This is a genomic window from Microbacterium sp. SLBN-154, assembly GCF_006715565.1.
In the GTDB taxonomy this organism is placed as follows: Bacteria; Actinomycetota; Actinomycetes; order Actinomycetales; family Microbacteriaceae; genus Microbacterium.
Genome location: NZ_VFNL01000001.1, coordinates 2602065 through 2830010 on the forward strand (window position 1 = coordinate 2602065; position 227946 = coordinate 2830010).

General features: G+C 69.3%; 212 protein-coding genes and 4 tRNA genes (2 of these 216 running past the window's edge). 111 read left to right on the forward strand and 105 right to left on the reverse strand.

Annotation, left to right across the window (positions count from 1 at the left end; genetic code table 11):
- Window positions 1-165, reverse strand: partial view of a 50S ribosomal protein L25/general stress protein Ctc gene (locus tag FBY40_RS12625; RefSeq protein ID WP_141939155.1) — the 5' portion only. The gene continues 501 nt to the left of window position 1, outside the view; 165 of the gene's 666 nt are visible here — the first part of the coding sequence; its start codon is at window positions 163-165; its stop codon lies beyond the left edge, outside the window.
- On the opposite strand from FBY40_RS12625, the gene FBY40_RS12630 reads away from it, so the two are divergent.
- From FBY40_RS12630 to FBY40_RS12650, 5 genes are all read left to right on the forward strand, one after another.
- On the forward strand, window positions 143-517 hold the full coding sequence (locus tag FBY40_RS12630; RefSeq protein WP_141939157.1) for a hypothetical protein: 375 nt from the start codon (window positions 143-145) through the stop codon (window positions 515-517). The two genes, FBY40_RS12625 and FBY40_RS12630, sit on opposite strands and share 23 nt — an antisense overlap.
- A 148-nt stretch (window positions 518-665) precedes the next feature.
- Complete coding sequence (gene gndA / locus FBY40_RS12635) at window positions 666-2165, forward strand: NADP-dependent phosphogluconate dehydrogenase (protein WP_268815544.1); 1500 nt, start codon at window positions 666-668, stop codon at window positions 2163-2165.
- A gap of 36 nt (window positions 2166-2201) precedes the next feature.
- A complete protein-coding gene (locus FBY40_RS12640; RefSeq protein WP_141939162.1) occupies window positions 2202-3194 on the forward strand; it encodes an SDR family oxidoreductase in 993 nt (330 codons plus the stop codon).
- A 68-nt stretch (window positions 3195-3262) separates the two neighbouring features.
- Complete coding sequence (locus tag FBY40_RS12645; RefSeq protein WP_141939163.1) at window positions 3263-3994, forward strand: response regulator transcription factor; 732 nt, start codon at window positions 3263-3265, stop codon at window positions 3992-3994.
- Window positions 3991-5505, forward strand: a complete 1515-nt coding sequence (locus FBY40_RS12650; RefSeq protein ID WP_235014867.1) for a sensor histidine kinase — start codon at window positions 3991-3993, stop codon at window positions 5503-5505. Before FBY40_RS12645 ends, FBY40_RS12650 begins: the two co-directional genes overlap by 4 nt.
- Here FBY40_RS12650 and FBY40_RS12655 read toward each other — a convergent pair.
- The 6 genes from FBY40_RS12655 to FBY40_RS12680 all read right to left on the reverse strand — a co-directional run bounded on the left by FBY40_RS12655 (window position 5492) and on the right by FBY40_RS12680 (window position 11073).
- Complete coding sequence (locus tag FBY40_RS12655; RefSeq protein WP_141940185.1) at window positions 5492-6994, reverse strand: FAD-dependent oxidoreductase; 1503 nt, start codon at window positions 6992-6994, stop codon at window positions 5492-5494. The two genes, FBY40_RS12650 and FBY40_RS12655, sit on opposite strands and share 14 nt — an antisense overlap.
- Before the next feature lie 65 nt (window positions 6995-7059).
- Window positions 7060-7962 (reverse strand): FAD:protein FMN transferase, encoded by a 903-nt coding sequence (locus FBY40_RS12660; protein WP_141939165.1) that lies wholly within the window; start codon window positions 7960-7962, stop codon window positions 7060-7062.
- A gap of 1 nt (window position 7963) precedes the next feature.
- Window positions 7964-8422: an FMN-binding protein gene (locus FBY40_RS12665; protein WP_141939168.1), complete on the reverse strand. Its 459-nt coding sequence runs from the start codon at window positions 8420-8422 to the stop codon at window positions 7964-7966.
- Window positions 8423-8515: 93 nt separating this feature from the next.
- Entirely contained in the window at window positions 8516-9550 is a 1035-nt protein-coding gene (locus FBY40_RS12670) for a ribose-phosphate diphosphokinase (protein WP_141939170.1), read from the reverse strand.
- On the reverse strand, window positions 9525-11000 hold the full coding sequence (glmU, locus tag FBY40_RS12675) for a bifunctional UDP-N-acetylglucosamine diphosphorylase/glucosamine-1-phosphate N-acetyltransferase GlmU (protein ID WP_141939172.1): 1476 nt from the start codon (window positions 10998-11000) through the stop codon (window positions 9525-9527). Before glmU ends, FBY40_RS12670 begins: the two co-directional genes overlap by 26 nt.
- 1 nt (window position 11001) lies before the next feature.
- Window positions 11002-11073 (reverse strand) — tRNA-Gln (locus FBY40_RS12680).
- Between the two features lie 44 nt (window positions 11074-11117).
- Between FBY40_RS12680 and FBY40_RS12685 the strand changes: the two genes are divergently transcribed.
- A complete protein-coding gene (locus FBY40_RS12685) occupies window positions 11118-11615 on the forward strand; it encodes a MarR family winged helix-turn-helix transcriptional regulator (protein ID WP_124293636.1) in 498 nt (165 codons plus the stop codon).
- Between the two features lie 3 nt (window positions 11616-11618).
- On the opposite strand, the gene FBY40_RS12690 is transcribed toward FBY40_RS12685, so the two are convergent.
- The 8 genes from FBY40_RS12690 to FBY40_RS12725 all read right to left on the reverse strand — a co-directional run bounded on the left by FBY40_RS12690 (window position 11619) and on the right by FBY40_RS12725 (window position 19438).
- Window positions 11619-13433 carry an ABC-F family ATP-binding cassette domain-containing protein gene (locus tag FBY40_RS12690; protein WP_141939173.1) on the reverse strand — a complete coding sequence of 605 codons (1815 nt, stop codon included), beginning with the start codon at window positions 13431-13433 and terminating at the stop codon, window positions 11619-11621.
- Between the two features lie 47 nt (window positions 13434-13480).
- On the reverse strand, window positions 13481-14791 hold the full coding sequence (locus FBY40_RS12695; RefSeq protein ID WP_141939175.1) for a GNAT family N-acetyltransferase: 1311 nt from the start codon (window positions 14789-14791) through the stop codon (window positions 13481-13483).
- A gap of 67 nt (window positions 14792-14858) precedes the next feature.
- Window positions 14859-15779 (reverse strand): ABC transporter substrate-binding protein, encoded by a 921-nt coding sequence (locus FBY40_RS12700; RefSeq protein WP_141939177.1) that lies wholly within the window; start codon window positions 15777-15779, stop codon window positions 14859-14861.
- A 30-nt stretch (window positions 15780-15809) separates the two neighbouring features.
- The gene (locus FBY40_RS12705; RefSeq protein WP_141939178.1) at window positions 15810-16577 is read right to left on the reverse strand and encodes an ABC transporter permease; all 768 of its coding nucleotides are present in this window, start codon (window positions 16575-16577) and stop codon (window positions 15810-15812) included.
- Entirely contained in the window at window positions 16574-17263 is a 690-nt protein-coding gene (locus FBY40_RS12710; RefSeq protein WP_141939180.1) for an ABC transporter permease, read from the reverse strand. Before FBY40_RS12710 ends, FBY40_RS12705 begins: the two co-directional genes overlap by 4 nt.
- Window positions 17260-18087 (reverse strand): ABC transporter ATP-binding protein, encoded by an 828-nt coding sequence (locus tag FBY40_RS12715; protein WP_141939182.1) that lies wholly within the window; start codon window positions 18085-18087, stop codon window positions 17260-17262. The genes FBY40_RS12710 and FBY40_RS12715 overlap by 4 nt, the downstream gene beginning before the upstream one ends.
- Before the next feature lie 20 nt (window positions 18088-18107).
- On the reverse strand, window positions 18108-18410 hold the full coding sequence (locus FBY40_RS12720; RefSeq protein WP_141939184.1) for a DUF427 domain-containing protein: 303 nt from the start codon (window positions 18408-18410) through the stop codon (window positions 18108-18110).
- Between the two features lie 92 nt (window positions 18411-18502).
- Window positions 18503-19438: a 4-(cytidine 5'-diphospho)-2-C-methyl-D-erythritol kinase gene (locus FBY40_RS12725; RefSeq protein ID WP_141939186.1), complete on the reverse strand. Its 936-nt coding sequence runs from the start codon at window positions 19436-19438 to the stop codon at window positions 18503-18505.
- A gap of 146 nt (window positions 19439-19584) precedes the next feature.
- Here FBY40_RS12725 and FBY40_RS12730 point away from each other — a divergent pair, with 146 nt between their 5' ends.
- Window positions 19585-21162, forward strand: coding sequence for a stealth family protein (locus FBY40_RS12730; protein ID WP_141939188.1), 1578 nt, complete (start codon window positions 19585-19587; stop codon window positions 21160-21162).
- On the opposite strand, the gene FBY40_RS12735 is transcribed toward FBY40_RS12730, so the two are convergent.
- Window positions 21116-22066: a phosphodiesterase gene (locus FBY40_RS12735; RefSeq protein ID WP_141939190.1), complete on the reverse strand. Its 951-nt coding sequence runs from the start codon at window positions 22064-22066 to the stop codon at window positions 21116-21118. The genes FBY40_RS12730 and FBY40_RS12735 overlap by 47 nt on opposite strands.
- A 112-nt stretch (window positions 22067-22178) precedes the next feature.
- Complete coding sequence (gene rsmA, locus FBY40_RS12740; RefSeq protein WP_141939191.1) at window positions 22179-23039, reverse strand: 16S rRNA (adenine(1518)-N(6)/adenine(1519)-N(6))-dimethyltransferase RsmA; 861 nt, start codon at window positions 23037-23039, stop codon at window positions 22179-22181.
- Window positions 23040-23147: 108 nt separating this feature from the next.
- Here rsmA and FBY40_RS12745 point away from each other — a divergent pair, with 108 nt between their 5' ends.
- Together FBY40_RS12745 and FBY40_RS12750 are read left to right on the forward strand one after the other, a co-directional pair.
- The gene (locus FBY40_RS12745; RefSeq protein ID WP_200830064.1) at window positions 23148-24575 is read left to right on the forward strand and encodes a sugar porter family MFS transporter; all 1428 of its coding nucleotides are present in this window, start codon (window positions 23148-23150) and stop codon (window positions 24573-24575) included.
- A 41-nt stretch (window positions 24576-24616) separates the two neighbouring features.
- A complete protein-coding gene (locus FBY40_RS12750; RefSeq protein ID WP_141939193.1) occupies window positions 24617-25879 on the forward strand; it encodes an MFS transporter in 1263 nt (420 codons plus the stop codon).
- Window positions 25880-25885: 6 nt separating this feature from the next.
- On the opposite strand, the gene FBY40_RS12755 is transcribed toward FBY40_RS12750, so the two are convergent.
- Genes FBY40_RS12755 through rsmI form a run of 4 tightly spaced genes read right to left on the reverse strand, consistent with a single transcriptional unit; the run spans window position 25886 to window position 29739 of the window.
- Window positions 25886-26392 (reverse strand): NUDIX hydrolase, encoded by a 507-nt coding sequence (locus FBY40_RS12755; RefSeq protein ID WP_141939194.1) that lies wholly within the window; start codon window positions 26390-26392, stop codon window positions 25886-25888.
- Window positions 26393-26398: 6 nt separating this feature from the next.
- Complete coding sequence (locus FBY40_RS12760; protein WP_141939195.1) at window positions 26399-27283, reverse strand: TatD family hydrolase; 885 nt, start codon at window positions 27281-27283, stop codon at window positions 26399-26401.
- On the reverse strand, window positions 27280-28884 hold the full coding sequence (gene metG / locus FBY40_RS12765) for a methionine--tRNA ligase (protein WP_141939196.1): 1605 nt from the start codon (window positions 28882-28884) through the stop codon (window positions 27280-27282). Before metG ends, FBY40_RS12760 begins: the two co-directional genes overlap by 4 nt.
- A 9-nt stretch (window positions 28885-28893) precedes the next feature.
- Window positions 28894-29739, reverse strand: coding sequence for a 16S rRNA (cytidine(1402)-2'-O)-methyltransferase (gene rsmI, locus FBY40_RS12770; RefSeq protein WP_141939197.1), 846 nt, complete (start codon window positions 29737-29739; stop codon window positions 28894-28896).
- 39 nt (window positions 29740-29778) lie between these two features.
- Here rsmI and FBY40_RS12775 point away from each other — a divergent pair, with 39 nt between their 5' ends.
- Complete coding sequence (locus tag FBY40_RS12775; RefSeq protein WP_235014869.1) at window positions 29779-31302, forward strand: dolichyl-phosphate-mannose--protein mannosyltransferase; 1524 nt, start codon at window positions 29779-29781, stop codon at window positions 31300-31302.
- A 24-nt stretch (window positions 31303-31326) separates the two neighbouring features.
- Here the strand turns inward: FBY40_RS12775 and hemL are convergent, their stop codons facing one another.
- The 6 genes from hemL to hemE are packed head-to-tail and all read right to left on the reverse strand — an operon-like array spanning window position 31327 to window position 37632.
- Window positions 31327-32676, reverse strand: coding sequence for a glutamate-1-semialdehyde 2,1-aminomutase (gene hemL / locus FBY40_RS12780; RefSeq protein WP_141939198.1), 1350 nt, complete (start codon window positions 32674-32676; stop codon window positions 31327-31329).
- Window positions 32673-33665 (reverse strand): porphobilinogen synthase, encoded by a 993-nt coding sequence (gene hemB / locus FBY40_RS12785; protein ID WP_141939199.1) that lies wholly within the window; start codon window positions 33663-33665, stop codon window positions 32673-32675. The genes hemL and hemB overlap by 4 nt, the downstream gene beginning before the upstream one ends.
- Window positions 33662-34585, reverse strand: a complete 924-nt coding sequence (gene hemC / locus FBY40_RS12790) for a hydroxymethylbilane synthase (RefSeq protein ID WP_141939200.1) — start codon at window positions 34583-34585, stop codon at window positions 33662-33664. The genes hemB and hemC overlap by 4 nt, the downstream gene beginning before the upstream one ends.
- On the reverse strand, window positions 34582-35265 hold the full coding sequence (hemQ, locus tag FBY40_RS12795; protein ID WP_141939201.1) for a hydrogen peroxide-dependent heme synthase: 684 nt from the start codon (window positions 35263-35265) through the stop codon (window positions 34582-34584). Before hemQ ends, hemC begins: the two co-directional genes overlap by 4 nt.
- A complete protein-coding gene (locus FBY40_RS12800) occupies window positions 35262-36557 on the reverse strand; it encodes a protoporphyrinogen/coproporphyrinogen oxidase (protein WP_141939202.1) in 1296 nt (431 codons plus the stop codon). Before FBY40_RS12800 ends, hemQ begins: the two co-directional genes overlap by 4 nt.
- Window positions 36547-37632, reverse strand: a complete 1086-nt coding sequence (hemE, locus tag FBY40_RS12805) for a uroporphyrinogen decarboxylase (protein ID WP_200830066.1) — start codon at window positions 37630-37632, stop codon at window positions 36547-36549. Before hemE ends, FBY40_RS12800 begins: the two co-directional genes overlap by 11 nt.
- A gap of 47 nt (window positions 37633-37679) precedes the next feature.
- Between hemE and FBY40_RS12810 the strand changes: the two genes are divergently transcribed.
- The gene (locus FBY40_RS12810) at window positions 37680-38918 is read left to right on the forward strand and encodes a glutamyl-tRNA reductase (RefSeq protein WP_141939204.1); all 1239 of its coding nucleotides are present in this window, start codon (window positions 37680-37682) and stop codon (window positions 38916-38918) included.
- 16 nt (window positions 38919-38934) lie between these two features.
- On the opposite strand, the gene FBY40_RS12815 is transcribed toward FBY40_RS12810, so the two are convergent.
- Window positions 38935-39768, reverse strand: a complete 834-nt coding sequence (locus tag FBY40_RS12815) for an aldo/keto reductase (protein ID WP_141939205.1) — start codon at window positions 39766-39768, stop codon at window positions 38935-38937.
- A gap of 98 nt (window positions 39769-39866) precedes the next feature.
- On the opposite strand from FBY40_RS12815, the gene hrpA reads away from it, so the two are divergent.
- The 11 genes from hrpA (at window position 39867) to FBY40_RS12870 (ending at window position 54309) form a co-directional block, all read left to right on the forward strand.
- Window positions 39867-43724 (forward strand): ATP-dependent RNA helicase HrpA, encoded by a 3858-nt coding sequence (hrpA, locus tag FBY40_RS12820; RefSeq protein WP_141939206.1) that lies wholly within the window; start codon window positions 39867-39869, stop codon window positions 43722-43724.
- A gap of 29 nt (window positions 43725-43753) precedes the next feature.
- Window positions 43754-44692, forward strand: a complete 939-nt coding sequence (locus tag FBY40_RS12825; RefSeq protein ID WP_141939207.1) for a quinone oxidoreductase family protein — start codon at window positions 43754-43756, stop codon at window positions 44690-44692.
- A 31-nt stretch (window positions 44693-44723) separates the two neighbouring features.
- Window positions 44724-45707, forward strand: a complete 984-nt coding sequence (locus FBY40_RS12830) for a Gfo/Idh/MocA family protein (protein ID WP_141939208.1) — start codon at window positions 44724-44726, stop codon at window positions 45705-45707.
- Entirely contained in the window at window positions 45707-46564 is an 858-nt protein-coding gene (locus FBY40_RS12835; RefSeq protein ID WP_141939209.1) for an NYN domain-containing protein, read from the forward strand. Before FBY40_RS12830 ends, FBY40_RS12835 begins: the two co-directional genes overlap by 1 nt.
- A 17-nt stretch (window positions 46565-46581) precedes the next feature.
- Complete coding sequence (locus tag FBY40_RS12840) at window positions 46582-47784, forward strand: ROK family transcriptional regulator (protein ID WP_235014872.1); 1203 nt, start codon at window positions 46582-46584, stop codon at window positions 47782-47784.
- 7 nt (window positions 47785-47791) lie between these two features.
- Window positions 47792-48853, forward strand: coding sequence for a sugar ABC transporter substrate-binding protein (locus FBY40_RS12845; protein WP_141939211.1), 1062 nt, complete (start codon window positions 47792-47794; stop codon window positions 48851-48853).
- Between the two features lie 8 nt (window positions 48854-48861).
- Entirely contained in the window at window positions 48862-49725 is an 864-nt protein-coding gene (locus tag FBY40_RS12850) for an ATP-binding cassette domain-containing protein (RefSeq protein ID WP_141939212.1), read from the forward strand.
- Window positions 49722-50903 carry a sugar ABC transporter permease gene (locus tag FBY40_RS12855; protein WP_141939213.1) on the forward strand — a complete coding sequence of 394 codons (1182 nt, stop codon included), beginning with the start codon at window positions 49722-49724 and terminating at the stop codon, window positions 50901-50903. Before FBY40_RS12850 ends, FBY40_RS12855 begins: the two co-directional genes overlap by 4 nt.
- Window positions 50904-51049: 146 nt before the next feature.
- Entirely contained in the window at window positions 51050-52132 is a 1083-nt protein-coding gene (locus FBY40_RS12860) for a sugar ABC transporter substrate-binding protein (protein WP_141939214.1), read from the forward strand.
- 96 nt (window positions 52133-52228) lie between these two features.
- Window positions 52229-53041 (forward strand): ATP-binding cassette domain-containing protein, encoded by an 813-nt coding sequence (locus FBY40_RS12865; RefSeq protein WP_141939215.1) that lies wholly within the window; start codon window positions 52229-52231, stop codon window positions 53039-53041.
- Window positions 53038-54309 carry a sugar ABC transporter permease gene (locus FBY40_RS12870; RefSeq protein WP_141939216.1) on the forward strand — a complete coding sequence of 424 codons (1272 nt, stop codon included), beginning with the start codon at window positions 53038-53040 and terminating at the stop codon, window positions 54307-54309. Before FBY40_RS12865 ends, FBY40_RS12870 begins: the two co-directional genes overlap by 4 nt.
- A 39-nt stretch (window positions 54310-54348) precedes the next feature.
- Here FBY40_RS12870 and FBY40_RS12875 read toward each other — a convergent pair whose 3' ends face one another.
- From FBY40_RS12875 to nagA, 6 genes are all read right to left on the reverse strand, one after another.
- Window positions 54349-55041 (reverse strand): NAD-dependent deacylase, encoded by a 693-nt coding sequence (locus tag FBY40_RS12875; protein ID WP_141939217.1) that lies wholly within the window; start codon window positions 55039-55041, stop codon window positions 54349-54351.
- Between the two features lies 1 nt (window position 55042).
- Window positions 55043-56563 carry an ATP-dependent DNA ligase gene (locus tag FBY40_RS12880; RefSeq protein WP_141939218.1) on the reverse strand — a complete coding sequence of 507 codons (1521 nt, stop codon included), beginning with the start codon at window positions 56561-56563 and terminating at the stop codon, window positions 55043-55045.
- Between the two features lie 33 nt (window positions 56564-56596).
- Window positions 56597-57367, reverse strand: a complete 771-nt coding sequence (locus FBY40_RS12885) for an LLM class flavin-dependent oxidoreductase (RefSeq protein ID WP_141939219.1) — start codon at window positions 57365-57367, stop codon at window positions 56597-56599.
- 29 nt (window positions 57368-57396) lie between these two features.
- On the reverse strand, window positions 57397-59946 hold the full coding sequence (locus FBY40_RS12890) for an ATP-dependent Clp protease ATP-binding subunit (RefSeq protein WP_141939220.1): 2550 nt from the start codon (window positions 59944-59946) through the stop codon (window positions 57397-57399).
- 111 nt (window positions 59947-60057) lie between these two features.
- Entirely contained in the window at window positions 60058-60876 is an 819-nt protein-coding gene (locus FBY40_RS12895; protein WP_141939221.1) for a hypothetical protein, read from the reverse strand.
- Complete coding sequence (gene nagA, locus FBY40_RS12900) at window positions 60873-62027, reverse strand: N-acetylglucosamine-6-phosphate deacetylase (protein WP_141939222.1); 1155 nt, start codon at window positions 62025-62027, stop codon at window positions 60873-60875. The genes FBY40_RS12895 and nagA overlap by 4 nt, the downstream gene beginning before the upstream one ends.
- Window positions 62028-62083: 56 nt before the next feature.
- Between nagA and FBY40_RS12905 the strand changes: the two genes are divergently transcribed.
- On the forward strand, window positions 62084-62821 hold the full coding sequence (locus tag FBY40_RS12905) for an EI24 domain-containing protein (RefSeq protein WP_141939223.1): 738 nt from the start codon (window positions 62084-62086) through the stop codon (window positions 62819-62821).
- Here FBY40_RS12905 and FBY40_RS12910 read toward each other — a convergent pair.
- Window positions 62818-63228, reverse strand: coding sequence for a DoxX family protein (locus FBY40_RS12910; RefSeq protein WP_200829988.1), 411 nt, complete (start codon window positions 63226-63228; stop codon window positions 62818-62820). The genes FBY40_RS12905 and FBY40_RS12910 overlap by 4 nt on opposite strands.
- Window positions 63229-63252: 24 nt before the next feature.
- Entirely contained in the window at window positions 63253-63717 is a 465-nt protein-coding gene (locus FBY40_RS12915; protein WP_141939224.1) for a DUF3817 domain-containing protein, read from the reverse strand.
- Window positions 63718-63825: 108 nt separating this feature from the next.
- On the opposite strand from FBY40_RS12915, the gene FBY40_RS12920 reads away from it, so the two are divergent.
- Both FBY40_RS12920 and FBY40_RS12925 read left to right on the forward strand, forming a co-directional pair.
- Window positions 63826-64932 carry a class I SAM-dependent methyltransferase gene (locus tag FBY40_RS12920; RefSeq protein WP_141939225.1) on the forward strand — a complete coding sequence of 369 codons (1107 nt, stop codon included), beginning with the start codon at window positions 63826-63828 and terminating at the stop codon, window positions 64930-64932.
- Between the two features lies 1 nt (window position 64933).
- Window positions 64934-65632, forward strand: a complete 699-nt coding sequence (locus tag FBY40_RS12925; RefSeq protein WP_141939226.1) for a hypothetical protein — start codon at window positions 64934-64936, stop codon at window positions 65630-65632.
- A gap of 39 nt (window positions 65633-65671) precedes the next feature.
- Here the strand turns inward: FBY40_RS12925 and FBY40_RS12930 are convergent, their stop codons facing one another.
- Both FBY40_RS12930 and FBY40_RS12935 read right to left on the reverse strand, forming a co-directional pair.
- The gene (locus FBY40_RS12930; RefSeq protein ID WP_141939227.1) at window positions 65672-67057 is read right to left on the reverse strand and encodes an HNH endonuclease; all 1386 of its coding nucleotides are present in this window, start codon (window positions 67055-67057) and stop codon (window positions 65672-65674) included.
- A 92-nt stretch (window positions 67058-67149) separates the two neighbouring features.
- Window positions 67150-67623 carry an Lrp/AsnC family transcriptional regulator gene (locus FBY40_RS12935; protein WP_141939228.1) on the reverse strand — a complete coding sequence of 158 codons (474 nt, stop codon included), beginning with the start codon at window positions 67621-67623 and terminating at the stop codon, window positions 67150-67152.
- Window positions 67624-67739: 116 nt separating this feature from the next.
- On the opposite strand from FBY40_RS12935, the gene FBY40_RS12940 reads away from it, so the two are divergent.
- Window positions 67740-68936: a trans-sulfuration enzyme family protein gene (locus tag FBY40_RS12940; protein WP_141939229.1), complete on the forward strand. Its 1197-nt coding sequence runs from the start codon at window positions 67740-67742 to the stop codon at window positions 68934-68936.
- A 15-nt stretch (window positions 68937-68951) separates the two neighbouring features.
- Here the strand turns inward: FBY40_RS12940 and nrdF are convergent, their stop codons facing one another.
- The 4 genes from nrdF to nrdH are packed head-to-tail and all read right to left on the reverse strand — an operon-like array spanning window position 68952 to window position 72812.
- Entirely contained in the window at window positions 68952-69926 is a 975-nt protein-coding gene (gene nrdF / locus FBY40_RS12945) for a class 1b ribonucleoside-diphosphate reductase subunit beta (protein WP_141939230.1), read from the reverse strand.
- Between the two features lie 30 nt (window positions 69927-69956).
- The gene (gene nrdE / locus FBY40_RS12950; protein WP_141939231.1) at window positions 69957-72113 is read right to left on the reverse strand and encodes a class 1b ribonucleoside-diphosphate reductase subunit alpha; all 2157 of its coding nucleotides are present in this window, start codon (window positions 72111-72113) and stop codon (window positions 69957-69959) included.
- Window positions 72095-72529 carry a class Ib ribonucleoside-diphosphate reductase assembly flavoprotein NrdI gene (gene nrdI, locus FBY40_RS12955; protein WP_124293686.1) on the reverse strand — a complete coding sequence of 145 codons (435 nt, stop codon included), beginning with the start codon at window positions 72527-72529 and terminating at the stop codon, window positions 72095-72097. Before nrdI ends, nrdE begins: the two co-directional genes overlap by 19 nt.
- Window positions 72530-72578: 49 nt before the next feature.
- The gene (nrdH, locus tag FBY40_RS12960) at window positions 72579-72812 is read right to left on the reverse strand and encodes a glutaredoxin-like protein NrdH (RefSeq protein ID WP_124293687.1); all 234 of its coding nucleotides are present in this window, start codon (window positions 72810-72812) and stop codon (window positions 72579-72581) included.
- A gap of 340 nt (window positions 72813-73152) precedes the next feature.
- Between nrdH and FBY40_RS12965 the strand changes: the two genes are divergently transcribed.
- The gene (locus FBY40_RS12965; RefSeq protein WP_141939232.1) at window positions 73153-74358 is read left to right on the forward strand and encodes an MFS transporter; all 1206 of its coding nucleotides are present in this window, start codon (window positions 73153-73155) and stop codon (window positions 74356-74358) included.
- Window positions 74359-74380: 22 nt separating this feature from the next.
- Here the strand turns inward: FBY40_RS12965 and FBY40_RS12970 are convergent, their stop codons facing one another.
- Complete coding sequence (locus FBY40_RS12970) at window positions 74381-74785, reverse strand: pilus assembly protein CpaE (RefSeq protein ID WP_141939233.1); 405 nt, start codon at window positions 74783-74785, stop codon at window positions 74381-74383.
- A 56-nt stretch (window positions 74786-74841) separates the two neighbouring features.
- On the opposite strand from FBY40_RS12970, the gene FBY40_RS12975 reads away from it, so the two are divergent.
- The 7 genes from FBY40_RS12975 to FBY40_RS13005 all read left to right on the forward strand — a co-directional run bounded on the left by FBY40_RS12975 (window position 74842) and on the right by FBY40_RS13005 (window position 81015).
- Window positions 74842-75621, forward strand: coding sequence for an alpha/beta fold hydrolase (locus tag FBY40_RS12975; RefSeq protein WP_235015111.1), 780 nt, complete (start codon window positions 74842-74844; stop codon window positions 75619-75621).
- On the forward strand, window positions 75618-76790 hold the full coding sequence (locus FBY40_RS12980; RefSeq protein ID WP_141939235.1) for an acyl-CoA dehydrogenase family protein: 1173 nt from the start codon (window positions 75618-75620) through the stop codon (window positions 76788-76790). The genes FBY40_RS12975 and FBY40_RS12980 overlap by 4 nt, the downstream gene beginning before the upstream one ends.
- A gap of 62 nt (window positions 76791-76852) precedes the next feature.
- Window positions 76853-77983 carry a baeRF11 domain-containing protein gene (locus FBY40_RS12985; protein ID WP_141939236.1) on the forward strand — a complete coding sequence of 377 codons (1131 nt, stop codon included), beginning with the start codon at window positions 76853-76855 and terminating at the stop codon, window positions 77981-77983.
- 17 nt (window positions 77984-78000) lie between these two features.
- The gene (locus tag FBY40_RS12990) at window positions 78001-79272 is read left to right on the forward strand and encodes a DUF445 domain-containing protein (protein WP_141939237.1); all 1272 of its coding nucleotides are present in this window, start codon (window positions 78001-78003) and stop codon (window positions 79270-79272) included.
- A 26-nt stretch (window positions 79273-79298) separates the two neighbouring features.
- Window positions 79299-79646, forward strand: a complete 348-nt coding sequence (locus FBY40_RS12995) for a gamma-glutamylcyclotransferase family protein (protein WP_235014874.1) — start codon at window positions 79299-79301, stop codon at window positions 79644-79646.
- On the forward strand, window positions 79643-80545 hold the full coding sequence (locus FBY40_RS13000) for an arginase family protein (RefSeq protein WP_235014876.1): 903 nt from the start codon (window positions 79643-79645) through the stop codon (window positions 80543-80545). The genes FBY40_RS12995 and FBY40_RS13000 overlap by 4 nt, the downstream gene beginning before the upstream one ends.
- Window positions 80542-81015, forward strand: a complete 474-nt coding sequence (locus FBY40_RS13005) for a SixA phosphatase family protein (RefSeq protein ID WP_141939239.1) — start codon at window positions 80542-80544, stop codon at window positions 81013-81015. The genes FBY40_RS13000 and FBY40_RS13005 overlap by 4 nt, the downstream gene beginning before the upstream one ends.
- Before the next feature lie 6 nt (window positions 81016-81021).
- Here the strand turns inward: FBY40_RS13005 and hutI are convergent, their stop codons facing one another.
- The 3 genes from hutI to hutH are packed head-to-tail and all read right to left on the reverse strand — an operon-like array spanning window position 81022 to window position 85426.
- Entirely contained in the window at window positions 81022-82197 is a 1176-nt protein-coding gene (gene hutI / locus FBY40_RS13010) for an imidazolonepropionase (protein WP_141939240.1), read from the reverse strand.
- Window positions 82194-83855 carry a urocanate hydratase gene (locus FBY40_RS13015; RefSeq protein WP_141939241.1) on the reverse strand — a complete coding sequence of 554 codons (1662 nt, stop codon included), beginning with the start codon at window positions 83853-83855 and terminating at the stop codon, window positions 82194-82196. Before FBY40_RS13015 ends, hutI begins: the two co-directional genes overlap by 4 nt.
- Entirely contained in the window at window positions 83852-85426 is a 1575-nt protein-coding gene (gene hutH, locus FBY40_RS13020) for a histidine ammonia-lyase (protein ID WP_141939242.1), read from the reverse strand. The genes FBY40_RS13015 and hutH overlap by 4 nt, the downstream gene beginning before the upstream one ends.
- 58 nt (window positions 85427-85484) lie before the next feature.
- Here hutH and FBY40_RS13025 point away from each other — a divergent pair, with 58 nt between their 5' ends.
- Window positions 85485-86264, forward strand: coding sequence for an IclR family transcriptional regulator (locus FBY40_RS13025; protein ID WP_442922867.1), 780 nt, complete (start codon window positions 85485-85487; stop codon window positions 86262-86264).
- Window positions 86265-86267: 3 nt separating this feature from the next.
- Here FBY40_RS13025 and FBY40_RS13030 read toward each other — a convergent pair whose 3' ends face one another.
- On the reverse strand, window positions 86268-87281 hold the full coding sequence (locus tag FBY40_RS13030) for a LacI family DNA-binding transcriptional regulator (protein ID WP_141939244.1): 1014 nt from the start codon (window positions 87279-87281) through the stop codon (window positions 86268-86270).
- Between the two features lie 201 nt (window positions 87282-87482).
- On the opposite strand from FBY40_RS13030, the gene FBY40_RS13035 reads away from it, so the two are divergent.
- The 4 genes from FBY40_RS13035 to FBY40_RS13050 are packed head-to-tail and all read left to right on the forward strand — an operon-like array spanning window position 87483 to window position 92671.
- Window positions 87483-88739 (forward strand): sugar ABC transporter substrate-binding protein, encoded by a 1257-nt coding sequence (locus FBY40_RS13035; protein WP_141939245.1) that lies wholly within the window; start codon window positions 87483-87485, stop codon window positions 88737-88739.
- A 1-nt stretch (window position 88740) separates the two neighbouring features.
- Window positions 88741-89838 carry a carbohydrate ABC transporter permease gene (locus tag FBY40_RS13040; RefSeq protein WP_141939246.1) on the forward strand — a complete coding sequence of 366 codons (1098 nt, stop codon included), beginning with the start codon at window positions 88741-88743 and terminating at the stop codon, window positions 89836-89838.
- Entirely contained in the window at window positions 89835-90752 is a 918-nt protein-coding gene (locus tag FBY40_RS13045; RefSeq protein WP_141939247.1) for a carbohydrate ABC transporter permease, read from the forward strand. Before FBY40_RS13040 ends, FBY40_RS13045 begins: the two co-directional genes overlap by 4 nt.
- Entirely contained in the window at window positions 90749-92671 is a 1923-nt protein-coding gene (locus tag FBY40_RS13050) for a glycogen debranching N-terminal domain-containing protein (protein ID WP_141939248.1), read from the forward strand. The genes FBY40_RS13045 and FBY40_RS13050 overlap by 4 nt, the downstream gene beginning before the upstream one ends.
- Window positions 92672-92683: 12 nt before the next feature.
- Here FBY40_RS13050 and FBY40_RS13055 read toward each other — a convergent pair whose 3' ends face one another.
- Entirely contained in the window at window positions 92684-93160 is a 477-nt protein-coding gene (locus FBY40_RS13055) for a YbaK/EbsC family protein (RefSeq protein WP_141939249.1), read from the reverse strand.
- Window positions 93161-93290: 130 nt separating this feature from the next.
- Here FBY40_RS13055 and FBY40_RS13060 point away from each other — a divergent pair, with 130 nt between their 5' ends.
- Entirely contained in the window at window positions 93291-94364 is a 1074-nt protein-coding gene (locus FBY40_RS13060; protein WP_141939250.1) for a Glu/Leu/Phe/Val dehydrogenase family protein, read from the forward strand.
- 17 nt (window positions 94365-94381) lie between these two features.
- On the opposite strand, the gene arr is transcribed toward FBY40_RS13060, so the two are convergent.
- On the reverse strand, window positions 94382-94807 hold the full coding sequence (arr, locus tag FBY40_RS13065; protein WP_268815536.1) for an NAD(+)--rifampin ADP-ribosyltransferase: 426 nt from the start codon (window positions 94805-94807) through the stop codon (window positions 94382-94384).
- Between the two features lie 195 nt (window positions 94808-95002).
- Between arr and FBY40_RS13070 the strand changes: the two genes are divergently transcribed.
- Window positions 95003-96187: an IS481 family transposase gene (locus tag FBY40_RS13070; RefSeq protein WP_141939251.1), complete on the forward strand. Its 1185-nt coding sequence runs from the start codon at window positions 95003-95005 to the stop codon at window positions 96185-96187.
- 44 nt (window positions 96188-96231) lie between these two features.
- Here the strand turns inward: FBY40_RS13070 and FBY40_RS13075 are convergent.
- From FBY40_RS13075 to galU, 5 genes are all read right to left on the reverse strand, one after another.
- Window positions 96232-96307 (reverse strand) — tRNA-Ala (locus FBY40_RS13075).
- Between the two features lie 66 nt (window positions 96308-96373).
- A complete protein-coding gene (locus FBY40_RS13080; protein WP_141939252.1) occupies window positions 96374-97273 on the reverse strand; it encodes a large exoprotein in 900 nt (299 codons plus the stop codon).
- A gap of 107 nt (window positions 97274-97380) precedes the next feature.
- Window positions 97381-98757 (reverse strand): HNH endonuclease, encoded by a 1377-nt coding sequence (locus tag FBY40_RS13085; protein WP_141939253.1) that lies wholly within the window; start codon window positions 98755-98757, stop codon window positions 97381-97383.
- A 140-nt stretch (window positions 98758-98897) separates the two neighbouring features.
- Window positions 98898-99527, reverse strand: a complete 630-nt coding sequence (locus FBY40_RS13090) for a GNAT family N-acetyltransferase (protein ID WP_141939254.1) — start codon at window positions 99525-99527, stop codon at window positions 98898-98900.
- 36 nt (window positions 99528-99563) lie between these two features.
- Window positions 99564-100451 carry a UTP--glucose-1-phosphate uridylyltransferase GalU gene (gene galU, locus FBY40_RS13095; protein WP_141939255.1) on the reverse strand — a complete coding sequence of 296 codons (888 nt, stop codon included), beginning with the start codon at window positions 100449-100451 and terminating at the stop codon, window positions 99564-99566.
- A 91-nt stretch (window positions 100452-100542) separates the two neighbouring features.
- Between galU and FBY40_RS13100 the strand changes: the two genes are divergently transcribed.
- Genes FBY40_RS13100 through mscL form a run of 3 tightly spaced genes read left to right on the forward strand, consistent with a single transcriptional unit; the run spans window position 100543 to window position 101951 of the window.
- Complete coding sequence (locus FBY40_RS13100) at window positions 100543-101139, forward strand: 5-formyltetrahydrofolate cyclo-ligase (protein ID WP_141939256.1); 597 nt, start codon at window positions 100543-100545, stop codon at window positions 101137-101139.
- 30 nt (window positions 101140-101169) lie between these two features.
- Window positions 101170-101478: an FmdB family zinc ribbon protein gene (locus FBY40_RS13105; RefSeq protein ID WP_141939257.1), complete on the forward strand. Its 309-nt coding sequence runs from the start codon at window positions 101170-101172 to the stop codon at window positions 101476-101478.
- A 35-nt stretch (window positions 101479-101513) separates the two neighbouring features.
- The gene (gene mscL, locus FBY40_RS13110) at window positions 101514-101951 is read left to right on the forward strand and encodes a large conductance mechanosensitive channel protein MscL (protein WP_141939258.1); all 438 of its coding nucleotides are present in this window, start codon (window positions 101514-101516) and stop codon (window positions 101949-101951) included.
- Here mscL and FBY40_RS13115 read toward each other — a convergent pair.
- Entirely contained in the window at window positions 101945-102139 is a 195-nt protein-coding gene (locus FBY40_RS13115; protein ID WP_141939259.1) for a hypothetical protein, read from the reverse strand. The genes mscL and FBY40_RS13115 overlap by 7 nt on opposite strands.
- A gap of 4 nt (window positions 102140-102143) precedes the next feature.
- Complete coding sequence (locus FBY40_RS13120; RefSeq protein WP_141940190.1) at window positions 102144-105842, reverse strand: AAA family ATPase; 3699 nt, start codon at window positions 105840-105842, stop codon at window positions 102144-102146.
- 199 nt (window positions 105843-106041) lie between these two features.
- Between FBY40_RS13120 and FBY40_RS13125 the strand changes: the two genes are divergently transcribed.
- Window positions 106042-106563: a methylated-DNA--[protein]-cysteine S-methyltransferase gene (locus tag FBY40_RS13125; RefSeq protein ID WP_141939260.1), complete on the forward strand. Its 522-nt coding sequence runs from the start codon at window positions 106042-106044 to the stop codon at window positions 106561-106563.
- 81 nt (window positions 106564-106644) lie between these two features.
- Here the strand turns inward: FBY40_RS13125 and FBY40_RS13130 are convergent, their stop codons facing one another.
- Window positions 106645-108276 (reverse strand): solute symporter family protein, encoded by a 1632-nt coding sequence (locus FBY40_RS13130; protein WP_141939261.1) that lies wholly within the window; start codon window positions 108274-108276, stop codon window positions 106645-106647.
- Complete coding sequence (locus FBY40_RS13135; RefSeq protein ID WP_141939262.1) at window positions 108273-108626, reverse strand: DUF485 domain-containing protein; 354 nt, start codon at window positions 108624-108626, stop codon at window positions 108273-108275. Before FBY40_RS13135 ends, FBY40_RS13130 begins: the two co-directional genes overlap by 4 nt.
- A gap of 171 nt (window positions 108627-108797) precedes the next feature.
- On the opposite strand from FBY40_RS13135, the gene FBY40_RS13140 reads away from it, so the two are divergent.
- The 13 genes from FBY40_RS13140 to FBY40_RS13200 all read left to right on the forward strand — a co-directional run bounded on the left by FBY40_RS13140 (window position 108798) and on the right by FBY40_RS13200 (window position 123919).
- Entirely contained in the window at window positions 108798-109625 is an 828-nt protein-coding gene (locus FBY40_RS13140) for a LuxR C-terminal-related transcriptional regulator (RefSeq protein ID WP_235014880.1), read from the forward strand.
- Between the two features lie 60 nt (window positions 109626-109685).
- A complete protein-coding gene (locus tag FBY40_RS13145; RefSeq protein ID WP_141940191.1) occupies window positions 109686-110033 on the forward strand; it encodes a histone-like nucleoid-structuring protein Lsr2 in 348 nt (115 codons plus the stop codon).
- Between the two features lie 124 nt (window positions 110034-110157).
- Complete coding sequence (locus FBY40_RS13150) at window positions 110158-110442, forward strand: Fe-S cluster assembly protein HesB (protein WP_124293736.1); 285 nt, start codon at window positions 110158-110160, stop codon at window positions 110440-110442.
- Between the two features lie 77 nt (window positions 110443-110519).
- Window positions 110520-110591: transfer RNA gene (locus tag FBY40_RS13155), tRNA-Arg, on the forward strand.
- Window positions 110592-110887: 296 nt separating this feature from the next.
- The gene (locus FBY40_RS13160; protein ID WP_141939264.1) at window positions 110888-113074 is read left to right on the forward strand and encodes an AAA family ATPase; all 2187 of its coding nucleotides are present in this window, start codon (window positions 110888-110890) and stop codon (window positions 113072-113074) included.
- A gap of 7 nt (window positions 113075-113081) precedes the next feature.
- Window positions 113082-114269, forward strand: coding sequence for an McrC family protein (locus FBY40_RS13165; protein WP_141939265.1), 1188 nt, complete (start codon window positions 113082-113084; stop codon window positions 114267-114269).
- Between the two features lie 129 nt (window positions 114270-114398).
- Complete coding sequence (locus FBY40_RS13170) at window positions 114399-115898, forward strand: type I restriction-modification system subunit M (protein WP_141939266.1); 1500 nt, start codon at window positions 114399-114401, stop codon at window positions 115896-115898.
- The gene (locus FBY40_RS13175; protein ID WP_141939267.1) at window positions 115895-117388 is read left to right on the forward strand and encodes a type I restriction-modification system subunit M; all 1494 of its coding nucleotides are present in this window, start codon (window positions 115895-115897) and stop codon (window positions 117386-117388) included. The genes FBY40_RS13170 and FBY40_RS13175 overlap by 4 nt, the downstream gene beginning before the upstream one ends.
- The gene (locus tag FBY40_RS13180) at window positions 117385-118551 is read left to right on the forward strand and encodes a hypothetical protein (RefSeq protein ID WP_141939268.1); all 1167 of its coding nucleotides are present in this window, start codon (window positions 117385-117387) and stop codon (window positions 118549-118551) included. The genes FBY40_RS13175 and FBY40_RS13180 overlap by 4 nt, the downstream gene beginning before the upstream one ends.
- Window positions 118551-121484, forward strand: a complete 2934-nt coding sequence (locus FBY40_RS13185; protein WP_141939269.1) for a type I restriction endonuclease subunit R — start codon at window positions 118551-118553, stop codon at window positions 121482-121484. Before FBY40_RS13180 ends, FBY40_RS13185 begins: the two co-directional genes overlap by 1 nt.
- Before the next feature lie 88 nt (window positions 121485-121572).
- On the forward strand, window positions 121573-122406 hold the full coding sequence (locus FBY40_RS13190) for a hypothetical protein (RefSeq protein WP_141939270.1): 834 nt from the start codon (window positions 121573-121575) through the stop codon (window positions 122404-122406).
- Between the two features lie 125 nt (window positions 122407-122531).
- Window positions 122532-123449, forward strand: coding sequence for a reverse transcriptase family protein (locus FBY40_RS13195; RefSeq protein WP_268815545.1), 918 nt, complete (start codon window positions 122532-122534; stop codon window positions 123447-123449).
- Window positions 123450-123559: 110 nt separating this feature from the next.
- Window positions 123560-123919, forward strand: a complete 360-nt coding sequence (locus tag FBY40_RS13200; RefSeq protein ID WP_141939272.1) for a hypothetical protein — start codon at window positions 123560-123562, stop codon at window positions 123917-123919.
- 454 nt (window positions 123920-124373) lie between these two features.
- Here FBY40_RS13200 and FBY40_RS13205 read toward each other — a convergent pair whose 3' ends face one another.
- The 3 genes from FBY40_RS13205 to FBY40_RS13215 all read right to left on the reverse strand — a co-directional run bounded on the left by FBY40_RS13205 (window position 124374) and on the right by FBY40_RS13215 (window position 128743).
- Window positions 124374-127484 carry a DEAD/DEAH box helicase gene (locus FBY40_RS13205; protein ID WP_141939273.1) on the reverse strand — a complete coding sequence of 1037 codons (3111 nt, stop codon included), beginning with the start codon at window positions 127482-127484 and terminating at the stop codon, window positions 124374-124376.
- Window positions 127481-128299: a hypothetical protein gene (locus FBY40_RS13210; RefSeq protein WP_141939274.1), complete on the reverse strand. Its 819-nt coding sequence runs from the start codon at window positions 128297-128299 to the stop codon at window positions 127481-127483. The genes FBY40_RS13205 and FBY40_RS13210 overlap by 4 nt, the downstream gene beginning before the upstream one ends.
- 264 nt (window positions 128300-128563) lie before the next feature.
- Window positions 128564-128743, reverse strand: a complete 180-nt coding sequence (locus FBY40_RS13215) for a helix-turn-helix domain-containing protein (protein WP_235014884.1) — start codon at window positions 128741-128743, stop codon at window positions 128564-128566.
- A gap of 115 nt (window positions 128744-128858) precedes the next feature.
- On the opposite strand from FBY40_RS13215, the gene FBY40_RS13220 reads away from it, so the two are divergent.
- Both FBY40_RS13220 and FBY40_RS13225 read left to right on the forward strand, forming a co-directional pair.
- A complete protein-coding gene (locus tag FBY40_RS13220; protein WP_141939275.1) occupies window positions 128859-129473 on the forward strand; it encodes a hypothetical protein in 615 nt (204 codons plus the stop codon).
- Between the two features lie 735 nt (window positions 129474-130208).
- Window positions 130209-130424 (forward strand): hypothetical protein, encoded by a 216-nt coding sequence (locus tag FBY40_RS13225; protein ID WP_141939276.1) that lies wholly within the window; start codon window positions 130209-130211, stop codon window positions 130422-130424.
- Between the two features lie 20 nt (window positions 130425-130444).
- Here the strand turns inward: FBY40_RS13225 and istB are convergent, their stop codons facing one another.
- Window positions 130445-131233, reverse strand: coding sequence for an IS21-like element helper ATPase IstB (istB, locus tag FBY40_RS13230; RefSeq protein ID WP_141939277.1), 789 nt, complete (start codon window positions 131231-131233; stop codon window positions 130445-130447).
- Window positions 131233-132438 (reverse strand): IS21 family transposase, encoded by a 1206-nt coding sequence (gene istA, locus FBY40_RS13235; RefSeq protein ID WP_141939278.1) that lies wholly within the window; start codon window positions 132436-132438, stop codon window positions 131233-131235. Before istA ends, istB begins: the two co-directional genes overlap by 1 nt.
- A 190-nt stretch (window positions 132439-132628) precedes the next feature.
- Between istA and FBY40_RS13240 the strand changes: the two genes are divergently transcribed.
- The 9 genes from FBY40_RS13240 (at window position 132629) to FBY40_RS13275 (ending at window position 139234) form a co-directional block, all read left to right on the forward strand.
- Window positions 132629-133087 carry a hypothetical protein gene (locus FBY40_RS13240; protein WP_327437046.1) on the forward strand — a complete coding sequence of 153 codons (459 nt, stop codon included), beginning with the start codon at window positions 132629-132631 and terminating at the stop codon, window positions 133085-133087.
- Window positions 133088-133219: 132 nt separating this feature from the next.
- A complete protein-coding gene (locus FBY40_RS13245) occupies window positions 133220-134785 on the forward strand; it encodes a CDP-alcohol phosphatidyltransferase (protein WP_141939279.1) in 1566 nt (521 codons plus the stop codon).
- Between the two features lie 42 nt (window positions 134786-134827).
- Window positions 134828-135610, forward strand: coding sequence for an isocitrate lyase/PEP mutase family protein (locus tag FBY40_RS13250; protein ID WP_141939280.1), 783 nt, complete (start codon window positions 134828-134830; stop codon window positions 135608-135610).
- A 19-nt stretch (window positions 135611-135629) separates the two neighbouring features.
- Window positions 135630-136061 carry an SRPBCC family protein gene (locus tag FBY40_RS13255; RefSeq protein ID WP_141939281.1) on the forward strand — a complete coding sequence of 144 codons (432 nt, stop codon included), beginning with the start codon at window positions 135630-135632 and terminating at the stop codon, window positions 136059-136061.
- 76 nt (window positions 136062-136137) lie between these two features.
- Entirely contained in the window at window positions 136138-136308 is a 171-nt protein-coding gene (locus FBY40_RS17345) for a hypothetical protein (protein ID WP_160141397.1), read from the forward strand.
- 57 nt (window positions 136309-136365) lie between these two features.
- Window positions 136366-137091: a VIT1/CCC1 transporter family protein gene (locus FBY40_RS13260; RefSeq protein ID WP_141939282.1), complete on the forward strand. Its 726-nt coding sequence runs from the start codon at window positions 136366-136368 to the stop codon at window positions 137089-137091.
- 105 nt (window positions 137092-137196) lie between these two features.
- Window positions 137197-137475 (forward strand): hypothetical protein, encoded by a 279-nt coding sequence (locus FBY40_RS13265; RefSeq protein ID WP_141939283.1) that lies wholly within the window; start codon window positions 137197-137199, stop codon window positions 137473-137475.
- A 171-nt stretch (window positions 137476-137646) separates the two neighbouring features.
- On the forward strand, window positions 137647-138561 hold the full coding sequence (locus FBY40_RS13270; RefSeq protein WP_160141398.1) for a phosphotransferase: 915 nt from the start codon (window positions 137647-137649) through the stop codon (window positions 138559-138561).
- Window positions 138562-138712: 151 nt separating this feature from the next.
- Entirely contained in the window at window positions 138713-139234 is a 522-nt protein-coding gene (locus FBY40_RS13275; RefSeq protein ID WP_235014887.1) for a hypothetical protein, read from the forward strand.
- Window positions 139235-139341: 107 nt separating this feature from the next.
- Here the strand turns inward: FBY40_RS13275 and FBY40_RS13280 are convergent, their stop codons facing one another.
- The 7 genes from FBY40_RS13280 to FBY40_RS13310 all read right to left on the reverse strand — a co-directional run bounded on the left by FBY40_RS13280 (window position 139342) and on the right by FBY40_RS13310 (window position 149169).
- Window positions 139342-142752 (reverse strand): error-prone DNA polymerase, encoded by a 3411-nt coding sequence (locus FBY40_RS13280; RefSeq protein ID WP_141940194.1) that lies wholly within the window; start codon window positions 142750-142752, stop codon window positions 139342-139344.
- Between the two features lie 21 nt (window positions 142753-142773).
- Window positions 142774-144342 (reverse strand): DNA polymerase Y family protein, encoded by a 1569-nt coding sequence (locus FBY40_RS13285; protein ID WP_141939286.1) that lies wholly within the window; start codon window positions 144340-144342, stop codon window positions 142774-142776.
- Window positions 144342-145058, reverse strand: coding sequence for a hypothetical protein (locus tag FBY40_RS13290; RefSeq protein WP_235014890.1), 717 nt, complete (start codon window positions 145056-145058; stop codon window positions 144342-144344). The genes FBY40_RS13285 and FBY40_RS13290 overlap by 1 nt, the downstream gene beginning before the upstream one ends.
- A gap of 113 nt (window positions 145059-145171) precedes the next feature.
- Complete coding sequence (locus FBY40_RS13295; protein WP_141939287.1) at window positions 145172-146434, reverse strand: endo-1,4-beta-xylanase; 1263 nt, start codon at window positions 146432-146434, stop codon at window positions 145172-145174.
- Between the two features lie 75 nt (window positions 146435-146509).
- Window positions 146510-147007 carry an HNH endonuclease gene (locus FBY40_RS13300; RefSeq protein ID WP_141939288.1) on the reverse strand — a complete coding sequence of 166 codons (498 nt, stop codon included), beginning with the start codon at window positions 147005-147007 and terminating at the stop codon, window positions 146510-146512.
- Window positions 147008-147361: 354 nt separating this feature from the next.
- Entirely contained in the window at window positions 147362-148279 is a 918-nt protein-coding gene (locus FBY40_RS13305) for a M23 family metallopeptidase (RefSeq protein WP_141939289.1), read from the reverse strand.
- 173 nt (window positions 148280-148452) lie between these two features.
- Window positions 148453-149169: a metal-dependent transcriptional regulator gene (locus FBY40_RS13310; RefSeq protein WP_124293755.1), complete on the reverse strand. Its 717-nt coding sequence runs from the start codon at window positions 149167-149169 to the stop codon at window positions 148453-148455.
- A gap of 119 nt (window positions 149170-149288) precedes the next feature.
- On the opposite strand from FBY40_RS13310, the gene serC reads away from it, so the two are divergent.
- Entirely contained in the window at window positions 149289-150401 is a 1113-nt protein-coding gene (gene serC / locus FBY40_RS13315) for a phosphoserine transaminase (RefSeq protein WP_141939290.1), read from the forward strand.
- Between the two features lies 1 nt (window position 150402).
- Here the strand turns inward: serC and FBY40_RS13320 are convergent, their stop codons facing one another.
- Window positions 150403-151044: a TetR/AcrR family transcriptional regulator gene (locus FBY40_RS13320; RefSeq protein WP_124293757.1), complete on the reverse strand. Its 642-nt coding sequence runs from the start codon at window positions 151042-151044 to the stop codon at window positions 150403-150405.
- A gap of 173 nt (window positions 151045-151217) precedes the next feature.
- Between FBY40_RS13320 and FBY40_RS13325 the strand changes: the two genes are divergently transcribed.
- From FBY40_RS13325 to FBY40_RS13350, 6 genes are all read left to right on the forward strand, one after another.
- Entirely contained in the window at window positions 151218-152873 is a 1656-nt protein-coding gene (locus tag FBY40_RS13325) for an ABC transporter substrate-binding protein (protein WP_124293758.1), read from the forward strand.
- A 73-nt stretch (window positions 152874-152946) separates the two neighbouring features.
- Entirely contained in the window at window positions 152947-153771 is an 825-nt protein-coding gene (locus FBY40_RS13330) for an ABC transporter ATP-binding protein (RefSeq protein ID WP_141939291.1), read from the forward strand.
- Window positions 153768-154577 carry an ABC transporter ATP-binding protein gene (locus FBY40_RS13335; RefSeq protein ID WP_141939292.1) on the forward strand — a complete coding sequence of 270 codons (810 nt, stop codon included), beginning with the start codon at window positions 153768-153770 and terminating at the stop codon, window positions 154575-154577. Before FBY40_RS13330 ends, FBY40_RS13335 begins: the two co-directional genes overlap by 4 nt.
- Entirely contained in the window at window positions 154574-155677 is a 1104-nt protein-coding gene (locus tag FBY40_RS13340) for an ABC transporter permease (protein ID WP_141939293.1), read from the forward strand. The genes FBY40_RS13335 and FBY40_RS13340 overlap by 4 nt, the downstream gene beginning before the upstream one ends.
- A 3-nt stretch (window positions 155678-155680) precedes the next feature.
- Window positions 155681-156742: an ABC transporter permease gene (locus FBY40_RS13345; RefSeq protein ID WP_235014892.1), complete on the forward strand. Its 1062-nt coding sequence runs from the start codon at window positions 155681-155683 to the stop codon at window positions 156740-156742.
- Window positions 156739-159036 (forward strand): glycoside hydrolase family 3 N-terminal domain-containing protein, encoded by a 2298-nt coding sequence (locus tag FBY40_RS13350; RefSeq protein WP_141939294.1) that lies wholly within the window; start codon window positions 156739-156741, stop codon window positions 159034-159036. Before FBY40_RS13345 ends, FBY40_RS13350 begins: the two co-directional genes overlap by 4 nt.
- Before the next feature lie 28 nt (window positions 159037-159064).
- On the opposite strand, the gene FBY40_RS13355 is transcribed toward FBY40_RS13350, so the two are convergent.
- A complete protein-coding gene (locus FBY40_RS13355) occupies window positions 159065-159631 on the reverse strand; it encodes a DUF3027 domain-containing protein (protein WP_141939295.1) in 567 nt (188 codons plus the stop codon).
- Complete coding sequence (locus FBY40_RS13360) at window positions 159615-159998, reverse strand: cold-shock protein (RefSeq protein WP_141939296.1); 384 nt, start codon at window positions 159996-159998, stop codon at window positions 159615-159617. Before FBY40_RS13360 ends, FBY40_RS13355 begins: the two co-directional genes overlap by 17 nt.
- Window positions 159999-160151: 153 nt before the next feature.
- Here FBY40_RS13360 and FBY40_RS13365 point away from each other — a divergent pair, with 153 nt between their 5' ends.
- Genes FBY40_RS13365 through FBY40_RS13380 form a run of 4 tightly spaced genes read left to right on the forward strand, consistent with a single transcriptional unit; the run spans window position 160152 to window position 165076 of the window.
- Window positions 160152-160418 (forward strand): multidrug ABC transporter ATPase, encoded by a 267-nt coding sequence (locus tag FBY40_RS13365; RefSeq protein ID WP_124293765.1) that lies wholly within the window; start codon window positions 160152-160154, stop codon window positions 160416-160418.
- Window positions 160418-162151, forward strand: a complete 1734-nt coding sequence (locus FBY40_RS13370) for a helicase-associated domain-containing protein (protein ID WP_200829989.1) — start codon at window positions 160418-160420, stop codon at window positions 162149-162151. The genes FBY40_RS13365 and FBY40_RS13370 overlap by 1 nt, the downstream gene beginning before the upstream one ends.
- Before the next feature lie 59 nt (window positions 162152-162210).
- Window positions 162211-163854: a DNA repair helicase XPB gene (locus tag FBY40_RS13375; protein ID WP_124293767.1), complete on the forward strand. Its 1644-nt coding sequence runs from the start codon at window positions 162211-162213 to the stop codon at window positions 163852-163854.
- A 7-nt stretch (window positions 163855-163861) separates the two neighbouring features.
- A complete protein-coding gene (locus tag FBY40_RS13380) occupies window positions 163862-165076 on the forward strand; it encodes a saccharopine dehydrogenase family protein (protein WP_141939298.1) in 1215 nt (404 codons plus the stop codon).
- A 17-nt stretch (window positions 165077-165093) separates the two neighbouring features.
- Here the strand turns inward: FBY40_RS13380 and FBY40_RS13385 are convergent, their stop codons facing one another.
- Window positions 165094-165990, reverse strand: coding sequence for an alpha/beta hydrolase (locus FBY40_RS13385; protein WP_141939299.1), 897 nt, complete (start codon window positions 165988-165990; stop codon window positions 165094-165096).
- Between the two features lie 97 nt (window positions 165991-166087).
- On the opposite strand from FBY40_RS13385, the gene FBY40_RS13390 reads away from it, so the two are divergent.
- From FBY40_RS13390 to FBY40_RS13415, 6 genes are all read left to right on the forward strand, one after another.
- Entirely contained in the window at window positions 166088-166636 is a 549-nt protein-coding gene (locus FBY40_RS13390; RefSeq protein ID WP_141939300.1) for a TetR/AcrR family transcriptional regulator, read from the forward strand.
- A gap of 85 nt (window positions 166637-166721) precedes the next feature.
- Window positions 166722-167414, forward strand: coding sequence for a response regulator transcription factor (locus tag FBY40_RS13395; RefSeq protein WP_124293769.1), 693 nt, complete (start codon window positions 166722-166724; stop codon window positions 167412-167414).
- 122 nt (window positions 167415-167536) lie between these two features.
- Complete coding sequence (locus FBY40_RS13400; RefSeq protein ID WP_141939301.1) at window positions 167537-169219, forward strand: sensor histidine kinase; 1683 nt, start codon at window positions 167537-167539, stop codon at window positions 169217-169219.
- 126 nt (window positions 169220-169345) lie between these two features.
- On the forward strand, window positions 169346-169633 hold the full coding sequence (locus tag FBY40_RS13405) for a WXG100 family type VII secretion target (protein WP_141939302.1): 288 nt from the start codon (window positions 169346-169348) through the stop codon (window positions 169631-169633).
- A gap of 147 nt (window positions 169634-169780) precedes the next feature.
- On the forward strand, window positions 169781-171508 hold the full coding sequence (locus FBY40_RS13410) for an AMP-binding protein (protein WP_141939303.1): 1728 nt from the start codon (window positions 169781-169783) through the stop codon (window positions 171506-171508).
- Window positions 171505-172470, forward strand: coding sequence for a bile acid:sodium symporter family protein (locus tag FBY40_RS13415; RefSeq protein WP_141939304.1), 966 nt, complete (start codon window positions 171505-171507; stop codon window positions 172468-172470). The genes FBY40_RS13410 and FBY40_RS13415 overlap by 4 nt, the downstream gene beginning before the upstream one ends.
- 10 nt (window positions 172471-172480) lie before the next feature.
- Here FBY40_RS13415 and FBY40_RS13420 read toward each other — a convergent pair whose 3' ends face one another.
- The 6 genes from FBY40_RS13420 to FBY40_RS13445 all read right to left on the reverse strand — a co-directional run bounded on the left by FBY40_RS13420 (window position 172481) and on the right by FBY40_RS13445 (window position 177362).
- Complete coding sequence (locus FBY40_RS13420; RefSeq protein WP_160141399.1) at window positions 172481-173149, reverse strand: DUF2461 domain-containing protein; 669 nt, start codon at window positions 173147-173149, stop codon at window positions 172481-172483.
- A gap of 106 nt (window positions 173150-173255) precedes the next feature.
- A complete protein-coding gene (groL, locus tag FBY40_RS13425; protein WP_141939306.1) occupies window positions 173256-174875 on the reverse strand; it encodes a chaperonin GroEL in 1620 nt (539 codons plus the stop codon).
- A gap of 158 nt (window positions 174876-175033) precedes the next feature.
- Window positions 175034-175234, reverse strand: a complete 201-nt coding sequence (locus FBY40_RS13430) for a cold-shock protein (protein WP_124293776.1) — start codon at window positions 175232-175234, stop codon at window positions 175034-175036.
- A 131-nt stretch (window positions 175235-175365) separates the two neighbouring features.
- Window positions 175366-175968, reverse strand: coding sequence for a LytR C-terminal domain-containing protein (locus FBY40_RS13435; protein ID WP_141939307.1), 603 nt, complete (start codon window positions 175966-175968; stop codon window positions 175366-175368).
- 107 nt (window positions 175969-176075) lie between these two features.
- Window positions 176076-176327 carry a DUF3263 domain-containing protein gene (locus FBY40_RS13440; RefSeq protein WP_141939308.1) on the reverse strand — a complete coding sequence of 84 codons (252 nt, stop codon included), beginning with the start codon at window positions 176325-176327 and terminating at the stop codon, window positions 176076-176078.
- 9 nt (window positions 176328-176336) lie between these two features.
- Window positions 176337-177362 carry a DUF2332 family protein gene (locus tag FBY40_RS13445; protein WP_141939309.1) on the reverse strand — a complete coding sequence of 342 codons (1026 nt, stop codon included), beginning with the start codon at window positions 177360-177362 and terminating at the stop codon, window positions 176337-176339.
- 120 nt (window positions 177363-177482) lie between these two features.
- Between FBY40_RS13445 and msrB the strand changes: the two genes are divergently transcribed.
- Entirely contained in the window at window positions 177483-177890 is a 408-nt protein-coding gene (msrB, locus tag FBY40_RS13450; RefSeq protein WP_141939310.1) for a peptide-methionine (R)-S-oxide reductase MsrB, read from the forward strand.
- A gap of 5 nt (window positions 177891-177895) precedes the next feature.
- The gene (locus tag FBY40_RS13455; protein WP_141940196.1) at window positions 177896-178456 is read left to right on the forward strand and encodes a nitroreductase family protein; all 561 of its coding nucleotides are present in this window, start codon (window positions 177896-177898) and stop codon (window positions 178454-178456) included.
- 19 nt (window positions 178457-178475) lie between these two features.
- Here FBY40_RS13455 and FBY40_RS13460 read toward each other — a convergent pair whose 3' ends face one another.
- A complete protein-coding gene (locus FBY40_RS13460; RefSeq protein WP_141939311.1) occupies window positions 178476-179423 on the reverse strand; it encodes a DMT family transporter in 948 nt (315 codons plus the stop codon).
- Between the two features lie 74 nt (window positions 179424-179497).
- Between FBY40_RS13460 and FBY40_RS13465 the strand changes: the two genes are divergently transcribed.
- Complete coding sequence (locus tag FBY40_RS13465; RefSeq protein WP_141939312.1) at window positions 179498-180160, forward strand: hypothetical protein; 663 nt, start codon at window positions 179498-179500, stop codon at window positions 180158-180160.
- Window positions 180161-180546: 386 nt separating this feature from the next.
- Here FBY40_RS13465 and FBY40_RS13470 read toward each other — a convergent pair.
- Window positions 180547-180622, reverse strand: a tRNA-Thr gene (locus FBY40_RS13470).
- Window positions 180623-180680: 58 nt separating this feature from the next.
- Complete coding sequence (locus tag FBY40_RS13475; RefSeq protein ID WP_141939313.1) at window positions 180681-181643, reverse strand: DsbA family protein; 963 nt, start codon at window positions 181641-181643, stop codon at window positions 180681-180683.
- A gap of 259 nt (window positions 181644-181902) precedes the next feature.
- Here FBY40_RS13475 and FBY40_RS13480 point away from each other — a divergent pair, with 259 nt between their 5' ends.
- Together FBY40_RS13480 and FBY40_RS13485 are read left to right on the forward strand one after the other, a co-directional pair.
- The gene (locus tag FBY40_RS13480; RefSeq protein WP_141939314.1) at window positions 181903-183009 is read left to right on the forward strand and encodes an ABC transporter ATP-binding protein; all 1107 of its coding nucleotides are present in this window, start codon (window positions 181903-181905) and stop codon (window positions 183007-183009) included.
- A 68-nt stretch (window positions 183010-183077) separates the two neighbouring features.
- Entirely contained in the window at window positions 183078-184385 is a 1308-nt protein-coding gene (locus tag FBY40_RS13485; protein WP_141939315.1) for a DUF4032 domain-containing protein, read from the forward strand.
- Window positions 184386-184393: 8 nt separating this feature from the next.
- Here FBY40_RS13485 and FBY40_RS13490 read toward each other — a convergent pair whose 3' ends face one another.
- Genes FBY40_RS13490 through FBY40_RS13500 form a run of 3 tightly spaced genes read right to left on the reverse strand, consistent with a single transcriptional unit; the run spans window position 184394 to window position 188601 of the window.
- A complete protein-coding gene (locus tag FBY40_RS13490; protein ID WP_141939316.1) occupies window positions 184394-185035 on the reverse strand; it encodes an NAD(P)-dependent oxidoreductase in 642 nt (213 codons plus the stop codon).
- Between the two features lie 57 nt (window positions 185036-185092).
- Window positions 185093-186412 (reverse strand): dihydrolipoamide acetyltransferase family protein, encoded by a 1320-nt coding sequence (locus tag FBY40_RS13495; RefSeq protein WP_141939317.1) that lies wholly within the window; start codon window positions 186410-186412, stop codon window positions 185093-185095.
- A complete protein-coding gene (locus tag FBY40_RS13500) occupies window positions 186412-188601 on the reverse strand; it encodes an alpha-ketoacid dehydrogenase subunit alpha/beta (protein WP_141939318.1) in 2190 nt (729 codons plus the stop codon). The genes FBY40_RS13495 and FBY40_RS13500 overlap by 1 nt, the downstream gene beginning before the upstream one ends.
- A 146-nt stretch (window positions 188602-188747) precedes the next feature.
- Here FBY40_RS13500 and FBY40_RS13505 point away from each other — a divergent pair, with 146 nt between their 5' ends.
- Together FBY40_RS13505 and FBY40_RS13510 are read left to right on the forward strand one after the other, a co-directional pair.
- Window positions 188748-189278, forward strand: coding sequence for a VOC family protein (locus tag FBY40_RS13505; RefSeq protein WP_235014894.1), 531 nt, complete (start codon window positions 188748-188750; stop codon window positions 189276-189278).
- A complete protein-coding gene (locus FBY40_RS13510) occupies window positions 189275-189958 on the forward strand; it encodes a GntR family transcriptional regulator (protein WP_141939319.1) in 684 nt (227 codons plus the stop codon). Before FBY40_RS13505 ends, FBY40_RS13510 begins: the two co-directional genes overlap by 4 nt.
- Here the strand turns inward: FBY40_RS13510 and FBY40_RS13515 are convergent.
- The gene (locus FBY40_RS13515) at window positions 189951-190976 is read right to left on the reverse strand and encodes a ketopantoate reductase family protein (RefSeq protein WP_141939320.1); all 1026 of its coding nucleotides are present in this window, start codon (window positions 190974-190976) and stop codon (window positions 189951-189953) included. The two genes, FBY40_RS13510 and FBY40_RS13515, sit on opposite strands and share 8 nt — an antisense overlap.
- Window positions 190977-191145: 169 nt before the next feature.
- On the opposite strand from FBY40_RS13515, the gene FBY40_RS13520 reads away from it, so the two are divergent.
- Both FBY40_RS13520 and FBY40_RS13525 read left to right on the forward strand, forming a co-directional pair.
- Entirely contained in the window at window positions 191146-191457 is a 312-nt protein-coding gene (locus FBY40_RS13520; protein WP_141939321.1) for a Dabb family protein, read from the forward strand.
- Window positions 191458-191462: 5 nt separating this feature from the next.
- Window positions 191463-192581 carry a zinc-dependent alcohol dehydrogenase gene (locus FBY40_RS13525; RefSeq protein ID WP_141939322.1) on the forward strand — a complete coding sequence of 373 codons (1119 nt, stop codon included), beginning with the start codon at window positions 191463-191465 and terminating at the stop codon, window positions 192579-192581.
- On the opposite strand, the gene FBY40_RS13530 is transcribed toward FBY40_RS13525, so the two are convergent.
- A complete protein-coding gene (locus tag FBY40_RS13530) occupies window positions 192503-193213 on the reverse strand; it encodes a cupin domain-containing protein (protein ID WP_141939323.1) in 711 nt (236 codons plus the stop codon). The genes FBY40_RS13525 and FBY40_RS13530 overlap by 79 nt on opposite strands.
- Before the next feature lie 17 nt (window positions 193214-193230).
- Complete coding sequence (locus FBY40_RS13535; protein WP_141939324.1) at window positions 193231-193938, reverse strand: SDR family NAD(P)-dependent oxidoreductase; 708 nt, start codon at window positions 193936-193938, stop codon at window positions 193231-193233.
- Between the two features lie 173 nt (window positions 193939-194111).
- Here FBY40_RS13535 and FBY40_RS13540 point away from each other — a divergent pair, with 173 nt between their 5' ends.
- The 3 genes from FBY40_RS13540 to FBY40_RS13550 all read left to right on the forward strand — a co-directional run bounded on the left by FBY40_RS13540 (window position 194112) and on the right by FBY40_RS13550 (window position 197857).
- The gene (locus FBY40_RS13540; RefSeq protein ID WP_141939325.1) at window positions 194112-195494 is read left to right on the forward strand and encodes a M24 family metallopeptidase; all 1383 of its coding nucleotides are present in this window, start codon (window positions 194112-194114) and stop codon (window positions 195492-195494) included.
- Window positions 195491-196360 carry an NAD(P)-dependent oxidoreductase gene (locus FBY40_RS13545; protein ID WP_141939326.1) on the forward strand — a complete coding sequence of 290 codons (870 nt, stop codon included), beginning with the start codon at window positions 195491-195493 and terminating at the stop codon, window positions 196358-196360. Before FBY40_RS13540 ends, FBY40_RS13545 begins: the two co-directional genes overlap by 4 nt.
- Before the next feature lie 69 nt (window positions 196361-196429).
- Complete coding sequence (locus tag FBY40_RS13550; protein ID WP_141939327.1) at window positions 196430-197857, forward strand: amidohydrolase family protein; 1428 nt, start codon at window positions 196430-196432, stop codon at window positions 197855-197857.
- A 63-nt stretch (window positions 197858-197920) separates the two neighbouring features.
- On the opposite strand, the gene rlmB is transcribed toward FBY40_RS13550, so the two are convergent.
- Both rlmB and cysS read right to left on the reverse strand, forming a co-directional pair.
- Window positions 197921-198919: a 23S rRNA (guanosine(2251)-2'-O)-methyltransferase RlmB gene (gene rlmB / locus FBY40_RS13555; RefSeq protein WP_141939328.1), complete on the reverse strand. Its 999-nt coding sequence runs from the start codon at window positions 198917-198919 to the stop codon at window positions 197921-197923.
- Window positions 198912-200318, reverse strand: coding sequence for a cysteine--tRNA ligase (gene cysS / locus FBY40_RS13560; protein ID WP_141939329.1), 1407 nt, complete (start codon window positions 200316-200318; stop codon window positions 198912-198914). Before cysS ends, rlmB begins: the two co-directional genes overlap by 8 nt.
- A gap of 79 nt (window positions 200319-200397) precedes the next feature.
- On the opposite strand from cysS, the gene FBY40_RS13565 reads away from it, so the two are divergent.
- A complete protein-coding gene (locus FBY40_RS13565) occupies window positions 200398-201330 on the forward strand; it encodes a DMT family transporter (RefSeq protein WP_141939330.1) in 933 nt (310 codons plus the stop codon).
- Window positions 201330-201794, forward strand: coding sequence for a GNAT family N-acetyltransferase (locus tag FBY40_RS13570; RefSeq protein ID WP_141939331.1), 465 nt, complete (start codon window positions 201330-201332; stop codon window positions 201792-201794). Before FBY40_RS13565 ends, FBY40_RS13570 begins: the two co-directional genes overlap by 1 nt.
- A gap of 21 nt (window positions 201795-201815) precedes the next feature.
- Here FBY40_RS13570 and ispD read toward each other — a convergent pair whose 3' ends face one another.
- Both ispD and FBY40_RS13580 read right to left on the reverse strand, forming a co-directional pair.
- On the reverse strand, window positions 201816-203018 hold the full coding sequence (gene ispD, locus FBY40_RS13575; protein WP_141939332.1) for a 2-C-methyl-D-erythritol 4-phosphate cytidylyltransferase: 1203 nt from the start codon (window positions 203016-203018) through the stop codon (window positions 201816-201818).
- Between the two features lie 16 nt (window positions 203019-203034).
- Window positions 203035-203517, reverse strand: a complete 483-nt coding sequence (locus FBY40_RS13580) for a CarD family transcriptional regulator (RefSeq protein WP_124293803.1) — start codon at window positions 203515-203517, stop codon at window positions 203035-203037.
- A 217-nt stretch (window positions 203518-203734) separates the two neighbouring features.
- Between FBY40_RS13580 and FBY40_RS13585 the strand changes: the two genes are divergently transcribed.
- Window positions 203735-204205: a DNA modification methylase gene (locus FBY40_RS13585; RefSeq protein WP_141940198.1), complete on the forward strand. Its 471-nt coding sequence runs from the start codon at window positions 203735-203737 to the stop codon at window positions 204203-204205.
- A 42-nt stretch (window positions 204206-204247) separates the two neighbouring features.
- Here FBY40_RS13585 and FBY40_RS13590 read toward each other — a convergent pair whose 3' ends face one another.
- Entirely contained in the window at window positions 204248-204931 is a 684-nt protein-coding gene (locus tag FBY40_RS13590) for a response regulator transcription factor (protein ID WP_141939333.1), read from the reverse strand.
- Window positions 204928-206163 carry a sensor histidine kinase gene (locus FBY40_RS13595; RefSeq protein WP_141939334.1) on the reverse strand — a complete coding sequence of 412 codons (1236 nt, stop codon included), beginning with the start codon at window positions 206161-206163 and terminating at the stop codon, window positions 204928-204930. Before FBY40_RS13595 ends, FBY40_RS13590 begins: the two co-directional genes overlap by 4 nt.
- Window positions 206164-206337: 174 nt before the next feature.
- On the opposite strand from FBY40_RS13595, the gene phoU reads away from it, so the two are divergent.
- Window positions 206338-207021 carry a phosphate signaling complex protein PhoU gene (gene phoU, locus FBY40_RS13600; RefSeq protein ID WP_141939335.1) on the forward strand — a complete coding sequence of 228 codons (684 nt, stop codon included), beginning with the start codon at window positions 206338-206340 and terminating at the stop codon, window positions 207019-207021.
- Between the two features lie 65 nt (window positions 207022-207086).
- Here phoU and FBY40_RS13605 read toward each other — a convergent pair whose 3' ends face one another.
- Window positions 207087-207839, reverse strand: a complete 753-nt coding sequence (locus FBY40_RS13605) for a phosphoglyceromutase (protein WP_124293808.1) — start codon at window positions 207837-207839, stop codon at window positions 207087-207089.
- 56 nt (window positions 207840-207895) lie between these two features.
- Between FBY40_RS13605 and FBY40_RS13610 the strand changes: the two genes are divergently transcribed.
- Complete coding sequence (locus FBY40_RS13610) at window positions 207896-208720, forward strand: class I SAM-dependent methyltransferase (protein ID WP_141939336.1); 825 nt, start codon at window positions 207896-207898, stop codon at window positions 208718-208720.
- Window positions 208721-208747: 27 nt separating this feature from the next.
- On the opposite strand, the gene ygfZ is transcribed toward FBY40_RS13610, so the two are convergent.
- From ygfZ to FBY40_RS13625, 3 genes are all read right to left on the reverse strand, one after another.
- Entirely contained in the window at window positions 208748-209854 is a 1107-nt protein-coding gene (gene ygfZ, locus FBY40_RS13615) for a CAF17-like 4Fe-4S cluster assembly/insertion protein YgfZ (RefSeq protein ID WP_141939337.1), read from the reverse strand.
- 1 nt (window position 209855) lies between these two features.
- Complete coding sequence (locus FBY40_RS13620; RefSeq protein ID WP_141939338.1) at window positions 209856-210464, reverse strand: FABP family protein; 609 nt, start codon at window positions 210462-210464, stop codon at window positions 209856-209858.
- A 153-nt stretch (window positions 210465-210617) separates the two neighbouring features.
- The gene (locus FBY40_RS13625) at window positions 210618-210908 is read right to left on the reverse strand and encodes a hypothetical protein (RefSeq protein WP_141939339.1); all 291 of its coding nucleotides are present in this window, start codon (window positions 210906-210908) and stop codon (window positions 210618-210620) included.
- A 146-nt stretch (window positions 210909-211054) separates the two neighbouring features.
- On the opposite strand from FBY40_RS13625, the gene FBY40_RS13630 reads away from it, so the two are divergent.
- From FBY40_RS13630 to FBY40_RS13645, 4 genes are all read left to right on the forward strand, one after another.
- A complete protein-coding gene (locus FBY40_RS13630) occupies window positions 211055-211771 on the forward strand; it encodes a winged helix-turn-helix domain-containing protein (protein WP_124293813.1) in 717 nt (238 codons plus the stop codon).
- An 81-nt stretch (window positions 211772-211852) separates the two neighbouring features.
- On the forward strand, window positions 211853-214018 hold the full coding sequence (locus FBY40_RS13635) for an RNA degradosome polyphosphate kinase (protein WP_141939340.1): 2166 nt from the start codon (window positions 211853-211855) through the stop codon (window positions 214016-214018).
- Window positions 214015-214950 (forward strand): NUDIX hydrolase, encoded by a 936-nt coding sequence (locus tag FBY40_RS13640; RefSeq protein WP_141939341.1) that lies wholly within the window; start codon window positions 214015-214017, stop codon window positions 214948-214950. Before FBY40_RS13635 ends, FBY40_RS13640 begins: the two co-directional genes overlap by 4 nt.
- Window positions 214951-215140: 190 nt before the next feature.
- Complete coding sequence (locus FBY40_RS13645) at window positions 215141-215518, forward strand: hypothetical protein (RefSeq protein WP_160141401.1); 378 nt, start codon at window positions 215141-215143, stop codon at window positions 215516-215518.
- Here the strand turns inward: FBY40_RS13645 and FBY40_RS13650 are convergent.
- Together FBY40_RS13650 and FBY40_RS13655 are read right to left on the reverse strand one after the other, a co-directional pair.
- The gene (locus FBY40_RS13650; RefSeq protein ID WP_141939343.1) at window positions 215512-216798 is read right to left on the reverse strand and encodes a M1 family metallopeptidase; all 1287 of its coding nucleotides are present in this window, start codon (window positions 216796-216798) and stop codon (window positions 215512-215514) included. The genes FBY40_RS13645 and FBY40_RS13650 overlap by 7 nt on opposite strands.
- 13 nt (window positions 216799-216811) lie before the next feature.
- Window positions 216812-220783 (reverse strand): Pls/PosA family non-ribosomal peptide synthetase, encoded by a 3972-nt coding sequence (locus tag FBY40_RS13655; protein WP_141939344.1) that lies wholly within the window; start codon window positions 220781-220783, stop codon window positions 216812-216814.
- 163 nt (window positions 220784-220946) lie between these two features.
- On the opposite strand from FBY40_RS13655, the gene pstS reads away from it, so the two are divergent.
- The 4 genes from pstS (at window position 220947) to pstB (ending at window position 225015) form a co-directional block, all read left to right on the forward strand.
- The gene (gene pstS, locus FBY40_RS13660; protein ID WP_141939345.1) at window positions 220947-222053 is read left to right on the forward strand and encodes a phosphate ABC transporter substrate-binding protein PstS; all 1107 of its coding nucleotides are present in this window, start codon (window positions 220947-220949) and stop codon (window positions 222051-222053) included.
- A gap of 88 nt (window positions 222054-222141) precedes the next feature.
- On the forward strand, window positions 222142-223095 hold the full coding sequence (pstC, locus tag FBY40_RS13665) for a phosphate ABC transporter permease subunit PstC (RefSeq protein WP_141939346.1): 954 nt from the start codon (window positions 222142-222144) through the stop codon (window positions 223093-223095).
- Between the two features lies 1 nt (window position 223096).
- Window positions 223097-224206, forward strand: coding sequence for a phosphate ABC transporter permease PstA (gene pstA, locus FBY40_RS13670; RefSeq protein WP_141939347.1), 1110 nt, complete (start codon window positions 223097-223099; stop codon window positions 224204-224206).
- Window positions 224207-224235: 29 nt separating this feature from the next.
- The gene (gene pstB, locus FBY40_RS13675) at window positions 224236-225015 is read left to right on the forward strand and encodes a phosphate ABC transporter ATP-binding protein PstB (RefSeq protein WP_141939348.1); all 780 of its coding nucleotides are present in this window, start codon (window positions 224236-224238) and stop codon (window positions 225013-225015) included.
- Window positions 225016-225104: 89 nt separating this feature from the next.
- On the opposite strand, the gene FBY40_RS13680 is transcribed toward pstB, so the two are convergent.
- From FBY40_RS13680 to sigK, 4 genes are all read right to left on the reverse strand, one after another.
- The gene (locus FBY40_RS13680) at window positions 225105-225989 is read right to left on the reverse strand and encodes an aminotransferase class IV (protein ID WP_141939349.1); all 885 of its coding nucleotides are present in this window, start codon (window positions 225987-225989) and stop codon (window positions 225105-225107) included.
- A gap of 163 nt (window positions 225990-226152) precedes the next feature.
- Window positions 226153-226791: a DNA-directed RNA polymerase subunit beta gene (locus FBY40_RS13685; protein WP_141939350.1), complete on the reverse strand. Its 639-nt coding sequence runs from the start codon at window positions 226789-226791 to the stop codon at window positions 226153-226155.
- A gap of 40 nt (window positions 226792-226831) precedes the next feature.
- The gene (locus FBY40_RS13690) at window positions 226832-227677 is read right to left on the reverse strand and encodes an anti-sigma factor (RefSeq protein WP_141939351.1); all 846 of its coding nucleotides are present in this window, start codon (window positions 227675-227677) and stop codon (window positions 226832-226834) included.
- Window positions 227674-227946, reverse strand: the 3' portion of a protein-coding gene (gene sigK / locus FBY40_RS13695; RefSeq protein WP_200829990.1) for an ECF RNA polymerase sigma factor SigK. It continues 327 nt past the right edge of the window; only the last 273 of its 600 coding nucleotides appear in the window; its start codon lies beyond the right edge, outside the window; the stop codon is at window positions 227674-227676. The genes FBY40_RS13690 and sigK overlap by 4 nt, the downstream gene beginning before the upstream one ends.

The following is a 227946-nucleotide window of genomic DNA, read 5'->3' on the forward strand; positions in this document are numbered from 1 at the left end:
CAGCAGTGCGGTCTGGTGGCCCGGGAGGGCGAGGTGCACGGGGTCGGTGCCGTGACCGTAGAGTACGGCGGGGATCTTGCCGGCGGCGCGGAGGCGGCGGGCGAAGCCCTTGCCGAAGTTCTCGCGGCGCTCGGCTGCGACGGTGGTGTCGGTCTCGGTGGGCATGATGTTCTCCTCGCAGGCTCTCGCCTGTCATCTCGGCCTCGGGGGCCTGGGTCTGGGTCTGGGTCGACTCGAACGCGAGCGCGTGAGGAAAACGAGCCTGCACACCCCCGTCGATCACGGATCCGCTCCGCCGCTCGCGCAGCCGGGATCCCTCGCCGAAGTCCAGTGGGAGAGTCTACCAGCGACGGGCGATAGCATGGGAGGCACGGCCATCCCGACGGAGGACACCATGGAATACGGCTTTCTCTCGCACGTGCTCGTCTGGGTCGTCGGGGCGATCACGGCGGTCGGCGCCGTGGGTTTGGTACTGGCGGTCTTCTCCATGGCGCGCACGGCGTATCGCAAGGACTGACCCTCGCTTCTCCAGGTCAGGACGGCGGGAGCGGACCCGATAACCTGAAGCGGTGACCGATCCTTCCCACTCGACGAAGATCTCCACCGACCGCGACGACCAGCCCGGGTCGACCGAGGAACACGAGGGTGCCCCCGCCCCGCAGGATGTGCCCCGCCCCCGGGCCGAGGCAGGTGTCGCGGCTCCCCCGGACACCGCGGCGACAGCCAACATTGGGGTGGTCGGCCTGGCGGTCATGGGCTCCAACCTTGCTCGCAACCTCGCCAGCCGGGACGGCAACACGGTGGCGGTGTTCAACCGCAGCCGCGAGAAGACCAATCATCTGATCGACGCCCACCCCGAGGCGGAATTCGTCGCGACGTTCTCGTACGAGGAGTTCGCCGCCGCTCTCTCCACTCCCCGCACGGCGATCATCATGGTCAAGGCCGGCCGCGGCACCGACGCCGTGATCGACGAGCTCGTGCGCGTCTTCGAGCCGGGCGACATCATCGTCGACGGCGGCAACGCGCTGTTCAGCGACACCATCCGCCGCGAGAAGGCCGTCCGCGAGACCGGCATCAACTTCGTCGGCATGGGTGTGTCCGGCGGCGAAGAGGGAGCTCTGCTCGGTCCGTCGCTCATGCCCGGCGGCTCCGATGAGTCGTGGGTGACGCTGGGTCCGATCCTGCGCTCGATCGCGGCCGTGGCCGAGGGGGAACCGTGCGTCACGCACGTGGGCCACGACGGCGCCGGCCATTTCGTGAAGATGATCCACAACGGCATCGAGTACGCCGACATGCAGCTGATCGCCGAGGCGTACGACCTCATCCGGCGGGGCACCGGGAAGTCCCCCGCCGAGATCGCCGACGTGTTCGCCGAGTGGAATCGCGGTGAGCTGGAGTCCTACCTCATCGAGATCACCGCCGAGGTGCTCACGCAGAACGACGCCACGACGGCGCGTCCCCTGGTGGATGTGATCCTCGACCAGGCCGGCGCGAAGGGCACCGGCGCATGGACGGTGCAGACCGCCCTTGATCTCGGCGTTCCCGTGTCGGGCATCGCCGAGGCGGTCTTCGCCCGGTCGTTGTCGTCGCACCCCGAGCAGCGGCAGGCGGCCGCCGGACTCCCCGGTCCCGCAGAGGACGCGGTGGGATCCTCCGTCACCGATCCGGACGCCTTCATCGAGCAGGTGCGGCTGGCGCTGTACGCGTCGAAGATCGTCGCGTACTCGCAGGGCTTCGACGCCATCCGTGCCGGCGCCGCGCAGTACGGCTGGCAGATCGACCTGGGCGCGGTGTCGCGCATCTGGCGCGGCGGGTGCATCATCCGCGCGCAGTTCCTCAACCGCATCGCCGACGCATACGCCGAGACCGCAGACCTTCCGGTGCTGCTCTCCGCCCCCTACTTCGTCGAGGCGCTGGGCCGCGCCCAGGATTCGTGGCGGCACATCGTCGCGACGGCGGCGACGGCGGGGATCCCCGCGCCGGCGTTCTCGTCGTCCCTGGCGTACTACGACGGCTTGCGTGCCCCCCGGCTCCCGGCGGCGCTCATCCAGGGTCAGCGCGACTTCTTCGGCGCCCACACCTACCGCCGCATCGACCAGGACGGCACCTTCCACACACTCTGGTCGGGTGACCGCTCCGAGGTGGCGGCCGAAGACACGCACTGATCGCCTCAGCATCCCTCGACGATCTAGGGTCGGAGGATGACGCGACGCATCCTCTTCCTCGGCGGTACCGGCACCATCAGCGCGTCCTGCGTGCGCCGGGCGGTGGCACGCGGTGACGAGGTCACCGTGGTCAATCGAGGGACGGGTCGACGTGCGCTTCCTCCTCAGGTGCGAACGCTCGCGGCCGACCTGCGCGACCCCGAGGCGGTTCGGGCGGCGATCGGGTCGGAGCAGTTCGACGTCGTCCTGCAGTTCCTGGCGTTCACGCCCGAGCACGTCCAGGCCGATCTGGAACTGTTCGAGGGACGTGTCGGCCAGTACGTATTCGTCAGCTCGGCCTCGGCCTACCAGAAGCCGCCGATGCGGCTGCCGGTGACCGAGTCCACGCCGCTGCGCAATCCGTTCTGGCAGTACTCGCGCGACAAGATCGCCTGCGAAGACCTGCTCGTGGCGGCGTATCGCGAACGCGGCTTCCCGATCACCATCGTGCGTCCGTCGCACACCTACGACGAGCAGCTCCTTCCGACGATGGGGGGATGGACCGACATCGCCCGGATGCGGGCCGGACGACCGGTGGTCGTGCACGGCGACGGGACCAGCCTGTGGACGATCACGCACAGCGACGACGTCGCCGTCGCGATCGTGGGACTGGCGGGGCACAGCGACGCCGTGGGCGAGGCGTTCACCGTCACAGGAGATCACGCCCCGAGCTGGAATCGGATCTACGGATGGCTGGCCGAGGCGGCCGGTGTCGCCTCACCCGACCTCGTCCACGTGGCATCCGAGACGATCGCCTCCTTCGCCCCCGACCTCGGTCCGGGCCTGATCGGCGACAAGGCGCACTCGATGATCTTCGACAACGCCAAGGTCACCGCTCTCGTGCCGGAGTTCCGCACCACGATCACCTTCGATGAGGGCGCGCGGCAGATCGTGGCCTTCTACGACGCGCACCCCGATCGTCAGCAGGTCGATCGGGACCACGATGCACTGTTCGATCGCATCGCTGCCCATGCCCGGCAGGCAGGGTGACGCCGCTCTCAGCCGGCGCATAGCGGATGCCATAGGAAATCCATAGGAGACCCGGCACACTGAGGATCATGACGACCCTCGCGCCCTCCGCCCTCCGCCGCCCCGACGGGCAGGCTCTCCGCCTCCTCGTCGTCGACGACGAACAGATGCTCACCGATCTGCTGTCGATGGCCCTGCGGATGGAGGGCTGGGAGGTGAAGACGGCGTCCTCGGGTTTCGAGGCCCTGCAGGCGGTGCGCGACTTCCGCCCCGATGCCATGGTGCTTGACGTCATGATGCCCGACCTCGACGGGATGTCGGTGCTGCAGCGCCTTCGCGCCTCCGGCGACGATGTGCCCGTGCTCTTCCTCACCGCGAAGGACGCCGTGTCGGACCGCGTCGCGGGACTCACGGCGGGTGGCGACGACTACGTCACGAAACCGTTCAGCCTCGAAGAGGTCGTCGCGCGTCTGCGGGGCCTCATGCGCCGCGCCGGGACCGCGCAGACCGCCGAGGCCGAGCCGATCCTCCGGGTCGGCGACCTCTCGCTGAACGAAGACAGCCATGAGGTCGAGCGCGCCGGAATCGAGATCGAGCTGACGGCCACGGAGTTCGAGCTCCTGCGCTTCCTCATGCGCAATCAGCGCCGCGTCGTCTCCAAGGCCCAGATCCTCGACCGCGTGTGGAACTACGACTTCGGCGGGCGCTCCAGCGTCGTCGAGCTGTACATCTCCTATCTCCGGAAGAAGATCGACCAGGGCCACGAACCCCTGATCCACACCGTCCGCGGTGTCGGATATATGATCAAGGCGCCCCAGTGAGGCGAGCCCGGCACCCCTGGACCCTTCAGCGACGGCTGATCGTCACGATCGCCGCCATCGTGTCGCTCATCCTGATCCTCGTCGGCGTCGCCACCTCCGCCATCCTCGGATCCGTGCTGGAGCGGAGTCTGGACAGCCAGGTCGAGGCGACCGCGAACCGCGCGGCGACCTGGATCAGGCCGCTGATCGGCAGCGGCGCCACGGCTGCCGACATCCTGGGGGAACAGGCCCCGCAGCCGGGCTTCCTTCTCGTCGTCGGCGACCCCGTCACGGGCGAGACGACCGCGGCCGCCACCGATGACCGGGGCCGGGTGGTCGAGCTCAGCGACGCCCAGATCACCGAGCTGGTCGACCGGCTCGACACCGCCGGGCCCGCGGTGACGGCGCTGGACGGTGTGGGCACCTACCGACTCGCGAACGTCCCCGCCTCCCCCGCGATCGTCGTCGTCGGGATCTCGCGCACCGCCGTGTCGACCACCATCGGCGAGATGCTCCTGACGATCGCGCTTCTCACCCTCGGCGGCCTGCTGCTCCTGGCGGTGGCGACCGCGTGGACCGTACGGGCGGGCCTCGCGCCCCTCCGCTCCGTCGCCGAGACCGCCCGCCGGGTCGCCGCACTTCCCCTCGACCAGGGCGAGGTCTCGATCCGCGACCGCGTCCCCGATGCGGAGGCGGACCCGCGCACCGAGATCGGACAGGTCGGGCAGGCGTTGAACACGCTTCTCGATCACGTGTCGACATCGCTCACCGCTCGGCAGCGCAACGAGGAACGGATGCGATCCTTCGTCGCCGACGCCAGCCACGAGCTGCGCACCCCGCTGGCGTCGATCCGTGGATACTCCGAGCTCTCGCTGCGCGCACTCGGACGTGGTCACGACGACGGCGCCGTCGACACCGCCGAGGCCTCGCTGGAGCGCATCCAGAGCCAATCGCTTCGGATGACCTCGCTCGTGGAGGACCTTCTCCTGCTCGCACGTCTGGACGAAGGTCAGGAACTGGTCTACGGCGCGGTCGATCTGTCGCAGCTGGCCGTCGAAGCCCTCGGGGACGCACAGGCGGCGGGACCCGAGCATCACTGGGTCGCCGATATGGGCGAAGAGCCCGTCGTCGTGGCAGGCGACGCGCGGCGCCTCCACCAGGTGATGGCGAACCTCCTCGGCAACGCGCGGATCCATACTCCGGCGGGCACCACCGTGCGGGTCTCGATCGAGCGCGACGACGCGGACGCCGTCGTGAGGGTGCACGACGACGGTCCCGGAATCGACCCGGCGATCGCCGACGAGCTCTTCGAGCGCTTCTCCCGCGCCGACAGGTCACGAGCGCGCAACACCGGCGGAACCGGCCTGGGTCTGTCGATCGCCCGCGCCATCGTCGTGGCGCATGGCGGGACCCTTGCCGTCACGAGCTCCCCCGGCGACACGACCTTCGAGATGCGCCTTCCGGCAAGGCCCGAGGATCCGGTCCGGACGCGGGTCGACGGTCGGGACGCCGCCGAGCTCAGTACCCGCTGAAGGCGTCGGTCGTCAGCGACCGGGCCCGGCGCAGCGCCGGGGCGAGCTCGGCGATGAGCCCCGCGGGGCCGGAGACGAACGCGTGGCGGGCGGAGATGTCGGGAACCACGCCCAGCAGTCCGTCGGCATCCAGACGCACGCCGCGCGCCCATCGCCACTGCGGCGGGAGGTCGGCGGGGGCGCCGCGTGTGAACACGATCACCGGCACCCCCGAGGCGGCGATCTCGTCGCGGTAGGCGAGCTCGGCGGCATCCGAGGCGACGTAGACCAGCACGATGTCGCGGTCCTCACCCGCCAGGCGATGATGGCGCAACTGGGAGACGAAGGGCGTGATCCCGATGCCGGCGGCGACCAGGAGCACCGGCGCCGCCGTGCTTCGGGGAAGCACGAAGTCTCCCCACACTCCCGTGACCGCGAGGTCGGTTCCGGTCGGGATCTCGGCGAGGGCGCGCTTGAAGCTGGACGGAGCGCCCGTAGCGGGCTCACGGTAGGCGATCTTCAGCTCCGGAAGGTCTTCCGGGGCGGAGGCGATGCTGAACTCGCGGCGGGTCCCCCGTGTGTCGGCGCGCCGATGCGGCACGTCGAGTTCGAGGTACTGACCCGGCGCGAAGGACAGCGGGCCGGAGACCGAGAAGGTGAGCTCGCGCACCGTGGGGCTGAGATGCCCGCGTCTGTGCAGCCGGAGCCGGTTGGCGGCACGGACGGCGAGGAGGAAGCCGAGCAGGTTGCCGATGAGGAGGGCGCGCTCCTGGCCGAGGCTGAACGACCCGATGACGATCGGCCATCCCGCGAGGACCCCGACCACGAGCGCGACGAGCAGTTGCTGCCACCGCCTCGGCGGGAGGGTGAGGGGCTCGGAGAGCATGAACGCGCCGAGGAACAGGAACGGTGAGGAGAACAGCACCTGGGGAAGGATGTCGCCGAGCGCCACGGGCACGCCCAGCGCGGCGAACTGCGAGAAGACGCGCACGAGGGCCACGCCGACGGCCACGACGAGGAAGAGCGCCGCGACGCGCAGCTTCTCCGCCCGCCACAGCACGATGATCCCGAGGATGACGACCGGTGCGGCCAGCACGGGGCTGCCGACCCACCAGGCCGAGGCGCCCAGCGCCGGAACCCAGACGGCGAGCAGGGTGAGCGCCGATGCGCCGGTGGCGGCGGGGTTGAGAACATGCCGGCCCCGCCACGCCAGGACGTACTTCGAGAGGGCGGCGATCGCGCCGGCGAGCGCGGCGCCGAGGAGCAGCAGGGGATCCAGCGACGGGCGGAGGACGAAGAGCAGGATGCCCGCGGTGATGAGCGAGGACTCCCACCGCCACGGCAGGCGCAGAAGGCGCTGAGCGGCGAGATCGACCAGGCCGCAGGCGACGACCAGGACGACACCGGTGGCGAGGATCTCCAGCGGTCTCTGCGCCAGCGCACCGAAGAGAGACAACACGAGCGAGACCGCCGTCAGTGCCGCAAGCGCCAGCAGCATGACGCGGTACATCGAGAAGCGTCCGAGAACCGCGAAGACCCGAGCGGCGGCGGCGCGGACGCCCACGGTTAACCCATTCACGATGCCACCGTGTCGGCCCGGCGGAACAGATCGGCCGGGTTGCCGGGCGACCATTCGACGCGGCCGTCGGTGGTCATCCGCACCCACTCCACGCCCCACCGATGAGCGATCTCCGAGCCGCCGTCGAAGAACAGCGCGGTGGCGATCGCATCCGCCGTCAGGGCATCGGGTGCGAAAGTCCACGTCGCGGCGATCGTGCGCACCGGCTGACCGGTGCGCGCGTCCAGCACGTGATGGAGGCCCTGGCCCCAGCGCCGCCGGTTCACCGCCGACGCGCAGACCGCTCCGCCCGATACGGTCACGACCCCGATCGCCCGGGTGCTGTCGTAAGGGTGCTCGAGGGCGACGCGCAGATCGGCGCCGCTCACCCGCAGATCTCCCGACGCATCGACGACGAGGGGCCCCGCCACCCGCTCGGTGAGGACGCCGTGGACGATGTCGACCAGCCGCCCCTTGCCGAGAGCGCCCACATCGATCGTCGCGGGGCGGGAGAGGCTCAGCGCGTCGGAGGTCCATGACAGGACGTCGCGCCAGGCGGGTGCGGGTTCGGCGCCGCGATCGTTCAGCGTCAGCTGGGCGTCGTAGCCGCGGCGGGAGAGGACCCCGCCGACGAGGGGGTTGACCGCGTCGCCGGTCGCGTCGGCGATCTCGGTCAGACGGGAGAGCAGCAGGTCGGTGTCCGTGGGAGCGGGCACCGCTCCCCCGCGGTCGGCGAGCACGGTCACGACGGAGTCGTCGCGGAACCTCGACCAGGCACGATCGAAGGACTCGATCGCGACGGCCACGGCCGCGCGGTCAGCCGCGGTCAGCGCGTGGGCGGTTCCGACCTCCCACCGGGTGCCGATCGCCTCGAACCGCCAGATCTCGGTCGTCGCGCCCGGTGCGCTGGGCGAAGACATCTCACGCGGCCGCTTCGGCCTTGATCTCCTCGACCGCCGCGTTGAAGCCGCCGCTGGTCAGCGATGAGCCCGCGACGCGATCGACGGAGAGGTCGTCGATGTTCTGGCCCACGACCTCGTCGGCGATCCCGCCGATGAACTGCGACTGGTACTGCTCCGACTCCGGCCGCTGCGGGTCTCCGGTCACTTTGACGTCGGTGACGACCTCGTCCTGCAGCGTGAGGGTCACCGTGATCTGCTCGACGGACTCGGGAGTGTTGTACGTGCCCTCGGCGGTGTAGGTGCCGTCGGCGTACGGCCCGTCGGTCGACGTGGCGCCCGCGTCGCTGTTCGACCCGGCATCCTGGGTTCCGGCGTCGGCCGCTCCGGCGGAGCATCCGGCCAGGAGAAGCGCTCCGACGACACCGGCACCGGCGGCGCCGACGCGGACGGGACGAGGGGCGAGGTCGAGACGGATCATTGTTCCTCCAGGGGAAGGGTCGGATACCGTCATCCTGCCCCGCTCACCCTATGGAGTGGCTCTGAGCGGCCGCAGGCGCAGCAAAGAGTCAGCTCACGCAGCGCCGTCGAACATGCTCGTGACCGAGCCGTCCTCGAAGACCTCGCGGATCGCGCGGGCCAGCAGCGGCGCGATCGGGAGGATCGTCAGGCCCGGGAAGCGCTTCTCGTCCGGCACCGGCACGGTGTCGGTGACGACGACCTCGTCGATCGACTCGCTGCGCAGACGCTGGGCGGCCGGGTCGCTGAAGATCGCGTGGGTCGCGGCGACGATGACACGTTCCGCGCCGCTCGCTTTGAGCGCTTCGGCGGCCTTGACGATCGTGCCGCCGGTGTCGATCATGTCATCGACGAGGAGGCAGACGCGTCCCTTCACCTCGCCGACGATCTCGTTGACCGTGACCTGGTTCGCCACGTTCGGATCGCGACGCTTGTGGATGATGGCCAGCGGCGCGCCGAGGCTGTCCGACCAGGTGTCGGCGACGCGGACGCGGCCGGTGTCGGGCGAGACGACGGTCAGCTTGGCGCGGTCGGCGGCGCTGAGGGTGTCGCGGAAATACTCCAGCAGCACGGGCTTGGCGAAGAGGTGATCCACCGGACCGTCGAAGAAGCCCTGGATCTGCGCGGCGTGGAGGTCGACGCTCATTACGCGATCGGCACCCGCGGTGCGGAGCAGGTCGGCGACGAGGCGCGCACTGATCGGCTCGCGCCCGCGGCCCTTCTTGTCCTGCCGGCTGTACGGGTAGTACGGCGCGACCACGGTGATGCGCTTCGCCGAGGCCCTCTTCGCCGCGTCGAGCATGATGAGAGTCTCCATCAGCCACTCGTTGACCGGCGGACCGAAGCTCTGAACGAGGAAGAAGTCGCATCCGCGGATCGACACCTCGAATCGCGTCAGGATCTCCCCGGAGGCGAAGGTGCGGTACTCGGTGGGCACGAGCTGCGTGCCCAGGCCCGCTGCGACCTCGGTGGCGAGGGTCTGGTGCGAGCGACCGGCTGCGACGACGAGCCGCTTCTTGGTCTTGGCGACGATACCGGGGGCGATGTCGTTGTCGCGGTCGAGATCAACTGTCTTCGTTTTGCGAGCCATCGTCCGCTTTCTGTGACGTCCGGGCTCGCGCTGCGACCTCGGCCGCGGCCGTCCCGGGCCTGTTCTTCTCGACCCACCCCTCGACGTTGCGCTGAGGGGCAACACTCAGGGCCAGAGCACCGGCGGGGACATCTTTGCGGATGACGGCGCCGGCTCCGGTCTTCGCGCCGTCTCCGATCCTAACGGGCGCGACGAAGACGTTGTGCGAGCCGCTGTGGACCTCGTCGCCGATCTCGGTGCGGTGCTTGGCCAGGTCGTCGTAGTTGGCCGTGATCGCGCCGGCGCCGAGGTTGACCCCGGTGCCGATCGTGGTGTCGCCGATGTACGACAGGTGCGGCACCTTGCTTCGCGCGCCGATCTCGGAATTCTTCACCTCGACGAAGGTGCCGATCTTCCCACCGGCCCCCAGCCGGGCGTTGGGGCGGAGGTACGCGAACGGTCCCACCGTCGCATCGGCGCCGATCACGGCGAGCGTCGCGTCGGTGCGGGTGACCGTCGCCCTCTCGCCCACCTCGCAGTCGACGAGGGTGGTGTCAGGGCCGACGACGGCTCCCTCGCCGATGACGGTCGCCCGCAGGACGTGCGTGCCCGGCAGCAGAGTGACATCGGGCGAAAGGGTCGCGGTGACATCGATCCAGGTCGTGGCCGGATCCATCACGGTCACGCCTTCGCGCTGCCAATAACGGACGGTGCGGGCGTTCAGCGTGCGTGCCGCCTCCGACAGCTGGATGCGATCGTTCACCCCGAGGGCGGCGGCGGCGTCGGGCGCGGTGACCGCCGCGACGGGCAGCCCCGCCTCGCGCAGCAGACCGATGACGTCGGTGAGGTACTTCTCACCCTGGGCGTTCGCGGTGCCCACCCGTGCCAGCTCGCGTCGGAGCGAAGACACCTGGAAGACGTAGACCCCCGCGTTGATCTCGGTGACCGCGAGTTCGTCGGGAGCGGCATCCTTCTGCTCCACGATCCGCGCGACGGTGTCGTCGCCCGAGCGGATGACCCGTCCATAGCCCGAGGCGTCCTCGAGCACGGCCGTCAGGAGGGTCGCCGCGGCCCGGCGCTGACGGTGGGTGTCGAGGAGCGCGGCGAGCATCTGGGCGTCGAGAAGCGGGACGTCGCCGCTGAGGACCAGGACGTCGTCGTCGGCCTCGCCGAGCGCTTCCAGCCCGAGCTCGACGGCACGCCCCGTGCCCGGAACCTCGTCCTGATCGACGATCACCGCTCCGGGGGACACCTCGACCGCCTCGGACGCGACGAGATCGCGTTCGTGACGCACGACGACGGCCGTGCTCCGGGGGCCGAGTCCTGCCGCGGTCTGCAGGACGTGACCGAGCAGCGAGCGGCCGCCGATGCGGTGGAGCACCTTCGGCGTGGAGGACTTCATCCGTGTGCCCTGCCCGGCGGCCAGGACGATCACCGAGAGGGAAGAGGAGGAGGGGGTCGTATCGGTCATGCTCCGCCGCCAGGACTCGAACCTAGACCTCACAGCTCCAAAGGCTGTCGTGCTGCCATTACACCACGGCGGACCGCGCCCGCAGAGGGCGCCCGACAAGTCTGCCAGAGTGGATGCATGCCCCGAGAGTCGGACGAAGTCGACCGCATCGTCGAGGCGTGGGACGCGCAGCGTCCCGACCTCGATTTCTCACCCCTGGAGGTGCTCTCCCGGGTGGACAGGTTGTCGCGGCATCTTGATCGCGCCCGGCGTGAAGCGTTCCGCCGCAGCGAGCTGGAGCCGTGGGAGTGGGACGTCCTGTCGGCATTGCGACGGGCCGGCGAGCCGTTCCAGCTGAGCCCCAAGCAGCTGCTGCAGCAGACTCTCGTCTCCAGCGGCACGATGACCAATCGCATCGACCGCCTCGTGGGCCGACGACTCGTACGCCGGGAAGCCGACCCCGGCGACGGGAGGAGCATCCTGGTGACGCTCACCGAGGAGGGACGCACCCGCGTCGACGCCGCGATCACGCGCCTGGTCGATGCCGAAGCGCTCCTTCTCGGCGCGCTGTCGCGAGGAGATCGGGATCGCCTCGCCGGACTGCTGAGAAAACTCAGCCTGGGTTTCGATGCGTGAGCGTCAGCCGATCTGCTCGATGAGGGCGAACCAGCGCTCTTCCGTGGTGTCGCGCTCGGCCTCGAGGGCGCCGATGCGACTCATCTCCGCGGACAGACCCGCATAGTCGGACTGGTCGTGGTCGGCCAGGGCGATCTTCGCGCGCGACACTTCCTTCTCGAGCTTCTCGATCCGCCGTTCGAGCGCGGCGGCCTCCTTCTGCGCCGCGCGAAGCTCGGCTCCGGTGAGCGTCGCGGTGGTCGGCGACGCCGTCGGCTCGGAGGAAGCCGGCGTCGCCGCTGGAGAGATCCGCCCCGCAGCGCGCAGCCGCAGATACTCATCGACGCCTGCCGGCAGATGCCGGAGCCGACCCCCCAGCAGCGCGTACTGCTGGTCGGTCACCCGCTCCATGAAGTATCGATCGTGCGAGACGACGATGAGTGTGCCGGGCCAGGAGTCCAGCAGATCTTCGAGCGCGGCCAGCATGTCGGTGTCGAGATCATTGGTCGGCTCGTCGAGGATCAGCACATTGGGCTGGGACAGCAGGATGAGCAGCAGCTGCAGGCGCCGTTTCTGACCGCCCGAGAGGTCTCGGACCGGAGTGGACAGCTGAGCGCTGGAGAATCCCATCCGCTCCAGCAGCTGCCCGGGTGAGAGCTCCTGGGCCTTCGACCCGGCGCCGAGGGTGTAGGTCGTCCGCAGGCCCGAGATGACCACGCGGACGGGATCATCCAGGTGGGGATCGAGCTCGTCCATGCGCTGGCTGAGGATGGCCACCCGCACGGTCTTCCCCCGCTTGACCCGCCCGGACGTGGGCTCCAGCTCGCCGGAGATGAGCGAGAGCAGCGTGGACTTGCCCGCGCCGTTGACCCCCAGGATGCCGGTGCGCTCCCCCGGCGCGATGCGCCATTCGACGTCGTGGAAGACCTCGGTGCGGGTCGCGCCGTCGTCGTAGACGACCGAGACGTCGAGCAGATCGACGACGTCCTTGCCGAGTCGGGTGATCGCCAGAGCCTGCAGCGCGACCGGATCGCGCAGCTCGGGCACGTCTTCGATCAGGGCGTTGGCGGCGTCGATGCGGAACTTGGGCTTGGACGTTCGGGCCGGCGCCCCGCGACGCAGCCACGCCAGCTCCTTGCGAGCGAGGTTCTGGCGTCGCGCCTCGATCGCCGCAGCCTGCCGGTCGCGCTCGACGCGCTGCAGGATGTAGGCGGCGTACCCGCCCTCGAACGGTTCGACGATGCGGTCGTGCACCTCCCATGTCATGGTGCAGACCTCGTCGAGGAACCAGCGGTCGTGGGTGACGACCAGGAGCCCGCCCTGGTTCGCCGGCCACCGGCGGCGGATGTGGTCGGCGAGCCATGCGATCGCCTCGACGTCGAGGTGGTTGGTCGGTTCGTCGAGGAAGAGCACATCCCAGTCGCCGACCAGAAGGGCGGCCAGGGCGACGCGGCGGCGCTGTCCGCCGGAGAGGCCGGTGACCGGACCCTCCCAGTCCAGTCCTTCGAGGAGGCCGGCGATCACATCGCGCACACGCGGATCGCCTGCCCACTCGTGATCGGGGCGGTCGCCGACCACGGCGAAGCGGACGGTGTGGGCGTCATCCAGGGTGTCGGACTGGTCGAGGACGCCGACGCGCACACCCCGCCTGACGGTCACGCGGCCCGAATCGGGCTCGAGCCGTCCGGCGAGCATGGCCAGCAGGGTCGATTTGCCGTCGCCGTTTCGACCCACGACGCCGATGCGGTCCCCCTCGTCGATGCCGAGGGAGATGCCGTCGAAGACGACCTTCGTGGGAAATTCCAGGTGCAGGGCTTCAGCCCCGAGAAGATGCGCCATATCCCTTCCAGGCTATGGCCCCGCGGTCGGGCTCGCAGACCAGACCCTCAGTACCAGAAGCTCAGGCGTGGCGCGCGTGGTGTCAGGAAGAGCGGCGCCACGAGATCGGCGTCGTCGACGGTGAGCCGACCGGCGGCGGCCAGGGTCGTCACCGACACGCCACCGAGGTAGATCGCCGACAGCTCCTCGATCCCGAGGCGCATGACCGGGGCGGCCGAGGCGGAATCGCCGACGTCTTCGACGGTTCCGATGCCGTCGACCACTCGCAGATACCAGCGACCGGTGGACAGGCCCAGGGAGTCCTCGACGTCGAGCACGACATCGCCGGAACCCGTGTAGGTCCGCGCCTCGAGCGCGCGGGGGACGTCGATGATCCGCACGTACTGGTGGTCGCGAACGGTGATCGTCGCGGCGCGCTGGTCGGCGATCATCCACCACAGCGGTTCGTCGACGGCGAGTTCGCCGGCGCGGACTTCGCCGATGAGGTCGAGCTCGAGGAGGAAACGCCAGAGCGCCGCGTTGGCCGCGGGCGTGACGGCGATGAGCGAGGACAGGTCGACGCGGGACTTGGTCCAGTCATCGCTGTTCTCGGTCACGGTGTACAGCGCTGCACCCCGCACCGCTCCGGCATCGTCACGCCATTGGATCGCCCGCCGCTTCCCGGGGTCCTTGGCGTCGGGCCGCGTGCCCGCGAAACTGTCCCAGTGGCCGGCGGGGATCTCCAGTTCACCGGCCGAACGCAGGCGCACCTCCTCGTGCAGGCCGGGCGCAATCTCGCGCCAGGTCTCTCGTGAGATGAAGTCCACGCGGCCGGATCGGCCGGGTCCGCGCCATCCGGCCCGCTTGGTGTCGATGACCCAGCTGGCCGCCGGAGCCGCCGGGGCGAAGCCGTAACGGCCGTAGAGCGTGGCTTCGCTGACAGTCAGCATCGCCAGCGGCACGCCGCCGGCGACGGCGCTGCGCAGCTCCGCCTCGAGCAGGGCGCGCGCGATCCCACGGCGCCGATGGGTGGGCGCGACCGAGACGGCGCTCACGGCGCTGCCCGGCAGGACACCGCCGCCGGGGAGGGTGAGTTCCGACAACCACGAAGCACTCGTGGCCACGGGCGCCGACGCCGTCGGCGTCTGCGGGTCGTACACCCCTGTCATCCGCCGGTAGTCTCCGCGTGCGCGCGTCTCGCGCACCTGATCCTCGGTCAGTTCGGGATCGAGAAAACCGCGCGCGACGACCTGGATGAAAGCCTCACGGTCGGCGTCGCCGGTCACCAACCTCATCTCGAGGCCCTGAGCATGGAGGCGTTCTCGAGAGATCGAATCCACGTCGCGCGCGAGATGGGCATCGGCAGCAGAAGCATCCATGCCCACCACGCTAGTGAGGGGCACCGACAGGCGCACGCCGGTCAGTGCCCCCCCCACTCCGCCCAGCTCAGGAGATGCCGTTCTCCTCGAGCCACTGGGTGGCGATGTCGTCGCTGGAGAGCTGATCGACCGTGCTCTGGACGTTGAGGGCGACGAGCGCCTCCGGGGTCAGCGCGGCGCTCACCTGATTGATGACGTCGGCGATCTCGTCGGCGATGTCGGCGCTGACGACCGGCACCACGTTCGAGGCGAGGAACAGACCCTCGGGGTCGTCGAGCACGACGAGGTCTTCGGTCTGGATCCGCGGGTCTGCGGTGAAGACGTTCGCAACGTTGACGGTGCCGGCCACGAGGTCTTCGACCGTGGTGTCACCGGTCGCCGAGAAGGACACGTCGACACCGTAGGTGTCGGCGAGGCCCTGGGGGCCGTAGGGACGCTCGGCGAGCTCGGGCGGCCCGCCCAGAGTCAGCGGCACGTCGACGTTCGCGAGGTCGGCGATCGAGGTCAGCGAGTACTCGTCGGCGAACGCGGCGGTCACGGTGTACGAGTCCTGGTCACTGGCGGTGGACTGGTCGAGCACCGTCAGCCCCTCGGGAAGCGCGTCGGGCAGAGCGGCGTAGACCTCTTCCGCGGTGCGAGCCGTGGTCTCCTCGTCGAAGTACTGCAGCAGGTTGCCGCTGTACTCGGGGAAGAGATTCACCTCACCGCTCTCCAAAGCGGGGATGTAGGCGTCGCGCTGGCCGATCTGGAACTGGCGCTCCACCTCGAATCCGGCGTTCTCCAGGGCCTGCGCGTAGATCTCGGCGATGATCTCGTTGGAGTAGTAGGCCTGTGAACCGACGACGATCGTGCTGGAATCGCCGCCCTCCGCCGGGCTCTCGCCGGCGTCGTCGAGCGGGTTGGATGATGCGCATCCGGCGAGGAAAAGGCTCGCGGCGGCCACAAGGGCCGCGGCGCCGGTCAGGCGCTGCTGTCGTGCTGTGAACATGTGATTTCCTTCCTGGTGAGGTCTGGGGGCTCATCCCGCCGAGGCGAGAGAGACATCGCGTGGGTCGGGGCCCGTGTCATCCGTCGAGTCGGACGCAGCTTCGCGGGAGGAACTCCGACGTTCCTTCCGCCCTGGGTCGACCCCCCGCGGCACCACGGCACGTTGGAGGAGTGCGAGCAGGGCGTCCAGGACGAGGGCGAGGATCGCCACGAGGATCGCGCCTCCGAGGACCTGATCGAATCTCTGGAGCGGGATGCCCTGGATGATGGGCCATCCGAGCCCGCCGAGGTTGACGTACGCGGCGATCGTGACCGTCGCGACGACCTGCAGGGTGGCGGCGCGGAGCCCACCGATGAGCAGAGGCAGACCCAGCGGCACTTCTACCTTCCACAGGATCTGCCATTCGGTCATCCCCATCGCGCGGGCGGCATCGATCACCCGACGGTCGATCGCTTCGAGACCCGTGTAGGCGCCCGCCAGCAGAGACGGGATGGCCAGGACGACGAAGGTGATGACCGCTGCCTCAGGTCGTCGAAGAACGCCGAGGAGGAGCACCAGAAGGATGAGCAGACCGAACGAAGGGATGGCGCGCGCCGCGCCGGAGATGCCGACGGCGATGTCACGGCCGCGACCCGTGTGCCCGATGGCCCATCCGAGGGGAATGGCGACGACCGCGGCGATGGCGACTGCCACGAAGGTGTACAGCAGCTGCTGGCCGAGCAGAACCTGAAGAGCGTACGGCCCCTGCAGTCGGTCCGGGGAGAAGATCCACGCGAGAGCGTCGAGGAACAGACTCATGCTGCCGCCTCTCGGGTCAGCGATGAGCGCGAGGTCGCACCAGCACCCACAGTGGCGCGGCGGGTCCACGGCATGAGAACGCGGCCGGCGAGGACGAGCAGCCCGTCGATGACGAGCGCGATGACCACGACTGCGACGATACCCGCGAGCACCTCGGGGATGATGCGGCGCTGGAGACCGTTCGTGAAGAGGTACCCGAGATTGGTCACCCCGACGAGGATCCCCACGGTTGCGAGGGAGACCGTGCTCACGGCAGCGACGCGAAGCCCGGCCAGCACGACCGGCCCGGCGAGGGGGAACTCCACGGCCCAGAAGCGACGGAATCCGCTGTAGCCGACCGCGGTGGCCGACTGACGTACCGGAAGGTCGACCGAGTCGAGACCGTCCGCCACGGCGCGGACGAGGATGGCGATCGCGTAGATCGTCAGGGCGATGATGAGATTCGGCTCGCTGATCGCGCTGTACCCGAAGATCGTCGGGAGGAGGATGAGCAGAGCCAGCGATGGGATGGTGTAGAGCAACCCGGTGATGGTGATCACCCATCCGCGCAGAAGCCGGTATCGCCACGCCACCCAACCCAGCGGTACGGCGAGAATGAACCCCACGACGAGAGCGATGATGCTCTGTCGGATGTGGACGAGGGCGAGTTCGCCGATCAGGTCGAGATTGTCCAGCACCCAGGTCACGTGCGAGCGCCGTCCTCGATGAGAGCTCCCTGGGTGCGTCCCTCGCCGTCGACCACCACCGTCCCGTGCGGCGTCTGCTTCAGCCGCAGCGCGCGCTTGCCCCTGTCGGCTCCGATGAAGGAGGCGACGAAATCGGTGGCGGGTGCCTCGATGATCTCGTCGGGGGTGCCGCGCTGGGCGACCTGTGCGCCCTTCTCCAGAATGACCACCTGATCGCCGAGCAGGAACGCCTCGTCGATGTCGTGGGTGACGAACACGATCGTCTTGGCGACGTCGCGCTGGATGCGGAGCAGTTCCTCCTGGAGCTCGGCCCGGACGATCGGATCGACAGCGCCGAAGGGCTCGTCCATGAGAAGGATGTTGGGGTTCGCGGCGAGGCCACGCGCGACGCCGACGCGCTGCTGCTGCCCACCGGAGAGCTGGCTGGGATAGCGGTCGGCCATCCCCCGGTCGAGGCCGACGGTGTCCATCAGCTCGAGCGCCTGCGCGCGGGCCTTCTTCCGGTTCATTCCCTCGAGCACGGGAACGGTGGCGATGTTCTCGGCGACCGTGAAATGCGGCAGAAGCCCAGAGTTCTGCATGACGTACCCGATGCTGCGGCGCAGTTTCACGGGGTCGCGACCGGCGATGTCTTCGCCGTCGATGAGGATCGTGCCGTGGCTGGGATCGACCATCCGGTTGATCATGCGCAGGAGCGTCGTCTTGCCGCATCCCGAAGAGCCGACGAAGACGGTGGTCGTGTGAGCAGGCACGACGAGGTCGAAGGATCGGACCGCTTCCGTGCCGTCGGGGAAACGCTTGGTGACGCCTCGGAATTCGATCATGGCACGTGCGTCCGGTCGCCTCAGTCGACGACCTGGACTTCCTTCCAGAACGCGACATAGCCGGAGAAGTCCTTGCCGACGCGCTCGATCGCGGTCGGGTACGGGGTCGGGTACGACCACGCGCGGTCCTTCAACGCTCCCTCGCCCGAGGTCACGTCGTAGTACTGGCACTCGCCCTTCCACGGACAGGTGTACGGAGTGGGGCTGTTCACCAGGACGCCGTCGACCACGCTGGAGGGCGGGAAGTACCAGTTCCCCTCGATCGAGACGAGGTCGTCCTTCGACGCCTCGGCGATCACCGTTCCGTCAAGCACTGCCTTCATGGGGTCCTCTCGAGGTCGCGTGGATCCGCCGCCGGAGCGACGGACCCTGATCACGCTAGCCGACGCCGCCGACACCGGGGTCGAATCGCGACTTACTCCGGCACGATCCGCGCCCCGGCGACCGGGCCGTGGACGTGCAGCGCGTGGTGACCCGCGACGCTCAGCGCGACCTGCAGCTCGAGCGCCGATTCGGGATCGGCCGCGAGGAAGGCCAGCGTCGGTCCCGACCCCGAGACGATGCCGACCAGGGCGCCGGACCCCTCGCCGAGCTCGAGGACGTCCCTGAGGTCGGGGCGCAGCGACAGCGCCGCCGCCTGCAGGTCGTTGCGCACATGGGCGGCGAGCGCGACGGCGTCCCCGATGCGCAGCGCCTGGAGCACGCCGGGATCGACGTCGGGAGCGCGCGGCGGCGGAGCGATGTCGGAGCGCCCCCTCATCACATCGAGGTGCCCGTAGACCTCGGGTGTCGACAGTCCGTCCTCCGAGGTCACGACGACCCAGTCGAACCGCCCCTTGGCGAGGGCGCGATTCAGTTGGTCGCCCCGGCCCGTGCCGATGGCCGTCCCGCCCATGAGGGCGAAAGGCACATCGGCGCCGAGGCGGCGCGCGAGCCGGTGCAGTCCGGATGACCCGAGCTCGGCGCCCCACAGGGCGTCACAGGCGACCAGCGCGGCCGCGGCATCCGCGGATCCCCCGCCCATGCCGCCCGCCACGGGCACGTGCTTGTCGATGTGCAGCCGCACGCCCCCGCGGTGACCGATCTCGGCGGCGACCAGCCGGGCGGCCCGCAGGGCGAGGTTGCGGTCGTCCACCGGCACACCGGAGACGGACACCGATCCCGACACCGTCAGCGAGAAATCGTCGTCGTGTTCGGCCCACAGATCCTCGACGAGCGACACGGCCTGATAGGCGGAGGCGACGTCGTGGTAGCCGTCGGGCTGCACCGCTCCGACTTCGAAGAACACGTTGAGCTTCCCGGGAGCACGGACGTGGACGCGATCGGCGGGGCCGGCAGGGTCCACGGTCATGCATCGAGGCTATCGCCCACGGCGAGGGCGGGTCCCCGCACCCGCGGCCCGGATCCGGTGAAACGCCGAGGAAACAGAAGGCGAACTACAGTTGTCCGGTGCCCCACTCGGGGTGCACCCCTACCTGACTTCGCGAGGAGGTTCCCATGGCACGTGTCGCTCCCCTTCCGTCGATGAGCGATCCCTGGACGAATCTGCTCGCCCGCGATGACGTCCGTCTCGTCGACGGGATGCTGCACACCGTCCACGACACGCTCCCGGTGAGCGAGGCGGCGGTGGCCGACCTTCTCGCCGTCGCCGATGCACTGGCCTCCCACGGGATCGGCGTGCTGCTGGTTCGGGACGCCGAGCGTCGCGATCGTCTCGTCGTCGACGTCGAGGAAGGCTCGCGAGCATACGACGCCCTCCGCCGGCTGGGTGCCGACGAACCGTTCTATGCGCGAACCCCCGGCGAGGATGCGGTGCCGCTTCACACCCTCGCCGAACCGGTGGGCCTTGCCACCGTCACCGTCTTCCGGCCGCGGGTCACCCCCGGCGGCACTCTCCGGTACGGATCGTCCTCGGGGACCCGCGTCGACCTCTGGCGGTCCGGCGCCGAGCTGGTCGAGGCGCCGCGGCCGACGCTCCTCACCCGCCGGACGATGGCCGCCGACGACGTGTCGTACACCACGGTCGAACGTCACGGCCGGCGCTGGCGCACCCTCTCGGGCATGTACGAAACGCACGCGACGGAGTTCTCAGGCGATGTCGACATGGTCTTCTCGTGGGTCGACGGGTCATCCAGCGAATTCCAGCGCAGCCGCGCGGCGCGCATGCAGAGCTACGTCGTGGGCGACGGCGACGACGCCCCCGCGCGGTATCGGCAGATCGACGAGCTGAAGTATGCGCTGCGGAGCGTCTTCATGCACGCGCCCTGGGTGCGGCGGATCTTCATCGCCACCGACTCCCCCGCTCCCGCGTGGCTGGCCGACCACCCTCGGGTCACGATCGTCAGGAGCGAGGAGTTCTTCGCAGACCCCGGCGCGCTGCCCACGCACAACTCTCACGCCGTGGAGGCGCAGCTGCACCGTATCGACGGGCTCGCCGAGCACTTCCTCTACAGCAACGACGACATGTTCTTCGGGCGGCCGGTGGATCCCGAGCTCTTCTTCTCCCCGGGGGGTGTCAGCACCTTCGTCGAAAGCCGGGTGCGTATCGGCACCGGCGACCCACGTCCTGAACGCAGTGGCCACGACAACGGCCTCCGCGTCAACCGCGCCCTGTTGCGCGAGCGCTTCGGACGCCTGATCACCCACGACCTCGAGCACTGCGCGGTACCGATGCGCCGATCCGTCGCCTACGAGCTCGAACGCGAGTTCGCCGACGACTACGCCCGCACCGCGGGCAGCCCGTTCCGGTCGGCCACCGACATCTCGGTGACCAACAGCCTGTATCACTACTACGCCCTGCTGACCGGGCGCGCGATCGTGACGACCAAGCCCCGGGTCCGGTACATCCAGACGACGCAGCTCGCCTCGCTGCGTCGGATGGAGAGACTTCTGGCCCGCCGCGACACCGACATGTTCTGCCTGAACGACGGCAGCGTGCCCGAGCTGCCCGAGGAGGTGCGCATCCGCGCGATCCGCGACAGTCTCGAGCGCTACTTCCCGGTGCGCGCCCCGTGGGAGCGTGACGAGGTCACTGCAGCACCGGCAGCGGGGACGTCGGCGGCGAACTCCCGTTGATCGCGTCGGCGTCGATCTCCTCGGCGCCTCGGAGCTCGACGCCGGCGTCGTCCAGGCGGCGTCGCGACTCTGCCGCGTCGACGAAGTCCAGGATCGGGCCGGCATCGACCGGGACGACCGAGTGCACAACGGTGTCGTCGTAGATGTGGACGACGTTGAACGCCTGCGCCGCGTCCTGCGCTCGCGTTCCGCCGACAGGCACGGTCAGGTCTTGGGTGTAGCACGTCGCCGAGGCGACCGAGACGGGGACCCCGGCGAACGTCGCGAAGGTGGAGTAGTGCAGGTGCCCGCCGAGGATGGCGCGGACGTCGCCGGCTCGGATGACCTCGGCGAGCCTCGCCTGGTCGCGAAGCTCGACGCTCGCGGCGAGATCGAGCACGCTCGGCACGGGCGGGTGGTGCATCGCCAGGATGGTGCCGAGCGGCGCCGGCACCGCCAGCACCCGGCGGAGCCACGACAGCTGCGCATCGGTCAGTTCGCCGTGGTGCCTGCCGGGGACGCTCGTGTCGAGGGTCACGATGCGCAGGCCGTCGATCTCGTCGACCCGGTCGACCGGCCGGCCCGAGTCATCCGGTCGACCCCACAGCCCTTCACGGAACGCCGCCCGCTCGTCATGGTTCCCCATCACCCAGATCACGCGCGCACCGATCGCCTCCGCCACCGGCTCGACCAGGCTGCGGACGCGGTCATAGGCCTCGGGCTCACCGTGATCCGCGAGGTCACCGGTGAAGACCAGCGCGTGAGGCCTCACCCCGGAATCGGTGATCGCCGTCAGTGCGCGCTCCAGCCGTTCTTCGGCGTCGATGCGGTCGTACAGGCGCGAGCCATGGGCTCTGAGATGCGTGTCGCTGAGGTGCAGGAGCACGCGTTCGGGTCTGGGGTACTCGGCGAGGAGTCTGTCCACTTCGTTCTCCGCCCCCTTGGCGGTCGGGTTCGTCCGATGCTAGCCGGACATCTAAACCGTAGGGTGCCGTGAGGTGAACACGGGCGGCACACCCCGTATACACACGATGTCGTCAGGACGAGGGCCGGGCCCCGACGACGTGCGCGATGCGCAGGAAGTCGTCCACCACGAGCTCCTCACCGCGGGCGGTGGGAGCGACCCCCGCCGCCTCCAGGACCGCGGATGCCTCGGCGGAACTCCCGCCGAGCACTCCTGCCAGGGCCTGACGGAGCATCTTCCGGCGCTGGCCGAACGCGGCGTCGATGAGCGCGAAGGTCGCCCGACGCTCGTCCTCCGTCCCGATCGGTTCGTCCCGGCGCTCGAACGCCACGAGCACGCTGTCCACGTTCGGAACGGGCCAGAACACCTGGCGCGGCACGTTCCCCGCCAACCGCCACGGTCCGTACCACGAGGCCTTGACGCTCGGGGAGCCGTACGCCTTGGTCCTCGGCGCCGCAGCGAGCCGCTCCCCCACCTCGGCCTGGACCATCACCACCCCGCGCTGGAGCGCCGGAAAAGTCTCGAGGAAGTGCAGCAGGACGGGCACCGACACGTTGTACGGGAGGTTGGCGACCAGGACGGAGGGGTCGCCGGGGAGGTCGGTGACGGCCAGCGCGTCGGCATCGATGACGTGCAGCGACCCTGGCGCCGCGCCATGAGCCGCGGCCGTGCCCGGCAGCCGCGCGGCCAGGCGATGATCGATCTCGACGGCGGTCACCTCCGCGCCGGCGTCGAGGATGGCGAGGGTCAGCGACCCCAGCCCCGGTCCGACCTCGACGACGTGTTCGCCCGAAGCCACCCGCGCCACCTGGACGATACGGCGGACCGTGTTGGCGTCGACCACGAAGTTCTGACCCAGCTTCTTCGTGGGGGTGACGTCCAGTTCGGCGGCCAGTGCACGGATCTCGCCCGCGCCGAGAAGGGTGACGGCCATGACTTCCACCCTAGTGACTCGCCGCGCAAGCCCCATCTCCCGGAAACGCGCAGGACTAGGGTGACCCACGTGAGCTCCTCAGCGTCGATTCCCACCCAGGCCTTCTCCATGCGCAGCCCGTTCGGTCGCCGCGCGGTGGCTCTGTCGATCGCCGCGGCGGTCGGCGGTTTCCTCTTCGGCTTCGACTCGTCCGTGATCAACGGCGCGGTCGACTCGATCGAGAGCCAGTTCGACCTCACCGCGGTCATCACCGGCTTCGTGGTGGCGGTCGCGCTTCTCGGGTGCGCGCTCGGCGCGGTGCTGGCCGGCGTGCTCAGCGACCGCTGGGGCCGCCTCCGGGTGATGCTCATGGGCTCCGTGCTCTTCTTCGTCAGCGCGATCGGGTCGGGGTTGGCCTTCAGCGCGATCGACCTGACCGTGTGGCGCTTCATCGGCGGCCTCGGCATCGGCATCGCCTCGGTGGTCGCCCCCGCCTACATCGCGGAGGTCGCGCCGCGGCAGATCCGTGGCACCCTCGGTTCGCTGCAGCAGCTCGCGATCACGCTCGGTATCTTCGGGGCTCTCCTCTCCAACGCGCTGCTCGCCGGCGTCGCCGGAGGCGCCTCCTCGCAGCTGTGGCTGGGCCTCGAAGCCTGGCGATGGATGCTGCTGGTCGAGGCCGTGCCCGCGATCGTCTACGGCGTGCTGGCGTTCACGATGCCCGAGTCGCCGCGGTTCCTCATCTCGCAGGGGAAGTACGACGAAGCGCGTGCGATCTTCGCGAGGCTGGTGCCCGAGGCCGACCTGAACCAGACGATGAAAGACCTCGAGCAGGCCATCGCCGCCGACAAGAAGTCCAAGGGCGTCTCGCTGCGCGGACCCCGGTTCGGGCTTCAGGGAATTGTCTGGGTCGGCATCATCCTGTCGGTGTTCCAGCAGTTCGTCGGCATCAACGTGATCTTCTACTACTCCACGACGCTGTGGCGTGCGGTCGGGTTCACCGAGCAGAACTCGTTGCTGATCAGTGTGATCACCTCGGTGACGAACGTGCTCGTGACGATCGTGGCGATCGTGCTCGTCGATCGCGTGGGACGCAAGCCCATCCTCCTCACCGGATCGGTGATGATGACCGTGTCGCTCGGCGCCATGGCGCTGTCGTTCGCCTTCGCCGAGACCGTCGACGGCGAGGTGAGCCTGCCCGGCGCCTGGGGTCCGATCGCCCTCGTCGCGGCGAACCTGTTCGTCATCGGCTTCGGTGCGTCGTGGGGCCCGCTGGTCTGGGTGCTGCTCGGCGAGATCTTCCCGAGCCGCATCCGCGGCAAGGCGCTCGGCGTCGCCGCCGGGGCTCAGTGGATCGCCAACTTCCTCATCACCGTGAGCTTCCCGGCGATGTCGAGCTGGTCCCTGCCCCTCACCTACGCGATGTACGCGATCTTCGCCGGGCTGTCCTTCGTCTACGTTCTGCTGAAGATCCCCGAGACGAAGGGCATGGAGCTGGAGCAGACCGAGACGCTGTTCGTCGCGAAGGAGCGCGTCAAGGCCGGCCGCAGCGCCTGACCGGGGCCGTTCGGCGCGGCATCCGATCGTAGGATGATCGGATGCCCTCCCTCGGCGACTTCGTCGCACCGCGTCGCCTCGGGCGAGACTTCCGGTGGCTGCTGGCGTCGTCGTGGACGAGCAACCTCGGCGACGGCATCGCGCTGGCCGCCGCTCCCCTGCTCATCGCGTCGCTGACGTCGTCTCCGATCCTCGTCGCCGCCGGCGCCATGATGCAGTTCCTTCCGTGGCTGCTGTTCGGCCTGCTCGCGGGGGCGGTGGCCGACCACCACGACCGGCGCCGTCTGGTGATGCTCGCCAACGCCCTGCGCGCCCTCGTGATCCTCGGGCTCGTCGTGTTCCTCCTCACCGGACAGGCGACCGTGTGGCTGGTGCTGGTGACGTCCTTCCTCTACGGCACCGCCGAGGTGTTCGCCGACACGGCCGGGAGCACGCTTCTGCCGATGCTCGTCCGTCCGGCCGATCTCGGCATCGGGAACGCGCGGATGCAGGCCGGCTTCCTCGTCGGCAATCAGCTGGCGGGACCGCCGCTGGGCGCCTTCCTCTTCGCCGCCGGATCGTTCCTTCCGTTCCTGCTGCAGGTGTTCTGCGTCAGCCTGGCGATCCTGCTCATCTCGCGGATCGCGCGCACCCCCGTGCCCGATTCCGGTGAGGCCGAGCGCGAATCGAAGATCCGCGCCATCCGGGAGGGCCTCGGCTGGCTCCGCCACAATGCGCCGGTGCGGACGCTCGTGGTCATCATCCTCGTCTTCAACGTCACGTGGGCAGCACCCTGGGGGGTGCTCGTGCTGTACGCCACCGAGTACCTGGGCATGGGGCCGGTCGGATACGGGGCGCTGACGACGGCCTCGGCCCTCGGCGGGATCATCGCGATCTTCAGCTTCGGCTTCCTGGAGAGGAAGGTCCCCTTCGCCACACTCATGCGCGTGGTCCTCACCTGCGAGGTCCTCATGCATCTCGCTTTCGCGCTGACCACGGTGCCGGCCGTCGCGTTCGTGCTCATGTTCGGCTTCGGACTCTACGCCTTCGTCTGGGGGACGATCTCCACCACCGTGCGCCAGCGCCTCGTGCCGATGCCGCTCCAGGGGCGGATCGCCTCGGTGAACATGGTCGGGGTGTTCGGCGGACTGGTGATCGGCCAGTTCCTCGGCGGCGTGATCGCGCAGATCTGGGGTCCGACCGGGCCCTGGTGGTTCGCGTTCGCGGGTTCGGCGATCACCCTCGCGCTGGTGTGGCGGCCGATCTCCCACATCGCCGCCGCCCCTCCTGCGCGCGACGGCGGCCCCGCGGCATCCGCGGTCTGAGCACCGTCAGTTCGCGATCCGCGTCCGGAGCGTCTCGCCGAGTTCGCGCAGGCGTCGCACCCACGGGCCGGCCATCTCGCCCGCATCGGTCCGGGCGAAGACCGCGTCGAGGTGCGCCCACTCGGTCTCGACGACCTCGGCAGGGTCTGGATCCACCTCCGGATCGATGACGCGCGCGACGTAGAGGTCGAAGAGGGCCTGCTCCTCCCGAACGCGACCCACGAGTTCGAGAGACGCGGGGTCGACGACGACGCCCGTCTCCTCGGCGAGTTCGCGGACCGCCGCCTCCCGGCTCGTCTCGCCGACCAGCGCGCTGCCGGCCGGGAACTCCCACGCGAGCGGCCAGTCCTTGACCGCGGCGCGGCGCGAGGTCAGCACCCGCCCGTCCCGCCGGACGACGCACACCGACACGACGAGGTGGAACGACCCCTCGGGAAGGGTCGGATCATCCCGGCGGTGCGTCCGCCCGAGCGGCCGCCCGGTCTCATCGATGAGGTCCCACACCTCGCTCATCGACGCTCAATCCGTGAACGGGCCGTAGACGGCGAGGGTATTCTGGGCGACCTGAGCGCACAGCTCGTCGACGTCGACCTCGAGTTCGGCCGCGAGGAATCGCACGGTCACCGGAATGAGGTAGGGCGCGTTGGGTCGTCCGCGGTGCGGCGTCGGGGTGAGGAAGGGAGCGTCGGTCTCGACCAGCACCCGCTCCCGCGGCGTCACTTTCAGGGCGTCGCGCAGGTTCTGCGCGTTCTTGAACGTGACGTTGCCCGCGAACGACAGGTAGTACCCCTCGTCGGCGCAGCGGCGCGCCATCTCGGCGTCGCCCGAGAAGCAGTGGAACACCGTCCTGTCGGGCGCACCCACCCGGCCGAGCGTCTCCAGGACGGCCTCATGCGCCTCACGGTCGTGGATCTGCATCGCGATCCCGTGCTTCTTGGCCAGAGAGATGTGCGCCTCGAAGGAGGTGTGCTGCGCGGCGAGACCCTCTTCGCCGGTGCGGAAGAAGTCCAGGCCCGTCTCGCCGATCGCGCGGACACGGGGTTCGGCGGCCAGCGCGTCGATCACGCCGATGGCCTCGTCGAGTCGTCCGGCCTCGGCGTAGGCCGGTGCTTCGTTCGGGTGGATGGCGACCGCGGCGAGGACGTCGGGATGGGATGCCGCGGCAGCGGCCGACCAGCGGCTGGAATCGATGTCGCCCCCGGCCTGCACCACCCCGATGACGCCGACGGCCCGGGCACGGGCGAGCTGGGAATCCAGGTCGAGCGGCTCGTCACCGTCGACGATCTCCAGGTGCGCGTGATTGTCGTACACGGGCACGCGCAGCGGCTCGGGCGCGGCGGGCCAGCGTACGTCCCGCGATCCGTCGTTGTGGCGCTCGCGGATGTATCCGCTCGGGTCGGTCACGCCTTCGCCGCTCCGGGCTTGCCGTCTCCCGGCTGCTCGACCCGCGGGAAGAGGGGCGAGAGGGCGTTGACGCTCGTGCCCGGGCGGAGCTGCCCCCAGCGCCCCGCGTCGCGGAGCGGCTGATCCTGCAGGCGGCCCAGCGACTCGGCAGCCCCCAGACCCACCCAGAGCTTCTCGGTGGCGATGGGCATGATCGGCGACAGCAGAACGGCAAGGGCGCGAAGACCCTCGGCGGCGGTGTACAGCACCGTGTCGAGACGGCCGCGAGATCCGTCGTCCTTCGCGAGCACCCAGGGCTCGTTCTCGGTGATGTAGAGGTTCAGCGCATCCACGATCGTCCAGATCGCGGCGATCGCCTCGTCGAGCCGGAACCGCTCGATCGCGGCATCCGCCCGCTCCGTCGCCGCCGCGACCGTGTCGCGGATGATCCGGTCGCCGTCGGTCTCCTCCCCCGCGGGCGGCACGATGCCCTCCCGGTAGCGGGCGATCATCGCCGTGGTGCGCGAGGCGAGGTTCCCGAAGCCGTTGGCGAGCTCCGCCTGGTAGCGGGCCGAGAGGTCCTCCCACGAGAACGAGCCGTCCTGGCCGAAGGCGATCGCCGAGAGGAAGTAGAACCGGTACGCGTCCGACCCGAAGACGTCGGTGATCTCGGCGGGCGCGATCCCCGTGAGCTTCGACTTCGACATCTTCTCGCCGCCGACCAGCAGCCAGCCGTGGGCGAAGACGCCGCGGGGCACCTCGACCCCGGCCGCCATCAGCATGGCGGGCCAGATGACGGCGTGGAAGCGCAGGATGTCCTTGCCCACGACGTGGTAGGCCGGCCAGCGCCGGGCGAACTCCTCCGGATCGGAGCCGAAGCCGACGGCGGTGGCGTAGTTGAGCAGCGCGTCGACCCACACGTAGATGACATGGGTCTCGTCCCACGGCACCTTGATGCCCCAGTCGAACGTCGACCGCGAGATCGACAGGTCCTTCAGCCCCTGCTTGACGAACGAGATGACTTCGTTGCGCGCCGACTCGGGCCGGATGAAGTCGGGGGTGTCGGCGTAGAGCTTCAGCAGCGGCTCGGTGAACTCGCTGAGCTTGAAGAAGTAGTTCTTCTCCTGCAGGAGCTCGAGCGGCTTGGAGTGGATCGCGCACACCTTCAAGCCCTCGAACGCGCCGGTGCCGTCGACGATCTCGGACTCGGTCTTGAACTCCTCGCAGCCCACGCAGTACAGCGCCTCGAACTCGCCGGCGTAGATGTACCCGCGGTCGTAGATCGCCTGAACGAACTGGCGCACCCGCTCCTCGTGCCGGGGCTGGGTGGTGCGGATGAAGTCGTCGTTGGCGACATCCAGGGTCTTCAGCAGCGGGAACCACGACTCCGCCACCAGCCGATCCACCCACTCCTGCGGGGTCGCCCCGTTGGCGGCGGCCGCCCGCAGCATCTTCTGCCCGTGCTCGTCGGTGCCGGTCAGCATCCACGTGTCGTCACCGGCCTGCCGATGCCAGCGCGCCAGCGCGTCCACGGCGACGGTGGTGTAGCCGTGGCCGATGTGGGGCACGTCGCTCGGGTAGTAGATCGGCGTCGTGATGTAGAAGGATCGGCCGGAAGTCACCCGAGAATTCTAGGTGGACCGGCTGACGCCGGCCGCCGTGTGACGTGCCGCCAGCGCCGCTTCGTAGAGATCTCTGCGCGACAGGCCCGTCTGGCCGGCCACGTCGGCCGCGGCATCCTTCAACCTCATCCCCCCCGCGACGAGGTCCGCCACCTCGGCGACACCATCGGCGAGCGACACCCCGCGACGCTCGGCGCCGGCCACCACCACGACGATCTCGCCGCGCACTCCGTCGCCGGCCCACTCGGCCAGCTCGCCCAGCGGGCCCCGTCGGATCTCCTCGTGGAGTTTCGTGAGTTCTCGGCAGACCGCCGCGGGCCGTTCGGGGCCGAAGGCGCGGGCGAGGGCGGCGAGGGTCTCGGCGATGCGCGACGGAGCCTCGAAGAACACCATGGTGCGGCGCTCCGTCGACAGCTCCGCCAAGAGCGCGTCGCGTTCGCCGGCCTTGCGGGGTGGGAACCCCTCGAAGGTGAAGCGGTCGGTCGGCAGCCCCGAGGCGGCGAGCGCGGTCAGCACCGCGCTCGGACCCGGGATCACCGTGACGGCGACCCCCTCGACGGCTGCGCGCGCGACGACGGAGAACCCGGGATCGCTCACCGTCGGCATTCCGGCATCGCTGAGGAGGAGGACATCGTGCTCGCGGGCGAGCTCGACGATCTCCGCCGCTTTGCCCTTCTCGTTGTGATCGTGCAGGGCGATCAGTCGCGGGCGGTTCTCGACCCCGAGGGCGGCGAGCAGCCGCTGGGTCGTGCGGGTGTCCTCCGCCGCGATGACGGGAGCGTCCGCCAGCGCGCGGCGGAGGCGGTCCGACGCATCGCCGAGGTTGCCGATCGGTGTGGCCGCGAGGATCAGCATGCCGTCAGCTTAGGCGGCTGCGCCTTTAGGCTGGTCGACGTGACCGCCCCCGCCCCCACGTTGATCCGGCCGTCGGCGTGGGACCGGTGGCAGCAGCGGATCTCCGGCGACGAGCGGCTCGACCGCCGGTGGACGGTCCTCGCCGCGGTCGCCGTGACTCTCCTCGCCGCCGTCCTGCGGTTCTGGAACCTCGGCCACCCGCAGGCGCTGGTCTTCGACGAGACGTACTACGTCAAGGACGCCTGGACGCAGTGGGTGCTGGGGTATGCCGCGGACTGGCCGGAAGGCGACGACACGAACGATCGGTTCGTCGCCGGAGAGACAGGCATCTTCCTCTCCGAGAAGCCCGCCTTCGTCGTGCACCCACCGCTCGGCAAGCTCCTCATCGGCGCCGGGATGGCGCTCTTCGGCGCCGACTCGTCGTTCGGATGGCGCGTGGCCACGGCGCTGGCCGGCACCGCCCTGGTGCTCGTGCTGTTCCTCCTGGCCCGCACGCTCACCGAATCCACCGTGTTCGCCACCGTCGCGGGGCTGCTGCTGGCCGTCGACGGCCTGGCCATCGTGATGAGCCGGGTGGCACTGCTCGACATCTTCTTGGCGCTGTTCGTGCTGGTGGCCTTCTGGTTCCTCGCCCTCGACCGACGGCGCCTCCCCGACCGTCTTGCCGCGGCGCTCGCCGCGCGACCTCCCGACGGCGAGGGCGGGTATCGATTCGGACCCGTGCTGTGGGATCGACCGTGGCTCGTGGCCGCCGGGGTCGCCGCCGGGGCGGCCAGCGGGGTGAAGTGGTCGGGGCTCTACGCCCTGGCGGGGATCGGCATCTACGCCGTCGTCACCGACCTCCTCCAGCGCCGGCGCGCGGGCATCCGGCTCTGGGCCGTCGACGGCGTCCTCCGTCAGGGTCCGGTCTCGTTCCTCCTGCTCGTCCCGGTCGCACTGCTGATCTACCTCGCGTCATGGTGGGGCTGGCTCGCCACCACCGGGGGTTATGGCCGTCAGCGAGCCGCGACCGCGCTGGAGAGCCTCTGGATCTACCACCAGGACATCTACACGTTCCACGTCGGCCTGGACACGGATCACGCCTACGAGAGCCCTGCCTGGCAGTGGCCGCTGCTGCTGCGCCCGACCTCGATGTACTACGACCAGACCGACGCGGGCGTGCAGAACATCTACTCGATGCCGAACCCGCTCATCTGGTGGGCGGGGGTCGCGGCGGTGGTCTACCTCGCGTACCGGTTCTTCCGTGATCGCGACTGGCGTCACGCGCTGGTCCTCACCGGCGTCGCGGTGACGTACCTGCCCTGGCTGCTGTATCCCGAGCGCACGGTGTTCCAGTTCTACACCGTGGCGATCCTGCCCTTCACGGTGCTGGCCCTCACCTTCGCCCTTCGCGACATCACGCGATCCCCCGACCCGCAGCGCCGCCTCCCCGGCCGGGTGGCCGTGCTCGCGTTCCTCGGGATCGTCCTGCTGGTGTCGGCGTTCTGGTACCCGATCCTCACCGCCACGACCGTGCCCTACGACTTCTGGCGGGGGCACAACTGGCTTCCCGGCTGGGTCTGAGGAAGCCTCCCCGAGCCCGACGCGTCAGACCGCGTCGGGAGGAGTGGCGGATGCCGCAGCGGCCGCCGCCTGGGGAAGCGCGGCGAGGATCTTCTCCAGCGCCTCGTCGTCGTGGGCGGCCGTGAGGAACCACGCCTCGAACACGCTGGGCGGGAGGGAGACCCCCGCCTCGAGCATCGCGTGGAAGAAGGCGCGGTAGCGCCATCCCTCCTGCGCCCGGGCGTCGTCGTAGTCGCGCACCGGCCGGTCGCGGAAGGCGATCGAGAAAAGGCTCCCGGCGTGGGTAATGACGTGGGCGACCCCGGCGGCGTCGAGGGCCTCGCCGGCCGCGCGGGAGACCACGCCGGCGGCACGATCGACGTGGGCGTACACCGCGTCGTCGGCCAGTCGGAGCGTCGCCAGCCCCGCGGCCACGGCCAGCGGGTTCCCGCTGAGCGTGCCCGCCTGGTACACCGGGCCGAGCGGAGCGAGCAGTTCCATCAGGTCTCTGCGTCCGCCGATCCCGGCCAGCGGCATCCCGCCGCCGATGACCTTGCCGAAGGTGACGAGGTCGGGGGTCCACGAGGCCCCGGCGCGGTGCTCGAGCCCCCACCAGCCGGCCGGGTCGACCCGGAAGCCGGTGAGCACTTCGTCGGAGATCAGCAGCGCGCCGTGGGCGTGCGCGGTGTCGGCGAGGAAGGCGTTGAAGCCGTCCTCGGGCAGCAGGATCCCGGCGTTGGCGCCGGCAGCCTCGGTGATGACGGCGGCGATGCGGTCGCCGTGGAGCGCGAACGCCTCCTCGATCGCCGCCCGATCGTTGTAGGGCAGCACGAGGGTGAGCGCAGCGATGACGGCCGGGACGCCCGCCGAACCGGGGAGGCCGAGGGTCGCCACCCCCGACCCCGACTCGGCGAGGAGGCCGTCGGAGTGACCGTGGTAGTGGCCGGCGAACTTCACGATGAGGTCGCGCTGGGTGGCGCCGCGGGCGATGCGGATCGCGGTCATCGTCGCCTCGGTGCCGGTGGACACCAGGCGCAGCCGCTCGATCTCCGACGACTCCCCGACCCGGAGACGTCCGATCACCGCCTCGGCCAGAAGGGTCTCACCGGGGGTCGAGGCGCCGAAGGACAGTCCGCGGGCGGCCGCCTCCTGCACCGCGGACACGACACCCGGGTGGGCGTGCCCGAGGAGGGCGGGGCCCCACGACGCGACGAGGTCGACGTACTCGCGGCCCGAGACATCGCGGACGTACGCACCGCGAGCACCCACGATCGACAGCGGCGTGCCGCCGACGGAGCCGAAGGCACGCACCGGGGAGTTCACACCGCCGGGGATGACCGCGCGGGCCCGGGCGGCGGCCTCGACGTTGTCGGTCGGAATGAGGGTCATGCTCATCGTGCCCACCTTTCTGCGGCCTCCACAGCCCAGTACGTCAGCACCGCGTCGGCTCCCGCGCGGACGATGCTCTGCAGCGACTCGTCGATGGCGCGATCCCGATCGATCCACCCGTGAGCCGCGGCGGCCTCGATCATGGCGTATTCGCCGCTGACCTGGTACGCCCAGACGGGAACCGGAGAGGATGCCGCGGCATCGGCCAGCACATCCAGGTACGACATCGCGGGCTTGACCATCACGATGTCCGCGCCTTCGGCGACATCCAAGGCCACCTCGAGGGCCCCCTCGCGCCGGTTGCCCGGGTCGAGCTGATAGGTGCGCCGGTCTCCCTGGAGGGAGGACTGGACGGCCTCGCGGAACGGGCCGTAGAACGCGGAGGCGTACTTGGCCGCGTACGCCAGGAGCGCGACGTGCGCGTACCCCGCCTCGTCGAGTGCCGACCGGATGACCGCGACCTGGCCGTCCATCATCCCGGAGAGACCGAGGAGCTCCGACCCGGCGGCAGCCTGAGCGAGGGCCATGTCGCGGTACCGCTCGAGGGTGGCGTCGTTGTCGACACGGCCCCGCTCGTCGAGCACCCCGCAGTGACCGTGGTCGGTGAATTCGTCGAGACACAGGTCGGTCTGCACGACGAGATCGGAGCCGACTTCCTCAGCGGCGATGCGCGTCGCGACGTTGAGGATCCCGTCGGGATCGGTCGCGCCGGAGCCCTCGGCGTCCTTGTGCTCGGGCACACCGAAGAGCATGACGCCGCCGATGCCGGCGCCCGCGGCGCGCTGCAGCTCTCCGCGGAGCGACTCGAGGGAGTGCTGCTGCACGCCTGGCATCGATCCGATCGGGAGGGGCGCGTCGGCGTTCTCGCGGACGAACATCGGCAGGACGAGCTGCGCGGGGTGCACCCGGGTCTCAGCGACCAGCCGTCGCCAGGCGGTGCTCTGCCGCAGGCGCCGGGGGCGGGTGGTCGGGAAGGGCGGAGGGGCGGGGGTCATGCGTGATCCTCTCGGGCGCCGGGGCCGACCGGCGCGAGATCGGCGGCCCCCTGGGCCAGGAGCTCGTCGGCGACTCTGACGGCCAGCTCCGCGGCGACGTCCGGGTCGTCGGCGTCGGCGGCGTGGGCGCTGGTGAGCTGTGCCGTGCCGTCGGGGCGGTAGATCCGCGCCGTGAGGAACATCAGTCCGTCGTCGAAGAAGGCGTGGGCCCCGATCGGCGCGGCGCAGCCCGCTTCCAGGCGAGCGAGCACGCCGCGTTCGGCGTCGACGGCCATCCGCGTCGGGCGATGGTCCAGCCGCGACACGCGGTGCTCCTCCCCCGCACGGGTCTCGACGGCGAGCGCTCCCTGGGCGGGAGCGGTGGGCCAGCGCTCCAGGGGCAGGAACTCCGTCGCCGCGTCGGAGCGATCGATGCGGGCGAGCCCCGCGGCGGCGAGCAGGATCGCGTCGAGACGCCGCTCGGGGTCTTCCGCTCCCACGCGGGAGAGCCGCGTGTCGATGTTGCCGCGGATGTCGACCAGGTCGAGGTCGGGGCGCCGGGCCGCGAGCTGCGCGCGACGGCGGGGCGAGCCGGTGCCGACACGTGCACCCTCGGGCAGGGTGTCGAGGGTGAGTCCGTCGCGTGCGCACAGCGCGTCGCGCGCATCGGCCCGTGTCGGCACCGCGCCGATCGCGAGCCCTTCCTCGGGAGCGGTGGGGAGGTCTTTGTAGGAGTGCACGACGACGTCGACCTCACCTGCACGCAGAGCCGCGCGCAGCGCGGTGGCGAACACCCCGGCACCGCCGAGCGACGCAAGCGGCGCGCTCGAGCGGTCGCCGTCGGAGACGATCGGCACCAGTTCCGCGCCGAGGGCGGCGGCGACGGTGCCGGCCTGCGCCATCGCCAGCGCGCTCGCGCGGGTTCCCAGGCGCAGGGTCATCGCACCACGTCGGCGATCTCGGCGGGCTGGATCAGGCGTCCGGTGAAGAACGGCACCTCTTCGCGCACGTGGCGCCGTGCTTCGGTGGCGCGCAGGTAGCGCATGAGGTCGACGAGGTCGATGACGTCGTCGGCCTCGAGCGCCAGCAGCCATTCGTAGTCGCCGAGGGCGAAGCTCGCGACGGTGTTGCTCTGCACCTGCGGATAGTCGCGGCCCATCCGGCCGTGCTCGCCGAGCATCGCCCCTCGCTCGGCGGCGGGGAGGAGGTACCACTCGTAGCTGCGCACGAACGGGTACACCGTCAGCCACTGCTTGGGCGCGAGGCCCCGGGCGAAGGCGGGGCTGTGGTCGCGGCTGAACTCCGCATCGCGGTGCACACCGAGGGCGTTCCAGGTGGGGGCGAGCGTCGCGAGTTCGCGCGTGCGTCGAAGGTCGCGCAGCACCGCCTGCAGATGCTCGGCGGTGTGGCCGACGAGCCAGAGCAGGATGTCGGCGTCGGCCCGCAGCCCCGAGACGTCGTAGACGCCGCGGAGAGTGTCACCGGCGCCGGCGGCCGCGTCGACAATGGAGGGCAGTCCCTCCGGCGCGGGCGTTCCGGGCGCGCGCCGCAGCACCGCCCAGAGGGCGTAGTGCCGGTCGTTCGGTGTCTCGGACGAAGCGGAGGGGGCGGTATCGGTCACTCCTCCATCCTCTCCCGTTCGCCGGACGGGTGGCCACTGGCCCTCTCGACGGTGAGAGATGTGGCCAGCGCTTCGGCCTGACGGACGACGGCGGCGAGCCCGGTGCCCGCCACCTCCTCGCCGACGGCGAGGACGGGGTCGCCCGAGCCCGCGCGGCCCCAGCGATCCCAGGTGCGCACGGTGTGGTCGAGGAGCAGGTCGACGGGTGCACCGAGCAGGGTCTCGGCGTCGCGGACGGCCACGTCGGCGGCATCCGCGACGGCGGAGCCGTCGTACGACAGCCGCACCGCCTCACGCTCGCCGAGGGCTTCTCGGATCCACGGCCACTTCGCCGTGAGGTGGGTGAGAGCACGCGCACGCACGCTCTGGGCGGCGGGGCCCACGAGCACTCCGGTTCCCCGCGGGGCGCCACGCCACGCGGGCGCTTCGACGACGAGGGTGACCACGGTGATCCGCCGGGTGGGGTCGGGTGCCCGCCGCGGCCGGGCGAGGACCGGGATGCCGCGCAGACGGCGTCCGTCGACCTCGATGCCGTCTTCGGCGACAGCGGTCACCGGGGCACCGGTGGTGAGCTCGGCGCCGTGCGCGGCGGCATCGGCCACGAGGGCGTCGACGAGGCGGAACACTCCCCCGCGCACCCCGGCGACCTGACTTCCGGCGGGCGACGTGGACCGGATGGACGTGATGGCGGCGGCGAGAGAACCGGTGCGACGGAACTCCTCGCGCAGGCGCGGCGATGCGCTGTCGAGGGGCAGGGCGTCGGGGGTGGTCGAATGGACACCCCGTACGACCGGAGCGACGAGGGCGTCGACGACACGGTCCCCCATGCGGGCGCGCACGAGTGCGCCCAGCGTCTTGGCTGTCGCTCCCTCATCGGGCGGGAGGGTCGCGTCCTGGCGGGCGCGGGCGAGGCCATCCGTGCCGAGCGCCGGGAGCAGGGACTCGTCGAGGACCGTGGGGATCCCGAGGAGCCCGGCCGCCGGGAGCGGGAAGGCGCGGTCGCTGCGCTCCTGCACCCAGGCGGGTGAGCCCGCCGCCGGCGCGACGATGTCGTCGGCGAACCCGAGTTCACCCAGCAGCGCCAGCACGGTTCCCGGCCCGTCGCCGCCGCGGGTGGCGAACGACTCAGCCCCGGCGTCGAGGGCCACGCCCGCGACATCCTGCCGGGTCACCTGCCCACCGAAGACGCCCTCTGCCTCGAAGAGCCGCACCCGGTGCCCGGCGAGCGCGGCCCGCCGTGCGAAGACCAGGCCCGCGAGACCGCCGCCGGCGACGAGGAGGTCAGCGGTCATGGACGAAGGCGACGATGCGCGTGAGGGCGTCGGGGTCGGTCTCGGGAGGAACGCCGTGCCCGAGGTTCAGGATGTGGGCGGGCGCCGTGGAGCCCGCTTCGATGACCTCCTCGACGTGGCGCTCGAGCAGTCGCCACGGGGCGTTCAGCAGCGCGGGGTCGATGTTCCCCTGCAGCGGCACGCGCCCGTCGAGACGGCGGTTGGCCTCATCCAGCGGGAGGCGCCAGTCGACCCCGACCACATCGGCTCCGATGCCCGGCAGCAGGTCGAGGACGTCTCCGAGGCCGAGACCGAAGTGGATGCGCGACACGTCCGTGCCCCGCAGCGCATCGAACGCGCGACGCGAGTGCGGCGCCACCCGTTTGTGATAGTCGGCGCGGGAGAGGGACCCCGCCCAGGAGTCGAACAGCTGTGCGACGCTCGCTCCCGACTCGACCTGGGCGCGCAGGAACGCGCCGGTGATGTCGGCGCACCAGTTGAGCAGGGCCGCCCAGGCGTGCGGATCGGTGCGCATGAGGGCGCGGGTGCGCAGCTGCTCCTTGGAGGGACCGCCCTCGACGAGGTAGCTGGCGAGCGTGTAGGGCGCTCCCCCGAACCCCACGAGGGGGGTCGAGCCGAGCTCGGCGACGACGATCGCGACGGCCTCGCGGATCGGGGCCAGCGCCTCGGGGTCCATCGGGCGCAGACGCAGGATGTCGGCGGAGGAGCGCACGGGCTGATCGATGACCGGTCCGCGACCGGGAACGATCGTCACGTCGATCCCGGCGAGGAGCACGGGTACGACGATGTCGCTGAAGAAGACCGCCGCGTCCACGCCGTGGCGCCGCACCGGCTGCAGCGTGATCTCGGCAGCCAGGTCCGGGGTGAGGCACGCGTCGAGCATCTCCGTGCCGGCTCGCGACGCACGGTACTCCGGAAGAGACCTCCCCGCCTGCCGCATGAACCACACCGGGGGGCGCTCGGGGCGGTCCCCCCGGGCGGCACGCACCAGCGGACTGTCCGTGGTCCGCCCGTCGACCAGGGGGTGCGCGGCGGGAAGGAAGGGCGTGGATTCGGGGGATGACACGCCCTCCAGGCTAGACGCGCGCGGCCCCGGGCTCGACGGTTGGGTAGACTTGTCCGGTGCTGTTCTGTGTGACGGCGAATCATCGCAATACGGATTTCGAGGTGCTGGGTCGCATCTCGGCCGTCGCCGAATCCACCGGACGAGCGCTCGTCTCCGAGCACGACTTCGTCCGCGGCGCGGTGGTGCTGTCCACCTGCAACCGCTTCGAGGCGTACCTCGAGGTCGACGAACCGCTCACCGGCGGCGCGGTGGTCGCCCGGGAAGCGGTGCTCGAGGCTCTCGGAGACGCGGCCGGCGACGACGCGCACGCGCTGCGCGAATCCGCCGTGTCGCTCTGCGGCGACGATGTCGTGCGTCACCTCTTCGCGGTCAGTTCGGGCCTGGAGTCCATGGTCGTCGGCGAAGAGGAGATCAGCGGGCAGGTGCAGCGGGCACTGGTCCAGGCCCGCACCGACGGCACGACCAGCACGCAGCTCGAGCAGGTCTTCCAGCGCGCCACCCACGCCACCCGTGAGATGCGGGCCAAGGCCGATGTCGGCGCCGGCCGTCGCTCGCTCGCCCGCCTCGCCCTCGACCTCGTCGACACCCGCGTGACCGACTGGGGCAGCGTCCCGGTCCTCCTCGTCGGCACGGGCAGCTACGCGGCGACCACGATCGCCGCCCTGCGCGCCCGCGGCGCGCGCGACATCGGCGTGTACTCCGCCACCGGCCGTGCCGCACGCTTCGCCGCGCGGTACGGCGTCCGGCCCGAGGCCGACCTGTCCCGCGCGATCGCGCACGCCGAGATCGTCATCACCTGCACCGCCCGCTACGTCGTCACCCCCGACGACATCCCCGACACCGCTCGGCGCATCGTCATCGACCTGGGACTCCCGCGGAACGTCTCTCCCGAGGTGGGCGATCTTCCCGGCGTCGAGCTGCTCGACCTCGAGCTCCTCGGCCGGCACGCCGCACTCCCCGAGCTCGGCCCGGGTGCCCACGAGCTGGTCGGCACCGCCGCGGCGACCTTCACGGCAGAGCGGGCCGCCGCCCCGGCGATCGTCGCGGTGCGCCGCCACATCCAGGACGCCCTCGACGACGAACTGTCGCGGCTGCCCGAAGACGCGGAGCAGGCTCGCGCGGCCCTCCGCCATCTCGCCGGGGTCCTCTCTCACCGTCCGTCGGTGCGCGCTCGCGAAGCGGCCGCAGCGGGCGAGCTGGAGGAGTTCGAGCGCGCGCTGGATCTGGTCTTCGGCATCGCGGTCGACCACGGCGCGGCAGAAGCCGGCGGCGCGGCTACGCCGGCCGCCGGCTGACTGACGACGCTCCGGGTCAGTCGACCTCGTCGATGCTGCCGCCCACGCGTCCTTCGTCCGCGCGATCGAGCGCGTCGATCGACGCCATCTGGTCGGTGGTCAGCTCGAAGTCGAACAGGTCGAAGTTCTCCTCCAGGCGCGAGCGGCGCACCGACTTCGGGAAGACGATGAAGCCGTGCTGGATGTGCCAGCGCAGCACCGTCTGCGCGGGCGTCTTGCCGTGCGCGGCGGCGGCGTCGGCGACGGCCGGCAGCTCGAACAGGTCGTACTTGCCCTGCCCCAGCGGGCCCCACGACTCGATGCGGACGTCGTGCTCGGCGGCCCATCCGGTGATGTCGCGCCGCTGGTAGGCCGGATGCAGCTCGATCTGGTTGATCGCCGGGGTCACACCGGTCGCCGCGATGACCTCCTCGAGGTGGCTGACGTGGAAGTTCGACACACCGATCGAGCGGGCCCTGCCGGCGTCACGGATCGCGACGAGCTTCTCCCACGCGTTGACGTAGGTGCCGCGCTTGGGCGCAGGCCAGTGGATGAGGTAGAGGTCGACCTGCTCGAGGCCGAGCTTCGACAGGCTCTCGTCGATCGCCGCGTGCGGCTCGTCGCCGCCCTGTCGGTCGTTCCAGAGCTTCGTGGTGATGAAGAGCTCGTCACGCGGGATGCCCGACTTCGCGATGGCGGCGCCGACGCCCTCTTCGTTGCGATAGATCGCCGCGGTGTCGATGTGGCGGTACCCGATCTCGAGGGCCTCGCTCACCGCCCGCTCGGTGTCCTCCGGCGGAACCAGGAAGACGCCGTAGCCGAGCTGGGGGATCTCGTGTCCATCGTTGAGTTTCACAGTGGGGATGGTCATTCCCTCAGCCTAGGATCCCCACCCCCGCCGCGGTCGCGTGTTGCGCCATCCGGCACCACCCGCTACCCGGTTCGCTCGCGGTCGTACGATGGAGGGCTATGCCCACGACCGTCCCGGTGATCACCTACCCGCCCGAGCTGCCCGTCAGCGCGGCTCGGGACGAGATCGCCGCCGCCATCCGCGACCACCAGGTGGTGATCGTCGCCGGGGCGACCGGGTCGGGCAAGACCACGCAGCTGCCGAAGATCTGCCTCGAGCTCGGGCGGGAGCGCATCGCGCACACCCAACCCCGCCGCATCGCGGCGCGCTCGATCGCCGAGCGCATCGCCGAGGAGCTCGAGGTGCCTCTCGGGGGCACGGTCGGGTACAAGGTCCGCTTCACCGACCAGGTCTCCGACGACACCCGCGTCGCGCTCATGACCGACGGGATCCTCCTCAACGAGATCCACCGCGACCGGCTCCTGCGCCGCTACGACACGATCATCGTGGACGAGGCACACGAGCGGTCGCTGAACGTCGACTTCCTGATCGGCTACCTCACCCGCATCCTGCCCCGGCGTCCCGACCTCAAGGTCATCATCACCTCGGCGACGATCGACCCGCAGAGCTTCGCGGCCCACTTCGCCGATCGGTCGGGCACCCCGGCCCCGATCATCGAGGTCTCGGGTCGCACCTATCCGGTGGAGATCCGCTACCGCCCGCAGACGGAGGCGGCCGACGACGACATCGACGGCCTGCTCGCGGCGCTGCGCGAACTCGATCGCGAACAGGCGGGCGACGTCCTGGTCTTCCTGCCCGGAGAAGCTGAGATCCGGGACGCGATGGATGCCGTTCGCGGCATGTACGCCAAGGACGCCGCGCCGACCGAGGTCCTCCCCCTCTACGGTCGACTCACCTCGGCCGAACAGCATCGGGTGTTCGAGCGGTCGACGACGGCAGGGCTCCGCCGCCGCGTCATCCTCGCGACCAACGTCGCCGAGACGAGTCTGACCGTCCCCGGTATCCGGTATGTGGTCGACACCGGCACAGCGCGCATCTCGCGGTACAGCAACCGCAGCAAGATCCAGCGCCTCCCCATCGAGCCGGTCTCGCAGGCCTCCGCGCAGCAGCGCGCCGGCCGCGCGGGCCGTACGGCACCCGGCATCGCGATCCGCCTCTACGGCGAAGACGACTTCACCGCGCGCCCGGAGTTCACCGAGCCCGAGATCCTCCGCACGAGCCTCGCCTCCGTTCTCCTGCAGATGCTCAGCCTCGGCTTCGGCGACGTGGCATCCTTCCCCTTCCTCACCCGACCCGACTCGCGGGGGGTCAAGGCGGCGCTGGACCTGCTCACCGAGCTCGGCGCGGTGCACGCCGGCGAGCGGGGTCCGCGCCTCACCGAGGTCGGACGGCGGATCGCGCGACTGCCCATCGACCCGCGTTTCGCGCGCATGCTGATCGAGGCCGAGCGCACGAAGGTGCTCGGACCGGTGCTGGCGATCGTCGCCGGCCTCTCCATCCAGGACGTGCGCGAGCGGCCGGAGGAGCGTCGTGAGGAGGCCGACCGCCTCCATGCCCGGTTCACCGATCCGACCAGCGACTTCCTGACCCTTCTGAATCTGTGGAACCACCTCCGCGAGCAGCAGGCGGAGCTCGGCTCGAGCGCATTCCGGCGCCTCTGCCGCAGCGAGCATCTGAACTACGTCCGCGTGCGGGAATGGTTCGACGTGCACCGGCAGCTGGGTGCGCTGCTGGGCGTGAAGAGAGCGGATGCCACGGCCACGGCCGATCCCGATGACATCCACCGCGCGATCCTCGCGGGCCTGCTCTCGCAGATCGGCGTGCTCGATGAGCGGACCGCGACCCGCACCGGTGACCGCAACCGCGATCGCAAACGCCCGGAGCAGGGGCGCGCGGAGTATCGCGGCGCGCGGGGCGCCCGTTTCGCGATGTTCCCCGGCTCGGGGCTGCGCAAGCGTCGTCCTGCGGCCGTCATGGCCGCAGAACTCGTCGAGACCTCGCGCCTGTTCGCACGCACCGTGGCCGAGATCGACCCGGCCTGGGCGGAGGCCCTCGCCGGCGACCTCGCCCATCGCAGCGTCAGCGAGCCCCACTGGTCCAAGAGCGCCGGCGCCGCGTCGGCGTACGAGAAGATCACGCTGTTCGGGGTGGAGATCATCCCGCGGCGACGGGTGCAGCTCGCCCGGTTCGACCGTCCCCTCGCCCGCGAGCTGTTCCTCCGCCACGCGCTCGTGGAGGGCGATGTCGATCTGTCGCATCTCGACAAGAGGTTGAGCGCCTTCGAGCGCCGCAACGCCGACCTTCGGCGGCGCCTGGAGAAGCTCGAGGAGCGCGAGCGCCGACGCGACATCCTCGCCGGCGACGAGGCCGTGTTCGCCTTCTACGACGCGCGCCTCCCCGTCGACGTCTTCGACGTGCGCTCGTTCGAGCGCTGGTGGAAGGACACCTCGGCCCGCACCCCGCGCCTTCTCGACATGACCGAGGCCGATCTCCTCGACGACGCCACGCGCGCCGACGAGCGGGACTTCCCCACCCGGTGGCGGCAGGGCGACCAGGTGCTCTCCCTCGCCTACCGGTTCGAGCCCGGGGCTCCCGACGACGGCGTCACCGTCGTCATCCCGCTGCCGCTTCTGGCACAGCTGCGACCCGACGGTTTCGACTGGCAGGTCCCGGGGCTTCGCCCGGAGCTCATCGCCGCGCTCATCCGCTCCCTCCCCAAGGCCATCCGCCGCCATGTCGTCCCCGCCGCCGACTGGGCGGCGCGCCTGGGTGACGAACTCGACGGCCAGGGCCCTGAGTCCTCCGACGGGCTGCCGGCGACCACACTCGTGGCCGGGCTCGCGCGACTGATCCAGCGCGCGGCGAGCCAGCCCGTCACGACCTCGGACTTCGACCTCGAGCGCATCCCGGGCCACCTCCGGATGTCGTTCCGTGCCGTCGACGACCGCGGGCGGGCGCTCGGCAGCGACCGTGACCTCGAAGCGCTCCAGGACCGCCTGCGCGGACGCGCCCGCTCCTCGGTCGCCCGCACCCTGGAGCGTCCGACCGATCGAGTGGCCGTGGCGACGGCACCGGCAAACGCCACCCCCGCTGAGCGCACCGGCGTCACCGCGTGGAACTTCGGCGACCTCGCCTCGGTCGTCGACACCCGCGTCGCCGGCGGGGTGGTGCGCGGCTACCCTGCCCTGGTCGACGAGCGGGACAGCGTGGCGCTGCGGATCGAGTCCACTCCGGATGCCGCCGCCACGGCCTTGCGCGCAGGCGTGCGTCGTCTGCTGCTCCTCGCGGTGCCCTCGCCCGCGGCGTACATCCTCGATCACCTCACCGCGGCCGAGAAGCTCGCGCTCGCCGCAAGCCCCTACCCTTCCGCCCGGGCACTCATCGAGGATGCGCGCTCCACGCTCGCCGATGCGGTTCTGGGCAGGGTGGCGGGCGCGGAGCCGGTGCGGACGGCCGCGGTCTTCGACCGTGCCCGCGAGGAGTTCTCGCGGGCGAACGTCGACGAGCTGTTCGCCCTGGTCTCGCTGGCCGCGAAGATCCTCACCGCGGCTCGCGACGTCGAGCGGGCGGTGCGCGGCGTGACGTCGATGGCCCTCCTCGGCGCGCTCGGTGACATCAAGGCGCAGCTCGCGGGCCTCGTCTTCCCGGGGTTCCTTTCGCGCACAGGCGCAGCACGGCTGACGCACCTGCCCCGCTATCTCCGCGCCGCCGCCGAGCGGGCGCACGCCCTCGTCGACAACCCCGGCCGCGACCGTCAGCGCATGACGGAATTCGAACGGGCCGCCGCGGTGTTCGCCGAGGCGGGCGGGATCATCCCCCTGCCTGTGGCGGCGCCGCCTGCGCTCGTGCGCGCACGGTGGCTGCTCGAGGAGTATCGCGTGAGTCTCTTCGCCCAGCCTCTCGGCACCGCCGAGCCGGTCTCGCTGCAGCGGATCCAGAAGGCGCTGCGGGAATAGCATCCACGCACCGGGGCGTTCCTCGGGGTATGACCCAGGCGATCGTGTACTCCTCGCTCGGCGGTCCCGAGGTGCTGTCCCTCGTGGACCTCCCCCACCCCGTCGCCGGCGACGGCGAGGTCGTCGTGCGCCTGGAGGCGGTGGGCGTCAATCCGATCGACCACAAGCTGCGCTCGGGCCTCCGACCCTCGGCGCCGATCGCCGAGCCCCGGCGCATCGGGACCGACGGCGCCGGAGTGATCACGGCCGTCGGCCCCGACGTGGACGGCTTCCGCGTGGGCGACCCTGTCGTCGTGTTCGGCGCGACGGGGGCCTATGCCACCGACATCGCCGTCCCCGTCCGGTCGGCGCAGCCCCGGCCGGCATCCGTGACGGCCGCCGAGGGCGCGGCCCTGGGCATCCCCGTGGCGACGGCGTATCAAGCGCTGCGCTCGCTCGGTGTCCGCGACGGCGACACCCTTCTCGTCCATGCGGGATCCGGCGCCGTCGGTCAAGCGGCCATTCAGCTCGCGACCCTGTGGGGCGCGCGGGTCATCGCCACCTCCTCGCCGGAGCGCTTCGATCGCGTCCACGATCTGGGGGCTGAGCCGATCGCCTACGGCGAGGGCCTCACCGACCGCGTCCGTGCGGCCGCCCCCGAGGGCATCACCGTCGCCCTCGACGCAGCGGGCACCGACGAGGCGATCGAGACCTCGCTCGCCCTCGCGCCCGCGGCGCGCATCGCCACACTCGTCCGGGGTGGCGATGCCGCCGGCTACGGCATCCGGGCCTTCTCCGGCGGCGCGCCCTCCCCGCTCACCGCGCAGCAGCGGGCATGGCGCGCCGAGGCGATACCGGTGACGCTCGCGCTCCTGGCCGCCGGAGCCTTCTCCGTCGAGCTCGGACCCTCCTTCGCACTCGGGGACGCCGCTGCCGCCCACCGCGCCGTCGAGCAGGGCGCCGCGGGCAAGGTCATCCTGCTTCCGTGACGCCACCGCCCACCCCGGTACGCTCGAACCCATGACTGGACTTCGCTGGGGCATCCTCGCCACGGGCGGCATCGCACACGCCTTCGCCACCGATCTGCGCACCGCCGAGCGGGACATCGTCGCCGTCGGCTCCCGGCGTGAGGAGGCATCACGGTCGTTCGCCGCCGAGTTCGGCATCCCTCACGCGCACTCCTCCTACGAAGCGCTCGTGGCAGACCCCGAGGTCGACATCCTCTACATCGCCACCCCCCACCCCTTCCACGCCGAGAACGCGATCCTCGCGCTCGAGCACGGCAAGCACGTCCTGGTCGAGAAGCCCTTCACGTTGAACGCCGCCGAGGCCGCGTCCATCCGCGACGCGGCCCGCGCGAACGGGCTTCTGGCGATGGAGGCGATGTGGACGCGGTACCTCCCGCACATGATCCGCATCCGCGAGATCCTCGCCGCCGGCACGCTGGGCGAGATCCGCGCCGTCTTCGCCGACCACACCCAGAAGATCACCGACGACCCCTCGCACCGGCTGAACGCTCTCGACCTGGGTGGCGGCGCGCTGCTCGACCTCGGCATCTACCCGATCTCGTTCTTCTGGGACATCCTCGGCGCGCCTGTCTCGGTCACCGCACGGGCGCGACTGGCCGACACCGGCGCCGACGCCGACGTGTCGACGATCTTCACCCATGCCTCCGGCGCCATCTCCACCTCGGTCACCTCGTCACGTTCGGCCGGACCCAACACCGCCCACATCATCGGGACCGAGGCTCGCATCGACATCGATCGCACCTGGTACACCCCCACGAGTTTCCGCGTCATCGGGCCCGATGGCACCGTGATCGAGGACTACGTCAGCGACATCGCCGGCCGCGGGATGCAGTTCCAGGCGCTGGCGGCCGAGGAGATCATCGCCCGCGGCGAGACCGACAGCCCCCTGCTCGGGATCGACGAGACCGTGGCGATCATGGGCACCCTCGACGACATCCGCACCCAGATCGGCGTGCGCTACCCCGGGGAGAAGTGATGGCCGATCAGAACGGCCGCGTGGCGGTCTATCTCGACTTCGACAACATCGTCATGTCCTGGTACGACCGGGTGCACGGGCGGAACTCCTATGCCCGTGACCGTCAACGCATCGTCGCCGGCGACGGCGACGCCGAGATCACCGAGCGCCTGGCCGCGGCCATGATCGACGTCGGCGCCATCATCGACTACGCGGCGACCTTCGGGACCCTCGTTCTCACGCGCGCCTACGCCGACTGGTCGTCTCCGGTCAACGCGGTGTACCGCTCCCAGCTCGTCGCCCGCGCCGTCGACCTCGTTCAGCTCTTCCCGGCGGCGGCGTACGCCAAGAACGGCGCCGACATCCGTCTGGCCGTCGACGCGGTCGAAGACATGTTCCGCCTCGACGACCTCACCCACGTCGTCATCGTGGCGGGCGACTCCGACTACGTCCCGCTGGCTCAGCGATGCAAGCGACTCGGACGCTTCGTGGTCGGCATCGGGGTGGCCGGTTCCACCGCCAAGTCCCTCGCCGCCGCGTGCGACCAATTCCACGCCTACGACGCCCTCCCCGGCATCCCCGCCCCGGCGGTCACCGAGAAGCCGGAAGCCGCACGCAGCCGGTCGCGCAAGAAGACCGTCGACCCCGGTGCCGAGCTCCTTCAGCGCGCGCTGCGGCTGGAGAGCGACCGCGAGGGCGAGGACTGGCAGCACGCGTCGGCGGTGAAGAGCCTCATCAAGCGTCTGGACCCGTCCTTCAGCGAGAAGGCCTACGGATTCCGCAGCTTCTCGGAGTTCGTCAAGGCCCACGCCGACGTCGCCGAGGTCGACGAGTCGGGCCACATCGTGCTCGTCCGCCTCGCGGGCGAGAAGACCTGACCCGCTACAGTGTGGATGTGATCCGCCGAGAGACGCCGCCGGGCTCGCAGTCATCACTGCGTGAAGCCAATCGCGCGCGCCTGCTCGAGACGCTGAAGCGGCACGGGCGGATGACGCAGGTCGAACTGGCCGGCATCACCGGGCTGTCACCGGCGACGGTGTCGAACATCGTCAAGGAGCTCGTCGCGTCCGGGGTGCTGCACACCTCGATCACCTCGCGCAGCGGCCGCCGGGCGACCCTGGTCTCCCTCGCCCGCCAGTTGGGGCTGGTCGCCGGAGCGCACTTCAGCTCGCGTCAGCTGCACATCGCCATCTCGGATGTCACCCGCACCGTCGTGAGCCAGAGCTCGCTCCCCCTTCCCCTCGACCACCGGCACGATGCCGAGCTCGACCGTCTCGCGCTGCTCCTGGGCGACATGATGGATTCCCTCGGCGGCGCCGTCGACGATCTGCTCGCCGTGGGGCTCGCGCTTCCCGCCCCGATCGACCCGCGGACCGGCATGGTGAGCGCCGCCGGAATCCTCCGCGGCTGGGAGAACGTCGACATCGCGACATCCCTCACCGCCCGCATCCAGCGTCCGGTCCTCGTCGACAGCGAGGCCAACCTGGGGGCACTCGCCGAGGCCCGCGAAGGCGTGTCGAGGGACGTCGCGTCGTCGGTGTACCTCCGAGTGGGCCACACGATCAGCGCGGGGATGGTCGTCGGCGGCGAGCTCTTCCGCGGTGTCAACGGCAAGGCCGGCCAGATCGGCCATGTCACGATCGACGAGAACGGGCCGATCTGCCGGTGCAGCAACCGGGGATGTCTGGAGACCTACGCCGGCGGTCCCGCCCTTCTCTCCCTCTTCCCGCCCGGGGAGGGGATGCGACGTCTCAGCGACCTCATCCAGGCCGCCGAATCCGGCGACGGGAGCGCACGACGGGTGATCGCCGACGCCGGACGGCACATCGGCATCGCTGCGGCGAGCCTGTGCAATCTGCTTGACCCCGGACTGATCGTGGTCGGCGGCGAACTCGCCGAGGCCGGCGAGATCCTCATGGCACCGATGCGCCACTCGCTGGAGCGCACGGCGCTGGCCGCGGGCAACGGCCTGCCCGAGATCGTCGCGAGCTCGTTCGGAGAATGGACCGAGACCCGCGGAGCCATCGCGGCCGCGCTCGACGCCGTCGCCTTCGATCATGTCGCGGTCGACAGCGGAGTCGATCGCGCCACCGCGTGAGCGGCCGATGACCTCCGCTCTCCGCCGCGCTGCCGCGGCCCTCCTCGCGACGGTGGTCGCGCTGGGATCAGCCGGCTGTGCTTCCCCGACGGGGGGTGAGGAGGGGACGATTGCGCTTCTCCTCCCCGACGCCAAGACCGCCCGGTACGAGACCTTCGACCGCCCGTACTTCGAAGAGCGCGTGGAGGAGCTCGGCGACTTCCGCGTGCTGTACTCCAACGCCGATCAGGATGCCGCCAAGCAGCAGCAGCAGGCGGAGGCCGCGCTCACCGGGGGCGCCGGGGTTCTGGTGCTCGACCCGGTCGACGCCAACGCCGCCGTCACGATCGTCCGGGAGGCCAACGCCCAGGGTGTTCCGGTGATCTCGTACGACCGTCTCGTCGCCGGGGGCGATCTGGCTTACTATGTCTCGTTCGACAACGAGAAGGTGGGCCAGCTGCAGGCGGCCGCGCTCACCGAGGCCCTGGCCGGTATCGAACCCGCGACGGAGCAGAGAGGCATCCTGATGGTGAACGGCTCGCCGACCGACAGCAATGCCGCGCTGTTCAAATCCGGCGCCCAGAGCGTCATCGACGAGGCAGGACTCACCGTGCTGTCGTCCTTCGACACACCCGAATGGAGTCCCGACCTCGCGCAGGAGTGGGTTGCCGGGCAGCTCACCCAGTTCGGCGACCGCATCGCGGCGGTCTATGCGGCCAATGACGCCACCGCCGGCGGCGCGGTGGCGGCGCTGCGCGCCGGCAATATCACGCCGTTCCCGATCGTGACCGGGCAGGATGCCGAGCTGACCGCCATCCAGCGGATCCTCACCGGTGACCAGTACATGACGGTGTACAAGGCCATCCGCCCCCAGGCCGAGCGCGCCGCCGACGTGGCAGTCGCGCTGCTGCGCGGCGAGGAGGTCACTGCACCTCTCGAGATCGAGGGGACGCCGACGACGCTCCTCGACCCGGTCGCGGTGACGGTCGACAACATCGCCGACACCGTGGTGGCCGACGGGTTCTGGACCATCGACGACATCTGCACCGCCGAGTACGCCGCAGCCTGCGAGCAGGCGGGACTGCGATGAACGGCGGAATGACGGCGTCCACGTCCCGCCCCCGGGAGCGCGTGCTGACGATGCGCGGCATCGGCAAGCGGTTCGGCGCCGTGCGCGCCCTCAGCGATGTGGACTTCTGGGTCGACGAGGGCGAGGTCGTCGCCCTCGTCGGCGACAACGGCGCCGGCAAGTCGACGCTGGTGAAGATCCTCGCCGGCGTGTACACGGCCGACGCCGGTGTGATCGAGTTCGACGACGCACCGGTGCGCCTCGGCAGCCCTGCCGACGCGCAGGAGCTGGGAATCGCCACGATCTTCCAGGACCTCGCCCTGTGCGACAACCTCGATGTCGTCGCGAACCTGTGGCTCGGTCGAGAACTGGTCTCGGGTCGACGCCTGAACGAGGTCGAGATGGAGCAGCGCACCTGGACGCTGCTGCGCGAGCTCGCCGCGAAGCTCCCCTCGGTGCGGGTGCCGGTCGCCTCGCTGTCGGGTGGTCAGCGTCAAACCGTCGCGATCGCCCGATCGCTGATCGGCGACCCACGCGTGGTGATCCTCGACGAGCCGACGGCGGCGCTCGGTGTGGCGCAGACCGCCGAGGTGCTGAACCTCATCGAGCGGCTGCGCGAACGCGGGCACGGCGTCATCCTGATCAGCCACAACATGGCCGACGTCATGGCCGTCGCCGACCGCGCGGTCGTCTTGCGCCTCGGCCGGAACAACGGCGAGTACGACGTCGCCGACATCACGACAGAGACCCTCATCGCCGCGATCACCGGGGCCACCGCCGATGCGCCGGTACGCCCCGCGCCGGCGCCCGAGCAGGCGACGCCGGGTCGCATCATCCCCCTCCCCACCGACCGCCCCCGCCGACGTCCGCGCACGCAGGACCTCGACGGATGACCGCCGCCGACACGTTCTCGCGCGTCGCCGCTCGCGTTCGGGAGGGCGACCTGGGTGCACTCCCCGTCATCGTCGGGGTGGTCGTCATCTGGTCGGTGTTCCAGTCGCTGAATCCCTCGTTCCTCTCGAGCCAGAACCTCGTCAACCTGACGATGCAGTGCGCCGCCATCGGCACCATCGCGCTGGGAGTGGTCCTCGTCCTCCTCGTCGGTGAGATCGATCTCTCCGTCGGTTCGGTCTCAGGACTGGCCGCCGCGATCCTGGCCGTGACGTTCGTGCAGATGCAGTGGGATCTGATCCTCGCGATCATCGCCGCCGTGGCTGCGGGGGCGGCGATCGGCGCCGGGTACGGACTGCTGCTGACCCGGTTCGCTCTGCCCAGCTTCGTCATCACCCTGGCAGGACTCCTGGGGTTCCTCGGCCTGCAGCTGTGGGTGCTCGGCGAGACCGGATCGATCAACCTGCCCTTCGACTCGTGGTTGGTGGTCTTCGCGCAGCAGCTGTTCCTTCCCGCCTGGCTCTCCTACGTGCTCGTCGCCCTCGCCGTCGCCGGCTACGCTCTCTCGCGCGTGCGCCGCGCCCAGCGGCGCGTGCAGGCGAACCTCGACAGCCAGCGCTACCGCGAGATCGCCGTGCGGACGATCATCCTCGGTGTCTTCCTCGCCGGTGCGACCTGGTACCTGAACCTCTCGCGCGGTGTGGGGGTGATGTTCCTGTTCTTCCTCGCCCTGGTCGTCGTCATCGACATCGTGCTCCAGCAGACGCGATGGGGCCGCGCGGTGTACGCCGTCGGCGGGTCGAAGGAGGCGGCCCGACGGGCGGGGATCCGCGTTGGACGCATCTACGTCACGGTGTTCGCCCTGTGCTCGAGTCTCGCCGCCATCGGCGGCATCCTCGCTGCGGCCCGGCTCGCAGCGGTGAGCCAGAGTTCCGGCGGCGGGGACACGAACCTGAATGCGATCGCCGCCGCGGTCATCGGCGGGGCGAGCCTGTTCGGCGGACGGGGCACCGCGTATTCCGCGCTCCTCGGCATCATCGTGATCCAGTCGATCTCCTCGGGCTTGACGCTGTTGACTCTGGACTCGTCGGTGCGCTACATGATCACGGGCCTCGTGCTCGTCATCGCCGTGATCATCGACTCCCTGTCCCGCCGGACGCGGGAGGCCACCGGCCGGTAAATGCCTTCATGGACCGAACGCATGAGCGCCGTTGCGAAAGCGTTACGTTCACTACTTGACGCCAAGGGTGGCCACTCGGGATGATCGGTCTCGTGAGCGGCCCAATGGGGGCGTCGCGCTCACCATTCGACGATGAAAGGTGAACAATGAAGAAATCCTTCCTCTCGGCCGCGGCGGTGGCCGGCGCAGCCGTGATGCTGCTGGCGGGCTGTTCCAGCTCGACCGGTGGCGACAGCGGCGGTGACGGTGGCGAGACCGGCGGCGGCGACGCCGCGGGCCGGGCCTGCGTCATCCTCCCCGACGCGGCATCCTCGCCCCGCTGGGAGAACTTCGACCGCAAGTACCTGCAGGAGGGCCTGGAGGCGGCCGGCTTCGAGGTCGACATCCAGAACGCGCAGGGCAACACCAACACCTACTCGACGATCGCCGACCAGCAGCTCACCCAGGGCTGCGGTGTCATGCTGCTCGTGGACTACCAGGGTGCGGCGGAGGCCGTCGCTGCGAACGCCACGGCTGAGGGCATCCCGGTGATCGCGTACGACCGTCCCTTCGAGGGCGCCGACTACTACGTCTCGTTCGACAACATGGAGGTCGGGCGTCTGCAGGGCCAGACGGTGCTCGACGGCCTCGAAGCCGCCGGCAAGGACCCCGCCACCGCGACCGTCGTTTACATGGGCGGAGACCCCACCGACGGCAATGCCGCGATGTTCAAGTCCGGCGCCGTGGAGGTCATGGAGGCCGCCGGTATCACCCCGGCCGCCGAGCCCCCGGGGGTCTGGGACCAGGCTGAGTCGCAGACCAACTTCGAGCAGGCCCTCACCTCGCTCGGCGGTCAGGTCGACGGCGTCTGGGCGGCCAACGACACCAACGCCGCCGGCGTCATCAAGGTGCTGCAGGACAACAACCTCGAAGGTGTCGCCGTCTCCGGTCAGGACGCCAACGTCGCGGGCCTGCAGAACATCCTCCTCGGCTGGCAGACCGCCACGGTCTACAAGCCGGTGAAGGATGAAGCCGACGCGGCCGTCGAGCTCGCCGTGGCGCTGCTCAACGGCGAAGAGGTCACCGCCGAGGCCGAGCTCGAAGACGGTACGCCCTACATCCAGGTCACGCCGGTCCTCGTCGGTCCGAACGAAGTCAAGGACGTCATCGCCGCCGGCGACGCCTCCTACGACGACGTCTGCACCCCCGACGTGATGGCCGCGTGCGAGGAGTTCGGCGTCACCGAGTGATGCCCCGCGCGTGACAACGCGCCGAACCGGGGGCGCCACGGCACCGCGCCGTGGCGCCCCCGCCGCGCCCCTCCACCCGGTCGCAAGGAAGCGAGCATGACAGACACCATCCACACCCCCACCGCCCTGGAACCCATCATCGAACTCGTCGGGGTCAAGAAGTCCTTCGGTCCCGTCAGCGTCCTCAAGGGCGTGAATCTCAAGGTCTACCCCGGCAAGGTGACCGCTCTGGTCGGCGACAACGGCGCCGGCAAGTCCACCCTCATCAAGGGGCTCGCCGGTGTGCAGCCCTACGACGAGGGCGAGGTCCTCATCGACGGTCAGCATCGCGATCTCGTCGCCCCGCGGGACGCCTCGGGCCTCGGCATCGAAGTCGTCTACCAGGACCTCGCGCTGTGCGACAACCTCGACATCGTCCAGAACATGTTCCTCGGGCGCGAGGAGCTCACCTTCGGCATGTTCGACGAGGGGCGGATGGAGAAGGACGCCTCCGACACCCTGCGCTCCCTGTCGGTGCGCACCGTCAAGTCCGTGCGCCAGAAGGTCTCCTCACTGTCCGGTGGGCAGCGGCAGACCGTGGCCATCGCTCGTGCGGTCCTGAAGAAGGCCCGTGTGGTCATCCTCGACGAGCCGACGGCAGCGCTCGGGGTCGCTCAGACCGAACAGGTGCTGAATCTCGTTCAGCGCCTCGCACAGCAGGGTGTCGCCGTCATCCTCATTAGCCACAACCTGGCCGATGTGTTCGCGGTGGCCGATGACATCGCCGTGCTCTACCTCGGTCAGATGGTGGCGCAGATCCCCACCGTCCAGACCACACGTGACGACGTGGTCGGCTACATCACCGGTACCAAGACCAACGGGGTCGAGATCATCGACACCACCACCCTCAGCACGGGAGGAGCCGAATGAGCAGCAACGCGACCCGAACCGAGGCTGCACCCGACCCGGTGACCAGCGATCTGATCGGCAGCGGCGTCGAGGGCGGCCTGATGGACCAGGTGAGAGCCTGGCTCCAGCGCGTCCGCGGCGGCGACATGGGCGCGCTCCCCGCGATCGGCGGCCTCGTCGTCCTCGGCATCCTCTTCAGCGCACTCAGCCCCTTCTTCCTCACCGAGCGCAACTTCGCCAATCTGCTCAACCAGGCCGCAACCCTGGTGGTCCTCGGCATGGCGCTCGTCTTCGTGCTGCTGCTCGGCGAGATCGACCTGTCGGCCGGCGTGACCGGCGGCGTCGGCATGGCGCTGTTCGTCGTGCTCACGGCCCAATTCGGCATCCCCTGGCCCCTGTCGCTCCTCATCGGATTCGCCTTCGGCTTCCTCACGGGCGCGTTCATCGGATTCTTCGTCGCGAGGGTCGGCATACCCTCGTTCGTGGTGACGCTGGGTCTGTTCCTGGGATTCCAGGGTCTCGCCCTGACGGTCATCGGACCCGGCGGCCTCTACCGCGTCGAAGTCCCCGAGCTCCTCGCGCTGCAGAACGGCAACCTGCCGGTGTGGGGAGGCTGGGTGATGCTGCTGGTCATGCTGCTCATCTCCGCCGCGACGAGCTTCTGGGACCGCAATCGGCGCACCCGGGCCGGCGTGCCCAACCGGGCGCTGTCGCTGGTGTGGATCAAGCTCGCCGCCATCGCCGTCATCGGCGGGGTCGTGGTGTACGTCCTCAACCAGAACCGCGGCCAGTCGGTCGTGGCGGTCGAGGGCGTGCCGATCATCGTCCCCGTCGTGCTGACGATCCTGTGGATCGGGACCCTTGTGCTCGACCGTACGAAGTTCGGCCGCTACATCTACGCGATCGGCGGCAACGCCGAGGCGGCACGCCGCTCGGGCGTGAAGGTGCGCTGGGTCAAGTGGTGGGCCTTCGTCATCTGCTCGAGTCTCGCCGTGGCCTCGGCCCTCCTCGCGGTGACGCGCGTCGGCTCGGTGGACGCCACGGTCGGTCGAGACATCGTGCTGAGCGGCGTCGCGGCGGCGGTCGTGGGTGGTGTCAGCCTCTTCGGTGGACGCGGGCGCCTGGTCCACGCGGCCATCGGTGCGCTCGTCATCGCCGTCATCACGAACGGCCTGGGGCTGCTGAACCTGCCCGCCGGCGTCAACCTGCTCGTCACCGGCGGTGTGCTGATCCTCGCCGCGACGGTCGACGCGCTCTCGCGCCTGAGGTCGGGCGGCATACGGATCTGACTCCGGGGTGGGTGCGCGCCGGCTCGAAGCCGGGCGCACTCACCCCTTCGTCAGCACCTCCGACACCCACGCGGGCACCACCTGCGACGCGGGCCCGGCGCGGACCTCGTCGAAGGGAACGGCCGCGTCGCTCGGCACGAGGTTGAGCTCCACGGTGCGGGCACCCAGCGCCGAAGCGAAGGCCACGTATCCCGCGGCCGGGTACACACTCCCCGAGGTCCCGATCGACACGAACACGTCCGCGGTGACGAGCGCCCGCTCGATCCGGTCGAGCTCGTAGGGCATCTCGCCGAACCACACCACGTCGGGGCGGAGCGCAGACGCTCCGCACGCCGGACACGCCGGTCGGCCCTCGAGGTCGTCGACGATGACCGACACCTCACCGCACGCGGTGCACAGCGCGTTCGCGAGCGTGCCGTGCATGTGCACCAGCCGCCTCGTGCCGGCGCGCTCGTGCAGGTCGTCGACGTTCTGCGTGACGACGAGCAGGTCATCGCCGATGGCCGCCTCCAGCTCGGTCAGGGCGCGATGGCCCGCATGAGGCAGAGCGGATGCCACGGCCCGCCGACGCGCGTCATAGAAGCGCAGCACGGTGTCGGGATCGCGCTCGAACGCCTCCGGCGTCGCGACGTCCTCGACCCGGTGTCCCTCCCACAGCCCGTCGGCGTCGCGGAACGTCGGCACACCGCTTTCGGCGGAGATCCCCGCACCGGTGAGGACGACGACGCGCACGTCAGCCCCGCAGCAGCGCGCGCAGCGCGTCGATGGTGTCGGCCTCGGCGGCCGTCTTGTCGGGACGATAGCCCTTCACCCGCGCGAAGCGGAGGGCGACGCCACCGGGGTAACGGGTCGAGCGTTGCACACCGTCGATCGCGATCTCGACGACGGTCTCGGGCCGCACGTGCACGACGTGCCCCGAGTGCGCGGTCGCGATCGTGGGGTAATGGGCGGTCTGCCAGGCCAGGAGCTGATCGGTCAGCCCCTTGAAAGTCTTGCCGACCATCACGAACCCACCGGGCGGTCCGAGAACGCCCTCGGGGTCGAGGGCGCCGAGGTGCAGGTTCGACAGCTGACCGCTGCGGCGCCCCGATCCCTCCTCCACGGCGAGGACCACGAGGTCGAAGGTGAGCACCGGCTTGACCTTCAGCCAGCTCTTCCCGCGCCGCCCCGCCTGATAGGGCGCATCGACACCCTTCACCATGACGCCCTCGTGGCCGGCGGCGAGGGCTGCACGGGCCGTCTGCTCGGCGACATCCGGATCAGCGGTCCGCACGGCAGGCACCCGCCACTCCCCCGCCACGCGATCGAGCTCCGCCTGCCGGACGTGGAGCGGCTCGTCCAGCAGGTCGCGGCCGTCGAGGTGCAGGAGGTCGAAGAACCAGGGACGCAGCGCCACGGCCGTCGCCGCCTCGGAGCCGAACCGCGACATCGTCTCCTGGAAGGCGCGCGGAGCGCCGTCCTCATCGAGTGCGAGCGTCTCTCCGTCGAAGATCGCCGTCTCCACCGGCAAGGCGCGCACGGTCTCGACGATCTCGGGGAGCCGGTGGGTGACATCGGCCAGAGTGCGTGTGAACACCCGCACCTCCTCGCCGTCGCGGTGCACCTGGATGCGGGCGCCGTCCAGCTTGTATTCCACCGACGAGTCCCCGGCAGCTGCGACCGCCTCGCCCGCGCTGGCAGCCGTCGCGGCGAGCATGGGCAGGACGGCGCGACCGACGATGAGCCCGACCTCGTCGAGCGCGTCGGCACCGCCGAAGAGGGCTACCGACGCCGCCTCGCCGAGGTCTCCCGACAACATCGCGGCGCGACGCACGGATGCGAGCGGCCGATCGGCTGCGAGGGCGACCGCGTCGAGGAGCACGCCCTCGAGGGCGCCGGTGCGGAGCTCGCCGAGGATGACGCGGGCCAGGAAGTCCCACTCCCTGGCCGTCGCGGCCCGTGCGAGGGCATCGAGCTCGGCCTGCCGCCGTGCCGCAGAGCCTGCTCCGCCGGCGACGGCCAGGCGCTCGAACGCCGCGTCGACGTCGAGGACCGACAGCGTCGCGTGGGGCGCGTGCTCACGCTCGGCGGCGAGCGTGCGCCATCCGACACCCAGCCGGCCCTGTCGAGGCTTCGCCAACAGCAATCCCACGGCGATCGGGACCTCCTGCGGCTCGAGGCCGCGAAGCGTCTCGGCGAGCACGATGACCTTCGCCTTCCGCAACGCCGTTCGCGAGACGGCCTCGGTGGCCTCGACCACCTCTCTCAGAAGCATGGGCGCGATTCTGCCACGGGGGTGCGACACCTGTCAGCGCGCACGGATCGCCGCGGCCCGTTCGATGAACCGCACTGCCGCGGCGCTGTCGCCCGGATCGGCCAGCATCATCCGCAGCACCACCTCGTCGGCGGCGTCGAGGTACTCCGGCAGACGCAGCGCGGCGGTGTCGGGAGTGAGGACGGTGTCGGAGGGCGCCAGACCCAGTCGCGCGAAGTTCGCCGCGTACGCGGGATACCCGGCGTACGCGTCGCGCTCGGCCTCCAGCCGCGGCACCGCGTCGTCGTCGAGCGCGGCGCGGACATAGAGCGCGGCGTGCGCGCCGTCCTGCGCGCGATGCGCCTCGGCCGCCTGTGCGGCCGCGAGTGCGGGGCTCAGCCAGCTGAGGAGCACGCCGTCGGCGGCGGCGGCGCCGAGGCGTCGCATCCGCGGTCCGAGGGCGCCGACGACGATGCGCGCGCCGGTCCCCTCCCGCACCCGGATGATCGCGGTGCGGACGGCATCCAATGCGCCGCGTCGAAGGCCCCCGGACCCGATACCCAGGGTGAGACGCGCGACCGGAAGTTCGAGAGCGCTCACCCGCTCGACGATCTCCTCCCCCGGACGCCGGTCCACCGGGATGACGCCCGTGGCGAGCCCCAGGGTGTCGGTGACCTCGGCGACGGCGGCGAGCACCTCGAGCGCGTCGTGACCCGGGGTGTCATTGACCCACAGGGTGGCGAACCCGGCTCGTTCGACGGCCGGGGCGATCGTGCGAGCAAACCCGGGCCCGACGGCAGCGGCGATTCCGATGGAGCATGCCATGTCCTCAGCATGCCCCATCGGAACCGGCGTCAGGCTGCGGCGGCCACCGTCGCTCCGGCGGCGACCCGCAGCATCCCGTCGAGGGCGTCGAGCCTCACCGCGCCGCCGTCGCTGAGTGCCCCCGAGACGAACAGGTCGGCGATCCGGTCGTCGACCTCTCGCTGGATGAGGCGGCGAAGCGGCCGTGCCCCGTACTCGGGCTCGTAGCCGTTCTCGGCGAGCCAGGCGATCGCCGAGTCGTCGATCTCGAGGGACACCTCGCGGGCGGCCAGCCGCGCACGGGTGGCGCCGAGCATCAGCCCGACGATCTGCTCCAGCTGCTCCTTCTCGAGCTTGCGGAACAGCACGATCTCGTCGATCCGGTTGAGGAACTCCGGCCGCATGGCGTCGCGGAGACGCCCCATCACGCGGTCGCGGAGGTCCTTGTCCGAGCCGAAACCGGTCGCTCCGCCGCCGTCGGCGATGAAGCCGATGGCACCCGAGCGCGAGGCGAGGAACTCGCTGCCGATGTTCGAGGTCATCACGACCACGGTGTTGCGGAAGTCGACCGTCCGCCCCTGACCGTCGGTGAGGCGGCCGTCGTCGAGCACCTGCAGCAGCAGGTTGAACACGTCGGGGTGGGCCTTCTCGATCTCGTCGAACAGCACGATCGAGTAGGGGTTGCGCCGCACGCGCTCGGTGAGCTGTCCCGCCTCGTCGTAGCCGACGTATCCGGGAGGGGCACCGACGAGGCGCGACACGGTGTGCCGCTCGCCGAACTCGCTCATGTCGAAGCGGATGACGGCGCCGTCGTCATCGAACAGGGAGGCCGCCAGTGCCTTCGCCAGCTCGGTCTTGCCCACCCCTGTCGGACCGAGGAAGAGGAACGAACCGACCGGGCGGCGGCTGTCCCCCATGCCGGTGCGGTTGCGACGCACCGCCTTGGCGACGGCGGTCACCGCGTCATCCTGTCCGATGACCCGCGCGTGCAGCTCGCTCTCCAGCTGCGCCAGGCGCTCGCGCTCGGTCTCGGTCAGGCGCTGGGCAGGGATGCCCGTGGCACGGCTGATGACCGCGGCGATCTCGGGTTCGCCCACCACGGCCGCGCCCGCCTTCGCGCCGGCTTCGGTCGCCACGCGCAGGCGCTCCTGCACCGCGGTGATCTCGTCGCGGATCTGCGACGCCTCCTCGTAGCGCTCCGCGGTCACCGCGGCGTTCTTGTCGGCCTCGAGCGTCGCGAGGCGCTCCAGGAGCTCCTGGGTGTCGACCTTCGACCCCAGGCGCAGCCGGAGCCGAGCCCCGGCCTGGTCGATGAGGTCGATCGCCTTGTCGGGAAGCACCCGGTCGGTCAGATACCGGTCGCTGAGTTCGACGGCGGCGCGCAGCGCGTCGTCGGTGTAGGTGACACCGTGGTGCTCCTCGTAGGCGCCGCGGAGGCCGCGGAGGATCTCGACGGCATCGATGAGCGACGGCTCGCCCACCTTCACCGGCTGGAACCGGCGCTCCAGGGCGGGGTCCTTCTCGATCGTGCGGTACTCCTTCAGCGTCGTCGCACCCACCAGGTGGAGCTCGCCGCGGGCGAGCCGGGGCTTCAGGATGTTGCCGGCGTCCATCGCACCCTCGCCGCCGCCCCCGGCGCCGACGACGGTGTGGACCTCATCGATGAAGACGATCAGCTGGTGCGAGCGCGCGGCGATCTCGTCCATCGTGTGGGTGAGGCGCTCCTCGAAGTCGCCCCGGTACCTCGTGCCGGCGAGCATCGCGGGCAGGTCGAGGGCGATGACACGCTTGTCGCGCAGCTGCTCGGGGACGTCGCCCGCCACGATGGCCTGGGCCAGGCCCTCGACGATCGCGGTCTTGCCGACGCCCGCCTCGCCGACGAGCACGGGGTTGTTCTTCGTGCGGCGGCTGAGGATCTCGATCGTCTGCTCGATCTCGTCTTCGCGACCGATCACCGGATCGAGCAGTCCGTCGCGGGCGCGGGCCGTGAGGTCGGTGCCGAAGCGGTCGAGCATGGGCGAATCGGATGCCGCGGCATCCGCCCTCTCGTCGGTGCTCGTTCCGCCGGGGGTGACCGTCTCGCGGACGCTCTGGGTGAGCGCCTCGGCGGTGACGCCCGCCTGGGCGAGGATCTGCCCGGCCGGGGTGTCCTGCGCGAGGACTAGCGCGAAGAAGAGGTGCTCGGGGTCGACGTAGGTCGAGCCGGAGGAGCGCGCGACCTGGAAGGCGTGGAAGAGGGCGCGCTGCACCGACGGAGTGATCACGGCGCCGTCGACGTCGGCCGCCGTCGACGCGGCGGGGAGCCGCTCTTCGGCGGCGCGGGCGATCGCGTCGGGGTCGGAGCCGATCCGCGCCACCGCATCCCGTGCCGGAGCGTGCTGGACCAGCACCCGGAGCACATGCAGGGCGTCGAGTTCCCGCTGCCCGCGATCGAGGGCGTAGCGGCCGGAAAGCTGCAGCATCTCCTGGGTTCGGGCGCTGAGGAAGCGGCTGAGGTCGATCGAACGCTCCGCGCGAGCCCGCTCGCCCGCGAGGTAACGAGCGAGGAACTCGTCGAACGCACTCTGACCGTCACCGGTCTGGGGGAAGTCTTCGGGCATGTCACTCTCCGTGAATGGTGATGCGAAGCCTGCTCGCCGATCCCGCTCCGGGAAGTTGAGCAAACACGTATCAACTTCAACGCGAGGTGCCGGCGACTATTCCCGCGGTCATCACCGAACGGTCGGATCCGGATCGCTCCACGTCTGGACCGTTTCGACGATCCAGAACGCCGAGAACAGCAGAAGAAGGACGACCTCGCCGATGAGAACGAGCGGGACGCCGGTGGCCACCCCGCGCGGATCGGCGACGCTCAGGACGAAGACGACGAAGAGGAAGCCGATCGCGGCGAGGATACCCACGGCGATCGCCCCGTAGATCGCGCGCGCGGTCGGCCGGGAGGAGGACGGCGCCCACGCGGTCCACCCGGCGACGGCGGCGATGAGGGCGAAGAAGGCCAGGGTCGCCGCCAGATGACCGAACCGCAGCAGACTCTCCTGATCCACGGCCGCCCACAGCGGGAACCCGACGATGAGCCCGCTCGCAGCGCCGGCCGTGGCAAGCACACCCCGGGTGAGGGTCCGCTGGGCGCGCGCGACGAAGAGCGCGGCGACGAGCGCGGCCACCCCCACGATCGCGAACGTGATGAGACCGTTGACGACGTCGGCCTGCACGGCGGCGGGGACGACGCCACCCACCGGGGTCGGGATGATGGCGATGAGTGGGGCCAGAACCGCGGCGACATCGAGCAGAGCCTGGGGCACGCTCCGTCCCGAGAGAGCGAGGAGGGCGAGCGACACGGCGAAGAGCGACCCGGTGAAGACCGTCCGGGCAGGGGTGTAGAAGCCGGCGCTCAACGACTCCGGTGCGGTGCCGACGTCGATCGCGACCGCGGCGACGGAGACGAGGAGAGCGAGCACGGCCCCGAGGATCGCCAGCCGGACGTACCGGTAGGTGCGGGCGAGGGATGTCGCGGCCGCGACCTGGGTCACCGGAACCGCCGTCCCGCCGACCACACGGACTCGACCTCGAGGGCGGGGCTGAGGAGGACGACGTCGGCTGCGAATCCGGGCTCGAGCCGCCCCAACCGGTCCTGCCGCCCGACGACCCCCGCGGGAGTCTCGGTCAGCGCGGCGACGGCTGCGGGAAGGTCCAGTCCCACCTGTTCGACGGCCCGGCGCAGAGCGGCGTCCTGGGTGAGGGTGGAGCCGGCGATCGTCTCCGTACCCGTCAGCCGCGCGATGCCCGCCGACACGGTGACCTCCAGGTCGCCGAGGACGTAGTCGCCGTCTGCCGCGCCGGCGGCGGCCATGGCGTCGGTCACGAGCGCGATGCGCCCCGGCGCGAGTTCGAACAGCATCCGCACGACCAGGGGGTCGACGTGGCTGCCGTCGAGGATGACCTCCAGAACGATTCCCGACGCGTTCACCGCGGCGAGGACCGGCCCCGGTGCCCGATGATGGATCCCGCGCATCGCGTTGAAGGCGTGGGTCAGCAGCCTCGCCCCGCGGGCGAACGCCGCGTCGGCCAGGGCACGGTCGGCTCCGGTGTGACCCACCGCCACGACGACGCCCGCGGCCGAGAACGTCTCGATCGCCTCGAGCGCGTGAGGTCGGTCGGGGGCGATGGTGATCTGGACGAGCGCATCGTCCGCGGCATCCCGCAGGCGACGTATCGTCTCGGGATCGGGATCGCACAGCACGTTCGGATCGTGTGCCCCTCGGAAGTCGGGATGGAGGAAGGGACCCTCCAGGTGCGCGCCCAGCACGCGCGGATCGCGGGCCTTCGCCTCCGCGATCGCGGCGAGGCGCGACGCGAGCGTATCGACGCCGGCGCTCACCAGGGAGAGCACGGAGCGCGTCGTGCCGTGGAAGGTGTGGGCGTCCAGAACCCGCGCGATCGAGGCGGCACCGTCATCGACGGCCGCTCCGCCTCCGCCGTGACAGTGCAGGTCGATGAATCCGGGGGTGAGGACGCGCCCCGAGGCATCGATCACCTCCGCGGCCGTGTGACGCTGCCAGTCGGCGCCGGTACCGCGAGCGGAGACGACGTCGCCGTCGAGCAGCAGCCACGCGTCGTCGGCGATCTCACCGCCTGAAACCAGTCGAGCCGAGTGCAGGACTGTGGTGCCGGTCGCGTTCACTCCGCCACGATATCCGTCCGGGCCTCGCTATCCTTCACAGGGCCGGAAGGAACGGGATGTCGGAACTGTGGCGCGGAGTGGGGCTCCTCTTTCGGGGGTTCGGGTGGTGGGCTCGGCGCCCCGGGGCGATGGCGCTCGGACTCATCCCCGCCGTCGTCGTCGCGGTGGTGTTCATCGCGGCGCTGGTGGTTCTGGGCGCCTGGGTTCCCGAGGTCGCCGAATGGCTGACGCCGTTCGCGTCTGGATGGCCGGAGTTCTGGACCGGGGTCCTTCGCATCGCCGTGAGCGCGGCGCTCCTCGGCGGGGCGGGCATCATCGCGATCGTGACCTTCACCGCCGTCACCCTCATCGTCGGAGAGCCGTTCTACGACCGCATCTGGCGTTCGGTGGAGAAGAGCGCGGGAGGGGAGATCCCCGGCGCGGACTACGGCTTCTGGCGATCCGCGGGAGACGCGCTGTCACTTCTCGGCCGCGGCATCCTCATCGCCGTCTGCGCGGCTCTCGTCGGGTTCATCCCCGTCGTCGGCACGGTGCTGGGAGCGGTCATCGGCACGGTGCTCACCGGTTGGATCCTCGCCGATGAACTCACCTCGCGCGCGTTGACAGCGCGCGGCATCTCGCGCAGGGAACGGCGCGCACTGCTCCGCCGGGCCCGACCCCGGGTGTGGGGCTTCGGGATCGCGACCCAGCTGTGCTTCCTCGTGCCGCTGGGCGCGGTGGCGGTCATGCCGGCGGCGACAGCGGGCGCGACGATGCTCGCGCGAACGCTCGTCGGGGAGGATGCGAGCGGTTAGCGCCGTCCGTCCCGCGTAGACCACAGCGCCACGGCGACGAGGACAGGCTGGAAGAAGAGCCGCACGAATCGTTTGCGGTCGGTGTCGAGGCCGAAGCCGTCGCGCTTCTTCAGATACTGCTCGAGGTTGCCGGGGAAGATCGCCACGAAGAACGCCGCCAGGTAGTTTCCGAGCGTGCGACGCGATCCCGGGAGCAGCACGAGCGACGCCCCGAGCATGACCTCGAGCACCCCCGAGACGATGACGACGTCATCCTTGTCGAATCCGGTGCCCCGGGTGGTCCAGTCGGGAACCTGCGTCTGGAACTCCTTGCGCCCCCAGAACAGGTGGGTGACACCGGCGAACACCATCGCGCCGGCCAGCGACCAGCGGGCGAGGGTGCGGAGGGGGTTCGAGCTGTCCGGCATTCCGTCAGCCTAACCGCGCGAGGATCAGTCCCGACCTCCGGGCGGACCGACGATGAGAAGCACGACGAACAGCAGCACGACCGCGGCGGCGATGAGCAGGGCGAGCACCCACGGGCGCTGGAGGAAGAAACGTAGCATCCGGTCGAGGATCCGGCGGTCGCGGGGATCGGCTGTCTCCTCGGTCCGCCACGATCCGCGCAGACGCCCGGAGCGCTGCAGCCAGATCTCGGTGGGGATGGTGGCGTACGGGATCACCGCGCTGCCGATGGCGACGATCGCCGGTCCGGGCGACCAGCGCTGGTTCAGGGCGACGAGAACCGCCGTCGCGCCATAGGCGAGGAAGACGAAGCCGTGGATGCCGCCGCCGATCGTCACCGCGATGTCGAGACCGGCGGTCGCGCGGAGAATCAGTCCCGTGATCAACAGGGTCCACGACACCGCCTCGGCGATGGCGAGGGTGCGGAAGAGGGTCAGGGGCGCGCGGAACACGGGTTCTCCTCGGCGAGGGACGGGGATTCCAGCCTAGAGAAGCGCCCGGAACGCCCCGTGCCGGTCGTGTCGATGTCAAGAGATCGCGACGGCGCCTAGCGTGGGGGTGTGGATTTCCCCTTCGACGCGCTGCGGCGGTGGCCCGACGTCGAGGCGCCGGATCTCGTGGCCGTCGACGCCGCCGACCGGCTGCTCCTGGATGTCTCCCACGAGGCGCGCCGTGATGCGGCGCCGGACGATGTGGTCGTGATCGGCGATGCCTTCGGGGCGCTCACCCTCGCGTCGGCGCAGCCGGGGTGGTCCCTCAGGGTGCACCAGGATTCTCTCCTCGGCGAACGCGCACTCGTCGCGAACGCCGAGGCGCTGGAGATGTCGGGAGTCTTCCGCTCCCTGCCGCTGTCCGCCGAACTCGTGCGAGACGCGAGGGTCGTCCTCCTGCGCCTCCCCCGTTCCCTGGATGCGCTGGATGACATCGCCGGGCTCATCGCGCGGCACGCCGGGCCAGACGTGCGGGTCTTCGCCGGCGGACGGATCAAACATATGACCCTGGCCATGAACGACGTCCTGCGGCGGTACTTCGGGCGTGTGGACGTCAGCCCGGCGCGACAGAAGTCGCGTGTCCTCATCGCCGCCGAGCCCCATGACGGACGCGACCCCGAGCCGAAGCGCGCGCGGGTCGGCGACCTCGAGGTCTGCGCCTTCGGGGGCGTCTTCGCCGGCGCCTCCCTCGACATCGGGACCCGGTTCCTCCTGGAGAATCTTCCGAACGAGATTCCGGATGACGCGCTCGTCGTCGACCTGGCCTGCGGAAACGGCGTCGTCGGCGTGACGATCGCTCGGCGTCATCCCCGTCTCCGGGTTCACGCTTCGGATGTCTCGGCGGCCGCGGTCGCCTCCGCGCGCGTCACCGCCGCTGCCAACGGTGTCGCCGATCGGGTGGAGGTCGTTCAGGATGCCGGCCTCTCGAGCCTCCCCGATGGCGTGGCCGACCTGATCGCGTTGAACCCCCCGTTCCACACCGGAGCGGCCGTGCATGAGCGGCTCGCGCACGGACTGTTCGCTGACGCCGCTCGGGTGCTCGCCCCGGGAGGCGAGCTCTGGACCGTCTGGAACTCGCACCTCCGTCACCGATCGGCGCTCGACCGGCTCGTCGGCCCCACCCGACAGGTCGCCCGCAACGCCAAGTTCACCGTCACCGTGTCCAGGAGCGATTGAGATGCACGACATCGCCCGGTGGGCGGTCGCCCTGTCGACGCTGATCGGGCTCGGACTGGCGCTCGGCCTGAACCCCGCCCTGTACGGCGCGACTGCCGACATGCTCGCCCGCAACACCCAGGTGCCGGCACGGATGGCGTGGATGGTGGGTGGCCTCGCGACGGGAGCCACGATCCTCTTCGTGGCGCTGCAGAGCTTCAATCCGGCGAATCTCGTCACGGCCGCGGAGCGCGACGCGGACGCCCTTGCGCTGAGTCGCACGGTCGACCTCATCGCCGGCGCCGTCTTCCTGGCCGCGGCGATCGGCGTCGCCGTCTGGCGTCTCATCGTTCCCCGGCGAGCGGAGGGCGGCCACCCTACGTCGGGTCGCGCTCACCCCGGGAGCTACTTCTGGCTGGGGCTCAGCTGCTCGATCGTCGGATTCACGACCCTCCCGATCATGTACACCACCGGCCGCGTCACGGCCGGCATCAGCGACGAGCTCGTCCCCCGGATCCTGGCGTACGCCGTCTTCCTGCTGGCGCTCATCGCCCCGTTCGTCCTGCTCGCCGGCGTGTGGTCGCGGCTACCCGGCGCGGCCGCATTCGTCACACGCACCTACGACAGACTCATCCATCTGGATTACCGATGGACGTACGCGGTCGTGCTGGCCGCCGCGGGCGTCGCGTGCCTGGTCTTCGGCCTCGTCGCAGGGCGATGACATCGGACGAGTCGGACCGCCGGCCCGGCCGCCTGAACCTCAGAAGGGCGCGGGTTCGTTTGGATTGTCGACGGGTTGGTCGGTGATCCGGAATTCTCCGGTAAAGGTGGTCCATTTCACCCACAGATCGTCGGGGACGTCCTCTTCCGGTGAGAAGTGCACCCCATGACCCGGTGGGTTGTCGGTATACACCCGCCCCGTCGGGGAGGTCCACTCGATGACCCCACCGTCGAGTTGTCGGACTTTCCAGGCGGTGAACTGTTTCATGCTGTGGTGCCGTTGACACAGGCAGCACAGGTTGCAGATCTCTGTCTTCCCGCCGAGGGCGGCGTCGTGGTTGTGGTCGACCTCGCACTTCCGGGCGGGCATCCGGCATCCCGGCCACCGACAGTGCTTGTCGCGGCCCTTCAAGAATCGGTCCATCGCTGCGGTCGGCCGGTACTGGTCCACCGCCATCGTCAACCCCGTGACCGGGTGAGTCAGCAGCCGCTCCCACGTCCCGTCACTGTTCCCCGCGAGCAGCCGGGCGGTGTTTGCGTCGATCGGCCCCACCCCGGCGAGATCACACGGGACATCGCTCTGACCCATCAACGCCATCACGGGGATGACGACCTGCACCTTCGCCTTGATCGCCCCCAACCCGCCCGGCAGGTCACCGGTCGGGCCGATCCCGGGGGTGGAGGTGAGGAGCATATCGGCGAACAGGTCAGCCCGGACCTCGTCCAGGGATCGGGTGTCCGCAGTGACACCGTCACCCGGGTTCGACTCCCGAGCGGCGATGACCGCGTTCGCCTCGTCGGTGATGCGTTGGAAGATCCCCTCGATGAGCACCGTGGAGTGCACAGACCGCAGCTCCGACATCCCGTCACCGATCGGGTAGCGGACGATCTTCCGCTCACGGAACGCCCCCGCATGCCGCTCCGTGAGCGACCGCGGGTTCATCCGCTCCGCCAAGACCTCCAAATCCGCGCGGGCACGACCCGGCGTCTCGTCCAGACAGATCTCCGCCGCGAGCTGATCGAACTCACCCTTGAGCTCGAAGGGCACGCGACGCCCGACATCCTCCACCACCGCGACATGCGCCCGCGTCAGCAACCCCTTCTCCAGGCAATGCACCGTCGCGGGGTAGTCATTCACCAACGCGAAAGCAGAATCGATCTGTCGTTGGACCGCTCGGTCCGACAGTCGCACCGCCGCCGCGATCTCGGCTGCCACACCCCGCAGTGCCATGTCCCGGTCCTTCACCACCGCCGTCGACCCCTCCGCCAACCGCGCCGCGAACGCCCCCGCCTTCGCCAGCACGCGGGTCTGCGCCGCCTCAGCTGCCGCGAGCAGACCCTGCGCCTCCTCAACCTCCGCGAGGATCACGGTCAGCTCGGACCGGTCCTCGTCACTGAGGAGGGTGAGCCGCGGGTTCGAACGCATGCATGAAGGATGGCACGACCCTCCGACATCGAGACCCGAAACTCTCAACCCCAGGTTGAACCGATCTCGACCGAGCGACGCGCCGGCTCCCGTCAGATGGAGGGACCCTGGCCATCGCGCACCTCGAAAAGGAGCTGCGTCTCGGTCGCCCGCACTACGGGGTGCACGGTGATGTGCTCCAGCACCACGTCCCGCAGCGCTTCGGGATCGCGCACGGCCACATGGACGAGGAAGTCGTCCACTCCGGCGACGTGGAAGACGCGCAGCGCAGACGGGATCTCACACAGCGCGTCGAACAGCTCGCGAACACGAGAGGCGGAGTGACTTCCCAGTCGTACGCGGATGAGAGCCTGGATGGGATAGCCCAGCGCAGTCTCACTGAAGCGCACCTGCGATCCGCGGATCACTCCCCGCGCGCGCAGCGTGCGCACCCGATGGGCACACGTCGACTCGGCCAGGCCGAGCCGTTCGGCAAGGGCACGGTTGGTGAGATCGCCGTCGCGCTGAAGCAACCGCAGGATGCGAAGGTCGTTGTCATCGAGCGGGTCACCGCCTTGGGATTTCATCGAGAAAGCCTCCCCTGAGCCGACGAATTCTGCAGAAAGTTCGGATCACCCACGCTTTTTTCGCCCTTTCAGCCTGATCACGGGCCTCTTCTTGCGATTCCCCTCACACTAACGGCATGGAATCTGCACACCGCCACCGCGACACGGTCGCCGTGCACGCCGGACGGGCCGACCTCGAGGGTCTCGGCGTTCACGCGCTCCCGATCGACCTGTCGACCACGAACCCCATCCCCAACCTGGAAGCCGGCGGGCTGTCCTACGAATCCATGGCGAGCGGGGGTCACCCGCTCGCCGAAGGCGGGCTCGTCTATGCGCGGTTGTGGAATCCCACCGTCGCCCGCTTCGAGTGCGCGCTGGCCGAGCTCGAGGGCACCGAGGAGGCTGTCGCATTCGCCTCGGGCATGGCGGCGATGACCGCCGCGATCATCGCACACAGTGCAGCGTCCGGAAGGTCGCATGTCATCGCGGTGCGCCCGCTCTACGGCGGGACCGATCACCTGCTCTCGTCGGGACTGCTCGGCATCGATGTCACGTACTGCCGCGAAGACGAGATCGCCGCCGCGATCCGACCCGAGACCGGGCTGATCGTCGTCGAGACGCCCGCCAACCCCACGCTCGACCTCGTCGACATCGCGGGTGTGGTGGCGTCGGCCGGCACCGTCCCTGTCCTCGTCGACAACACGTTCGCAACGCCACTGCTGCAGAATCCGGTCGCGCTCGGAGCGGCGATGTCGCTGCACAGTGCGACGAAGTACCTCGGCGGCCACGGCGACGTCATCGCCGGTGTCATCGCGTGCGGCGCCGAGACCGCCGCCGCGCTGCGTCGTGTGCGCGCGGTGACCGGCGGACTCCTGCACCCCCTCGGCGCATATCTGCTGCACCGAGGACTGCCGACCCTGCCGGTGCGCCTGGAACGGCAGCAGGGTACGGCGCGCCGACTGGTGGCATGGCTGCAGGAGCAGCCGGAGATCGCCGAGGTGCACTACCCCGGCCTCGACGGGGATCCCCGCGGTCTGCTGCGACGTCAGATGCGAGGAACCGGCGCGATGATCGCGGTGACACTCCGTGGCGGGTTCGAGGCTGCGGCCGCCGTCACTTCAGCCGTCGCGATCTTCACGCACGCCGTGTCGCTGGGAGGGGTGGACTCCCTCATCCAGCACCCCGCCGCCCTGACGCACCGTCCGGTACCCCCACACGCGCGCCCGGATGCGGGTCTCGTGCGGCTGTCGATCGGGCTCGAGCACGTCGACGATCTCCGCGACGACCTTGCCCGCGCGCTGCGCGCGATTCCCGCCGAGCTGGTCAGCGCGTAGTCAAGTATCGGGAGGTCAGAAGTCCCAGTCGTCGTCCTCGGTCGCGACGGCCTTGCCGATGACGTACGACGAGCCCGACCCGCTGAAGAAGTCGTGGTTCTCGTCGGCGTTCGGTGACAGCGCCGACAGGATCGCCGGGTTCACGTCGGTGACGGTCGCCGGGAACATCGCCTCGTAGCCGAGGTTCATCAGCGCCTTGTTGGCGTTGTAGTGAAGGAACTTCTTCACGTCCTCGGTGAGGCCGACCTCGTCGTACAGATCCTGGGTGTACTGGATCTCGTTGTCGTACAGCTCGTACAGGAGCGAGAACGCGTAGTCCTTGATGTCCTGGCGCGCCGCCTCATCCAACAGCTCCAGACCGCGCTGGAACTTGTAGCCGATGTAGTAGCCGTGCACGGCCTCGTCGCGGATGATGAGGCGGATGATGTCGGCCGTGTTCGTCAGCTTCGCCTTCGACGACCAGTACAGCGGCAGGTAGAAGCCCGAGTAGAACAGGAACGACTCCAGCAGAGTCGATGCGACCTTGCGCTTGAGGGGCTCGTCGCCGCGGTAATAGTCCATGACGATCCGCGCCTTCTTCTGAAGGTTCTCGTTCTCCGTCGACCAGCGGAAGGCGTCGTCGATCTCGGGCGTCGAGCACAGTGTCGAGAAGATCGACGAATAGCTCTTGGCGTGCACCGACTCCATGAACGCGATGTTGGTGTACACCGCCTCCTCGTGCGGCGTGATCGCATCCGGGATCAGCGAGACCGCGCCGACCGTCCCCTGAATGGTGTCCAGGAGAGTCAGACCGGTGAAGACCCGCATCGTCAGCGTCTGCTCCTGCGAGGTCAGCGTGTTCCACGACTGGATGTCATTGGACAGCGGCACCTTCTCGGGCAGCCAGAAGTTGTTCACCAGACGGTTCCAGACCTCGAGGTCCTTGTCGTCCTGGATGCGGTTCCAGTTGATCGCCTGGACCCGGTTGAGCAGTTGCAGCTTCTCAGCCATCATGTCTCCTAAAAAGTCCTGGTCAGAGGGTCACAGCATGCAGCTGACGCACTCGGACATGTCGGTTCCCTCGAGCGCCATCTGCCGCAGGCGGATGTAGTAGATGGTCTTGATGCCCTTCTTCCAGGCGTAGATCTGCGCCCGGTTGATGTCGCGCGTGGTCGCGGTGTCCTTGAAGAACAGCGTGAGCGACAGCCCCTGGTCCACGTGCTGCGTTGCGGCGGCGTACGTGTCGATGACCTTCTCGTAGCCGATCTCGTAGGCGTCTTCGTAGTACTCCAGGTTCTCGTTCGTCATGAACGGAGCCGGGTAGTAGACGCGGCCGAGCTTGCCTTCCTTGCGGATCTCGATCTTCGACGCGATCGGGTGGATCGACGAGGTCGAGTTGTTGATGTACGAGATCGACCCCGTCGGCGGAACCGCCTGCAGGTTCTGGTTGTAGATGCCGTGCTGCTGGATGCTCGCCTTCAGCTCGCGCCAGTCGTCCTGGGTGGGGACGGGGATCTGGGCGAACAGCTCCTTGACCCGCGCCGTGGCGGGCACCCACGCCTGATCGGTGTACTTGTCGAAGAACTCCCCCGACGCGTAGGTGGAGTCCCAGAACCCGTCGAAGACGGTGCCGCGCTCGATGGCGAGGCGGTTCGACGCGCGCAGAGCGTGGAAGAGCACCGTGTAGAAGTAGATGTTCGTGAAGTCCAGGCCCTCTTCCGAGCCGTAGTGGATGTGCTCACGGGCGAGGAAGCCGTGCAGGTTCATCTGTCCGAGTCCGATCGCGTGGGAGCGGTCGTTGCCGTCCTCGATCGAGCGCACGGAGCGGATGTGGCTCTGGTCGCTCACCGCGGTCAGGGCGCGGATGGCGGTCTCGACCGTCTGGCCGAGGTCGCCGCCGTCCATCGCCAGCGCGATGTTCATCGAGCCCAGGTTGCAGGAGATGTCCTTGCCGATCTGGGCGTACGAGAGGTCCTCGTTGTACGTGGTCGGGGTGTTGACCTGCAGGATCTCCGAGCACAGGTTGGACATGTTGATCCGACCCTTGATCGGGTTGGCCTTGTTCACCGTGTCCTCGAACATGATGTACGGGTAACCCGACTCGAACTGGATCTCGGCGAGGGTCTGGAAGAACTCGCGCGCATTGATCTTCGTCTTCTTGATGCGGGCGTCGTCGACCATCTCGCGGTACTTCTCGGTGACCGAGATGTCACCGAAGGGCACCCCGTAGACGCGCTCGACGTCGTACGGCGAGAAGAGGTACATGTCCTCGTCGTTCTTCGCCAGCTCGAACGTGATGTCGGGGATGACCACACCCAGCGACAGCGTCTTGATGCGGATCTTCTCGTCGGCGTTCTCGCGCTTGGTGTCGAGGAACCGCAGGATGTCGGGGTGGTGAGCCGACAGGTAGACCGCACCCGCGCCCTGACGGGCGCCCAGCTGGTTGGCGTAGCTGAAGCTGTCTTCGAGGAGCTTCATCACCGGGATGATGCCCGAGGACTGGTTCTCGATCTGCTTGATCGGAGCGCCCGCCTCGCGGATGTTCGACAGCAGCAGCGCCACGCCGCCACCGCGCTTGGACAGCTGCAAAGCGGAGTTGATGCCGCGGGCGATCGACTCCATGTTGTCCTCGATCCGGAGGAGGAAGCACGACACCAGTTCGCCGCGCTGCGCCTTCCCGGTGTTGAGGAACGTCGGCGTGGCCGGCTGGAAGCGCCCGGAGATGATCTCCTCGACCAGCTGGACGGCGAGCGCCTGGTCGCCGTCGGCGAGCCCGAGGGCGGTCATGACGACACGGTCCTCGAAGCGCTCGAGGTACCGCTTGCCGTCGAAGGTCTTCAGCGTGTAGCTGGTGTAGTACTTGAAAGCGCCGAGGAAGGTCTCGAAACGGAACTTCTTGCCGTAGGCGAGGTCATTGAGCTGCTGGATGAACTCGAAGGGGTACTTCTCGAGCACCGCCGGCTCGTAGTACTCCTTCTCCACGAGGTAGTCCAGCCGCTCCTTGAGCGAGTGGAAGAACACCGTGTTCTGGTTCACATGCTGGAGGAAGTACTCCCGCGCAGCGCGCTTGTCGGCGTCGAACTGGATCTTCCCGTCCGGTCCGTACAGGTTCAGCATCGCGTTCAGGGCGTGATAGTCCAGACCCTCGAATCGCGCCTCGGTCTTGAAGTCCTTCTCGGTCAGTGCAGCTTCCACCATCGTTCCAATCCATCGCTGACGCGTGTCACGTCTTCAGGCGTGCCGAATACTTCGAGCCGGTACAAGTGCGGCACCCGGCACTTGCGGCTGATGATCTCGCCGGCGAGGCAGAACGACTCGCCGAAGTTGCTGTTGCCTGCGGAGATCACTCCGCGCAGGAGTCGTCTGTTCCGCTCGTCGTTGAGGAAACGGATGACCTGCTTGGGGACGGCACCCTTCTCCTCACCGCGTCCCTGACCTCCCCCGTAGGTGGGGGTCACGAGAACGAAGGGCTCGTCCACGACCGGGGTCGGTTCGGAGGCGGTGATCGGGATGCGGACGGCGGGGAGGTCGAGCTTCTCGATGAAGCGTGCGGTGTTGCCCGACACGCTGGAGAAATAGACCAGGAGCGGGGCGGATGTCGCCAGTGCGCTCACGGTTCCCTCCTGGGCTCGATCCTCGCGGGTCCCCGACGCGGCGCCGGGTTCAGGCCAGGCGTGACGCCAGTTCGTCGATCTTGTCGGGACGGAAGCCCGACCAGTGGTCCTCGTCGGTGATGACGACGGGTGCCTGCAGGTAGCCGAGGGCCTTGACCTGCTCGAGCGCTGCCGGGTCTTCGGAGAGGTCGTGGACCTCGTATTCGATGCCCTTCGAGTCCAGCGCACGGTAGGTCGCGGTGCACTGCACGCAGGACGGCTTGGTGTAAACGGTGATCGCCATGTCGATCCGTTCTCCCCTCGATTTCGAGTGATTCCTCCGGTGACCCCCACCGGGAGACCAATACTACATATGGGTGCCGACATCGGATAGCACCACTAGGGATAGTAGTTACATCCGTGTAGTTTTCTCACCGTCATCCCCATGTACAACACAGGTTGTCCACCGTTTCATCCACAGGCGGCGCTCCGACTCCGCGACCGGAAAGCCCGGATTCGCGCGGCTTTCCGAACCGGATGGAGAACTCCTCCACAGGGGGGACGATATTCGGGGGTTCCGACATCCGATTTCCTGTGGACAGTGGACGACGGCGTGTCGCGGCGTGTCGCACTAGCGTGGTGGCGTGGCGGGATATCGAGACCTTCTGCGCACCCCCGGAGTGGCGCGCATCATCGCCGCACAGCTGACCGCCCGCTTCCCCAACGGCATGACGAGTCTGGCCGTCCTGCTGCACATCGAGCAGGTGACCGGCTCCTACGGCGCGGCGGGACTGGTCCTGGCCGCCACCTCCGTCGGACAGGCGGTCGCGGGCCCCGTCACCAGCCGGTGGATGGGCCTGTGGGGCATGCGACGGGTGCTCTCCATCACCCTCGCGATCTGCGCGGTCGCGATCGCGACGCTGGCCCTCGTGGAGATGCCGCTGCCCGCCTATATGGTGCTGGGCCTGATCGCCGGGCTGTCGACGCCCCCGGTCCAGTCGGCCGTGCGCACGATCTACCCCAAGATGGTCAACTCCCGTCAGCTGACACCCCTGTTCTCGCTCGACGCCTCGCTGCAGGAGATCATCTGGATCATCGCCCCGGTCCTGGTGACGTTCGTGGCGACCCAGGTCGGCACGGTCGAGGCCCTGGTCCTGATCGTGGTGATCCTCGTCGGCGGCGGACTGTGGTTCATCCTGTCGCCCGAGGTCGGGCGCGTGCGCATCCCTCGAAGCCGCCGACGCCTCGGACGGGTGCTGGCCAAGCCGCCCGTCCTCCTGGCCACCGTCATCGGCTTCCTCCTCATCGGCGGCTGCGCCGCGGTCGAGGCCGGAGTCGTGGCGACGTTCGGCCACAGCGGATTGGAGGCCGGTCTCGTCCTGGCGGTCTTCTCCATCGGGAGCCTCGCGGGCGGGCTCGGGTTCGGTCACATCCCCATCGGCCCGTGGGCCATGGCGCGACGCATGGGCATCTTCACCCTGGGACTCCTCCTCGCCCTGATCTCCCTCGATGTGTGGTGGCTGGGCGGCACCCTCTTCCTCGCCGGGATCGGAATCGCCCCGGCCCTGGCGGTGCTCTTCGCGATGACCTCGGCGAGCGTGAAGTTCAGCGAGACCGCCGAGGCCTACGGATGGATCGGCACCGGGCAGCTCATCGGCGCCGCCGCGGGGTCGGCCGTCGCCGGCTTCCTCATCGACGGCGTGGGTCCGCAGGGCGCCTACATGGCGGCCGCGGCCTTCGCGGGCGTCGGCTTCCTCGTCGCGGTGGTGTTCGTCCGGGGCTTCCCCGATCTCCGGGGGCGCGACGCCAGCCCGATCCCCGACACCGAGCCGGTCTCGACGATCACCTGAGCGGATGCCGCGGGCGACCCCCCTACTGGATGCGGCGCAGCAGCTCCAGGACGGCCATCGCATACGCGTCGGCGGGCTCGGGGTGCTCGAAGACGATGACATCGCCGCCCAGCTCGATCTCCACCTGATGCGTGTCGACGAGCCGCCGCAGCGACCGGAACGCCCCGCGCAGGAGCTCCCGCAGCTGACTTTCATGAGGCAGCCACAGGGCGTCTTCGAGCGCGACGGAGTCGAGCGCCCACTCGGTCGTGCCGTTGAAGGCCAGGATGCGACCGGTCGGGTACTCGCGCGGTTCGATGGTCATCTCGCTGACGGTGAAGACGTCGGCGTCGAACTCGGGTTCGTCGAGTTGGAAGCGATCGCCCGATGTCGGATGCCACACGAGACCCGCCGCGCGCAGCTCGAGGGCGAGGTCGGTCGAGATCATGCCCTCCATCTTCCGCCACCTCGGGGCGGCGAGGCCCGCTTACGCTGAAGGGCGTGATGTTTCCGGTGACTCTCCCCCGCATCTCCTGGGGCGATCCGCGCGCGGCGCGGCGCGCTCTCCTCGTCCACGGCCTCGGCTCCACGGCGGCACTGATGTGGCGCTACGGCGTGGCGCTGGCCGAAGACGGATGGCTCTCCGACGCCGTCGACCTGCGCGGGCACGGCGTCGCCCCGCGCGTGCTCGACTACACCATGCCCGCCTACGCCGCCGATCTCGCCCGCACCCGCCCCGAGGAGGGCGATGAGACGTGGGATCTCGTCATCGGCCACTCCCTCGGCGGCGCGGCGACCACGCTGGCCGCCGCCGACACTCCCGGATGGGCGCGCCGCGTCATCCTGATCGATCCCGCCATCCACCTCTCCGACCACGACCGCGAGGTCGTGCGACGCAGTCAGGAAGAGGCCTTCGCCGACCCGACGGAGGCCGCCGTGCGTGCGGCGCACCCGCAGTGGCATCCCCATGACATCGAGCTCAAAGCCCTCGCGGCCCGGCAGGCCAGCCGCTGGGCGGTGGAGCAGACGAGCCTGCAGAACCCCGCGTGGGACGTGCGCGAAGCCCTGGCGCGCCTCGATGTCGATGTCGACATCCTGGCCGCGGATCCGGGGGTGTACAGCATCTTCGACGGGCCGCTCGCCGCCGAGGTGCGCGCAGCCAACAGCCGGGTGCGGATGACGGTCGTCGCCGGTGCCGGACACTCGCCGCACCGCGACAAGCCCGAGGAGACCGTCGCCGAGCTGCGCCGGGTGATGCAGGAGAGACGGACAATGGGATCGTGACCGAACCGGAGACGATCCTCCCGCCGGACCTGCTCGAGCGTTTCCGTGAGCGCGCGAGCACGCACGACCGCGAGAACACCTTCCCCGCAGCCGACCTCGACGAGCTCCGTGCGATCGGGTACCTCGCCCTCCTCGTACCGGAGGCCCTCGGGGGACGAGGACTCGCCCTCGCCGAGGTCGCGCGTCTGCAGCAGCGCCTCGCCACCGCGGCCCCGGCCACGGCGCTCGCGATCAACATGCACCTGGTCTGGACGGGCGTCGCGCGCCAGCTGCTCGACCGCGGCATCGACGATCTGAGGTTCGTGCTGGAGGGCGCGGCGGCCGGCGAGGTGTTCGCCTTCGGCATCAGCGAGGCGGGCAACGACCTCGTGCTCTTCGGCAGCGACACCGCCGCCGAGCCGCAGCCCGACGGTGCATACGCCTTCACCGGAACGAAGATCTTCACCACCCTGTCCCCCGTCTGGACGCAGCTGGGGCTGCACGGCCTCGACACCCGCTCGGCCGACGGCCCGCGGATCGTCTACGCCTTCGTGCCGCGAGGCGAAGAGGCCGCGGGGCGGGTGCGCATCCGCGACGACTGGGACACCCTCGGCATGCGCGCCACCCAGTCCCGCACGACCGAGCTCCACGGCGCCGTCGCGCCGGCCGAGCGCGTGGTCAGGCGCGTCGCGCCCGGGCCTCAGCCCGACCCGCTCGTGTTCGGCATCTTCAGCGTGTTCGAACTGCTCATCGCCTCGGTGTACACCGGCATCGCGCGGCGGGCTCTCGATCTCGCGGTCCTGTCCGCGAGGTCACGGCACTCCAAGAAGACCGGTGCACCCCTCAGCGACGACCCCGACATCCGTCGGCGCGTGGCGACCATGGCGATGACCTACGACGCGCTTCCTCCCCAGATCTCCGTGCTGAGCGCAGACGTCGACGCGCGCGTCGAACACGGTGAGCGATGGTTCTCGCTGCTCGCCGGTGTGAAGCACCGTGCGGTCGCAGCGGCCAAACAGGTGGTCGACGAGGCGATGCTGGTCGCAGGAGGATCCTCGTTCTTCGCCCGGAACGAGCTGTCCCGCCTCTATCGCGACGTCCTCGCCGGGCAGTTCCATCCCTCCGATCCCGAGTCGGCGCACGCCGCCCTCGCCACCGCCTGGCTGGGTCCGGTGGGCGACGCGCCGTAACCGAGCTCCTCGAACCACGCAAGGCCCTGCGCTGTGCAGGGGAGCCGATCTACCGTGGTCCGATGCTGCCCGCAGACATCCCCACCACTGCCCATCTGCTCGAGCTGATCGACGCGCGTGATGACGCGAGTGTCACGATCGCCCTCCCCTCTTCGCCGGTTCCGTCCGATCATGACAACGTCCGTGCGGACCTCCGAAGTGCCGTCTCGGAGGCCGGCCGGATGCTCGCGCAGAAAGACCTCGATGCAGGACGCGTGGAGGCGGTCGTCGAGGCCCTCCGTGCCTTGGACGCCGATCAGGAGTTCTGGCGTCACCAGTCCCGATCTCTCGTCATCTTCGCCTCCTCCACACGCCTCGAAACCTTCCGCCTGGCCAACCGGGTCGAGCGCAACGTCGCCGTCGGCGATCGGTTCGACGCAGGAGCACTCCTGCGCGCGACGGCGTTCCCGCATCGCGCCTTCATCGTCCAGATCTCCCAGGGTGGGGCTCGCCTCACTGAGATCAGCGCCGACCACGGCGTCGTGGAACGCGAGCTGCACCTTCCCGACGACCATCACACGCTCCTCGAGCACGCCACGAACGACGGTCAGGCCGACATGCCGCGCTCGCAGGGTTCGACCGGAGACCGCATCGAGCGCGAACGCTACTGCCGGGTCGTGCAGGACGACGTCGTCACCATCGCGCCCCGCGATGTTCCCGTGATCCTGGCCGCCACCGTCGACCTCGAACCGGCCTACCGCGCGGTCAACACCCACCCTCGACTTCTCGAAGCGAAGATCGACGCCCACCCCGATTCGCTCGATGACGCCGAACTCGAGCAGAAGGCGCGGGCGATCCTCGACGCGGAGTTCTCACGGGAGCTGTCGGAGTGGCGCGAGCTGTTCGGCACGCGCAGAGCCGATGACCTGGCGACCAGTCGCCTTGTCGAGGTCGCCGCGGCGGCGACGGCCGCGGCCGTCGACGAGCTCCTCTTCGACATCGACGCAACCCTCGAGGGCCAGATCGACGAGTTCGGCGTCGTCACCACCGTCGAGGAGCCGACAGCCTCGGCGTACGCCGTCGTCGATGAGATCGCTGCACGGGTGCTGCGTGGCGGAGGGACCGTGCGCGGGGTCCGCAACGGGGACCTCGTGGACGGATCACCCGTGGCGGCACTCCTGCGTTTCCCGGTCTCAGCACCGGCTGAGGGGTGACGTGCGAGGATGACCGGATGGCGCGTACCCCGACGGCTCTGCTGAGCCCCGCCGACCAGCAGCGGCGTCGCGGCCTGCGCACGATGAAGGCCGTGGCCCTGGGCGCTCTGCTGGCGATGGCCGTGGTGTTCGCCATCGCGTTCTCGCTGCAGGAGCAGGTGCCCTGGCTCGGCTACGTCCGTGCGGCCGCCGAGGGCGGGATGGTGGGAGCGCTTGCGGACTGGTTCGCGGTGACGGCGCTGTTCCGTCATCCGCTCGGTCTCCCGATTCCGCACACCGCCATCATCCCCAAGCGCAAGGACGAGATCGGCCGCACGCTCGGCGAATTCGTCGAGACGGAGTTCCTGCGTGGTGACGTGGTGCGCACCAAGCTCGCCGCGACCCACGTGTCCCGGCGGGCAGGCGAGTGGCTCCGCGAGCCGGCGCATGCCGCCCGGGTGGGTTCCGAAGCCTCGGTGATCGCCGCCGGCGTCCTGCGCGCCCTGAGCGACGACGACGTGCGAGACGTCATCGAAGAGCTCGCGCGCGAGCACGTGCTCGTTCCGGAGTGGGGGCCTCCCGTCGGCGCGTGGCTCGGCCGGGTGATCGACGCGGGCGCCCACCACAGCGCCGTCGATCTGGCTGCCGAGACGATCGACCACTGGCTCGCCGCCAACAGGGTGGCCTTCGAGGGCCTGGTCTCGCGGCGCCTGCCCAGCTGGGTGCCTCGCATCGCGCAGCGCCTGGTCGACGAGACGGTGTACAACGAAGCGGTCAAGTTCGTGGCGGCCGTGCGCGCCGACCCCGACCATCCGGCGCGGCATGCGATCGACGGATATCTCGAGCGGCTCGCTCGGAACCTCCAGACCGATCCGACCACCATCGGACGCCTCGAAGACGCCAAGGGCGCCCTGTTCGACAGCCCCCGGGTCCGCGAGCTCGCCGCCCAGGCGTGGGGCACCGCGAAGTCGGGACTACTGGCGGCCCTCGACAACCCCGACAGCGGCCTGCGCCGCCGCCTGGCCGATGCCCTCGCCGACATCGGCGACCGCCTGGTGACCGACACCGCCCTGCAGCAGCGTGCCGACGGCTGGGTGACCGAGGCGGCGGTCTTCCTCGTCGACCGTTATCGCCACGACATCGCCTCGATCATCACCGACACCGTCGAGAAGTGGGACGCCGAGGAGACCACGGAGAAGATCGAGCTCATGGTCGGCCGTGACCTCCAGTACATCCGGCTCAACGGCACGATCGTCGGATCGCTGGCGGGTCTCGTCATCTACACGATCGCCCGCGCCATCTGGGGATGACGCCCCCGCGGCGCTACAGTGAGCGCGTGGAATCGGTGGGCGACGAACTGCTGTTCAGCTACGGCACTCTCCAGCAGCCCGAGGTGCAGCTGGACACCTTCGGCAGGATCGTCGAGGCCGAGCCCGACATCCTGCCCGGATTCACGGTCGATTACGCCGAGATCGTCGACGAACGGGTGGTGGATGTCTCGGGCCACGCGGTGCACCCCATCGTGCGGCCGACGGGCAATCCGCTGGACAAGGTGGTGGGAAAGGTCCTGAGCGTCACCGAGGACGAGCTCGACGCCGCCGATGAGTACGAGGTGTCGCTCTATCGCCGCATCTCGGCCCCGCTCGCCAGCGGCCGCGTCGCCTGGGTGTACGTGTCGGTGTGAGCGGCCTCTTCCACGACCCCCTCTGGCCCCGTGCCGGTGAGTGGCCCTCCGCGCACGACGGCGCCGAGACCTCGGGGCCGATCGACGTCGCGATCCTCGGAGTGCCGACCTGGCGGACCTCGCTGTCGGCGACCGGGGCCCACGCCACCCCCGCCGCCGTCCGCGCGGCGCTGCAGCGTTACAGCGCCACCCTGATCGGTCCGCCCGCGGTCGACCTCGATGCCGCGCTGTCGATCGTCGACGCCGGAGACGTGGCGGAGCCCGACGGCGACGCCGGCGAGGCGCGCGTCCGCCGCGCCGTGGCCGACCTCGTCGCCCGTGGCGGAATCGTCGTCGCGCTCGGGGGCGACAACGCCGCGACCGTGCCGGTCGCCCAGGGCGCGAAGGCGGGCGGCCTCATCACCCTCGACGCGCATCTCGATCTGCGCGACGGCAGGTCGAACGGCTCGCCGGTGCGCCGCCTCATCGAGGACGGGCTCGATCCGCGCCGGATCGTGCAGATCGGCATCGCCGACTTCGCCAACTCCCCGGCATACGTCGCGCGCGCCGTCGATCTCGGGATCACGCTCATCACCCTCGATCAGGTTCGCCGGCGCCCCGCGGCCGATCTCATGGGCGACGCGTTCGCCATCGCGGGAGCCGGTGCAGGCGGCGTGCACCTGGACATCGACGTCGATGTCTGCGACCGCTCGGTCGCGCCGGGGTGCCCGGCCTCGGTTCCGGGCGGGCTGAGCGCCGACGCGCTCCGGGCGCTGGTGCGGTCGGCGGCGGCCGATGCCCGGCTGGTCTCGGCGGATATCGTCGAGGTCGACGCGACGGCCGATTCCGAGGACGGCCGGACGGTGCGGCTGGCGGCCCTGTGCGTTCTGGAGCTTCTGGCGGGAAGGGCGATGCGATGACGATCGAACTGGTGCTGGCGCGACACGCGAAGTCGGACTGGGGCGACCCCGGGCTCCGCGACCATGATCGCCCGCTGAACGAGCGCGGCCTGCGCGATGCGCCGCGGATGGCCGCGCGCCTGGCCGAGACGGGGTTCCGCCCTGATGCGCTGCTGTCCAGCACGGCCCTGCGCGCCCGCACGACCGCTGAGGCCTTCGCCGCGGCGCTCGAGACCGCGGTCACCCTCGTGCCCGACCTGTACGGCGCCCCACCCTCGACGCTCCTCGCCACGGCGTCGACGAGCGGTGCCCTGCGCGTGATGCTCGTCGCCCACAACCCCGGGATGGCCGAGCTCGCCGACACGCTCTCGGGCGGCCGGATCGGCGAGATGCCGACGTGCGCGGTCGCACGGTTCCGCTGGGACGATGACGACTGGGCCGTCGTGGGCGCGGTCGACCCGAACGAGTGGCACATCGACACACCCCGCTGAGGTGGGCTACGCGGCGGGTTCTCCGTCTTTCCAGACCGCCGCGACGATCGGCACACCCGGCCGGTAGGCCAGATGCGTCCGCGTCGGCGCGTCCAGCAGCAGCACATCCGCCTTCGTGCCGGTCGCGATCGCCCCGACATCGCTGCGCCGCAGTGCACGGGCTCCCCCCGCCGTCGCCGCCCACACCGCCTCGGCGACCGTCATCCCCATTTCGCGCACCGCGAGGGCGATCATGAGCGGCATCGAACTGGTGAAGCTCGACCCGGGGTTGCAGTCGCTCGCGAGGGCGACGGTCACCCCCGCGTCGATGAGGCGCCGGGCGTCGGGATAGGGCTGCCGTGTGGAGAACTCCACGCCGGGTAGGAGCGTGGCGACCGTGTCCGACGCCGCGAGAAGACCCACATCGGCGTCGCTGAGGAACGTGCAGTGATCGACGGATGCCGCGCCGAGGCCCACCGCCAGGGCGACGCCCGGCCCCTCTCCGAGCTGATTCCCGTGCACGCGGGGCGCGAGGCCCCGCGCGACACCCGCCTCCAAGACCAGGCGCGCCTCTACCCCGGTGAAGGCGCCGTCTTCGCAGAAGACGTCGATCCACTTCGCCAGAGGTGCGCAGCGCTCGAGCATCGGTCCGCAGACGAGGTCGAGGTAGCCGCTCCGGTCCTCGGCGTACTCCTGCGGAATCACGTGAGCCCCGAGGAAGGTCACCTCATCGGTCACCTCGGCCGCCAGACGTGCGAGCCGCTCCTCGTCGTCCGCGGTGAGCCCGTACCCGGTCTTGATCTCCACGGTGGTGGTGCCCTGACGGTGCAGTTCGCGCAGGAATCCCGCGAGGCGCTCGCGCAACTCCCCCTCACCGGCCGCGCGCGTGGCCGCGACGGTGCGATGTATGCCACCGGCGGAATAGGGCCTGCCGGCCATCCGCGCCTCGAACTCGTCGGCGCGGTCGCCCCCGAACACCAGGTGGGTGTGAGAGTCGACGAACCCCGGCAAGAGGGCCCGGCCCGCGGCATCCACCACTTTCGTGTCGGAGCCGGGCGACGGTGCGTCTCGAGCGGACCCGACCCACGCGATGAGGCCGTCCCGCGCGAGGACGGCCGCATCGCGGAGCGTGCCGCACGCGTCGCCGTCGCGGGCGACATTGGTGGTCAGTTCGCCGATGTTGGTCCACAGCGTCGCGCTCACGGCATCGGCACCGTCAACCCGCGTTCGGCGGCGACCTCCCGGGCGCGTTCGTAGCCGGCGTCGACGTGGCGCATGACGCCGGTTCCCGGGTCGTTGACGAGCACGCGGGCGAGCTTCTCGGCCGCGAGCGGCGTTCCGTCGGCGACGGTGACCTGACCCGCGTGGATCGACCGCCCGATGCCCACGCCGCCACCGTGATGGATCGACACCCACGACGCGCCCGACGCCGTGTTCAGCAGCGCGTTCAGCAGCGGCCAGTCGGCGATCGCATCCGAACCGTCGGCCATCGCCTCGGTCTCGCGGTATGGGGAGGCCACGGAGCCGGCGTCGAGGTGATCGCGCCCGATCACGATGGGCCCGGCGAGTTCGCCGGAGGCGACCATCTCGTTGAACCTCAGGCCTGCGAGGTGGCGCTCCTGGTAGCCGAGCCAGCAGATGCGCGCCGGGAGCCCCTCGAACTGCACCGCGCCGCCGGCCTTGTCGAGCCAGCGCACGAGCCCCGCGTTCTCAGGGAACAGCGTTTTGACGGCATCGTCGGTCTTGCGGATGTCTTCGGGGTCACCCGACAGCGCCACCCAGCGGAACGGGCCGCGCCCCTCGGCGAACTGCGGACGGATGTAGGCCGGCACGAAGCCGGGGAAGGCGAAGGCCCGATCGAAGCCGCCCAGCTGCGCCTCGGCGCGGATCGAGTTGCCGTAGTCGAAGACCTCGGCGCCGGCATCCTGGAAGCCCACCATCGCCGCCACCTGCGCGGCCATCGACGCGCGTGCCCGCCGCGTGAACTCCGCCGGGTCGTGCTCGGCCTCGACGTGCCACTCCTCCACCGAGACGCCGACGGGCAGGTAGGAGAGCGGATCGTGCGCGCTGGTCTGATCGGTGACGATGTCGATCGGCGTGCCCCGACGCAGAAGCTCGGGGAACACCTCCGCTGCGTTCCCCACCACCCCGACGGAGAGCGCCTGGCCCGCGGATCGGGCGGCGACGACCCGAGCGACGGCCGCGTCGAGATCGGTCGTGTACTCGTCGAGGTAGCCGTGCTCGACGCGGCGCGCGAGGCGCGATTCGTCGACGTCGACGATGAGCACCGCTCCCCCGTTGAGGGTGACGGCGAGCGGCTGCGCGCCCCCCATGCCGCCGCATCCCCCGGTCAGGGTCAGGGTGCCGGCGAGATCGTCGCGCCCCATCGACCGCGCGACGGCGGCGAAGGTCTCGTACGTCCCCTGCAGGATGCCCTGCGTGCCGATGTAGATCCACGAACCGGCGGTCATCTGGCCGTACATCGTCAGGCCCAGGTGCTCGAGGCGACGGAACTCGGGCCATGTCGCCCAGTCGCCGACGAGGTTCGAGTTGGCGATGAGCACGCGAGGCGCCCACTCATGCGTGCGGAAGACGCCGACGGGCTTGCCCGACTGCACGAGCAGCGTCTCATCGGGTTCGAGCTCGTCGAGGGTGCGGATGATCGCGTCGTAGGCCTCCCACGAGCGGGCGGCTTTTCCGGTGCCGCCGTAGACGACGAGGTCGTCGGGCCGCTCGGCGACCTCGGGGTCGAGATTGTTCATGAGCATGCGCTTGGCAGCCTCCGCTCCCCAGCTCTTGGCGGTTCGCTCGGCCCCCCGCGGCGCACGGATCGAGCGGGCAGGTGCATGGATGTCGGTCATGAGTGCTCCTCGGAGATGATCGGTGAAAGAGCGGATGCCGCGGCGCGGGCGATCGCGCCGCTAGCGACGAGGCCGGCGACCGCCTCGAGCGCGGGTGAGAGGAATCTGTCGGGGCCGGGGCCGCCGGCGGCGTCGCGCACGAGGTCGGCGACCGCGCCGGTGGCGCGAGCCGGTCGGAGCGGGGCGCGCAGCTGCTGGGCTCTCGCCCCGGTGACGACCTCGATCGCGAGGACACGGGCCAGGCCGTCGAGGGCGCGCCGGAGCTTGCGTCCCGCCGCCCAGCCCATCGACACATGGTCTTCCTGCATCGCCGAGGACGGGATCGAATCCACCGATGCCGGTGCGGCCAGGCGCTTGAGCTCCGACACGATTCCCGCCGCGGCGTACTGGGCGATCATGAGCCCCGAATCGACGCCGGGCTCGTGGGCGAGGAAGGGGGCGAGGCCCTGATTGCGCGCGACGTCGAGAGCGCGGTCGGTGCGCCGCTCCGAGATCGACGCCACATCGGCGACGGCGATCGCGAGGAAGTCCAGGACGTAGGCGATGGGTGCTCCGTGGAAGTTGCCGTTGGACTCCACGCGGCCGTCGATCGTGACGACGGGGTTGTCGATCACGGCGGCGAGTTCGCGTTCGGCGACCATCCGGGCGTGGGTCAGGGTGTCGCGGGCGGCACCGTGCACCTGCGGGCTGCAGCGCAGGGAGTACGCATCCTGCACCCGCGTGCACACCTCGGGATCGCGATGACTGGCGACGATGCCCGATCTGGCGAGGAGAGCGCGCAGGCGGGCGGCCGAATCCCGCTGACCCGGGTGGGGCCGCAGCTGCATCAGGTCGGCGGCGAACACCGCGTCGGTGCCGAGCTGGCTCTCGATCGAGAGCGCCGCGGCGACGTCGGCGGTGTCGAGGAGCATCTCCAGGTCGTGGGCGGCGAGGAGCAGCATCCCCAGCATCCCGTCGGTACCGTTGATGAGGGCGAGGCCCTCTTTCTCTTCGAGGACGAGAGGGGTGAGGGATGCCGCGGCGAGCGCCTCCCGCGCCGAGGTGACGTCTCCGCCGCGCACCCGCACCTCGCCCTCACCCATGGCCGCGAGCGCGACGTGGGCGAGGGGTGCGAGGTCTCCCGAGCAGCCGAGCGACCCGTACTCGCGGACGATCGGGGTGATCCCGGCGTTCAGCATGCCCGCGTAGAGCTCGACGACCTCGGCACGCACACCGGTGCGCCCCGACGCGAGCGTCTGGAGCCGGAGGAGCTGAAGCGCCCGGATCACCTCCTGCTCGACCTCGGCTCCCGTTCCCGCGGCGTGCGAGCGGATGAGGCTCGCCTGCAGCTGGCGCCGGCGCTCGGGGGCGATGAAGGTGGTCGCGAGTGCGCCGAACCCTGTCGAGATGCCGTAGTGCGGGCGGGGGTCGTCGGCGAGGTTCTCGATGAGGGCGCGGGTCTCGCGCACCCGCGCGAGTCCCGCGTCGGATACCCGGACCGCGGCGCCGTGACGGGCGACGGCGACGACATCGGCCGGGGCGAGGGGCTGATCGCCGACGAGCACACCCGTGGCCGAGGAGAGCAGAGACATGACTCGATTGCACTCCGCGCCATCGCGCGGCGCCAGAGCGGCGTGGCATCCTGTGTCTGTGATCTCAGACAGCGGCACCGAGACGGACAGACCGCAGGTTCCGGCTGCCGACCAGACGCTCCGGATCCTCTCGCACCTCGCCCGTCAGCGCGGGCCGGTGCCGGCTCGGACGATCGCCGACGCCCTCGGGCTTCCGCGTTCGACGGTGTATCACCTGCTGACCACCCTCGAGCGCCGTGGTTTCGTCGTCCACCTCACGGCCGAGCGGCGCTGGGGTCTAGGTATCGCGGCCTTCGAGCTCGGCGGCGGGTACGCGCGTCAGCAGCCGCTCGCGCGCCTCGGACGCCCGCTGGTCGCCGCTCTCGCCGACCGTCTCGGAGAGAGCACGCACCTGGCCGTGATGAGCGGCCGCGACGTGCTCTACCTCGTGGAGGAGCGCGCGCCCGGTCGCCCGACCCTCGTGACCGACGTCGGGGTTCGCCTGCCCGCCCACCTCACCGCGACCGGCCGCGCAATGCTCGCCTCCCTCCCACCGGCGCAGGTGCGGGCCCTGTTCCCCGACGCGTCGTCCTTCGCCGACCGCACCGGGCGCGGACCCCGGCGTCTCAGCGAACTGCGCCGGATCCTCCGCGACGTCCGCACGCACGGTGTCGCCGAGGAGCACGGCGAGGTGACGCTGGGATTCCGCTCCGTCGCGGCTGTCGTGCTGGATCACGCCGGCTGGCCCGCGGCGGCGGTCGCGACGACGTGGGCCGAGGACGCCACACTTCGGCATTCCGACGCCGCTGCGCTCGTTCGAGAGACAGCCGGGGTGCTGGCGCGCAGAATCGGCGGGTGAGCGTCAGCGGACCACGAGACGCGGCTCGACGAGCATCCGCTCAGGCGGGCTCTCGCCGGTCGCGATGCGGCGCCCGGTGTCGTCGGTGAGGAGGTCGAGCACCGCACCGGCCACGAGCTCCGGCGCCTGCTCGACGCTCGAGAGCCCGAGTGCCTCGGCGACGGGGGTGTTGTCGAAGCCGATGAGTCCGATTCCGGTCGCGCCGCTGTCGACGGCGGCCAGGTGAGCTCCGACGGCCAGGGCGTCGCTCACGCAGACCACCGCGTCGATCCCGTCGCGCACGACCGGGTCTGCGAAGGCCCGAGCCATCACACTGCGGGCCTCCGCCACGCTGTCGGGCATGCGGAAGACCGGACCGGTGAGCCCCGACGCGCGCATCGCCTCGCGCCATCCGCGCTCCCGGTCATCGCCGGTGCCCGCATCGGGCGGCCACCCGAGCCACGCGACACGCGGCCCCCAGGCCTCGAGTGCGTGCACCGTCGCGGCCCGCGTGCCGGCAGCACCGTCGACGTCGACCCACGAGTGTCCGGACTCCCACACGTCGCCGCCGCCCCAGGGCCGCCCGAAGGCGGCGTAGGGAAGGTGTCGACCGTCCAACCACCCCGTCCGCGGATCGCCGAAGGCCGTGCCGGTGATCACCGCCGCATCGATCTCGCCGCCGTCGATCAGGTCGCTGAGCCGCGCGATCTCCTCGTCTTTGCTGCGGGCGCTGTAGATGAGCACGCGCAGCGCGCGCTCGTTGGCGTTCTCGGTCAGGGCATGGATGAAGCGGTCGAGGATGACCCCCGAGATCCCGCCGCTGAAGGGATCGATGTGCACGCCGATCGTCGAGCTGCGCCTCGTGCGCAGGCTCCGCGCCGCGACATGCGGCCGGTAGGCGAGCTCGTCGATCGCCCGCTGCACGCGTACCCGGGTCTCCTCCCGCACGATCGCGGGGCTGTTGATCACATTCGAGACCGTCTGCCGCGACACCCCCGCACGGCGGGCGACGTCTTCGACGGTCGGCGCCTTCGCCATTCTCCGACCCCCTGTGGTCTCGACGAACATCGGATCTGAACGATCAAATCGTTACCCGAGCGTAGCCGTCCGTCGTTGACACGCGAAAGAGCCGGGCCGTAGTCTTCCAGCGACACCGAATTTGAACGTTCATATTTGATCGTTCATATACCCCCGGACGATCCGAACGGTGTCGCGACTTCATTCAAAGGAGAGGGAGACATGACACGCAGGAAGATGCGCGCCGCGTTCGGCGCGGGAGCGATCCTCACCGCCGGAGCCCTGGTGCTGACCGGATGCGGCGGCGGAAGCTTCGACGACGGCGGCGGCGGAGCCGCGGCCGACGGCGAGCTGACCTCCTCCGACGACCCCATCACCGTCCTCATCGCCTCCAGCGGCGAGGCCGAGGCCACAGCCGTCGAAGACGCCGTCGCCGCATGGTCGGCCGAGTCCGGCGTCGAGGCGAGCGTCGAGATCGCCAGCGACCTCAACCAGCAGCTCGCTCAGGGATTCGCCGCGGGGTCGCCGCCGGATCTGTTCTACCTCTCCCCCGACGCCCTCGCCGGCTACGCAGACAACGGCTCGCTGCGCGCGTACGGCGACGAGCTCTCCAACGCGGGGGACTTCTACGCCCCGCTGGTGGAGAACTTCACCTACGAGGACGAGTTCTACTGCGCCCCGAAGGACTTCTCGACCCTGGCGCTGATCATCAACACCGACCTGTGGGAGGCCGCGGGCCTGACCGAGGATGACGTGCCGACCACGTGGGAGGAGCTGGCCACGGTCAGCCAGACCCTCACCACCGGTGGCGTCACCGGCCTCGCCTTCGGTCCCGAGGTGCAGCGTGTCGGCACCTTCATGGCCCAGGCCGGCGGCGGCCTCGTCACCGATGGCGCAGCCACCGCGAACAGCCGCGAGAACGTCGAGGCCCTGGAGTACGTCAAGACCAACCTCGAGGGCGGCAACTTCGCCTACGCCACCGACATCGGCGCCGGATGGGGCGGTGAGGCGTTCGGCCTCGGCTCTGCCGCGATGGTGATCGAGGGCAACTGGATCGAGGGGGCCATGCGCAACGACTACCCCGACGTGAACTACCTCGTCGCCCAGCTGCCCGAGGGCCCCGGTGGCCCCGGAACCCTGCAGTTCACCAACTGCTGGGGAATGGCCGCCGACAGCCCCAACCAGCAGGCAGCCCTCGAGCTGGTGGAGTACCTGACCGCCTCCGAGCAGCAGCTGGCCTTCTCCGAGGCGTTCGGCATCATGCCGTCGCTGGAGACCACCGCCGACGCGTGGCGCGAGGCCAACCCCGACCTCGCCGCCTTCATCGACGGCGCGGAGTACGCGCAGTTCCTGCCGACGCAGGCCGACGCCGCCGCTGTCATCACCGACTTCAACGCACAGCTGGAGTCGCTGGCCGAGTCCGATCCGACGACCATCCTCGACTCGGTGCAGGGCAACCTCGAGGCCGTGGTCGGCTGACATGACCGCCACGGTCACCACCCCCCGCGCCGGATCCCGCAACACCGGGATCCGGCGCGGGGAGGCCGCCGCGGGGTGGGTGTTCGTCCTCCCCGTCATCCTCATCCTCGGGCTGTTCCTCCTGATCCCGGTGCTGATGGCGCTGTGGGTGAGCTTCTCCGACTGGGCGGGACGGGGAAGCCCCCTGTCGGGATCCGTGAACTTCGTCGGCCTGGAGAACTACGCCGCGGTGACCACCGGTGGCGGGCTCGCCGAGCGCGACTTCGGCATCTCGCTTCGCAACATCGCCTGGTACGTACTGCTCGTCGTCCCGCTGCAGACCGCGCTGTCGCTCTTCCTCGCCGTGCTGGTCAACCGCGCGGTGCTGCGCGGCCGCGGCTTCTTCCGCACCGCCTTCTACTTCCCCTCGGTCACCTCCTCGGTGGCGATCACGATCCTGTGGCTGTTCCTCTTCTCCCAGACCGGTGTGGTCAACGCCGTCCTCGCCTGGATCGGGATCACGGGGCCGAACTGGTTCCAGGAGCCGAGCGGCATCGTCCACAACGCCCTCGCGGGGCTCGGGGTCACGAGCGGGCCTGAGGCGCTCACTCAGACCGACGTGCTCGGTGTGAGCCTGTGGGAGTGGCTCGCCGGTCCCTCGGTCGCCCTGTCGGCCTTCATTCTCATGGCGGTCTTCACCACGAGCGGCACCTTCATGCTGCTCTTCATCGCGGCCCTGCAGAACGTGGGCGGCGAGCTCGGCGAGGCCGGGATGATGGACGGCGCCAACGGCTGGCAGCGGTTCTGGCACATCACCCTGCCGCAGCTGCGCCCGACGATCTTCACCGTTGTGACCCTCGGGGTCATCGGCGGCTGGCAGGTCTTCGACCAGATCTACACCGGCACCGAAGGCGGCCCGGCGAAGACCACCGTCACCCCCGCCTACCTGTCCTACGAGGCGGCATTCACCCGTCAGGAGTGGGGCGAGGGGTCGGCGATCGCCTTCCTTCTTTTCCTCATCATCATCTTCTTCACCATCATCCAGCGCTGGGTGCTGCGTGAACGCGGGGTCTCCAAGCGACGCGCCGCACGCTACGAAGTGAAGGGGGGCCGGTCATGAGCGAGACACTGCCGCCGCAGGCGAAGGTCGCCCAGGTCGATCCGGGCCGATCCACCCCTGCGCCCCGCACCCGCCGCAACGGCCTCTCCCGCCGGGTCAGCGGTCAGATCTTCCTGTACGCGCTGCTGGTGATCCTCGCGATCATCTACATCTTCCCGTTCCTCGTGCAGGTCGCGACCTCGTTCAAGACCGACTCCGAGGCGGCGAGCAACGCGCTGTCGCTCATCCCGCAGACGGTGACCTTCGCCGCCTACGAGACCCTCTTCGGCCGGAGCGACTTCCCGCTGTGGTTCGTCAACTCCACGATCGTCACGGTGGTGGTGACCCTCGGCCGGGTGTTCTTCGTCTCCCTCGCCGGGTACGCCCTCGCCCGTCTGCACTTCCGGGGTCGGGGAGCCATCTTCGCCCTCGTCGTGGCCGTCATGGCGGTGCCGGCGGTGGTGCTCCTCATCCCGAAGTTCCTCGTGCTCAATCAGATCGGCATCTACGACACCTATGCCGCGATGATCCTGCCGCTTCTCGTCGATGCGGCCGGGGTGTTCATCATGAAGAACTTCTTCGAGTCCATCCCGGTCTCGGTCGAGGAGCAGGCACGCATCGACGGCGCAGGCGCCTTCCGGGTGTTCTGGTCGGTCGTGCTGCCGATGGCGCGGCCCGCCCTCATCACGATCGTGATCCTGTCGTTCCAGGGGTCGTGGAACGAGCTCAGCCACTTCATCGTCGCCACGCAGTCCCCTGAGCTGACGACCCTCACCAAGGGCGTCGCGTCGCTGGCCTCCGGTCAGCTCAGTCAGGGCACGCAGTATCCGATCAAGCTCGCCGCAGCGCTGATCATGACGATCCCGGTGGCCGTTCTGTTCTTCATCTTCCAAAAGCGCATCATGAACACCAGCGAAGGAGCCGTCAAAGGATGAACCCCCTCACCGAGCCCGCGACCCGCACGCGCCAGCCGCTGCTCGACGACGCGGTCATCGCGCTGCGCGCCCCCACCCAGGTGTGGTCGCGCGAGACCGGCGACGCCGGCGCGGGTGCGATCGACGGGATCTACCACGGCGACGTCCGGCATGTGCGCGACCTGGAGCTGACCTGCGACGAGTCGGAGGTCGAGTGGATCTCCCTCGCTCCCGACGGCCCCTCACGGGTGGTCTTCAGCGCGGTGCTGCGCGGGCTCGACGACGACACCCCCGACCCCAAGGTGCGGCTGCTGCGGGATCGCGTCGTCACTCCCGGCGAGGTGCGCGAGACCTGGACGCTGCGCTCAGCGCGTGACGAGCCGGTGTCGGCCACCCTCCGACTGCGTGTCGGTGCCGAGTTCGCATCGCTCCACGACGTCAAGGGCGGCCGTCCCGAGGCGGCGGTCACCGAGGTGCACGGGACGGATGCCACGGCGTCGGCGCGTTCGCAGACGGCGTCGTTCCTCCTCGAGGCCACCGGCGGCGTGGTCGAGACGAGCGGGTCGGACATCCGCGCGGCATGGTCGATCACCCTCCCCGCCCGCGGCGAGGCGACGGTGTCCTGGCGGATGATCCTGGAGGACACCACCGTCGTCGTGTCCGGGGTCTCGCACCCGAGCCGCATCGACGTCGCGGCCGCCGTGCAGGCGGTCCGCGGCGGCGATCCGCGTCTCGGCCGGTGGCTCGAGGTCGCCCTCGGCGACCTCGAGGCCCTGCGGCTCACCCTTCCCGATGAGCGCGACGATGCGTTCTACGCAGCCGGCGCGCCCTGGTTCTTCACGCTGTTCGGTCGGGATTCGCTCTGGGCGGCACGCCTCGCCCTTCCGCTCGACGTCGGCATGGCGGCATCCACCCTTCGCGTCCTCGCGCGTCTGCAGGGCGACCGAGACGAGCCCGACTCGGCGCAGGAGCCGGGGAAGATCCTCCACGAGCTGCGGGCGACCACGCTCGAGCAGCCGAGCGAGGGCCTCGCCCTCCCCCCGCTGTACTACGGGACGGTCGATGCGACCGCGCTGTGGGTGTGCCTCCTCGCCGACGCGTGGCGGGCGGGAATGCCCGAGGCGGAGGTCGCGGCGCTCGTGCCCGCTCTGCGCGGAGCGCTCGACTGGCTGGTCCATCACGGCGACAACGACGGCGATGGTTTCATCGACTACCTCGATCGCACCGGCCACGGCCTCGCCAATCAGGGTTGGAAGGACTCGGGAGACTCGATCCAGTGGCGCGACGGGCGCCTGGCGGAGGGGCCGATCGCGCTGTGCGAGGTGCAGGGCTATGCCTACGAGGCCGCTCTCGCCGGGGCTGAGATCCTCGAAACCCTCACGGGCGACGTCGATGAGGCCGCCCGGCTGCGGGCCTGGGCTCGTGAGCTGCGCGAGCGCTTCGCCGCGGCGTACTGGGTGGAGACCCCCGAGGGACGCTATCCGGCGGTGGCCCTCGACCGGCACAAGCAGCCCGTCGACACCCTGACCAGCAACATCGGGCATCTCCTCGGAACGGGCATCCTCGACGCCGACGACGAGGCGCACGTCGCTCGGCTGCTCCTGGGCGCTTCGCTGTCGAGCGGCTTCGGCATCCGCACGATGTCCACGGGAGCCGCGGGCTATTGGCCGCTGTCGTACCACGGGGGAAGCGTGTGGACACACGATACGGCCATCGCCGCGCACGGGATGCTGCGCGCCGGCCTCCGCACGGAGGCGGAGGAGGTCGTGACCGGCATGCTCGCCGCCGCAGAGGCGTTCTCGTACCGGGTTCCCGAGCTTCACTCGGGTGATCCGATCACCGAGACCTCGCGCCCCGCTCCCTACCCTGCGGCCTGCAGGCCGCAGGCGTGGTCGGCGGCCGCGGCCGTCGTGGCGCTGAGCGCGGTTCAGGGACGCTGACGGGCCGCCCGCTCAGTCGACCTTCGACACCGTCCCACCGGTGAGGTGGACCAGCTCATCGAAGGTGAGCGGGAAGACGGTGTGCGGGGTGCCGCCGGCGGCCCAGATCTCGGGATACTGCGCGAGATCCTCGTCGACCACGGTGGGAAGTGGCGCCGGGTGGCCGGTCGGTGCCACTCCCCCGATCGCCTGGCCCGTGGCATCCCGCACCTGCTCGGGCGTCGCACGTCGGATCGATTCGCGACCCAGACGAGCCGCGAGCGCGACGGTGTCGACGCGGTGCGCGCCGCTCGTCATCACCAGGAGCGGTTCGCCGTCGCTCCAGAACACCAGGCTGTTCGCGATCGCGCCCACCTCGACACCGAGCGCCTCGGCCGCGAGGACGGCGGTGGATGCGGCATCGGGGAGCACGACGATGTCGCCGGCGATTCCGGCGGCGCGGAGGGCGTCATGGACCAGGCGACTGCGGGGCGGGAGCGAGGAGGTCATGCCCGTCAGCCTAGGGTCGCGGCGCGGCGCTGTTGAACCGTGGCGCCGGCGGTGATGCAATGGAGTCGGATGCGGCGAAGCGGCCGCATCCGACAGAGCACGCCCACAAGGCCCGCCGAAAGAGGACGCGATGACGCACACCCTGCCCCTGCCCGATTTCACCCACGAGCGCGTGGAGGTGATCACGGGGCGGCGGAGCGGTCTGTTCCTCGCGGTGGCCCTGCACTCCTCCGTCCTCGGCTCCGCGCTCGGTGGCGCACGACTATGGACCTACCCGCACTGGAGCGATGCCCTCGGCGACGCCCTGCGCCTCTCTGCGGCGATGACCCTGAAGAACGCCGCCGCGGGCCTCGACGCCGGAGGCGGCAAGTCGGTCATCGCGCTTCCCGAGGGGACGATTCTCGACGCCGAGCGCCGGCGGGCCGCCTTCCTCGACCTCGGCGACGCCGTCGAAGCGCTGAACGGTCTGTACCGCACGGCAGAGGACGTCGGATCCACCACCGACGACATGCTCACGGTCCGCGAGCGCACCGAGCACGTCGTCGGCCTCCCCGACGCCGTCGGCGGCTCGGGTGAGCCGGCAGGGCCCACGAGCCTCGGGGTCTACGCGTCGCTGCGGGCGACCCTCGAGCGCGTGACCGGAAGTGCGGATGTCGCGGGCCGACGCATCACGATCTCGGGCCTCGGTCAGGTCGGCAGTCGCCTCGCGCTGCGGCTCGCCGCCGAGGGAGCCGTTCTCACGGTGACCGACGTGAACCCCGCCAAGCGCGACCTCGCCCGCGAGCTGCAGGCCTCTTGGAGCGAGCCCGGATTCGAGCACCTTGTGCCCGCCGACGTCTTCGTCCCCGCGGGGATCGGCGGCCTCCTCACCTCGGAGATCATCGACGACCTCGACGCCCGCGCTGTCTGCGGCCCGGCGAACAACCCGCTGGCCGAGCACGCCGGCGCCGACCGGCTCGCGGCGCGCGGCATCCTCTACGCTCCTGACTTCGTGGTGAACGCGGGCGGAGTGATCTACCTCGACCTCGAGGCGAGGAAGCTCGGCACGCGCGAAGAGATCATGGACCGCGTCGCCGGCATCGGCGACACCCTGCGCCGCGTCTTCGACGAGGCCGACGAGCGCGGGATCACGCCGCTCATGGCCGCCGAGGGGCTCGCGGCGCAGCGGCTGTCGATCGGACATCGGTCACCGGCTCTGGCCTGAGCTTGCGCGGGCCGAGGTCAGTTGATGATCTCGGCCCCACTCGCGGCGAGTTCCGCCAGACGGCGACGCCATTCCTCCCGGGCCTCGGGGGTCAGCCGGGTCCAGGCGGTGATCTCTTCGATGACGATGAGCGGTGCAGCCGAGCGGTACGAGCGCGTGGGGTTGCCGGGGAACTTCTTGTCCGTGACGTTCGGATCGTTCTCGAAATCGTCCGTCACCTCGACGCGGTAGACGTGCAGTCGGGCATCTTCGGAACCGAGAATCACCGCCAGCTCCGCCGCGAGACCGGCGCCGTCAGGCGATGCCGTGAAGTAGACGTGGTTCATGACGACGTCGGATCGATAGTTCGATCGGAATCCCGCGCTCACGTGGTCGCCGGGCATCAGTTCGGCGCGTGTGCCGTGGAAGAAGGGTCCGTCATCGAGAGGATGCTGCGCCGCCACCCGCCCATTATGCGCGCACGCTGCCCGACCCGACAGAGCCCGCTGCAGACGAGAAGAGCCCGCCCTGCGGGCGAGCTCTTCTCGGTGTGGTGGACCTGAGGGTGTCTGGGTTCACGACATAGGTCTCAGTTGATAGGTCTCTCATGAGTCGGGTCATAGGTCACGGGTGAGTCGGGTCATAGGCGACACTCGTGGATGTCGTCGAAGCATCGGGTCGTGGTGTTGAAGATCGTCGTCGGGGAGCTCTCGGTCACCGACGCGGCCGAGGGGTACGGCATTTCGAGACGACATCTTCACCGGCTGCTCGCCCGCTACCGGGAGCACGGGCTCGAAGGACTTGAGGCGTTGTCGCGGGCTCCGAAGTCGTCCCCGCACGCGGCGACTGACCGGGTGCGAGACCGGATCGTGCAACTGCGGAGCGCACTGACGGCAGCGGGGACAGACGCCGGACCGATCACGATCGCGTGGCACCTTGGTCAGGAGGGACTGAGAGCCCCGTCGACGTCGACAATCCGCCGGATCCTGCATGCTGCCGGCCTGATCATGCCAGAGCCCCGCAAACGTCCACGATCCTCGTTCGTCCGGTTCGAAGCCGCGCAGCCGAACGAGACCTGGCAGTCCGACTTCACCCACTGGCGCCTCGCCGACGCCACCGACGTGGAGATCCTGAACTGGCTCGACGACCACTCCCGACTCCTCCTCAGCTGCACCGCCCACCACCCCGTCACCGGCCGCACCGTCGTGGACACGTTCCGCGCCGCCGTCGACACCTACGGCCCGCCCGCTTCCACCCTCACCGATAACGGACGGGTCTACACCGCCCGGCACGCCAGAGCCCGCAACGAGTTCGAATACGTCCTCGCCGCCCTCGGCATCGTGCAGAAGAACGGCGCCCCGAACCACCCGCAGACGCAAGGGAAGATCGAACGGTTCCATCAGACCCTGAAACGCTGGCTCGCGGCACGACCGCGCGCGCACACGATCCCCGAGCTGCAGGCCCAGCTCGACCAATTCCGGGATCACTACAACACCGCCCGCCCACACCGCGCCCACGGCACCACCCCCGCCGCGGCCTACGCCGCCACTGCGAAAGCCGCTCCCGCCGGGCACAGCGACCACACGCACTACCGGGTCCGTCACGACCACGTCGGCACCAACGGCAAGATCAGCTTCCGCCGCGCCGGCCGCATGCACCACCTCGGCGTCGGCGCCCTCCACCGCGGCGCGCCCGTCATCCTCATCGCCGACGACACCACCATCACCGTCGTCGCCACCCGCACCGGCGAGATCATCGCCTCTAACCAAATCCAGCCCGACAAGACCTACTGGCGCAACACGATGAAAGCCCCCGGCCGATGGCCGGAGGCTTTCAAACCGTGACACATGTCGCGACTCAGGTGAGACCTATGTCACGACTCATCACATGGTGGACCTGAGGGGATTCGAACCCCTGACCTCTTCATTGCGAACGAAGCGCGCTACCAACTGCGCCACAGGCCCGAGAACCTCCGTTACATTATCACCCTCGCCGGGCGACCGACGAATGCCGTCCGCCCGCCCCGGGGATCACGCGCCGGCGGCGCGACGCTCGAGCAGTCGACGAACGTGATCTTCGATCTCGGCATCGTCGACGTAGCCCATCCGAGCGAAGTTCGGCCCCGGCTGCACGGCTCGCGCCGCGCGGGCGACCTCGATCGACGGGGGTCGCTGGGCCTCGGCGCGCATCCGCGCCGCTTCGGCGACCGCGGCCTGACGGAGCTCCTCGCGGGCGTCTTCGACGTCGCGCACGGCAGCGGCCTGCGAACCCGCCGAGACGGTGAGCGGCTTCGGCAGCTCGCGCGGTGCCCACACCGCCCGCTGACGGGAGGGCGGGAGCGCGACATCCTGCACCACCGGCGCCTGACGGACGATCGGGACAGTGGATGCCGCAGACCTGCGTGCCACCCGCGCGGCGACACGGGCCATCTGCGCCAGGACCGAGAGTGCGACCACGACGAGGCTCAGACCCCCGATGAGTACGCCGACCGCGCCGGTCGCCACGATCAGCCACGCACCCCATGCGGCGAGACCCAGGCCACTCAGACCCAGCGTCGTCGCGACAAGCCGCACGCGGCGACGGGCGCGGGCCTGTCGGGCTTCGGGAGCGGCTTTGGCCGCGGCCTTCTCGGCGCGTGCCCGTTCGAGATCGACGCGGGCCTGCTCGAGTGCGGCCTCCTCGCGTTCGGCCATCGCCCGCTTGGCGAGCTTCTGCTGCGCGGCAGCGGTGCGGGCCGACAGCTCGAGGCGGACCTCGGCCGGCGTCTCGCTCGTCTCTGCGAGGACGCGCAGGGCCTGGTTCAGTCGGACGGCGTTTCGCTCCGCGGCGTCGAACTGCCGACGGCTGTGCCATGAGGGCAAGAGGTAGACCAGCCACAGCAGCACCGCCACGAGCACGATCACCCCGCCACCCAGCACCTGTCCGCCCATGCGCATAACGGTATGCGACGGGGGCACCCGGGCCCGGCAAGGCGGTGCGTGTCGCGGTGTCTCATTCGGCTGCGCGGGAAGAATGCTCCTGCCGCGCCGGGTCGACCTCAGAACGGCGCCGGTTCGTGGGGGTTGTCAGCCGGCTCGTCGGTGATCCGGAACTCTCCGGTGAAGGTAGTCCACTTCACCCACAGGTCGTCGGGAAGATCCTCTTCCGGATGGAAGTGCACCCCGTGGCCGGGTGGATTGTCGATGTGGGTCCGGCCGGCCGGGGAGGTCCACTCGATGACCCCACCGTCGAGTTGCTTCACTTTCCAGGCGGTGAACTGCTTCATGCTGTGATGCCGTTGACACAAGCAGCACAGGTTGCAGATCTCCGTCTTCCCACCGAGGGCGGCGTCGTGATTGTGGTCGACCTCGCACTTCCGGGCTGGCATCCGGCAGCCCGGCCACCGGCAGTGCTTGTCCCGGCCTTTGAGGAACCGGTCCATGGCCCTAGTGCGCTGGTAGGTGTCCACCGCCATCGTCAACCCGGTGATCGGGTGGGTCAGCAGCCGCTCCCAGGTCTCGTCGCTGTTGCCGGCGAGCAGCCGGGCGGTGTCCGGATCGATCGGCCCCACCCCGGCAAGGTCACACGGGACGTCACTCTGCCCCATCAGCGCCATGACGGGGATCACGACCTGCACCTTCGCCTTGATCGCCCCGAGCCCACCGGCGCCGTCGCCGCAACCGGTCGGGTCCAAGCTCGGGGCGGAGGTGAGGAGCATATCGGCGAACAGGTCGGCACGGACCTCGTCCAGAGACCGGGTGTCGTCTGTGCCCGGTTCCCGGGCGGCGATGACCTCGTTCGCCTGCTCGGTGATCCGCTGGAAGATCCCCTCCACCAGCACCGTGGAGTGCACAGACCGCAGCTCCGACATCCCGTCACCGAGCGCGTAGCGAACGATCCTCCGATCCCGGTAGGAATCCGCATGCCGGTCCGTCAGAGTCCGGGGGTTCATCCGCTCCGCGAGGATCTCCAGATCCGCGCGGGCACGCCCCGGGGTCTCGTCCAGGCAGATCTCCGCCGCGAGCTGATCGAACTCACCCTTCACCCCTGGCGGCAGGCGTCGCCCGATGTCTTCGACCACGGCCACGTGCGCGCGGGTGATCAGACCCTTTTCCAGGCAGTGCACGGTGGCCGGGTAGTCGTTCACCAACGCGTACGCACTGTCGATCTGCCGCTGCACCGACCGGTCGGACAGTCGCACCGCCGCCGCGATCTCCGCCGCCACACCCCGCAACGCCATATCCCGGTCCCGCACCACCGCCGACGACCCCTCCGCCAGCCGTGCCGCAAACGCGCCCGCCTCAGCCAACGCACGCGTCTGCTCCGCTTCCGCGGCCGCGAGCGCCGCCTGCGCGGCCTCCACCCGCGTCAGCACACCCGTCAGCTCAGACCTGTCCTCGTCACTGAGGAGGGTAAGCCGTGGGTTCGAACGCATGTATGAAGCTTCCCACCACCCTCCGACATCGAGACGCGAAACTCTCAACCCCAGGTTGAACCAGATCGGCGACGGCAGGGGTGGCGTCGGACACCACGCACGCCGTGGGCGCAGGCGGCACGAATCACAGCCGACGCGGATCAGGCGTGAAGTCGGTCCGCGGGCGGAATCGTCGCCGCATCCTGCGGAACCCGCCCGTCGAGCCAGCGCGCGAGCACTCCCCCGGGCACGTCCTCGCGCACCAGGGCGAAGCAGTAGTGATCGCGCCAGTCACCGTCGATGTGGATGTACCGGCGCCTCAGACCCTCGTAACGGAATCCGAGTTTCTCCACGACGCGCAGACTCGCCCGATTCTCGGGCCGAATGCAGATCTCCATCCGGTGCAGCCGCGCCTCGGTGAAGCACACGTCGGTCGCGAGCGCGACAGCGGTGGGCGTGATCCCGCGTCCGGCGAATCGCTCGCTCACCCAGTACCCGATGGTGGCGGTCGCCAGCGACCCCCGCGCGATGCCCCACACGTTGAGCTGCCCGGCGATCTCGCCGTTGTACTCCATGACGAAGGGGATGCCGGTGCCGTCACGGTACTGCTGCAGCAGACGCCGGATGCCAGAGCGCATGTCGAACGACACGGGCCCGTCGGGGCTGGTGGCCTCCCACGGGCGCAGCCACGACCGATTGCTCAACAGCTCGTTCTGCACGGTACGGGCATCCCGCTGGCGGATGAGCCGGATCGAGATGGGGCCGTGCTGACGGGGGGATGACAGATCCACACGCCCCCCTTGCTACGGCGGTGTCGCCGTGTCAGGTCACAGCTTCGCCGCGAATTCCTTGAACCAGGGACGCAGCTCGGGGCCGAGGTCCTCTCGGTCTGCGGCGAGCTGCACGATGGCCTTGATGTAGTCCACTCTATCGCCGGTGTCGTAGCGACGGCCGCGGAACACCACGCCGTAGACGCCCGGTCCGTCGGGGTCGGCGGCCATCTCCTGGAGGGCGTCGGTCAGCTGGATCTCGCCGCCCTTGCCGGGCTCGGTGCGCTCGAGGATGTCGAACACCGACGGCGAGAGCACGTAGCGCCCGATGATCGCGAGGTTCGAGGGCGCGTCCTCCTTCGCGGGCTTCTCGACCAGCCCCGTGACCTTCACCACACCGTCGTCGTCGGTGGCTTCGACCGCCGCCGCGCCGTAGAGGTGGATGGAGTCGGGGTCGACCTCCATGAGCGCCACGATGGCCGCACCGCGCTTGGTGTGCTCCTCGAGCATGGTCGTCAGCAGCGGGTCGCGCTCGTCGATGAGGTCGTCGCCCAGGAGCACGGCGAACGGGTGGTCGCCGACGTGGGCGCGGGCACGCAGCACCGCGTGACCGAGACCCTTCGGCTCGCCCTGGCGCACGAAGTGGATGTCGGCGAGCTCGCTGGAGTGCTGCACCTTTGCAAGCTTCGAGTGATCGCCCTTTCGCTCGAGCGTGGACTCCAGCTCGGGAACGGAGTCGAAGTGGTTCGACAGGTTGTTCTTGTTCCGGCCGATGATGATCAGCACATCGTCGATGCCGGCCGCGGTGGCCTCCTCGACGACGTACTGGATCGCCGGCTTGTCGACGACGGGGAGCATCTCCTTGGGCATCGCCTTGGTGGCGGGCAGGAAGCGCGTTCCGAGTCCGGCGGCGGGAATCACGGCTTTGAAAGGGCTACGAGGCACGCCCCCGATTGTAGAGGGTGGATGCCTCGGGAAAGCACTCGCCGCTCCCGAGCACCGCGATCGGCGCGAGCCGTCCGCCTAAGATCGACCCATGTCAGACGCGATCGCCGATGCCAAACGGGCGCTCCGCGCCGACCTGCGCGAGCGCCGGAATCTCCTCTCGGAGACGGCCCGCGAAACCGCAGAAGACGGCATCGCCGTTCAGCTGAACGCGCTGGTCGAACGCCTGGGCGTCCGTTCGATGTCGTGCTTCCTCTCCACGCCGACAGAGCCCGGCACCCGGCGCTTCGTCACCGAGGCGGTGCGCCGCGGCATCCGGGTGCTTCTTCCGATCACCCGCACCGACGGCCTCCTCGACTGGTCGGTCGCCACGCCCGACCTCGACATCACCGAGGGGATGTTCGGCCTCCCCGAGCCGGTCGGCGAGGTGCTCGGGCCCATCGCGGTGAACGACGTCGATCTGCTCGTCATCCCTGCCGCCGCGGTCGGACAGGACGGAACGCGCCTCGGCTGGGGACGAGGCTTCTTCGACAAGACGCTCGGGTCGATGGAGCGGTGTCCCCCGGTCTACGCCGTCATCTACGACACCGAGCTGCTCGATGCGGTGCCCCGCGACCTGCACGACCAGCCGGTGTCGGGCGTGGTCACCCCGACGCGTACGATCGATCTCGCGCCCGCCCGACGCTGACCCAGCGCACCCCCGACGAAAGACACCGCCATGCCCACCTACGCCTACGCCTGCAAGCAGTGCGGGCACCGTTTCGACGCCGTGCAGTCCTTCGCCGATCCGGCCCTGACGACCTGCCCCGAGTGCGAGGGACCGCTGCGCAAGGAGTACGGCTCGATCGGTGTCACCTTCAACGGTTCCGGCTTCTACCGCACCGATTCCCGCTCCGGCGGCGAGTCGAAGAGCGGCGAGTCGAAGAAGAGTGAGAGCGCACCGGCGAGTTCCGGTGGCGAATCGTCCGGGTCTTCGACATCATCGAAGTCCGAGGCGAAGGCCTCCCCCGCGTCCAGCGGTTCGTAGCCCGGCGGCAGCCGGCGACATCGGAAGGCACATCGATGATCAAGGGCTTCAAGGAGTTCATCCTCCGCGGAAACGTGATCGACCTGGCCGTCGCGGTCGTGATCGGCGCCGCGTTCACCGGCATCGTCAACATCCTGGTGACCGCCTTCATCAATCCGCTCATCGGGCTCGTCTTCCAGACCGGTGACCTCGACCAGGCCCTTGTCGTCGAGGTGCCCACGATCCTCGGCGGCGTCTCGGTCTTCTCCTTCGGCGCCATCATCGGCGCAGTGATCAACTTCCTCGCCGTCGCCACGGTGGTCTACTTCGTCTTCGTCATGCCGATGAACCACTGGAAGAAGCGCCAAGAGGCCCGCGCCGGCGCGACGACCGAGCCCGCCGCCGACCCGGTTCCGACCGAGCAGGAGCTCCTCGTCCAGATCCGCGACCTGCTCGCGACCCAGGGGCGCCCCGAGGGCCAGCCGCGTCAGTAGTGGGGCGGTTTCTCGCGCAGCATCCGCTCGTCATTCGGTCCGGAAAGACCATCGGATGCCGCGGGGGCGGCCTCGTCGCTGTCGTCGACGGCCGAGGGCTCGGCCACGGTGTCAGGCGCGGGGGTCAGGCGGGCACGGCGTGACCCGGGCACCCGTTCGACGCGCTGTCGGGGCTTGTCCTCGGACATCGACTTACTCGATGAAGTCGACCGGCTGCGTGTCGGGGTCGGCGGTGATCGCCGGGGCCCCGAGCAGCTCGGCGATCCGCGCGGCGACGCCTGCCGGGTCGCTGTACAGGTCGAAGGAGTGCACGCGCACGTAGTGCCAGCCCAAGCGCCGCAGGATCTGGGGCCGAAGCCGCAGGGCTTCGCGGAGCGACTCGCCGCGGGTCTCGGGATCGGTCTCGGCGACGACCGCCTTGCCGTTGTACTGGGCGACGAGGGGCAGAAGCCCCCGGTACTGCACGTCGACCGAGACGCCGAGTCGACGGAGCTCCCGCGCGAGCGAACGGGTGAGCGGGTCGGCGAGATCTTCCAAGCGCGCTTCGCGCGAGCGGGCGGCGATGCCACCGAGGATCCCCATGAGGGTGGCCGCCCCGTGCTCGAGACGTCCCTCGTCGAACGCCGAGGGACGGATCGACGACACGATCACCATCGACCGGCGCGCCCGGGTCATCCCGACCGTGAGGAGACGCTCTCCGTCGGGGGTCGAGAGGTCGCCGAAGTCGCTGAGCACGCGACCGTGTTTGGTGAGGCCGAATCCGAGCGAGAAGATGACGCGGTCGCGGCTTTCTGCGACCGACTCCTCGAGGCTGAGCACGGCGAACGGCTCGGCGGTGTCACGGCCGACGAAGTCCGCGACATCGGCCCGTCCGGCGAACGCGGCTCCGACGGCCGCGCGGATGCGCTCGGCGTGACGCCGTGAGGCGGTGACGACCATCAACGACTCCGCCGCCCGGTTCACCGCGTGCTCGACCACCAGGGTGACCACGCGCGCCACCTCGGCGTCGGGGCTTTCGACGGCGCCGCTGATCGGGTCAGGAGCGCCGGTGCCGCCTTCGACGTAGTCGACACTGAGACTTCCGCGGCCGAGGTACGAACCGGCCCACGGCAGTGACACGATCTCACCGCCGTAGAAGGCGTCGTTCACGAGCGCCGCGAGGTCTTCTCCCCCGGCGCGGTAGCTGCGGGTGAGGGTCTCGACGGGGAACAGCTCCGAGAGCCGCACGAACACGCTCTCGTCGTCGAACGGCTCGTCGGGCGCGTCGGGGTCGTCGGCCGGGATGGCCGATGCCACCCGGAACGGGGTGGGCTTCTGCGTCACCGGGTCTCCGAAGACCACCAGCTGCCCGCCACGCCGCAGCGCGGGTGTCGCTTCGGCCAGGCAGAGGGCCCCGGCATCCGCGATGATCACGACGTCGAAGCGCAGGGAGTCGGGAATCAGGGGCACGTCGTAGGGCGAGGCCAGCCACACCGGCGCGAGGGCGCGCGAGAGGGTGGGCGCGGCATCGAGGAACTGGGCGGGACTGATGTCACCCGACTTCAGCGCGGTCCGCAGCGCCGCGGCCTCATCGGCTTCGTCGACGATGCCGATGCGCCACTGGGTGGCCAGCTGCGACGCCAGAAGCGGGCCGGAGGCGCCGGTGTGTGCTTCGTCGACGAGGCGGAAGTCGCGTTCGAGGCGATCCACGACGGCGGTGTTGGCGCCGAGGAGCGCACGATCGGTGCGCAGCAGGTACTCCAGAGCCGACTGCCACCAGGCCCATTCGAGCTCGGCGCCGACCTGCTCCTCGGGAACATGGCGCACCGACAGCTCGGTCAGGAGCGGCTCGAGACCCAGGCCCGCCAGCGTCGAACGCAGCGTCGCGCGTTCGACGAGGTTGTCGAAGACATCCGACTCAGCGGCGAGCTCGGCGAGGGTGCGCACGAGCTGCGACACCGGGATCGACGCGAGCGCGTCGGCACCCGAGCGCCCGAGCACCTCATCGAGCTCCGCCAGGTCAGCGTCGACCCGCTGCCACGCGACCTGGACGTCGGCCAGCCCGAAGGGCACCTCGGGAATCACGCCGGCTTCGACATAGCGGTGCCATTCGGTGCGCTGCTGCTGCACGCGCAGCAGAGCCTCGTGCATGTCGACGATGTGGACCCCGGGCCGGATGTACTCGCGCGAGAGCCGCTTGAGCCGGCGGCGATTGGCCGCATTCATCGACGCGGCATCGCGCCGCGGACCGTGGGCCTGGATGAGCTCGCCGAGGGGGCGCTCGAACACGGTCGGGCTGAAGCGGTCGAGCGAATCGCGGATGCCCGAGAGCAGGCGCAGCTGCACCCCGAGCTCGGCGATGCTCTGGAACGGCCGCATGTGGGTCTGACCCACCACCGCGTACCCGCGCTCGAGGAGAGCCGGCACATCGGCACGGTGGAGACGGGCGGCGAGGCCGTGCGCGCGACGGGCGTCGGCGGTGGTGGCGAACGAGACGCCGAACCACGGCGAGTCATGCGGACCGAAACGGAACTCCCCCAGCCGCGCGGCGGTGGCGAGCTTCGCGGCGGCGTCTCGGCGCTTCCCGGCCAGGCGGATGAGCGTGCTCACATCGAATCGTGCGGCGGTCGAGGGAGCGGGCGACAGGGCCGAGAGCTCGGCGAGCCGGCGCAGCACGTCGAGGGTGCAGACGCCGAGGTCGGAGTGCGTGGTCGTGAGAGCGTGCCGGTAGTCGCGCAGCACGGTCCGCAGCCGCACGAGGGCGTCATCGACCTCGGCGACGGCCGGCTTCTCGGCCTTCTCGTTGCGCCCGATCGCGCGGATCAGGTCGCGACGCACGTGTCGGGGCGAGACGGTGAGGCCCGGCAGGCCCACCCCCGCGAGGCGGTGGCGGACGCCCTCGAGCGTGGCGCGGCGAGCGCTGACGACCAGCACGCGGCGCCCCTCGCGAACGAGGGACCCGACGGCGTTGATGACGGTCTGGGTTCCGCCGGTGCCGGGGAGCGTGTGCACGACCAGCGACTGGCCCGACGCGATCCGCGCGAGCACGCCCTCCTGCTCGGCGTCGGCATCCAGAAGCAGGGCGTCGGCGGCGGGGGGACGCTCATCGGCGGGGAGGATCGAGGGGATCTCGCGTCGGTGCATCACCCGTTCGCGATCGGCAGGATGCCCCGCCAGGGCGTTGAGCACCGGGTGATCGAGGTGGGCGGCGTCACGCGACATCACCGAGGCGACGTCGGCGAAGGTCGACACCACGAGCCGCGGCTGCACGGCGACGTTCGGCAGCGAGGCGGTGAGGGCCCGCAGGTGGTCGATGACCGGCTGCGGCTTGAAGACGCCTCCGTCGTAGGCGAGCGCGGCGAGCGCCCGCGCATCGACGGTGATGCCGAAGTGGGTCTTCAGCGCGCGGATGAGCTCGGGGTTGACGTGGAACGAGCCGCGGAGTTTCAGCTCGAAGTCGGAGTGGTGGCGCCGGATGGCGAGCGGTCGCAAGAGCACCGGTGCGGTGCACGCGAGGCCGCCCAGTCGCCAGGAGGCGAGGCCCACGGCGAGGTGCACGGCGTCGATTCCCCGCGACGTGCGCAGTTCGACGTTCTTGGCGGTGATGCGCTCGGCGGCGAGCCGGGCGTTCCGCAAGGCGACCTCGTCTCGGAACAAGCCCGAGAGCAGTGTCGAGCGTCCGGTGATGAACTGCGGGAGGCTCCCGGGATGGGCCCCGGTGATCTCGATGCCCTCCTCGCGGGAGTCGCTGTAGTGCAGCAGGGTCGATCGTCCGCCCAGCTGCGACGCTTGGCGACGCAGTCTTTCCCGCGCGGGGTCGGCGATATGCGCAACCGTGACACCCGGCTCTGAGAGACCGAGGTCGCCGGGGTTCACGGCCGGACCGGACACGGTTCCTCCCCGGTTCTCCATGACATCGGACTCGACTCGCCACACGTCAGCCACACTAAGCGCCCGCCCGGTCAGGCGCGGTTAGGCGGGGCGGGTTTTCCCGGTATTGACGACACGCCGAGTGATCGGTCTTTCCTGCACAGGCACCACCGGTGACCGATCGCTCACAGATGACCCCGCCGCACCGCCGGCGCCGCAGCCAACCGGCGAGGATGTGGTCATGATCGCCGCTCTCGCTCCCCGGTTCCTCCTGCACCCCTCCCCCGTCGGTGACGTGCTGATCGTGGCGTCGGACGAGGCCCTGCTCACCGTCCACCCGATCCATGGGCCGGCAGAGCCCGAGCTCGAGGGCCTGGCCCGCCGATACGGCGATGTGGAGCCGGGTCCCGCGCATCCGCTCGCCCGCCGGGCCGCCGACCAGCTGGACGAGTACTTCACCCGCGAGCGCCGGGAGTTCGACCTGCCTCTCGACCTCGGTGCGACGACGGGCTTCACTCGGCGCGCACTCGAGGCGATCCGGCGGATCCCCTACGGCGAGACCGCCGGATACGGCGAGGTCGCCATCGCCGCGGGGAGCCCCGGCGCGGCACGGGCCATCGGCACCGCCTGCGCCCACACGCCCTTCTCCATCGTCATCCCGGTGCACCGGGTGGTGCGGGCGGACGGGTCGCTCGGCGAGTACGGTGGCCATCCCGAGGTCAAGCGGTTCCTCGTCGACCTCGAGCGCGCGGCGGGCGTGTAGGCCGCCGGTCGCGCGCAGCGGCCCCGCGGGAGGTTCCTCTCCGCGGGGCCGCCGGGCCGTGGCATCCGGATCGAAGACGCCCTAGTGGTTCGTCGCCTTCTCGGCACCGAAGCCGGTCAGCGAACGCACCTCCATCTCAGCTGCCTTAGTGCGGTTCTCCCCGCCCCGCGAGGTGACCGACCCGAGCCAGCCGAGGAAGAACCCGAGCGGGATCGAGACGATCCCGGGGTTGTTCAGCGGCCAGATGGCGGTGCCCACCTTGAACACGCTCGTCTCCGATCCCCAGAAGACGGGCGAGAGCACGATGAGGATGATGGCGGCGGCGAGTCCCCCGTACATGCTCCACACCGCGCCGCGCGTGGTGAAGTTCCGCCAGAACAGCGAGTAGAGGATGGTCGGCAGGTTGGCCGACGCCGCCACCGCGAACGCCAGCGCCACCAGGAACGCGACGTTCTGACCCTGCACCGCGATGCCGCCGAGGATGGCGAGGATGCCGATCACGATGACGGTGCGCCGAGCGACCTTCACCTCACCGTCGGGCGGCACGTTGCCCTTCTTCACCACGTTGGCGTAGATGTCGTGCGCGAACGACGCCGCCGCGGTGATGGTGAGCCCCGCAACCACGGCGAGGATCGTCGCGAATGCGACCGCACTGATGAAGCCGAGCAGCAGCGGACCGCCGAGCTCGAGCGCGAGCAGCGGCGCGGCCGAGTTGACCCCGCCGGGCGCCGAGGCGATCCGCTCCGGGCCGACGAGCGCCGCAGCGCCATAACCCAGCACGAGGGTGAGCAGGTAGAACAGGCCGATCAGCCAGATCGCCCAGACCACCGAGCGACGGGCCTCTTTAGCGGTGGGCACCGTGTAGAAGCGCATCAGCACGTGCGGGAGGCCCGCGGTGCCGAGCACGAGAGCGATCGCGAGGGAGATGAAGTCCCACGGGTTTCCGCCGTACTGCAGGCCCGGGCCGAGGATCGCGTCGGCGGGCTCGGTGACCGAGGCGGCCACGGCGTTCTCGAGCAGCGTGTTCAGGCTGAAGCCGTTGATCGCCAGCACCCAGATCGTCATGATGAGCGCGCCGCCGATGAGCAGGAACGCCTTGACGATCTGCACCCAGGTGGTGCCCTTCATGCCGCCCACCAGCACGTAGACGATCATGATGACGCCGACGACGGCGACGACCACCGACTGCCCCACCGCCTCGTTGATGCCGAGGAGCAGGGCGACGAGTCCGCCCGCTCCCGCCATCTGCGCGAGCAGATAGAAGAAGCACACCGCGAGGGTCGTGATCGCCGCCGCCATGCGGACGGGGCGCTCCTTCAGGCGGAAGGAGAGAACGTCGGCCATCGTGAACTTGCCGGTGTTGCGCATCAATTCGGCGACCAGCAGGAGGGCGACCAGCCACGCAACGAGGAAGCCGATGGAATAGAGGAAGCCGTCGTATCCATTGATGGCGATCGCGCCGCAGATGCCCAGGAAGGATGCTGCGGAGAGATAGTCGCCCGAAATGGCGAATCCGTTCTGCGGCCCGGTGAAAGACCGGCCGGCGGCGTAATAGTCGGCGGCGGTCTTGTTGTTCCTACTCGCGCGAATGACGATGAACAGCGTCACCGCGACGAAGGCCCCGAAGATCGAGATGTTCAGGATCGGATTGTTCTCGGCGGTGTCGACCGCGGCACTGACCGCCGACCCGACGGAGGAGAAGAAGTCGTTCATGCTCCGGCCGCCTCTCGCTTCTCGAGTTCTTCGCGGATCTCCTCGGCGATGGGGTCCAGCTTCCTGTTCGCAAACGACACATAGAGCATCGTGATGCCGAAGGTGGTGACGAATTGTCCGAGCCCGAGCAGCAGGCCGACGGTGATGTCACCCCAGACGCGCTGCGACATGAAGTCCACCGCGAAAGACGACAGCAGAACGTAGGCGAAGTACCAGACGAGGAAGGCGATCGCAAAGGGGAAGATGAAGCTGCGTTGCCGCTTCTTCAATTCAACGAAACGCGGCGATTCCTCCACCGCAACGTAGTTGATTCCACCCGGCGGGGCGGATTCGGTGCTTCGATCGGACATGTGGCCTCCTTGCACACAATCCCTGGGCGCTGATCGCGCCGGTCCCGAACTGAAGACGCCCGCCGTCGTCGGAGAGCGCCTGCTATGGTCGACGCTACGAAAGGCGGCGACGCAGCCGTCACCCCCGGAAGTAGGTAGTTCGTGGTCGGTTCGTCGAACGCTCCGAGCGACGTGCAACTCGTCTCCCGTGCGGTGGGAGATCTGACTCGCCGCACCGGCTTCCCCGTTGCCTTCGGCGGCCTCTCGCGAGACGACGCGATCCATGTGTCGGCCATCTCCGGTGCCCGCACGCGCTACCTCGAGGGTCTTGTCGTCCACCCGATGAAGGGACTCGGCGGCCGCGCGTACGTCGAGAAGCGGCCGCGGCTCGCCCTGGATTACCGCACCTCGCGCAGCATCACGCACGACTACGACCGCGCCATCCTCGGCGAGGGCATCGCCACGCTGTTCGCCGTACCGGTGCTCGTGTCAGGCAAGCCGCGGGGCGTCATCTACTGCGGATCGTGGGGCGAACGCCGCGTCGGCGACGTCATCGCCCGCCCCGCCTTCCAGGTCGCGGAGGAGCTCGCAACCGAGCTTCGCGTCCGCGACGAGGTGGCCCGGCGACTCGAGACCTTCACTCCTCCGCAGCTGCCCGCGGCTGCGATGCCCGCCGCCGCGCGCGAGGAGCTCCGCGAGAGCTACGCCGAACTGCGCAGCATCGCCGCAGGAGTGGATGACGACGGACTGCGCCAACGCTTGGCGCGCGTCGAGCAGCGGCTGGCCGCCCTCACGTACGACGAGACGAACAAGGCAAACACCGACATCCACCTCTCCCCCAGGGAGATCGATGTCCTCGCCCGCGCGGCTCTCGGTGAGACCAATGCTGTCATCGGCGACACCCTGCGGCTTCGCGAAGCGACGGTGAAGTCCTATTTGAAATCGGCCATGGCGAAACTGGATGTCTCGACCCGCCATGCCGCGGTGACGCAGGCGCGTCGCGCGGGTCTTCTCCCCTGAAAAGCCCTAATTCGTCGGTGCAGCGCCTTTCGCGTCTTGTTCACCCAATAATGTGTGACCATGGCCCGAAAAATTGTGCACCAACTTGTCGACGACCTGGATGGAACCGTCCTCGAGGTCGGCGAAGGCGAAACAGTCCTCTTCTCCCTCGATGGCGTCGCATACGAGATCGATTTGACCGTTGACAATGCCGCCGAATTCCGCGAGACCTTGTCGCGATATGTGGATGCCGCCCGCTCGGTGTCGACCGGTCGGCAGGCCGAATCCGCGGCATCCCGGAAGCGTCGCCGTACCGGACAGACCGATTACACCGCCGTCCGGCAGTGGGCGAAAGACAACGGATACTCCGTCTCTGAGCGGGGTCGTATTCCGGCGTCGGTGATGGAAGCGTACGAAGCCGCGCAATAGCAAACTGTGCCGCTTCGGTGTCGCGTGAGTGTTTCGTGAGAGAACCCTGGGTATCGGCGCTCTCGCTTGCGCCCGCGCTCGATTCTCGGAAGCGTGGCTGACTCCACCACGGAAGGAGAAGCACATGCTCACTCTCACCGAGAACGCCGCCACCGCCGTCAAGGCTGTGGTCGCAGGCACCCCCGACGTCCAGGCCGCAGGAATCCGCATCCGCGGAGCCGAGGCTCCCACCGCCGGCTTCGAACTGACGCTGGCCCCGCAGCCCGAGCCTGCGGACGCTGTCGTCGAAGCGGATGGCGCTCGCGTCTTCCTCGACAGCACCGCGCAGGCGGCGCTGGACGACCAGGTCCTCGACGCGCAAATGAACGAGGACGGCTCGGTGCGCTTCGCCCTCGCGGCGCAGGCGTAACGACCTGAAGCTTGTCGACGGGCCTCGGTGCATACGCACCGGGGCCTTCGTCGTCGGCGGATAGACTCGTTCCGCCAGCCTCTGTAGCTCAATGGAAGAGCAGTTGCGTCCTAAGCAAACGGTTGGGGGTTCGAGTCCCTCCAGGGGCACAGTCTCTTTTTGGCTCTGACCGGCTATTTCTTCTGTGGTCAGACCACTCAGAATGCGTTTTTGCCCGCTTTTTGCCCGCATTCTGAAATTTCGGCGCCCCGAAAATTGCCGTCTGCAACAGACTGCGCGGGGCGTCTGGGAGCGCCACAATCGAGCGTTTCGGGCGAAATCTGCCTTGTCGAAAAGCTGAGCAATCTGCTCTCTCGGGTTGCAGCGCGCTAGCGGCGCGAGAGCCGGCCGTGCGAGCGATGGCCCACTTCGTAGACTCGAAGCCGGCAGAGCTTCAGGAGGGCACGTGGCAGAAGCACAATCGCGTCGAGCCGCCCGGGCGCGTGCAGCGCTCGAACATCTCGCGTCAAATGCGGCGCCGGGCGAGTACGTCCCGATCAGCGAGATCTGGGAGGACGCGGAACGCTCTGTACCCCTCTCCGAATACGAGTCCGAGATCAACACCCGCGGTCTGCGTCGAGGCGAGACGGACTGGCGCTTCGCCAGTTCTGACCTCGTGAACGCGGGCTGGCTGCGCAAGCACCCCGACGGTTCGGGGCGATGGGCCATTACTGACTCGGGACTACGAGCACTCGAGGAGTTTGCGGGTGACGAGCTGTTCGCAGAGTCGCAACAGCGAACGGCTGCCTCAAGACTTGAGTTGCGCGCCAGCATCGGCGACGCTCTCGCGACCGCGTGGGTGTCTGAAGATAGTGCGCAACGGAAGATCCTCGCTGCTTCGCGGGCGTGGGTCGAGGAAGGTCTTCAGAGCGGCGGGTCGGTGTTCAGCCCGGGACTTTCCGTGTGGGACACCGCCACGGTATCGGCGCTCCACTCGAAGTGGGTAGGCGCGCCGCGGGTGGAGGGCGCCAACTTCGTCCAAAACCTCGCCGTTCAGCTCGAAGACGAGACCGATGCGGTCAAACTCCTCATGGCCGAGATCGTTGCGCTGCAGATCCTGCCCATCTCTACGGTCATGGGCCACGCCAAGAAGACGGAGAAGGTCGAGGCCGTTCTTCGGCTGATGAAGCATGGAGTCTCAATCCCGACCCTGTTCGACGAAGCCTTCGGAGGTGGCGCCTTCAATCCCGGAACCGGGATGATGTCGCGCATCAATCACGCGGTCACGATCATCGTCAATCTCGCCAAAGCGTGGGTGGACCTCGACGCAGACGAGCAAGAGCGGGTGCTCCACGACCCACGAGCATGGCGCTCGTTCGTGCTGTCCGTCGATGGCGACTCCTTCCCGACTCAGCGATACTCGCTCATGTACCTCGTGCATCCCGGATTCTTTGGGCCGATCGTGTCCGAGGACCACCGGCATCGCATCCGCGAGGCGTTCATTGGCGAGATCGGTGGGCAATTTGGCGACGACGCCGACGACGACCTGCGGCGAATCGTTCTTGCGCTCCAAGCGAAGACTGGCAAGCCTGTCAGCTTCTACAAGAGCCCGTTGCGCGATCGATGGCACCCGGATGCTCATCCCGAGGCGCCGATCAATCTCCAGGTCGACCCAGTGGAAGCGGATGAGGGTGATGACGCCGTCGCCGATCCACGCGGGTTCCGGCCAGCGGACATCAATGTCGCCCTACTGAGCGACGAGCTCAACCTGGACGCCGGTTGGATCACACGCGTGCTCGACGCTTTGTATCGGCGCGGCCAGGTGATCCTCTACGGCCCCCCGGGAACCGGTAAGACATTCGTCGCGAAAGCGCTGACGCAGGCGATCACCGACGGTCGCCAGGAGGCGCAGCGTCGCATCCAGTTCCACCCTTCCTACACCTACGAGGACTTCTTCGCGGGCTACCGTCCGCGCGAGAAGAACGGACAGCTTGTTTTCGAACTTGCCAGGGGTCCGCTGAGCCGCATCGCCGAGGATGCACGCAGGGATCCGGATGTCGCACACGTGCTCCTCATCGACGAGATCAATCGGGCGAACCTGTCGAAGGTCTTCGGCGAGCTCTACTACCTGCTCGAATACCGCGGTGACGCCATCGATCTGCTCTACGCCGGGTCCGGGACCGACGGCGGCGACACGTTCGAGTTGCCCCCTAACGTGCTGATCATCGGCACGATGAATACGGCCGACCGCTCCATCGCCCTGCTCGACTCGGCGATGCGGAGGCGCTTCTCATTCTTCGAGCTTCACCCCGAGGTGCCACCTGTGGCGGGGATCCTCGATCGCTGGGTGCGAGAGCATCCGCAGACGCACCCGCTGCCCGCGCTGTTCGCCGAACTGAACTCGCGCATCCGAGATCGGGAGGACCGGATCGGTCCGAGCTACCTGCTTCGCTCGGACGATCTCTCTGTGCAGGATCTTCACGCGATCTGGACCGAGAACCTTCTGCCGCTTCTCGAAGAACGTCATCTGGGCACGGACGTCGACGTCGCATCGCGCTTCTCGCTGTCCTCGCTGCTCGCGGCAGTTCAGCCGATATCGTCGACGGCGGACACCATCGAATCGGGCGAATCAACCACCTCTGAGGCGTCCTGATCTCGCCATGCCCGAGCGCGCCTACATCAGGGAGAAGGGTGAGAGCTTCGTCGACCTGACGCTCGCGCAGGCGATGGAGCTGCAGGATCTTGGATTCTGTCGTGTCACCCCGACTTCGACCGCGGGGCGCTGGCGGATAACTGATGTCCTGAAGGTCGGAGTGGCCGTCGTGAGCGGCTGTGAACTCCACGTGGCACCAAAGACGCCGCTCGAGAACATCGTCCTCATGGCCTCGCTGGGAGGAGTTCAGCTGCGTCTTGGTGCCGATGACGTAGAGCGCGGCAGCGACAACTCGATCCCGACGGCCATCGCACGTGCGTTTCTTGTCGCGGTCGAACAGGCGACGCGACGGGGGTTGCTGAAGGGCTACCGCAGCGTGCAGGAGTCAGCCGCGGTCGTGCGCGGTCGGTGGGACATCCCGCGTCAGCTCGCGAAGCGACCCGGCATCCCGCTCCCCGTCGAGATCGAGTTTGACGATTTCACCGAGGACATCGATGAGAACCGGATCCTGCTGACGGCGCTGCGCGTGCTCGCCCGGCTGGAGGGAATGGCAGACGTGCTCGGCTCTGCCTTCACCGCCGTGCAGATCCTCTTCGCAGATGTGGAGTCGTTTCCCCGCGGACTGCCACTGCCCGATGTCCGCCCCAATCGGCTGAACCAGCACTACACCGTGCCTCTTCGCTTGGCACGCGTGATTCTGGAGGCGGTGTCTTGGACCCACCGGGATGGAGCCACGGTTGGAGGCACGTTCCTCGTCGACATGGCGCTGGTGTTCGAGGGATACATCGCCAATCGCCTTCGGACGAATCTTGCGGAGATCGGGCTCGATGTCACCGCGCAAGATCGGGGCCGGTGGTTCGACACCGACAGATCGGTGGCCCTGCGGCCTGACATCGTCATCTCGCGTGACGGCGCTCCAGTAACGGTTGCAGACACAAAGTACAAGGTGCTCGGTAGCGGAAATGGCGCCATGCCCAACGGGGATGTCTATCAGGCCGTCGCATACGCGCTCGCGCTTAACGTCCCCACCGCACACCTGATCTACGTGTCGGGCGATGCTGTCGCCCGCATTCTCCGGATTCCCTCGGCAGGCATCGATGTCCACGTCCATGCCCTGCCGCTCGAGGGGAATGCGCGGGCCCTCGAGTACGGTGTGGCCACGCTCGGCGCGAAGCTCGTGCACAGCGGGCGATAGTCCGTGAGGCGCGACTCGCCAGAGACCCCGGTGTGGATGCCGCTGCCGCCGCCGATAGCCTGGCAAAGACGATGCTGACGGCCGTGCGGCACGGACTCACGCTTGCCCCACTCCGAAAGGATCCACTAGATGACCGCAAAGGTCACGCTTCCCGAGCTGGAGCAGTACCTCGCCCGAGCGGCCGACCTTCTCCGCGGGAGCATTGACCAGGCCGACTTCAAGGCCTACATCTTTCCGTTGATGTTCTTCAAGCGGATCAGCGACGTCTACCGCGAAGAGTTCGAGCAGGCGCTCGAAGAGTCCGGCGGCGACCACGAGTTCGCGGCGTTCGCCGAGAATCACCGCTTCGCGATCCCCGACGGAAACTTGTGGGCAGATGTCCGTAAGAAGACCGAAAACATTGGCACCGCCCTGCAGACGGCGTTCCGCGAGATCGAGAAGGCGAACCCCGAAACCCTGTACGGCATCTTCGGCAATGCGAACTGGACGAATAAGGACAAACTGCCCGACCGCAAGCTCGCCGACCTCATCGAGCATTTCTCGACGAAGACGCTGAGTAACGCGAACGTCGGGCCGGATGTGTTTGGCAACGCGTACGAGTACCTCATCAAGCGGTTCGCCGACCAGTCCAACAAGAAGGCTGGCGAGTACTACACGCCGCGCTCTGTGGTTCGTCTGCTCGTGAACATCCTTGATCCCCAAGAGGGGGAGAGCGTCTATGACCCCGCTTGCGGTACGGGAGGCATGCTCATCGAAGTCATCGAGCACGTAAAGGAAGCCGGCGGCAGCCCGAAGACGCTCTGGGGCAAGCTTTACGGCCAGGAGAAGGTGCTCGCGACATCGGCGATTGCGCGCATGAACCTGCTCTTGCACGGCGTCGAGGACTTCAAAGTAGTTCGCGAAGACACCCTGCGCCGTCCCGCGTTCTACAGGGGCAGCCGGCTCGCACGGTTTGACAATGTCGTAGCCAACCCGCCGTTCTCGCTGAAGGCGTGGGGCGACGTCGAGTGGGCCAGCGACCCGTGGGGAAGGAACCAACTCGGCGGAGTCCCGCCGAAGGGCTACGCGGACTGGGCGTGGGTGCAGCACATGCTCACATCGGCCGACCCGAACACCGGCCGGGTCGCGGTCGTGCTGCCACATGGTGCGCTGTTCCGGCCGGGCGCCGAGGCCCGCATCCGCACGCACGTACTCAAGGCAAAGAAGGTCGAAGCCGTGATCGGTCTCGCACCGAACCTGTTCTATGGCACGGGTCTCGCGGCCTGCGTGTTGATCCTGCGCCACCAGCGGCCCGCCGATCAAGCGAGCAAGGTGCTATTCATCAACGGTGAAGATCTGATGAAGAAAGGTCGCAACCAAAACACCCTCGAGCCTGAGCATGCGAAGGCGCTGTTCGACGCGTACCGCGGATTTGCGGATGTCGAAGGTCGCGCACACGTTGCGGATCTCGCCGAGGTCGAGGGCAACGACTTCAACCTGAACATCCCGCTGTACGTGGCACCCGCCGACACCGGCGAGAGAATCACCCTGGTCGACGCCCTCGCGAACCTCGAAGCGGCGCACGAGCGTGCGAGGCAGAGCCGAGTGGCCCTCGAAGCGGAGCTCGCGAAGTGGGGGTTGAGCGCGTGACCGCCCGAATCAGCCAGCGCGAGCTGGAGAACTACCTGTGGGGCGCCGCCGTCATTCTGCGCGGACTCATCGACGCCGGCGACTACAAGCAGTACATATTTCCACTGGTGTTCCTCAAGCGCATCTCGGATGTCTACGACGAAGAGCACGCGGCGGCGCTCGACACCTATGGCGATGAAGAGCTCGCCGACCTCCCCGAGAACCATCGCTTCGCGATTCCGACCGGATGCCACTGGCGCGACGTTCGCGAGGTGACCGACAACATCGGCTCGACCGTGCTGCGAGCCATGCGGGCGATCGAGTCCGCCAACCCTGACACGCTGCCCGGGGTGTTCGGCGATGGGGACTGGGGAAACAAGAACCTGCTGCCGGACTCGACGCTCGCCGACCTGATCGAGCACTTCTCGACGCAGACGCTGTCGATCGCGAACTTGCCGGAGGACGAGCTCGGCAACGGGTACGAATACCTCATCAAGAAGTTCGCCGACGACTCGGGCCACACCGCGCAGGAGTTCTACACGAACCGCACTCTCGTGCACCTGATGACCCTGATGCTCGAGCCCCAGCCGGGGGAGTCGGTCTACGACCCGACGTGCGGCACCGGCGGAATGCTCATCTCGACGGCAGCCGAGGTGAAGCGCCAGGGTAAGGAGTGGCGCAACCTCAAGCTGTACGGCCAAGAGCTCAACTATGGGACCTCGGCCATCGCCCGCATGAACCTCTTCTTGCACGGCATCGCCGACGGGCAGATCGTGCACGGCGACACGCTCGCTCGGCCCGCCTTCCTCGACTCAAAGGGCGGGCTGCGCACGTTCGACGTCGTGCTCGCGAACCCGCCGTACTCCATCAAGGCATGGAATCGGGATGCCTTCGCCAAAGACCCGTACGGCCGCAATCTGTGGGGAGTACCGCCGCAGGGTCGCGCTGACTACGCGTTCTTCCAGCACATCGCCAAGAGCCTCGACCCCGAGACCGGTCGCGCCGCCATTCTCTTTCCACACGGCGTGCTCTTCCGCCGCGAAGAGGCCGCGCTCCGCGAAGCCCTCGTCAAGTCCGACCTGATCGAATGCGTGCTCGGGCTCGGCGCGGGTCTCTTCTATAACTCGCCGATGGAGGCCGTCGTCATCACGCTCCGCGCCACCAAGCCCGCTGCGCACCGCGGCAAGATGCTGTTCATCAACGCTGTCAACGAGGTCGCGCGCGAGCAGGCACAGTCGTTTCTGCGCACCTCACATCAGACGAAGATCCTCGACGCGTACCGAGGTCTTGCTGACGTTCCGCAGTTCGCGGCGGTTGCCACCCTCGGCGAGATCGCCGATAAGGGCTACAGCCTTGCGATCCCGCTGTACGTCGCTGGCGCGAAAGCCGCCGATGCGGAAGAGCAGATTGACGTGGCCGACGCGCTCGCGAGCTGGCGGCAGGCGGCGGATGCCTCGGAGGATGCAATCTCCGGTGTGCTCGCGCTGCTTCGTGCGGAGGTGAATGCATGAGTCTCAGCCTCGACAAATCCAACTGGCAGCGGGTCACGCTCGGGCATGTTGTGCGGAACGTCAATGAGACGGTGAAGGATGCCGCAGCCGGCGGCATCGACCGGGTCATCGCGATGGAGCACCTGGATCCGGGCGAACTCAAGATCTCCCGCTGGGGCGGCGTCGCCGACGGAACCACGTTCACTCGCCGCGTACGACCGGGCCAGACGCTGTTCGGCAAGCGCCGCGCCTACCAGCGCAAGGTCGCTTGCGCTGAGTTCGACGCCGTCTGCTCTGGCGACATCTACACGTTCGAAGCGGACGAAACTCGGGTGCTCGGCGAGTTCCTGCCGTTCCTGGTACAGTCCGAGCCGTTCTTCGATCACGCGCTGGGCACCTCCGCTGGGTCGCTGTCGCCGCGCACCAACTGGCGCGACCTTGCCAACTTCGTATTCGAACTCCCGCCGCTCCAAGAGCAGAAACGCATGGCTGACCTGCTCTGGGCTATTGAGGTGTCGAGGGAGTCTGTTGCGGAGCTCGCTTCAGAACTGACCTCGACTTCGATGCGGGAGTTTGAGTCCATTGCTGTGTCCGCACCACAGACTCGCCTGTCCGCATGGGTCGAGAGAATTGATGCCGGTAGGAGCCCGCGGGCAGCCGCAGAACCAGCCGGACAGGGCGAGTTCGGCGTGCTTAAGGTCAGCGCGGTGGGCCGTGATGTCTTCGTTCCGACCGAGAACAAGCGGCTGCTGGACCCTGCGGACTTTCGCCCAGGCGACATCGTCCGTCGGGGCGACGTCCTTGTCACGCGCGCGAATGCTGTCGTGGACAACGTCGCGCGCCCCTGCCTCGTAGCTCGGGACTTCCCGAACCTTATGCTCAGCGACAAGACGTTGCGGCTAGTCCCGCGAGCTCAACACCCAGGTCGGGTTCTCTTGGCGGCACTCACGTCTGCCCCCTACAGGGCGTACGTCCGAGAGGCCGTCAACGGGACGGAGGCGAAGAACATCTCGCAGGCGAAGATCCTCGCCGGCCCAGTGCCGGACTTGAGCGGGACAGCCATCGCACAACTCGACGCCACTTTGCTGTCGTTCGATGCCGGACTGGCATCGGTGGAGTCGGAACTCGACGCGCTGGACGCACTCAAGCGGTCGACTCTCGCAGAGATCTTCGGGGGCAACTGATGGGGCAGTTCAACGAGGCGAACACCGTCCGTGACTTCGTCCGCGATCTGATCGCGATGCCCGACATCCCGTTCATGCAGGGTCGTGAGCTGCCGCGACGCACAGATGAGGTACTGCTCGAGGGGCTCGTCACTACCGCGCTGATCAGGCTCAACCCCGAGATTGCTGCGGATCCCCGTAAGGCGGACGAGGTCGTGTACGCGCTGCGCGCGATCCTGATCTCGGCGCGGACCAGCCCGCATCCAGTGGTGGCGAACGAAGAGTTTATGGCATGGCTGACGGGTCAGAAGTCGATGCCGTTCGGTCCGAACGGCGAGCACACCACGGTGCGCCTTATCGACTTCGACCACCCGAACGATGACTCGTCGAATCAGTGGATCGTGTCAACCGAGGTCACGTTCCAGCTGGGTCGCCTGGGCAAGCGGTTCGACGTGGTGCTCTGGTGCAACGGCTTCCCACTCGTCGTGGGCGAGGCGAAGACGCCGATCCGTGCGGCGTACTCGTGGATCGACGCGGCCGCGCAAATCCACGACGACTATGAGGCGAGCGTTCCACAGTTCTTCGTGCCGAACGTGCTGTCGTTCGCAACCGAGGGCAAGGACTTCCGCTACGGCTCGGTCGGCATGCCGGTCGAGCTGTGGGGCCCGTGGCGCGAGGAGGCCGTTCCGAACGCGCCCGCGAAAATCAGCCTCGAGGTTGTCAAGGACGCAGTGAAAGGCGTGCTGGCACCAGCATCCGTTCTCGACTTCCTGAGGTTCTTCACCGTATTCGCGACCGATGCGAAGCACCGCAAGACCAAGGTAATCGCGCGATACCAGCAGTTCCAGGCGACGAACCTCATCGTGGAACGCGTTCTGCACGGGCGCGTCAAGCAGGGCCTAATCTGGCACTTCCAAGGGTCGGGCAAGTCACTGCTCATGGTCTTCTCAGCGCTCAAACTGCGCGCGACGGCCGCGCTAACGAATCCCACCATTCTGATCGTCGTCGACCGGATCGATCTCGACACCCAAATCACGGGCACGTTCAACGCGTCCGATGTGCCCGGTCTCGTCTCGACGGATTCCCGCAAGGGGCTGCAGACCCTCCTCAGCCAAGGCGCGCGCAAGATCATCATCACGACGATCCACAAGTTCGGCGAGATCGACGGCGTGCTCGACGACCGCCAGAACATCATCGCGATGGTCGACGAGGCCCACCGTTCGCAGGAGGGCGACTACGGACAACGGATGCGCGAGGCTCTGCCGAACGCGTTCCTGTTCGGTCTCACCGGCACACCCATCAACAAGCGCGATCACAACACGTTCATGTGGTTCGGATCGTCCGAGGACGAAGGCGGATATCTGTCGCGGTACTCGTTCCAGGATTCGATCCGCGACGGCGCCACCCTCCCACTCCATTTCGAGCCGCGGCTGAGCGAAATCCACCTCGACCAGGAGAGGATCGACGCCGCCTTCGAGGAACTGGCCTCGGAGCGCAACCTGACCGAGGGTGAGAAGATCACGCTCTCAAAGAAGGCGGCATCCATCGAGGTACTCATCAAGGCGCCGGATCGCATTCGGCAGATCGCCGATGACGTCGTCACGCACTTCAGGACGAAGGTCGAGCCAGAGGGATTCAAGGCCCAGCTGGTGGCCTACGACAAGGCATCCTGCGTCGCCTACAAGCACGCGCTCGACACGATGCTCCCGCATGAGGCATCCACCATCGTGATGTCCAAATCGCGCACCGATCCCGCCTCATGGGCCCGCTGGACCCCGGGGGCCGACGAACTCGAGCAGATCGTCGCGCGTTTCAACGATCCGGCCGATCCCCTGAAGATCATCATCGTCACTGCGAAGCTGCTCACCGGATTCGATGCGCCCATCCTGCAGGCGCAGTACCTCGACAAGCCGCTCAAGGAGCACACGCTGCTGCAGGCGATCACCCGCACGAACCGGGTGTACCCGCCGAGCAAGACGTACGGGCTGATCGTCGACTACCTCGGCATCTTCGACGACGTCGCCAAGTCCCTCGCGTTCGACGAGGCCGCCGTACAGCAGGTGATCACGAACATCGAGGAACTGAAAGCCGAACTGGCACCGGCGATGACAGCGGCGCTCTCATTCTTCCCTGGCGTTGATCGTACCGTCGGCGGCTACGAGGGTCTCATCCAGGCGCAGGCCGCGATCGCCGCCGATGGGGTCAAGGATGCATTCGGCTTGGCCTACAGCGTCGTGTCGCAGCTGTGGGAGGCGCTCAGCCCCGACCCGATGCTCAAGGAGTTCCGGGACGACTACAAGTGGCTCACCGATGTCTACGAGTCGGTCCGGCCGGCCGACATCACTGGGCGGTTGGTGTGGCACGCGCTGGGTGCGAAGACGATCGAGCTGATCAACGAGAGCATCCACGTTGAGGTCCCGCGGGGCGATGAAACAATCGTCCTCGACGCGCAGACGATCGAAGATCTGATGACTGGCAAGCGCAAGGATGTCTCACCCGCGGAGATCGAGAAGCAGATCACGGCGCGCATCGCTCGGCACCTCAACAACCCGGTCTTCATCGAACTCGGACAGCGTCTCAACGCGTTGCGTGAGAAGTACGCGGACATCCAGCAGTCCAGCCTCGATTTCCTCCGTGATCTCCTCGAGCTGGCGAAGGACACCGTCGCCGCGGAGAAAGCCGAGAACGAGATCCCGCGCGAAGAAAAGGGCAAGGCTGCGCTCACGGAGCTGTTCGAGGCTCTCAAAGGCGACGAGACGCCGATTATCGTGTCGAACGTCGTCGACCGGATCGATGAGGTTGTGCGGGCAGTCCGATTCGATGGGTGGCAGTCGACCATCGCCGGCGACCAGGAGGTGCGTAAGGCACTGCGGCAGACGCTTTATGTGCAGTTCAAGATTCGCGACACCGACGTGTTTGAAAAGGCGCTCGGATATGTGCGGGAGTACTACTGAAAACCCCTGCAGGCGCTGACAATAGGGGTAGCCGCGTGAGCTAGCCCGACCTGATCGGGCTGCCGCGACGCTTGGCTGAGGGAGGATTGTGACTGTCGTTCACCTGAAGCTCGACGAGTCTGTCGTCTCTGTCTGCCTGGCACATGAAGGCTGCAGCCAGATCGGCGGACCGCCGGCCGATGAGTGTGATCGACGCTGGATCTACGGGGTTGGTGGGGCGGTATATGAGTCGATCGACGGCCTGGCCAGCCTCCAAGATCGGTTGCACGGAGTGCGCCAGACGATTCTGGCGCGAACGGGGATTGAAGACGCTCCCCGAATGCTGGGCTTTATAGCACACGGATGGCACGCAACGAAGGACGGACCGGAGTTCGCGGATCCGCTGCTGACGGAGCTGGACAGAGGCGCGAGCTTCAAGGGTCATGTTCGCTACGTGGTTTCATCAGTCGAGCTGAGCGGCCCAACGAAAGAGCGGGTCTTCGATCTGCTGTTTGTTGCTCTGCTCCGAGTTGTCATGCTGCGGTACCGGGATTTCGAGCGCATCGACATCGTCTTCGAGGCAGATCAGAGTCCTCGTTCACGATACGCGGCAATCCTCGAACAAGCGCGGCCCATGGTCACGGTGGACGTGCGGGTCGAACCTAAGGGCGACTCGGCGCTCGCGATGGCCGACTACCTGCTCTACGCGACGCTCAAGTACCTGGCACGCGTTATGGAGCGGTGCCAATCCGAGACTTGTGACGTGGGTCATCGTCCGCCCACTGCAAACGAGGTCTCGTACAGCGCTGCGGGCGCGGTTGAGCTCTACGGTCATCTCAACGGAAGGGATTACGCGCTCCGTATGTATAAGGCCTTCGTACGCAGTATGTCCTCGATCATCGAGCTGCCAGGAGTGCTTGGCCAGGTGGGCGGGCATGAGTAACGTTAGAAGCGCCCTTCGGGGAAGACGATTCGGTTGCATTCAACCGTCGAAACGTCCGCTTCAAGCGGACGCTGGGCTACCGTAAACGGTGCGATGCCTCGCGAGAGGTGTCTGCCGTGGTATATATGCTTCCTCGGAGGGCACTCTTGATCTCGTGGGAGATATTCTCCGTTCGAATCCAACTGGCGGATCTACCTCCAAGGAGCGCGCCCGAGTGGGACGCCTGGGCCCGTAAGAACGAGCGCGTCGTATCCTTCAGGACGAAGCACAGGTGGAGGCAAGCGCGACGCGCCACGGGCCGGCTGGATTCAGCACACAAACAAGCCCGCGCCTTGCTTGCTGCGGGGTGGGCGCCGTCAGCAGCGGTACACGGATTCGTTCGCACGAAGAGCACTAAGTCGGCAGCCATGGTGCACTCGGGAGCGAGGGCTGCGCTGACACTGGATCTCGCGGACTTTTTCGGTCAGGTGACGTTCAACCGAGTCGTCGACAACCTCCGAATGCGCTTCGACGACCGCTCATGCGATTGGATCGAAGGCGCTTGCTTCCGCGACGGGGCGATCCCGCTCGGGTATCGCACGAGTCCGGCCCTCTCGAACCTCGCCTTTAGTCTCACAGACGATGAGATCGCTGATGTCGCTCGGCGGCATGGGGTTGCATACACGCGCTGGGTCGATGACCTGACGTTCTCTGGTGCGGGGGTCTCCGATCAGCTGCTCGCCGACGTACAGCGCACTCTTGCCGGTCAGGGCTGGGCGGTCAACGATCGCAAGACCAGATTCATGCGACGTTCGCCTTATGTTCTCGGACTTTACGTGGGTCACGATGTCGATCGACCTCGATTGCCTCGACGGATGAAGCAGCGGCTATTAGTCGAGACCTACCATTTCTCGCGACTCGGCTTTGAACACTTCTCGCACGAGGGCGTAATGTCACCAAGCCGACTGTTCGGTCGCGTCGCCTATGCGAGCGTGATTGAGCCGGAGCTCGCTGAGCTTCTCAACGAGCGAGTGGACGCCGGCCATCGAGTCGGGCGATCCTAGACGGCGTCGGCTACGCCTCAAAAATATGACCGATGCAATGCACGCAGGCACTTTCCGTGTGCACCTCACACCCCCTTGAAATGTCTGGGGTCCCGTGTAAACCATGTTGCTTGGTCAGAAGTCGGATCACAAAGGTAGATGAGCGTCGACGGGAGGCTTACCGCCGGCAGCGCGACGCCAACGACAAGGCCGCTGTCGCAGCGCGGGAGCGCGCCGCGCAGCTCCGCGAACTCGAGCGCGACGCAGAGTCTCGCCGGGAGCTCGAGACTGTATGGGGGAGTCAGCAGGCCGGTCTGTCCCGCCTTCGCGACATCTCCAAGCAGCTGGACAAGCTCCATCGCGCCGAGCGATCCCTGCTCGATGAACGAGATCGACTCGTCGACGCCCTACGCAGGAACAACGTCTCGTGGGCGATGCTCTCCTCGTGGTCAGGACTGAGTCGACAGGGGATGAGCAAGCGGACCTCGTGAGGCGTTCAACGCGGCCGTCGATATCGACGGCGCATCCCAGATCATGCTCGAGGGAAGTGTGCAGCCATTCGAGCGTGACCGCCTTGACATCAATCGGCACCGCGCGGGCATCCGAGATCCACTTCACGAGGAGCCTGAGCCACGCGACGACGAGACGACGTACGAGAACCCTTTCCAGTGATCCTCGTTGCGATGGTCAGCGGAAACCATCGCGTCGCTTTGGCCGGGTTCTCGAGCGTCGCCGACAGCGTTACCCGCTCACGGGCGAGAATGAGTTCCCGGGGCGTGACGCTGTCGATTGGAGCCTGAACTAACTTCCAGCGCCCGGCGCGAGTCCCCGCGCATGGCCAGCTCGCGGCGGTCCAATTCGGATTGGCGCCCAAGTGGACGGGGCGAGTAATCACGCACGCGAGCGGGGAGCTTCATGCGCACAGGTGGGACGGCGATTAGCCCCTTACTCTGTTGACGGCGACGACCCGGTTAGCGATCGCCAGATGAGTGCTGCCTCGTCACCTGACATGGCGCCCTGCGGCGTGGCATCTCGCCAGACCTCCGGACTCAGTCGCGATATCCACTCACGCAACTCAGCGAACGAGTTGGGTACCTCACGCTCCTGAGCCCAGGATTCGCCAAGTGAGTGCGCGAGCCTTCGCGGCACGCCACCCATTCGCATCAGAACGGCTTGCCACGAAGACACGCCGTAGAACACGAACGAGGGAATGTGTGCAGCGTCTGTCTCCGTCGCGTCGGCCGGAAGTAAGAGCTTCTGCATAGCGCCGATGCCCCAAGGGATCTGTCCAACCAATTTTCCGTGGACGTATGCGCTCGCATCTCTCAGTCGTTTGCTGGGGCTTGCGTTGCCGTACGTGAACCAGCGATCGGCGATCTGCGTCATATCTGCCCCGGAGACCCAATCACGGGTTACACCGGCGACCACTGCGGGGTCGAAAGACGCCGGCGAGTCGCTGAGTCCCAATTTGAGTTCCGGAACGCCTCCGAGGAGGGTGATTACGTCTGCCAAAGGCTTCGGGTCATTGTGGAAGAGGTTCTCTCGGGACCAAAACTCGCTCGCACGAAACTCCGGAAACTCGGCCGCAGTCTGTCCGTACACGAGTCGGGCGGACGCCAGACTGAAGCCAGTGCCATCCGCAAGGGCAAGGAAGCCGCGGTCCTCCTTCTCGATTGAACGTACGTAGCCTCGAGCAAGGGAGAGCAGCGCGTCCGGAAGGCCGCTTGCCGCATCTGACGCCTGGTGGAAGACGAGACTCGACCTCAGGACGTCCTCGATCTCTGAGGCAGTCTGATCAGCACCCCCAACTCTCGCGACATGAGTTAGGTACTGAAGGAACACCGCAAGATCCGGGTTCTGACGCGTGAAAGCAAGGTTGAATGTGGAGGAGGCGTCACCCAGCGCCGCAGTCGCATCGAGAAGGGCACTAGCTACTGCGGCAGCTTCGCCGCGGAGAAAGTCTGCGACCTCCTCTCGGTCAGACCTCGTCACGCATGGGAACGCTACTAACCCGAGGGGATCACGCATCGCCCGGCCAGCTCGCCCAGCGATATTCCAGAACTCGGAATAGGTGAGATCCTTCCAGGGCTGTCCGTAGCCCTGCGTCCGGGTTAAGGTCTCCACGATGACGCTGCTGATTGGGAAGTTGAGGCCCTGCGCAAGTGTGGTCGTCCCTACGACAACGTCGACGTGCCCGCCATCGATCAGCGCCTCGATCAGGTAGCGCAGATCATGCGAGAGCCCCGCGTGATGATAGGCAACACCCCGTTCGAGAAGTCGGGGCAGGAGATGGTCGGCACCCAGCTCATCGCCTGCGAAGTGGATCACTGCCTGGTGGAACGGGGCCAGCCCTGTCCGTGCTTCGCGGTGTGAGGCGATTTCCTCGGCTCGTGTTTCCGATGTCCCCTTCCCGCGTGCCAATACGAGCACGCCACCGCGGCCGCTCAGCGACCCGACGAGTTCAACAGTTGTCGCAGCTTTCGAGCTGATACGCGTGGTGCTGGGCTTCCCAACGAACGCAGTGCGCCCGGACTCGACATCAACGTTGCCGGCACTCGCGACCGTAGTCAGGTTGAGTCTGTAGTCCTTCCCTCGTGGTTTGACCCAATGTCCAGTCACCGCGATGCGTTCGCTTGGCCGCCAGTCAATGGCAATGGTTGACTCGGTGCCGTCTCCCAGCCATGAGGCAAGCTGATCGGCGTTCGGCACGAAAGGCGTCAGAAGTAGAAACCGCGTTTCCGCGCGCTCGCGCTTGAGGAGACCAAGAAGAAGTTCCAGCCGCGCGCCTCGTACGCCGTCCGCAATGTTGTGAGCCTCGTCGACGACCACAAGCGATATCTCGCTGGCGGTGGGATGTTGCGCTTTGATGAGCAGGTCGAGCTTCTCCGGAGTGCTCACGAGGATGTCGACTTTGCTCCTTAGCAAAGAATCTTCCGTCGGGTCGAGCTCAAACACTGGGACTGCTGCTTCTACGACGAGATTGAGCGGCGCGAAGTCCTGGCGCAGCCTCTGCGTGATTTGGTTGACGAGTGCTCGCGTGGGCACCACATACACGACCGTTGAGTCGGGATTGAGTGCGTGCGCTTGGATTATCGAGAACTCTGCGATGAGTGTCTTGCCCGCCGACGTCGGCATCTCGACGACAACAGCTCGTCGAGCCGGATCCAAGAGGTGTGAATCGATGGCTGCTCGCTGACTTGGCCAGAGCTCGAGCAAAGGGTTCGGCCTCTCGGGAGAGGCGACAGAGCCAACGAAGTCACGAAGCGCCTTGCCCAGCCGCGTCGTCCCGGTCCAGATGCTGGTCTGTATCATCCGACCAGCCGCGGCCTGAATGAGATCTCCTAGAACTCCGAATATCGCGTCCGGTGCGAATCGACCAAGCTCGTTGCGGTTCCCCGCATGACGTTCGAACTGAACCTGCACATTGGCGGGCTGTCCTGAGGCTGTGAACGTCGCGGTGAGATCGACAATCTTCGCGAGATTGAAACCCGACACGAGTTGCAAAGCCTCGGCAGCACCCACCGTCGATGCTTCGCTTGTTGCCTCGCTCGCCCGCTGATGCTCTTGCCGAAGCAGCGAGATCTCTTCCGCGGCTGCGCGGATGTCTTCCCAGCCGCCTGACCGACGCACCAGCAGGACGAAAGCGCGAACCGTTCGCACGAGTAGGCGACGACTGAGGACGTCCGACTCGGCTACCAGCTGTTCAACCGGCGGCACCAGGTAGTCACGGAGAAGCATCAACACCTCCGCGCTACGGTTCGCGAGCACACCATCAGCGGCTAGCGAAGCGGCGGCGAGAAGTCCGTCCAAGCCGCTTGCGAGCGGCCGGTCACGCCGAAGAATAAAAGCACGGGTAAATAGGCTTACGCGCTCGCCAACGTCCTGAGCCGCAAGACCCAGGCTCTCTACTACGGCCGCCACCACCTGACTTGCTTCGGACTCGACCGCAATGCCGACCTCGTCTGCGAGCGCTCGTGCAAGCAAGTACTCCTCGCGCGCATCCTGGACGACGTCTTCGACGCCCTCATCGACCAGCAGCTGGGTGAAGGCTGTCATGCTGCCTGCTCCGCTGCTCGGGCGTACACGACCGCCGCGAAGTCCTCAAGCGTACCTGGTAACCGAATGACAGCGAACCTGATTGGCGACTGTCCGAACTCTTTTGAGGGATTAGCAAAGTTGCCGAAGTCGCTCGGCTTGTATGTGCCGGCGGCTCGCACGAGAACCGGAGCGACGGTCGGGGTTGGCGCTTTTGACAGGCCGTGCAGGAGGAGCGCACGGGCCGTTGCCTCTCTTGCCTCTGACTTCGCGTGCTTGAGGGCCCAGTGCAACTCACCCAGAACCGACTCTCGGTTGTTGAGTCTTCGCAAAGTCTCCGCATGCATGCTATCTCTTGCGGTGTGGACGACCGCCGGCGGGCTTGACGTTGAGGAAGACGCCTTGACCTCGGTGAGGACGACGGCCGAGTTCGGCGTGAGACCAAGAACATCCAGACCGCGTGATGGAAGTCCCGAGACTTCCTTGTTCCGGATCCGAGATGACGGAACGCTGAAGTTGTGGATCTGTTCGAGCACATATAGTGCGAGAACCTCAGCGACCTCGTTGCGCGGCACTTGGAGATGCTTCGGCACCTTGCTTTGCGGGTCGACCTGCGGGATCACAGCGATCGCGACCTCGTCGATGACCTTCGCGATGGCTGACTCATCGCATACGCTGTCCAGTCCTTTGGCCGCCTCCACCAGTGCGCTGCTAAGAGCGAGGTCATCAACATAGAGATCGCGAACGATTGACGCAAGCTCATCGACAAGGTTGTCATCGCTGGTGAGGTCGTAGCACGCGTACGTGTGTTCCCCGTTCACGGAGTTCTCAAGCAATGTGAATTCGATGATGACTGATCCTCCGACCCCGCCCGCCCAACCAGTCCAAGACGGTTGCCACCCGTCGCCGCTGGCAGATTATCAGGACGGGCAGACACGCGGAGACGACGCGCAGAGGCGGATGGCCTGCGGCTAGCGGAGCGATTGGGTTAGGCGGACGCGTTCCGTCCTCGCATGTCGGCAGCCGAAGTTTGCTCATCGCAACTGGTCCTGGTCTTGGGCCTACTTGGCCGCGCTGGGCCAGGATTGCTGAGCCGGTCGTCACGCGTCGACGCCAAAGGCACGCAGCAGGCCGGCGCGCGGGATCATCCGGCGTGGGCCGAGCTGGACCGTGGGGATGGTCCCGCTCTCGATGCCGAGCTTGATCGTGCGGTAGTCGACGCCGACGAGCTTGGCGGCATCCTTCATGGTCAGAGCGAGCGAGTTCGCGGACCTGTTCATAGCCTTCTCCTTTCCGTGAGCAATGCGTGACATCGCTTGCGCACACCGTACTCCTTTCGTGAGCAATGCGCGACATCAATTGCTCACGGCTTCGAAATCGTGGGACACTCGCCACATGGACGATCTTGTCGTCGAAGATGTCGACCCCGAACGCATCCTCGTCGGAGACGGGGTGCGCATGCCCACGCGATGGGATGCCCTCGTGACGGACGAGCCGAACTCGGTCGGTGCCATCCGCGTGCGCGTCGTCTACGACCAGCAGTTGCGACGGTCGGTCGCCGCATCCGTCCGAGTGGATCGATCGGGGGAGGGTGACGAGGTGACCGCGGCAGCGCTGCGCGACGTGAGCGTGCTGCAGATCGTCCAGCGGTCCGCGCTACGAGTCGTCACGGTGCAGCGCGATGAGGGGGAGCCGCTCTCTCTGACCGACTATCTCGCTGAGGTGCGGGCTCGCGCCTCGGATCGCGAGTTTGGTGAGACCGTCCTAGAGGCGGTGCGGCTGTACCGGATCGCGACGACCGTGAACATCGCGCCGCTCAAGCTCGTGTCGGACCAGCTCGGTGTCAGCGTCAGCACTGCGACGCGCATGATGGCGCGGGCGCGCGGGGCCGGGCTCGCGGAAGACCTCATCACCCGTGAGACCTACAACCGGATGCGGGCGGAGGACGAGGCGCAGTCCCGCCCGCACCAGACGCCCAGCCACCCGTCCGGCCCGTCGATCGGGCGCTGACCGCAACTCGGCGCAGAAAATCAGCGTCTGAGCACTATGCCCTCCAAAGTCCGACATGCCGAACAGAACGCTCATAGACACGTTCTTGGGTTAGCGCCCAATAATCATTTGCCCGCATCGTCGCCCGGCATGCCCTCGAACGCCGCTCCATGGCTGAGATTCTTGCCCGCAATTTGCCCGCATTCCATTCGCCGTTGGCTGTTTTCGGACGTAGCTCGATGTCGTCCCGTTCCCCAAAATCTGCGTAATTCCGCGCAACTTGCCGCTCGACGCTGGTATGCAAAATGCTCAAAACGTGTTCGAGTCCCTCCAGGGGCCTCCTTGACGATGCCCCACGTCATGCCTGCAGAGTCGCCGGAGCAGCCGTAAACGGAGCGGCGAACGCGCCCGGCGTCGCATTCGCCAGGAGGCTGTGGGGCCCGGAGCAACCGGTCGGACATGACGGTCACGTGCCGCCGCTACGCGAAGAACTGCTTGACGGAGCTGAAGTTACGGCCCCGGGTGACTAGACGCCCGACAACGCCGAACACTGCTCGCCTAACCGCTCCGAGTCCGATGAGTGGAAACCACGCCGTGATGCTCCCGACCAGAAGCTCAAGGAGCACCCGATGAGGGGGCCGAACCGGGCGCCCGAAGCTGCACCCCGACCCTCCCGGACATGTATCGCCGATCGTCCACGTTGGGTTCGAGGCCGCACGCGCCGGCGCGTCGCCCGGTAGCTCATAGAATCTCGCCATGACGCAGCCGATCGACGATACGAACGACCGTCGCATGCTGCTCCGATACGCCGGGCGTTGCAGGCTGTGCGGCGCCACGCTGATCGCGGGGACGGACGCGATCTATGAGCGCAAGGGGCGGACAGTGCGGTGCGTTGAGTGCGTTCCGGCAGTCGCGTTGCTGCCGGTGTCGACGACGCTTGAGAACCAGGCCAAAACGACGGGCGAAAACTAGGCCACCGATTCGTCGTTTGGTCAGTCTGCCGGATCTTGCGTCTTGATGCTGGGAAGGCTGTCGATCCCTCTTCCGCGGAGCCGGTAGCTGGCGCCCTTCAACGTGAGGACGTCGGCGTGGTGGACGATGCGGTCGATCATCGCCGCGGCGACGGCTTGGTCTCCGAAGACCCCGCCCCAGCCGGAGAACGGCAGGTTCGAGGTGAGGATTAGCGAGGCGTGTTCGTAGCGGCTGGAGACCAGTTGGAAGAAGAGGTTGGCGGCGTCTTGCTCGAACGGGAGGTAGCCGACTTCGTCGACGATGATCAACCCGTAGCGGCGGAGGCGGGCGAGCTCACGGGGCAGGTTCCCTTGCCGGTGGGCATCGGTGAGGCGGGTGACCCAGTCCGTTGCGGTCGCGAACAACACCCGGTGCCCGTGTCTCGCGGCGACGATTCCGAGCGCTGTCGCCAGATGCGTCTTCCCGGTTCCGGGCGGACCGAGGAGGACGACGTTCTGCGCCTCGAGGAGGAATCCTCCGGATGCGAGCCCGGCGATCTGCTGACGAGCGGTCGGTCGGGCGTCCCAGTCGAAGTCTTCGAGCGTCTTCCTGGCGGGGAACCCGGCGGCTTTGATTCGCAGTTCCGCGCCGGACGCGTTCCGGGCGGAGACCTCACGTTCGAGAACGGCGGCGAGGTAGTCCTCGAACGACCAGCCCGCGTCTCGCGCCTGGTCAGCCATCCGACTCGCGGCTTCAGTGATCCGTGGTGCCTTGAGCGCGCCGGCGAGATAGGTGATCTGCTTGACCGTGTCGGTCTGCTTGGCGACCATCAGGCGACGCCTTCGATCCCGAACGCGCGGTCGTAGTCCGCGAGATCCCTCGTGAGGTCGTGCCCGACAACGGCAGGGCGGGGCTGCTGAAACTGCTGCCGCAACCGTCGCGCCGTCTCGACATGCGTCGGGTCGGTGACGATGCTCCCTCGCGCCCAGACGCGGGCGTGGTCGGCGACGATCCGACCGTCCAGTCGCACCCGCACTCGGTCGAGGTCGGCGGTGACGTCCACGAGCCGGCCGATGGCTTGCGGGTCGACGGAGTAGTCCGAGGCGTCGAGGCGGACGTAGTAATCCCGCCCCAGGCGGATCCGCTCTCGCCAACCGAGCTGCAGCGGGATCGGGGGCAGCGGCAGCATGCGGGACCGGTCGTGCTCGATGAGATCGATCGGGCGGGCCTTGATGGTCCGCACGACCCTGGTGTTGGCGTTCTCAAGCCAGTCGGAGAGTTGCGCGTTGAAGTCCGCCGGTGAGCTGAAGGTGCGGCCGGGCATGAACGAGGTCTCGAACCAGCCGTTACGGCGCTCCACGATGCCCTTGGACTCCGGGTCATAGGGGCGCAGCTGCACGACCTTCGTCGCGAGCGTTCCCGCAAAAGCAGCGACGCCTTGGGCGAGCCGACCTTTCTGGCCGATGCCGGGCTCGTTGTCCCAGATCAGCCTGCGCGGGACACGACCGAGTTGCTGGATCAGGTCCCACGACCCGAGCAGCAGATCCTCCGTCTTCCGCGTCGGGATCATCCGGGCCGTCACGAACCGCGAATGCGCCGCGACGATGGCGAGAACTGGCAACAGCGCGCTCCTGCCGTCCTCGAGCGGGATCTTCCGCGGCGGGAACCAGAGATCACACTGCGCCGCATCCCCGGCCGCCCACGACAACCGATCCGCCGGGTCGACTGGGCGATGCTCCGGCCGCAACCGGCGCACGTTCTCCCGGAACCAGGTGATCGACCCGGACCACTCGACACGCTCCGCGATCACCGTCGCCGGCATCGACGGATGCTCCGCCAACAGCGCTCTGACCCGCGCCTCGAACGGCGAGAACGACGTCGGCTGCGACGGCCGCTCATACTTCGGCGGCCGGTCAGACCTGACGGCAGCCGCGACCGTGTCCCGCGCGATTCCGAGATCCCTGGCCACCTGCCGCTGCGGAACACCGTCCGCGACAAGCCGCCTGATCAACGCCCAATCTTCCAAGGAGATCACCCACCCAATCTGGTCTGGGTGGCCTAGTTTTCAAGCGTCGTATTGGCCGGGATCTGGAGCGTCGTCGACACGTCCGCGCGACGCCGCGAAGATCTACACCCTGCTGACGATCATCACCGATGAGACCCCCGAGAAGGCGCGGGCCAAGCACGCCGACTTCCTGCAGTACGCCAGCCCCGAGGGCGCCCTGGTGTTCATGTCGGGGTGGATGGGCGTCGACCTGTCGGAGTACGACCTCGACGACCCGATCGGCAACGTCAAGAGCAACGCCATCCAGTCAACGGTGTCGAACTTCCAGGCCGCGAACGACGAGGGCGAGGAATGGGTCGTCCGCGACATCGGCCGTCACAGCGCGATCGGGGGCCTCGGCCCGCTCATCGTGGGCGGGCCCGAGGAGATCGCCGACGAGCTGCAGGCGTGGGTCGACGAGACCGACGTCGACGGGTTCAACCTCGCGTACGCGATCACCCCCGGCACGTTCGAAGACATCGTCACCTGGGTCATCCCCGAGCTGCGGCGCCGGGGCGTCTACCCCGAGGCGTACGAGCCCGGCACCCTGCGACAGAAGCTGCACGGGCGCGGCGACCGCCTTCCGAGCGACCACCACGGATCGCGCTACACCGTCGGGCAGGCCCTCCCCGTCGGGTAGCGTCGCGGTATCGGACAGGATGCCACGGCTGCCGCGCAGCACCCGCAGAATCGTCACCTCGGTGGCGGGCTTGGGGTTGCGCCGCGGCCCCCGGCGAGCTCGGGCGCGTCGATCGTCACGGCTCTCGCCTGGGTGACGGTCATCGGCGCGCCGCTTCTCGCGGGTGCACTCGATCCCGGCACGGGCCTCGCGCTGCGGCTGCCGGTGGAGGCGATCCTCGTCCTGCTGCTCGTCATCGCCTTTCCCGACGGCACGATCCGACGGATCGCCGCGTACGCGTTCGGGGCGGTCACCGTCATGGCGGCACTCGTCGCGCTGCTCGATCTGTCGTTCCGGGGAACGATCGATCGCGGATTCGCCGCCACCGAAGACTGGCGCGCCGTCATCAACGCCTACAAGGTCGTCCACGACGTCGTGGGGCCGATCACCGCAGCACTCGCCGCCCTCGCCGTCACCGGGCTCGCCGCCGCCGCAGTGTTCGTGGCCGGCCGGTGCGTGCTGCGGTGCGCACAGTCGGTGACGCACCTCGGGGCACGGGGGCGGATCGCGGTCGCCGCCGCGGTGACGGCATGGGTGATTCTGTCGGTCGTCGGGGCGCAGCATCCCTCGGGAGCTCCTCTCGCCGCCGCGGATGTCACGAGAACCCTCGTCGGCGAAGTCGTGCAGGCGGCGGAGAGCGTCCCCGACCAGGAGGCCTTCGAACGGGCGCTCCAGGACGATCCGCTCGCCGGCGGGGTATCCGACGATCTCCTCGCCGGGCTCCGTGGAAAGGACGTCGTCATCGCGTTCGTCGAGAGCTACGGCGAGGTCGCCGTGTCGGGCGCCGGGCCGATGGCAGGCATCACCCGGCTGATCGACGAGAGCGCCGAGCGGCTGACCGAGAACGGGTACCGCGCCGAGAGCGCGTTCCTCACCTCCCCCACCTTCGGCGGTGTCAGCTGGCTCGCCCACGGCACGCTGCAGAGCGGCGCGTGGGTCGACACCCAGCAGAAGTACGACGCGCTGCTGTCGAGTGAGCGGATGACGCTGAGCCGCCTGTTCGGCGAGACCGGCTGGCGCACGGTCACGGTCAACCCCGCCCACACCGAGCCCTGGCCCGAGGGTGCGGCGTTCTACGGCTTGGACCGCATGCTCGACGAGCAGGAACTCGCGTTCGACGGGCCCGCGTTCGGCTTCGCGCGCGTGCCCGATCAGTACACGTGGCAGCGCTTCTTCGACGAGGAGCTCGCCGGTGACGGCGCGCCGATCATGGCCGAGGTCTCCCTCGTCTCGTCGCACACACCGTGGACTCCGACGCCCCAGCTCGTGCCGTGGTCGGACCTCGGCGACGGCAGCATCTTCGCCGGTCAGCTCGATGCCGCCGGAGCGAGCCTGTGGCCGGACGAGCGAGGCGTCCGTGCCGCGTACGCGGAGTCGATGCAGTACTCCCTCGGCGCGACCCTGTCGTTCCTCGAGACCTACGACCCCGCAGATCTCGTGCTCGTGCTGGTCGGCGACCACCAACCCTCCCGCGTCGTCAGCGGGCCAGATGCCGACAACGACGTGCCCGTCACGATCGTGTCGAAAGACCCCGCGGTGTTCGAGCAGATCGAGGCGTGGGGATGGGATGCCGGCTTCCGGCCGTCATCCGACGCCCCGGTGTGGCGCATGGACGTCTTCCGCGACCGGTTCGTCGACGCATTCAGCGACGGATCCTGACCTCTGCGCCGGCAGGCCCCCACCGTCGGGTAGCGTCGCGGTATGACCGCCGGTACCACCACTCAGGACAGGGCCCGCACGCTGGAAGCGCTCCACCAAGCGCCCGAGATCCTGCAGGTGGTGAACGTCTGGGACGCCGTCAGCGCCCGGGTGATCGCCGACCTTCCGGGCACGCGCGCCCTCGCGACCGCCGGGCACTCGATCGCAGCGAGCCTCGGATACCCCGACGGCGGGATGCCGCTCGACACGGCCCTAGCCGCCGCGGGCCTCATCGCCCGCTCGGTCGACCTGCCCGTCAGCGCCGACCTCGACGACGGATACGACGACCCCGAGGAGACCGTGCGACGGGCGATCGGCCTGGGCATCGTCGGCGCCAACATCGAAGACCGCATGCGACCCTTCGACGAGGCGGTCGCGCGCGTGCGCGCCGCGATGCGGGCAGCCGAAGCCGAGGGGGTCGCGTTCCAGCTGAACGCCCGCACTGATGCGCTTCTGCGCGGCGGCGACGCCCCCATCGATCAGCAGCTCGACGAGGCCATCCGGCGCGGCCGGGCGTTCCTCGACGAGGGCGCTGCGGTCGTGTTCGTCCCCGGCGCCATCCAGCGTGCTCACGTCGAGCGGATCGTCGAGGGGCTGGGCCGCGGGAAGCTCTCCGTCATCGGATTCCCGGGTGCCCTCCCGGCGAAGGAGTACGAGGAGCTCGGCGTCGCCCGCATCTCGTACGGTCCGCTCACGCAGCGGGTCGCGCTCCGCGCCCTGCGCGATCTCGGTGAGTCGCTCTACGCCGGCGGGGTCATCCCCGACGACACCCCCGCGCTGAACTGACGTCGACACCGCTCCCGCCATGTTCACCGTCACCGAAGTCGTCGTGATCGCGCGTTCGCGCGCCGACGTGTTCGCCTACCTCACCGACGCCGGTCGCCGGCCCGAGTGGGATGACACCGTCATCTCCGAAGCGCTGACCTCCCCGCCGCCGGTCGGAGTGGGGAGCACGATCAACAGCCGGATGCGCGTCATGGGCCGCGAAGTGGAGTTCGACTGGCGGGTCACCGAGTACGTGCCACCGGGGCGCATGGCCATCGCGAGCACTCGGGGCACGTTCCCGACATCCCTGCTGTTCGATCTGGCCGACCACGCCGCCGGAACGCGGGTCAGCGCCACCATCGACGGCGAGCCCTCGGGGATGCTCCGGCTGGTGGAACCGATGATCGAAGACACCATCCGCTCGACCCTGGCGACCGGTCTCGGTCGCGTCGTCCGCATCCTGGAGGCGTGACCCGGTCTACCGGGATCATGGCCGCCGTCGAGACATCCTCGGGCACGGGATGACGCAGATGCGCCATCATGGAGGGGTGACCTCCCGCCTTCCCCTCCTGCTCTCCCTGGCGTCGCTGGGCATCCTGTTCCTGTCGATCGTCTTCGTCTTCCTGCTGGTGATCGGCAGCTACTTCGGCATCGTGCCCTTCACCGTCGACCACGAGTCGGCCGAGTCGCTCGCCCACGCGCTCTCTCTCGTCGCCTGACCGGGGCCTGATCCGTCGCCTCTGGTCGCGGCACCGCGGCGCGGGTAGCGTCGGGCCATGACCGAGGATCGCGCGACGACAGGGCATCCCAACGAGCCGCACCGGCCCGGGCTCGCCCAGCGACTGAACGGACTTCGGGCCGGTGTTCTCGGTGCCAATGACGGCATCGTCTCCACCGCGGCGGTGGTCGTGGGTGTGGCAGGCGCGACCGCGGAGGTCGGTCCGGTCCTGCTCGCGGGCGCCGCGGCACTCGTCGGCGGCGCGGTCTCGATGGCGCTCGGCGAGTACGTGTCGGTGTCGAGTCAGCGCGACAGCGAGCATGCGCTGATCGAAAAGGAGCGCCGCGAACTCGCCGCCGACCCCGAGGGCGAGTTCGCCGAACTCGTGGGCCTGTACCGCGCCCAGGGGCTGAGCGAGCAGACGGCCACCGCGGTCGCGAAGGAGCTGACCGAGAGCGATGCCCTCGCCGCTCACCTCTCGATCGAGCTGAACATCGATCAGAGCGACGTGGTGAGCCCCTGGTCGGCGGCCATCGCCTCGGCGGTCGCCTTCACGATCGGCGCGCTCCTCCCCCTCGCCACGATCCTCTTCGTCCCCCACCCCGCCCGCATCTGGCTCACCTTCGCGAGTGTGCTCGTCGCCCTGGCGATCACCGGGTATGTCGCGGCGTGGATCGGCGGCGCCCGTCGACTGCGTGCCGTCGTCCGCACGGTCGTGGGTGGCGCCCTCGCACTCGGCGCCACCTTCCTCATCGGTACGCTGCTGGGCACCGGCGCGGCCTGACCGCTGCGGGCGGATCATGCCACACCGGCGCGGGAAGCGAAAGGGAGCAGTCAGAACGGAGGAAAGGCGCTTCACTGGTTTCCCAGGCAGAAGGACGAGGACGCCATGCTGACCGAGTCACCGCGCACATCGCCGGAGCCGTTCGACAGAGAATCGTTCGGTGCAGACCAGTTCGAAATGGTGCGGCTTGCGGCCGGAGGCTGGGTCATCACCGATCTCGCCCTGCCCCACGACGATCCGGCCTGTCTTCTCGCGTACGTGCAGGAGGACGGAGCGCGATTCGAGGTCGTGTGGGTCCAGGCGCCGGTGCGGACGGGATGGTTCGACTCCCTCGACGCGATCCTGGCCGAGGCTCGCAGCCGCCGGCACCGCCGCGTCGCCTGATCCGGCGCATGAGCACCAGTGATCGTGGCCTGATCGCCGGTCGCATTCACGGGCTGGGCAGTGCCGGCGCGCTACTCGATACGGGCATCCCGGCGCTGGACAGCATGGCGCCGAGGGGGCTCTGATATCTGGTCAGGGCGATTCGCGTTACGGTCGAGGATGTCTACACGCATGCCCTGGAGTTCGCTGCCCTCGACCGTGACATCGTGGGTTGAAGCGGAACTCGACGGGAGAGTCATCGCCACGAAGGCGCAGCTGAACGGTTTCTCGTCTGGATCCGCCGACCGGATCGTGACCGACAACGGGCGCCGGGCCTTCGTGAAAACGGTGGCGCGCAGTCGCAACGCGGAGACCTTGGAGCTTCATCGAAGAGAAGCCAACGTCATGCGGATGCTCCCGAGCGAAGTTCGGGCCCCAGCACTTCTCGGTGTCTACGATGACGACGAGTGGATCGCCCTGATGCTGGACGACATTGAAGGTGCGCATCCCCATGGGCCGCACGGTTCAGACATACCTGCTGTACTCGACGCGATCGCAGATCTCCCGGAGGCAACTGGCCCCCTGGCCGCCCTCCCGCAACTTCATGAAGAGCTAGCCGACGATTTCAACGCCTGGAACCGCATCGACGCCGACGATGTCGACGAGGCCCTGCCGCCTCTCGCTCTCACGTTGCGCGACCGCATGATGGAGACCGCGGTCGGGGCCGCCGATGCCGTCGTCGGGGATCGTCTGGTTCACCTGGATTGCCGCGCTGACAACATCTTGATCGATGAAGCAGGTGCAGCGTGGCTGATCGATTGGCCGTGGGCGTCGATTGGAGCACGCTGGTTCGACGGGGTCATTTACCTCCTCGATTGCGTGATGCGTGATGAGGTCGTCGATGCCGATGTGTACCTGGGTCACCCGCTTTTCGATGGCCTACGATCCGAGCAGGTCGATGCCGTGCTCGCCGCTCTCGCGGGCAATTTCTACAACAACGCCCGACAGCCCGCACCTCCCAACATGCCAACCCTTCGAGCGTTTCAGCGAGCCGAAGCGGATGCCGCCGTCACCTGGCTCGCCCGCCGCTGGGCATCCCATGGATAGGACGTCTCTATGCCTCGCAAGCATCTGAGGCCATGTCATGTCTGAGAACGCAGCCGTCGCTTTCACCGCATAGACATCTCTGACCGATTCCTACAGCCAGGCAGGAACCGATTTTCGGTTGTCGACAGAGCACATGGCTAGAGTGCGAACTGTGACCACCGCCGACCAGCTGCGCTCCGAGGGGTTTGAGGGGTTTGTCCCCTTCGGGGACCTGCCGAACACGGACGTTCCGACTGCAGGCGGCGTGTACATCGTCGTTCGCCCAAGCCCCGAGCGCTTGCCTGAGTTCCGGCCGGTCAGCCCGGCTGGCTGGTTCAAGCGGCGTGATCCATCAGTCCCAATTGAGAAACTTCAGAAGGCCTGGGTAGACGGCGCATTCGTCCTCTACATCGGTATGGCCACAGCCGGAGCACGGGGGCGGCGGGGTATTGCGAAGCGTTTGGACGAGTTTCGCCGACACGGGGCTGGCGAGCCGATCGGACATTGGGGCGGTCGCTACATCTGGTGTCTGGAGGATAGCGCTGACCTTCTCGTCGCATGGCGCGTGGAGGCGGTGGACCCCGGTGCGGTCGAGGCCGACCTCACTCGGAAGTTCACTGCCCACTTCGGCAAGCTGCCGTTCGCGAATCTGAAGCAGGAACGTCGCCGCGCCCAAACGCACACCTCGTCATAGCCGACCGCTCAGCGGCATCCGCCTGATCCCCATGACCGGCTCGAGGCGTACAGGCGGAGGCGCCCGACGAGCACGCGAGAGGCGGACGTTCTGTCGGAGACAGGCCGTCAACGGAAATCTCGCGAGCGGTGACCGACGCCCACACGCAGGTCTTCGAACCGGTCGGCGACGAGGTTCGTCACCCCCTCCTCCGACCTCTCGAGCATTCCCCGCACGATGAGGGCCGGAGCATCCCGCGCGACCCGCCGGTAGCGGTTCCAGACCCCGACGGAGCAGATGACGTTGACCACGCCGTGCTCGTCCTCGAGGTTGAGGAAGGTGATGCCCGACGCCGTGGCGGGCCGCTGACGATGGGTGACGAGCCCCGCCACCTCCACACGCCGCCCCGGGTCGTGCGTCCGCATCTCCCGTGAGGTCAACACCCCCCGAGCATCCAGCCCCGAGCGGAAGTGCGTCAGGGGGTGATCGTCGGTGGAGATCCCGGTAGCCCACAGGTCTGCGGCGAGGATGTCGTAGCTGGACTGATCGGGGAAGAGCGGTGGTTGCACCGCGACCATCGAGTCGGGGAGAAACTCCGCACGATCCTGTGCGGCAGAACCGGCGATCCACAGCGCCTCGCGGCGGGTGATGCCGAAGCACTCGAACGCTCCGGCCGTCGCGAGCGCCTCCAACTGCGCCGCCGTCGCCCCGGTCCGACGCACCAGGTCCCTCATGTCGCGGAAATCACCGCGCTGTCGTCGCTCGGTCACGATCTTCGCCGCGAGCGCGTCGCCGATCCCCTTGATTCCCGCAAGCCCCAGCCGGACGGCGTGGTGACCGTCGCGCCGATGCGCGGCGGACTCATCGGGCGCGGCCGGATCGAAGACCGGCACCGGAGGCTGGAGGCGGTGCGCGCACTCGGGGCGACCGGTGACGCCGCGCGCGTCGCCGACGGGTTCGAGCGTCGCGTGCACGTCGGAGCGGAGCAGGTCGGGGCGCTGCACCTCGACCCCGTGCCGGCGCGCATCGGCGACGAGGGTCGCGGGCGAGTAGAACCCCATCGGCTGGGCACGGAGGAGCCCGGCGAGGAAGGCGGCGGGATAGTGCAGCTTGATCCAGGAGCTGGCGTAGACGAGGAGCCCGAACGACAGCGAGTGCGACTCGGCGAAGCCGAAGTTCGCGAACGCCTGGATCTGACGGTAGATCGCGTCGGCATCTTCTCCGACGAGGCCGTTGCGCGCCATCCCCTCGTACAGGCGTTCGCGCAGCGACTCGATGCGCTCGACTCCCCGCTTGGAGCCCATCGCACGACGCAGCAGGTCGGCATCCTCTCCCGAGCAGTCGCCGATGGCCATCGCCATCTGCATGAGCTGCTCCTGGAAGACCGGCACCCCGAGGGTGCGCTGCAGCACGGGCGCGAGCTTCGGATGCGCGTAGGTCACCGGCTCCTGACCGAGCTTTCGACGCACGAACGGATGCACCGCCCCGCCCTGGATGGGACCGGGGCGGATGAGGGCGATCTCCACCACGAGGTCGTAGAACCGCCGCGGCTGCAGTCGCGGGAGAAGTCCCATCTGGGCACGGGATTCCACCTGGAACACCCCGATCGAATCGGCGCGGCAGAGCATGTCGTACACCGCCTGCTCCTCCTTGGGCAGCGTCGCCAGCTCCCATCGCTCACCGGTGGCGGTGTGGATCATGTCGAAGCAGTACTGGAGGGCGGCGAGCATCCCCAGGCCCAGCAGATCGAACTTGACCAGTCCCATCCAGGCCGCGTCGTCCTTGTCCCACTGGATGACGGTGCGATCCTCCATCCGGGCGTGCTCGATGGGCACGACCTCGCCGACGGGGCGGTCGGTGAGCACCATCCCCCCGGAGTGGATGCCGAGGTGGCGCGGGGCCTTCAACAGCTCGGAGGCATACTCGATCACCTGGGCCGGGATGTCGTTGTCGGGGCCCGACTCCAGCGACGCCCCCCAGCGCTCGACCTGCTTCGACCACGCATCCTGCTGCCCGGTGGAGTAACCGAGGGCTTTGGCGACGTCGCGGACGGCGTTCTTGGGGCGGTACTGGATGACGTTGGCCACCTGCGCGGCGCGGTCGCGACCGTAGGTGGCATAGACCCACTGGATGATCTCTTCGCGTCGATCGGAGTCGAAGTCGACGTCGATGTCGGGCTCTTCGTCTCGGAGGCTGGAGAGGAAGCGTTCGAAGGGCAGCTCGTAGGCGATGGCGTCGACGGCGGTGATGTCGAGCAGGTAGCAGACCGCGCTGTTGGCGGCAGACCCACGACCCTGACAGAGGATGCCGCGGCGCCGCGCCTCTTGCACGATGCCGTGCACGATGAGGAAGTAGCCGGGGAAGTCCTTGGTCTCGATGACCTGCAGCTCACGCTCGATGCGGGCGCGGTTGTCGGCCGACAGGTCGGGATACTTGCGGGGAACGGCCACCCAGACCAGGTGCCGCAGCCACGACATCGGCGTGTGCCCCTCGGGAACCTTCTGTCGCGGCAGCGCCGGGCGCGCACGACGCAGGGGGAAGGCGAGCTCGTCGGCCAGCTCCACCGTGCGCGCCACCGCTCCGGGGTACCGGGCGAAGCGCTCGGCCATCTCGGCGCCCGAACGCAGGTGAGCCGCGGCATGGGCGGGCAGCCATCCGTCGAGCTCGTCGAGCCCTCGGCGCGCGCGGATCGCCGCGACGGCGGCGGCGAGCCGTGCCCGTTCGGGGGCGGCGTAGTGGACGTTGTTCGAGGCCAGGATGGGCAGGCCGCGTTCCCGAGCGAGGGCGGCGAGGACGTCGTTGTCGCGGGTGTCGGTCGGATTGCCGTGATCCGTCAGCTCCACGTTCACCGCCTCCGGGCCGAACAGCGCGACGAGGCGGTCGAGCGCCGCCGCGGCGCCCGCCGGTCCTTCCTCGGCGAGCGCGCGGCGAACCGCGCCCTTGCGGCATCCGGTGAGGATCGCCCAGTGCCCGTCGGCCCGCGCCGACAGCTCGTCGAGATCGTAGACGGGGCGTCCCTTCTCCGACCCCGCGAGCTGAGCTCGCGTGAGGGCGGCGGCGAGGCGGTGATAGCCCTCCTCCCCCCGGGCGAGCACGAGCAGGTGCGACCCCTCGGGGTCGGCGTCTCCTGCCCGCGACGGCGTGGGCGCTCGATCGTCGAAACCGAGCGACAGCTCTGCTCCGAACACGGTCTTCACCTGCAGGTTCTCGGCGGCCTCGGCGAACCGCACGATCCCGTAGAACCCGTCGTGGTCGGTGACGGCCAGGGCGTGCAGGCCGAGACGCTCGGCCTCCTCGGCCAGTTCCTCCGGCGAGGACGCGCCGTCGAGGAACGAGAACGACGAGTGCGCGTGCAGTTCGGCATACGGCACCGTCTCGGCCGGGCGCTCGATGGCGGGCGGGACGTAGGGGCCGCGCTTGTGCGACCAGGCGGGGCTGTCGCCCCCGTCGGCCCCCGCAGGGATGTTGCGCGGCCGACGCCGGTCGCTGAGGACGCGCTCGAGCTCCGACCAGGGGACGCCAGGATTGTTGAAGCCCATCAGCGGCCCCGTCCGCATCGATCAGTCATAGCGACCCTCGGCGATCCACGTCCCGCCCGCGCAGACCAGCAACCAGGCGGTGCGGTCGGCGTCGACCACCTGGAACCGGTGCGCACGACGGCTGCGGGCGGCATCCCACGTGCGCTCCACGATCGGCCAGGGACCCGCCCACTCCCTGATCGCCCGGGGGCGCCCCGACTCCACCAGCACCGAGGGCGTCGCCGTCATCCGATCGCGCTCGTCGACGGCGACCGGCCCTCCCTCCCCGGTGACGACCTGCACCGGCACCGGCTCGGGGAAGATGGTGCCCGGGAGGGGGTCGGGAAGGCTCCCCGGCCAGGGACGGGTGCGCTCCGCGGTCACGACGGTGCGGTCTCCCCAGGGCACGAGCACCTGGCGCTCGGTGAGCCACCGGCCCCCTCCCACCTCGGCCGTCATCACGCCGCGATGACCGAGCATCGCCTGCACGCGGGAGAGGACGTGATGGACCCGCTCGTCGGTCCCGGCGCCGAACATCGCCGGGGCGTGGTGTGAGGCGGCGCCCACCGCCTCGGGTGAGATGCGCACGAGCGCCACGCCGCTGGCCAGCACTCCCCCGCCGTCGCCGGTGGCCTCTTCGGCGAGCTGCCATCTGACCCGGTCCACGACCGCCGCCGCATCGAAGGAGTTCGGATGGAGCCAGACCCGTTCGCTCCGCTCTCCGCGGTCTCCGGTGAGCTCGACCCGCAATTCGGTGCAGACGAGGTCGATCGCGCCGAGACGCGAGATGAACTCGTCGGCCGCGATGCGCAGGGCGAACGCCACCTGCTCGGCGATCTCGAGGGGGGGTTCGAAGGCGACCTCGCGGTGCAGCTCGGGAGGAGGCACGCGCGGCTCGACGGGACGCGAATCCAGACCCGACGCCAGGCGGTGCAGCCGCATGCCCGGCTCGCCCAGCCGTTCCCGCACCCGTTCGGGATCGAGCCGGCTGAAGTCGCCGAGCGTCTGCACCCCCAGGCGCGCCAGCAGCGCCACGACATCGTGATCGGCGAGGGCGGTGATCGGAAGAGGCGCGAGGAAGCCCGCCGCACCCCCGGTGGGAACGACCGAGACCGGATCGGAGGCGCGGGTGATGCGCGCGGCCTGTTCGGCGGTGAAGGGGCCGTCGGCGATGCCCGCGCGCACGTCGGCGACGCCCTGCGCACGGACCGTGCTCACGAGCACGCGGGCGGCCTCGGTCTCGCCCCCGTAGTACCGAGCAGGTCCGCGGGCGCGCAGCGCGCACAGCCCCGGGCGGATGATCTGCACCCCCGGCGCCCGCTCCTCCAGCGCCGCCACCAGCGGCGCGAATGCGCGGTGATCGCGGGCGTCGTCGGCGTCGACCACGCGCAGTCCCGGGCATCGGGACTGCGCGTCCCGGCGACGCTGTCCGCGGCGGACCCCCTCGGCACGGGCCGTCGCCGAGCACGCGGTCACCATCCCCCCGGCGACGATGGCCACCGGGGCGTCCTCGGCGACCGGAGCGGAGCCGGCGGCATCCCGCGCCAGCGCCGCCACGGGCCAATCCGGGAACCACAGCACGAGGCTGCGCACCGGGGCGTCGGGGCGCATCAGCCGACGGCCTCGAGACGGGGAAGAGCCGGGACCGCCGATGCCGCCGAGCGGACGGCGCCGACGCCACCGTCGGCCGCGGGAAGGCTCATCCGCGCGCGCCGGGGCATCGGCCACCGTCGGCTGCGCACATCGATCGTGACCTCGCGCGCCGCCAGGTACCCGTGTCCTCGCCCCACCCCCGACCACTCCGGGTCGGCGAGATCCAGCGAGGCCTCGGCCTGAGGCCACGGCCCCTGCACCAGCAGCACCGCTGCGCGATCACGCAGGCGCGCCCCCAGCCGAGACACCTCGGCATCCGCCGCTCTGGCCGCCGGGCGCACCGCGACCACCGGGATGACCTCGGCGAGGGTCGCGGCGACCGCCAGCCACCGCGGGCCGGGATCGGGCACGAGGACGAGATGGGACAGGTCGACTCCGGCGCTCTCGGCGGCCTCGACGCCGAAGTCGGGCATGCCCACCACGGCGCACCAGGTGCCGTCTTGCGAGGGCCCTGCCAGCAGCGCGGCCAGCAGCGAGGCGGAACGGGTGAGCGAGTAGGCCGACCCGGTGCGCAGACCTCCACCGGGCAGGACCTCGGCGAGCGGTTCGAGAACCGGCAGCACCGGAGCATCCATCCGACGCCCCTGCACCCGCTCGAGCTGGGCACGCAGGCGATGGACCTCGCCGCGAACGTCGTCGCGGGTCGTCGTCTCGGTCTGCACGATCGCCCTCACCTCCACAGGCTAGAACATGTGTTCTATGATCTCAATGCCTGTGGCGAGCGTAAGCGGGCCCTCCGACATCCTCCAGCCCGGGAACAGCGGAGGATGTTCGAAAGAAGATGAGATCAGTGCGGGGAGGTCCGCACCGTCTCGTGCAGCTCCTCTCGCCCGAGCGTCAGCGGTACCGCCGGCTGACCCTGCACGGCCACCTCGTAGTCGCCCCGGAACCCCGAGAGACGCACGCGCCCCTCCGCATCCGTGCGCACCGTTGTCGGCGACACCCACCACTCGTCGGCGATCACCCGATGCAGTGCGTCGTAGGCGGGCTTCGGTGAGCCGTCGGCGCGGACCAGCCCGCCGGGCGCGCCCAGCCACATGCCGCGGTCGCTGAACCCCCAGTAGGTGATCGCCTCGACGGCGGGATGCGACACCAGCGACCGGTAGTGCCGTTCGATCTCGTCGGCCTGCCGGGCCTCGCCCTCGGCGGTCGAGGGCCACGAGGCGACCTGGTAGTCGTTGAGGTCGTCGATCTCAGGAGGCATCAGGTCGCCGGACAGCAGGGTCGTCTCGGTGAAGTGCAGCGGCAGACCGAACCGCGCGAAGCGGTCGGCGACCTCGAGGATCTCCTCCTCACCGCGGTATCCCTGGTGCATGTGGGTCTGCAACCCGATCGCATCCGGGCGGATGCCCGCATCCAGCATCTCGTCGATGACGCGTTCGTACGCCGGCGACAGATCGAAGTCGTTCACGAGCAGAAAGGCGTGCGGGTTGGCCTCTCGCGCCTCGTCGAAGGCCAGCCGCAGCATCGCCAGGCGACCGCGATCCTTCGCCAGCCTCGTGATGCCGTTGTCGCCGTTGTCGAAGACCGGCATGATCACCGTCTCGTTGATGGCGTCCCACGTGTCGACGAGCCCCGCGAAGTCGGCGACGTCGCGCCGGATGCGCTCACGCTGCGCGCGCTCGATCTCATCGAGTTCGAGGTCGAGAAGCCAGGGCGCGGTCACGGTGTGCCAGACGAGCGGATGGCCCTTCAGCGCCACGCCGTGCCGGCGAAGCCACTGCGCGGTGCGGCGCATCTCGACGGTGCGCGGGGTGCCGCGGGTCGACTCGAACCGCCCCCAGTAGAACGGCAGGGTCGCGGCATTGTGGATCCGCAGCCAGAGCTCTGCCTCCGCGGCGGTCAGCTGCCACTCCCCGGTCAGGTCCTCGCCGTCACCGACGTCGAATCCGGTGTTGCCGAACGCGAAATCGTGGCGCGTCTGGGCGACCGTGACCTCGGCGTCTGTGATCGGCTCGTCGTCGACACCGACGACCGTGATGACGGCCTCGCCGAGGCGGTGGGCGGGAACGGTGCCGAGGGCGACGGCGGGGGGCGCGACAGTGTGCATCCGTCGATGCTACGAACCGCGCGGTTCAGCACCGGCATGCCGGTGCTCTTTTCGAAAGAGCTTGCGCCGCGGCGCTCAGGCCGCCAGGGCCAGATACGGCTCCCACCGGGGGTCGGAGCGCTCGGTGCCGCGCACGGTCCACTGCCCGCCGCGCGGCGGCTGCGGGGTGACGCGCAGCTCCCAATTCATCTCCTGCGGCGTGCGATCACCCTTGACGTTGTTGCAGCGCAGGCAGCAGGCCACGAGGTTCTCCCACGAGTCCGCTCCTCCTCGCGAACGCGGCAGGATGTGATCGATCGTCGAGGCAGACTTCCCGCAGTACCCGCAGCGGTGCCCGTCGCGGCGGAGTACGCCTCGCCGGGTGACCGGCACGCGCCGGGCTCCCGGTACGCGCACGTATCTGGTCAGCAGGATGACCGCGGGGCGATCGTACGCCCCGGTCGCCCCCCAGACCGGTTCGTCGTGGATGTGCTCCACGACGGTGGCCTTGTCGTTCATGACGAGCACGAGCGCCCGCTTGAACGACACGACGGCCAGTGGCTCGTAACCCGCATTCAGCACCAGAGTGCGCATTCCTGTTCCCCTCGAATGGCCGGGACGGCTTTCACGGTTATTCGACTCGTGACGTTTCGAGGGGCTGAGGGCATGAAAAAAGGCGCTGTCTACAGACAGCGCCTCGGCGCCACGGTCATCCCGTGGCCTCCATCGACATGATGCCGAAGGACGAACATGCCCAATGCATCCATGGTTCGGATACGTGGTGCGCCGTCCATCGGCTCCCTCCGCTTCTCTAGAGCGTCAGCTGACCTCAGGGTAATGCACGCGACACGCCCGGGGGTTCAGCGACGTGAACATCGCGTGACGTGTCGACGAACGACGAAGGGCGCCGGGGATGCCCCGGCGCCCTTCGTCAGTGATTGCTTCGTGTCATCCCGCGTTTGCGAGCAGCCATTCGTAGGAGTCGACGACGGAGCCGTTGATGTAGGTCTCGAAGTGCAGGTGGCAGGCGGTCGAGCGCCCGGTGCTGCCCACGAGGCCGATGATCTGCCCGGCCGAGACGGTCTGGCCGGCCTGGACGGCGCGGCTGCCGTAGGTCATGTGCCCGTAGAGCGTCGAGACTCGCTGGCCGTTGATCACGTGGTCGATGGTGACGGCGACGCCGTAGCCGCCGTAGCTCTCCTGGGAGACACGGACCACGCCGGCCGCTGCGGCGAACAGCGGCTCACCGCAGGGCGCGAGCATGTCGGTGCCCATGTGGGCGCCGCCGCGCGCGAAGGTGCGGTCGCCGACGGTGAATCCCGAGAGCGGCCAGCGCACCTCGCCGGTGCCCGGAGCCACCATGGTGAGGTCGACGTTGGCACGGGAGCCCGACGAAGACGAGGACGACGACGCCGCCGACGCGGCGAGTTCGGCCGCGATACGCGCACGCTCCGCGGCGGCCTCCTCGGCCTTCTTCTTCTCGATCTCCTCCGCGGTGGTGGCGGAGTAGCTGCTGCGGGAGAGTTCCGCCGCGCCCGCGTCGGAGGCGACCACGAGCGACTGGGCGTCGTCCACGGCCACCTGCTGCAGGGTCATCGGATCGGCGGTGGCGCTCTCGACCGCGGCGTAGGCGGGCAGCGCCACGGTGGCGATGAGGCCACCGACCATCGTCAGGATCACGAGGGTGCGCGCCGGCTTCCGGCCGTTTCGGGGCCGTCGGCTCTTCGGCGGAGCGGCGACCGCCGGGCGGGCGGTCTTCAGAGTGCTGGTGCGAGCCGCGGGCTTGCGTCGGGTGCGGTCTCGGCGTTCGAGCCCCGGTCCGTCGGTCGCCGACGGGGAATCGGGGGTGTTGTCTAGATCGGCCATTGTCCTCCGGCGCCTCCGCGCATTCCTGCGCTGGCTCGTCGACACTCAGTGTGGGGGCACGATGTGCGGGGCGGGCCGCGTGAACGACGAGCCGATGAGGCAATTCACGCGGAGTCCGTCGGCGGGCTTCTCGCCTGTGGACCCTCAGAGGCTACCCGAAGGTAACGAATAAGTCACGTTGCGAGGATCTGGACCTCGTCGTCGACGAGGAAGATGTGCGACGCCACCTCGACGGGAAGCTCCAGCGCTTCGTCGTTGTCGTCCATCTCCACGAGCACGTAACCCTCGCTGTAGCGGTAGCTGCCGGTACCGCCGGGAACGACGCCGGCCGCCTTCAGCTGCTGCAGCAGTTCGGGGTCGACCTGGGCGGGCTCGGCCAGGCGTCGCACCGTGCCGCGCAACGGACCTCCTGCCGCGTTGAGCTTGGTCACCAGTCCGATGACGCCCTGTTCGAAGGTGTTCGCCGGGACGTCTCCCAGCTGGTCGAGCCCGGGGATCGGGTTGCCGTACGGAGACTCCGTGGGGTGGCCGAGCAGCTCGACGAGACGCCGTTCGACCTGCTCGCTCATGACGTGCTCCCAGCGGCAGGCCTCTTCATGGACGTAGGCCCAGTCGAGCCCGATGACGTCGGAGAGGAGCCGTTCAGCAAGACGGTGCTTGCGCATGACGTCGACGGCCTTCTGACGCCCCGCATCGGTCAGCTCGAGCCGGCGGTCTTCGGACACGACGACCAGACCGTCGCGCTCCATCCGCCCCACCGTCTGCGACACCGTCGGGCCCGAGTGACCGAGGCGCTCGGAGATGCGCGCACGCAGCGGCACGATCCGCTCCTCCTCGAGCTCGAGGATGGTCCGCAGGTACATCTCGGTGGTGTCGATGAGGTCGGTCATGTGGCGGTGTCCTCGCGGGTCTCAGGGGCGTTTCCAGCCTAGTCGTCGTCACCGACGCCGAGCCCGGGCCGGCGCCCAGGCGGAAACGGCGCGCACGCGACATCCCTAGAATCACTCGCATGGCCCACGTCGCACTGCCCCACGACCTGCTGCCCACCGACGGCCGTTTCGGCTGCGGTCCGTCGAAGGTCCGCGGTGCACAGCTCGAGGCACTCGTCACCCGCGGCGCGACCCTGCTGGGCACCTCGCACCGCCAGTCGGGCGTGAAGAACCTCGTGGGGTCGGTGCGCGAGCGACTGGCCTCCCTCTTCTCGCTGCCCGACGGCTACGAGATCCTCCTCGGCAACGGCGGCTCGACCGCGTTCTGGGACGCCGCGGCGTTCGGACTGATCGAGCGGCGCAGCCAGAACCTCGTCTTCGGCGAGTTCGGCGGGAAGTTCGCGGCCGCCGCGCGCGCCCCCTGGCTGCAGGCGCCGGACGTCCGCACCGCCGACCCGGGCGGCCGCGCCCGGCCGGAGGCCGTCGACGGCGTCGATGTGTACGCCTGGCCGCACAACGAGACCTCCACCGGCGTCGCCGCACCCGTCGAACGCGTCGTCGGCGACGACGGAGCGCTGACGGTCATCGATGCGACCAGCGCCGCGGGCGGGATCGACCTCGACATGTCGCAGGCGGACGTGTACTACTTCGCCCCGCAGAAGAACCTCGGCTCGGACGGCGGTCTGTGGTTCGCCGCGGTCTCCCCGGCCGCGATCGAGCGGATCGAGCGCATCGGCGCCTCGGATCGCTACATCCCCGAGTTCCTGAGTCTGAAGAACGCGCTGGACAACTCCCGCCTGCAGCAGACGCTCAACACCCCCGCCGTGGCGACCCTCGTGCTGCTGGACGAGCAGCTCGCATGGATCCTCGACAGCGGCGGCCTCGCGTGGGCCGACGCGCGGACGCGCGAGTCGTCGGGGGCGCTCTACGAGTGGGCCGAGGCGTCGTCGGTCGCCACGCCTTTCGTCGAAGACCCGGCCGACCGATCCCCGGTCGTGGTGACGATCGATTTCGACGACACCGTGGATGCCGCCGCGGTGGCGGCGAGCCTTCGCTCGAACGGGATCGTCGACACCGAGCCGTACCGCAAGCTCGGCCGCAACCAGCTGCGGGTCGCCACGTTCGTCTCGATCGAACCCGACGACGTCCGCACCCTGATCCGCGCGATCGACTACACGCTCGAGCGACTCTGAGCTACGCCAGCCGGGGCTGAAGGGGCTCTGTCGAAAGCACCGAGGCCAGGATCGCCTCGATGGCGAACGCCGACGCCTGTCCCAGATCCACGTTCTGGGGGTCGAGAAGCCACTGCACCTGCAGCCCGTCCATGACGGCGAGGATGCTCGCGGAGGCGAGCCCGATCGTGTCAGGTGCGGTGATCCCCCGCTCGGCGCAGACCACGCGGAAGGCCTGGGCAACCTCTCGGCGCAGGGTCTCGTAGCGCTTCTCGAAGTACACCCGCCCCGGATGGTCGTCGGTGACGGACTCGGCCGAGAGCACCACGTAGGCCTGCACGATGCCGGCGCGCTGGGCGTTGACGAAGGCCGTCTGCACGAGATGCCGGAACAGCTCCAGCCCGTCGGGCATGTGCTGCTCCTCGAGGTCGGCGACGTCGGTCTCATCGCGGTGCCGCAGCACCTCGAGCAGCAGCTGATCCTTCGACCCGAAGTGGTGCAGGATCCCCGCGTGGGTCATGCCCACCTGATCGGCGATGTCCTGCAGCGTGCCGGCGGCGAAGCCCTTGCTGCCGAAGATCTCGACCGCGGCATCGAGGATGTCGCGCTTGCGCGCCAGCGTCGCCGGACGTGAACGCGGCTGCCGTCGCTGCGTCGTCGTCATCTCGCACCCCCTCTCGCGATCCGGCTCAGAGTCTACGCAGACCCCCGGTCGTGGTCCGGCAGACGCGCTTGCAAAACTTACTTACTTGATTGTAAGTTTCTGAGGCAATCACTCGCCAGCCGTCGGACAGCCGCGGCCGAGAACCCGCACGGTGTCGTGCAGAAGGAGAAGCAATGAGGCTCAGAACGTCACTAGGCGCCGCCGGGATCATCACGGCGCTCGCACTCACCGGCTGCGCCGGCGGCGGCAGCGACACCGGCTCCGCGGAGTCGGGCGCCGCGCTGACCATCGCGAAGCCCGACGGTGCGATCACGACCGAATCGCACAACCCGTTCCTCGGCGACTCGTCGGCGTCGAAGTACGGCTACGCGAAGGTGATCTTCGAGCCCATGGCCCTGGTCAACCCGACCGGCGACCTCGGCACCACTCCGTGGCTCGCCGAGTCGGTCGAGTGGAACGACGACTACACCCAGCTGACCGTGGTCCCCCGCAGCGGAGTGACCTGGAGCGACGGCACGCCGTTCACGGGCGAGGACATCGTCTTCACCTTCGACCAGTTCCTCGACGGCCGTCTGGCCGACACCTCGGGCCTGAAGTACGAGGGCGCCACGGTCGACGGCGACGCCATCACGCTGACGTTCGCGGACTCGAAGTTCGTCTCGCAGGCTCGCGTGCTGCACACCCCGATCGTGCCCAAGCACATCTGGGAGAACATCGACGACCCCAACACCGACCCGCTGACCGGCGAGGGCCTGGCTGTGGGAACCGGCCCGTACGTCTTGGACAACTGGTCCACCGAATCGGTCACCCTCACCGCCAACCCCGACTACTGGGGCGGCGAGCTGGCCGTTCCCGCGCTGAACTACGTCTCCTACGGAGACAACGCGGCCCTCACCACCGCTCTCGTCTCGGGCGAGGCCGACTGGGCGCAGGCCTTCATCCCGCAGATCCAGGAGAGCTACCTGGCCGCCGACGAGGACAACCACTACCTCGTCTCGCCGACCGCCGGTTCGGGCACGCTCTTCATGAACCTGCAGGCCGAGCCCTTCGACGACCCGGCCCTGCGCGAAGCCCTGGCCTGGACCATCGACCGTCAGGCCTACGTCGACATCGCCCGTGAAGGCGCGAGCGAGGCGGTCTGGAGCGTCACCGGTCTCGGGAACCTGCTCGAGAACGAGGTGCTGCCGGAGTTCGCCGACCAGGAGTATGCGGTCGACGTGGACAAGGCGCGCGACATCCTCAGCGAGGCCGGCTACACCTGGGAGGACGACACCCTCATCGATCCCGACGGCGAGGCGGTGTCGTTCTCGATCTCGGTTCCCGCGGGCTGGAGCGACTGGAACACCGAGCAGGCCCTGCTCGCCGAAGAGCTCGACGCGGCCCTCGGCATCGAGGTCCAGGTCGACCAGCCGGACTGGGGCGGCTGGGACGCCGCCCGTCAGGAGGGCACCTTCCAGGCGATCATCCACTGGCTCGAGGACACCGGCAACGCCTACGGGCTGTACACCTCGACGATGGACCCGAAGTGGATCGTCGACGACCGCGCGCAGTTCAACTTCGGTCGCTTCGAGGACCCCGCGGTGACCGAGGCCCTGAACACCTACGCCAACACCGCGTCCGAGGACGAGCGCCAGGCGGCGCTGGAGACGATGCAGCGGGCGTTCGTGGAGAACGTGCCGGCCATCCCGCTCGGATCGCACCCGCTGCTGGGCCAGTACAACACCCGCAGCTACGTCGGATTCCCCACGGATGACGACCAGTACGCCTCGGCCGACCCGACGCAGCCCGGAATCGTCCAGATCCTGACGAAGCTGCAGCCGGCAGGCTGAACCGTCCGGGCGGGGCGGGAGCCCGCGCTCCCGTCCCGCCCGGGCCCGGCATCACGAAAGCGAGCACGCACCGATGAGCGACACCCTGCTCTCCGTCCGCGACTTCTCCGTCGTCTACGACGTCGATCCCCCCGTTCGGGCCGTCTCCGACATCACCCTCGAGCTCCGCCGCGGCGAGATCCTCGGCCTCGCCGGTGAGAGCGGCTGCGGCAAGACCACCCTCGCCTACGGCGTACAGCGACTGCTGAAGCCCCCGGCGGTCATCACCGACGGCACCGTCGTCTTCCACGACGCCTCGGGGGACGACATCGACGTCAATCACCTCGACGCCGAGGAGATGCGGCGATTCCGCTGGGACAAGATCTCGATGGTCTTCCAGGGGGCGATGAACTCCCTCAATCCCGTCGCCACCGTCGGGTCGCAGCTCGAGGATGTCTTCGAGGTGCACCGCCCCGAGATGACCCGCGCGCAGCGGCGCAGCGCCGCCGCCGAGCTGCTGGACATCGTCAAGGTCGGTGCGCAGCGGCGACGCTCCTTCCCCCACGAACTCTCCGGCGGCATGCGCCAACGCGTGATGATCGCGATGGCTCTCGCCCTCCGGCCCCAGCTGATGATCATGGATGAGCCGACGACGGCGCTGGACGTGCTGGTCCAGCGCGAGATCCTCCGTCAGATCTCGGCCCTCCGCCACGAATTCGGCTTCTCGGTGATCTTCATCACCCACGACCTCCCCCTTCTGCTCGAGATCAGCGACCGCATCGCGATCATGCGCGAGGGGCGCATCGTGGAGCTCGCCACCGCCGAGCAGATCTGGACCGATCCGCAGGACGAGTACACCCGGACGCTCCTGGGCTCCTTCCCCCGGCTCACCGGCGAGCGGGGGGTGGTGCGGCGATGACCGTCCTCGAATTCGACGCCGTCACCAAGCGCTACGCCGTGCGCGGCGCCGGGCAGATCACCGCCCTGGACGATGTCAGCTTCCGGCTGGAGTCGGGCCGGACGATCGGCCTGGTCGGCCAATCCGGCAGCGGCAAGTCGACGATCGCGAAGATCCTCACCCAGCTCGAGACGCCGACGAGCGGCGAGGTGCGCCTGGACGGGCGGCCGATCCCGCGCCGCGGACGCGCGCTTCGCGCGTACCGTCAACAGCTGCGCATGGTGTTCCAGGACCCCTTCGCCTCCCTGAACCCCTACCACTCCATCCGCTACCACCTCCAGCGGCCGCTGCGCCTGCACGAGGTCGTGCCCGCCGGTGAGGTCGACAGCGAGGTGCGCCGCCTGCTGGATCGGGTGCGGCTGGACCCGGATGCCGTCATCGACCGGCGCCCGCACGAGCTCTCGGGGGGTCAGCGTCAGCGCGTCGCCATCGCCCGGGCGCTGGCGTCGCGCCCGAAGCTGCTCGTCGCCGACGAGCCCGTCTCGATGCTCGACGTCTCCATCCGCCTCGGCGTGCTGAACCTCCTCGCCGACCTCCAGCGCGAGGAGGGGCTCGGCGTGCTCTACATCACGCACGACCTGGCCACGGCACGCCACTTCAGCGACGAGATCCTCGTCCTCAACCACGGACGCGTCGTCGAGCGGGGCGACGCCGACGAGGTCATCCTGCGCCCGCAGCATCCGTACACACGCGAGCTGCTGGCGGCTTCCCCCGATCCCGACACCTTCTTCGGTGTGGCATCCGGCATCCACGGAGGTGCGCAATGACCGCGGTCCAGCCTCAGATCCCGACCGACGCGGGTGACCCGGCAGGCGATTCCGCCGCCGATGCGGTCACCCAGGGCACCACGGCGACCGTCGCCGAGGCCTCAGGGCCGCGGATCCCCTGGCGCTTCCTCGGCGGACGGGCCGTCTTCTACCTGTTCACCCTATGGGCGGCGATCACGATCAACTTCTTCCTGCCGCGCCTGATGAAAGGCGATGCGGTCACCCAGTACCTCGCCCGCAACCGCAACATCAGCCCGGAAGCCGCGGAGGCCCTCCGCTCGCTGCTGGGGCTGGACACCGACAAGAGCCTGTGGCAGCAGTACCTCGACTACTGGGGCCTTCTGCTGCGGGGCGACCTGGGAGTCTCCCTCCTGCACGGGCTCCGACCGGTGACGGAGGTCATCGGTCAGGCCCTCCCCTGGACGATCGGGCTCGTCGGATTCGCCACGATCATCTCGTTCGCGATCGGGACGATCGGCGGCGCGATCGTGGGCTGGCGCCGGGGCAGCCGGATGGACGGCCTCATCCCGATCACCACGTTCCTCAGCACCATCCCCTACTTCTGGCTGGGACTGCTGGCGATCGCCGTCTTCTCGGTGAACCTCGGCTGGTTCCCGATCGGCAAGGCCTACGGCGTCGGGATCTCACCCGAGTGGTCGCCGGAATTCATCGGCCAGGTCATCCACCATGGGACCCTGCCGGCCGTCACGATCATCATCGCCTCGCTGGGCGGATGGATGCTCGGCATGCGCAACATGATGCTGACCGTCCTCGACGAGGACTACATCACCGTCGCACAGGCGAAGGGCATGACGAACCGCCGCGTGCTGTGGGGCTACGCGGCGCGCAACGCCGTGCTGCCGCAGGTGCAGAGCTTCGCGCTGTCGATCGGCTTCATCGTCGGCGGCACCATCGTCATGGAGATGGTCTTCAGCTACCCGGGCGTCGGGAAGCTGCTGCTGGATGCGACCAACGCCAAGGACTACGCCCTCATGCAAGGGGTCTTCCTCGTGCTCACGATCTCGGTCCTGCTGGCCAACCTGCTCGCCGACCTCGCCTACGCATTCCTCGACCCGCGCACGCGCCAGACGGAGGCCTGAACAATGGATGCTCCCGACAACCGCCCCGCGGCGGCAGAGCCGACCTTCGGCTCCAAGCTCGCCTCGGCCTTCGCGATGTTCCGCAATCGGAAATCGATCGCGGGCCTGGCGATCCTCGGCTTCTTCGTGCTCGTCGCCGTCTTCGCCGACGTGCTCGCGCCCTACTCCCCCACGGCCGTCGACAACAGTGCGCGGTTCCAGCCCCCGTCGGCGGAGCACTGGCTGGGAACGACCCACATCGGTGAGGACGTCCTCAGCCAGGTCATCCACGGGACGCGCGGCGTCATCGTGGTCGGCTTCCTGGCAGCGCTCATGGCCACGCTCATCGCCGTCGTCATCGGCGTCATCGCCGGTTACGTCCGCGGATGGCGGAGCGAAAGCCTGTCCGCCCTGACCAACGTCTTCCTGGTGATCCCTGGACTTCCTCTCATCATCATCGTCGCCTCAATGTTCGACGACCCCCCGCTGGCGGTGATCGCCGCCGTCCTCGGCATCACGGGATGGGCGTGGGGGGCCCGCGTCCTGCGCGCCCAGACGATGTCGCTGCGCAACCGCGACTTCATCCAGGCGGCACGGGCGAACGGCGAGCCGCTGCGTCGCATCATCACCGTCGAGATGCTGCCGAACCTGATGGCGCTCATCGCCGCGAGCTTCGTCGGCACCGTCACCGCCGCGATCCTCGCCCTGACCACGCTGTCCTACATCGGGGTCATCCCGGTGACGACGTATAACTGGGGCACGATCCTCAACTGGGCGTCCGCGCAGGGAGCCTTCCGACAGAACCAGTGGTGGTGGTACCTGCCGCCCGGGCTGTGCATCGCCGCGATCGGCGTCGCACTCTCGCTGATCAACTTCGGCATCGACGAGTACGTCAACCCCCGGCTCCGCTCGGCGGGCGAACGGGCCCGTGCGATGAAGAAGAAGGGCATGAACGTCAACGACACCGTGACGGTCGTCCGCCCCGCATCCGCGCAGCCCGAAACGCGTCCCGCCCACGCATCCGTCCCTGCATCCGCAACCGTCCCCGCTTCCGCATCCGCTTCCGCATCCGAGGAGAACCCGTGACCACCGCCGACATCGCCGCCCCGCTCTATCTCGATGCGGCACGGCCGGTGGCCGAACGCATCGCCGATCTGCTGTCGCGCATGACGGTGGAGGAGAAGATCGGGCAGATGATGCAGCTCGACGCGCGTGACGACATCGAGGACCAGGTCCTCCGGCGCCACGTGGGATCGATCCTGCACGCCTCACCCGAACGGCTGCTGCGCGCACACGACCTCGTCGCGCAGACCCGGCTGGGCATTCCGCTCCTCGTCGGCGAGGACTGCATCCACGGCCACTCCTTCTTCGAGGGTGCGACGATCTTCCCGACCCAGCTGGGAATGGCCGCGTCGTGGGACACCGAGCTGGTGGAGCAGATCGCCCGCGCGACTGCCGAGGAGGTCTCGGCCACCGGAGTCCACTGGACGTTCTCGCCGGTGCTGTGCATCGCGCGCGACCTGCGGTGGGGACGGGTCGGCGAGACCTTCGGCGAGGACCCCTTCCTCATCGGTGAGCTGGCGTCGGCGATGGTGCGCGGATATCAGGGCAACGGGCTGGCCGATGAGACGGCGATCCTGGCGACGGCGAAGCACTTCGCCGGGTACTCCGAGACGCAGGGCGGACGCGACGCAAGCGAGGCCGACATCTCCCGACGGAAGCTCCGGTCCTGGTTCCTGCCTCCCTTCGAACGCGTGGCGAAGGAGGGATGCCGCACCTTCATGCTCGGCTATCAGAGCACCGACGGCGTTCCGATCACGATCAACGACTGGCTTCTCAGCGACGTCCTGCGCGGCGAATGGGGCTATACCGGCACGCTCATCACGGACTGGGACAACGTGGGGCGGATGGTCTGGGAGCAGCGCGTGCAGCCCGACTACGCCCACGCCGCCGCGGCGGCGGTCAGGGCCGGGAACGACATGATCATGACGACCCCGGGCTTCTTCGACGGAGCACGCGAGGCCATCGAGCGGGGGCTCCTCACCGAGTCCGACCTCGACCCCGCGGTGGCGCGCATCCTGCTGCTGAAGTTCGAGTTCGGCCTGTTCGAGAATCCCCGCCGCCCCGACCGCGCGCGCATCGAGGCGTCGGTCGGGAGCACACCGCACGCCGCCCTGAACCTCGAAGCGGCCCGCCGTTCGCTGGTCCTGCTTCGCAACGACGGGACACTTCCCCTGCTGCCCGACTCCTCAGCCGACGACACCGGCCGCGCGCGGGATCACGCCGCGCCCCGGCGGATCGCGGTCCTCGGCCCCCTCGCCGACGACGCGCAGACCCAGCTCGGTGACTGGGCGGGGTCGTCGGGACAGGCGGACTGGCTCCCCGACGGACACCTCCGGGAGATGATCACCACGGTGCTGGATGGGATGACCCGGGTCGCCCCGGAGTCGTGGGTCATCGAAAGCGCGGAGGGCGCCCGCATCCTGAGCCTGGAGGAAGACCCCGCGGGGGCGTTCTTCCCCGACGGACAGCCGCGCCCGCAGGTGGTCGTGCCGGCCGAGCCCGACCCGGCGCTGATCGCCGACGCCGTGGCCGCCGCGCGCCGCGCCGATCTGGCGGTGGTCGTGGTCGGCGACCGGATCGAGCTGGTCGGCGAGGGTCGCTCCACGGCGACGCTGGAGCTCATCGGAGCCCAGGTGGCACTGCTCGACGCGGTCGCTGCGACCGGCACCCCGTTCGTCGTGGTCCTCCTCGCCTCCAAGCCCCTCGTCCTGCCGCCCGCGGTCGAGCGGGCCGCCGCGCTGATCTGGGCCGCGAGTCCGGGCATGGAAGGCGGCCGTGCCATCGCCGAGGTGATCCTGGGGCTCACCGAGCCGACCGGTCGCCTGCCGATCTCGTTCGCCCGCCACGCCGGACAGCAGCCCACCTACTACAACCAGATCCGCGGCCAGCACGGCGACCGGTACGCCGACCTCACGCAGAGCCCCGCGTTCGTCTTCGGCGAGGGCCTGTCGTACACGAGCGTCGACTACGACGATCTGCGCATCACCGAGTCCGAGGTCGGGCCGACCGACGTCGTCCGCGCGCAGGTGCGGGTGACCAACAGCGGCGACCGCCCCACCCGTGAGACCGTTCAGGTGTACGTGCGCGATCGCGTCACCTCGGTGAGCTGGGCCGATCGCGAGCTCAAGGCCTACCGGCGCGTGGACCTGGCACCGGGCGAGTCGCGCGAGGTGTCGTGGGAGCTTCCGGTCTCAGCGTGCAGCCTGGTGGACGCGCGCGGCGAGCGGCGGGTCGAGGCGGGCGAGTTCGACCTGCTGGTCGGACCGTCCTCGCGCGAGGATCATCTGCTCTCGGCGACCTTCACCGTCACGGAGTGACGTCGTCTCCGGCGCCGGCCCCGGGCGCTCAGTCGTCCTGGGGGTCGGCGTCGTCTTCGGAGTCGGCGTCGTCCGCCTCGTCCTCTTCGTCGGCTTCCTCGGCGAGCTCGTCGATGTCGACGCCGTCGAGATCACCCGCGTGGAGGATGGGCGACCCGTCCTCGTCGAAATCCGTGGCGTCCAGGTCATCGAGGTCGTCGACATCGGCGTCGTCGTCGAAGTCGGCCTCGTCGTCATCGTCCTCGTCGGCGTCGTCGTCACCGTCGGCGGCGGCCGCCTGGGCGGCCTGGTACTCCGCCAGGCGCACCGCCCACGGAACCCACTCGGGGGCGAGCAGCGCGCCGTCGCCGGGGAGCAGTTCCACCTCGAGCACGGTCGGCTCGGCATCCTCGACGCGGGCGAGGCTGACGGTCCAGAACCACCCCGGATACCCGTTGAGGCGGTTCTCGAACCGGAGTGAGACGACCCCGTCGTCTTCGACCCGCACATCGGCGGGCTCGCCGATCGTGTCGGCCGGCGTGATCTCGCGAAGTGCCGCGAGTGCGAGGTCGTGAGCCTCGAGCAGCCGGGGGTCGGCCTCAGGCTTCGAAGTCATCGGCGACCTTGCGGAGGACGGCGGCGACCTTCTTCGACTGCGGGGAGCTGGGGTAGCGGCCGCGGCGCAGATCGGCGCCGATGCCATCGAGCAGCTTCACCAGGTCCTCGACGATGACAGCCATGTCGTCGGCGGGTTTGCGTGACCGCTTCGCAAGGCTCACCGGTGCCTCCAGCACCCGCACCGAGAGAGCCTGCAGACCGCGACGGCCGTCCGCGACGCCGAACTCCACGCGCGCACCGGGCTTGGGTGCCGCCGAGCCCGCGGGGAGCGCGGTGGCGTGCAGGAACACGTCCTGGCCCTCATCGGTGGTGATGAAGCCGAAACCCTTCTCCTCGTCGTAGAACCTGACCTTGCCGGTGGGCATGAGACCTCGCTGAAATCGGTGCCTGCGTGGCGCGGGCATGACGGATGACGGGCAAAGTTGCGCCCTCCCCCAGCCTACGCGGGCGCGCGCGGGCTCGTCACCGCGACGCCTGCGATCTCCGCTGCGGGAGCGCACCCGATAGGCTGAGCCACGATGAGCACGCCGACTTCGAACGCCGACCTTCCGGTGCGGCGGATCGACCGCATCCTGGCCTTCATGTCGCTGGGACTGATTCTGCTGTCGATCGTGTGCTTCCTGGCCATCATGATCGGTTCGGCAGCCGGCGCGGAGATGTCCGGCGGCATCTGGCCCACGATCGGTGTCATCGTCTGGATCGCGCCGCCTCTGGCGTTCGTGCTGATGCTGACGGTTCTCATCATGAGCTTCGTGCGAAGGGCGCGGGCCAACCGGGCAGGGTGATGGCTTCCGACGAGCGCGCCCTCGCGACGTGGCTCGCGGGTCGCGACGACCGCGAGCTCGCCGACATCTTCCTGGCCCGGGGTGTGTCCCCCTCGGCGCCCTGGAAGGACTTCTTCGACGCCGCAGACGCACTGCTGGAGAAGACGTCGGTCGATCGCGCGATGATCCACCTCACGCGGGGTGAGCTGATCGCCCTGGCGGCGACGGTCGACGGCAGGCCCCTCCCCGCGTCGGCGACCCCACCGTCGGCGCGACTGGCGCTCACGGGCGACGACGGCGCCCCGTGGCATCCCGTGCTCAGCGCCCTCCGTGACATCCGCGCGCAGTTCCCCGACGCCTTCGAACCGGTGGAGGGTGAGATCGAGCCCGCGCCGGCGTCGGAGGAGGAGACCCTCGCTGCGGCCGAGCGCGTGTTCGCGACCGTCGGATCGCTCGCCGATGTCCTCGTGGCCGCGTCGCACGCGCCGCTCGCGCGCATCACCTCGGGCGGCGTCAGTGCCGCCGACCGACGGAAGCTCCTCGACGCCGGGGCGCTCGGCGAGTCCGATGAGCTCGACGACATCGTCGGGGCGGCCGCGGCGGCGGGCCTGCTCACGTCGAGCGGACGCGACTGGACGGTCTCCGACTCCGGTGCGAGGTGGCTGGAGGCCTCGACCCCCGAGCGTTGGCGGCTCGTCGTGACCGGGTTCCGTGATGCCCTGCCGTCCGGCGTGCGCACTCCGAGCGGCGGCTACCTTCCGGTGTCGGCGTGGACGAGACGCTATCCGCTCGACGCGGAGTGGGAGCGCCGCTCCGAGGGCCTCGCACGCATCGCGCTGCAGTGGGGTCTCCTCACCCCCGATTCCCGTGAGCCGGCGTGGGCGACGTCGCTCCGCCACGGCGACGACCCGCAGACCGACGAACTGACGCGGCACCTCCCCGCCGAGATCGACCGCGTGTACCTCCAGGCAGACCTGACGGCCATCGCCCCGGGCCCCCTGGCCCCGCGCCTGGAGCTGCGACTGCGCCGGCTGGCCGCTCGCGAATCGCGGGCGCAGGCCTCGACCTATCGGTTCACCGCGGAGTCGCTGACCGCGGGGCTCACCGAGGGCGAGACCGCCGAGTCGATCCGCGAGTTCCTCACCGCTCTCTCCCTCACGGGCCTTCCGCAGCCGCTCGGCTACCTGATCGACAGCACCGCGGCCCGGCACGGCCTCATCAGGGTGAGGACCGACGCAGCGACACAGCGCACGATGGTCGAAAGCGGCGATCCCTCGCTCCTCGACGCCGTCTCGGTCGATCAGGGGCTGCGCGCCCTCGGCCTCGTCGCCGACGGCGCGGCCCTGACGACGGGCGTCTCGCAGGAGACGGTGGCCTGGGCCCTCAGCGACGCCCGGTATCCCGTGGTCTCCGTCGGCGACGACGGCCGCCCCGTGGTGCTGCGTCATCGGGTTCGTCCGAGCTCCGATCGTCCCGAAGCGCCGGCCGAGCCGCACGCGGCCCTCATCCGGGTGCTGCGCGGATCTCACGGCGATGACGCCGAGAACGCCTGGCTCGAACGCGAGATCGTCCAGGCGGTGCGCAGCCGCGCCGTCATCGATGTCGTCGTCCGCATGCCCGACGGGGCCGAACGCACCTTCACCCTGGAGGCGACCGGATTCGGCGGCGGCCGGCTCCGCGGCCGCGATCAGTCGAGCGACGTCGAACGCACCCTTCCGCTCTCGCACGTGGTCACCGTCCGCAGCGTGGCCTGAGCCCCGGCGCCCCACCCTGGCGGGACCGTCTCCCCGCCGCACCGGTAGACTGGAACGCTATGGCTGACGGACCCCTCATCGTGCAGAGCGATCGAACGGTGCTGCTGGAAGTCGCCCATCCCGAGGCGGAATCCGCGCGGCACGAGCTGGCGATCTTCGCCGAGCTCGAGCGTGCGCCGGAGCACATCCACACCTACCGGATCACACGTCTCGGTCTCTGGAACGCCCGGGCGGCCGGCCACGCCGCCGACGACATGCTCGCCACCCTCGACCGCTGGTCGCGTTTCCCGGTGCCGCCGTCGGTGTCGCTCGACATCCGCGAGACCGTCGGGCGGTACGGACGACTCGTCATCCAACGCGACGACGAGGGCACGCTCGTCCTGCGATCCGGTGACGCCGCGGTGCTGGCGGAGGTGTCGCGGAACAAGCGCATCCAGCCGCTCCTCATCGGCCACCCCTCGCCCGACACCTACGTCGTGGACGCCTGGGCGCGCGGTCAGATCAAGCAGGAGCTGCTGAAGATCGGATGGCCCGCGGAGGACCACGCCGGGTACACGCCGGGCACGCCGCATCCGATCGATCTGGCCGAGAACGGCTGGCACCTGCGCCCGTACCAGCAGAAAGCCGTCGAGACCTTCGCCGACGGGGGCTCGGGCGTCGTCGTCCTCCCCTGCGGCGCCGGGAAGACCCTCGTCGGGGCCGGCGCGATGGCCGAGACGAAGACGACCACCCTCATCCTCGTCACCAACACCGTCAGCGCCCGCCAGTGGCGCGACGAACTGCTGCGGCGCACGAGCCTGACCCCGGAAGAGATCGGCGAGTACTCGGGGCAGGCCAAGGAGGTCAAGCCCGTCACCATCGCGACCTACCAGATCCTCACCGCCAAGCGGAAGGGCCAGTACGCCCACCTCGCGCTGCTCGACGCGCTCGACTGGGGTCTCATCGTCTACGACGAGGTCCATCTGCTGCCCGCGCCGGTGTTCAAGCTCACCGCCGATCTGCAGGCACGACGGCGTCTGGGCCTGACCGCGACCCTCGTGCGCGAGGACGGCCGCGAGGGCGACGTGTTCAGCCTCATCGGTCCCAAGCGGTTCGATGCGCCGTGGAAGGAGATCGAGGCGCAGGGCTTCATCTCCCCCGCCGTCTGCTACGAGGTGCGGGTCGACCTGCCCGCCGATGAGCGCCTGGAGTACGCCGCGGCGGCGGATGAGGAGCGCTATCGCCTCGCCGCCACCGCACCGGCGAAGATCGACGTCGTCCGGCAGCTCGTCTCACGCCACCCCGGCGAGCGCATCCTCGTGATCGGGCAGTACCTCGATCAGATCGACGAGCTCGCCGACGCCCTGCAGGCACCCAAGATCACCGGGGCCACCCCCGTGGACGAGCGCGAGGAGCTCTACGGGGCATTCCGCGAGGGCGAGATCTCGCTCCTCGTGGTGTCGAAGGTGGCGAACTTCTCGGTCGACCTTCCGGAGGCATCCGTCGCCATCCAGGTCTCGGGATCGTTCGGTTCGCGTCAGGAGGAGGCACAGCGCCTCGGGCGTCTGCTGCGGCCGAAGGAATCCGGCCGCACCGCGAGCTTCTACACGCTCATCGCCCGCGACACCGTCGATCAGGACTTCGCGCAGAACCGCCAGCGCTTCCTCGCCGAGCAGGGCTACAGCTACACGATCCTCGATGCCGACGAGGTGGCGGCGGCGTAGCCGGACCATGAACAGCAGGGAGCGGCAGTACGACATCGTCCTGGTGGGTGCCACCGGTTTCGTCGGGCGCCTCACCGCCGCGCATCTCTCGCGCAGCGCCGGAGAGGGCGCGCGCATCGCCCTGGCGGGCCGCTCCCCCGAGCGTCTCGCAGCCCTCCGCCGGGAGCTGGATGTCCCGTGGGACACCCTCACCGTCGATGTCGACGACGCCGCTTCCGTCGATGAGGTGGCCGCGTCCACGCGCGTGATCGCGTCGACCGTCGGTCCGTACGCGCGCCACGGCCTCCCCCTGGTGAGGGCGTGTGCGCGCGCGGGCACGGCCTACGCCGATCTCACCGGGGAGAGCACCTTCGCCGCGCGGAGCGTCGCGGAGGCGCATGCGACAGCCCGCGACACCGAGGCCCGGATCGTCCACTCGTGCGGGTTCGATTCGATCCCATCCGACCTCGGCGTCGGGCTCGCCCACGCGGCATCCGGCGGCGGGCCGCTGGCCGAGGCGACCGTGCAGGTGCGCACCATCAAGGGCGGCGTGAGCGGCGGGACGATCGACTCGCTCCGCCAGCAGCTGCTCGACGCGCGGTCAGATCCCTCGGCCCGCCGCGTCGTGAGCGACCCGTACGCACTCACTCCCGGTCCCTCTCGACACCTGCCGGCGAGCAGCCGCCCTCGCGGGATGCGCCTGGACGAGACATCCGGGATCTGGCAGGCCCCGTTCGTGATGGGCGCGTACAACCAACAGATCGTGCAGCGGACGAGCTATCTCGGTGGCTGGTCCTATGGCGAGCTGATGCGCTATCGCGAGGTCGTCGACACCACGACCGGCGTGTCGGGGCGCATCATCGCCGCCGCGGTGTCCGCGGCGACCGGAGCCCTCGTCGCGGGGCTTCTGTTCCCTCCCACCCGCGCCATCCTCGACCGCGTCCTTCCGGCACCCGGGGAGGGACCGAGCGCGCGGACGAGGGAAGCCGGCCGGTTCACGGTCGAGTCGGATGTCTATCCCGTCGACGGCACCCCGACGCGCACGCGCATCTCGGCGCCCTATGATCCGGGCTACGACGGCACGGCGGTGATGCTGGGCGAGTCGGCGCTCTCCCTCGCGTTCGACGACCTGCCGTCCGGCGGCGGTGTCCTCACCCCGATGGCGGCGATGGGCGAGGCACTCGCCGCACGGCTTCGTCGGCATCGCTTCACGGTGGAGACGGGGCCTCTCCCGATCGGGTGAGCCACGCCGCCCGAACATCACGCCGCACGAGCGAAGAACTCCCGCATGGGCTCGACGACCCCGTCGGGGTTGTCATCGGTGGCGAAATGCGCGGCGTCCGCAATGGCGGCGAACTCGACGTGGTCGGCGAAGCGCGAGACATCGCCGACCTGCTTCCGGACGAACGGGGCCGTCAACGGTTCGTCCTTCTCGCCGAAGCAGTACAGGGCCGGGACAGCCAGACGTCGCCGACGGTAGGCGCCCGCGGCGAGCGCCGGCATCTCACCCCCGATCAGCAGCCCGCGGTAGACCTCGCTGATCGCGGCATCCTTCGCCGGGTCGCGCAGCGGGCGAAGGTAGGTCTGCCGCGTCTGCTCACTCATCGGGGTGGCGACGTAGGGCGGCGCGAAGACCCAGTCCAGCGACGACCCCGCCCGGCGGTACCGCAGCTTCGGCACATGGCGCATCGCCGGCAGCATCCCCAATCCCAGCCTCATGAAGGGCGGGGGCACACTGAGGACGACCATGGCTCTCACGCGCTCGGGGTGGGCGTAGGCGAGCTGTGCCGCCACCACCGCTCCCATGTCGTGCGCCACGAGCCGCACCCGCTCCAGTTCCAGGGCGTCCAACAGCGCCAGCACGTCGTCCCGCATCGAGTACCGTGCGATCCGCGGCGACGCGGCCTCAGACCACCCGAAGCCCCGCGCATCCGGACAGATCACGCGATACCGCTCTCCGAGCGCGGGACCGACCCGGCGCCACTGCCACCAGTGCTGAGGCAGGCCGTGCAGCATGAGCACCGGCTCACCTTCTCCGCTCGTCGCCACGTGCGCACGAAGCCCCGGGATGTGGACGAACCGGTGCGCGAAGCCCGGAACGACAGGCATCTCCGGTGACTCCGCGTCGAGCCCCGCCTTCGTCGTCTTCCTGTCCATGACCCGCACGATACTACTTTCCTAGTAGGATGTCACTACGCCTCTCGTATTTTCGTCCTCTTCTCCTCGTGATCGGGCGCGCCTCTAGGCTCTGAGCGTGGCCACCACCAGGGACAGAGCCCTCGACGCGGCACTCGCGCTCGTCGGCGAGCAGGGCATCCGCGCCCTCACGCATGCGCGCGTGGACGAGCGCGCGGGCCTGCCGAAGGGGTCGACGTCGAACTGGTTCCGCACGCGCGACGCCCTCGTGGCCGGCGTGGTCACGCACCTGGCCGAGAGCGAGCGCGCCGACTTCGCCGGTGCGGAGCGGCCGCCGGTCGAGACGCCCGAGCAGCTGATCGAGGCCCTCAGCGCCATGGTCGCCGCCGAGACCGGCCTGTTCGCCGCCCGCACCCGAGCCCGATTCGCGCTCTTCCTCGAGGGAGCCGCCGATCCCGAGCTGCTGGCGCCGCTCCTGGAACAGCGCCGCGCCTACGTGGAGTGGGTGATCGCCCTGCTCGCACGGGTCGGTGCCCGCTCCCCCGCCGAGGCGTCCCGGTCACTGATGGCGGCCGCGGACGGCCTCGTGCTCCACCGCGTGACCGTCGATCCCGACGCCGCCATCCGACCCGTGATCGCGCGCGCGGTGCGGGCGAGCCTCGACTGAGACGGCGCGACCGCGGAAGACCGCGCATCCCGCCTCTCCGCGCGATATCCAGACAGCGCGTATCCCACCTCGACATAATGAGGGCATGACTGCACCCCGCATCCTCGTTGTGGACGATGAGCCGAACATCCGCGATCTGCTCATCACGAGCCTCCGATTCGCCGGATTCCAGGTCAGGGCCGTCTCCAACGGTGCGCAGACGATCTCGGCCGTGCTCGAGGAGGAACCCGACCTCATCGTGCTGGACGTCATGCTTCCCGACATGAACGGCTTCAGCGTCACCAAACGCCTCCGGGGCGCCGGCTACACCGCCCCCATCCTGTTCCTCACCGCCAAGGACGAGACCGAGGACAAGATCACGGGCCTGAACGTCGGCGGCGACGATTACGTCACCAAGCCCTTCAGCCTCGACGAGATCGTCGCCCGCATCCAGGCGATCCTGCGACGCACGATGCAGGCCGACGAGGAGTCGGTCATCCGCGCCGGCGAGCTGACGATGGATCAGGACACCCACGACGTCCGCGTCGGAGACGTCTCCATCGACCTCTCCCCGACCGAGTTCAAGCTGCTGCGGTATCTCATGCTGAACCCGAACCGGGTGCTCTCGAAGGCACAGATCCTCGATCACGTCTGGGAATACGACTTCAACGGCGACGCCGGGATCGTCGAGAGCTACATCTCCTACCTGCGTCGCAAGATCGATCCCCATTCGTCGGAGGCGCTCATCCAGACCAAGCGCGGGTTCGGCTACATGCTGAAGGCCGGCAAGACCGTCTGACGCCGGGCACCACGGCGCATCGCACGAGCGCCGGACACGACGAGGAGCAGACCCTGGGGCAACAGCCGGACGCGATCACGCGATGGTGGCGCGGCACGAGTCTGCGCACGAAGGTGACGGGCGTGACCGTGGCGCTGCTGGTCGTCGGTCTTTTCGCGGCCGGCATCGGCACCGCGATCTTCCTCCGCAACAGCCTCATCGCCAGTCTCGACACTCAGGTCGAGGCCCTGGCGACCACGGATTCCGCGGATCCGCTGATCGACATCGGAGTCGAAGACGGGTTTCTGCGGGCCCGCGCGATCCAGGGTGCGCCGCTGGCGGACTACTTCGTCGCGGTCTACGACCGCAACGGTGAACTGCTGACGACGGCGGGGGGCCGAGGGGGAACGCAACCCCAGCCGGCGTTCCCCGCCACCTACCCGGTCGCCGACGCGCAGACCAATCAGCTGAACATCGTGACCCTCCTCTCCCGTAACGGTGAGGCGGAGTTCCGCGCGACGGTCGCCGTCAGCGAGTACCCGGGCGGGGGCGGCGTCTACTCCGAGATGGTCGCGCTCCCCGTCTCATCGGTGAACCGCACGATCGCCAACTACATCGCGATCTACGGCATCCTCGCCGTCATCATCATCGCCGTCGCCGCTGCCCTCACCCGCTTCCTCGTGACCCTGACCTTCCGCAGTCTCGGGCAGGTCGAGACGACCGCCGACGCCATCGCCGCCGGTGACTTCAGCCAGCGGATGACCGACATCGAACCGAAGACCACCGAGGTGGGGCGACTGAAGACCGCCATCAACGCGATGCTGTCGCGCGTCGACGCCGCGATCACGCAACGCGACGCCACGGTGCGCCAGATGCGTCGATTCATCGGCGACGCGAGCCACGAGCTGCGAACGCCGCTGGTGACGGTGCGCGGCTACGCCGAGCTCTATCGCATGGGGGGGATCTCGGGAGACGAGGCGACCGGCCAGGCGATGGAGCGCATCGAGAAGGAGGCCGTCCGCATGGGTCTCCTCGTCGAGGATCTCCTCGCCCTCGCCCGCCTCGACGAACGAAAGGACGTCGCGATCACGCCGGTCGATCTGGTGCCGATCGCGCGCGACGCAGGCCTCGATGCCCGCGTCGCCTCTCCGCAGCGAACGGTGACGGTTCGCGATGCCACGGTCCACGAGCTCCGCCCTGCCCTGACGTCCGAGATCGATCCGGGTGCCGCCGGCACCGGTCGGCGCGGCGGATCACCCGCCCCCGCCACCACCCCGCGGCGCGGAGCCTCGCTGTCACGCCTGCGCCGCCGCCCGCGAACCGCCCCGGATACCCCCGTGGCCGCGGCCGATGCCACGCCTGCTCCTGCGCCGACCGCCGCCACCGCAGCGGCAGCCTCGGCCGTCGTCGTCTGGGGAGACGAGAATCGCATCCGGCAGGTCGTCGCGAACCTTCTGGGGAACGCGCGTCGGTTCACACCGGATGATTCGCCGATCGAGCTGCGCGTGGGAGTGGACCGCGATGCCAACCTCGGCTGGATCGAGGTGATCGACCACGGCGACGGCGTCCCCGACCAGATCAAGGACAAGATCTTCCAGCGGTTCTGGAGGGCCGACACCTCCCGCACCCGCGAGACCGGCGGCACCGGGCTCGGCCTGTCGATCGTCGCGTCGATCGTCGACGCGCTGCACGGATCTGTCGACGTCTTCGACACCCCCGGTGGCGGTGCGACCTTCCGGGTCGGTTTCCCGCTGGCCGAATCACGGGATGCCACCGAGCACCTCCTGCTGGAGACGCAACCACTGCCGCGTCCTCCCCGGGAGTGAGGCGCGGTCGTCCTCTCCTGCACAATCGGCGCGCGTGGGCGGTTCTCCACCGAACTCGCCGTCCCCGAGGATCAGGGCCTGTCGGCTCTCTAACGTGACGGGTGTCCACTTCGAAAAGGAGCACCCATGGCCACCTACTCCGTCGACAGCGACTCCCTTCTCGCTGCGACATCCACCATTCGCGGCACCATCGACCGCATCCAGGCCGACACCCAGTCGATGCTCGCGCAGCTGACCCATCTGCAGGGCACCTGGACCGGGAGCGCCGCCGTGGCCTTCCACTCCGTCGTCGACCAGTGGCGCGCCACCCAGCGCCAGGTCGAAGACAGCCTGAACGGCATCAACACCGCCCTGGCCGCCGCCGGCCGGCAGTACGCCGACGCCGAACTCGCCACCGCGAGCCTCTTCCGCTGACCCCCACACGAAGCTGCAGCGGAAGACCGAACGGTCCCTCCCCTCCCGGAGGGACCGTTCACCTGTGCGGGCGTCGGCTACAGTCGAGATGAATCACCAGCGTCGGTGTGTTCGCCGGCGTTGCCCGCCCCCGGCAAAGGATCGAAGATGACCCCACGGCCCTGGCTCGCCCACTACCCACCCGACGTGTCTCCCGAACTCGAGGAGTCGCCGTTCGCCCATCTGCCCGCGATGCTCCGGCAGGATGCCGTCGACTACGCCGACACGATCGCCTTCACCCAGTGCATGCCGAACGGCATGAACGGCTCGCTGACATATGCGGATGTCGACACGCTCTCCGACGACTTCGCGGCGTACCTCCGGGAGGTGGTGGGACTGTCCGCCGGGGACCGCGTCGCCGTGCAGATGCCCAACTGCCTGAGCTACCCCGTCGTCGCGTTCGGCGTCCTGAAGGCCGGATGCGTCCTGGTCAACACCAATCCCCTCTACACGGCCTCCGAGATGGCACGGCAGTTCGCCGACTCGGGCGCGACGACGCTCGTCATCATCGACATGTTCGCCGACCGCCTGCCGGAGGTGCTGTCCTCGACGTCGATCGGCACGATCGTGACGGTACGCATCGCCGAGTTCTTCCCGCCCGTCATCGCCGGAGTCATCCGCATGGTGCAGAGGTTCTGGAATCGCTCACTCCCTGCGATCAGCGTGGCGCACACCCCCTTCCAGGAAGCGCTGAAGGCCGGCCGTGCGCGCAAGACCGCAGAGGCCGTCGCGGCCTATCTCGACGACGTCGACCTCGATTCCGTCGCCGCGCTGCAGTACACCGGCGGCACGACGGGCATCGCCAAGGGGGCGATGCTCACGCACGGCAACCTCGTCGCCAACACCCTGCAGACGATCACGATGTGCAGCACGCACATGCGGCGTGGAAAGGAGATCGTGCTGACCGCGCTGCCGATCTACCACATCTTCGCGTTCACGGTGAATCTCCTCGGCTTCCATCATCTCGGCGCACGGAACATCCTCATCCCCACTCCGCGACCACCGAGCAATCTCAAGCGGGCCTTCGAGAACTACCGCATCACGTGGCTCACCGGGGTGAACACCCTGTTCAACGCCCTGCTGAACGAACGGTGGTTCGTCGACAGCCCTCCCCGGCATCTGCACGCCTCAGCCGCGGGCGGAATGGCGCTTCACGAGTCCGTGGCCGCCCGGTGGCGGGAGGTGACCGGCACTCCCATCGTGGAGGGGTATGGGCTCACCGAGTCCTCGCCCGTCCTGACGTTCAATCCGCTCGGGGGGCAGGGCAAGGACGGCAGCATCGGCATCCCCGTTCCCTCCACCGACGTGCGGTGCCTCGATGCGGAGGGCCGGGAGACCGCCATCGGCGGGGCCGGAGAGCTGGTGGCCCGCGGGCCGCAGATCATGAAGGGGTACTGGCAGCGCTCCGACGAAACCTCGGTCACCGTCGTGGACGGGTGGCTGCACACGGGCGACATCGCCACGATGGACGCCGAGGGGTACTTCACCATCGTCGATCGTAAGAAGGACATGGTGATCGTGAGCGGCTTCAACGTCTACCCCAACGAGATCGAGGAGCGCATCGCGGCGATGCCCGACGTCGTCGAGGTGGGTGTGATCGGGATCGACGACGACAAGACCGGCGAAGCGGTGCGGGCCTACGTCGTGGCAGGAGCGTCGGCGCCCACCGAGGCCGAGGTGATCGCCCACTGCCGGCAGACCCTCGCGGCGTACAAGGTGCCGAAGTCGGTGGTGTTCGTCGAAGAGCTCCCCAAGAGCCCCATCGGGAAGATCCTCCGCCGGGAACTCCGCGACAGCGCGGAGCCCGCGGCGACGCCGAGCGGTGACCCCCGATGATCGAGGTGTTCCTGGCCACGGGTCAGGCTGTGGTCGACGAGCAGGACGTCGTCACGCCGTTCGAGCAGGTGCTGCTGGTCGGACTGGTGTTCGTGATCATGTTCGGCCTGGGCGCAGGGCTCACGCCGCGCGACTTCAAGCTGGCGCTGCGGCGGCCCTACGGGCTCATCATCGGCCTCGTCACCCAGTTCGGCATCATGCCGCTCCTGTCCTACCTGCTGGTCGTGCTGGTGCTGTTCCAGCTCCCCCGGGAGTACGCCATCCCCGTGGCGATCGGTGCACTGCTGATGGGCTGCGTGCCGGCGGGCACGACCTCGAACATCTTCACCTACTTCTCGAAGGGCAACCTCGCCCTGAGCGTCATCATGACCACCAACTCCACGCTCTGGGCCCTGGTGCTGACACCGTTGATGCTGGCCCTGTACGGGTCGTTCATCTTCACCGAATCGACCGATCTGCAGATCCCGATCGTCAACATCGTCGTCACCCTGGCCACCCTCCTCATCCCGGTGGTCGCGGGGATGCTCGTGCGGAGGTTCAGTGCGAACGTCGGAGCGGTGATGGAACTGCTCGGCGGGTTCTTCGGGCTGTTCTTCATCGTGTTCCTCATGGCGACGTGGGTGCCGCGCAACTGGGCGCTTCTGACCTCCACACCGTGGCAGACCTACCTGGTCGCGATCGGACTCGGCCTGTTCGGCATCGCCATCGCCTACGGGCTTGCCCGCGCGATCCGGCTGCACCCGATGAACGCGCGCACGATCGGTCTGGAGACGGGGATCCAGAACGGCCCGCTCGCGATCGCGATCGTGCTGCTGAGCTTCTCCGGGAATCCCGACATCGGGCTGATCCTGATCGTCCCGGCGCTGTACTCGCTGTTCATCGTCATCGTGTCGACGTTCGTGACGCTGTGGTTCCGGCGCGCGAACCTTGCGGAGGAGCAGAAGATCCCGAGCCTCCTCTGACAGAAGCCCGTCAGCGCCGACGGGGCCGCTCGCGGTCAGGGCGCATCAGCAGATCCCCCAGGTTCTGCGCGATCCACCCGTTCCACATCCCCACGCCGCGCCACGCGTCGCTGACGATGTCGAACACCTCGGGTCCCCACATCCAGTCCGCGAGCGGCTCGGTACGGCCGACGGCGAGGTGCTTGAGCCGCAGCAGACCGACGCGGGGGTGATCGATGGAGTATCCCCTCGGCGCGGTTCGCAACGCGTCCTCGCTCATCGGCACGAGGTCGTCCTCGGCAAGCGCCGAGAGGAGACCCTCCACCTCGGGGCCACGACGATCGTCGTCGACGAGCTCACGGAAGCGCGCGAGCGCGGCCGGCGGAACGTCGTACGAACCGCCGCCGAGGAGAAGTCCCGTCGCCGAGAGCTGCAGGTAGTACGCGACCGGCGTGAGCGAGACCATTCCGATGTGCAGCTTGTAGGGCGACTTGTCGGCGCTGAACCGCACATCGCGGTTCGGCCGGAAGATCTTGAGCTGACCGAACTCCGGCTCGAGCTCGGCGGCGAGCGCCTCGAACGGACCGCGCACGACCGCGTCGTAGCGCGCCTTGTTCGCGATCCACCATTCGCGGGTGTTGTCGGCGGCGAGGTCGTCGTAGAAGCGCTGGGCGTCGGAGTCCAGTCCGTCGAAGGCCATGCCGCAGATGGTAGCCGTCGGCATCCGGGATGAGGACCGGAATGCTCCGGTCACACGCAGAAGCGCCCCTCCCGGAGGAGGGGCGCTTCTGCGTGCGGGGCTGCGATCAGAAGTCCATGCCACCCGTGGGGTCGGCGGGCGCCGCAGCAGCCTTCTCGGGCTTGTCGGCGACGACGGCCTCGGTGGTGAGGAACAGACCGGCGATCGACGCGGCGTTCTGCAGCGCCGAGCGGGTGACCTTGGCCGGGTCGATGATGCCCTGCGCGAACAGGTCACCGTACTCGCCGGTCGCGGCGTTCAGGCCGTGACCGACCGGCAGCTCAGCGACCTTGTTGGCCACGACACCGGGCTCGAGACCGGCGTTGAGGGCGATCTGCTTCAGCGGAGCCTCGATGGCGACCTTGACGATGTTCGCACCGGTGGCCTCGTCACCCGTGAGCTCGAGAGCCTCGAAGGCGATCTTGCCGGCCTGGATCAGCGCGACACCACCACCGGGGACGATGCCCTCCTCGACGGCGGCCTTCGCGTTGCGGACGGCGTCCTCGATGCGGTGCTTGCGCTCCTTCAGCTCGACCTCGGTGGCCGCACCCGCCTTGATGACGGCCACGCCGCCGGCGAGCTTGGCGAGGCGCTCCTGGAGCTTCTCGCGGTCGTAGTCGCTGTCGGTGTTGTCGATCTCGCGACGGATCTGGGTCACGCGACCCTCGATCTGCGCGGCGTCACCGGCACCCTCGACGATGGTGGTCTCGTCCTTGGTGATGATGACCTTGCGCGCACGGCCGAGCAGGTCGAGGGTGGCGTTCTCGAGCTTGAGACCGACCTCCTCGGTGATGACCTGGCCGCCGGTCAGGATCGCGATGTCCTGCAGCTGCGCCTTGCGACGGTCGCCGAAGCCGGGCGCCTTGACGGCGGCCGACTTGAAGATGCCGCGGATCTTGTTCAGCACCAGGGTCGCCAGCGCCTCGCCCTCGACGTCCTCGGCGATGATGACGAGCTCCTTGCCGTCCTGGATCACCTTGTCGACGACGGGCAGAAGGTCCTTGATGTTGGAGATCTTCTGGTTGGCGATCAGGATGTAGGGGTCTTCGAAGACCGCTTCCTGGCGCTCGGGGTCGGTGACGAAGTAGGGGTTGATGAAGCCCTTGTCGAAGCGCATGCCCTCGGTGAGCTCGAGCTCGGTGCCGAACGTCTGCGACTCCTCGACGGTGACCACGCCCTCCTTGCCGACCTTGTCGATCGCCTCGGCGATCAGGTCGCCGATGGTGGAGTCGGCGGCGGAGATCGACGCGGTGGCGGCGATCTGCTCCTTGGACTCGACCTCCTTGGCGTCGGCCAGCAGCTGGTCGGTCACGGCCTTGACGGCCTTCTCGATGCCCTTCTTGAGCGAGATGGGGTCGGCGCCGGCCGCGACGTTGCGCAGACCCTCGCGAACGAGTGCCTGGGCGAGGACGGTCGCGGTGGTCGTGCCGTCACCGGCCACGTCGTCGGTCTTCTTCGCGACCTCCTTGACCAGCTCGGCGCCGATCTTCTCGTAGGGGTCGTCCAGCTCGATCTCCTTGGCGATCGAGACACCGTCGTTGGTGATCGTGGGGGCGCCCCACTTCTTCTCCAGCACGACGTTGCGACCGCGGGGACCCAGGGTCACCTTGACGGCGTCGGCCAGGATGTTCAGGCCGCGCTCGAGACCGCGGCGGGCCTCCTCATCGAAAGCGATGATCTTTGCCATGTGTGTGTCGTCCCTCCCGGACGTAGGCTTTCGGACTTAGCACTCAACAATCACGAGTGCTAATCCATTCTGGCACTCGGCATGGGTGAGTGCAAGCCACGGCACACGCGGCGTGCGGCGGGGTCGGCGCGCGACGGGCGACCCGCGTCATCCGCTTCTCAAACGACGCGGACCGATTCGGCCTGCGGGCCCTTCTGTCCCGAGCCGACGGTGAACTCGACCGTCTGACCCTCCTCGAGAACCCGGAACCCGGTCATGTCGATGTTCGAGTAGTGGACGAAGACATCCTGACCGTCACCGGCGGTGATGAAACCGTAACCCTTCTCGGCGTTGAACCACTTGACGGTGCCCTGTGTCATGGCGAACTCTCCTGTACTGCGGCGGGACAGGGCCCATGCTAGGGACCGCCGACAGGCCGGAATGAGCTCTCACGCGATTGTTGACATGCCCGCTGTCAAACATTTACGCGGGCGAAACACATCGCTTCGGCTCAGGGAGCCGGCGCCTCGTCGTCGGGCGCGTCGGTCGTGCGGTCCAGCCCGATGACGACGGTCAGCTGCAGCGCCTGACCCTCGTCCTCCGGGGTGTTCGGGTCGTCCGCGAGCTGGTAGACGTCGGTCTGCTCGATGCGCGCGCCCCCGAGCACGAGGTCGGCGAGACCCGCAGCGGCCGCCTGGTCACCGGGGAATGCGTAGTAGACCGTGGTCTCCGCGAAGTCGGTCGTCCCGGCGCCGCTGGCCGAGACGGCGTCGGCGGACCATCCGGCCGCGACGATCTCATCCTTCACCTGGGTCGCCAGCCCCTGTTCCGGCGTGGCGTTGAGCACCTGCACCGAGTAGGAGGTGTCGATCACCGGCTCGACCGTGGGCTGCGGTGACGCCGTGGGCTCGGCGTCGGGAGCGAGCTGGATGCGCCCCGACGTCAGCAGGGTGCCGAAGATGCCCACGACGATGAGCACGATGGTGGCCAGGCTCGCCCAGAGCAGCACCACTCCCGGACGCATCCGGGGGTTCTCCGCACGGTGGGCGCCGACACGTCCGCCGTCCGCGGGGAGGTCATCGAAGCGATCCCGCGGATAGGTCCTTTTCGGCACCAGAAGATGCTACCGAAGCGGCAAGGGGCAACCTAAGCGTCAGCTGGACGGCGTCCGGCGGAACAGCATCACCCGCACACGGGAGCCGGGATGCCGCGTCGGGGCCCTCAGCGCCCGGTGGCGGCGGTGCGGATGACCCGCGCGCGCAGGCGCGCGTCGCGGATGCGGCGGAGGCGCTTGACCAGCATGGGGTCGTACTCCTGCGCCTCCGTGGTGTCGATGAGGCGGGTCAGCAGCTGGTAGTAGCGCCCCGGAGACATGCCGAGGCGGAGGCGGATGGCCTCCTCCTTCGCGCTCCCGTGCCGGGTCCAGAGCGCCTCGAAGTCGAGGATCAGCCGGTCTCTGTCGCTCAAAGGCACCCGCCCACGCTAACTCCGGGTCGTGGTCTCCCCGGCGCGCCACTCCACGAATGCGCCGAGCGGGTCGACCTCGGCGCACGGGATCCCATCGCGTGCGAGGACGAACCCCGACCATCGGCCCGGATCCAACGGCGGATGCCACTGATCGGCCATGCCCGCGGGGGTGAGGCTGACCCAACGGGCCCCTGCCGTGGCGCGGAGGGTGTCGATCTCCGCCCGAAGGCGCGCCCGGCCCTCGCGCGGGATGTGCGGGAAGACGCCGGGCGTGGTGATCACGAGGGTGGCGTCCGCCGGAGCGGAGGCGGCGGCCCGCGCCACGACGCCCGGCTCCGAGGCGTCACCCCGCCACATCCGCGGCGGATCCGCCGCCGCGACATCGAGCGCGGCGAGGAGGCGCTCGCGTCGTCCGGTCTCGCCCGGCCAGACCAGGGCGGCGAGGAACGCCCGGTCGGCCGCGTCCGCGGCATCCAGAGGTGCGAGATCGACACCTCCTCGCCAGGCGACCTCCGGCAGCGTCAGGGTCTCGGCGAGGCGTTCAGCCTCGGGTCCCCGGAGCGCGCTGTCGAGGACGACGGGCGAGGGCCCGTCGACAGGGTCGAGCGCGGGCCCGTCGGCGTAGCGGTAGGAGTACCGGTCGGGATACAGACACAGGCCAGCACTCGCACCGATCTCGAGCAGGGCGATCGGTCCCGTGATCGCCGACAGCGCGGGAAGGAGCGCCGCGCAGCGAAGAGGCTCGTTGGTCTGCAGCGACCGGGCCGCGCATGCCTCGACCACGGCCCCGGCGTGCCGCTGCGTCCACGCCGCCCACGCGCGGTAGTCGCCCTCCGGCGCACCGAGGAGGCGGGTGACGGCGAACACGAGCGGCGGCTGACGGCGGGTCGCGGGGATCTCCGCCAGAATCCGCTGCACCGCCGGGTCGTCTGACACCCCGGCGGCCCAGGCCTCGTACAGCCTCGAGCGTCCCGGCGCTTCGGTCTCGGCGAACCGGCGGTACCGCTCGGCGACGTCACGGACGGCAGCGGAGTCGGGCATCGTCCCATCGTGCCGCGGTCGAGCGTCGGCGGCATCCCCGATGTGTCGCCGCGTGTCCGCGGGTGGCGGACCGCGCGCCCAGGGCGGCGGGTCTGCGGTTGAATGGATGCAGGAGGTTCCATGTCTTACACGGTGGACAAGTCCGACGAGCAGTGGCGGGCCGAGCTCAGCCCCGAGCAGTACGCGGTTCTGCGCGAGTCGGCGACCGAGCGCCCCTGGACCGGGGAGCTGCTCGACGAGGAACGCGCGGGTCTGTACGCCTGCGCCGCCTGCGGGGCCGAACTGTTCAAGAGCGGCACGAAGTTCGACTCCCACTGCGGGTGGCCGAGCTTCTACGAGTCGATCCGCCCCGAAGCCGTCGAGCTCATCGAGGACAACAGCCATGGGATGGTGCGCACCGAGGTGCGCTGCGCCGCCTGCGGGTCGCATCTCGGCCACGTCTTCCCCGACGGCTTCGGCACTCCGACCGGCGACCGCTACTGCATGAACTCGCTCGCTCTGGACTTCACGCCCGAATCGCCCGCGTGAGCGCGATGAGCGAGGCGGTGTACGAGGCCGTCGCCGGGCGACGCTCGTGGTCGCGGGTGACGGCCGACGCGCCGACCCACGAGGAGCTGGCGCGACTCGTCGCCGCAGCCGGGAGGGTGGCCGATCATTCATCGCTGCACCCCTGGCGGTTGATCGAACTGCGCGGCGATGACCGCGAGCGACTCGGCCGGGCGATGAACAAGGCCGAAGGGCACAAGGGCGCATCCACGAAGCCCCAGCGTGCGCCCCTCCTCATCGCCGTCGTCGCGAGCTACCGCAAGAGCGGGAAAGTGCCGCGGTGGGAGCAGGAGGCCGTCGCCTCCGGCGTGGCGCACATGCTGAGCCTGCTGCTCGACGATGCGGGCTGGGGTGTGATCTGGCGCACCGGCCACTACACGCGCAGCAAAGCGGTGGCCAAGGCTCACGGGCTGAAGAAGAACGAGGAGCTGCTCGGGTGGCTCTACGTCGGCGGGAAGCCGAGCGACGCCCGTCCGGGCCGGCGCACGCCGATCGAGGCCGACCGCTTCCTCTCGCGCATGCCGGCGGACACGCGCGACCCGCGCTGACACCGAGTCGGCGTGTGCCCTAACGCCGCAGCATCCGACGCCACGGCAGGCTCACGACGATCACCGACATCAGGGCGAGCGTGATCATGACGATCGCCTGGAGCATGCCGGGACTGCCGATCGCCGGCCACAACGCATCGATGAGGACGGATGTCGCGAGCTGTCCGACGACGGCGCCGAGCCCCAGCAGCAGTACGCCGGTGGACCCCACGATGGCCGCGGACAGGACGATGTACACCACACCGATCGCACCGCCGAGGTAGAGCAGCGGGTTCGTGGGGAACTGCGTGGGCGCACCGGAGAGAGCGACACTGATCCCCGCCCCCACCGCGAGGATCGCCGTGCCCCCGATGAAGTTCACCAGGGTCGCCGTCAGGGGCGAGCCGACCCGCGCTCGGAGACGACCGTTGGTCGCCTGCTGCCAGGCGATGCCGGCCCCGGTGAGGAGCGGAAGAACGAGCATCCACAACGGCACGGCGGCGAGCGTGTCACCGCTGAGCGCGAAGGCGACAGCGGCCACGGCGAGGACGGCCCCGAGGAGCCGGGGAACGGTGACCGCGACAGCCCCGGCGGGTCCGTAGCCGGTGCGATCGAGGATGAGGCCCGACACCGCCTGACCGGCGACGACACCCACGGTGAACAGAGAGACCCCGATGATGCCGACGGCCAGCCCTTGCGTCGCGACGGTCAGCGCCCCCGCCGCCCCGCCGAGGAGCATCCACCACGGGATCGAGCGTTCTCTGATGCCCCGTCGGAGCGCGGCGACGCCCCGGCGGCCGCCGGGCGTGACCGCGCAGACGACGGCCACGATGAGAAGGCCCGACGCGAACGATATGACCGCGGCGACCACCCCGTCGCCGACGCTCACGCCCAGCTGACCGTTCACCCGCGCCTGCAGCGCGGTCAGCACGCCGACGAGGACGGCGCCCGCAACGGCGAGGCTGAGCGGAAGACGCGGGGCGGGCATCCCTCCATCATGCAGTCAGAGCCGGGGCCGTCCGGGTGCGGGACGGGATGCGACACACCGACGTACGCTGAAGTGTGCCTGTCACCCGTCGAACCCGAACGCTGCTCAGCTGGCTGCCCGCGACGCTTCTCGTGCTGATCATCGGCGCCATCGTCGTCGGGACGTTCACGGTGCAGGCGTCGTGGTGGGCCGAGGAGGAGCCCGAGGCCTCGGCGGATCAAAAGGCCGCCGACGGCGGGAGCATGCTCACCGACGCCGGGTTCGACTACGTCAACGTCGAAGGTGTGCTGCGCGTCCGCGTCGGCGAGGGTGCCCTGCCGGCATCCGATCTCGGGCTTCGCGCCAACGAGACCAAGGATGCCGAGTTCCGCCGGCCGGTCCGGGCGCTCATCGCCGCCGGAGACGAGGTGCACGTCGTCGAAGACGTCGTGACCGCCACAGCGACGGCGGCGGATGATCGTCTTGCGGCGATCACCGTCGGAATCGACGGGGCGGGCTCGTGGCGCGGCGCGATCGACGGGCTGCGAGCGCGGGCGGCGGAGTTCGGCTGGGACGCCTCGCAGTTCGAGGGGCTGGACGAGCGCCTGCTGGAGTTCAACTCCACGGGATCGGGCGACGTGTTCGAGGTCGAGATCGGGCCGGGATCGGATGCGGACACCGCCATCACCGCCGAGGTCGCCTTCTTCCGCGAGGGCGGCGCCACGACGGTGTCGCTGCGCTTCGCGCCGCCGGAGTAGCGCGGCGCGCACGGTCGCGCCCCGTTCACCACGCCCGCTCGTCGCGACCCGTCAAGAAACGCGGCCCGGATCAGCGTGAGGCCACGTTTTCTGGCGACTCGCGCCGCGCGAGCATCCCCGCCCCGCCCCCCATCCCCGACCCGCGCGCCGCGCGCCGCGCGCCGTCCGCCGCACGCCGCGTGCCGCACGCGAGCGGTCAGAAAACGCGGGCCCGATCAGCGGCAGGCCGCGTTTTTCGACGACTCGCGCCTCGCGAGCCGCGCCCGGCGCGCCGCCCGCCGCGCGCCGCACGCGAGCGGTCAGAAAACGCGGCCCAGATCTGCGGGAGGCCGCGTATTTCGACGGGTCGCGCCGCATTCGAGACGACGTACGGGGTGAACGGGCTGTGGAGCCGGCTACGGGACTCGAACCCGTAACCCCCTAATTACAAGTTAGGTGCGCTACCAATTGCGCCAAGCCGGCAAGGCATCCCATCCTATCGAGGGATGCGAGCCACGGAGCGGTGGCGGCGGCGACCCCGTCAGTCGGTCGTGGTCGGAGAGGGCGTCTCGGTCGGGCTCGGCGTCGCCGTCCGGTAATACGCGTCGCTGCCGATGGTCAGCACGAACTGGGAGAACTCCTGCGGGTCGTCCAGGGCGCCGACGTAGGGCACGCCGTTCACGAGCACCATCGGAGTACCCGTCAGCGTGACGCCGTCGGTCTCGGGGATCCCGTTCAGCGCCCGCTCGGTCGCATCCCGAGCCCAGCCCAGGAACGACTCCTCCTCGATGCACGAGCGCACGAGGCGCGGCGACTCCGCACCGGCCGCCTGCGCCAGATCGGCGAGTTGGCTGTCGGTGAAGCCGTCGGTGTCGACCTCGGGCTGCTCGCGCAGCAGGGCGTCGTTGAAGGCGAAGAAGTCCTCGGGCGAGTGGGTCGCCACGCAGGCGGCGGCCGCCGCCGCACGAAGGGAGTACTTGGTGCCGTTGGACTTGGCCGTGAGCATCGCCACCGGGTGGTAGGTCAGATCCGCCGCGCCCTGCGAGACCCAGGTCCTCAGCTGCTGGACGTTCGCGAGCTGGAACTCCCGCGAACCGGTCGAGAGGTAGTCGACGTAGACCCGGATGTCGACGACCGCCGCTTCGGTCGGCGTCGGCGTGGGCGTGGGGGTGGTCTCGGGCGTCGCCTCGACGGTCGCGCTCGCGGCAGCGTCATCCGGGGCCGACGCGACCTCGGGGGCTGCCACACCCGAGACCGACGTCACGGCGAAGCCGTCGTCAGTGACGTTCTGAGGCCGCAGCTCGGGGCGCGACATCGACGACCCGACCGCCCAGGTCACCATCACCGCGGCGACCGTCACGACGCCCACGGCCAGCAGCGTCAGACTCCCGCGACGCAGCCAACGCAGACGCGACTGACGCGCCTGCACCTGCTGGGCCTTCTCGCGCACCGCATTCCGGCGTTCGCGAGGGGCCGGAACGTTCGGTGACTGGTCGTGGGACATGAAACCTCTCGGACGAGTGGAGCTGCCGATGGGCAACAGGGCGGGGCGCGGGCGAGGCGGGCCGGGGACGATGCTAATCAGGCAGGCTGGGAAAAGCCCAGACGGACGCCCCTTCCGGCGGCCGCGTCGCCGTCGTTCCCGCTCGCGCGCACGCGTGACATACTGAGGGAAGTCGCCCGATGGAGGGCGTCTGCGGTCATACCGCTCCATTCACAACGGATCGTCCGGCACGTACCTGCCGGTGAAGGAGAAGAAAACAATGGCGTCCGTCACGTTCGACAACGCAACCCGTCTCTACCCGGGCGGCACCCGCCCCGCCGTCGACAAGCTCAACCTCGAGGTGGGCGACGGCGAGTTCCTGGTCCTCGTCGGACCCTCCGGCTGCGGCAAGTCCACGTCGCTGCGCATGCTGGCCGGCCTCGAAGAGGTCAACTCCGGCCGCATCCTCATCGGTGACCGCGACGTCACCGATGTGCCGCCGAAGGACCGCGACATCGCGATGGTGTTCCAGAACTACGCGCTCTACCCGCACATGACCGTCGCCGAGAACATGGGCTTCGCGCTGAAGATCGCCGGCGTCGGCAAGGAAGAGCGCGCCCAGCGCGTTCTCGAGGCTGCGAAGCTCCTCGACCTCGAGCAGTACCTCACGCGCAAGCCGAAGGCACTGTCGGGTGGTCAGCGTCAGCGCGTCGCGATGGGCCGCGCCATCGTCCGCCAGCCCCAGGTGTTCCTCATGGACGAGCCGCTGTCGAACCTCGACGCCAAGCTCCGTGTGCAGACCCGCACCCAGATCGCGTCGCTTCAGCGTCGCCTCGGCGTCACCACGGTCTACGTCACCCACGACCAGACCGAGGCCCTGACGATGGGCGACCGCATCGCGGTGCTCAAGGACGGCCTGCTCCAGCAGGTCGGCACCCCGCGTGATCTGTACGAGCGCCCGAACAACGTCTTCGTGGCCGGCTTCATCGGCTCGCCCGCGATGAACCTGTTCCCGTCCTCGCTCGCCGAGGGTGGCGTGCACTTCGGTTCGGAGATCGTGCCGCTCGACCGCGACACCGTCGGCCGCGCCCACGGCTCGGAGGTCACCGTCGGTGTCCGCCCCGAGGACATCGTCGTCGGCCCCGCCGACGGCAAGGGCCTGTCGGTCACGGTCGACCTCGTCGAAGAGCTCGGTGCGGACGGCTACCTGTACGGCCACACCGACATCAACGGCAAGCGGACCGACATCGTCGCCCGCGTCGACGGACGCCGTCACCCGATGGCCGGCGACACCGTCACCCTCGCCGCGACCGCAGGCCACGTGCACGCGTTCGACATGGAGACAGGCGAGCGCCTCAACGACGCCCCCGTCATCTCCGGCTCCTGACACACCACGACGCGGCGCGGGCGGGTTCACTGAGCCCCCCGCGCCGCGGCATGTCCCCGGGAGGAAACATGGTCGATTCCCTGAGCATCACCGCCAGCGCAGTGGACCCGGGGCTGCTGACACTCCCCTGGTCGACACCGCTGGCCGACTGGCCGTCGAACCACATCGTCTTCCTCCCCAAGGGCATCTCACGCCACCTGGTGCGCTTCGCCACCCTCTCGGGCCGGGTCGTGGCCATCAAGGAGACCACGGAGGAGATGGCCCGCCGCGAGTACGACATGCTGGGCAACCTGCACCGGCTCGACGCCCCGTGCGTGGAGCGCGTCGCGGTGATCGCCGGCAGAACGGATGCCGCGGGCGAGCCGTTGCCGGCCGCACTCGTCACCTCGCACCTGCGCTTCTCGCTCCCCTACCGCGCCCTGTTCACCCAGGTTCTCCGTCCCGACACCGCCACCCGCCTGGTCGACGCCCTGGCGCTCCTGCTCGTGCGCCTCCACAACGTCGGCTTCTTCTGGGGCGATGTCTCGCTCTCGAACACCCTCTTCCGCCGAGACGCCGGAGCATTCGCCGCCTATCTCGTCGACGCCGAGACCGGCGAACTGCACGAGAGCGGGCTGACGGCGGGGCAGCGGGCGCACGACCTCGATGTCGCCCGGACGAACATCGCCGGCGAGATCATGGACCTCGAGGCCGGAGGACGGCTGGAGGGCGGCGTGGACGCGATCGCCATCGCCGACGGCATCATGGAGTCCTACCACTCCCTCTGGGGAGCCCTGACGGACACCGAGACATTCCGCTCGGATGAGATCTGGCACATCACCGAACGGGTGCATCGCCTCAACGACCTCGGCTTCGACATCGGCGAGATGTCGATCGACACCACGCGCGACGGCACCCGCGTCTCGATCCAGCCGAAGGTCGTCGACGCCGGGCACCACCAGCGACGACTCCTGCGTCTGACGGGCCTGGACGTCGAGGAGAACCAGGCGCGCCGGCTTCTGAACGACCTCGACGAGTACCGCGCGCGGGTGTCTCGGCTGGGAGCCGATGAGGAGATGGTCGCCCACGAGTGGTTGACCCGGGTGTTCGAGCCCGTGGTGAAGGCCATTCCGTTCGAGTATCGAGCCAAACTCGAGCCCGCCGAGGTCTTCCACCAGGTGCTCGAACATCGCTGGTACATGTCTCAGGAGCGCGGGCGCTCCGTCCCCCTCGCCGAGGTGCTGACCAGTTACGTCGACGACGTCCTACGCCATCGGCGTGACGAGGCGACCGTGATGGGCCCTCCCACCGAGACGACGGGGATTCCCGTCATCACCGGCGAACTCGCCCTCGCTGACGGAGATGAGGAAGAGGTCGACTGGCGCGACCTCGTCTGAGACCGGCCTCAGTACCCCACGGTGAACCGCTCGCGGTGGTGCCTCGGCTGCTCGATCTCATCGACGACGGCCACGCCGAGGTCGGGTCCGGAGATGAAGGACTCCCCGTCGGCGTCGGTGACGAGCACGTCGCCGCCGTCGCGGTAGTCGCCGGTCCGCTCCCCCGGGTTCCATGCCCCGAAGCCGCCCGCCGGGTGGACGTAGAACCAGTCGCGACCGACCGCGTCGGCCTGCAGGTCTTCGAGCACACCGATCGCCTCGAGCGCTTCGGGCTTGTACTCCTCGGTGAACCCCGGCGTGTCGACGACGCGGGGCCCACCCGGCGACACCAGGCTCCCCCCGGCTCCGCCGATCACGCCAATGCGCACCGAGGCGGGCAGCTCGCGCACGAGCTCGGCGACGGCGGGGCGCACCTTGCCCGCCATCTCTCCGCGGGCGGGGACGCTGATGACGACGACATCCACCCCCTGCAGTTCGGCGACGAGGCCGGGCACATCCAGGATCGTCCCCTCGACGTAGGTGACGTGATCCAACCGCTCGCTCGGCACCGAGCGGGCGACGGAGACGACGGTGTGGCCCCGTGAGGCGGCCTCTGCGGCGATGTGACCTCCGGCGTAGCCGGTTCCTCCGATGACGGCGATGCGAGCCATGGTGATCCTTTCCTGGTCCTCGGATCATTCAAGCCGACGATCGCCCCGGCGCCGGCGTCACACGAGGATGCTGAGCGGATTCTCCATCTTCGCCACGAACGCTGCCAGCCACTGTGCGGCCAGCGCGCCGTCGAGCACCCGGTGATCGGCCGACAACGTCACCGTCATGACGGTCCCGACCACGAGCTCGCCGTCGACCACGACCGGGGAGGGATGCGCCGCCCCGATCGCGAGGATGCCGGAATGCGGCGGATTGATGATGGCGGCGAATTCCTCCGTGCCGTACATGCCGAGATTCGACACCGAGAAGCTGCCGCCCTCGAGTTCCTCCTGCTTCAGTCTCCCCGCCCGGGCACGCTCCACGCGATCCGCGATCGCGGCGCTCACCTCGCCCAGCGACATCCGATCCACTCCGCGGATGACGGGGGTGACGAGGCCTCCGGGAACGGAGACCGCCACGGCGATGTCGGCGTGGGAGAAGCGGTGCATCGCCTGCTCGGTCCAGATCGCATTCGCCTCGGGCACCTCGAGGAGGGCTGCCGCGGCAGCCTTGATCACGAAGTCGTTGACCGAGATCCGCGTCGCCCTCCCTTCGTTGATCCTGGCGCGGAGGGCGAGGAGCTCATCGACCCGGATGCGGGCCCGCAGGAAGAAGTGCGGCACGGTCGACGTGCTCTCGGTCAGTCGGCGGGCGATCGCGCGGCGCATTCCGGAATGCGGGATCACCTCGACGTCGACCGCGGGGGATTCCTCCGCGCGCGCGGCGGTGGGGGGAGCCGCGGGTGCACGCACATCAGGAGCGGCCGGCGTCGAGGGGGCCTGGGCTGCGGGAGGGGATTGCTCGTCGAGGTCGCGGCGGACGATCCGCCCGTTCGGACCGGTGCCGACCACGGACGACAGGTCGAGGCCGCGCTCGGCGGCCAGGCGCCGCACCAGCGGGGAGGCGAAGAGGCGGCGCGGGGGCCCAGGATCCGACGAGGGCTCAGCGGCCGACGAGGGCTCGAGCTCGGCGACAGCAGGCGGCGGGAGGAGGTTGCCGTCCTCAGAGGTCTCCGTCCCCGCGGCTGCGCCGGTCGTGACGGGTGTCTCCTCGGGCTGGCCGGCGGGCACGCTCCGCCCTGCGACGGCGAGGTCTTCCCCCACCGCGGCGAGCACCGCGATGGGAGAGCCGACGTCGGCGGAGGACCCTTCGTCGACGAGGATCCGGGCGAGGACTCCCGCCTCCTCGGCTTCGTATTCGACGACGGCCTTCTCGGTCTCGATCTCGACGATCGGCTGTCCCGCCGACACCTCGTCGCCCACGGCGACGAGCCAGCTCTGAATCGCGGCCTCGGTCGCGCCCGCCGCGAGCGCGGGCATCCGCACGACGGCGGCCATCAGCGGCCTCCCCATTCGGCCCGGACGCGTTCCAGCCCGCGCACCACTTCCTCGGTGCGCGCGATCGCGGCACGCTCGAGCACCTTGGAGATGCTGGGGCTCGCCTCTCCCCCGGTCACCCGCTGCACGGGCTGGTCGAGCCAGTCGAAGAAGCGACGCTGGATCTCGTCGGAGAGCCACGCGCCGTACGACGGTCCCTGCGACCCCTGCTCGACGATGAGGACGTTGTTGGTCTTGCGGATGCTGTCGCCGACGGTGTCCCAGTCCAGCGACGCCCGGTCGAGCCACCGCAGGTCGATGACCTCCGCATCGATCCCGGTCTGTGTCACCGCCTCGAGACTGTGACCGACCATCGACAGGTAGGTCAGCACGGTCACCTCCTCGCCCGCGCGACGGATCGCGGCGCTGCGTGGAGGGATCACGTAATCGAGGTCGCCCTCGGGAACGCGGTCCGCGGTGCCGTAGAGGTCGACATGTTCGATGACGAGCACGGGATCCTCGAGCGCGAGCGCGGCGTTCATGAGCCCGACGTAGTCGGCGGCGGTGGAGGCGGCGACGATCCGCCAGCCGACGCTCGTGGCGAAGATCCCCGCCGGGTCCATCAGGTGCTGCGAGCCGTACCCCGAGCCCATCGCGACCTTCGTGCGCAGCACCAGCGGAACACGATTGTTGTCGCCGAACATGTGACGCGCCTTCCCGACCTGGTTGAAGACCTGGTCGGCGGCGACCCACATGAAGTCGGGGTACATGAACTCCACGACCGGGCGGAACCGGCCGTCGAGCGCGATGCCGCCGGCCAGACCGAAGAAGCCGTTCTCACTGATGGGGGTGCCGATGACCCGGTCGGGACCGAACGCCTTCGCGAGGCCCTTGGTGGCGCCGTTGGTCCCGCCGCCCAGCCGATGGACGTCCTCGCCGAGCACGATGATGCGCGGGTCCTGCGACATCCGCCGATTGATCGTCTCGGCGACGGCATCGACGAACTTCACGTCCCGCCAGGCCCCGGTGTGCGCCGCGGGCTCGGCGGGGGCGAGACGGGCGAGCTCGCTCTCGTCGCCGCGGATGCCGCGATCGACGTGGGCCGGGTCGGGCCACAGCTCGGGACGGATGCGGGAGCGACCGGCGTTGTCGGGATCGTCCTCGATCAGCGCAGAGACCGCATCGGCCATCGCGCTGACGGCCTGCTCGCGCACTCCTGCGATCTCGTCCGGGGAGGCGATCCCCAGCGCGGCGAGCTCGCGGGCGGTCTTCTCCAGGGGATCACGCGCGCGCCACTCGGCCTCCTCCTGCTTCGTGCGGTAGCCGAAGGCGCTGCCGGGATAGGGCCCGTTCTGGTGGAAGAACCGGTAGACCTCGGCCTCGATCACCGCGGGACCCTCTCCCGCTCGCATCCCCTCGAGGGCTTCCTGGGTGGCGAGGTGGACGGCCAGCGGATCCATCCCGTCCACGCGCCAGGCAGGGATGCTGAACCCCTGAGCCCGGATCGAGAACCGCGGGTCGGCCGAGGCTTCGCTGGCGTGGGTCGACACCGCGTAGAGGTTGTTCTCGATGAAGGACATCACCGGCAGCCGCCAGGTGGCGGCGAGGTTCATCGACTCCAGCACCGAGCCGATCTGACTGGCGCCGTCGCCGAAGTAGGTGATGCTGACGTCGGTGGTGCCCGCGTGCTTCTGCGCCCACGCGTTGCCGGCGGCCAGCGGCGCCCCACCCCCGACGATCGCGTTGGTGCCGAGGGCTCCGGCTTCCAGCCACTGGAGGTGCATCGATCCCCCACGGCCCCCCGAGAACCCCTGTGCAAGACCGAGGATCTCAGCGAGCGTGCGCTGCAGAACAGCCCGCAGGTCGGGGGTGACCAGGGTGTCCAGCGACAGGCCGCCGTCGGAGACGTGCGCGATGGCCTTGGCCAGGAACTGGTGGTGGCCGCGGTGCGACCCGTTGACCGCGTCGGATGACCGCAGCGTCACGATGGATCCGACCGCCCCGCCCTCCTGGCCGATGCTCGAATGCGCCGGGCCGTGGACGAGGCCCTGCGCAGCGAGGTCGAGGACGGACTCCTCGAAGGCGCGGATCAGATGCAGCTGACCGAGCATCGTCGCCAGCAACGCCGGGTCGGCCGCCTTCCAGTCGGCGGCGGTGGTGCGCAGCTCCACCCACGGTGTTCCGGTCTCCAGCCGGCGGCGTCGCGGCATCGCATCTCCTTCGATGGTCGGCAGCCGCGGAGGGCGGCGATCCTCACGGTACGACTGATTGGATCCAATATCAAGGCTGCGCGAGACAATTCATGGTGGATGCGCCTCGCAGGTGGCATCCTGGATCCAAACGGAAGGTGATCGCGATGACGCGAGGTTTACCCGGGATGCGGGGAATGGACCACATCGGCATCACGGTGCCGGATCTCGACGAGGCCGAGCGCTTCTTCGTGGAGGTCCTCGGCGCCGTTCCGGTCTACCGCCTGGGGCCCAAGCGGGCGGACGACGACTGGATGAGCGTCCAGCTCGGGGTCCACCCCCGGACACAGATCCGCGAGATCCGCTTCTACCGCCTCGGGCACGGGACCAACCTCGAGGTGTTCGCCTACGACGCCGCGGACGGGCAGGCCCCGCCCCCGCGCAACAGCGACCTCGGCGGTCACCACCTCGCGATCTATGTCGACGACATGGATGCCGCCGTCGCCCACCTGCGCGCGCACGACGTGGAGATCATGGGAGAGCCCGTCGCCAGCGCCGGAGCGAGTGCCGGACAGCGGTGGCTGTACTTCCGGGCGCCGTGGGGACTGCAGCTCGAGCTGGTGAGCTTCCCCGCCGGCAAGGCGTACGAGAGCGGCGCCGACGCGCTGCTGTGGCACCCGGCGAGGCCGGCGGAATGAGCGGGACCGACATCCGCAGTCGTGACGGCGACGCCGGAGCCCGCATCGCCGATCAGGTGCGTGAGGGAATCGTGCGCGGGATCTTCCCGCCGGGAACGCGCATCCGACAGGAGGATCTCGCCGAGCAGTTCGGCGCCAGCCGCGTGCCGGTGAGAGAGGCGATCCGGCAGCTCGAATACGAGGGGCTGATCACCGTCGTCCCCAACGCCGGGGCCTGGGTAGCACGCCTCACCCTCGCCGAGTGCGAGGAGATCTATCGGATGCGCGAGCGCCTCGAGCCGCTGCTGCTCGGCTACAGCGCACCGCTGCTGACCGGCGAGGCGATCGCCGAGCTCGACGCGCTCGCCACGCGGATCAGCGAGGTCGGCGCCGACACCGACGCGTTCCTCCAGCTCGACGCCGAGTTCCACCTGCGCAGCTACCGCGCCGCCCGCACGGCCCACCTCGGCGAGCTGGTGGGCAGGCTCTGGAACGTGACGGCGCCCTACCGGCGGGCCTACGTGTCCTCGTGGGCGGAGGAATCCCGTCGCATCGCCCACGAGGAACACCATCTCATCGTGGCCGCCCTCCAGGACGGCGACACCGAGGAGGCCGAACGGGTGCTCGCCGGCCACATCCGGCGCACGCGCCGTCAGCTGGCACGCAGTCCCGAGATCTTCGCACCCGACCCGCTCACCTGAGGGCGTCGAGGAGGAGGGCGAGGTGCGCGGCCCCCAGTTCGATCTCTCGCCGCTCGATCCGATGCGCGATCTCGGTGATCCTCGCGTTGACCGGAGTGGCGATGCCGAGCTCCGCACCCCGGCGCACCACCTCTCCGTTGAGATCGTCGACTTCGCTGTGGCGGCCCTTCCGCCAATCCTGCAGCACGGTCGTCGTCGCACCGGGAACGACGAAGCCGGCGAACAGGCGATCGGTCATGACCTCGATCACGCCTCTCGGGTCATCGAGGTCGGCGGGTTCGAGACCGAAGATCGGCAGGGTCCGGTAACCCCGGGCTGCACCGACGGTCAGGGCTTCGTCACCGGCCGCGACCATCACGTCGCGGAAGCCGGGCTGATGGAGCGCGTCGAGCATCGGCAGGCCGAGGATCGCCGAGGTCACGAGAAGGGTGCAGTTGCTGACGAGCTTCATCCACTTTGCACTGAGGATGTCGTCGACCCGCGCCACGGTGCCCGAGAGCGCGAGGAGATCCGCCACCGGCTCGATCCCCTCGGCCCCACCGGGAAGCCGGCCCACGGCGAACCAGGATCGCTCCCGCGGTGTGTGCCGGTGCACCACAGCGGGCTCGGTCATCGTCGCGGAGCATTCGATCACTGCTCCCGCCGCGCGTGAGGCGCCCACCGCCTCGGTGACGGCGTCGGCCGTCATCCCGTTCTGCACCGCCGCCATCAGCCCGTCGGGCGCGAGATAGGGCGCGATCAACCGGCTCGCCCAGCCGGCGTCGTAGGCCTTCATCACCAGCAGCACGACATCGAAGTCCGATCGCAGCTCGGCGACCTCGCAGAGGTGGATGATGCGAGGACGCACGTGAAGTTCGTCGTCGGGGGTGATGACGCGAAGCCCCTCCGATCTGATCTTCTCGACGTGCGCGGGCCACTGCTCCACGAGCGTCACATCCACGCCTGCGCGGTACAGGTCTGCTCCGATCGAGGCGCCGTTGGCGCCTGCTCCGACGACGGCGACGCGGGGACCGGCCATGGTTCCTCCCGAATTCGGCGACGGGCGGCGGTGCCCGTCGAGCCAGCGTGTCTATCAAGCCAGAGTGTACAGATCGGCTTGCCGCGTGGCAGGCCACCGTCTAGCGTAGGGACGACGTCCGCTGAGGCTGGACACTGCTCCGGCTTTCGACGAAGAGAGCGAGAACTCCATGATCCTCCACCTGGTCACCTTCCGATGGGTCGACGGTGTCACCGACGAGCGCGTCTCCGCGCTGACCGAGGCACTGAACCGGATGGCCGAAGGCATCGACGTGCTCCGGTCGTACGTCGCGGGCGCGAACCTCCACCTGCGACCCGGCGGAGCCGACTACGCCGTCGCGGCAGTCGTCGACGATGCGGCCGCGCTCGACGCCTACCTCGACCACCCGCTTCACGCGGAGGTGTACCGCGAACACCTCGGCCCGATGATCGCCGACCGCTCAGCCGTTCAGCTTCCACTGACGTCGGGCACTCTGACGTGACGACGATGCGCGCCGCCGTCCTGCACGCGGTCGGCGACCTTCGCGTGGAGGACCGCGCCATCCCCTCGCCTGCACCGGACGAGGTGCTCATCCGGATCGCGGTGTGCGGCGTGTGCGGGTCGGATGCCACGGAGTTCGGCCGCGGGAAGGTCCTCGCCGAACCGCCGGTCGTCCTCGGCCACGAATTCGTCGGCACGATCGAGGCGGTCGGCTCGGAGGTCACCGATCTCGCCCCAGGCGCCACGGTCGTCTGCGGCGCGGGGGTCTCGTGCGGCGGCTGCGCGCCCTGCCGCGCCGGGCGGACGAATCTCTGCCGCACCTACCGCACCCTCGGCTTCCACCGCGACGGAGGCCTGGCGGGGTTCGTCGTCGCACCGGCGGCGATCGTCTCCGACGTCAGCGACGCGGGACTCCCGACCGACACGCTGGGGCTCGCCCAGCCGATGGCGATCGCGGTCCACGCCGTGCGCCGCAGCGGCCTGGCGTCCGGCCAGGATGCCGTGGTCGTCGGCGCCGGGGGCATCGGCGCGTTCATCGCCTTCGCCGCCGCCAGCACCGGCGCGCGCGTCCTCGTCCTCGATCGGAACGACGACAGGCTCGACCTCGCCCTCCGGCTCGGAGCCCTCGCCGCGCGGAACGCCCGGACGACCGAACTCACCGCGGCGATCGAGGACACCGGGCTCGACCCGGAGGTGTTCTTCGAGGTGTCGGGAAGCTCAGAAGGGCTCGCGCAGGTGCTCGGCGCTGCGCGCCCGGGGGCGACCATCGTCCCCGTGGGGATCCAGCGCGGCGAGCCCGCCCTTCCGCTCGGGTCCTTCACCCTGCGCGAGATCACCATCGTCGGGACCGTCGCCCATGTCTTCCGCGATGACATCCCCGAGGCGGTGAGACTGCTCGGCACCCGCGACGACTGGTCGGATGTCGCGCGGACCGTCGTGCCGCTGGAGGACGTCGAGGCGGCCGCCCTGCGTCCGCTGCTGGCCGGCGGATCGCGTCAGATCAAGACCCTCGTGGACCCGTGGATCGGTTCCGCGCGCAGCGCTCGTCACCGCGCGGCCGGATTCGCCAACCCCTCCATCGCTCGCAGCACGTCCACTGCCGAGGCGGGCCCGCCGGCGGATTGACCGCCGGAATCGGCGCGGTGGCCACCGGGGGCGAGGGGCATCTCCTGGTGGTGCTGGCGGCGTCCGACCACGAACCAGACCCCGCGCGCGGGCTCGTCGCCACGGTTGGAGAACAGATGCGGTCTCGTTGAGTCGAAGTGCAGCGAGTCCCCGGCGCGCAGGACGTGGGTGTCGAATTCGAGCTGCAGGGTCAGCGCCCCCTCCAGAAGGTAGGCGTACTCGACCCCCGCGTGCCGCATGAGCTTTCCCTCGATGGAGCTGCTGGCACCCGGCTGATAGGTGACCAGCAGCGCGTCGGCGGGTCCGCCCGGCTGACCCGCGAGTCGCTCCCAGCGCACGCCGTTCTCCATCTCGATCGCGGGGTTCTCCGCACCGCGCTGGATCGCTGACACCGTCGCCTCGGCAGGCGTGTCGGCCGGTGCGGCGCTCACGGCACCGCCGACCAGCTCGTCGAGGGACACCCCGAGGTGGTTGGCGATGGCGTAGAGCGTCGAGACGGACGGCTGGGTCTTGCCGATCTCCACCTGCGACACCAGGCTCGCCGACACCCCCAGCGACTGGGCGACCGAGCGGAGGCTGAGCCCGCGGCTCACGCGCGCGGCGCGGATGCGGGCTCCGAGATTGTCAGCCATCCCCTGATTCTCGCCGGTCAGAGCAGCGCCGTGCCACGATCGACCGGGAGATTGACCGCCGAGACGCCGCGATTGCGCAGCAGGAACTGCGTGGCATCCACGACATCGGCCATCGTGGCCAGGCGGCCGCCCGGCGTGTGGCGCTCGTACTGCTCGAGGACCCCGGCGGGTTTGGAGGCCCAGAACGGGCTGTCGCCGATGATCCCGGGGTGCAGGGCGTTGACGCGGATGGGGGCGAGCTCGAGGGCGAGGGTGTTGATGAGGCCGGTCACCCCGCCGTTGATCGTCGACACCGTGGTCGAGCCGGGGTAGGGCAGATCCTTCGCGCGGCCGCCGAACAGGACGATGCCGGTGTCGGCGGAGACCGGCATACGATCCAGCAGCGCCCGGACGGTCGCCGCGTAGCCGACGAGCTTCAGGGTCGTGAGGCGGATGGCGCGATCGATGTCGTAGTCGCGGATGGTGTTGGCATCGCGCTCGATCGCCGCGAGCACGAGTCCGTCGACCGTCTCGACGGAGGAGAGGCTGTCGGCGACGGTGTGGGGCTCGGAGATGTCGAGGGCCACGCCGCGGGCAGCCGGTCCGAGTTCGGCGGCGATCGCCTCCGTGCGTTCGCGGTCACGGCCGGTGATCACCACCCGGTCGCCGCGTCGCACGCAGTCCAGGGCGATCTCCCGCCCGATGCCCGACGTCCCTCCGACCACGACGATTGTGCGTTGGCTCACATCTCCTCCTTGCGATGTCGCCGACCCCGTCGCATCCCTCACGTGGGGTTCGCGGGGAGCACCGGAGTCGGAAGTGACACTGGACATCGGTGTCCAGTAGCGCTTTACTTAGGAAGTCAACTCGACGCGGGCGGTGAAGTCAAGACACCCTCGCCGGCGAAGGAGAGCACTCGATGAAGAGCACCGGAACGACGGGTCCCGCAGCGGTCGACTGGGAAGAGCGCGTCGACATGGAGCGCCTCCGCGATGCGCGTCTGGCGCGCCTGCATGCCGAACTGGACCGCTCTCATCTGGGCGCCGTCCTCGCCTTCGACTTCTCCAACATCCGCTACATGAGCGGCACCCACATCGGCACCTGGGCGATGGACAAGCTCATCCGTTTCGCTTTGCTCACCCGCAAGACCGACCCGATCGTGTGGGACTTCGGCTCGGCGGCCAAGCACCACGCGCTCTACAACCCGTGGCTGGACGTCACCACCGCCGAGGCGGACGCGAACCCGCACGCCCCGCACGAGGGCGCGAAGCGGCCCCGGAGGGAGAGCGGCGCGCGGGCCGGGATCTCGACGCTTCGCGGGGCGTTCCCGCCCGATGCCGATCTCGCGGGAGACGTCGCCCGCAAGATCAAGCGCGAGCTGGAGAAGTTCGGCCTCGCGAACGAGCCTCTCGGCGTCGACGTGGTCGAGATGCCGGTCCTGCTGGCCCTTCAGCGCGAAGGGATCGAGGTCGTCGACGGCCAGCAGGTGTTCATGGAGGCGCGACGCATCAAGACCCACGACGAGATCCGCCTCCTCACCCAGGCGGCCTCGATGGTGGATGCCGCCTACGAGGAGCTCTACCGGTTCCTGCGACCGGGCGTGCGCGAGAACGAAGCGGTGGGGCTCGTCGCCAAGACGCTGTACGACCTCGGATCCGAGTACGTCGAGGGGGTCAACGCCATCTCCGGTGAGCGCTGCTCACCGCATCCGCACGTCTTCTCCGACCGTCTGATCCGGCCGGGCGACCCCGCCTTCTTCGACATCCTGCACAGCTACAACGGCTACCGCACCTGCTACTACCGCACCTTCGCCGTCGGATCGGCGAGCCCCGCGCAGAAGGACGCCTACACCCGGGCACGCGAGTACATGGACCGGGCGATCGCCCTGGTCAAGCCCGGCGCGACGACCGCCGACATCGTCGCGGTGTGGCCGGAGGCGACAGAGTTCGGCTTCGCCGACGAGATGGCGGCGTTCGCGCTGCAGTACGGCCACGGTGTGGGCCTGTCGATCTGGGAGAAGCCCATCTTCTCCCGCCTCACCTCGTTCGATCACCCCGAGACCCTCGAAGAGGGGATGGTGTTCGCACTGGAGACGTACTGGCCGGCAGCCGACGGCTGGGGAGCCGCGCGCATCGAAGAGGAGGTGGTGGTCACCGCCGACGGCTGCGAGGTCATCACCAAGTTCCCCGCGGAAGAGCTCATCGTCGCCGGGCGTCGCTACTACACGATCGACGGGCCGCTGAACCTCAACCGCGATGCGCAGTCGCACCTGAACACCGTCTGGGGGCGCGGCGAAGCGTGAGTACGATCGCGTTCCTCGGTCTCGGCTCGATGGGATCGGCGATGGCCGGTCGCCTGATCGACGCCGGCCACGACGTCGTGCTGTGGAACCGCTCGCCCGACGCGGCCGATCCGCTGGCCCGACGCGGCGGCCGGATCGCGCCGTCGGCGGCCGAGGCTCTCGCCGCCGACGTGTCGTTCTCGATGCTCGCCGACGACCCGGCGATGACGGCGGTCTTCACCGATGAGGCCGTCGCCCGCGCGCGCGACGGCATCCACGTCGCGATGGGGTCGATCAGCCCCTCCCTCGCCGACGAGCTCGACACCCGGTTCGGTGCGGTCGGCGCGCGCTACGTCGGCGCCCCGGTCCTCGGGCGCCCCGCCGTCGCCGCGGAGGGCAAGCTCAACATCCTCGCCGCAGGCCCCGCGGACGCCGTGGACGCCGTCGCTCCCCTTCTGGACGTCCTGGGTGTCCGCACCTGGCGGCTCGGCACCCGCCCCGCTGTGGCCAACGCGGTCAAAGCGGCGGTGAACTACAACATCATCCACGCCATGCAGGCGATCGGCGAGACCGTGGCGATGACCGAGCGCCTCGGCGTCGACCCCGGTCAGTTCACCCGGCTGCTCGCCGAGACCCTGTTCGGAGGGGTCGTGTACACCGGTTACGGACGGATCATCGCCGAGCGGGCCTACGACCCGCCGGGGTTCCACATCGCCCTCGGGCGGAAGGACCTCGATCTCGCCCAGCAGGTCGCGACGTCCGTCGACGTCGATCCCGCCACCCTCCCCGCCCTCATCTCCGTGTTCGATCGCGCCCTCGCCGATCCCGAGCTGAAGGACCTGGACTGGTCCGCCATCGCGGAGGTGAGTAGACGCCGGCCGAGCTGAGACCCGACATCCCGAACCCGCCTCGCCCCACCATCGCAACGAACCGCCCGTCAAGGAGGATGAGCGTTTATGCCTGAAACCCCGCGGCCGCAGAGCGGCCAGCCCATCGTGTTCCGTCACGGCATCGTCTTGACCATGGACGACGCCCACACGGTGATCCCGGACGGTGACGTCCTCGTCGTCGACGGGAAGATCGCCGAGGTCGGAACGAACCTGTCGGTCCCCGACGACACCTTCGAGATCGACGCCTCCGGCGGCATCCTGATGCCCGGAATGGTCGACACCCACCGCCACATGTGGCAGACGGCCATGCGCGCCTACGGAGCGGACTGGACGCTGACGCAGTACTTCGTCTGGTACTACCTGCAGCACGGCGCGAAGTTCCGCCCTCAGGACTACGCAGCCGGAAACCTCATCTCGGCGCTCGACGCGGTCGAATCCGGCGTGACGACGAGCGTGGACTGGTCGCACGGCCTGCGCACGCCCGAGCACGGGTGGGCGGCGTACGAGGCCCTGGCCGACTCGCCCGGGCGGTTCGTCTTCGCCTACGGCAACATCCACGTCTCCCCGTGGGAGTGGACCGCCGATCCCGAGGTGCAGAAGATCCTCACCACCTCACGCGACGACTCGCGCATGTTCGGCACCCAGATCGCCTTCGACGTGCCGAACCAGGACGAGAACTTCCCCGAGCTCGCGGCCTACCGGGTCGCGAAGGACCTGGGTCTGCGCGTCACCACCCACGCGGGCGTCTGGGGCGCGACCAACGACTGGGGGATCCGCAACGCCTACGCCGCCGGGGTCATGGACGAGGGGTTCACCTACGTCCACGCCGCGACGCTGTCGGCCGACTCGTACCAGAAGATCGCAGCGACCGGCGGCAACGTCTCCCTCGCCACCGAGTCGGAGGACACCTGCGGTCAGGGCTACCCGCCCGTGCACCAGCTGCGGAAGTACGGCATCCCCACGTCGCTGTCGGTGGACACCAGCGTGTGGTTCAGCGCCGACCTGTTCTCGGCCATGCGCGCGACCGTGAACGCCGATCGGGCGCTCGAGCACTACCTCGCCCACCAGCTCGAGCCGGCGGAGACCGTGACGCATGTCAAGCTCCGCGCGGAGGACGTCGTGCACATGGCCACCCGCGGCGGCGCGCAGGCGCTCGGCAAGGACGGGGAGATCGGGTCGCTGGAGAAGGGCAAGCTCGCCGACGTCGTGCTGCTGAAGAACGAGCACTCGGCCACCTGGGCGCCGTTGGTCAACCCCTGGGGACAGGTGGTGTACCAGGCCCAGCGCGGCGACGTGCACACGGTGCTCGTCGGGGGCGAGGTCGTCAAGGCCGAGGGTCGTCTCGTGGCAGGAGATCTTCCGGGCGTCAAGGCGAAGCTCGACGACACCATCGCCCACCTCGAACGCGAGGTCGGCGACGACTGGGTCGCGGGGATGCACCCCGAGATCCCCGAGGTCGAGGTGCTCTACAACCCCTACCAGTACAAGAAGTGACCGTCCCCCTCTGCGGGTGACGGCCGGGGGCGGCGTCTCGACGAAGCCGGACGCCGCCCCCGGTCATCCCGTCTGTGTCGCGGCGCGCAGCGTCGCGACCTGGTAGAGGGCGACGGATGCCGCGATGCCGGCGTTGAGGGATTCGGCGGCCGCGGAGATCGGGATCGAGACGATCTGATCGCAGGTCTCCGTCACGAGCCGTGACAGGCCCTTGCCCTCCGAGCCCACGACGATCACGACGGGTCGATCCGCGAGCTGCAGGTCGGGGAGGGCGATGTCCCCTCCGCCGTCGAGGCCCAGGACGAAGACGCCTTGCTTCTTGAACTCCTTCAGCGTCGTGGTGAGGTTGGCCGCGAGCGCCACCGGCACACGGGCCGCCGCTCCTGCGCTGGTCTTCCACGCCGCCGAGTTCACCCCCGCCGAGCGCCGCTGCGGCACCAGGATCCCCTGTCCGCCGAACGCGGCGGTGGAGCGGATGATCGCGCCGAGATTGCGGGGGTCGGTGATGCCGTCGAGGGCGACGAGCAGCGGCGTCTGACCGCTGTCGATGATCTTCTCGAGCAGGTCCTGGGGGTGGGCGTACTCATACGGCGGCACCTTGAGGGCCACACCCTGATGCACACCGTCGAATCCCGCCATCCGATCGAGCTCGGGGCGGGTGACTTCCAAGACCGGGATGTCGCGGTGCGTCGCGATCGCGAGCATCTCCTTCACCCGGTCGTCCATCTCCACCCGCTGGGCGATGTAGAGGGCGGTCGCCGGGATCTTCGCCCGCAGGGCCTCGAGGACGGAGTTGCGACCGGTGACGTTCTCGGTATCTTCGTCCTTCTTCGGAGCGCGGCGCTGCGCAGTGGCACCGGCGCCGCTCGGGCGCCCCTTGCCACCCGCGGCCGCATAGCGCTCGGCAGCCGCCTTGCGCTTGCCGGCGGGGTGCCAGGCGCGATCCTCGGCCTTCGGGGTCGGACCGCGGCCCTCGAGAGAGCGGCGGTTCTTGCCTCCCGAGCCCTTGGTGGCGCCCTTCTTCTTGCCGCGACCGGCGGCGGGGTTTCCTGGCTTAGCCATTCGTCAGACTCCAATGCGTTCCATCGGCGGTGTCCTCCAGGACCACGCCTGCTGCGGCGATCGCATCGCGGATGCGATCCGCGCTCGCCCAATCCTTCTCGGCCCGCGCCCGTGCGCGCTGCGCGATCATCGTGTGCACCAGCGCATCGAGCGCGGCGGCCTCGGCCCCGCCCCCGGAGCGCCAGCGGGGGTCCTCCGGATCGATGCCGAGGATGCCCACGGAGACGGCGACATCGGCCCACGCCGCGCGAGCGGCATCCTTCTCCCCCGCATCCAGCGCGGTGTTGCCCTGCCGCACCCGCTCGTGGACGACGGCGAGGGCCTGCGGCACGTTGAGGTCGTCGTCCATCGCGGCGGCGAACGCGTCGGGGACGGTCGCGGCCACCACCGTGTCGTCCTCGGCCTGAGCGAGCGTCCGGGCGGCGCGCTCGAGGAACGAGCGGATCCGCTCCACCGCGGCGGAAGCCTCCTCGAAGCTCGAGGCGGTGATGTCCAGGCTCGAGCGGTAGTGGGCGGCGGCGAGCGCGTAGCGCACCACGAGCGGGTCCTGCTCGCGGAGGACGTCGGCGGCCAGGAGGTAGTTCCCGAGCGACTTCGACATCTTCTGGTCTCCGACGGTGACGAGGCCGTTGTGCACCCAGTAGCGCGCGAATCCGTCCCCGGCGGCCGCGGACTGGGCGAGCTCGTTCTCGTGATGCGGGAAGCGGAGGTCCAACCCGCCACCGTGGATGTCGAATGCCGAGCCGAGGTAGCGCCGCGACATCGCCGAGCACTCGATGTGCCAGCCGGGCCGCCCGGGGCCCCACGGCGATTCCCAGGTCGCCGATTCGGGCTCGCCGGGTTTCGCGCCCTTCCACAGCGCGAAGTCGCGGGGGTCGCGCTTGCCCCGCGGGTCAGCGTCGGCGGCCGGTTCCATCGCGTCCAGACTCTGCCGCGTCAGCTCGCCGTACGACGGCCACGAGCGCACGTCGAAGTAGACATCGCCCTCCGCGGCATAGGCGTGCCCGCGCTGGATGAGTCGCTCGATGAGGGCGAGCATCTGGGGAATCGATCCGGTCGCCCGGGGTTCGTAGGTGGGGGGAAGGATGCCGATCTCGGCGTAGGCGCGCGAGAACTGCTGCTCCATGCGATAGGCCAGAGCCCACCACGTCTCCAGGTCCGTCGCGTTCGCCAGGACCTTGTCGTCGATGTCGGTGACGTTGCGCACGAACGTCACCCGGCCGTACCGGTGCCGGAGCCACCGACGCAGGATGTCGAAGCTCAGGGCCCCGCGGAGGTGTCCGATGTGCGGACCGGACTGCACGGTCGGTCCGCACACGTAGACGGTGATCTCGGCGGGGTCGAGCGGCACGAAGTCGCGCACTGCCTGCGCTTTCGTGTCGTAGAGCCGGAGAGTCACCGACCCAGCCTACCGGCGCACCTGTCCGTCCCACGCGGGGCTGTCCCGGCGCGAGGGGCCGGGCCGGTAGAACTGTAGGGTGCACGTGTTCGCCGTCCTCGCCGCCGCGGTGCTGTTCGGCACGACCGGGACGTCGCAGGCCCTGGGGCCCGACGACACCACTCCCCTGTCCATCGGCGTGATGCGCATGGTGATCGGCGGCACCGGGCTCGCCCTGCTCGCCGGGGTCCTCGCGCGGCGCCATGCGCGGCGACGCCCTGCGGACGCACCCCCGGCGCCGCGTTCGGGCGTCCGCCCCCTCCTGCTCATGGCCGTCACCGGGATCTGCCTCGCGCTCTATCAGCCGCTGTTCTTCCTGGGCACCGAACGCAACGGCGTCGCCGTCGGAACGGTCGTGGCCCTGGGGTCTGCCCCGGTGATGGCCGGCCTGCTCGAGTGGTTGCTCACCAGGCGTCTGCCCAGCGCCACCTGGGCCGTGGCGACCGGTGCCGCCACGATCGGCGTCGTGCTGCTGGGCGCCGGGGGCGACGCCACCGGCGGCGGCGGGACGGATCCCGCGGGCCTCCTGGGCTCTCTCGGCGCCGCGGCATCCTTCGCGGTCATCGCGAACGTCCAGCGACGCCTGCTGGATGCGGGGTGGGATCCCTTCACCGTCGTCGGCGGAATGGGGGCGAGCTCGGCCCTCGTGGCCCTGCCCGCCCTGCCGTTCGTGGACGTGTCGTGGCTCGGCGAACCCGTCGGGCTCGCGATGGCGCTCTGGCTCGGTCTCGGTACGATCTCGGTCGCCTACGTCCTGTTCACGTGGGGGCTCGGCGGACTCACGGCGGCGACCGCCGCGACCCTCACCCTCGGTGAGCCGCTGACCGCCGCCATCCTCGGCCTCACGGTCCTGGGCGAACGCCTCTCGGTGCTCGCGGTGATCGGCCTCGTCGTCCTGGGGATCGGCCTCGCCCTGCTCGCCCGGGGATCGCGCGCGCCGCGCGATCCCCGTCCCTTCGCGGTGGAGGGCTGATGACCGTCTTCGCGCTCCGTCCGGCCGCCGTCGCCGATCCGCCGGTGCGCAGTCTCATCGACGTCCACCTGCGCGACATGCATGGCCTCTCACCCGAGGGAAGCGTGCACGCGCTCGGCGCGGAGGCACTGGATGTCGCATCGGTGGAACTGTGGGGGGCGTGGGACGGCGCCGAGCTGGCGGGCGTCGGGGCCCTGGCCGCCCTGGACGCCGATCGCGGAGAGCTGAAGTCCATGAGGGTCGCCGACGCCTATCGCGGCCGCGGTGTCGGGCGAACGATCCTGCGACATCTGATCGAGCGGGCCCGAACCCTGGGCATGACCTCCCTCTGGCTGGAGACGGGGTCGGCGCCGGCTTTCGCACCGGCCCGCGGGCTCTACCTCAGCGAGGGATTCGTCGAGTGCGAGCCGTTCGGCGGCTACTCCCCGGATCCGCACTCGGTCTTCCTGACCCGGCGGGTCTGATCTCCGCCCCCGCGGCCTGGCTCAGGCGGGCAGGACGAGCGCCACCGCGAAGGCGGCCACACCGTCACCGCGACCGGTGAAGCCGAGGCCGTCCGTCGTCGTCGCCGACACCGACACCGGCGCTCCGCCGAGCGCCCGGGAGAGCACCGCCTCCGCTTCGGCACGTCGCGCGGCGAACCGCGGCCGCCGCGCCTGGATCTGCACCGAGACGTTCCCGATCCGGAGACCGGCTTCGCCGAGGAGCGCACGCGTGCGGGCGAGGAAAGCATCGGCGTGCGCGCCGGCGAACTCCGGTCGGTCGGTGCCGAAGTGGGTGCCGATGTCGCCGAGGCCTGCCGCCGCCAGAAGTGCGTCGACGATCGCGTGGGCGACCGCGTCTCCGTCGGAGTGTCCCGAGAGCGCGGGTTCGCCCGGCCATTCCAGCCCGGCGAGCCAGAGCGACCCGTCGCCGCCGACGGCATGGACGTCGGTGCCGATCCCCACGCGCGGGGACGCGGGAGCGGGATGCAGGGAGGACTCCGCGGCCGTCAGCGGCTGGACGGCGACGAGCCTCCGAGCCCGGTCGAGGTCGGCGGGGGTGGTGATCTTGAATGCCCGCTCGTCGCCCTGCACGGCGAGCACCACGTGTCCGGCCTCGCCGACGAGCGCCGCGTCGTCGGTGAACTCCGATGTCGCCGAGCGGTAGGCCGTTTCGAGGATGTCGCGACGGAACCCCTGCGGAGTCTGCGCGGCGGACAGCTCGCTGCGATCGACGACACCGACGATGAGGTCATCCTGCACGCGCTTGATGGTGTCGACGACCGGGAGCACCGGCACCGCGCCGCCGTGACCCAGCTCGAGGGCGGCCATGACCCGATCGAACACATCGGACGGCGTCAGGCAGCGCGCAGCGTCGTGTACGAGGACGTAGTCGATGTCCGGCCAGAGTGCGTCGATGCCCGCCGCGACAGACGACTGCCGCGAAGCACCGCCCGTGACGACGGTGACGAGATCACGCCGGTCACCCGCCGTCTCCAGCGCATCGGTGAGGGCGTCACCCTCGCGACCCGCAGGCGCGACGATGACGACCTGCGCCGCTCCGGCGTCGAAGACCTGCACGAGCGCGTGACGCAGGATCGTGTGATCGTCCAGTCCGACGAAGGCCTTCGGTCCGGCGCCCAGACGGGTGCCGGAGCCCGCCGCGACGACGATGATCGCGACGCGGGGAACGGGGGTGATGCTCACACCCTCACGCTATCGACTACGAGGCCAGAACCTCGTCGAGGAGCACGCTGGCCTTCTCCTCGTCGGTCTTCTCCGCCAGCGCGAGCTCGGAGATGAGGATCTGCTTCGCCTTCGCGAGCATCCGCTTCTCACCCGCCGACAGGCCGCGGTCCTGATCGCGGCGCCACAGGTCGCGGACGACCTCGCTCACCTTGATGACATCACCCGAGGCGAGCTTCTCGAGGTTCGCCTTGTAGCGGCGCGACCAGTTCGTGGGCTCTTCGGTGAAGGGAGCGCGAAGAACGTCGAAGACGCGCTCGAGGCCTTCCTTGCCGATCACATCGCGGACCCCGACCAGGTCGACGTTGTCAGCGGGAACCTCGATGGTGAGGTCGCCCTGTGTGACGCGGAGCTTCAGATAGACCTTCTCTTCGCCTTTGATGATGCGGGTCTTCACTTCCGCGATCGTCGCTGCCCCGTGATGGGGGTAGACGACCGTCTCGCCAACCTCAAAAAGCATGGAGTTATGTCCTTTCGGCAACGTCCAGAATACCACAGGCGACATACGCTAGAGTTCGCCGGTCCACTGCCCCGCTGCGCCGAACCGACGCCCGCGTGGCCCGGCCCGGGCGGGCGCACCCCATAGAATGCAAGGGTTGCCGCCGTCCGCTCCGGGAGGATCCGTGATTTCGTTGAACCGCACTTTCGGCACGGGACGCTCCCGGACCGCTGCGCGCATGCTGGCCGCGGGCGCCCTCGGCACCGCCGTCCTGCTCGGCGCGAGCGGATGCGCCCTGATCTCCACTCAGGCCACGACCATCCAGTACTCCCCGTCGGACGGCATCACCGTGTCGGCCGAGAGCGGACCTGTGCAGATCCGCAATGTGCTCATCGTGGCGAACGAGGACGGCTCGGCGGGCAACCTCCTGGGCGCCTTCGTCAACTCCACCGACGAGAACCACACGGTCAGCATGGAGTTCGGCGAGCCCGGCAGCGGGATCTCCGAGACCGTCCGCGTGCCCGCCAACACCGTCATCAGCCTCGGCGTCGACGGCGAGGAGCCCATCCTCCTGGAAGGCATCGAGATGCTTCCGGGCAGCGACGTGCCGGCGAGCTTCCAGTCCGGCGACGGCGAGACCATCCTCACGGACGTCCCGGTCCTCGACGGCGAGCAGGAGTACCTCGCACCGTTCGTTCCGGAGTCCTGACCCCGCTGCCGACCTCGGGTCCGGTTCGACCGCGCGGCCGGCTCAGCCCTCGAAGCGGTACCCGAGCCCCCGCACGGTGACGAGCATCGTCGGGTCGGAGGGGTTCTGCTCGATCCTCGAACGGATCCGCTTGATGTGCACGTCCAGCGTCTTGGTGTCGCCGAAGTAGTCGCTCCCCCAGACCCGGTCGATCAGCTGACCCCGGGTGAGCACGCGGCCCGCGTTGCGCATCAGGACCTCGAGCAGCTCGAATTCCTTCAGCGGCATGTTGATCTGCTGGTCGTCGACGCTCACCGTGTGCCGGTCGATGTCGAGCACGACCCGCCCGCCGACGAGCACGTGATCCTGGAGATCCGAGTCGGCCTGCTGCAGACGGCGGAGCACGGCGCGCATCCGGGCGAGCAGCTCGCGGGCGGAATAGGGCTTGGTGACGTAGTCGTCGGCGCCGAGTTCGAGCCCGACGACGATGTCGACCTCCGAGTCCTTCGCCGTCAGCATGATGATCGGCACGGCCGAGGTCGTGCGGATCTGCCGGCAGACCTCCGTTCCCGGCATGCTCGGGAGCATCAGATCCAGCAGCACGATATCGGCCCCGCGCTCGCGGAAGGCAGCGAGCGCCACCGCGCCGTCCTCCGCGATCTCGACCTCGTAGCCCTCGCGCTTGAGCAGGTAGGCCAGCGGGTCGGCGAGATCGGGTTCATCCTCGACGAGCAGGACGCGGGTCATTCGGGTTCTCCGTTCGGGACGGGGCGGGAGGGGACGGATGCCGCGGCGCGGCCGACCCCGGAGGCCGGACGCTTGCGTCGGGGGCGACGACCCGGGCTGTCATCCAGGGGCGGTTCGACCAGGGGCAGCCGGATCGTGAAGGTGGAGCCTCGCCCGGGCCGGGACCACAGACGCACCTCGCCGCCGTGCCGCTGCACGGCATGCTTGACGATCGCGAGGCCGAGACCGGTTCCGCCGGTGCGGCGCGATCGCGCCTGATCGGTGCGATAGAAGCGCTCGAAGATGCGCTCCTGGTCGGCCTCGGGGATGCCGATGCCGCGGTCGGTGACGGCGATCTCGACGATGTCGTCGACGGCCTTGACCCCCACCCCGACGCTGGAACCCTTCGGCGAGTAGGCGATCGCGTTGGCGATGAGGTTGCCGACGGCCTCACTGAGGATCTGGCCGTCGCCGCGCACGTAGAGGCCGCGCGAGCCTCCCCGGGTCAGCACGACATCGGCGGATTCGGCCTGCAGGGTGTGCGCGTCGACCGCGGAGGCGATGACCTCGTCGACCGACACGCTGCGCTCCTCGGAGAGCTCGTCGGCCGACTGCAGGCGGGAGAGGTTCATGATGCGGGAGGTCAGGAGCGCGAGCCGGTTCGCCTCGGCCGTCAACCGGGAGGAGAACACACGCACCTGATCGGGGTCGTCGGCAGCGGATTCGATCGCCTCGGCCAGCAGGCTCACCGCTCCCACCGGTGTCTTCAGCTCATGGCTGGTGTTCGCCACGAAATCGCGGCGCATCTGCTCGACCCGCTCCCGCTCGGTGATGTCACGCAGAACCAGCAGCGTCAGCCGCGGCGAGATCCTGGTCGCCCGCACCGACACCAGTCGCGGCTCGGCAGGCGGCGCGCCCCGCTGCAGGCGGAGCGTGGACGACGCCGACGTGGCGTCATCCTTCATCTTGCGCACGAGCACGCGCAGGTCGTCTCCGGGAAGGGCCGCGCCCTCTCTCAAGTGGAAGGGCGTCGCCGACGCGGAGGCGGCCAGGACGGTGAAGGAGTTGTCGACCACGACGGCCGGGTCGTCCATGCCGTGGAGCACTTCGCTCATGCCCTCGGGGAGCTCGCGCGAGTCCGCCGCGCGCAGACGGTCGCGGGCCCGCATCGACATCAGGACGATGGCACTCAGAAGTGCCCCGATGACCACCCCGGCGAGGAGGGCCAGCAGCGCGAGCTGCGTCGTGTCCATGGGTTCCAGCGTAGAGTGCCAGGCACCGGCGCTCCGGCGCACCGGGACGCCCGGCGAGGGCGGGGTCGCTACTATTCACTGTTCGGGCACCGTTCGTTAACCTCCGCTGACGACAATCGCGGGGTTACGCGTGCCCGCCCGACGCGAAAGACCATCACGAGGAAAGGTGCTGCGATGCGCGAAGTGTTCCATCAGTCGCTGGAGGACGTGCAGTCGCGTCTGGTCGAGATCTCCGAGCTCGTCACGGTGGCGATCGACAAGGCCACCCGTGCCTTCGGCTCCAGTGACGTCGCGCTGGCCGAGGAGGTCATCGACGCCGACCTCATCATCGATCAGAAGACGGTCGAACTCGATGAGCTCGCGATCGAGATCCTCGCCCGCCAGCAGCCTGTCGCCCGCGACCTGCGGATCGTCGTGAGCGCCCTGCGCGTCAGCGCGTCGCTCGAGCGCATGGGCGACATCGCCGAGCACATCGCTCAGCTCACCCGCATGCGCTTCCCCGAGCGCGCGGTCCCGAAGGGCCTGAAGTCGACGTTCTCCAAGATGGGTCAGCTCGATGTCGAAGCCGCGCGCCTACTGACCGAGCTGCTCCGGACCATCGACCTGACGATCACCGATCGCATCCGCGACCTCGACGACAAGATCGACGACCTCCACGTCAGCGTGTTCGAGAAGGTGCTTTCCGACAGCTGGGAGGGCGAGGCCTCGGCGACGGTGGATGCCACGCTTGCGAGCCGTTACCACGAGCGCTTCGCCGACCACGCAGTCTCGATCGGCAAGAAGATGATCTACCTCGCCACCGGCGACTGGGCGAGCCACGGCGAAGCCTTCGAGGCGGCGCAGGCGGCGAACGCCTGAACAACTCCCCTGACGCAGAACGGGCCCGCGCTGTGTGCGCGGGCCCGTTCTGTGTTCTCGGAGTGCTACTTCTTCGCCCCCTGAGCAGCGACGGCCGCAGCACCGGCGGCGGCGGCCTCGGGGTCGAGGTACTGCCCCGGCCCGTCGGCGACGAGGTTCTCGTCGAGGCGGTACACCAGCGGAATGCCGGTGGGGATGTTCACCTCGGCGATGTCGGCGTCGCTGATGCCCTCGAGGTGCTTCACCAGTCCTCGCAGCGAGTTGCCGTGCGCGGTGACGAGGACCGTCTTTCCCGCCTGGAGGTCGGGGACGATGTCGCTGTTCCAGTAGGGCAGCAGGCGGTCGATCACCAGCGCGAGCGACTCGGTGCGCGGCACCTCGCCGTCGATGCCGTGGTAGCGGGGGTCACCGACCTGGCTGAACTCGTCGTCGTCGGCCAGGGGCGGCGGCGGCACGTCGAAGGAGCGGCGCCAGAGCATGAACTGCTCCTGCCCGTACTCCGCCAGGGTCTGCGCCTTGTCCTTCCCCTGCAGTGCGCCGTAGTGCCGCTCGTTCAGGCGCCACGACCGCTTCACCGGGATCCACAGCCGATCGGCCGCATCCAGGGCGATGTTCGCGGTCTGGATGGCGCGGCTGAGAACCGAGGTGTAGAGGATGTCGGGCGCCAGGCCCGACTCGGCCAGGAGCTGGCCGCCACGGGTGGCCTCGGCCTTGCCCTGCTCGGTCAGGCGGACATCGACCCACCCGGTGAAGAGGTTCAGCTCGTTCCACTCACTCTGGCCGTGACGAAGGAGGATCAGCGTAGAGGGCTCGGTCATACCCTCATGCTACTGAGCGCATCGGCAGCGCCCGAACCCGCTGGCATCATGGACAGATGACCGGCGGACGCGCTCCCATCGGGCGTGCGACGCGGGGAACCACCGGCACCAATCGCCTTCGCCGGGTGGACCGCTGGATCGCCCGGCACCCCGCCCTCCGCCGCTCGGACGATCCTCTCGTCGTCGACCTCGGCTACGGAGCCCGCGGCTGGACGACGCTGGAGCTGTGGTCCCGCATCTCGCGGGTCCATCCTGCCGCTGAGGTGGTGGGCCTCGAGATCGATCCCGCGCGGGTGGACCGCGCCCGTGAGGAACTTGCGCGCGTCCGCGCCGGCGAGACCTCGTTCGCCCCTGACGCGCGCGTGCACTTCGATCGCGGCGGTTTCGAGGTTCCCCTCCCGGGCGGACGCCGCCCCGCGGTCATCCGTGCCATGAACGTCCTGCGCCAGTACGACGAGACCGAGGTGGTGAACGCCTGGGAGCGGATGGCCGTCCGCCTCCAGCCGGGCGGCGTGCTCGTCGAGGGCACGTGCGACGAGCGGGGCCGGATCGCCAGCTGGATCGCCATCGATCACACCGCGCACCCGCGGAGCCTCACGATCTCCCTGCGCCTGGCCGATCTCGAGCGGCCGGGAATCGTCGCGGAGCGTCTCCCGAAGGCGCTCATCCATCGGAATGTGCCCGGCGAGCGGATCCACGACGTGCTCCAGGCCGTGGACGACGAGTGGGAGCGGGCCGCGGGCCTGGCCCCGTTCGGCCCGGTTCAACGCTGGGAGGGAGCCCTGCGGGCGCTCCGCGCGCGGGGGATGGACCTCCCCGATCGCGGGCGCTGGCGCCTGGGGGAGATGACGGTCCCGTGGGAGACCGTCGCGCCCCGCTGACGGGGTCCGATCAGGCCGACGCTCGGATCAGGCCTCGGCGACCTTGCGCCGGGACAGACGCGTGATGCGCGGCACACCGGCGACCGCGCCCGCCTCCGGCGGCACGATGGCGACCTGCGCGGCCGCGACCGCACCGTCATCGGTGTCGACGACGAGGTCGGTGTCGATGGGGGTGTTGCGTCGCACCAGCGCCAGGGCGATGGGCCCCTCCTCGTAGTGCAGCGCCGACGAGGTGATCGCGCCCACGACATCCTCGCCCCTGCGGACCGGGGATCCATGCGCCGGCAGCGTGCTGTCGCTGCCGTCGAGGTGCAGGGCGACGAGGCGACGGGGCGGATGACCGAGATTGTGCACCTTGGCCACCGTCTCCTGTCCGCGATAGCAGCCCTTGCTCAGGTGCACCGCGGTCCGCAGCCAGTCGGCCTCGTGCGGGAGTGCCCGCTCGTCGGCTTCGCTCCGCCAGCGCGGGCGCCACGCGGCGATACGCAGGGCGTCGGCGGCGAGCGAGCCGGCGAGGTCCCGGTCGCCGCGGCGGGCGTCGTCGATCAGCCGTGCGGCGTCGTCCGGGCGCACGAGCGCCTCTGTCCAGTCCCAGCCCGCGCCGGGGTGGTCCTCCGCGGGTCCGTAGGCGTGGCCCCCGACCTGGACCCGGGGCCACGGGTCCTGCCACCTGAGCGGGAGTCCCGCCGGCTCGGCGGCAGGAACACCGCGCACCGCGGCATCCGTCCCCCCGACCACGACGACCTCGTCGGTCGCATCCCTGATCTCCACGCGCAGCCGGAACCGCATCCGCATCAGCCAGGATGCCAGCGGCTCGACGCCGGCGGCATCGACGATCAACCAGGTCGTCTCACCGTCGTCGAGGACGGATGCGGCGTGCTCGACGTGTCCGTGCGGATCGAGCACGAGCAGCTCCGTGCTCTCACCCGGGGAGAGGTGGGCCACCGCCTGCGACGTGAGCGAGTCAAGCCACGACAGCCGGTCGGGTCCGGCGACGGCGATGACCCCGCGATCACCGAGGAGTGCGACGGCGCGACCGTGCGCCAGCGCGCGCTGCTCTCCCAGCGGATTGCCGAGGTGCCGGAGCACGCCGTCTTCGACGATCGCTCCGGGAAGGTCGACGGGGGGAAGCATGTCAGTCCGCCTTCGCCAGTCGGGCCGACGCGTGCGCGCCCAGACGGGCGCCGACGGCGGCGATGTCCCAGGCCCACAGCAGGTGACCGTCCACGAGTCCGTACATGCGTGTGGCGGCGGTGTAGGGCTTGGCGCCCGCGGTCCGGACCACCGCGTCGGTGGCGAGGTCGATGCGAGGACCACGGACACGTCCGAGGTACAGCTCGCTGACGCCGTCGGAGTGCACGATCGCCGCTTCCACCTCGAAGTCGCCCTCGGACGTCCGCAGGGCCTCGACGTCGTCGACGGTGCGCGTGCGGGCGCTCGCGACCGGGGGAAGGAGCCCGGGTCCGGCGTCGGCATCGGTCGCGGGGCGCGACAGGCGCCAGAATCCCATCTCCGAGACCAGCTCCTGCGGCTGCGGATCGGGCGCGGGTGCGAGCAGCCAGGCGCGGGCCGAATAGTTGAGGTGGTCTCCCCCGTCGTGGCTGAAGCTCACCCGGTGACGGAACTCGCCGACGTAGTGGTGCTCAGGAGCGTCATAGTCGATGACACCCGTTCCCTCCCACACGCCCAGGAGCCACGAGAGGGGCGCGAGGTCGGCGGGGAGGTCGGTCGGCAGGTCGAGCACGAACGGCTCGTCAGCGCTGACCGCGGTAGAGGTTCTTGATCACGACGGCCGACACGAACGCGATCGCGACCGACGCGAGACCCAGCAACCCCAGGTAGAAGATTTCCAGCGCAAGGAGGTCCATACGCCCCACTCTAGCGCCGCCCGCGGAGGCTAGCCCGTCACGACGGCAGCGAGCGCGAAGCCCATGCTCAGCACGCCCAGCACCAGCAGGGCGCCGAGGACGCTGGCCGCCACGCGCTCCGTGAAACCCTGGGAACGCCCGTACCACAGCTGCACCGCGAAGGCGAGGATCAGGCAGCCGCCGAGGCTGACCGTCAACCACGCGGCCCGCCACTCCACCGGGACGAGCACCCCGATCGCCACTCCGGCGACCGCCGCGAACACCCACACGGCGATGACCCCGCCGATGGTGCGACGGGGAACGAGCTCGATCTCGGACATCTCCTTCATTGTGTCCTATCGCCGAGGCGAGAACACCCCCGCACGCCGACCGCGTCGGGCCGGATCTCGCCACGCTCTACACTGGGCTTCACGACGTGAAGTCAAAGTGCACGACGCCGCAGAGCGTCGGGAGGACGGTCCAGCGAGTGGCACAGCTTCTGGTGTTGAGCTCCACGCAGGGAGCAGGACCTGTCTTGCCTGCCCTCGAACTGCTCAGTCATCGCGTGCGGCTCATCCCCGCCGAACCGGCTCAGCTCGTCAACGCCCCCGCAGCCGACGTCATCTTCGTCGACGCCCGCGTCGACCTCGTCGGCGCCAAGTCGCTCTGCAAGATCCTCAACACCACGGGCCTGGACGCACCCCTCGTCCTCGTCGTCACCGAGGGCGGCCTGACGGCGGTGTCCACCGATTGGGGGGTCGACGACGTCATCCTGGTCACCGCGGGCCCCGCCGAAGTCGACGCCCGCGTCCGCCTGGCGATCGGCCGGGTCTCCAAGGAGCAGGTCTCCACCCGCATCCAGACCTCCGGCATCAGCATCGACGAGTCGTCGTACTCCGCCAAGGTGCACGGCAAACCACTGGATCTGACCTACAAGGAGTTCCAGCTCCTGCACTTCTTCGCCACGCACCCCTCGCGGGTGTTCACCCGCGAGCAGCTGCTGAGCGAGGTGTGGGGCTACGACTACTTCGGGGGTACCCGCACCGTCGACGTGCACGTCCGGCGACTGCGGGCGAAGCTCGGCGATCTGGAGCAGCTGATCGGCACGGTGCGCAACGTCGGCTATCGGTTCAACGTCTACGAGGACGACCAGGTCCCCGCCCCCCGCGACCGGACGGCGAACCGGGAGCGCACGGAGGCCTGACCGCCCGTCGGGACCGGGGGACCGCGGGTCGGGCACGGGTCTGTTCACGCGACCGACACCTCTCCCTGCAATGATGTGGGGATGATCGAACACGACGTGCTCGACGCCGGCCTCGGCGATGCGGATGACGACGACTTCGACGTTCCCGAGGCATTCGACTCCGAGCTCCCCGACGATCGGTACCTCGATCGCGAGCTGAGCTGGCTCGCGTTCAATCAGCGGGTCCTCGAGCTCGCCGAAGACCCCTCGCTCCCGGTGCTCGAGCGGGCGAACTTCCTGGCCATCTTCGCCAGCAACCTCGACGAGTTCTTCATGGTGCGCGTCGCAGGGCTGAAGCGACGCATCATCACCGGCCTCGCGGTCCCCACCAATGTCGGTCGCTCCCCCCAGGAGGTGCTGGCCGACATCTCCTCGGCGGCGCATGACCTCCAGCTCCGGCACGCCGACGCCTGGACGAGCCTGGTACGGCCGGGGCTCTCCGAGAAGGGGATCGAGATTCTCTCGTACGACGATCTCAGCGCCGATGAGCGCACCGCCCTGTACGACTTCTTCCAGGCGCAGGTCTTCCCCGTGCTCATGCCTCTCGCGGTGGACCCGGCCCATCCCTTCCCCTACATCTCCGGCCTGTCGCTGAACCTCGCCATCCGCATCCGCAACGCCCGCACGGGTCGGCAAGAGTTCGCGCGACTGAAGGTGCCGCCAATGCTGCCGCGGTTCGTCGAGGTCGCCCGAGACGGCGAGCGCGTGCGCTACCTGCCGCTGGAGGACCTGATCGCCCACAACTTGGACGATCTCTTCCCCGGCATGGAGATCCTCGACCATCACGCCTTCCGCCTCACCCGCAACGAGGACATGACGATCGAGGAGGATGAGACCGAGAACCTCATCCAGGCGCTCGAGGCCGAGCTCCTGCGCCGCCGGTTCGGCCCGCCCATCCGCCTCGAGGTCACCGAGGACATGGACGATCTGACGCTGGACCTCCTCCTCAGCGAGCTCGACATCACCGCCCAGGAGGTCTATCGCCTTCCGGGGCCGCTGGACCTGCGAGGGCTCTTCGATCTGTCGCGGATCGACCGCCCCGAGCTGCACTACAAGCCGCACCTGCCCACCACGGCGGTGGCGTTCCAGCCCGGCGACAACAACGAACGCGCCGACATCTTCTCCGCCATCCGCAAAGCCGACGTGCTGGTCCATCACCCGTACGAATCCTTCGCGACCAGCGTGCAGGCGTTCCTCGAGCAGGCGGCCAAAGACCCGCACGTGCTCGCCATCAAGCAGACGCTGTACCGCACCTCGGGAGACAGCCCGATCGTGCAGGCCCTGATCGACGCGGCCGAAGCCGGCAAGCAGGTGCTGGCTCTGGTCGAGGTCAAGGCGCGGTTCGACGAGGCGGCCAACATCGTCTGGGCGCGCAAGCTCGAAAAGGCCGGCGTCCACGTCGTCTACGGCCTGGTGGGGCTGAAGACCCACTGCAAGCTCGCCCACGTCATCCGCGAGGAGGACGGGGTGCTGCGCTCGTACAGCCACGTCGGCACCGGCAACTACAACCCCAAGACCAGCCGGATCTACGAGGATTTCGGCCTGTTCACCGCCAACGATCAGGTCGGGCGCGATCTCACGCGCCTGTTCAACGAGCTCTCGGGCTACGCGATCGAGAAGAAGTTCAAGCGCCTCCTCGTCGCTCCCCTGCACCTGCGCAAGGGTCTGCTGCGCCTGATCGACAGGGAGCGCCGGAATGCGCTGGCGGGAAAGCCCGCCCGCATCCGGATCAAGGTCAACTCCATGGTCGACGAACAGATCATCGACGCCCTCTACCGGGCGAGCCAGGCCGGCGTGCCCGTGGACATCTGGGTGCGCGGCATCTGCTCGCTCAAGCCCGGTGTGCCCTGCATGAGCGAGAACATCACCGTCCGCAGCATCCTGGGCCGCTACCTGGAGCACTCGCGCATCTTCTCGTTCGAGCACGACGGCGACCCGCAGGTCTTCATCGGCAGCGCCGACATGATGCACCGCAACCTCGACCGACGTGTCGAGGCGCTCGTCCGCGTCACGGCCGAACAGCATCTGAAGGAGCTCTCCGACCTGTTCGACCTCGCGATGAACGACCGGACGAGTTCCTGGTGGCTCGGCCCCGAGGGCGAGTGGACCCGCCACAGCCGAGACGAGGACGGCAAGGCACTGATCGATCTGCAGGACCGGACCATGACGAACGTGCAGCGCCGTCGGCGCGCACGGGCGGTGCGATGACGGCCGACACGGTCTGGGCGGCAGGCGGCGTGGTCTGGCGCCTGGTGGAGGGGAAGCTTCGGATCCTCCTCATCCATCGCACGAAATACCGCGACATCACGCTCCCGAAGGGCAAGGTCGACCCGGGCGAGACCCTCCCCGAGACGGCGGCGCGCGAGATCCACGAGGAGACCGGGATCAAGGTGAGCCTCGGCGCACCCGTCGGAGTGTCCCGTTATCACCTGCCGAGCAAGCGCGAGAAGGTGGTGCACTACTGGGCGGCGGAGGCGACCGAGACGGCCATCCGCACCTCCTCGTTCGTGCCGAATCGCGAGATCGCAGCGTTGGAGTGGCGGTCGCCGAAGAAGGCGCTGAAGCTGCTCAGCTACCCGGTCGACATCGACATCCTCGAGCGGTTCCTCGCCCTCCGCGAGGGCGATCCGCCGCGGACGTTCCCGGTCGTGGTCCTCCGGCACGGCAAGGCGCTCGCGCGGGAGGACTGGGACGGAAAGGACACCGACCGGCCGCTGACCGTGCGGGGCAAGCGCCAGGCCACGGCACTCGTCGGCCAGCTGCAGGCGTTCGGCGTCCGACAGGTGCTCTCCAGTCCCGCCGTCCGCTGCGTCAAGACGGTCGCCCCCTTCGCCGCCGCGGCCGGGCGGAAGGTGGAGCTCTGCCGGAACATCAGCGAGGACGCCTGGGACGAGGGATCGGCGGACGTGCGCCGGGTCATCGGCGAGCGGGTCCGCAGTCGCAGGCCCGTCGTCCTCGTGAGTCACCGCCCGGTGCTGCCCACGATCCTCAGTGAGGTCGTGCTCGCGACGGGGACGCTTCCTGGGATGCTGGCCAAGACACCGCCGCTCGAGCCGGCCGGGTACTCCATCCTCCATGTCTCCGCCGACGCACCGGGTTCCGGCCTCCTCTCGATCGAGACCTTCACGCCCGCGCAGTGATCGCAGGTCGGGCGCGATGAGGGCTGCGCGGTCGCATCCATCCGGATTCGCCGTTCGCTGGGCGCGCGTGCCCGAGGGGATGCCGCGTCGCGACGTCGCCTGGGGCATGATCGCCGAACTGGCCGGAGACCCACCGGCTCTTCGCGTCCGCAACCCCTGTCCTCGCTGCGGCGGCCCGCACGGTGAGATCGTGCTGGAGGGCACGGACCTGCGCGGATCGGTGGCCTATGCCGGACGCATCGCGGTCGCGGCCGTCACGCCCGCCGCGGGGACCCTCGGGTTCGGCATCGATGCCGAAGCGCGGCTCGATCCCGTACGCGACAGGGCCGGATGGGACGGGGTGCCCGTTCCGGGACGGCGCGGCACCGTCCGCGAGTGGACCCGGATCGAGGCGGCGCTGAAAGCGGACGGCCGGGGCCTCGCCGTGGACCCTGGGCGCGTCGTCGTGCGCGAGAGGCCGGACGGCACCTGGTCGGCGACGCTCCCCGGCCGCCGCGGGCCGGCCGAGGGATGGGACGTCCTGGCGACCTCGGATCTCGTCGTCAGCGCGGCGATCCTCCGTCAGTGACGCCGCGGGAGGGCGACGCCGTCGATCCAGCGCGAGAGGAGCGCTTCCCCGGAGGGCCCGAACGACTCGGCGACGGCGAGACGGAACTCGTGGGTGCCGACCACCTGGTGGCGGTGCACGGTGGTCCAGCGCCGCAGGAAGCGGAAGAACGCCGGGTCGCCGGCGGCGGAGCGCAGCGCGTGCAGCGTCAGCGCTCCGCGCTTGTAGACGCGATCGTCGAACATCGCCTCCGGACCGGGATCGGCGAGGATCAGATCGGCCGGCTCGGCGGCCACCCGCTCCCAGTGCGCGGCGGCGTGGGCGTCCGCGCTCGCCCCGCCGGAGCGCTCGGACCACAACCACTCGGCGTAGCAGGCGAACCCCTCGTTCAGCCAGATGTCGCTCCAGTCGCGGAGACCGACGCTGTTGCCCACCCACTGGTGGGCGAGCTCGTGGGCGATGAGGCGCTCGAACGACGGCGCGAGGTGGTTGACGCCGAACAGCGCCATCCCCTGTGCCTCTAGCGGGATCTCCAGGACGTCCGGGGTGACGACCATCGCGCAGCGCTCCTGGGGGTAGGCGCCGAAGACATCCTCGAAGACCGCCATCATCCGCGGCAGCGGAGCGAAAGCCCGCCCGGCGCGTTCGGCGAGTTCGGGGGGATGGACCAGCTCCGCCACCACACCCGGAATGGTCACCGCGCTGGTGGTGAAGCGCCCGACGTGCGCGGCCACGAGGTAGGTCGGCGTCGGAACGCGCAGCTCGAAGGTGCGGGATTCGAGCCGTCCGCGGCGCCGGACGTCCACCGGCACCCCGGTCGCGATGGCGCGGTACGGCGCGTCCGTCGCCAGGGTCACGCGGTAGGTCGCCCGGTCGTCGGGGCGGTCGTTGCACGGGAACCAGGTCGGCGCACCGGTGGGCTGCGCGGCGACGAGCGCGCCGTCATCGAGCTCCTCCCACCCGAGCGTCCCCCAGCGGGTTCGGCGCGGTCGCGGTGCACCGCCGTAGGCGACGTCGATGGAGAACCGCTCCCCCGGTTCCAACGGCGCGGCCAGGGTGAGGTGAAGAGCGCGGGAGTCCTGACGGAACGCCACCGGGTCGCCGTCCACGCGCACCGAGACCGCCCGCAGGCCGACGAGATCCAAGCGCACCTGACGCGTCGAGAGGGCCGCGACGGCGTTCAGAAGCGCCCGCCCGTCGAGGCGGTTGGTGCGCACGCGGTACGTCAGGTCGAGGTCGTACGACTCGACGTCGAAGGCGGCGTCCCCGCTGTCGGGGGTGTAGACCGAGACCGGGGTCACGAGATCGGGGACATCACGAGGTCGACTGGTAGGCGCGCACCTTCACCGCACGCCAGGGTCCGATCGGATTTCCGCTCCATCGTGACCCCACGGGCACGGCCTCGCCGCGCATCACCAGAGACGCCGGGCCGACCGTCGCGTGCGAGCCGATCACCGCGCCCGGCAGGATGACGCTATGCGGACCGAGGGTCGCGCCGGGCTCGAGGGTGACCGTGTCCATACTCATGATTCGATCATGGAACAGGTGGGTCTGCACGACGCACCCGCGATTGACCGTGCTGCCGTCGCCGAGGGTGACCAGATCGGGTTCGGGGAGCCAGTAGCTGTCGCACCACACTCCCCGACCGATTCGAGCCCCGAGGGTTCGCAGCCACACGGCCAGGGCCGGAGTGCCGGCGGCCGCCCGGGCGAACCAGGGTGCGGCGACCATCTCGGTGAAGGTGTCCGACACCTCGGTGCGCCAGACGAAGCTCGACCACAGGGGGGACTCGCCCGCGCGGATCGATCCGACGATGAGCCACTTCGCCACGGTGGTCACGAGCGCTGCCGCGGCTCCTGCGGCCAGAAGCACGACACCCGAGAGCAGCAGGGCGGCGATCGGGGCCGCCTCCCACAGCGCGGCGAGGACGAAGAGCACCCCCAACCCGATGCCGCAGGTGACGATGACGGGCACGAACCGGCACAGCTCCCACAGCGTCCGTGCGACGCGCAGCCGGACCGGCGGGTGGTAGGTGCGCGCGTCGTCTCCGTCCGCGGTGACCCGTCGCAGGCGCACGGCCGGCGAGCCGAGCCACGACGATCCGGCCTTCGCCTTGCGCGGCGCGGACGACAGCACCGCAACGAGGCCGTCGCGGGGCACGCGGTGCCCGGGCGCGGCCATGCCGGAGTTGCCGAGGAAGGCGCGCTTGCCGATGCGCACCGCGCCGATCCGCACCCAGCCGCGCCGCAGCTCGTAGGACGCCACCATCGTGTCGTCGGCGAGGAACGCCCCGTCTTCGATGCGGGTCATCGACGGCAGAAGCAGCACGGTCGACGCTTCGACGTCCTTCCCGACCTGGGCGCCGAGGAGCCGGAGCCACACCGGCGTGAAGAGGCTCGAGTAGAGCGGGAAGAGGATCGTGCGGGCGGAGTCGAGCAGTCGCTCGATGGTCCAGGCGCGCCAACCGTTCGCACTCCGCACCGGGAAGGTGCCCTCGCGGAGGCCGAGAGACAGCAGGCGAACCGCGATGACCACGGCGGCGGCGAAGACGACACCGGCGACGAGGACTCCCGGGACGAGGAGGGCGAGCGCGCCGAGGAACGCGGTGCCGAGGTCATCCGCCCCTCGGATCCCCGCGGCCACGACCAGCCCACCGAGGGCGAACGCGACGATCGGAAGGAGGGCCAGCAGAACGGATGACGCGGCGTAGGCCCACAGCCACCGGGTCGGCGCGGGGGCGCGCTCGACCGGCCACTCCGGCGCGATCTCCCCCACCCGGACAGCGGGCGACCCGGCCCACGACTGATCGGCCTTGACCCGCCCGAACACCGCGGACCCGGGTGCGATCTCGGCGCGCTGTCCGATGCGGGTGCCCGGGGCCAGCGTCGACCGCGCGCCGACCGTGGCATCCGCCCCGATGCGCACCGGTCCGATCCGCACGACGTCGCCGTCGATCCAGGTGCCGGTCAGATCCACCTCCGGCTCGATCGCCGCACCGTCGCCGATGACGAGCATGCCGGTGATCGGCGGCAGGGTGTGCAGGTCGACGCCCCGGCCCACCGTGGCCCCGAGGGCCCTGGCGTAGTAGACCACCCAGGGGGCGCCGGCCAGCCCGACCGCATCCACCTGGTCGGCGATCTGCTCGGCGAGCCACAGCCGAAGATGCACACCGCCCCCGCGAGGGTGATCGCCCGCCTTCACCCCGGCGAGGAGCAGTCGCGCCGCCGCGGCGGCGATCGCCATGCGACCGAAGGGCGTGGCGAACAGGAGCAGTCCCGTCAGGAGCATCGGCCACGGCGCGGTCGGGAGCACCTCGAATCCCGGGACGAGCTGAAGAAGCGCCGAGGCGGTGAGGAGGTACAGCAGCCACCGGATGCCGCTGAGCACGAACAGCGGCACCGCGAGCAGCGTCTGCGCCCACTGGGTTCGGCGCGGGGTCGGCCTCGGCCGATGGAAGTCGGTGCGGGCGTCCTCGGCCACGGCTCCGACGGCCTTCGCCATCGCGCCGAGCCGGGGCACGTCGTAGATGTCGGCGACGGAGAACTCCGGCACCCGGGCTCGCAGCCGCGACACCAGCTGAGCCGCAGCGAGCGAGCCGCCGCCCAGGTCGAAGAAGTCGGCCTCCCGGTCGGCCACCGGCATCCCGAGCACTGCCTGCCACTGCGCGGCCAGCCACACCTCATCCGGTGAGAGGTCGCTGACATCCAGCTCGACGCCCGGAAGCGGCCAGGGAAGTGCAGCGCGGTCGACCTTGCCCGAGGTGCGTACCGGAAGGTCGTCGACGACGGCGAGGAGCGGCACGAGCGCCGCAGGAAGGCGCTCGGTGAGGAAGGCGCGGGCAGCGCCCCGATCCAGATCCGCAGGGGCGACGAGGTAGCCGACGAGGAGGGGGACGCCGGCGTCGCTGGTGCGCACGGCCGCCGCAGCCGCGGCGACACCGGGAATGTCCTGCAGTGCCGCCTCGACCTCGCCGAGCTCGATCCTTCTGCCGCCCACCTTCACCTGGTCGTCGGCGCGACCGACGAACACCAACCCCTCGGGGTCGTACCGCACGAGGTCGCCCGATCGATAGGCCCGTTCCCAGCCCAGTTCTGCGAACGGCGCGTACTTCTCGGCGTCCTTGGCGGGGTCGAGGTAACGGGCGAGGCCGACGCCCCCGATGATCAGCTCGCCGATCTCGCCCGGCGCGACCCGCACGCCCTCGGCGTCCACGACCGCGAGCGCCCAGCCGTCCAGAGGCAGACCGATCCGCACCGGCCCCTCGCCGCCGAGCGGGGCTGCGCAGGCGACCACGGTCGCCTCGGTGGGGCCGTAGGTGTTCCACACCTCGCGTCCCTCCACCGACAGACGCGCAGCGAGCTCGGGCGGGCACGCCTCGCCGCCGAAGATCAGCAGCCGCACGCTCTCCAGCGCATCCTGAGGCCACATCGCCGCGAGCGTTGGTACGGTCGAGACCACGGTGATCCCCTGCCGGATGAGCCACGGTGCGAGATCCTCACCCGACCGCACGAGCGCACGCGGCGCGGGAACCAGGCACGCGCCGTGCCGCCAGGCGAGCCACATCTCCTCGCAGGAGGCGTCGAAGGCCACCGACAATCCCGCCAGCACACGGTCGTCGGGCCCGAGCGGCGCATCCTGGAGGAACAGGCGCGCCTCGGCGTCGACGAACGCCGCGGCCGACCGGTGCGTGACGGCGACGCCCTTCGGCACGCCTGTGGAGCCGGACGTGAAGATGACCCACGCGTCGTCGTCGGGCGTCGGGGGCTCGAGCAGTGCGAGCGCAGCGGTGTCGGTCGGCACCCGGGAAGCTCCCCGACCGGCGGGGGCGTCCGGACGAGACGACGCCTGGCGCGCGACGTCATCGCCGACGAACACCAGGCCGTCGGTGAGGATCCCGGCGACCCGGGCCTCGCCGAAGACCAGACGGGCCCGCTCGTCCGGGTCGTCGGCGTCGACCGGCACGTACGCAGCTCCTGCGGCGAGGATCCCGAGGATCGCGAGATACAGATCCTTGGAGCCGGAGGCGATCCGGACTCCGATGCGATCACCGCGCGTCACCCCTGCCCCCTGCAGCCGGAGCGCGAGACGCCCGGCGGTGCGCACCGTTTCGCGGTAGCTGAGGGCGGTCGACCCGTCATCGATCGCGGAGGCCTCGGGGTGGCGGGCGGCGGTCTCGCGGACGATGTCCCACAGCGTCCGAGCGGGCGGGGCGGTGCCGGCACGGTCGAGCTCGGACTGGTGGCGATCGTTCCCCGGGTGGAGGGGGATCGGGTCCGATTCGGGCATGCCTCGGATCGTAGCGAGAGAAGGTGACGCGACCGGTCGCTGCGGGCAGGGGGTCGTTCACCTGCCGTTCACCGTCTCAGCGCACTCTCTTAAGAGTCGATGCTTAGCGTGCCCTCCGGACCCTGCACCGGGCATCCATTCCCCAACCCGAAGGATTCACACAGTGAAGATCTCTCGCATTGCTCAGCTGGGCGCCGTCGCGGCCGTCGCGGCGCTGACGCTCACCGCCTGCGCCGCCAACGAGACCGCCCCCGCCGGCGGCGACTCCTCCGACGCCTCGGAGTCGACCCTCTCGGGCGAGCTCGTCGGCGCGGGTTCCTCCGCTTCGGAAGTCGCGGTCCAGACGTGGGGCGCCGGTTTCCAGACCGCCAACCCCGACGTGACCGTCAGCTACGACCCCTCGGGCTCGGGCGCCGGCCGTGACTCGTTCCAGGCCGGAGCGGTCGCCTTCGCAGGATCCGACCGCGCCTTCACCGCCGACGAGATCGCAGAGGGCCCCTTCGACGGGTGCGTCGACGGATCCGGCATCATCCAGCTGCCGGCGTACATCTCCCCCATCGCCGTGATCTTCAACCTCGAGGGTGTCGAGGAGCTGAACATGGATGCCGCCACCATCGCGGGCATCTTCGCGGGCGAGATCACCAACTGGAACGACCCGGCCATCGCCGCGACCAACGAGGGCGTCGAGCTGCCCGACCAGCAGATCACCCCGGTTCACCGCGCCGACGACTCCGGCACCACCGAGAACTTCACCGACTACCTCTACCAGGCAGCCCCCGACGTGTGGACCTATGAGCCCGACGGCGTGTGGCCGCTGCAGTCCGGCGAGGCCGCGCAGGGCACCTCCGGTGTCGTGGCCGCCGTCGAGGGCGGCGTCGGCACCATCGGCTACGCCGACGCGTCGCGCGCCGAGGGCTTCGGTCAGGTCTCCGTGCAGGTCGGGGATGAGTTCATCGCCTTCTCGCCCGAGGCCGCTGCGGCCATCGTCGACGCGTCGCCGCGTGAAGAGGGACGCACCGAGGGTGACCTCGCCGTCGCGATCGACCGCACGCCCGACGAGGCTGCGTACCCCATCGTCCTCGTCGCGTACAGCATCGCCTGCGAGGAGTACGCGGACCCGGCTCAGGCACCGCTGGTGAAGGGCTTCCTCGAGTACGCCATCAGCCCCGAGGGCCAGGACGAGGCCGCGGCCGCCGCCGGTTCTGCGCCGATCTCCGACACGCAGCGCGAGACCATGCAGGCTGCGATCGACCTGATCGTCACGGAGTGACACGATGGTGTCCGACCCGCTTCGGCGGGTCGGACACCATTCCTCTCCCCCGGGAGAACATCCGCACCCCACCCGAGAACAGGATGAGATGACCACTCTGGCTCCCCCGGCGGTCGAAGACCGCGCGAAGCCGAAGCAGCGGCCCGGCGACCGCTGGTTCTCGGGAACAGCACTCTTCGCCGGCTCGATGATCCTCGTGACCCTCGCCGCGGTCGCGATCTTCCTCATCGTCCAGTCGATCCCCGGTCTCACCGCCACGAGCGAGAACGCGTCGATCCTGACCTCGACCTTCTGGTCGTACGTCTGGCCCCTTGCCTTCGGGACCCTCTGGGCTTCCCTCCTCGCGCTCGTGATGGCCGTGCCGCTGTCCGTCGCGGTCGCCCTCTTCATCTCCCACTACTCTCCGCGCCGCCTGGCGCAGACCCTCGGTTACATCGTCGACCTCCTGGCTGCCGTCCCGTCGGTCGTCTTCGGCCTCTGGGGCATCCTCGTCCTCGCGCCCGCCGTGCAGCCGGTCTACACCTGGCTCGTGGACAACGCGGGCTGGTTCCCGCTGTTCGCCGGCCCCGTCTCGGGCACGGGCCGCACGATCTTCACCGCCGCGATGGTGCTCACCGTCATGGTGACGCCGATCATCACCGCCATCTGTCGAGAGATCTTCCTGCAGACCCCGGTCCTCCACGAGGAGGCGGCCCTCGCCCTCGGCGCCACGCGCTGGGAGATGGTGCGGATGGCGGTGTTCCCCTTCGGCCGCTCCGGAATCGTCTCGGCCTCGATGCTGGGTCTCGGCCGCGCCCTCGGCGAGACGATGGCCGTGGCCATGGTGCTCTCCGCCACCGGCGTGGTCACGTTCCGCCTCTTCACCTCGGAGAACCCCAGCACGATCCCCGCGAACATCGCGCTGACCTTCCCCGAGGCCTACGGGGTCAACGTCAACGTCCTCATCGCGACGGGCCTCATCCTCTTCATCGTCACCTTCGCCGTCAACGCGCTCGCCCGCTGGGTCGTCAGCCGGCGCAAGGAATTCTCGGGAGCGAACTGACATGGCCCTCACCTCCGCTCCCCCGACCGAGACCCCCTCGGCTCCCCCGCTCGCCGTCGACCAGCGGATCACCACCGGTCGCCTGCCGAAGTGGGCTCCCTGGGGCATCCTCGGCGCGAGCATCCTGCTCAGCCTGATCTTCTTCGGCATCCTCGCCCTGGCCCCCGAGGGAAGCTTCAACGTCGCCGGTTTCGCGGTCGTCGCAGCCCTGGCCTACCTGGTCTTGATCACCGTGGTGTCGAGCTTCGTCGAAGGCCGCCGCAAGGCCGTGGACCGGCTCGTGACGGGCATCGTCACCACCGCCTTCGCCATCGCGATGGTGCCGCTGGTCTCCCTCGCCTTCACCGCGATCACCAACGGAATCGCAGGGCTCTCGGCAGAGTTCTTCACCTCCTCGATGCGCAACGTCGTCGGCGAGGGCGGCGGCGCGCTCCACGCCATCGTGGGAACCCTCCTCATCACCGGCGCGGCCGCGGTCATCTCGATCCCGATCGGGCTGTTCACCGCGATCTACCTCGTCGAGTACGGCGACGGCAAGCGCCTGGCGCGGGGCATCACCTTCCTCGTCGACGTCATGACCGGCATCCCCTCGATCGTCGCAGGCCTGTTCGCCTACGCCCTCTTCGTCATCTTCTTCGGCCAGGGCATCCGGCTCGGCATCATGGGTGCGATCGCGCTGTCGGTACTCATGATCCCCGTCGTCGTCCGGTCGTGCGAGGAGATGCTGCGGCTCGTGCCGAACGAGCTGCGTGAAGCGTCGCTGGCCCTCGGCGTACCGAAGTGGCTGACCATCGCCAAGGTGGTCCTCCCCACGGCGATCGGCGGCATCGTCACCGGCATCATGCTCTCGATCGCCCGCGTCATCGGCGAGACCGCGCCCCTTCTCATCACCGCCGGCTTCACCACGAGCATGAACTACAACCTGTTCGAGGGGCGCATGATGACCCTCCCGGTGTTCACGTACACACAGTTCATGAACCAGGGCATCCCGGCCGAGGCGTACATCAACCGCGCGTGGGCTGCCGCCCTCGTCCTCATCCTGATCGTGATGGCGCTGAACATCGTCGCGCGCGTGATCGCCAACTTCTACGCGCCCTCCAAGGGCCGCTGACCCCCTTCTCCACCCGAATCAGAGGAATCGTGTCCAAGAGCATCGAAGTCAACGACCTGAACGTCTACTACGGCGACTTCCTCGCCGTCGAAGGCGTCTCCCTTAACATCGAGCCCCGCAGTGTCACCGCGTTCATCGGCCCGTCGGGCTGCGGCAAGTCGACGTTCCTACGCACGCTGAACCGCATGCACGAGGTCATCCCCGGCGCTCGCGTGGAAGGCGATGTGCTGCTCGACGGAGACAACCTGTACGGCTCGAACGTCGATCCGGTGCTGGTCCGGCGTCAGATCGGCATGGTGTTCCAGCGGCCGAACCCCTTCCCCACGATGTCGATCCGCGACAACGTGCTGGCCGGGGTGAAGCTGAACAACAAGCGGCTGTCGAAATCCGATGCCGATGGTCTGGTCGAGAAGTCGCTGAAGGGCGCCAACCTCTGGAACGAGGTCAAGGACCGCCTCGAGCGCCCCGGTTCGAGCCTGTCGGGCGGCCAGCAGCAGCGTCTGTGCATCGCGCGCGCCATCGCCGTGTCACCGCAGGTGCTGCTGATGGACGAGCCCTGCTCGGCCCTCGACCCGATCTCGACCTACGCCATCGAGGAGCTCATCGCCGAGCTGAAGAACGAATACACCGTCGTCATCGTCACCCACAACATGCAGCAGGCGTCGCGGGTGTCGGACAAGACGGCGTTCTTCAACATCGCCGGCACCGGCAAGCCCGGCAAGCTCATCGAGTACGACGACACCACCACGATCTTCACGACGCCGTCGGTGCAGGCCACCGAGGACTACGTCTCGGGTCGCTTCGGATAAAGACCTCGCACACCTCCGCCGCGCGGCGCGCCCTGCTGGGGGGCTCGGCCCGTCGCGCGGCGAGAGCACTGTCGCGCGGGGCGCGGTCGTCAGTCGCGCGGCGACAGAAGGTACTCGGTCATGGATGCCGTCAGGGCGGTGTCCAGGGCGATCTCGCGGTCGTCCACCGCGACGATCGGTGCCGCCAGCCGAACGCTGGAGACCAGCCATCCGCCCTCTGCGTGTCTCAGGCGATCGACCGAGATGGTCTCGTATCCCACGTCGAACCCCCGTCCGGCGAGATAGGCGAACAAGCTCAGCTGCGTCGTGCCGTGGAGGATTCCCGTTGCCGGCTCGGGGGTGACGAAGCGGTCGCCGAAACGGACGATGACCGATGCGGTCGGTGCCTCCAGGACGATTCCGTCGGATGACACGAAGACGGCGTCATCCGCTCCCCTGCGCCCCGCTTCGCGGATCGCGGCCATGTTCACCGCGTACGACAGGGTCTTCGCTCCGAGGAGCAGCCAGGGTGCGCGGGCAGAGGCTCCGCTGTCGACACCGCGGTCGAGGGTCACCACGCGCACGCCCTCGCGGCGAGCCCGGGAGAAGTCCGGTGCGGGCGACGCCGTGACCCAGGCCGTCGGTGCGGGTCCGTGGTCGACGCCCCGGCTCAGGATGAGCTTGATGACGTACTCTCCTGCCGGGCATCGCGTCGCGATCTCGGCCACCGCCGCACGCCACTGACCGAGGTGCGGAGCCGGGAGGTCGCACAGTCGCGCAGAATGCGCCAGGCGCTCCAGGTGCGCCGTGACCTCCTGCGGGTGCCCGTCGACGACGCCGATGGATTCGAAGACGCCGTCGCCGCGCTGCGCGCTCAGCTCGCCGAGACTCAGGACCGGTCCGGCCGGATCGACAGCCGAGAGGGTGGCGGTGAAGTCGCTGCGGTCGTCATCGGATGCGACGGGGTCGATCAGCAGGGCGTGGCGCCGGGTCATCCCTCGAGCCTAGGTGAGGGAAGGAAGGTGACGGGAATAGCCCCCGCGCGAGGTCGGTTAGACTCTTCTAGCCGGGCCGCAGTAACCCCGGGCTCCATCTTCTGCCGCTGCGAGCGGCCATGCGCCGAGAGGCGTTCTGCGGCCCGGCACTGACGTCTCCCGCTCAGGTGAGCGCGTCGCGGCGCCACAGGCCCGCGCAGGCCGACAGGTCGGCCGCATAGTCGGTCAGGCGCAGTGCCCGGGTCGTCAGCGCAGCAGCACGGTCGGGTTCGGTCGTCTCGTAGTCGTCCGCCAGGTGGCTCGCCCCCGACGCCTGCACGCGGCAGAACGCCGCGGCCCGTTCCAGCGCGACGGCGAAATCCCCCTGGAAGAGCCCGCGCAGCAGCGTGTCCACGAGCTCGACGAGCTCGTCGGGTCCGGCGGGTGTCGGAGCCCCGGCGATGACCTCGTCAGCCGAGGCGAGCTCCACACGCCCCCGCTCGTACAGCAGTGCGGCGGTACGCGGGTCGTCGTGGATCATGAGCTGCAGGAGGTACAGACGCCAGAGCGCGCCCGGCAGGCTCTTCGCCGGCGCGTGCGACCAGAGCTCGGCGATGTCGTCGATCCCGTGGTGATCGGTGAAGGCCACGAGGCGATCCACGATCTCGGCGGTGGGCTCGGAGCGCACCCGTGTCAGCAGGGCCTGAGCAGTGGAGTGGGCCACCCGCGAGACTTCAGCGGGATCGCGCGAGGCGAACACCCGATCGAACAACTCTGCGGGGCGGCGCACCGGCTTGTGGAATTCCCTCGATCCGTCACTCACCCACCCCAGGCTACCCCCGTCTCCCGTGGGCCGGCCTGTCTCAGGCGTCGGTGGTGATCGCGACCAGGGGGTCGGATGTGGGCAGACCCGTCGGAGAGCCGCCTGCGGGCTCGACCGACATCGCGATGGTGTCTCCCTGCTCGAAGCTCGCCTCCAGCAGCGCGACGGCCTCCCCGCCGGGAGCGGGCTCGAAGGTGCCTGCGGAGGTGACCTCATCACCCCGGAGCACCCAGAGCTCGAAGACCTGATCGTCGGTGAGCTGCGGCAGGCCGTCGGTGACGACGACCGCCTGCTCGAGCGAGGGCGACCAGCGCGCCGTCACCACACCGCCGTCGGCGGCCTCAGCGGTCACCGAGGCGGCATCGGGCGCGGCCTCGATGGCGGCGAGCGCCACCTGAGCGGGAGTACGGTTCAGATACTCGTTCACCGACGCGGCGCCGAACCCGAGCGCGACGAGGAGGACGAAGCTCGCCGCGAGAGCAAGCAGGCCCCGCGTCCACCGGCGTCGGACGACGGCGATCGCTCCCGTCGTGGTGGGGTGCGCGTCCTGGTCGTCCGTGCGAGGACCGGCGGGCGGCGCAGCATCGGCGCTCGGACTTGCCGAGGTGTCCTGCACCGCGGCCAACAGCCCGGTGGCCGAGGAGATCTCCGTCTCAATCGCGGCATCGCCGGTGATCTGAGCCATGAGGGTGTCGCGGACAGACGCGGGCGGGCTGACGGCGGGGACGACATCGGCGAGGAGCGCAGCGGACTCGAGAGCGTCCTCGACATGGTGAGCCCACTCGGGATGCGCGATCCGCGCCTGCTCGAACGCCTGCGCGTCGTCGGGGGACAGTGCGTCGAGCGCGAAGCCGGCCGCAAGCTCGGCGAATTCCTGTTCGTTCACGTTGTCACCCCCATCTCCACACGCAGTCGCGAGAGACCGTCCCGCATCCTGGTCTTGATCGTTCCGAGCGGCGCTCCCACGAGCGCCGCGATTTCGCTCTGACTGTAACCACCGAAGTACGCGAGGGTCAGTGCCTCCCGCTGCGCATCCGGCAGGGTTCCGAGCGCTCGATTGACTTTTTCTGCTTCCAAGCGCAGCTCCACGTGCTCGGAGACCGTGTCGTGGGCGACCCCGAGGTCGCGATAGCCCACACGGATGTCCCGATCGGA

What these genes read in the sequence shown, in the direction of transcription:
- FBY40_RS12640 (WP_141939162.1), top strand. Translation starts at nt 2,202, where the DNA reads ATGACGCGACGCATCCTCTTCCTCGGCGGTACCGGCACCATCAGCGCG.
- FBY40_RS12645 (WP_141939163.1), top strand. Translation starts at nt 3,263, where the DNA reads ATGACGACCCTCGCGCCCTCCGCCCTCCGCCGCCCCGACGGGCAGGCT.
- FBY40_RS12655 (WP_141940185.1), bottom strand. Translation starts at nt 6,994, where the DNA reads ATGTACCGCGTCATGCTGCTGGCGCTTGCGGCACTGACGGCGGTCTCG.
- FBY40_RS12660 (WP_141939165.1), bottom strand. Translation starts at nt 7,962, where the DNA reads ATGTCTTCGCCCAGCGCACCGGGCGCGACGACCGAGATCTGGCGGTTC.
- FBY40_RS12665 (WP_141939168.1), bottom strand. Translation starts at nt 8,422, where the DNA reads ATGATCCGTCTCGACCTCGCCCCTCGTCCCGTCCGCGTCGGCGCCGCC.
- FBY40_RS12670 (WP_141939170.1), bottom strand. Translation starts at nt 9,550, where the DNA reads ATGGCTCGCAAAACGAAGACAGTTGATCTCGACCGCGACAACGACATC.
- glmU (WP_141939172.1), bottom strand. Translation starts at nt 11,000, where the DNA reads ATGACCGATACGACCCCCTCCTCCTCTTCCCTCTCGGTGATCGTCCTG.
- FBY40_RS12685 (WP_124293636.1), top strand. Translation starts at nt 11,118, where the DNA reads ATGCCCCGAGAGTCGGACGAAGTCGACCGCATCGTCGAGGCGTGGGAC.
- FBY40_RS12690 (WP_141939173.1), bottom strand. Translation starts at nt 13,433, where the DNA reads ATGGCGCATCTTCTCGGGGCTGAAGCCCTGCACCTGGAATTTCCCACG.
- FBY40_RS12695 (WP_141939175.1), bottom strand. Translation starts at nt 14,791, where the DNA reads ATGGATGCTTCTGCTGCCGATGCCCATCTCGCGCGCGACGTGGATTCG.
- FBY40_RS12700 (WP_141939177.1), bottom strand. Translation starts at nt 15,779, where the DNA reads ATGTTCACAGCACGACAGCAGCGCCTGACCGGCGCCGCGGCCCTTGTG.
- FBY40_RS12705 (WP_141939178.1), bottom strand. Translation starts at nt 16,577, where the DNA reads ATGAGTCTGTTCCTCGACGCTCTCGCGTGGATCTTCTCCCCGGACCGA.
- FBY40_RS12715 (WP_141939182.1), bottom strand. Translation starts at nt 18,087, where the DNA reads ATGATCGAATTCCGAGGCGTCACCAAGCGTTTCCCCGACGGCACGGAA.
- FBY40_RS12720 (WP_141939184.1), bottom strand. Translation starts at nt 18,410, where the DNA reads ATGAAGGCAGTGCTTGACGGAACGGTGATCGCCGAGGCGTCGAAGGAC.
- FBY40_RS12725 (WP_141939186.1), bottom strand. Translation starts at nt 19,438, where the DNA reads ATGACCGTGGACCCTGCCGGCCCCGCCGATCGCGTCCACGTCCGTGCT.
- FBY40_RS12730 (WP_141939188.1), top strand. Translation starts at nt 19,585, where the DNA reads ATGGCACGTGTCGCTCCCCTTCCGTCGATGAGCGATCCCTGGACGAAT.
- rsmA (WP_141939191.1), bottom strand. Translation starts at nt 23,039, where the DNA reads ATGGCCGTCACCCTTCTCGGCGCGGGCGAGATCCGTGCACTGGCCGCC.
- FBY40_RS12745 (WP_200830064.1), top strand. Translation starts at nt 23,148, where the DNA reads ATGCGCAGCCCGTTCGGTCGCCGCGCGGTGGCTCTGTCGATCGCCGCG.
- FBY40_RS12750 (WP_141939193.1), top strand. Translation starts at nt 24,617, where the DNA reads ATGCCCTCCCTCGGCGACTTCGTCGCACCGCGTCGCCTCGGGCGAGAC.
- FBY40_RS12755 (WP_141939194.1), bottom strand. Translation starts at nt 26,392, where the DNA reads ATGAGCGAGGTGTGGGACCTCATCGATGAGACCGGGCGGCCGCTCGGG.
- rsmI (WP_141939197.1), bottom strand. Translation starts at nt 29,739, where the DNA reads ATGCTGATCCTCGCGGCCACACCGATCGGCAACCTCGGCGATGCGTCG.
- hemL (WP_141939198.1), bottom strand. Translation starts at nt 32,676, where the DNA reads ATGAGCATGACCCTCATTCCGACCGACAACGTCGAGGCCGCCGCCCGG.
- hemB (WP_141939199.1), bottom strand. Translation starts at nt 33,665, where the DNA reads ATGACCCCCGCCCCTCCGCCCTTCCCGACCACCCGCCCCCGGCGCCTG.
- hemC (WP_141939200.1), bottom strand. Translation starts at nt 34,585, where the DNA reads ATGACCCTGCGCCTGGGAACCCGCGCGAGCGCGCTGGCGATGGCGCAG.
- FBY40_RS12800 (WP_141939202.1), bottom strand. Translation starts at nt 36,557, where the DNA reads ATGACCGCTGACCTCCTCGTCGCCGGCGGCGGTCTCGCGGGCCTGGTC.
- FBY40_RS12815 (WP_141939205.1), bottom strand. Translation starts at nt 39,768, where the DNA reads ATGACCATCCCCACTGTGAAACTCAACGATGGACACGAGATCCCCCAG.
- hrpA (WP_141939206.1), top strand. Translation starts at nt 39,867, where the DNA reads ATGCCCACGACCGTCCCGGTGATCACCTACCCGCCCGAGCTGCCCGTC.
- FBY40_RS12825 (WP_141939207.1), top strand. Translation starts at nt 43,754, where the DNA reads ATGACCCAGGCGATCGTGTACTCCTCGCTCGGCGGTCCCGAGGTGCTG.
- FBY40_RS12830 (WP_141939208.1), top strand. Translation starts at nt 44,724, where the DNA reads ATGACTGGACTTCGCTGGGGCATCCTCGCCACGGGCGGCATCGCACAC.
- FBY40_RS12835 (WP_141939209.1), top strand. Translation starts at nt 45,707, where the DNA reads ATGGCCGATCAGAACGGCCGCGTGGCGGTCTATCTCGACTTCGACAAC.
- FBY40_RS12845 (WP_141939211.1), top strand. Translation starts at nt 47,792, where the DNA reads ATGACCTCCGCTCTCCGCCGCGCTGCCGCGGCCCTCCTCGCGACGGTG.
- FBY40_RS12850 (WP_141939212.1), top strand. Translation starts at nt 48,862, where the DNA reads ATGACGGCGTCCACGTCCCGCCCCCGGGAGCGCGTGCTGACGATGCGC.
- FBY40_RS12855 (WP_141939213.1), top strand. Translation starts at nt 49,722, where the DNA reads ATGACCGCCGCCGACACGTTCTCGCGCGTCGCCGCTCGCGTTCGGGAG.
- FBY40_RS12860 (WP_141939214.1), top strand. Translation starts at nt 51,050, where the DNA reads ATGAAGAAATCCTTCCTCTCGGCCGCGGCGGTGGCCGGCGCAGCCGTG.
- FBY40_RS12865 (WP_141939215.1), top strand. Translation starts at nt 52,229, where the DNA reads ATGACAGACACCATCCACACCCCCACCGCCCTGGAACCCATCATCGAA.
- FBY40_RS12870 (WP_141939216.1), top strand. Translation starts at nt 53,038, where the DNA reads ATGAGCAGCAACGCGACCCGAACCGAGGCTGCACCCGACCCGGTGACC.
- FBY40_RS12880 (WP_141939218.1), bottom strand. Translation starts at nt 56,563, where the DNA reads ATGCTTCTGAGAGAGGTGGTCGAGGCCACCGAGGCCGTCTCGCGAACG.
- FBY40_RS12885 (WP_141939219.1), bottom strand. Translation starts at nt 57,367, where the DNA reads ATGGCATGCTCCATCGGAATCGCCGCTGCCGTCGGGCCCGGGTTTGCT.
- FBY40_RS12890 (WP_141939220.1), bottom strand. Translation starts at nt 59,946, where the DNA reads ATGCCCGAAGACTTCCCCCAGACCGGTGACGGTCAGAGTGCGTTCGAC.
- FBY40_RS12905 (WP_141939223.1), top strand. Translation starts at nt 62,084, where the DNA reads ATGTCGGAACTGTGGCGCGGAGTGGGGCTCCTCTTTCGGGGGTTCGGG.
- FBY40_RS12910 (WP_200829988.1), bottom strand. Translation starts at nt 63,228, where the DNA reads ATGCCGGACAGCTCGAACCCCCTCCGCACCCTCGCCCGCTGGTCGCTG.
- FBY40_RS12925 (WP_141939226.1), top strand. Translation starts at nt 64,934, where the DNA reads ATGCACGACATCGCCCGGTGGGCGGTCGCCCTGTCGACGCTGATCGGG.
- FBY40_RS12930 (WP_141939227.1), bottom strand. Translation starts at nt 67,057, where the DNA reads ATGCGTTCGAACCCGCGGCTCACCCTCCTCAGTGACGAGGACCGGTCC.
- FBY40_RS12935 (WP_141939228.1), bottom strand. Translation starts at nt 67,623, where the DNA reads ATGAAATCCCAAGGCGGTGACCCGCTCGATGACAACGACCTTCGCATC.
- FBY40_RS12940 (WP_141939229.1), top strand. Translation starts at nt 67,740, where the DNA reads ATGGAATCTGCACACCGCCACCGCGACACGGTCGCCGTGCACGCCGGA.
- nrdF (WP_141939230.1), bottom strand. Translation starts at nt 69,926, where the DNA reads ATGGCTGAGAAGCTGCAACTGCTCAACCGGGTCCAGGCGATCAACTGG.
- nrdE (WP_141939231.1), bottom strand. Translation starts at nt 72,113, where the DNA reads ATGGTGGAAGCTGCACTGACCGAGAAGGACTTCAAGACCGAGGCGCGA.
- nrdH (WP_124293687.1), bottom strand. Translation starts at nt 72,812, where the DNA reads ATGGCGATCACCGTTTACACCAAGCCGTCCTGCGTGCAGTGCACCGCG.
- FBY40_RS12970 (WP_141939233.1), bottom strand. Translation starts at nt 74,785, where the DNA reads ATGATCTCGACCGACCTCGCCCTCGAGCTGCGCGCGGCGGGTCTCGTG.
- FBY40_RS12975 (WP_235015111.1), top strand. Translation starts at nt 74,842, where the DNA reads ATGTTTCCGGTGACTCTCCCCCGCATCTCCTGGGGCGATCCGCGCGCG.
- FBY40_RS12985 (WP_141939236.1), top strand. Translation starts at nt 76,853, where the DNA reads ATGCTGCCCGCAGACATCCCCACCACTGCCCATCTGCTCGAGCTGATC.
- FBY40_RS12990 (WP_141939237.1), top strand. Translation starts at nt 78,001, where the DNA reads ATGGCGCGTACCCCGACGGCTCTGCTGAGCCCCGCCGACCAGCAGCGG.
- FBY40_RS13005 (WP_141939239.1), top strand. Translation starts at nt 80,542, where the DNA reads ATGACGATCGAACTGGTGCTGGCGCGACACGCGAAGTCGGACTGGGGC.
- FBY40_RS13015 (WP_141939241.1), bottom strand. Translation starts at nt 83,855, where the DNA reads ATGACCGACATCCATGCACCTGCCCGCTCGATCCGTGCGCCGCGGGGG.
- hutH (WP_141939242.1), bottom strand. Translation starts at nt 85,426, where the DNA reads ATGTCTCTGCTCTCCTCGGCCACGGGTGTGCTCGTCGGCGATCAGCCC.
- FBY40_RS13030 (WP_141939244.1), bottom strand. Translation starts at nt 87,281, where the DNA reads ATGGCGAAGGCGCCGACCGTCGAAGACGTCGCCCGCCGTGCGGGGGTG.
- FBY40_RS13035 (WP_141939245.1), top strand. Translation starts at nt 87,483, where the DNA reads ATGACACGCAGGAAGATGCGCGCCGCGTTCGGCGCGGGAGCGATCCTC.
- FBY40_RS13040 (WP_141939246.1), top strand. Translation starts at nt 88,741, where the DNA reads ATGACCGCCACGGTCACCACCCCCCGCGCCGGATCCCGCAACACCGGG.
- FBY40_RS13045 (WP_141939247.1), top strand. Translation starts at nt 89,835, where the DNA reads ATGAGCGAGACACTGCCGCCGCAGGCGAAGGTCGCCCAGGTCGATCCG.
- FBY40_RS13050 (WP_141939248.1), top strand. Translation starts at nt 90,749, where the DNA reads ATGAACCCCCTCACCGAGCCCGCGACCCGCACGCGCCAGCCGCTGCTC.
- FBY40_RS13055 (WP_141939249.1), bottom strand. Translation starts at nt 93,160, where the DNA reads ATGACCTCCTCGCTCCCGCCCCGCAGTCGCCTGGTCCATGACGCCCTC.
- FBY40_RS13060 (WP_141939250.1), top strand. Translation starts at nt 93,291, where the DNA reads ATGACGCACACCCTGCCCCTGCCCGATTTCACCCACGAGCGCGTGGAG.
- FBY40_RS13070 (WP_141939251.1), top strand. Translation starts at nt 95,003, where the DNA reads ATGTCGTCGAAGCATCGGGTCGTGGTGTTGAAGATCGTCGTCGGGGAG.
- FBY40_RS13080 (WP_141939252.1), bottom strand. Translation starts at nt 97,273, where the DNA reads ATGGGCGGACAGGTGCTGGGTGGCGGGGTGATCGTGCTCGTGGCGGTG.
- FBY40_RS13085 (WP_141939253.1), bottom strand. Translation starts at nt 98,757, where the DNA reads ATGCGTTCGAACCCACGGCTTACCCTCCTCAGTGACGAGGACAGGTCT.
- FBY40_RS13100 (WP_141939256.1), top strand. Translation starts at nt 100,543, where the DNA reads ATGTCAGACGCGATCGCCGATGCCAAACGGGCGCTCCGCGCCGACCTG.
- FBY40_RS13105 (WP_141939257.1), top strand. Translation starts at nt 101,170, where the DNA reads ATGCCCACCTACGCCTACGCCTGCAAGCAGTGCGGGCACCGTTTCGAC.
- mscL (WP_141939258.1), top strand. Translation starts at nt 101,514, where the DNA reads ATGATCAAGGGCTTCAAGGAGTTCATCCTCCGCGGAAACGTGATCGAC.
- FBY40_RS13115 (WP_141939259.1), bottom strand. Translation starts at nt 102,139, where the DNA reads ATGTCCGAGGACAAGCCCCGACAGCGCGTCGAACGGGTGCCCGGGTCA.
- FBY40_RS13120 (WP_141940190.1), bottom strand. Translation starts at nt 105,842, where the DNA reads ATGGAGAACCGGGGAGGAACCGTGTCCGGTCCGGCCGTGAACCCCGGC.
- FBY40_RS13125 (WP_141939260.1), top strand. Translation starts at nt 106,042, where the DNA reads ATGATCGCCGCTCTCGCTCCCCGGTTCCTCCTGCACCCCTCCCCCGTC.
- FBY40_RS13130 (WP_141939261.1), bottom strand. Translation starts at nt 108,276, where the DNA reads ATGAACGACTTCTTCTCCTCCGTCGGGTCGGCGGTCAGTGCCGCGGTC.
- FBY40_RS13135 (WP_141939262.1), bottom strand. Translation starts at nt 108,626, where the DNA reads ATGTCCGATCGAAGCACCGAATCCGCCCCGCCGGGTGGAATCAACTAC.
- FBY40_RS13145 (WP_141940191.1), top strand. Translation starts at nt 109,686, where the DNA reads ATGGCCCGAAAAATTGTGCACCAACTTGTCGACGACCTGGATGGAACC.
- FBY40_RS13150 (WP_124293736.1), top strand. Translation starts at nt 110,158, where the DNA reads ATGCTCACTCTCACCGAGAACGCCGCCACCGCCGTCAAGGCTGTGGTC.
- FBY40_RS13165 (WP_141939265.1), top strand. Translation starts at nt 113,082, where the DNA reads ATGCCCGAGCGCGCCTACATCAGGGAGAAGGGTGAGAGCTTCGTCGAC.
- FBY40_RS13170 (WP_141939266.1), top strand. Translation starts at nt 114,399, where the DNA reads ATGACCGCAAAGGTCACGCTTCCCGAGCTGGAGCAGTACCTCGCCCGA.
- FBY40_RS13180 (WP_141939268.1), top strand. Translation starts at nt 117,385, where the DNA reads ATGAGTCTCAGCCTCGACAAATCCAACTGGCAGCGGGTCACGCTCGGG.
- FBY40_RS13185 (WP_141939269.1), top strand. Translation starts at nt 118,551, where the DNA reads ATGGGGCAGTTCAACGAGGCGAACACCGTCCGTGACTTCGTCCGCGAT.
- FBY40_RS13195 (WP_268815545.1), top strand. Translation starts at nt 122,532, where the DNA reads ATGCTTCCTCGGAGGGCACTCTTGATCTCGTGGGAGATATTCTCCGTT.
- FBY40_RS13205 (WP_141939273.1), bottom strand. Translation starts at nt 127,484, where the DNA reads ATGACAGCCTTCACCCAGCTGCTGGTCGATGAGGGCGTCGAAGACGTC.
- FBY40_RS13215 (WP_235014884.1), bottom strand. Translation starts at nt 128,743, where the DNA reads ATGAACAGGTCCGCGAACTCGCTCGCTCTGACCATGAAGGATGCCGCC.
- FBY40_RS13220 (WP_141939275.1), top strand. Translation starts at nt 128,859, where the DNA reads ATGGACGATCTTGTCGTCGAAGATGTCGACCCCGAACGCATCCTCGTC.
- FBY40_RS13225 (WP_141939276.1), top strand. Translation starts at nt 130,209, where the DNA reads ATGACGCAGCCGATCGACGATACGAACGACCGTCGCATGCTGCTCCGA.
- istB (WP_141939277.1), bottom strand. Translation starts at nt 131,233, where the DNA reads ATGGTCGCCAAGCAGACCGACACGGTCAAGCAGATCACCTATCTCGCC.
- FBY40_RS13250 (WP_141939280.1), top strand. Translation starts at nt 134,828, where the DNA reads ATGACCGCCGGTACCACCACTCAGGACAGGGCCCGCACGCTGGAAGCG.
- FBY40_RS13255 (WP_141939281.1), top strand. Translation starts at nt 135,630, where the DNA reads ATGTTCACCGTCACCGAAGTCGTCGTGATCGCGCGTTCGCGCGCCGAC.
- FBY40_RS13260 (WP_141939282.1), top strand. Translation starts at nt 136,366, where the DNA reads ATGACCGAGGATCGCGCGACGACAGGGCATCCCAACGAGCCGCACCGG.
- FBY40_RS13265 (WP_141939283.1), top strand. Translation starts at nt 137,197, where the DNA reads ATGCTGACCGAGTCACCGCGCACATCGCCGGAGCCGTTCGACAGAGAA.
- FBY40_RS13270 (WP_160141398.1), top strand. Translation starts at nt 137,647, where the DNA reads ATGCCCTGGAGTTCGCTGCCCTCGACCGTGACATCGTGGGTTGAAGCG.
- FBY40_RS13280 (WP_141940194.1), bottom strand. Translation starts at nt 142,752, where the DNA reads ATGGGCTTCAACAATCCTGGCGTCCCCTGGTCGGAGCTCGAGCGCGTC.
- FBY40_RS13285 (WP_141939286.1), bottom strand. Translation starts at nt 144,342, where the DNA reads ATGCGCCCCGACGCCCCGGTGCGCAGCCTCGTGCTGTGGTTCCCGGAT.
- FBY40_RS13295 (WP_141939287.1), bottom strand. Translation starts at nt 146,434, where the DNA reads ATGCACACTGTCGCGCCCCCCGCCGTCGCCCTCGGCACCGTTCCCGCC.
- FBY40_RS13300 (WP_141939288.1), bottom strand. Translation starts at nt 147,007, where the DNA reads ATGCGCACTCTGGTGCTGAATGCGGGTTACGAGCCACTGGCCGTCGTG.
- FBY40_RS13305 (WP_141939289.1), bottom strand. Translation starts at nt 148,279, where the DNA reads ATGGCCGATCTAGACAACACCCCCGATTCCCCGTCGGCGACCGACGGA.
- FBY40_RS13310 (WP_124293755.1), bottom strand. Translation starts at nt 149,169, where the DNA reads ATGACCGACCTCATCGACACCACCGAGATGTACCTGCGGACCATCCTC.
- serC (WP_141939290.1), top strand. Translation starts at nt 149,289, where the DNA reads ATGGCCCACGTCGCACTGCCCCACGACCTGCTGCCCACCGACGGCCGT.
- FBY40_RS13320 (WP_124293757.1), bottom strand. Translation starts at nt 151,044, where the DNA reads ATGACGACGACGCAGCGACGGCAGCCGCGTTCACGTCCGGCGACGCTG.
- FBY40_RS13325 (WP_124293758.1), top strand. Translation starts at nt 151,218, where the DNA reads ATGAGGCTCAGAACGTCACTAGGCGCCGCCGGGATCATCACGGCGCTC.
- FBY40_RS13330 (WP_141939291.1), top strand. Translation starts at nt 152,947, where the DNA reads ATGAGCGACACCCTGCTCTCCGTCCGCGACTTCTCCGTCGTCTACGAC.
- FBY40_RS13335 (WP_141939292.1), top strand. Translation starts at nt 153,768, where the DNA reads ATGACCGTCCTCGAATTCGACGCCGTCACCAAGCGCTACGCCGTGCGC.
- FBY40_RS13340 (WP_141939293.1), top strand. Translation starts at nt 154,574, where the DNA reads ATGACCGCGGTCCAGCCTCAGATCCCGACCGACGCGGGTGACCCGGCA.
- FBY40_RS13345 (WP_235014892.1), top strand. Translation starts at nt 155,681, where the DNA reads ATGGATGCTCCCGACAACCGCCCCGCGGCGGCAGAGCCGACCTTCGGC.
- FBY40_RS13355 (WP_141939295.1), bottom strand. Translation starts at nt 159,631, where the DNA reads ATGACTTCGAAGCCTGAGGCCGACCCCCGGCTGCTCGAGGCTCACGAC.
- FBY40_RS13360 (WP_141939296.1), bottom strand. Translation starts at nt 159,998, where the DNA reads ATGCCCACCGGCAAGGTCAGGTTCTACGACGAGGAGAAGGGTTTCGGC.
- FBY40_RS13365 (WP_124293765.1), top strand. Translation starts at nt 160,152, where the DNA reads ATGAGCACGCCGACTTCGAACGCCGACCTTCCGGTGCGGCGGATCGAC.
- FBY40_RS13370 (WP_200829989.1), top strand. Translation starts at nt 160,418, where the DNA reads ATGGCTTCCGACGAGCGCGCCCTCGCGACGTGGCTCGCGGGTCGCGAC.
- FBY40_RS13375 (WP_124293767.1), top strand. Translation starts at nt 162,211, where the DNA reads ATGGCTGACGGACCCCTCATCGTGCAGAGCGATCGAACGGTGCTGCTG.
- FBY40_RS13380 (WP_141939298.1), top strand. Translation starts at nt 163,862, where the DNA reads ATGAACAGCAGGGAGCGGCAGTACGACATCGTCCTGGTGGGTGCCACC.
- FBY40_RS13385 (WP_141939299.1), bottom strand. Translation starts at nt 165,990, where the DNA reads ATGGACAGGAAGACGACGAAGGCGGGGCTCGACGCGGAGTCACCGGAG.
- FBY40_RS13395 (WP_124293769.1), top strand. Translation starts at nt 166,722, where the DNA reads ATGACTGCACCCCGCATCCTCGTTGTGGACGATGAGCCGAACATCCGC.
- FBY40_RS13405 (WP_141939302.1), top strand. Translation starts at nt 169,346, where the DNA reads ATGGCCACCTACTCCGTCGACAGCGACTCCCTTCTCGCTGCGACATCC.
- FBY40_RS13410 (WP_141939303.1), top strand. Translation starts at nt 169,781, where the DNA reads ATGACCCCACGGCCCTGGCTCGCCCACTACCCACCCGACGTGTCTCCC.
- FBY40_RS13415 (WP_141939304.1), top strand. Translation starts at nt 171,505, where the DNA reads ATGATCGAGGTGTTCCTGGCCACGGGTCAGGCTGTGGTCGACGAGCAG.
- FBY40_RS13420 (WP_160141399.1), bottom strand. Translation starts at nt 173,149, where the DNA reads ATGGCCTTCGACGGACTGGACTCCGACGCCCAGCGCTTCTACGACGAC.
- groL (WP_141939306.1), bottom strand. Translation starts at nt 174,875, where the DNA reads ATGGCAAAGATCATCGCTTTCGATGAGGAGGCCCGCCGCGGTCTCGAG.
- FBY40_RS13430 (WP_124293776.1), bottom strand. Translation starts at nt 175,234, where the DNA reads ATGACACAGGGCACCGTCAAGTGGTTCAACGCCGAGAAGGGTTACGGT.
- FBY40_RS13445 (WP_141939309.1), bottom strand. Translation starts at nt 177,362, where the DNA reads ATGCCCGACTCCGCTGCCGTCCGTGACGTCGCCGAGCGGTACCGCCGG.
- msrB (WP_141939310.1), top strand. Translation starts at nt 177,483, where the DNA reads ATGTCTTACACGGTGGACAAGTCCGACGAGCAGTGGCGGGCCGAGCTC.
- FBY40_RS13455 (WP_141940196.1), top strand. Translation starts at nt 177,896, where the DNA reads ATGAGCGAGGCGGTGTACGAGGCCGTCGCCGGGCGACGCTCGTGGTCG.
- FBY40_RS13460 (WP_141939311.1), bottom strand. Translation starts at nt 179,423, where the DNA reads ATGCCCGCCCCGCGTCTTCCGCTCAGCCTCGCCGTTGCGGGCGCCGTC.
- FBY40_RS13475 (WP_141939313.1), bottom strand. Translation starts at nt 181,643, where the DNA reads ATGTCCCACGACCAGTCACCGAACGTTCCGGCCCCTCGCGAACGCCGG.
- FBY40_RS13480 (WP_141939314.1), top strand. Translation starts at nt 181,903, where the DNA reads ATGGCGTCCGTCACGTTCGACAACGCAACCCGTCTCTACCCGGGCGGC.
- FBY40_RS13485 (WP_141939315.1), top strand. Translation starts at nt 183,078, where the DNA reads ATGGTCGATTCCCTGAGCATCACCGCCAGCGCAGTGGACCCGGGGCTG.
- FBY40_RS13490 (WP_141939316.1), bottom strand. Translation starts at nt 185,035, where the DNA reads ATGGCTCGCATCGCCGTCATCGGAGGAACCGGCTACGCCGGAGGTCAC.
- FBY40_RS13495 (WP_141939317.1), bottom strand. Translation starts at nt 186,412, where the DNA reads ATGGCCGCCGTCGTGCGGATGCCCGCGCTCGCGGCGGGCGCGACCGAG.
- FBY40_RS13500 (WP_141939318.1), bottom strand. Translation starts at nt 188,601, where the DNA reads ATGCCGCGACGCCGCCGGCTGGAGACCGGAACACCGTGGGTGGAGCTG.
- FBY40_RS13505 (WP_235014894.1), top strand. Translation starts at nt 188,748, where the DNA reads ATGACGCGAGGTTTACCCGGGATGCGGGGAATGGACCACATCGGCATC.
- FBY40_RS13510 (WP_141939319.1), top strand. Translation starts at nt 189,275, where the DNA reads ATGAGCGGGACCGACATCCGCAGTCGTGACGGCGACGCCGGAGCCCGC.
- FBY40_RS13515 (WP_141939320.1), bottom strand. Translation starts at nt 190,976, where the DNA reads ATGGCCGGTCCCCGCGTCGCCGTCGTCGGAGCAGGCGCCAACGGCGCC.
- FBY40_RS13520 (WP_141939321.1), top strand. Translation starts at nt 191,146, where the DNA reads ATGATCCTCCACCTGGTCACCTTCCGATGGGTCGACGGTGTCACCGAC.
- FBY40_RS13525 (WP_141939322.1), top strand. Translation starts at nt 191,463, where the DNA reads ATGCGCGCCGCCGTCCTGCACGCGGTCGGCGACCTTCGCGTGGAGGAC.
- FBY40_RS13530 (WP_141939323.1), bottom strand. Translation starts at nt 193,213, where the DNA reads ATGGCTGACAATCTCGGAGCCCGCATCCGCGCCGCGCGCGTGAGCCGC.
- FBY40_RS13540 (WP_141939325.1), top strand. Translation starts at nt 194,112, where the DNA reads ATGAAGAGCACCGGAACGACGGGTCCCGCAGCGGTCGACTGGGAAGAG.
- FBY40_RS13550 (WP_141939327.1), top strand. Translation starts at nt 196,430, where the DNA reads ATGCCTGAAACCCCGCGGCCGCAGAGCGGCCAGCCCATCGTGTTCCGT.
- rlmB (WP_141939328.1), bottom strand. Translation starts at nt 198,919, where the DNA reads ATGGCTAAGCCAGGAAACCCCGCCGCCGGTCGCGGCAAGAAGAAGGGC.
- FBY40_RS13570 (WP_141939331.1), top strand. Translation starts at nt 201,330, where the DNA reads ATGACCGTCTTCGCGCTCCGTCCGGCCGCCGTCGCCGATCCGCCGGTG.
- FBY40_RS13580 (WP_124293803.1), bottom strand. Translation starts at nt 203,517, where the DNA reads ATGCTTTTTGAGGTTGGCGAGACGGTCGTCTACCCCCATCACGGGGCA.
- FBY40_RS13585 (WP_141940198.1), top strand. Translation starts at nt 203,735, where the DNA reads ATGCTGGCCGCGGGCGCCCTCGGCACCGCCGTCCTGCTCGGCGCGAGC.
- FBY40_RS13590 (WP_141939333.1), bottom strand. Translation starts at nt 204,931, where the DNA reads ATGACCCGCGTCCTGCTCGTCGAGGATGAACCCGATCTCGCCGACCCG.
- FBY40_RS13595 (WP_141939334.1), bottom strand. Translation starts at nt 206,163, where the DNA reads ATGGACACGACGCAGCTCGCGCTGCTGGCCCTCCTCGCCGGGGTGGTC.
- phoU (WP_141939335.1), top strand. Translation starts at nt 206,338, where the DNA reads ATGCGCGAAGTGTTCCATCAGTCGCTGGAGGACGTGCAGTCGCGTCTG.
- FBY40_RS13605 (WP_124293808.1), bottom strand. Translation starts at nt 207,839, where the DNA reads ATGACCGAGCCCTCTACGCTGATCCTCCTTCGTCACGGCCAGAGTGAG.
- FBY40_RS13610 (WP_141939336.1), top strand. Translation starts at nt 207,896, where the DNA reads ATGACCGGCGGACGCGCTCCCATCGGGCGTGCGACGCGGGGAACCACC.
- ygfZ (WP_141939337.1), bottom strand. Translation starts at nt 209,854, where the DNA reads ATGCTTCCCCCCGTCGACCTTCCCGGAGCGATCGTCGAAGACGGCGTG.
- FBY40_RS13625 (WP_141939339.1), bottom strand. Translation starts at nt 210,908, where the DNA reads ATGTCCGAGATCGAGCTCGTTCCCCGTCGCACCATCGGCGGGGTCATC.
- FBY40_RS13635 (WP_141939340.1), top strand. Translation starts at nt 211,853, where the DNA reads ATGATCGAACACGACGTGCTCGACGCCGGCCTCGGCGATGCGGATGAC.
- FBY40_RS13640 (WP_141939341.1), top strand. Translation starts at nt 214,015, where the DNA reads ATGACGGCCGACACGGTCTGGGCGGCAGGCGGCGTGGTCTGGCGCCTG.
- FBY40_RS13655 (WP_141939344.1), bottom strand. Translation starts at nt 220,783, where the DNA reads ATGCCCGAATCGGACCCGATCCCCCTCCACCCGGGGAACGATCGCCAC.
- pstC (WP_141939346.1), top strand. Translation starts at nt 222,142, where the DNA reads ATGACCACTCTGGCTCCCCCGGCGGTCGAAGACCGCGCGAAGCCGAAG.
- pstA (WP_141939347.1), top strand. Translation starts at nt 223,097, where the DNA reads ATGGCCCTCACCTCCGCTCCCCCGACCGAGACCCCCTCGGCTCCCCCG.
- FBY40_RS13680 (WP_141939349.1), bottom strand. Translation starts at nt 225,989, where the DNA reads ATGACCCGGCGCCACGCCCTGCTGATCGACCCCGTCGCATCCGATGAC.